Annotated in this window: 207 protein-coding genes and 4 tRNA genes (2 of these 211 running past the window's edge); 87 read left to right on the plus strand and 124 right to left on the minus strand. The window is 69.7% G+C overall.

The features are described 5' to 3' along the window. The 10 genes from ABD663_RS08870 to ABD663_RS08915 form a co-directional block, all read right to left on the minus strand. Positions 1-272, minus strand: partial view of a fumarylacetoacetate hydrolase family protein gene (locus tag ABD663_RS08870; protein ID WP_344737624.1) — the beginning only. Its footprint begins 571 nt before the window's first position; 272 of the gene's 843 nt are visible here — the first part of the coding sequence; the start codon lies at positions 270-272; its stop codon lies beyond the left edge, outside the window. Then, positions 269-1,621, minus strand: a complete 1,353-nt coding sequence (locus tag ABD663_RS08875) for an L-fuconate dehydratase (protein WP_344737625.1) — start codon at positions 1,619-1,621, stop codon at positions 269-271. The genes ABD663_RS08870 and ABD663_RS08875 overlap by 4 nt, the downstream gene beginning before the upstream one ends. Next, entirely contained in the window at positions 1,618-2,637 is a 1,020-nt protein-coding gene (locus ABD663_RS08880; RefSeq protein ID WP_344737626.1) for an aldo/keto reductase, read from the minus strand. Before ABD663_RS08880 ends, ABD663_RS08875 begins: the two co-directional genes overlap by 4 nt. Next, a complete protein-coding gene (locus ABD663_RS08885) occupies positions 2,630-4,648 on the minus strand; it encodes an alpha-amylase family protein (RefSeq protein ID WP_344737627.1) in 2,019 nt (672 codons plus the stop codon). The genes ABD663_RS08880 and ABD663_RS08885 overlap by 8 nt, the downstream gene beginning before the upstream one ends. A 75-nt stretch (positions 4,649-4,723) precedes the next feature. Beyond that, positions 4,724-5,563 carry a carbohydrate ABC transporter permease gene (locus tag ABD663_RS08890; protein ID WP_344737629.1) on the minus strand — a complete coding sequence of 280 codons (840 nt, stop codon included), beginning with the start codon at positions 5,561-5,563 and terminating at the stop codon, positions 4,724-4,726. A 1-nt stretch (position 5,564) separates the two neighbouring features. Continuing rightward, positions 5,565-6,425: a carbohydrate ABC transporter permease gene (locus ABD663_RS08895; protein WP_344737630.1), complete on the minus strand. Its 861-nt coding sequence runs from the start codon at positions 6,423-6,425 to the stop codon at positions 5,565-5,567. Positions 6,426-6,529: 104 nt separating this feature from the next. Then, positions 6,530-7,852: an ABC transporter substrate-binding protein gene (locus ABD663_RS08900; RefSeq protein WP_344737631.1), complete on the minus strand. Its 1,323-nt coding sequence runs from the start codon at positions 7,850-7,852 to the stop codon at positions 6,530-6,532. A gap of 75 nt (positions 7,853-7,927) precedes the next feature. Continuing rightward, a complete protein-coding gene (locus ABD663_RS08905; RefSeq protein WP_344737632.1) occupies positions 7,928-8,929 on the minus strand; it encodes a LacI family DNA-binding transcriptional regulator in 1,002 nt (333 codons plus the stop codon). A gap of 123 nt (positions 8,930-9,052) precedes the next feature. After that, positions 9,053-10,378: a sulfatase-like hydrolase/transferase gene (locus tag ABD663_RS08910; RefSeq protein WP_344737633.1), complete on the minus strand. Its 1,326-nt coding sequence runs from the start codon at positions 10,376-10,378 to the stop codon at positions 9,053-9,055. Then, complete coding sequence (locus ABD663_RS08915; protein WP_344737634.1) at positions 10,375-11,889, minus strand: sulfatase family protein; 1,515 nt, start codon at positions 11,887-11,889, stop codon at positions 10,375-10,377. The genes ABD663_RS08910 and ABD663_RS08915 overlap by 4 nt, the downstream gene beginning before the upstream one ends. An 87-nt stretch (positions 11,890-11,976) precedes the next feature. On the opposite strand from ABD663_RS08915, the gene ABD663_RS08920 reads away from it, so the two are divergent. Further along, complete coding sequence (locus tag ABD663_RS08920; protein WP_344737635.1) at positions 11,977-13,575, plus strand: GH39 family glycosyl hydrolase; 1,599 nt, start codon at positions 11,977-11,979, stop codon at positions 13,573-13,575. A 3-nt stretch (positions 13,576-13,578) separates the two neighbouring features. Here the strand turns inward: ABD663_RS08920 and ABD663_RS08925 are convergent, their stop codons facing one another. From ABD663_RS08925 to ABD663_RS08960, 8 genes are all read right to left on the minus strand, one after another. Further along, positions 13,579-14,748 (minus strand): MFS transporter, encoded by a 1,170-nt coding sequence (locus ABD663_RS08925; protein WP_344737636.1) that lies wholly within the window; start codon positions 14,746-14,748, stop codon positions 13,579-13,581. Continuing rightward, positions 14,745-15,392: a DUF624 domain-containing protein gene (locus ABD663_RS08930; protein ID WP_344737637.1), complete on the minus strand. Its 648-nt coding sequence runs from the start codon at positions 15,390-15,392 to the stop codon at positions 14,745-14,747. The genes ABD663_RS08925 and ABD663_RS08930 overlap by 4 nt, the downstream gene beginning before the upstream one ends. Beyond that, entirely contained in the window at positions 15,392-17,356 is a 1,965-nt protein-coding gene (locus ABD663_RS08935) for a DUF4962 domain-containing protein (protein ID WP_344737638.1), read from the minus strand. Before ABD663_RS08935 ends, ABD663_RS08930 begins: the two co-directional genes overlap by 1 nt. Further along, the gene (locus tag ABD663_RS08940; RefSeq protein ID WP_344737639.1) at positions 17,353-19,146 is read right to left on the minus strand and encodes a heparinase II/III domain-containing protein; all 1,794 of its coding nucleotides are present in this window, start codon (positions 19,144-19,146) and stop codon (positions 17,353-17,355) included. The genes ABD663_RS08935 and ABD663_RS08940 overlap by 4 nt, the downstream gene beginning before the upstream one ends. After that, positions 19,143-19,907: an SDR family NAD(P)-dependent oxidoreductase gene (locus ABD663_RS08945; RefSeq protein ID WP_344737640.1), complete on the minus strand. Its 765-nt coding sequence runs from the start codon at positions 19,905-19,907 to the stop codon at positions 19,143-19,145. The genes ABD663_RS08940 and ABD663_RS08945 overlap by 4 nt, the downstream gene beginning before the upstream one ends. A 49-nt stretch (positions 19,908-19,956) precedes the next feature. Continuing rightward, positions 19,957-20,892, minus strand: a complete 936-nt coding sequence (locus ABD663_RS08950) for a carbohydrate ABC transporter permease (protein ID WP_344737641.1) — start codon at positions 20,890-20,892, stop codon at positions 19,957-19,959. A 2-nt stretch (positions 20,893-20,894) separates the two neighbouring features. Continuing rightward, the gene (locus tag ABD663_RS08955; RefSeq protein ID WP_344737642.1) at positions 20,895-21,857 is read right to left on the minus strand and encodes a carbohydrate ABC transporter permease; all 963 of its coding nucleotides are present in this window, start codon (positions 21,855-21,857) and stop codon (positions 20,895-20,897) included. A gap of 64 nt (positions 21,858-21,921) precedes the next feature. Then, positions 21,922-23,235: an extracellular solute-binding protein gene (locus tag ABD663_RS08960; RefSeq protein WP_344737643.1), complete on the minus strand. Its 1,314-nt coding sequence runs from the start codon at positions 23,233-23,235 to the stop codon at positions 21,922-21,924. Between the two features lie 258 nt (positions 23,236-23,493). On the opposite strand from ABD663_RS08960, the gene ABD663_RS08965 reads away from it, so the two are divergent. From ABD663_RS08965 to ABD663_RS08980, 4 genes are all read left to right on the plus strand, one after another. Next, a complete protein-coding gene (locus tag ABD663_RS08965) occupies positions 23,494-24,567 on the plus strand; it encodes a LacI family DNA-binding transcriptional regulator (RefSeq protein ID WP_344737644.1) in 1,074 nt (357 codons plus the stop codon). A gap of 39 nt (positions 24,568-24,606) precedes the next feature. Continuing rightward, positions 24,607-25,275 (plus strand): bifunctional 4-hydroxy-2-oxoglutarate aldolase/2-dehydro-3-deoxy-phosphogluconate aldolase, encoded by a 669-nt coding sequence (locus ABD663_RS08970; RefSeq protein WP_344737645.1) that lies wholly within the window; start codon positions 24,607-24,609, stop codon positions 25,273-25,275. Next, on the plus strand, positions 25,272-26,222 hold the full coding sequence (locus ABD663_RS08975; RefSeq protein WP_344737646.1) for a sugar kinase: 951 nt from the start codon (positions 25,272-25,274) through the stop codon (positions 26,220-26,222). The genes ABD663_RS08970 and ABD663_RS08975 overlap by 4 nt, the downstream gene beginning before the upstream one ends. A 158-nt stretch (positions 26,223-26,380) precedes the next feature. Then, the gene (locus ABD663_RS08980; protein WP_344737648.1) at positions 26,381-28,534 is read left to right on the plus strand and encodes an alpha-galactosidase; all 2,154 of its coding nucleotides are present in this window, start codon (positions 26,381-26,383) and stop codon (positions 28,532-28,534) included. A 5-nt stretch (positions 28,535-28,539) separates the two neighbouring features. Here ABD663_RS08980 and ABD663_RS08985 read toward each other — a convergent pair whose 3' ends face one another. The 3 genes from ABD663_RS08985 to ABD663_RS08995 all read right to left on the minus strand — a co-directional run bounded on the left by ABD663_RS08985 (position 28,540) and on the right by ABD663_RS08995 (position 31,018). Further along, complete coding sequence (locus ABD663_RS08985) at positions 28,540-29,187, minus strand: hypothetical protein (RefSeq protein ID WP_344737649.1); 648 nt, start codon at positions 29,185-29,187, stop codon at positions 28,540-28,542. Between the two features lie 211 nt (positions 29,188-29,398). Continuing rightward, positions 29,399-30,343: an agmatinase gene (gene speB / locus ABD663_RS08990; protein ID WP_344737650.1), complete on the minus strand. Its 945-nt coding sequence runs from the start codon at positions 30,341-30,343 to the stop codon at positions 29,399-29,401. Positions 30,344-30,385: 42 nt separating this feature from the next. Next, complete coding sequence (locus ABD663_RS08995; protein ID WP_344737651.1) at positions 30,386-31,018, minus strand: TetR/AcrR family transcriptional regulator; 633 nt, start codon at positions 31,016-31,018, stop codon at positions 30,386-30,388. Between the two features lie 57 nt (positions 31,019-31,075). Between ABD663_RS08995 and ABD663_RS09000 the strand changes: the two genes are divergently transcribed. The 3 genes from ABD663_RS09000 to ABD663_RS09010 all read left to right on the plus strand — a co-directional run bounded on the left by ABD663_RS09000 (position 31,076) and on the right by ABD663_RS09010 (position 34,629). Continuing rightward, positions 31,076-32,110 carry an agmatine deiminase family protein gene (locus ABD663_RS09000; protein WP_344737652.1) on the plus strand — a complete coding sequence of 345 codons (1,035 nt, stop codon included), beginning with the start codon at positions 31,076-31,078 and terminating at the stop codon, positions 32,108-32,110. After that, on the plus strand, positions 32,107-33,828 hold the full coding sequence (locus ABD663_RS09005) for an amidase (RefSeq protein ID WP_344737654.1): 1,722 nt from the start codon (positions 32,107-32,109) through the stop codon (positions 33,826-33,828). Before ABD663_RS09000 ends, ABD663_RS09005 begins: the two co-directional genes overlap by 4 nt. Before the next feature lie 69 nt (positions 33,829-33,897). After that, positions 33,898-34,629, plus strand: a complete 732-nt coding sequence (locus ABD663_RS09010) for a flavodoxin family protein (protein WP_344737656.1) — start codon at positions 33,898-33,900, stop codon at positions 34,627-34,629. A gap of 14 nt (positions 34,630-34,643) precedes the next feature. On the opposite strand, the gene ABD663_RS09015 is transcribed toward ABD663_RS09010, so the two are convergent. Together ABD663_RS09015 and ABD663_RS09020 are read right to left on the minus strand one after the other, a co-directional pair. Beyond that, entirely contained in the window at positions 34,644-36,215 is a 1,572-nt protein-coding gene (locus ABD663_RS09015) for an ABC transporter permease (protein WP_344737658.1), read from the minus strand. After that, positions 36,212-37,117 carry an ABC transporter ATP-binding protein gene (locus ABD663_RS09020; RefSeq protein ID WP_344737659.1) on the minus strand — a complete coding sequence of 302 codons (906 nt, stop codon included), beginning with the start codon at positions 37,115-37,117 and terminating at the stop codon, positions 36,212-36,214. The genes ABD663_RS09015 and ABD663_RS09020 overlap by 4 nt, the downstream gene beginning before the upstream one ends. A gap of 85 nt (positions 37,118-37,202) precedes the next feature. Here ABD663_RS09020 and ABD663_RS09025 point away from each other — a divergent pair, with 85 nt between their 5' ends. After that, entirely contained in the window at positions 37,203-37,778 is a 576-nt protein-coding gene (locus ABD663_RS09025) for a TetR family transcriptional regulator (RefSeq protein ID WP_344737661.1), read from the plus strand. Positions 37,779-37,800: 22 nt separating this feature from the next. On the opposite strand, the gene ABD663_RS09030 is transcribed toward ABD663_RS09025, so the two are convergent. From ABD663_RS09030 to ABD663_RS09040, 3 genes are read right to left on the minus strand one after another with little or no spacing between them, the layout of a single operon-like run. Next, positions 37,801-39,177, minus strand: coding sequence for a sensor domain-containing protein (locus tag ABD663_RS09030; RefSeq protein ID WP_344737664.1), 1,377 nt, complete (start codon positions 39,175-39,177; stop codon positions 37,801-37,803). Continuing rightward, positions 39,174-39,992: an alpha/beta fold hydrolase gene (locus ABD663_RS09035; protein ID WP_344737666.1), complete on the minus strand. Its 819-nt coding sequence runs from the start codon at positions 39,990-39,992 to the stop codon at positions 39,174-39,176. Before ABD663_RS09035 ends, ABD663_RS09030 begins: the two co-directional genes overlap by 4 nt. Positions 39,993-40,027: 35 nt before the next feature. Continuing rightward, entirely contained in the window at positions 40,028-40,297 is a 270-nt protein-coding gene (locus ABD663_RS09040) for a hypothetical protein (RefSeq protein ID WP_344737668.1), read from the minus strand. A gap of 246 nt (positions 40,298-40,543) precedes the next feature. On the opposite strand from ABD663_RS09040, the gene ABD663_RS09045 reads away from it, so the two are divergent. Further along, a complete protein-coding gene (locus ABD663_RS09045; protein ID WP_344737670.1) occupies positions 40,544-41,389 on the plus strand; it encodes an MBL fold metallo-hydrolase in 846 nt (281 codons plus the stop codon). A 21-nt stretch (positions 41,390-41,410) separates the two neighbouring features. On the opposite strand, the gene ABD663_RS09050 is transcribed toward ABD663_RS09045, so the two are convergent. From ABD663_RS09050 to ABD663_RS09095, 10 genes are all read right to left on the minus strand, one after another. After that, entirely contained in the window at positions 41,411-42,625 is a 1,215-nt protein-coding gene (locus ABD663_RS09050; RefSeq protein ID WP_344737672.1) for an MFS transporter, read from the minus strand. 39 nt (positions 42,626-42,664) lie between these two features. Continuing rightward, the gene (locus ABD663_RS09055; RefSeq protein ID WP_344737674.1) at positions 42,665-43,369 is read right to left on the minus strand and encodes an SDR family oxidoreductase; all 705 of its coding nucleotides are present in this window, start codon (positions 43,367-43,369) and stop codon (positions 42,665-42,667) included. Continuing rightward, complete coding sequence (locus ABD663_RS09060) at positions 43,366-43,884, minus strand: YbhB/YbcL family Raf kinase inhibitor-like protein (protein WP_344737676.1); 519 nt, start codon at positions 43,882-43,884, stop codon at positions 43,366-43,368. The genes ABD663_RS09055 and ABD663_RS09060 overlap by 4 nt, the downstream gene beginning before the upstream one ends. Positions 43,885-43,941: 57 nt before the next feature. Continuing rightward, positions 43,942-44,985, minus strand: a complete 1,044-nt coding sequence (locus ABD663_RS09065) for a zinc-binding alcohol dehydrogenase family protein (protein WP_344737678.1) — start codon at positions 44,983-44,985, stop codon at positions 43,942-43,944. 46 nt (positions 44,986-45,031) lie between these two features. After that, positions 45,032-46,093 carry an SMP-30/gluconolactonase/LRE family protein gene (locus ABD663_RS09070; protein ID WP_344737680.1) on the minus strand — a complete coding sequence of 354 codons (1,062 nt, stop codon included), beginning with the start codon at positions 46,091-46,093 and terminating at the stop codon, positions 45,032-45,034. 88 nt (positions 46,094-46,181) lie between these two features. Further along, the gene (locus tag ABD663_RS09075; protein WP_344737682.1) at positions 46,182-47,852 is read right to left on the minus strand and encodes a hypothetical protein; all 1,671 of its coding nucleotides are present in this window, start codon (positions 47,850-47,852) and stop codon (positions 46,182-46,184) included. A gap of 238 nt (positions 47,853-48,090) precedes the next feature. Beyond that, entirely contained in the window at positions 48,091-49,329 is a 1,239-nt protein-coding gene (locus ABD663_RS09080) for a hypothetical protein (RefSeq protein WP_344737684.1), read from the minus strand. A 422-nt stretch (positions 49,330-49,751) separates the two neighbouring features. Beyond that, positions 49,752-51,212: a LuxR C-terminal-related transcriptional regulator gene (locus ABD663_RS09085; protein WP_344737686.1), complete on the minus strand. Its 1,461-nt coding sequence runs from the start codon at positions 51,210-51,212 to the stop codon at positions 49,752-49,754. A 433-nt stretch (positions 51,213-51,645) separates the two neighbouring features. Next, positions 51,646-53,397: a cation:proton antiporter gene (locus tag ABD663_RS09090; protein WP_344737689.1), complete on the minus strand. Its 1,752-nt coding sequence runs from the start codon at positions 53,395-53,397 to the stop codon at positions 51,646-51,648. A 192-nt stretch (positions 53,398-53,589) separates the two neighbouring features. Beyond that, positions 53,590-53,677: transfer RNA gene (locus tag ABD663_RS09095), tRNA-Ser, on the minus strand. A 104-nt stretch (positions 53,678-53,781) separates the two neighbouring features. Here ABD663_RS09095 and ABD663_RS09100 point away from each other — a divergent pair. Beyond that, positions 53,782-55,164 carry an MFS transporter gene (locus tag ABD663_RS09100; RefSeq protein WP_344737691.1) on the plus strand — a complete coding sequence of 461 codons (1,383 nt, stop codon included), beginning with the start codon at positions 53,782-53,784 and terminating at the stop codon, positions 55,162-55,164. A 48-nt stretch (positions 55,165-55,212) separates the two neighbouring features. Continuing rightward, positions 55,213-56,163, plus strand: coding sequence for an L-lactate dehydrogenase (locus tag ABD663_RS09105; protein ID WP_344737693.1), 951 nt, complete (start codon positions 55,213-55,215; stop codon positions 56,161-56,163). Positions 56,164-56,188: 25 nt separating this feature from the next. Here the strand turns inward: ABD663_RS09105 and ABD663_RS09110 are convergent, their stop codons facing one another. After that, entirely contained in the window at positions 56,189-57,616 is a 1,428-nt protein-coding gene (locus ABD663_RS09110) for a DEAD/DEAH box helicase (RefSeq protein ID WP_344737695.1), read from the minus strand. 246 nt (positions 57,617-57,862) lie between these two features. Between ABD663_RS09110 and radA the strand changes: the two genes are divergently transcribed. Beyond that, entirely contained in the window at positions 57,863-59,230 is a 1,368-nt protein-coding gene (radA, locus tag ABD663_RS09115; RefSeq protein ID WP_344737697.1) for a DNA repair protein RadA, read from the plus strand. A 16-nt stretch (positions 59,231-59,246) separates the two neighbouring features. Here radA and ABD663_RS09120 read toward each other — a convergent pair whose 3' ends face one another. The 5 genes from ABD663_RS09120 to mftR form a co-directional block, all read right to left on the minus strand. Next, positions 59,247-59,660: a dehydrogenase gene (locus tag ABD663_RS09120; protein ID WP_344737699.1), complete on the minus strand. Its 414-nt coding sequence runs from the start codon at positions 59,658-59,660 to the stop codon at positions 59,247-59,249. A 281-nt stretch (positions 59,661-59,941) separates the two neighbouring features. After that, entirely contained in the window at positions 59,942-60,640 is a 699-nt protein-coding gene (locus ABD663_RS09125) for a hypothetical protein (protein WP_344737701.1), read from the minus strand. Between the two features lie 70 nt (positions 60,641-60,710). After that, entirely contained in the window at positions 60,711-61,214 is a 504-nt protein-coding gene (locus ABD663_RS09130) for an amino-acid N-acetyltransferase (RefSeq protein ID WP_344737703.1), read from the minus strand. A 25-nt stretch (positions 61,215-61,239) separates the two neighbouring features. Further along, positions 61,240-62,733 (minus strand): mycofactocin dehydrogenase MftG, encoded by a 1,494-nt coding sequence (gene mftG, locus ABD663_RS09135; RefSeq protein WP_344737705.1) that lies wholly within the window; start codon positions 62,731-62,733, stop codon positions 61,240-61,242. Continuing rightward, entirely contained in the window at positions 62,730-63,356 is a 627-nt protein-coding gene (gene mftR, locus ABD663_RS09140) for a mycofactocin system transcriptional regulator (protein WP_344737707.1), read from the minus strand. Before mftR ends, mftG begins: the two co-directional genes overlap by 4 nt. A gap of 149 nt (positions 63,357-63,505) precedes the next feature. Here mftR and mftA point away from each other — a divergent pair, with 149 nt between their 5' ends. From mftA to mftF, 12 genes are all read left to right on the plus strand, one after another. Then, a complete protein-coding gene (gene mftA, locus ABD663_RS09145) occupies positions 63,506-63,616 on the plus strand; it encodes a mycofactocin precursor MftA (RefSeq protein ID WP_344737709.1) in 111 nt (36 codons plus the stop codon). A 9-nt stretch (positions 63,617-63,625) separates the two neighbouring features. Then, entirely contained in the window at positions 63,626-63,886 is a 261-nt protein-coding gene (gene mftB, locus ABD663_RS09150) for a mycofactocin biosynthesis chaperone MftB (protein WP_344740197.1), read from the plus strand. After that, entirely contained in the window at positions 63,883-65,175 is a 1,293-nt protein-coding gene (gene mftC, locus ABD663_RS09155) for a mycofactocin radical SAM maturase (protein WP_344737711.1), read from the plus strand. Before mftB ends, mftC begins: the two co-directional genes overlap by 4 nt. Positions 65,176-65,256: 81 nt before the next feature. Beyond that, positions 65,257-66,066 carry a mycofactocin-coupled SDR family oxidoreductase gene (locus ABD663_RS09160; RefSeq protein WP_344737713.1) on the plus strand — a complete coding sequence of 270 codons (810 nt, stop codon included), beginning with the start codon at positions 65,257-65,259 and terminating at the stop codon, positions 66,064-66,066. A gap of 18 nt (positions 66,067-66,084) precedes the next feature. Further along, positions 66,085-66,945, plus strand: a complete 861-nt coding sequence (locus tag ABD663_RS09165) for a mycofactocin-coupled SDR family oxidoreductase (protein ID WP_344737715.1) — start codon at positions 66,085-66,087, stop codon at positions 66,943-66,945. A 20-nt stretch (positions 66,946-66,965) separates the two neighbouring features. Then, on the plus strand, positions 66,966-67,799 hold the full coding sequence (locus ABD663_RS09170; protein WP_344737717.1) for a mycofactocin-coupled SDR family oxidoreductase: 834 nt from the start codon (positions 66,966-66,968) through the stop codon (positions 67,797-67,799). A gap of 12 nt (positions 67,800-67,811) precedes the next feature. After that, positions 67,812-68,645, plus strand: coding sequence for a mycofactocin-coupled SDR family oxidoreductase (locus ABD663_RS09175; protein WP_344737719.1), 834 nt, complete (start codon positions 67,812-67,814; stop codon positions 68,643-68,645). A gap of 19 nt (positions 68,646-68,664) precedes the next feature. Further along, positions 68,665-69,594, plus strand: a complete 930-nt coding sequence (locus tag ABD663_RS09180) for an AAA family ATPase (RefSeq protein WP_344737721.1) — start codon at positions 68,665-68,667, stop codon at positions 69,592-69,594. 333 nt (positions 69,595-69,927) lie between these two features. Further along, positions 69,928-70,584 (plus strand): vWA domain-containing protein, encoded by a 657-nt coding sequence (locus tag ABD663_RS09185; RefSeq protein WP_425561773.1) that lies wholly within the window; start codon positions 69,928-69,930, stop codon positions 70,582-70,584. A gap of 54 nt (positions 70,585-70,638) precedes the next feature. Then, positions 70,639-71,955 carry a pre-mycofactocin synthase MftD gene (gene mftD, locus ABD663_RS09190; RefSeq protein WP_344737725.1) on the plus strand — a complete coding sequence of 439 codons (1,317 nt, stop codon included), beginning with the start codon at positions 70,639-70,641 and terminating at the stop codon, positions 71,953-71,955. Between the two features lie 16 nt (positions 71,956-71,971). Further along, a complete protein-coding gene (gene mftE / locus ABD663_RS09195; protein WP_344737727.1) occupies positions 71,972-72,700 on the plus strand; it encodes a mycofactocin biosynthesis peptidyl-dipeptidase MftE in 729 nt (242 codons plus the stop codon). After that, positions 72,697-74,124: a mycofactocin biosynthesis glycosyltransferase MftF gene (gene mftF, locus ABD663_RS09200; RefSeq protein WP_344737729.1), complete on the plus strand. Its 1,428-nt coding sequence runs from the start codon at positions 72,697-72,699 to the stop codon at positions 74,122-74,124. The genes mftE and mftF overlap by 4 nt, the downstream gene beginning before the upstream one ends. Here the strand turns inward: mftF and ABD663_RS09205 are convergent. The 7 genes from ABD663_RS09205 to ABD663_RS09235 form a co-directional block, all read right to left on the minus strand. Continuing rightward, on the minus strand, positions 74,096-75,646 hold the full coding sequence (locus ABD663_RS09205) for a hypothetical protein (protein ID WP_344737731.1): 1,551 nt from the start codon (positions 75,644-75,646) through the stop codon (positions 74,096-74,098). The two genes, mftF and ABD663_RS09205, sit on opposite strands and share 29 nt — an antisense overlap. Before the next feature lie 85 nt (positions 75,647-75,731). Continuing rightward, positions 75,732-78,254 carry an ATP-dependent Clp protease ATP-binding subunit gene (locus tag ABD663_RS09210; RefSeq protein ID WP_344740199.1) on the minus strand — a complete coding sequence of 841 codons (2,523 nt, stop codon included), beginning with the start codon at positions 78,252-78,254 and terminating at the stop codon, positions 75,732-75,734. Positions 78,255-78,511: 257 nt separating this feature from the next. Beyond that, positions 78,512-79,027: a hypothetical protein gene (locus ABD663_RS09215; protein WP_344737733.1), complete on the minus strand. Its 516-nt coding sequence runs from the start codon at positions 79,025-79,027 to the stop codon at positions 78,512-78,514. A gap of 323 nt (positions 79,028-79,350) precedes the next feature. Then, a complete protein-coding gene (locus tag ABD663_RS09220) occupies positions 79,351-80,061 on the minus strand; it encodes a hypothetical protein (protein WP_344737735.1) in 711 nt (236 codons plus the stop codon). A gap of 75 nt (positions 80,062-80,136) precedes the next feature. Further along, on the minus strand, positions 80,137-81,135 hold the full coding sequence (locus ABD663_RS09225; RefSeq protein ID WP_344737737.1) for a MauE/DoxX family redox-associated membrane protein: 999 nt from the start codon (positions 81,133-81,135) through the stop codon (positions 80,137-80,139). A gap of 9 nt (positions 81,136-81,144) precedes the next feature. Next, complete coding sequence (locus ABD663_RS09230; RefSeq protein WP_344737739.1) at positions 81,145-82,299, minus strand: glycosyltransferase family 4 protein; 1,155 nt, start codon at positions 82,297-82,299, stop codon at positions 81,145-81,147. 25 nt (positions 82,300-82,324) lie between these two features. Beyond that, positions 82,325-82,993, minus strand: a complete 669-nt coding sequence (locus ABD663_RS09235; RefSeq protein WP_344737741.1) for an arsenate reductase/protein-tyrosine-phosphatase family protein — start codon at positions 82,991-82,993, stop codon at positions 82,325-82,327. A gap of 81 nt (positions 82,994-83,074) precedes the next feature. Here ABD663_RS09235 and ABD663_RS09240 point away from each other — a divergent pair, with 81 nt between their 5' ends. From ABD663_RS09240 to ABD663_RS09255, 4 genes are read left to right on the plus strand one after another with little or no spacing between them, the layout of a single operon-like run. Beyond that, a complete protein-coding gene (locus ABD663_RS09240) occupies positions 83,075-85,018 on the plus strand; it encodes a glycosyltransferase (protein WP_344737743.1) in 1,944 nt (647 codons plus the stop codon). Then, a complete protein-coding gene (locus ABD663_RS09245; RefSeq protein WP_344737745.1) occupies positions 85,018-86,148 on the plus strand; it encodes a glycosyltransferase family 4 protein in 1,131 nt (376 codons plus the stop codon). The genes ABD663_RS09240 and ABD663_RS09245 overlap by 1 nt, the downstream gene beginning before the upstream one ends. Before the next feature lie 23 nt (positions 86,149-86,171). Continuing rightward, a complete protein-coding gene (locus ABD663_RS09250) occupies positions 86,172-87,215 on the plus strand; it encodes a glycosyltransferase (RefSeq protein WP_344737747.1) in 1,044 nt (347 codons plus the stop codon). Next, positions 87,212-88,336 carry a glycosyltransferase gene (locus tag ABD663_RS09255; RefSeq protein ID WP_344737749.1) on the plus strand — a complete coding sequence of 375 codons (1,125 nt, stop codon included), beginning with the start codon at positions 87,212-87,214 and terminating at the stop codon, positions 88,334-88,336. The genes ABD663_RS09250 and ABD663_RS09255 overlap by 4 nt, the downstream gene beginning before the upstream one ends. 10 nt (positions 88,337-88,346) lie before the next feature. Here ABD663_RS09255 and ABD663_RS09260 read toward each other — a convergent pair whose 3' ends face one another. Beyond that, positions 88,347-88,958 carry a hypothetical protein gene (locus ABD663_RS09260; protein ID WP_344737751.1) on the minus strand — a complete coding sequence of 204 codons (612 nt, stop codon included), beginning with the start codon at positions 88,956-88,958 and terminating at the stop codon, positions 88,347-88,349. A gap of 212 nt (positions 88,959-89,170) precedes the next feature. Here ABD663_RS09260 and ABD663_RS09265 point away from each other — a divergent pair, with 212 nt between their 5' ends. Continuing rightward, positions 89,171-90,979: an ABC transporter ATP-binding protein gene (locus tag ABD663_RS09265; RefSeq protein WP_344737753.1), complete on the plus strand. Its 1,809-nt coding sequence runs from the start codon at positions 89,171-89,173 to the stop codon at positions 90,977-90,979. Here the strand turns inward: ABD663_RS09265 and ABD663_RS09270 are convergent, their stop codons facing one another. Beyond that, entirely contained in the window at positions 90,980-91,819 is an 840-nt protein-coding gene (locus tag ABD663_RS09270) for an alpha-1,2-fucosyltransferase (protein WP_344737755.1), read from the minus strand. It abuts the gene before it with no gap. Beyond that, on the minus strand, positions 91,816-92,763 hold the full coding sequence (locus ABD663_RS09275; RefSeq protein ID WP_344737757.1) for a glycosyltransferase family 2 protein: 948 nt from the start codon (positions 92,761-92,763) through the stop codon (positions 91,816-91,818). Before ABD663_RS09275 ends, ABD663_RS09270 begins: the two co-directional genes overlap by 4 nt. Before the next feature lie 108 nt (positions 92,764-92,871). Here ABD663_RS09275 and ABD663_RS09280 point away from each other — a divergent pair, with 108 nt between their 5' ends. Next, positions 92,872-93,753 carry a glycosyltransferase family 2 protein gene (locus ABD663_RS09280; RefSeq protein ID WP_344737759.1) on the plus strand — a complete coding sequence of 294 codons (882 nt, stop codon included), beginning with the start codon at positions 92,872-92,874 and terminating at the stop codon, positions 93,751-93,753. Here the strand turns inward: ABD663_RS09280 and ABD663_RS09285 are convergent. The 5 genes from ABD663_RS09285 to ABD663_RS09305 are packed head-to-tail and all read right to left on the minus strand — an operon-like array spanning position 93,731 to position 99,005. After that, complete coding sequence (locus ABD663_RS09285; RefSeq protein WP_344737761.1) at positions 93,731-94,630, minus strand: hypothetical protein; 900 nt, start codon at positions 94,628-94,630, stop codon at positions 93,731-93,733. The two genes, ABD663_RS09280 and ABD663_RS09285, sit on opposite strands and share 23 nt — an antisense overlap. 24 nt (positions 94,631-94,654) lie before the next feature. Further along, positions 94,655-95,767 (minus strand): glycosyltransferase family 4 protein, encoded by a 1,113-nt coding sequence (locus tag ABD663_RS09290; RefSeq protein WP_344737763.1) that lies wholly within the window; start codon positions 95,765-95,767, stop codon positions 94,655-94,657. Further along, positions 95,764-96,861 (minus strand): glycosyltransferase WbsX family protein, encoded by a 1,098-nt coding sequence (locus ABD663_RS09295; protein ID WP_344737765.1) that lies wholly within the window; start codon positions 96,859-96,861, stop codon positions 95,764-95,766. Before ABD663_RS09295 ends, ABD663_RS09290 begins: the two co-directional genes overlap by 4 nt. Continuing rightward, positions 96,858-97,862, minus strand: coding sequence for a glycosyltransferase family A protein (locus tag ABD663_RS09300; protein WP_344737767.1), 1,005 nt, complete (start codon positions 97,860-97,862; stop codon positions 96,858-96,860). The genes ABD663_RS09295 and ABD663_RS09300 overlap by 4 nt, the downstream gene beginning before the upstream one ends. A gap of 36 nt (positions 97,863-97,898) precedes the next feature. Further along, on the minus strand, positions 97,899-99,005 hold the full coding sequence (locus tag ABD663_RS09305) for a tyrosine-protein kinase domain-containing protein (RefSeq protein ID WP_344737769.1): 1,107 nt from the start codon (positions 99,003-99,005) through the stop codon (positions 97,899-97,901). Here ABD663_RS09305 and ABD663_RS09310 point away from each other — a divergent pair. After that, complete coding sequence (locus ABD663_RS09310) at positions 98,964-100,601, plus strand: hypothetical protein (protein WP_344737771.1); 1,638 nt, start codon at positions 98,964-98,966, stop codon at positions 100,599-100,601. The genes ABD663_RS09305 and ABD663_RS09310 overlap by 42 nt on opposite strands. Here the strand turns inward: ABD663_RS09310 and ABD663_RS09315 are convergent. From ABD663_RS09315 to ABD663_RS09335, 5 genes are all read right to left on the minus strand, one after another. Beyond that, positions 100,562-101,893 (minus strand): O-antigen ligase family protein, encoded by a 1,332-nt coding sequence (locus tag ABD663_RS09315; protein WP_344737773.1) that lies wholly within the window; start codon positions 101,891-101,893, stop codon positions 100,562-100,564. The genes ABD663_RS09310 and ABD663_RS09315 overlap by 40 nt on opposite strands. A gap of 66 nt (positions 101,894-101,959) precedes the next feature. After that, entirely contained in the window at positions 101,960-102,220 is a 261-nt protein-coding gene (locus ABD663_RS09320) for a PqqD family protein (RefSeq protein WP_344737776.1), read from the minus strand. Further along, positions 102,217-103,095 carry a nucleotidyltransferase family protein gene (locus tag ABD663_RS09325; RefSeq protein ID WP_344737778.1) on the minus strand — a complete coding sequence of 293 codons (879 nt, stop codon included), beginning with the start codon at positions 103,093-103,095 and terminating at the stop codon, positions 102,217-102,219. The genes ABD663_RS09320 and ABD663_RS09325 overlap by 4 nt, the downstream gene beginning before the upstream one ends. Before the next feature lie 20 nt (positions 103,096-103,115). Beyond that, on the minus strand, positions 103,116-104,588 hold the full coding sequence (gene cls, locus ABD663_RS09330; protein WP_344737780.1) for a cardiolipin synthase: 1,473 nt from the start codon (positions 104,586-104,588) through the stop codon (positions 103,116-103,118). Positions 104,589-104,639: 51 nt separating this feature from the next. Continuing rightward, on the minus strand, positions 104,640-104,843 hold the full coding sequence (locus tag ABD663_RS09335; RefSeq protein ID WP_344737782.1) for a hypothetical protein: 204 nt from the start codon (positions 104,841-104,843) through the stop codon (positions 104,640-104,642). Positions 104,844-104,986: 143 nt separating this feature from the next. On the opposite strand from ABD663_RS09335, the gene ABD663_RS09340 reads away from it, so the two are divergent. After that, positions 104,987-106,111, plus strand: a complete 1,125-nt coding sequence (locus tag ABD663_RS09340) for a DUF4192 family protein (protein ID WP_344737784.1) — start codon at positions 104,987-104,989, stop codon at positions 106,109-106,111. 48 nt (positions 106,112-106,159) lie between these two features. Next, entirely contained in the window at positions 106,160-107,104 is a 945-nt protein-coding gene (locus ABD663_RS09345; protein WP_344737786.1) for a rhamnan synthesis F family protein, read from the plus strand. A gap of 4 nt (positions 107,105-107,108) precedes the next feature. Here the strand turns inward: ABD663_RS09345 and lysS are convergent, their stop codons facing one another. Both lysS and ABD663_RS09355 read right to left on the minus strand, forming a co-directional pair. Further along, the gene (lysS, locus tag ABD663_RS09350) at positions 107,109-108,632 is read right to left on the minus strand and encodes a lysine--tRNA ligase (RefSeq protein ID WP_344737789.1); all 1,524 of its coding nucleotides are present in this window, start codon (positions 108,630-108,632) and stop codon (positions 107,109-107,111) included. A gap of 28 nt (positions 108,633-108,660) precedes the next feature. Beyond that, the gene (locus ABD663_RS09355; RefSeq protein ID WP_486341542.1) at positions 108,661-109,677 is read right to left on the minus strand and encodes a glycosyltransferase; all 1,017 of its coding nucleotides are present in this window, start codon (positions 109,675-109,677) and stop codon (positions 108,661-108,663) included. A 149-nt stretch (positions 109,678-109,826) separates the two neighbouring features. On the opposite strand from ABD663_RS09355, the gene ABD663_RS09360 reads away from it, so the two are divergent. Continuing rightward, the gene (locus tag ABD663_RS09360) at positions 109,827-110,714 is read left to right on the plus strand and encodes a beta-1,6-N-acetylglucosaminyltransferase (RefSeq protein WP_344737793.1); all 888 of its coding nucleotides are present in this window, start codon (positions 109,827-109,829) and stop codon (positions 110,712-110,714) included. 21 nt (positions 110,715-110,735) lie between these two features. On the opposite strand, the gene ABD663_RS09365 is transcribed toward ABD663_RS09360, so the two are convergent. After that, positions 110,736-111,425 carry a DUF2520 domain-containing protein gene (locus ABD663_RS09365; RefSeq protein ID WP_344737795.1) on the minus strand — a complete coding sequence of 230 codons (690 nt, stop codon included), beginning with the start codon at positions 111,423-111,425 and terminating at the stop codon, positions 110,736-110,738. Between the two features lie 150 nt (positions 111,426-111,575). On the opposite strand from ABD663_RS09365, the gene ABD663_RS09370 reads away from it, so the two are divergent. Beyond that, positions 111,576-113,606 carry an acyltransferase family protein gene (locus ABD663_RS09370; RefSeq protein ID WP_344737798.1) on the plus strand — a complete coding sequence of 677 codons (2,031 nt, stop codon included), beginning with the start codon at positions 111,576-111,578 and terminating at the stop codon, positions 113,604-113,606. Positions 113,607-113,694: 88 nt separating this feature from the next. Here the strand turns inward: ABD663_RS09370 and ABD663_RS09375 are convergent, their stop codons facing one another. The 10 genes from ABD663_RS09375 to tilS form a co-directional block, all read right to left on the minus strand. Next, entirely contained in the window at positions 113,695-115,398 is a 1,704-nt protein-coding gene (locus tag ABD663_RS09375) for a PH domain-containing protein (RefSeq protein WP_344737800.1), read from the minus strand. After that, positions 115,395-115,979 (minus strand): PH domain-containing protein, encoded by a 585-nt coding sequence (locus tag ABD663_RS09380; protein WP_344737802.1) that lies wholly within the window; start codon positions 115,977-115,979, stop codon positions 115,395-115,397. The genes ABD663_RS09375 and ABD663_RS09380 overlap by 4 nt, the downstream gene beginning before the upstream one ends. Then, positions 115,927-116,418: a DUF3180 family protein gene (locus ABD663_RS09385; protein ID WP_344737804.1), complete on the minus strand. Its 492-nt coding sequence runs from the start codon at positions 116,416-116,418 to the stop codon at positions 115,927-115,929. The genes ABD663_RS09380 and ABD663_RS09385 overlap by 53 nt, the downstream gene beginning before the upstream one ends. Next, positions 116,415-116,942 carry a 2-amino-4-hydroxy-6-hydroxymethyldihydropteridine diphosphokinase gene (folK, locus tag ABD663_RS09390; protein WP_344737806.1) on the minus strand — a complete coding sequence of 176 codons (528 nt, stop codon included), beginning with the start codon at positions 116,940-116,942 and terminating at the stop codon, positions 116,415-116,417. The genes ABD663_RS09385 and folK overlap by 4 nt, the downstream gene beginning before the upstream one ends. Then, positions 116,942-117,304, minus strand: coding sequence for a dihydroneopterin aldolase (gene folB, locus ABD663_RS09395; RefSeq protein ID WP_344737808.1), 363 nt, complete (start codon positions 117,302-117,304; stop codon positions 116,942-116,944). Before folB ends, folK begins: the two co-directional genes overlap by 1 nt. Further along, positions 117,283-118,104 carry a dihydropteroate synthase gene (gene folP / locus ABD663_RS09400; RefSeq protein ID WP_344737810.1) on the minus strand — a complete coding sequence of 274 codons (822 nt, stop codon included), beginning with the start codon at positions 118,102-118,104 and terminating at the stop codon, positions 117,283-117,285. The genes folB and folP overlap by 22 nt, the downstream gene beginning before the upstream one ends. Then, positions 118,101-118,691, minus strand: a complete 591-nt coding sequence (gene folE / locus ABD663_RS09405; RefSeq protein ID WP_344737812.1) for a GTP cyclohydrolase I — start codon at positions 118,689-118,691, stop codon at positions 118,101-118,103. Before folE ends, folP begins: the two co-directional genes overlap by 4 nt. 9 nt (positions 118,692-118,700) lie before the next feature. After that, positions 118,701-120,707, minus strand: a complete 2,007-nt coding sequence (ftsH, locus tag ABD663_RS09410) for an ATP-dependent zinc metalloprotease FtsH (RefSeq protein WP_344737814.1) — start codon at positions 120,705-120,707, stop codon at positions 118,701-118,703. Between the two features lie 125 nt (positions 120,708-120,832). Next, positions 120,833-121,384, minus strand: coding sequence for a hypoxanthine phosphoribosyltransferase (hpt, locus tag ABD663_RS09415; RefSeq protein ID WP_344737816.1), 552 nt, complete (start codon positions 121,382-121,384; stop codon positions 120,833-120,835). A gap of 57 nt (positions 121,385-121,441) precedes the next feature. Further along, on the minus strand, positions 121,442-122,434 hold the full coding sequence (tilS, locus tag ABD663_RS09420; RefSeq protein ID WP_344737818.1) for a tRNA lysidine(34) synthetase TilS: 993 nt from the start codon (positions 122,432-122,434) through the stop codon (positions 121,442-121,444). 166 nt (positions 122,435-122,600) lie between these two features. Here tilS and ppa point away from each other — a divergent pair, with 166 nt between their 5' ends. Both ppa and ABD663_RS09430 read left to right on the plus strand, forming a co-directional pair. Continuing rightward, a complete protein-coding gene (gene ppa / locus ABD663_RS09425; RefSeq protein WP_344737820.1) occupies positions 122,601-123,134 on the plus strand; it encodes an inorganic diphosphatase in 534 nt (177 codons plus the stop codon). 12 nt (positions 123,135-123,146) lie between these two features. Next, a complete protein-coding gene (locus ABD663_RS09430; RefSeq protein ID WP_344737822.1) occupies positions 123,147-124,499 on the plus strand; it encodes a DUF2254 domain-containing protein in 1,353 nt (450 codons plus the stop codon). A gap of 1 nt (position 124,500) precedes the next feature. On the opposite strand, the gene ABD663_RS09435 is transcribed toward ABD663_RS09430, so the two are convergent. Next, positions 124,501-125,832: a peptidoglycan DD-metalloendopeptidase family protein gene (locus tag ABD663_RS09435; protein WP_425561792.1), complete on the minus strand. Its 1,332-nt coding sequence runs from the start codon at positions 125,830-125,832 to the stop codon at positions 124,501-124,503. Between the two features lie 255 nt (positions 125,833-126,087). On the opposite strand from ABD663_RS09435, the gene ABD663_RS09440 reads away from it, so the two are divergent. From ABD663_RS09440 to ABD663_RS09455, 4 genes are all read left to right on the plus strand, one after another. Next, positions 126,088-126,160, plus strand: a tRNA-Glu gene (locus tag ABD663_RS09440). Positions 126,161-126,185: 25 nt separating this feature from the next. Then, positions 126,186-126,259: transfer RNA gene (locus tag ABD663_RS09445), tRNA-Asp, on the plus strand. A gap of 63 nt (positions 126,260-126,322) precedes the next feature. Beyond that, positions 126,323-126,395 (plus strand) — tRNA-Phe (locus ABD663_RS09450). Between the two features lie 120 nt (positions 126,396-126,515). Further along, on the plus strand, positions 126,516-128,354 hold the full coding sequence (locus tag ABD663_RS09455) for a phosphoenolpyruvate carboxykinase (GTP) (RefSeq protein WP_344737826.1): 1,839 nt from the start codon (positions 126,516-126,518) through the stop codon (positions 128,352-128,354). Here the strand turns inward: ABD663_RS09455 and ABD663_RS09460 are convergent. Both ABD663_RS09460 and ABD663_RS09465 read right to left on the minus strand, forming a co-directional pair. After that, positions 128,293-130,233 carry an FAD-dependent monooxygenase gene (locus ABD663_RS09460; RefSeq protein WP_344737828.1) on the minus strand — a complete coding sequence of 647 codons (1,941 nt, stop codon included), beginning with the start codon at positions 130,231-130,233 and terminating at the stop codon, positions 128,293-128,295. The two genes, ABD663_RS09455 and ABD663_RS09460, sit on opposite strands and share 62 nt — an antisense overlap. 40 nt (positions 130,234-130,273) lie before the next feature. Then, positions 130,274-131,656 (minus strand): MFS transporter, encoded by a 1,383-nt coding sequence (locus ABD663_RS09465; RefSeq protein ID WP_344737830.1) that lies wholly within the window; start codon positions 131,654-131,656, stop codon positions 130,274-130,276. Positions 131,657-131,776: 120 nt separating this feature from the next. Here ABD663_RS09465 and ABD663_RS09470 point away from each other — a divergent pair, with 120 nt between their 5' ends. The 7 genes from ABD663_RS09470 to ABD663_RS09500 all read left to right on the plus strand — a co-directional run bounded on the left by ABD663_RS09470 (position 131,777) and on the right by ABD663_RS09500 (position 139,844). Further along, positions 131,777-133,270 (plus strand): fumarylacetoacetate hydrolase family protein, encoded by a 1,494-nt coding sequence (locus ABD663_RS09470; protein ID WP_344737832.1) that lies wholly within the window; start codon positions 131,777-131,779, stop codon positions 133,268-133,270. After that, complete coding sequence (locus ABD663_RS09475; RefSeq protein WP_344737834.1) at positions 133,267-133,971, plus strand: GntR family transcriptional regulator; 705 nt, start codon at positions 133,267-133,269, stop codon at positions 133,969-133,971. The genes ABD663_RS09470 and ABD663_RS09475 overlap by 4 nt, the downstream gene beginning before the upstream one ends. Further along, entirely contained in the window at positions 133,968-135,488 is a 1,521-nt protein-coding gene (hpaE, locus tag ABD663_RS09480) for a 5-carboxymethyl-2-hydroxymuconate semialdehyde dehydrogenase (protein WP_344737836.1), read from the plus strand. The genes ABD663_RS09475 and hpaE overlap by 4 nt, the downstream gene beginning before the upstream one ends. Before the next feature lies 1 nt (position 135,489). After that, on the plus strand, positions 135,490-136,653 hold the full coding sequence (gene hpaD / locus ABD663_RS09485) for a 3,4-dihydroxyphenylacetate 2,3-dioxygenase (RefSeq protein ID WP_344737838.1): 1,164 nt from the start codon (positions 135,490-135,492) through the stop codon (positions 136,651-136,653). Continuing rightward, the gene (locus tag ABD663_RS09490; RefSeq protein WP_344737840.1) at positions 136,653-137,438 is read left to right on the plus strand and encodes a 2-keto-4-pentenoate hydratase; all 786 of its coding nucleotides are present in this window, start codon (positions 136,653-136,655) and stop codon (positions 137,436-137,438) included. The genes hpaD and ABD663_RS09490 overlap by 1 nt, the downstream gene beginning before the upstream one ends. After that, positions 137,423-138,226, plus strand: coding sequence for an aldolase/citrate lyase family protein (locus tag ABD663_RS09495; protein ID WP_344737843.1), 804 nt, complete (start codon positions 137,423-137,425; stop codon positions 138,224-138,226). Before ABD663_RS09490 ends, ABD663_RS09495 begins: the two co-directional genes overlap by 16 nt. Positions 138,227-138,302: 76 nt before the next feature. Continuing rightward, the gene (locus ABD663_RS09500; RefSeq protein ID WP_344737846.1) at positions 138,303-139,844 is read left to right on the plus strand and encodes a molybdopterin-dependent oxidoreductase; all 1,542 of its coding nucleotides are present in this window, start codon (positions 138,303-138,305) and stop codon (positions 139,842-139,844) included. Positions 139,845-139,856: 12 nt separating this feature from the next. Here the strand turns inward: ABD663_RS09500 and ABD663_RS09505 are convergent, their stop codons facing one another. The 3 genes from ABD663_RS09505 to ABD663_RS09515 are packed head-to-tail and all read right to left on the minus strand — an operon-like array spanning position 139,857 to position 141,537. Then, on the minus strand, positions 139,857-140,369 hold the full coding sequence (locus ABD663_RS09505) for a glycine cleavage system transcriptional repressor (protein ID WP_344737848.1): 513 nt from the start codon (positions 140,367-140,369) through the stop codon (positions 139,857-139,859). Then, on the minus strand, positions 140,366-141,082 hold the full coding sequence (locus ABD663_RS09510) for a DUF305 domain-containing protein (RefSeq protein WP_344737850.1): 717 nt from the start codon (positions 141,080-141,082) through the stop codon (positions 140,366-140,368). Before ABD663_RS09510 ends, ABD663_RS09505 begins: the two co-directional genes overlap by 4 nt. Positions 141,083-141,129: 47 nt before the next feature. Continuing rightward, positions 141,130-141,537: a (deoxy)nucleoside triphosphate pyrophosphohydrolase gene (locus ABD663_RS09515; protein ID WP_344737852.1), complete on the minus strand. Its 408-nt coding sequence runs from the start codon at positions 141,535-141,537 to the stop codon at positions 141,130-141,132. A 241-nt stretch (positions 141,538-141,778) separates the two neighbouring features. On the opposite strand from ABD663_RS09515, the gene ABD663_RS09520 reads away from it, so the two are divergent. Then, positions 141,779-143,566: an LVIVD repeat-containing protein gene (locus tag ABD663_RS09520; protein ID WP_344737854.1), complete on the plus strand. Its 1,788-nt coding sequence runs from the start codon at positions 141,779-141,781 to the stop codon at positions 143,564-143,566. 182 nt (positions 143,567-143,748) lie between these two features. Here ABD663_RS09520 and ABD663_RS09525 read toward each other — a convergent pair whose 3' ends face one another. Next, the gene (locus ABD663_RS09525; protein WP_425561774.1) at positions 143,749-144,891 is read right to left on the minus strand and encodes a glycosyltransferase; all 1,143 of its coding nucleotides are present in this window, start codon (positions 144,889-144,891) and stop codon (positions 143,749-143,751) included. Between the two features lie 75 nt (positions 144,892-144,966). Here ABD663_RS09525 and ABD663_RS09530 point away from each other — a divergent pair, with 75 nt between their 5' ends. Continuing rightward, a complete protein-coding gene (locus ABD663_RS09530; RefSeq protein WP_344737856.1) occupies positions 144,967-145,224 on the plus strand; it encodes a glutaredoxin domain-containing protein in 258 nt (85 codons plus the stop codon). Between the two features lie 31 nt (positions 145,225-145,255). Continuing rightward, positions 145,256-146,113: a tryptophan 2,3-dioxygenase gene (gene kynA / locus ABD663_RS09535; protein WP_344737858.1), complete on the plus strand. Its 858-nt coding sequence runs from the start codon at positions 145,256-145,258 to the stop codon at positions 146,111-146,113. Between the two features lie 61 nt (positions 146,114-146,174). Here kynA and ABD663_RS09540 read toward each other — a convergent pair whose 3' ends face one another. Beyond that, positions 146,175-149,249 (minus strand): S8 family serine peptidase, encoded by a 3,075-nt coding sequence (locus tag ABD663_RS09540; protein ID WP_344737860.1) that lies wholly within the window; start codon positions 149,247-149,249, stop codon positions 146,175-146,177. A gap of 222 nt (positions 149,250-149,471) precedes the next feature. Here ABD663_RS09540 and ABD663_RS09545 point away from each other — a divergent pair, with 222 nt between their 5' ends. The 5 genes from ABD663_RS09545 (at position 149,472) to ABD663_RS09565 (ending at position 156,651) form a co-directional block, all read left to right on the plus strand. Continuing rightward, entirely contained in the window at positions 149,472-150,437 is a 966-nt protein-coding gene (locus ABD663_RS09545; protein WP_344737862.1) for a hypothetical protein, read from the plus strand. Then, positions 150,427-151,674: a kynureninase gene (locus ABD663_RS09550; RefSeq protein ID WP_344737864.1), complete on the plus strand. Its 1,248-nt coding sequence runs from the start codon at positions 150,427-150,429 to the stop codon at positions 151,672-151,674. The genes ABD663_RS09545 and ABD663_RS09550 overlap by 11 nt, the downstream gene beginning before the upstream one ends. A 35-nt stretch (positions 151,675-151,709) precedes the next feature. Beyond that, positions 151,710-153,116, plus strand: a complete 1,407-nt coding sequence (locus tag ABD663_RS09555) for an MFS transporter (protein WP_344737866.1) — start codon at positions 151,710-151,712, stop codon at positions 153,114-153,116. A gap of 83 nt (positions 153,117-153,199) precedes the next feature. After that, positions 153,200-154,984 carry an aldehyde dehydrogenase family protein gene (locus ABD663_RS09560; protein WP_344737868.1) on the plus strand — a complete coding sequence of 595 codons (1,785 nt, stop codon included), beginning with the start codon at positions 153,200-153,202 and terminating at the stop codon, positions 154,982-154,984. Continuing rightward, positions 154,981-156,651: a GMC family oxidoreductase gene (locus tag ABD663_RS09565; RefSeq protein WP_344737870.1), complete on the plus strand. Its 1,671-nt coding sequence runs from the start codon at positions 154,981-154,983 to the stop codon at positions 156,649-156,651. The genes ABD663_RS09560 and ABD663_RS09565 overlap by 4 nt, the downstream gene beginning before the upstream one ends. Positions 156,652-156,664: 13 nt before the next feature. Here ABD663_RS09565 and pip read toward each other — a convergent pair whose 3' ends face one another. Together pip and ypfJ are read right to left on the minus strand one after the other, a co-directional pair. Continuing rightward, positions 156,665-157,642 carry a prolyl aminopeptidase gene (gene pip / locus ABD663_RS09570; RefSeq protein ID WP_344737872.1) on the minus strand — a complete coding sequence of 326 codons (978 nt, stop codon included), beginning with the start codon at positions 157,640-157,642 and terminating at the stop codon, positions 156,665-156,667. Continuing rightward, positions 157,639-158,514 (minus strand): KPN_02809 family neutral zinc metallopeptidase, encoded by an 876-nt coding sequence (gene ypfJ / locus ABD663_RS09575; RefSeq protein WP_344737874.1) that lies wholly within the window; start codon positions 158,512-158,514, stop codon positions 157,639-157,641. The genes pip and ypfJ overlap by 4 nt, the downstream gene beginning before the upstream one ends. A gap of 160 nt (positions 158,515-158,674) precedes the next feature. Between ypfJ and ABD663_RS09580 the strand changes: the two genes are divergently transcribed. The 3 genes from ABD663_RS09580 (at position 158,675) to ABD663_RS09590 (ending at position 161,983) form a co-directional block, all read left to right on the plus strand. Beyond that, on the plus strand, positions 158,675-159,679 hold the full coding sequence (locus ABD663_RS09580; protein ID WP_344737877.1) for a malate dehydrogenase: 1,005 nt from the start codon (positions 158,675-158,677) through the stop codon (positions 159,677-159,679). Next, positions 159,679-161,436: a cation:proton antiporter gene (locus ABD663_RS09585; protein WP_344737879.1), complete on the plus strand. Its 1,758-nt coding sequence runs from the start codon at positions 159,679-159,681 to the stop codon at positions 161,434-161,436. Before ABD663_RS09580 ends, ABD663_RS09585 begins: the two co-directional genes overlap by 1 nt. A 64-nt stretch (positions 161,437-161,500) precedes the next feature. After that, positions 161,501-161,983, plus strand: coding sequence for a recombinase family protein (locus ABD663_RS09590; protein ID WP_344737881.1), 483 nt, complete (start codon positions 161,501-161,503; stop codon positions 161,981-161,983). Positions 161,984-162,007: 24 nt separating this feature from the next. Here the strand turns inward: ABD663_RS09590 and ABD663_RS09595 are convergent, their stop codons facing one another. Further along, positions 162,008-164,365, minus strand: a complete 2,358-nt coding sequence (locus tag ABD663_RS09595; protein ID WP_344737883.1) for an ATP-binding cassette domain-containing protein — start codon at positions 164,363-164,365, stop codon at positions 162,008-162,010. 114 nt (positions 164,366-164,479) lie between these two features. On the opposite strand from ABD663_RS09595, the gene ABD663_RS09600 reads away from it, so the two are divergent. After that, complete coding sequence (locus tag ABD663_RS09600) at positions 164,480-164,665, plus strand: PspC domain-containing protein (RefSeq protein WP_344737885.1); 186 nt, start codon at positions 164,480-164,482, stop codon at positions 164,663-164,665. Between the two features lie 4 nt (positions 164,666-164,669). Here the strand turns inward: ABD663_RS09600 and ABD663_RS09605 are convergent, their stop codons facing one another. Next, positions 164,670-165,530, minus strand: coding sequence for an LLM class flavin-dependent oxidoreductase (locus tag ABD663_RS09605; RefSeq protein ID WP_344737887.1), 861 nt, complete (start codon positions 165,528-165,530; stop codon positions 164,670-164,672). A 165-nt stretch (positions 165,531-165,695) separates the two neighbouring features. Here ABD663_RS09605 and ABD663_RS09610 point away from each other — a divergent pair, with 165 nt between their 5' ends. Continuing rightward, positions 165,696-166,448: a formylglycine-generating enzyme family protein gene (locus tag ABD663_RS09610; RefSeq protein ID WP_344737889.1), complete on the plus strand. Its 753-nt coding sequence runs from the start codon at positions 165,696-165,698 to the stop codon at positions 166,446-166,448. Positions 166,449-166,469: 21 nt separating this feature from the next. Here the strand turns inward: ABD663_RS09610 and ABD663_RS09615 are convergent, their stop codons facing one another. After that, positions 166,470-167,039, minus strand: coding sequence for a DNA-3-methyladenine glycosylase I (locus ABD663_RS09615; protein WP_344740201.1), 570 nt, complete (start codon positions 167,037-167,039; stop codon positions 166,470-166,472). A 34-nt stretch (positions 167,040-167,073) separates the two neighbouring features. Further along, positions 167,074-169,185, minus strand: coding sequence for an acyl-CoA dehydrogenase family protein (locus ABD663_RS09620; protein ID WP_344737891.1), 2,112 nt, complete (start codon positions 169,183-169,185; stop codon positions 167,074-167,076). 200 nt (positions 169,186-169,385) lie between these two features. Here ABD663_RS09620 and ABD663_RS09625 point away from each other — a divergent pair, with 200 nt between their 5' ends. Then, the gene (locus ABD663_RS09625; protein WP_344737893.1) at positions 169,386-170,660 is read left to right on the plus strand and encodes a GNAT family N-acetyltransferase; all 1,275 of its coding nucleotides are present in this window, start codon (positions 169,386-169,388) and stop codon (positions 170,658-170,660) included. Positions 170,661-170,675: 15 nt separating this feature from the next. Here ABD663_RS09625 and ABD663_RS09630 read toward each other — a convergent pair whose 3' ends face one another. The 7 genes from ABD663_RS09630 to ABD663_RS09660 form a co-directional block, all read right to left on the minus strand. Next, the gene (locus ABD663_RS09630; protein WP_344737895.1) at positions 170,676-172,469 is read right to left on the minus strand and encodes a glycoside hydrolase family 3 protein; all 1,794 of its coding nucleotides are present in this window, start codon (positions 172,467-172,469) and stop codon (positions 170,676-170,678) included. Between the two features lie 74 nt (positions 172,470-172,543). Continuing rightward, positions 172,544-174,214 carry a formate--tetrahydrofolate ligase gene (locus ABD663_RS09635; protein WP_344737897.1) on the minus strand — a complete coding sequence of 557 codons (1,671 nt, stop codon included), beginning with the start codon at positions 174,212-174,214 and terminating at the stop codon, positions 172,544-172,546. Between the two features lie 42 nt (positions 174,215-174,256). Beyond that, positions 174,257-174,820 carry a gluconokinase gene (locus ABD663_RS09640; protein WP_344737899.1) on the minus strand — a complete coding sequence of 188 codons (564 nt, stop codon included), beginning with the start codon at positions 174,818-174,820 and terminating at the stop codon, positions 174,257-174,259. Further along, positions 174,817-176,001 (minus strand): hypothetical protein, encoded by a 1,185-nt coding sequence (locus ABD663_RS09645; RefSeq protein WP_344737902.1) that lies wholly within the window; start codon positions 175,999-176,001, stop codon positions 174,817-174,819. Before ABD663_RS09645 ends, ABD663_RS09640 begins: the two co-directional genes overlap by 4 nt. After that, a complete protein-coding gene (gene recQ / locus ABD663_RS09650) occupies positions 175,998-177,962 on the minus strand; it encodes a DNA helicase RecQ (protein WP_344737904.1) in 1,965 nt (654 codons plus the stop codon). The genes ABD663_RS09645 and recQ overlap by 4 nt, the downstream gene beginning before the upstream one ends. A gap of 109 nt (positions 177,963-178,071) precedes the next feature. After that, positions 178,072-178,608 carry a DUF1697 domain-containing protein gene (locus ABD663_RS09655; protein ID WP_344737906.1) on the minus strand — a complete coding sequence of 179 codons (537 nt, stop codon included), beginning with the start codon at positions 178,606-178,608 and terminating at the stop codon, positions 178,072-178,074. A gap of 4 nt (positions 178,609-178,612) precedes the next feature. Further along, a complete protein-coding gene (locus ABD663_RS09660) occupies positions 178,613-181,213 on the minus strand; it encodes a DEAD/DEAH box helicase (protein WP_344737908.1) in 2,601 nt (866 codons plus the stop codon). A 90-nt stretch (positions 181,214-181,303) separates the two neighbouring features. Between ABD663_RS09660 and ABD663_RS09665 the strand changes: the two genes are divergently transcribed. Next, positions 181,304-181,612: a GNAT family N-acetyltransferase gene (locus ABD663_RS09665; protein WP_344737910.1), complete on the plus strand. Its 309-nt coding sequence runs from the start codon at positions 181,304-181,306 to the stop codon at positions 181,610-181,612. A gap of 1 nt (position 181,613) precedes the next feature. Beyond that, positions 181,614-182,627 (plus strand): pirin family protein, encoded by a 1,014-nt coding sequence (locus ABD663_RS09670; protein WP_344737912.1) that lies wholly within the window; start codon positions 181,614-181,616, stop codon positions 182,625-182,627. Positions 182,628-182,721: 94 nt separating this feature from the next. On the opposite strand, the gene ABD663_RS09675 is transcribed toward ABD663_RS09670, so the two are convergent. After that, positions 182,722-185,754, minus strand: coding sequence for a S8 family peptidase (locus ABD663_RS09675; RefSeq protein ID WP_344737915.1), 3,033 nt, complete (start codon positions 185,752-185,754; stop codon positions 182,722-182,724). 114 nt (positions 185,755-185,868) lie between these two features. Between ABD663_RS09675 and ABD663_RS09680 the strand changes: the two genes are divergently transcribed. The 3 genes from ABD663_RS09680 to ABD663_RS09690 all read left to right on the plus strand — a co-directional run bounded on the left by ABD663_RS09680 (position 185,869) and on the right by ABD663_RS09690 (position 189,098). Beyond that, positions 185,869-186,447, plus strand: a complete 579-nt coding sequence (locus ABD663_RS09680) for an ECF transporter S component (protein WP_344737917.1) — start codon at positions 185,869-185,871, stop codon at positions 186,445-186,447. 81 nt (positions 186,448-186,528) lie between these two features. Next, positions 186,529-188,277 carry an ABC transporter ATP-binding protein gene (locus ABD663_RS09685; protein WP_344737918.1) on the plus strand — a complete coding sequence of 583 codons (1,749 nt, stop codon included), beginning with the start codon at positions 186,529-186,531 and terminating at the stop codon, positions 188,275-188,277. After that, positions 188,274-189,098 (plus strand): energy-coupling factor transporter transmembrane component T, encoded by an 825-nt coding sequence (locus ABD663_RS09690; protein WP_344737920.1) that lies wholly within the window; start codon positions 188,274-188,276, stop codon positions 189,096-189,098. Before ABD663_RS09685 ends, ABD663_RS09690 begins: the two co-directional genes overlap by 4 nt. Before the next feature lie 97 nt (positions 189,099-189,195). Here the strand turns inward: ABD663_RS09690 and ABD663_RS09695 are convergent, their stop codons facing one another. From ABD663_RS09695 to ABD663_RS09705, 3 genes are all read right to left on the minus strand, one after another. Then, positions 189,196-190,359: an acyl-CoA dehydrogenase family protein gene (locus ABD663_RS09695; RefSeq protein WP_344737922.1), complete on the minus strand. Its 1,164-nt coding sequence runs from the start codon at positions 190,357-190,359 to the stop codon at positions 189,196-189,198. 133 nt (positions 190,360-190,492) lie between these two features. Continuing rightward, positions 190,493-191,647, minus strand: coding sequence for a polysaccharide deacetylase family protein (locus ABD663_RS09700; protein ID WP_344737924.1), 1,155 nt, complete (start codon positions 191,645-191,647; stop codon positions 190,493-190,495). 73 nt (positions 191,648-191,720) lie between these two features. Then, a complete protein-coding gene (locus ABD663_RS09705; RefSeq protein WP_344737926.1) occupies positions 191,721-192,752 on the minus strand; it encodes a M15 family metallopeptidase in 1,032 nt (343 codons plus the stop codon). Between the two features lie 109 nt (positions 192,753-192,861). Between ABD663_RS09705 and ABD663_RS09710 the strand changes: the two genes are divergently transcribed. Then, positions 192,862-193,995, plus strand: coding sequence for an Rv2578c family radical SAM protein (locus ABD663_RS09710; RefSeq protein WP_344737928.1), 1,134 nt, complete (start codon positions 192,862-192,864; stop codon positions 193,993-193,995). On the opposite strand, the gene ABD663_RS09715 is transcribed toward ABD663_RS09710, so the two are convergent. Beyond that, a complete protein-coding gene (locus ABD663_RS09715) occupies positions 193,996-194,886 on the minus strand; it encodes an alpha/beta hydrolase (protein WP_344737930.1) in 891 nt (296 codons plus the stop codon). It lies immediately after the preceding gene. 70 nt (positions 194,887-194,956) lie between these two features. On the opposite strand from ABD663_RS09715, the gene ABD663_RS09720 reads away from it, so the two are divergent. After that, positions 194,957-195,613, plus strand: a complete 657-nt coding sequence (locus ABD663_RS09720) for a TetR/AcrR family transcriptional regulator (protein ID WP_344737932.1) — start codon at positions 194,957-194,959, stop codon at positions 195,611-195,613. A 140-nt stretch (positions 195,614-195,753) separates the two neighbouring features. Here ABD663_RS09720 and ABD663_RS09725 read toward each other — a convergent pair whose 3' ends face one another. Continuing rightward, on the minus strand, positions 195,754-197,823 hold the full coding sequence (locus tag ABD663_RS09725; protein ID WP_344737934.1) for a DEAD/DEAH box helicase: 2,070 nt from the start codon (positions 197,821-197,823) through the stop codon (positions 195,754-195,756). Between the two features lie 252 nt (positions 197,824-198,075). On the opposite strand from ABD663_RS09725, the gene ABD663_RS09730 reads away from it, so the two are divergent. Then, positions 198,076-198,987: a hypothetical protein gene (locus ABD663_RS09730; RefSeq protein ID WP_344737936.1), complete on the plus strand. Its 912-nt coding sequence runs from the start codon at positions 198,076-198,078 to the stop codon at positions 198,985-198,987. Positions 198,988-199,029: 42 nt separating this feature from the next. Further along, complete coding sequence (locus ABD663_RS09735; protein WP_344737938.1) at positions 199,030-199,635, plus strand: putative antibiotic biosynthesis monooxygenase; 606 nt, start codon at positions 199,030-199,032, stop codon at positions 199,633-199,635. Between the two features lies 1 nt (position 199,636). On the opposite strand, the gene ABD663_RS09740 is transcribed toward ABD663_RS09735, so the two are convergent. From ABD663_RS09740 to ABD663_RS09760, 5 genes are all read right to left on the minus strand, one after another. Further along, on the minus strand, positions 199,637-203,161 hold the full coding sequence (locus ABD663_RS09740) for an efflux RND transporter permease subunit (protein WP_344737940.1): 3,525 nt from the start codon (positions 203,159-203,161) through the stop codon (positions 199,637-199,639). A gap of 115 nt (positions 203,162-203,276) precedes the next feature. After that, complete coding sequence (crcB, locus tag ABD663_RS09745) at positions 203,277-203,651, minus strand: fluoride efflux transporter CrcB (RefSeq protein WP_344737942.1); 375 nt, start codon at positions 203,649-203,651, stop codon at positions 203,277-203,279. Next, entirely contained in the window at positions 203,648-204,070 is a 423-nt protein-coding gene (locus ABD663_RS09750) for a CrcB family protein (protein WP_344737944.1), read from the minus strand. The genes crcB and ABD663_RS09750 overlap by 4 nt, the downstream gene beginning before the upstream one ends. A 23-nt stretch (positions 204,071-204,093) precedes the next feature. Then, a complete protein-coding gene (locus tag ABD663_RS09755) occupies positions 204,094-205,053 on the minus strand; it encodes a DNA topoisomerase IB (RefSeq protein ID WP_344737946.1) in 960 nt (319 codons plus the stop codon). A gap of 11 nt (positions 205,054-205,064) precedes the next feature. Beyond that, positions 205,065-205,334, minus strand: a complete 270-nt coding sequence (locus ABD663_RS09760) for a DUF7218 family protein (protein ID WP_344737948.1) — start codon at positions 205,332-205,334, stop codon at positions 205,065-205,067. A gap of 202 nt (positions 205,335-205,536) precedes the next feature. Here ABD663_RS09760 and ABD663_RS09765 point away from each other — a divergent pair, with 202 nt between their 5' ends. After that, the gene (locus ABD663_RS09765; RefSeq protein ID WP_344737950.1) at positions 205,537-205,698 is read left to right on the plus strand and encodes a hypothetical protein; all 162 of its coding nucleotides are present in this window, start codon (positions 205,537-205,539) and stop codon (positions 205,696-205,698) included. Between the two features lie 71 nt (positions 205,699-205,769). Here ABD663_RS09765 and ABD663_RS09770 read toward each other — a convergent pair whose 3' ends face one another. Next, on the minus strand, positions 205,770-206,537 hold the full coding sequence (locus ABD663_RS09770; protein ID WP_344737952.1) for a MerR family transcriptional regulator: 768 nt from the start codon (positions 206,535-206,537) through the stop codon (positions 205,770-205,772). Between the two features lie 127 nt (positions 206,538-206,664). Between ABD663_RS09770 and ABD663_RS09775 the strand changes: the two genes are divergently transcribed. Next, the gene (locus ABD663_RS09775; protein ID WP_344740203.1) at positions 206,665-207,528 is read left to right on the plus strand and encodes a DUF4097 family beta strand repeat-containing protein; all 864 of its coding nucleotides are present in this window, start codon (positions 206,665-206,667) and stop codon (positions 207,526-207,528) included. Continuing rightward, positions 207,528-208,142, plus strand: a complete 615-nt coding sequence (locus ABD663_RS09780) for a PadR family transcriptional regulator (protein ID WP_344737954.1) — start codon at positions 207,528-207,530, stop codon at positions 208,140-208,142. Before ABD663_RS09775 ends, ABD663_RS09780 begins: the two co-directional genes overlap by 1 nt. 1 nt (position 208,143) lies before the next feature. Here the strand turns inward: ABD663_RS09780 and ABD663_RS09785 are convergent, their stop codons facing one another. Next, positions 208,144-208,689 carry a universal stress protein gene (locus tag ABD663_RS09785; protein ID WP_344737956.1) on the minus strand — a complete coding sequence of 182 codons (546 nt, stop codon included), beginning with the start codon at positions 208,687-208,689 and terminating at the stop codon, positions 208,144-208,146. Positions 208,690-208,870: 181 nt separating this feature from the next. On the opposite strand from ABD663_RS09785, the gene ABD663_RS09790 reads away from it, so the two are divergent. Both ABD663_RS09790 and ABD663_RS09795 read left to right on the plus strand, forming a co-directional pair. Further along, positions 208,871-209,056: a DUF3073 domain-containing protein gene (locus ABD663_RS09790; RefSeq protein WP_344737958.1), complete on the plus strand. Its 186-nt coding sequence runs from the start codon at positions 208,871-208,873 to the stop codon at positions 209,054-209,056. 25 nt (positions 209,057-209,081) lie between these two features. Beyond that, positions 209,082-210,209 (plus strand): carboxylate-amine ligase, encoded by a 1,128-nt coding sequence (locus ABD663_RS09795; RefSeq protein ID WP_344740205.1) that lies wholly within the window; start codon positions 209,082-209,084, stop codon positions 210,207-210,209. Between the two features lie 13 nt (positions 210,210-210,222). Here the strand turns inward: ABD663_RS09795 and ABD663_RS09800 are convergent, their stop codons facing one another. Beyond that, positions 210,223-210,990 (minus strand): IclR family transcriptional regulator, encoded by a 768-nt coding sequence (locus tag ABD663_RS09800; RefSeq protein WP_344737960.1) that lies wholly within the window; start codon positions 210,988-210,990, stop codon positions 210,223-210,225. A gap of 165 nt (positions 210,991-211,155) precedes the next feature. On the opposite strand from ABD663_RS09800, the gene ABD663_RS09805 reads away from it, so the two are divergent. Then, positions 211,156-211,722: a DJ-1/PfpI family protein gene (locus ABD663_RS09805; protein ID WP_344737962.1), complete on the plus strand. Its 567-nt coding sequence runs from the start codon at positions 211,156-211,158 to the stop codon at positions 211,720-211,722. 85 nt (positions 211,723-211,807) lie between these two features. On the opposite strand, the gene purF is transcribed toward ABD663_RS09805, so the two are convergent. Both purF and purM read right to left on the minus strand, forming a co-directional pair. After that, a complete protein-coding gene (gene purF, locus ABD663_RS09810; RefSeq protein WP_344737965.1) occupies positions 211,808-213,268 on the minus strand; it encodes an amidophosphoribosyltransferase in 1,461 nt (486 codons plus the stop codon). Positions 213,269-213,273: 5 nt separating this feature from the next. Then, positions 213,274-214,413: a phosphoribosylformylglycinamidine cyclo-ligase gene (gene purM / locus ABD663_RS09815; protein WP_344737967.1), complete on the minus strand. Its 1,140-nt coding sequence runs from the start codon at positions 214,411-214,413 to the stop codon at positions 213,274-213,276. A gap of 78 nt (positions 214,414-214,491) precedes the next feature. On the opposite strand from purM, the gene ABD663_RS09820 reads away from it, so the two are divergent. Continuing rightward, the gene (locus tag ABD663_RS09820; RefSeq protein WP_344737969.1) at positions 214,492-215,103 is read left to right on the plus strand and encodes a zinc-binding alcohol dehydrogenase; all 612 of its coding nucleotides are present in this window, start codon (positions 214,492-214,494) and stop codon (positions 215,101-215,103) included. 15 nt (positions 215,104-215,118) lie between these two features. Here ABD663_RS09820 and ABD663_RS09825 read toward each other — a convergent pair whose 3' ends face one another. After that, the gene (locus ABD663_RS09825; RefSeq protein WP_344737971.1) at positions 215,119-215,439 is read right to left on the minus strand and encodes a potassium transporter Trk; all 321 of its coding nucleotides are present in this window, start codon (positions 215,437-215,439) and stop codon (positions 215,119-215,121) included. Positions 215,440-215,515: 76 nt separating this feature from the next. Beyond that, complete coding sequence (locus ABD663_RS09830) at positions 215,516-215,869, minus strand: sterol carrier family protein (protein WP_344737973.1); 354 nt, start codon at positions 215,867-215,869, stop codon at positions 215,516-215,518. 52 nt (positions 215,870-215,921) lie between these two features. Here ABD663_RS09830 and purD point away from each other — a divergent pair, with 52 nt between their 5' ends. Beyond that, positions 215,922-217,193: a phosphoribosylamine--glycine ligase gene (gene purD, locus ABD663_RS09835; protein WP_344737976.1), complete on the plus strand. Its 1,272-nt coding sequence runs from the start codon at positions 215,922-215,924 to the stop codon at positions 217,191-217,193. A 3-nt stretch (positions 217,194-217,196) separates the two neighbouring features. On the opposite strand, the gene ABD663_RS09840 is transcribed toward purD, so the two are convergent. Next, a complete protein-coding gene (locus ABD663_RS09840) occupies positions 217,197-217,490 on the minus strand; it encodes a putative quinol monooxygenase (protein ID WP_344737979.1) in 294 nt (97 codons plus the stop codon). Positions 217,491-217,694: 204 nt separating this feature from the next. Here ABD663_RS09840 and ABD663_RS09845 point away from each other — a divergent pair, with 204 nt between their 5' ends. Next, positions 217,695-218,072, plus strand: coding sequence for a hypothetical protein (locus tag ABD663_RS09845; protein WP_344737982.1), 378 nt, complete (start codon positions 217,695-217,697; stop codon positions 218,070-218,072). 10 nt (positions 218,073-218,082) lie between these two features. On the opposite strand, the gene ABD663_RS09850 is transcribed toward ABD663_RS09845, so the two are convergent. Then, positions 218,083-218,241 carry a hypothetical protein gene (locus ABD663_RS09850; protein ID WP_344737985.1) on the minus strand — a complete coding sequence of 53 codons (159 nt, stop codon included), beginning with the start codon at positions 218,239-218,241 and terminating at the stop codon, positions 218,083-218,085. A gap of 78 nt (positions 218,242-218,319) precedes the next feature. Here ABD663_RS09850 and ABD663_RS09855 point away from each other — a divergent pair, with 78 nt between their 5' ends. Then, entirely contained in the window at positions 218,320-219,255 is a 936-nt protein-coding gene (locus tag ABD663_RS09855; protein WP_344737987.1) for a phosphoribosylaminoimidazolesuccinocarboxamide synthase, read from the plus strand. Between the two features lie 7 nt (positions 219,256-219,262). Here the strand turns inward: ABD663_RS09855 and ABD663_RS09860 are convergent, their stop codons facing one another. Both ABD663_RS09860 and ABD663_RS09865 read right to left on the minus strand, forming a co-directional pair. Then, positions 219,263-220,012 carry a cytochrome c biogenesis CcdA family protein gene (locus ABD663_RS09860; protein ID WP_344737989.1) on the minus strand — a complete coding sequence of 250 codons (750 nt, stop codon included), beginning with the start codon at positions 220,010-220,012 and terminating at the stop codon, positions 219,263-219,265. Beyond that, positions 220,012-220,536, minus strand: a complete 525-nt coding sequence (locus tag ABD663_RS09865; protein WP_344737991.1) for a thioredoxin family protein — start codon at positions 220,534-220,536, stop codon at positions 220,012-220,014. The genes ABD663_RS09860 and ABD663_RS09865 overlap by 1 nt, the downstream gene beginning before the upstream one ends. Positions 220,537-220,654: 118 nt before the next feature. On the opposite strand from ABD663_RS09865, the gene ABD663_RS09870 reads away from it, so the two are divergent. Then, complete coding sequence (locus ABD663_RS09870; protein ID WP_344737993.1) at positions 220,655-221,527, plus strand: VOC family protein; 873 nt, start codon at positions 220,655-220,657, stop codon at positions 221,525-221,527. 27 nt (positions 221,528-221,554) lie between these two features. Here the strand turns inward: ABD663_RS09870 and ABD663_RS09875 are convergent, their stop codons facing one another. The 5 genes from ABD663_RS09875 to ABD663_RS09895 all read right to left on the minus strand — a co-directional run bounded on the left by ABD663_RS09875 (position 221,555) and on the right by ABD663_RS09895 (position 227,371). Next, complete coding sequence (locus ABD663_RS09875; protein ID WP_344737995.1) at positions 221,555-222,568, minus strand: LacI family DNA-binding transcriptional regulator; 1,014 nt, start codon at positions 222,566-222,568, stop codon at positions 221,555-221,557. A gap of 17 nt (positions 222,569-222,585) precedes the next feature. Then, positions 222,586-224,079: a GH1 family beta-glucosidase gene (locus ABD663_RS09880; RefSeq protein WP_344737997.1), complete on the minus strand. Its 1,494-nt coding sequence runs from the start codon at positions 224,077-224,079 to the stop codon at positions 222,586-222,588. A 2-nt stretch (positions 224,080-224,081) separates the two neighbouring features. Then, entirely contained in the window at positions 224,082-224,996 is a 915-nt protein-coding gene (locus ABD663_RS09885; protein ID WP_344737999.1) for a carbohydrate ABC transporter permease, read from the minus strand. Next, a complete protein-coding gene (locus tag ABD663_RS09890; protein WP_425561775.1) occupies positions 224,993-226,027 on the minus strand; it encodes a carbohydrate ABC transporter permease in 1,035 nt (344 codons plus the stop codon). Before ABD663_RS09890 ends, ABD663_RS09885 begins: the two co-directional genes overlap by 4 nt. A 75-nt stretch (positions 226,028-226,102) precedes the next feature. After that, on the minus strand, positions 226,103-227,371 hold the full coding sequence (locus ABD663_RS09895) for an ABC transporter substrate-binding protein (protein WP_344738002.1): 1,269 nt from the start codon (positions 227,369-227,371) through the stop codon (positions 226,103-226,105). Between the two features lie 198 nt (positions 227,372-227,569). On the opposite strand from ABD663_RS09895, the gene ABD663_RS09900 reads away from it, so the two are divergent. Together ABD663_RS09900 and purQ are read left to right on the plus strand one after the other, a co-directional pair. Beyond that, entirely contained in the window at positions 227,570-227,818 is a 249-nt protein-coding gene (locus ABD663_RS09900; RefSeq protein WP_344738004.1) for a phosphoribosylformylglycinamidine synthase subunit PurS, read from the plus strand. Further along, positions 227,815-228,522, plus strand: coding sequence for a phosphoribosylformylglycinamidine synthase subunit PurQ (purQ, locus tag ABD663_RS09905; protein WP_344738006.1), 708 nt, complete (start codon positions 227,815-227,817; stop codon positions 228,520-228,522). Before ABD663_RS09900 ends, purQ begins: the two co-directional genes overlap by 4 nt. 8 nt (positions 228,523-228,530) lie before the next feature. Here the strand turns inward: purQ and ABD663_RS09910 are convergent, their stop codons facing one another. Next, positions 228,531-228,971, minus strand: a complete 441-nt coding sequence (locus tag ABD663_RS09910) for a DUF1761 domain-containing protein (protein ID WP_344738008.1) — start codon at positions 228,969-228,971, stop codon at positions 228,531-228,533. Positions 228,972-229,058: 87 nt separating this feature from the next. On the opposite strand from ABD663_RS09910, the gene ABD663_RS09915 reads away from it, so the two are divergent. Both ABD663_RS09915 and ABD663_RS09920 read left to right on the plus strand, forming a co-directional pair. Further along, complete coding sequence (locus ABD663_RS09915; protein ID WP_344738011.1) at positions 229,059-229,991, plus strand: 2-hydroxyacid dehydrogenase; 933 nt, start codon at positions 229,059-229,061, stop codon at positions 229,989-229,991. Positions 229,992-230,158: 167 nt separating this feature from the next. Beyond that, positions 230,159-230,686 carry the 5' portion of a tyrosine-protein phosphatase gene (locus ABD663_RS09920; protein WP_344738013.1) on the plus strand. It continues 297 nt past the right edge of the window, so only the first 528 of its 825 coding nucleotides appear in the window; it begins with the start codon at positions 230,159-230,161; its stop codon lies beyond the right edge, outside the window.

Here is a 230,686-nt window from a genome sequence, read left to right on the forward strand (position 1 = left end):
GCCGGGTACTGCGCACCGGTCTCGTCCGCATGGTCGCGGTAGTTCAGTCCGATGCAGACGATCTTGCCCGGCCGGGCCAGCGGAGCACCGATCCTTCTGCCGGCGATGTCGACCTCGTCGAGGGCGCCGCGTGCAGCTGCGGTCCGCGTGGCTTCGATGCCGCCGCCGGCGAGGAAGGCCCCGTCGACCTCCGAACCGACCGCCCAGGTGCGCCCGTCGAGCTCGACCACCGCCTCCTCCGTGCCGACGTCGCCGACCCGCATGAACTTCATCGCTGTTCTCCTCCCGCCGCCAGGGCGTATTCGTGGGCAGGCGACGACGCGCCTTCCGTCTGCCAGTACGTTCCGTCCGGGAATCGGTACGTCTCGATCGTCTCGGGGTACATCTGCGCGCTGTAGCCGGGCAACGCGGGCAGACGGTATCCGCCGTTCTCCACGATGCACGGGTCGACGAAGTGCTCGTGCAGGTGGTCGACGAACTCGGTGACGCGGCCCTCGAGCGTGGCCGACACGGCGACGTAGTCGAAGACCGACAGATGCTGAACGAGCTCGCACAGGCCGACGCCGCCGGCGTGCGGGCAGACCGGCACCTCGAACTTCTTCGCCATCAGGTAGACCGCGAGGATCTCGTTCACGCTGCCCAGCCGCGCCGAGTCCAGCTGGCAGAAGTCGATGGCCTCCGCCTGGAAGAACTGCTTGAACAGCACGCGGTTCATGCCGTGCTCGCCTGTCGCGACGCCGATCGGGTGAACGGCGCGCCGCACAGCGGCGTGACCCAGCACGTCGTCGGGGCTCGTGGGCTCTTCGATCCACAGCGGCTTGAACTCGGCGAGACGCTGAACCCACTCGATGGCCTCGGGGACGTCCCACACCTGGTTGGCGTCGATCATGAGATCGGCATCCCACCCGATGACCTCACGGGCGATACTGCACCGGCGGATGTCGTCCTCGAGGTTCGCGCCCACCTTGAGCTTGATGTGCTTGTAGCCGGAGTCGACCGCCTCCTGGCACAGGCGCCTCAGCTTGTCGTCCGAATAGCCGAGCCAGCCTGCAGACGTCGTGTAGCAGGGGTAGCCCGTGCGCTCGAGCTGGGCGATCCGCTCGTGGCGCGTCGGCGCGGCCGCTTCGAGGATGGCGATCGCCTCGTCCCGGGTCAGCGCGTCCGAGAGATACGTGAGATCGGCGGCGTCGACGATCTGCTCGGGAGTCATCTCGGCGAGCAGCCGCCACAGCGGCTTGCCTGCACGACGGGCCGCGAGATCCCACATCGCGTTCATCACCGCGGCGAGGGCCAGATGGATGACACCCTTCTCCGGCCCCAGCCAGCGGAACTGCGAATCCGCGCCGAGCTCCCGGTACACCGCTCCGAGATCGCCGACCAGCTCGTCGACGTCGCGGCCGATGAGCGGCAGAGCGCGCTGACGGGCAGCCTCGACGCACAGGTCGTTGCCCCGTCCGATGGTGAACGTGAACCCATGACCGCTGAGGGCGGGGTCGTCGGTGGACAGCACGATATAGGCGGCCGAGTAGTCGGCGTCCTTGTTCATCGCGTCCGAGCCGTCGGCGGATGCGGACGTGGGGAACCGAACGTCACTGACCGTGATCCCGGTGATCGTCGTCATGATGAGGCATCTCCTGTCTGGAAGGGGAAGTCGGGTCCGAGAAGCCCCCGGCGCTGGAGGTCGCGCCACAGCGCGGCCGGGATCTCGGCCCGATAGCGGTCGACGCTGCTGCGCACGTGGGCGTCGGTGCGCGCGCCGACCACGACCGAGACCACGCTCGGATGACGCAGCGGGTACGCCACGGCCGCCTCGGGCAGCGTGACGCCGTGCTCGACGCACACCTCGGCGATGGCCCTCGCGCGGGCGATCAGCTCAGCGGGAGCCTGTTGATAGTCGAACTTCGCGTCGTCGGGAACGGTCTGCGTGCTGAGCAGACCGGAGTTGTAGACGCCGGCCACCACGACCCCGACGCTGTGCTCCTGCGCGGCGGGCAGCAGTTCGACGAGCGCTTCGTCGTCGAGCAGCGTGAAGCGGCCTGCGCACATGACGACATCGATGTCGCACTCGCGGATGAACCGCGCCAGCATGGGCGCCTGGTTCATCCCGGCCCCGATTGCTCCGATGACACCCGCTTCGCGCAGCCTCACCAACTCGGGGAACGCCTCGTTCACGCATTGGTCACCGAAGTCGTCGGGATCGTGCAGATAGACGATGTCGAGACGGTCGAGGCCGAGGCGCTCGAGGCTCTCCTCGATCGAACGCCGCACCCCCGGGCCGCTGAAGTCCCATTGCCGACGGACCGCGGCGGGCACCGCGAAGCCCTCGTCGTCCCTTCGGCCGGCGGTCTCGGGGCTCGGCGTCAGGAGCCTCCCCGCCTTGGACGACAGCGTGAACTGGTCGCGCGGGCGCTCACGCAGCGCAGCGCCGAGGCGACGCTCGGACAGGCCCAGACCGTAGTGCGGTGCGGTGTCGAAGTAGCGGATGCCCGCTTCCCACGCTGCGTCGACGGCATCGCGCGACTCGTCGTCGGTCGTCGCTCGGTAGAGGTTCCCGAGCTGGGCGGCACCGAACCCCAACTGCGAGATCCGGAGTCCGGTTCGCAGCGTCGATGTCGGGATCGCTTCGGTTTCAGGCATCGGCGTCGACGCTCCGTTCCACGGCGATCAGGCGGTGTCCGCCTGCGAACGAGACAGCGAAGCGGGCGTAGCCGTTCGCATAGGTGAAGGGCATCTGCTCGTCAGTGAGGGCGTCGCGAACCGAGGCGGGCGCCTGCGGCGATCGGACTTCGACGGTCGCATCGATCACCGGGACGGGGTCACGCACGGTCTCGACGGCCGACATCGCCCGTCGGGACGGCAGATAGCTCAGCAGGTGGACGAACGTGTCGTGCTCACCGGCCTGGAGGGCCACTTCGAGATGGGCCGGGCCGTCCACGCGCACGGACGGATCGGGGATGAGGTCGGTCAATGCGGCACGGACGAGCATGCCGATCTCAGGGACCCCGCTCTCGCCGTACTCCTCGAGGATCGGGAACGCCGCGACACCGACCCGGTCCCTCACCGACAGCGCGGGGAAGTCCGTCGCCCTGCCCGCGGGTGTGTACTCGTGACCGCTGAACCGGTCGGGGGTGCGATCGAAGTACGGCTCGGTGACGGTCGCGTACACGCGAGCGCGGCCATCCGCCCGCACCCGCCGGATGGACCCGGCCGTCACGAAATCGAAGTCGGGCAGGCCGGTCGTCTCGGGTCGCGGACGCACGAACTCCCGGGCGAAGGATCGCTCGTCCGTCACGACGACCCCGCCCAGACGCTCCACCGCCCCGCCGTCGGGCGATCCCGAGAAGAAGACCGCGCCGCCGCCCGCCACGTGGGCGGCGATCCTGGCCTCGAGCGCCGGGTCGACCTCGACGCCGTCGAGGACGACGAGCATGCGATATCCGTCGAAGGCTCCATCGGGCGTGACGAAGTCGAACCCGATGCCCATCTCGGTCAGCAGCCGCAGCGCGCCCAGCTCGCCCGGGCCCGGCGCATCGGCGTGGATGACGTCGGCGTCGGATGAGATCGGCGCTCGGACCACGGCCGCGTCGGTCACGCGCACGGCGCCGGTGGTCACCTGCTGCACGGCGGAGACGTCCGAGAACGTCGATTCGAGCAACGCGGTCACGGCGTCGTGCGATCGCCCGGATGCGGGCAGCGAGTCGCCGATGCAGATCCCCAGTCCCATCCCCACCATCTGCAGCGCCTCGTACGTGAGCGCATGCGGCGGGTGCAGGCTCGCACTGTCGCCCCAGCTGCCGAAGAACCGGCCGGTCATCCCGAGCGCGCGCGGCTGCACCGGCAGGACGTTGCGGGCCACATACGGTGCGTAGGCGTACCCCCACCCGCCGGTGGGCAGCGCCTCGATCTCGTCATGGGTGCCGTACCCGAGTTCCTCGGCGAGCCGCAGACGCGGCCGCGAGTTGAAGAAGATGCTCCGCGCGTGGCCCTCGCGGTCGACACCGGCCACCAGATCGCGCAGCCGCGCCATGTAGCTGTGCGACACGATGCGTGCCGCCTCTCGCCTGCCCCCGGGGCTCTCGGGGTCGAGACCGGCGCTGCGTGCCACCGCCGCGAACGAGGGGCTGAAGCTCGGCTGGTCGAAGCAGATGTCGAAGAAGTATCCGTCGGCATCGGGGAACCGCTGCATGACATCCGATGTCTGCTCGACGAGGTAGTCCTGATAGGCGCTGGTCATATCGAGCACGTGCCATCCCGGGACGCCGTGGGAGTCGACGCGGACCGGCCGACCGTGCTCGTCCTGGGCGACCCATTCGGGATGGTCGGCGGCGGCCTGCTCGTCGAAGAGGACGCTGATGTAGAGGGGGCTGCGGATGCCCACCGCGCGCAGCGCCTCGACCTGTTCGCGCAGCAGGTCGCCATCACCCAGGCCGGGATGCGTCTCGGGCCGATCGGTTCGGTAGTAGAGCTGCCCGTGATGGCACTTCGCGAACAGCGTGACCGAGTCGACACCCAGTCGCACGAATCGCTCAGCGAACTCGGCCGGGTCGAATCGGTCGGCGATGGGCCTGATCAGCGGAGACGTGTGGAAGTCCAGGTGAACCGACCTCAGGGGAAGGCGGGGCTCGGCCGGGTGCGCGGCATCACGCATGGGTGTGGTCTTCCTCACTGCTCGTGGTACCCCACGACCCTACCGTAAACATGGGATGTCTGTCGCGAAGAGTGCTCATTCCTTCACTCCGCCGGCAGCGAGGCCCTTCGTGACGTAGCGGAACGCGAACAGGATGATGATCAGCGCCGGCACTCCCAGCAGCACGAGCGCGGCGAAGTACTGCGAGGACTCCAGCGGGGTCGGCGAGAAGGCGCTGCGGATGTTCTGCACCGCCTGCGCAGCCGTCGTCAGCTCGGGAGAGCGCAGGAGCACCGACGGGAAGACGAAGTCCTGCAGCGACCACATGATGCTCAGGGCGGCGAGGTTCGCCAGCGGCCCGCGGCTGAGCGGCAGGGCCACATGCCAGAAGATCTGCGCATGGTTGGCGCGGTCGATCACCGCGGCTTCGACGAGCTGACGCGGGATGTCGTCCATCCGGTTGCGCAGCAGCAGCACCGCGAACGGCAGCGTCAGCACCGCCTCGGGCAGCGCGACTCCGATGTGCGTGTTGAACAGGCTCAGCGTGCCGCTGATGAAGTACACCGGCACGAGGATCGCCGTCGCCGGCACCGCGAGGAACAGCAGGACGCCGTAGTAGAGCGTCTCGCGACCGCGGAAATCGATCACCGAGAAGGCGTAGGCGGCGAGTGCGCCGATGCTGCACACCAGAACCGCGTGCATGATCGCGATGATGCCGCTGTTGACGAAGGTGAGCGGGATCGAGACCCCGTTGAGATCGCGGGTCAGCACGGCCCAGTAGTTCGCGATGCCGCCGACGGCGACCGACATCTGGACGGCATTGATGAGCGGCCAGGCGAACCCCAGGGCGAAGACGGTGAGCAGCGCGTAGATGAGGACCCGGTCGAATCGGCGCAGGTGGAGCGGCAGGCGCTCCTCTTCCAGCTGGGTCGCCATGTCAGCTCATCCTCCGTCGCACGAAAATCTGGATGATCGAGATCGTCAGTGCGATCACGAGCACGATGATGGATGCCGCAGCCGCGAACCCGACGCGGTCGATGCCGAGGGTGGCGCTGTAGATGTAGGTGCCGGTGATGTCGGTGCGGCCGCCGGGCTGTCCGGCCGTGGAGAAGAAGATGATGTCGAAAGATCTGAAGCTGCCCAGGATGACCGACAGCAGCACCGTGATGTGCGTCGACTTCAGCAGGGGGTAGAGGATGATCCGATAGATCTGCCACACCGTCGCGCCGTCCAGTGTGGCCGACTCGACGATGGAGGCGTTCACCTGCGCCACGTCGGTCGTGTAGTACATGATCGGCAATCCGATCGTGTACGTGAACAGCACGAGCACGCCGATGTAGGCGGCCGTGGGGTCGCCGAGCCAGTCCTGCGCGAGGAAGCCGAGTCCGATGCTGCGCAGCGCCTCGTTGATCGCGCCATCGCGGGTCTCGAGCATGCGTCCGTACACCGTCGCGAACAGCGACATCGGGATGAGCGACGGAAGCAGGAAGACCGTGTAGTACCAGCGGCGCATGCGCACACCCGACGCGAGCAGCATCGCCAGGAAGAATCCCAGGGTCAGCGAGACGCCGACCAGGAACAGCGCGAAGAACACCGTGTTGAACAACGACCGCTGGAACGCGGGATCGGTGAGAACGAGCTGGAAGTTCTGCAGACCGACGTCCACGGCGTTGCGGAAGGTGAGTCCGACCTGCTGCGTGCTCACCATGCCGAGGATGCCGAAGCTGTAGAGGAAGTACACGCTGTAGAACAGCAGGAGAGGCGCGAGGAAGATCAGCGCGAACCAGGGCCCGCGCATCGGCGATCGCCTGCCGGCTCCCGGGCGCGGGGCCCGGCGCTGGCTGCGCCGGGCCCCACTGCCGGACGTGACGTACGTCCGGGTGTCGAGCGGGGAGGTGTGGGTCACCCCTGGTCTCCGTATCGTCCTGACGTCCACTCCGCCTGCATGTTCGCGGCGGTCTCCTCGGCGGTCGCCTCGCCGCGAAGCATGTCGAGGATCATGTTGCCCATCACATTGTTGAAGTCGGGCTGCGCGGTGCGGATCGAACTCGGGTTGCCGATGAGCTGGGCGACCTGCGCGTAGCCCTGCTGCGAGGCTTCGGTCGCGAGCACGGTGTCGGGCAGCTCGTAGCCGTCGAGGCTGGGGAGCAGCACCAGATCGGGAGCCCAGACGTCGGCGCCGGCGGTATCGACCATGAACTCGATGAAGGTCGCTGCCGCCTCGACGTTGTCGGACGCGGCCGGAATGGCCAGCCCTCCCTCGGCGAACGCACGGACGGTCTGAGAGCCGCCATCCGCGAGCGGAAGAGCGGTCGCCCCGACATCGGCCACCTCGATGCCGTTCGCCTCGCGGAACGGCTGGGACAGCAGCGAGTCCTGCCACGACCCGTCGATGTAGAAGGCGGCCTCACCTGCGGCGAAGAGCTCGCTGGGACGCGTTCCGAGCAGGCTCAAGACGTCGGTGTCGACGACTCCGGCGTCGAAGATCGACTTGTACATGTTGAGGCCGTCCACCACGGCGGGCTGATCCCATGAACCGCCGTCGACGTTGATGTCGTCGGAGATGCCGGGCGAGGTCTGCTCGGCGAATCCGAAGAGCATCTCGGACTGCCAGTACGGCTCGCCCTGGAAGACGACCGGGGTGACATCCGGGAACGTCGCGGCGACGGCATCGACGGCGGTCTTCCACTCGTCGACCGTGGTGGGAACCTCGGCGCCGGCCTCTTCGAGCATCTCTGCGTTGTAGTACACGATGGGCGTTGCGATCGACCCCATCGGAACGGAGTAGAGCACGTCGTCGTCAGCGATGTCCTGGGTCTGCTGCACCATCGGCTCGTTGAGGTTGCCCAGCCAGTCCCCCGCCCACTCGTCGACGGGGAGCAGGAACTCGCGCACGCTGTTCGTCATGGCCGACACCTGCACCCCGACGACGTCGAGATCCTCGCCACCGCTGAGCGCGAGCGGCAGCTGCTGCTGATAGTCGGTGTTGACGAAGACCCGGAGGTTGACGGAGATGTTCGGATTCTCCGCCTCGAAGGCCTCGATGGCGGCGGTCAGCGTCGTCTCCGGCGGGAACCAGGTCCAATAGGTCAGTTCGACCTCTTCGCTGGTGTCCTGCTCGACCTCCTCGGGGCCACCGACCCCTCCGGACGAGCCGCACCCGGCGATGAGCACGGCGGCACCGAGGGCGCCGCCTGCCGCAAGCAGTGTTCTGCGAATTCTCATTGCTGTGTTCCTTTCCCTTCCTTGTGATGCCCGCACCGCGGTTCGGGTGCGGTGGGTGCGATGCGCGGCTGCGCATCATGTTCCCGGCGGGGGCGCGGTGGAGCGGTGCGCCTCGAAGCTGGTCGGGAAGATCTCGTCGCGACCGGGTCCGTCGTAGCGGCCGAGGATCCGGTCGAGAAGCATGACGGTCGCGGCACTCGACATCTCGGTCACGGGCTGCACGACACCCGTGAAGAAGGGATCGTGCACCATGTCGGTGCGTGCGTTGTCGAACGTCACGATGGACAGGTCGTCAGGCACGGCGAGCCCGAGCTCCTGGGCCGCCTCCGCCGCACCCATCGCGATGAAGTTGCTCGCCGTCACCAGCGCGGTCGGGCGGCGGGGCGAGTCCAGCATCCCCATCGCCATCTCGAACCCGGACTCGGAGGTGTAGTGGCCGAAGGACACCGGTGCGGGGAGTCCGGCCTCGGCCATCGCCTCCTGGAAGCCGGTCGCGCGATCGCGCGCCGTGATGATCGCCTCATCACCGCTGAGCATCGCGATGCGCTCGTGCCCGCGCTCCAGCACGTAGCGGGTGAGCTCGCGCGAGGCGGCTCGGGTGTCGCAGCGAACGACGTCGACGTCCATGTCGGGCATGGCGTAGTCGAGCACCACGATCGGAAGGCTCTGCTCGCGCACGAAGTCGATGGCCTCCGGCGTGCCGTACACAGGCGAGAGCAGCACGCCGTCGACGCGGCGCTCGATCAGAGAGCGCAATTGGCGCATCTCCTCGGCGGGGCTCGATTCGGTGTGCCCGAAGATGACGGTGTAGTCGCTCTCGCGCGCCGCGCGCGTCACGCCCTGGATCTGCTGGATCGCGAACGGGTTGGTGATGTCGCTCACCAGGAGGCCGAGGGCCATCGTGCGGCGCTTTCGCAGGCCTTGGCCCACCATGTTGGGCACGTACTTGAGCTCCTGGATCGCTGCTTCGACGCGCATCCGGGTCTCGACCGAGACCGCGTCGGGCTGGTTCAGCACCCGCGACACCGTCATCGGCGCCACGGACGCGTGGCGCGCGACGTCTCGGATGTTCGCCACAGCTCCTCCTCGAGCATGTCACCGGATGGTACGCGTACCACTGTAGACATGGGATCTATGTCTGTCAATGGCCCCGTGACCGTCCCGGTTTTCCGGGTTCTCTCCCGTGGATCCTCCGATGTCTCAGCGGGGCGCAGCGGGGTCCAGGCGCTGCCGACGGTGCCGCGCGAGTGCGATGCGCAGCTCGTCGACCAGATCCGCCGCATCCGGGTCGTGGATGAGATCGGCCGTCTCCCACGGGTCTTCCCGCACGTCGAAGAGCTGGTCGTGGGCCGGATCGCCGTAGGCGATCAGCTTCCATCGCCCCCGTCGGATCGATCGCTGTGCGGTGCCGTACGCCGTGAAGATCTCGGCCTCACCCGGATCGTCGTCGACGATGACGGGGCGCAGGCTCGCGAACTGCACATGGTCCGGGATCGGGATGCCGGCGAGATCGCAGATCGTCGCGTAGATGCCGCCGGCGTACACGCACTGGTCGCGTACGGCGCTGCGCGGGACCCCCGGGCCTGCAATGACCAGGGGCACCCGCGTGCTGTGGTCGTACAGGCTCTGCTTGCCCATGAGCCCATGCTCCCCGAGGGCCAGACCGTGGTCGCCCGAGAAGACGATGATCGTCTCCCGTTCCGACTCGCGTTCGAATCGTTCGACGGCGTCCAGCAGCCGCCCGATCTGCGCATCCGCATGCGTGATCATCGCGAAGTACTCGCGCCGATGCATCCGCACGGCGTCGTCGGTCCGCGGATGCGGGGCGAGCAGCTCGTCGCGGATGTCCAGGGCGTCGTTGTCGAAGGGGTGCACGGGCAGCGCATTGGGTGGGACGACGACCTCCGAGATCGGATAGAGATCGAGGTACTCCTGCGGCGCCTGCTTGGGATCGTGCGGCGCGTGGTAGGCGAGATGCAGGAAGTACGGCGCGTCGGAGCGGCGGGTCGACAGGAACTCCAGCGCGGCATCCGTCCAGCGCTCAGACGAATGCTGCACCGAGCCGTCGGCGGATCTCAGCCAGTGACCCCCACGCGACCGATCGGCCGGATCCCACCGATCGTCCGGGCGCGGGCGCCGGTACGCCTCGCTCTCGCCGTCGACGGATCCGAACATGCCACCGGCCCAGGGACCGACGCGGTCGTAGTCGTCCTCGAGGGCCTCGAGCTGGTTGTGCCACTTTCCGGTGAAGAACGTGTCGTATCCCGCATCGCCGAGCGCCCGGGCCAGCCGGGTGACCGTGAGGAACCGGGACTCGGATTCGAACAGCGTGAGGCCCGACAGCAGCATCCGCCGCGCGGGGACGCAGACGGCAGGTTCGGTCGAACCCTGGTTGAAGGCGTGGGTCAACGTCGTTCCGCGCGTGCGGAGCCGGTCGAGGTTGGGGGTCCGAACGTCGTCGCGGCGGAGCGACCAGTGCGTCATGTCGTCCATGAAGATCAGGACGACGTCGGGTGCGGAGGTCACTGCCCGACAGCACCCACGGGCTCGATGTCGCATGCGAAGCCCGATCGCGAGCCGGCGACGATGTCGCACAGCGCCGCGTGGGCCTGCGCCGCCAGATCAGGAAGTTCCTCCCACAGATCAACCGCCTCGATCGCATCCTCCTCGAGGTCGTAGATGCGCCCGACCGGCGCGTCCGACCCGAACACGGCGCCGTCGTCGCCGGTCACGCGCGCGGTGAAGCCACCGCCCGACTCGGTGCAGAAGTTCACCTTGTACCGCTCGAAGCGCAGGCCGAAGGCGCCACCCATGCTGTGGTGCACGACGGGTCGACCCCGCGGGGTCGGCGACGGCTGCCGCAGCCGCTCGATGATGTCCACCGCGTCCTCGGCGGCGCCCTCGCGGGGGACGAGTCCGGCGGCGGACAGGATGGTGGGGTACAGATCGGTCAGGCAGATCAGATCGTCGCGCACGACGCCCGCGGGCAGACCCGCCGGCCACCGCATGATGAGCGGTTCGCGATGGCCGCCGTCCCAGATGTCGCCTTTCTGGCCGCGGAACGGGCCGTTGGGGCGGTGGTGCTCGGTGTCACCGTCCTCCGGGTAGAGCGTGGGAGCGCCGTTGTCGCTGGTGACGATGACGATCGTGTCGTCGGCGAGGCCGAGTTCAGCGAGGGTGTCGTCGATCCGCCCGACCATCCAATCGACCAGGCACACCGCGTCGCCGCGCGGACCCGCCTGCGACATGCCCTGGAACTGCGCGGGCGGCACGCAGGGGCGGTGCGGCGCAGCCGTGGAGAGGAAGAGGAAGAAGGGCTCGCCGTTCTCGGCCCGATCGCGCATCCACGTCACCGCCTCCTCCGTGAAACGCACGTCCGCTTCGTCATCACGCCACCCCTCCGTCATCAGACCGGGGTTGATTCCCGGCTGATAGACGGGTCGCTGCAACGTGGGCTCGCCGACGACCCGGTCCTGCGAGAGGAAGGCGGAAGGCGGCATGTTGAGCGAGCCCGCGATCCCGAAGAATCTGTCGAAGCCCAGGTCGCACGGTCCCCCCGTGAACGGCGTCCCGTAGTCGATCTCGTCGGCCGGGTACTGCTCGGGGTGATCGAGGATGTCGGGCTCGGCGTCGGGTCCGAAAGCCGTGATGCGCGTGCCGTCCTTCCGCTGCCAGTCGAGACCGAGATGCCACTTGCCGAACACACCGGTCGCGTACCCGGCATCGTGCAGCTCCGACGCGATGGTCGGGCGCTCGGGCTCGATGATCGCCGGGGCGTGACTGTGCAGCACATGCTGCTTGAGGGGGCTGCGCCATGCATAGCGCCCGGTCATGATCGAGTAGCGGCTCGGAGTGCACACCGACGACGACGAATGCGCGTCGTCGAAGCGGACGCCCCCGCGCGCCAGGCCGTCCATGCGGGGTGTCGGAATCGCGGATGCTCCGTAGCAGCCGAGGTCACCCCAGCCCATGTCGTCCGCGAGGATCAGCACGATGTTGGGCCGTCTCTGTTGCCCGCCGTCGGGTGCACTTGCCATGGAGCCATGGTAGACATGGGATGTATTCACCTGCAACGCCCCGGCGAGGGCACAGCCCTGCGGCCGACCGCCGAGAGATGGGATGACATGACCATGTCGTCGACGAACGCGGCGACGCTCAACGGCGCTGCCGACGCGCCGGGAACCGCCCTGCTGCACCACTGGAACCTCGTGGTCGGGGCAGGGCGCGCCAACGAGGGCCTTCGTGCCGACTGGCAACGGCAGCTGCGCGAGGTCGTCGACACGCAGGGATTCCGCTACGTGAGGTTCCACGGCCTCTACCACGACGACATGTTCGTCTATCGCGAGGAGGCGGGCAGAGTCGAGCCGTCGTTCGCCTACGTCGACTCGCTCTTCGATGCGCTGCTGGAGGCCGGCATCCGCCCCTTCGTCGAGTTCGGCTTCATGCCGCGCGAACTCGCGACGGCGACCGAGACGGCGTTCTGGTGGGGAGCCCACGGGTGTCCGCCCACCGACTTCGACAAGTGGGAACAGCTCGTCGCCGGCACGGTCGCCCATTGGCGCGACCGGTACGGGTTGGATGAGATCCGCGAGTGGTACTTCGAAGTGTGGAACGAACCCAATCTGCGACCGTTCTTCCGCGGCACGAAGTCGCAGTACCTCGAGCTGTACCGCCGCACCGCCCGCGCGGTGAAAGGCGTCGACCCGTCATTGCGCGTCGGCGGCCCGGCCACGAGCAACTTCGTTCCGGATTCGCGGTTCGATGGTGAGACCGAGGACACCGCCGCGCACGCCGACACCGTCGGGGCACCGGACCTCGACGCCCTCGCCTGGGAGCCCGTCTGGGTCGCCGAGTTCCTCGAGACGGCGGGGCGCGAGGGATTGCCCGTCGACTTCGTCTCGACGCACCCCTATCCGACCGACTGGGCGCTCGACGAACACGGTCAAGGCGCGCGGCTGACACGCGGTGTCGACGCCACCGCCACCGACCTGCGCGTGCTGCGCGACCTCGTCGACGCCAGCGCCTTCCCCGAGGCCGAGATCCACCTCACGGAGTGGTCGTCGTCCTCGAGCTCGCGTGACCACACTCATGACTATCCGCAGGCGGCGACGTTCGTGGTCAAGGCGAATCTCGACTCGATCGGCCTCGTCGATTCGCTTTCCTACTGGACCTTCACCGACATCTTCGAGGAGGCCGGCGGCGGGCAGCTGCCCTTCCACGGGGGCTTCGGGATGCTGAACCAGCAGGGGATCCCGAAGCCGACGTACCACGCCTATCGGTTCCTCAGCACCCTCGGCGACGAGCTCCTCGTGCACACCGATGCGGGAGTGCTGACCCGCGACAGCGCGACGGGTGCGCTGGTCGCCGTGGTCTACAACTACCCCGCCGAAGTCGCTCGCTCGGTGCCGGCTTCGTTCGACACCAGAGATCTCGCCGACGCGATCCAGGCCACAGGCGACTCCCGCGACGTTCAGCTCGACGTCGCGGGAGTCGCGGCCGGCACGCGCTTCCGCGTCGAGACCCTCTCGCCGTCGTCGGGTAACGCGATCGCAGCGTGGGACGCACTCGGGGCGCCGCTGAACCCGACTCGAGAGCAGACGGCGGCCATCGCCGCGACGGCGCGCGCGCTCGACGTGACCGAGTTGGTGGCGGGCGAACACGGCCTGGCGGCCACGATCACCCTGCCCGCGTGGGGCGTGGCGCTGGTCACACAGGCGGACTGATCCTCACGACTGCTCGCGCGGCCCCCACGTCCACAAGAGCGTCGCGACGATGGCCGCCCACACCGGGAACACCGCCCAGGCGATGGCCGCCCACGCGGTGTCGGCGAGCGGGTAGATCACACCGCTCAGCGTGCTCCCCAGGATCGAGCCGACCGCGGTCGCCAGGCCCTGCACACCGAAGTAGCTCGCGACCGAGCCGTCGGGCGCGAAGTCGGACACGATCGCGTTGAGCACGGGCTGGCTGAGCATCTGCCCGACGACGAACACCCCCACCCCCAGCAACATCACGGGGAGGGCTCCGGCGAGGCCGATCGTCGCCACTCCGACTCCGAGGCAGACGACCGCGATCGCGACGATGCCACGGCGTGGCAGCAGGCGATTGGCGAGTCCGGTGAGCGGCAGCATGGTGATGACCATGACGATCGCCGCGCCGGTGTAGACCAGACCCAGCCCCTCGGGACCGGGAAGGAGGGTGCCTGCTCGGTACGGGATCACCAGATAGAACTGCGTGATCAGCACCGCCACCCCGACCACCAGCAGGCAGTATCGCAGGAACGGCCGATCCGAGAAAGCCAGACGCAGGCTCGGGCGACGCTCGCGCACAGCGAGCTCGGGCGAGGGCAGCCCGAGCAGGCTGATGAAGAAGGCGATCACGAACATGGCGGCCGCACCCAGGCTGACCATCGCGAAATCGACTCCCGCCAGCAGTCCCCCCACGAGGGGGCCGACGATGAAGCCGACGTTGCTGATCACCTCTCGGGTCGAGTAGACGCGCACGCGATCGCTCGAGACGGCCAGGGCGGCGTACGCCGCGTAACTCGCAGGGTGGAAGAGGGCCCCGCCCAGCCCGGTGAGGATCGACGCGACGATCAGCACCGGCACGTGCTCAGCCGTGCCGAGCAGCGCGAAGCCGGACGCGCGGATGAGCACGCCGGCGAGGATCGCGCGTCGGAAGTCGATCCGATCCGCCACCCAGCCCATGATCGGCATGAGTCCGTTCTGCGCCGCGGTGCGCACCGCCGTCAGCGCGGCGACGACTCCGATCGTCAGGAGCAGATCCTCCAGGAAGTGGTAGGCGAGCAGCGGCACCAGCATGTAGAACCCGACGGCCATCGTGAAGGTGTCTCCGTAGAGCACCTTCAGACCGACGCTGCGTCGTCTGTCGTCCGTCACCGCCGCGGTCCCGCCGCCTCCGGCGGGCGTGGAAGCCACAGTCTCACGGCCGCGTAGACCGGCAGGGCGAAGACGATGAACGGGAGCAGTGTGGGCAGGATCACCCCGATCGCGGCGGTCGCCGCGGCGACCGCGAACACGCCGAACGACCTGCCCGGAGACGAGAACATCAGCCGTCCCGCGCCGCCGAGCCAGCCACGAGCCGTCGCGTCGGGCAACGCCGCGGCGGCGGCGGCGACGGCGAGCGCATAGAGCGGGCACACCGCTGCCACCGGCAGCGCCATCGCCCCGACGATCACGCCGACTCCGCTTCCGCCGTCCGAGAGCTGGTAGGCGAGGAAGACGAGATCGGCTGCGATGACACCGAGCACCAGCGTCGCAACCACGCTCAGCGGAAGCGATCGACGCCAGGTCGCGGCGAACTCGCGGAAGGTGTTGGTGAAGACGCGATCGTCGTCGTCGTGCGACCACGAGCGGAAGGCCCGTGCGAGCGCGATCGCCGACGCGAGCGCCGTGATCACCGGCAGCGCCAGTGCCAGCGCTGCGACCGCGCCGAAGATGAGGTTCGCGGGGTAGGAGAGCGCGGCCAGCAGCCGGCCCTCCCACCCCGCTCCCCTCTTCCGCGGCTGACGGCGACGATCCATCACGACTCGCTCGACCACCCGCGGAAACCCACCCCGGCGACGTCGGCCGGTCCGGCGGCAGGCGCCGCCGCGTCGAACTGGATCACGACGTGCTCGACGCCGCCGTCGACCTCGATGTCGAGCTCGACAGCGCTGTCGCTGCTCTGACAGCGCGCGACGACAGGCTCCGGGTCGTCCCACCGATGCGACTGCAGGACTGTCACGAATCGCGCAGCAGTGGTCGGGGCCGTCGTGCGGACCAGCGTGTACTGGATGTTCTCGATGGCCAGCGACGGCGTCGAGGAGGTCGGATTCGCGTGGACCGGCGTGCTCACGACGTCGCCGTCGGGGTGCTCGTCGAACGAGAGCGTCCGCAGCAGGGCGTGACCGGCATCGGCACGCCACGCAGCCGGGCCGGTGTGCTCGGCGGGGTTGTCGGTCTGCAGCAGCCAGGACCACGCGCGCGGCTCGTGCGCGGCCAGGTCGTCGACGACGACGAGCGTTCCGCGCGGTGTCATGACGAGGTGTCGCCGGACGCGCGTGACGCCGAGATCACGGTCGTACATCGCGGACGTCTCGCTGACCGCATGGGTCCAGCCGCCGCCGAGGGTCGTCTCGACGATGCGCGCGGTGAACTGCTCGTCGAGGTTCTCGTACACGTGGTACCGATCCTCGTTCACGAAGCCGTGGCCGTCCACCAGGATCGTGCTGTGGTGCGCCGTGCGCTTGCGCGAGGAGTAGCCCTCGTCGATCGCGAGGTACGCACCGTCGCCGAGGAACACGAAGGAACCTGCATCCGGATGGTGGTGCCCGGCGTTGAGCGTCACCCAGCCGTCCGCCTCCCGCTGGCGATGCGACTGGTTCCAGGCCTTGTGCCCGCCGCCCGGCGAGGCTTTGAAGGAGACGAGCTTGGCCTGGTCGTCCCAGCCGGTGCGCCCGACGACGAGGCCGAGATCGGTGAAGTGCCGACTCGTCGGCAGCGCGTCGGGGCCGGCGGGTTCGACGGTGGGGTCGAACCACAGCAGTTCCTGGTAGGCCTCGGGCCGCACACCGGGACGCACGCCGCTCTCGTAGGCTTCGCGCCAGAAGAAGCGCTCCGCCACCGTGTCGGCCAGCCACTGAGCCTGCGGGATCCGGTACTCCGCGGCGAGCTTGTAGTACAGGGCCACCGGGTGTCCGCTTCGACGATCGTGGCAGTCGCCGTGGTCGACGATCCGCTCGAGATCGGGCGCCGCCTGGTAGAGCCGGTACCAGAACGTCTCGCGAAGGTAGCTGCCGCGGTCGAACCAGTCGATGCCCTCCTGGTCGCGCAGGATGTCGAGGTAGCTCGCGATCCACGGCACGCCGTACCGCCAGTAGACGACGCCTTCGTTGTTGGAGCCGTCATCGGGGAGCGCATCGAGCACCTTGGCGAAGTTCTCCTTCGCGCGCTCGGTCCACTGTCGCGCTTCGGGATAGGTGGACTGAAGGGCGTAGCCGACCGTGGCCAATCCCGCGTAGCAGATCCAGTTGTGGTTCTGCCAGTACGACGACGACCACCATCCGCCCTCGGTCTCGACCGCGAACTCGTACAACCGCCGACCCTGCAGCAGAAGCTTCGCCTCGAGCGCTTCGCGCTCCGCGTCCGGAAGGGCATCGCCGGCCCACGAGTACGCGAGCGAGAAGCCGTGCAGGATCCAGCCCGCGTCGAGGTCGTGATCGGGGAGGTTCGCCTTGCCCCAATGGGGGAACGAGATCGGCGGCGCGAGCCAGCGGCGCAGCTCGGTCAGGTAGTGCTTCTGCCCGGTCAGCCGGTAGGCGAGCGCGAGGTTGGCCGCGCCGGGGCCGAAGTACGTGATCGACGCGAGGGGGTGCTCCTGAGGGAGCTCCATTCCGCGGGCGCGTTCGCACTCTTCGAGCAGGCGCCGCCATTGCGCCCGTCGGGGTCCGTCGAGTTCGCCGCGGAGCTCGTCTTCGCGAGTGTGGAGAAGGATCGGTTCGGTCACAGGTTCACCTCGAGCGTGATGGGGGTCTCGGAGTCGCCGTCCAGGACGAGGACGATTCCGCCCTCGAAGCCCTCGGCGGAGCGGATGGATCGCGCGGGGCCGCCGTCGAGGCTCCACACGGTGATGAAGTCAGCAGCTGCTGCCTCTGCGGTCCAGTCGCCGACGGCGCGCGGTCGTGACGGATCGTCGGACGGCCCACGACCGGGCGCGACGGTGAAGGACGCGGGCGCACTCGACCAGTGTGCGGCGTGCAGTCGGGCCTTCCCGTCGCGCCACACGCTGCTCCACGATTCGCCCGCGGCACGCACCTCGAAGTCGGTCGCGGGACGGAAGCCGAGGGTCAGCCGACGCCGCGAGCCGTCGTTCACGATGACCCGCACGACATCGACCAGGGTCCCTGCGTGCAGGCGCAGAGCGCGCCGCAGGTCGACGCCCTCGATCGCGGTCGCCGATGCTGCGGTGAGCGCGGCGGCGGCGGGATCCCAGACGCGGATCTCAGCCGCGGCCTCTGCCTGGTCGGCATCGTCGACGCGCACCGTCGGGTGCGCGAGGGTGCGCGTGTAATAGCCACGCCTGAGGGGGCTCGCGTACGGCGGCACACCCGGCGCCGGTTGCCACCGGGTGCCGTCGCCGTAGAGATAGAGCGCCAGCTTGTCGTAGTGTCCATGCGCGCCGCCATGGGGCCCGGCGTCGAGGACGGCGGTGATCCGCGCATCGGCGTCGCGCAGGACGGCGTATCCGGCGTCGGCGAAGAGATGAGACCGACGCGGAGCCGGTTCGAGATCGATCGGGCGGCCACCGAACCAGCCGTCGAGGGTGGACTCGAGTCCGTCGTCGTCGGCCGCGCACCGGCTGCGCGCCCACTCCTCGACCACGCTGAGACCGGTTCGCTCGAACAGCTGGGCCGACAGCGCACCGATCTCGAGCACCTCGCGGTGCATCGCGACGCGGTCGTACGGGCCGTCGTGCAGGATCGGCAGGCATCCGTCCGGCGCCGCGATCACCGCGAGCACATCGACCATGGCGCGCAGCGTCCGCACGATGTCGGAGGGGATCGCGGCGGGATCCACACCCCGCAGCGACAGGAGATAGGCCCGCAGCACGAACACGTGGTAGTACGTGGATGCCTCCCATTCCCAGCCATCGGGAAGGACGGCGATGCGCATGTGCGCGTACACGGCGGCCACGAGACCGGCATCGGCTTCGGGACCGCCGAGAGATGCCCGTGCGAGCGCGACGATGCGGCGGGCAGCATCCAACCACGCGGTGTAGTTGTTGCGCTGGTCGTCGCGCTCGTCGACGAGGACACGGCGAGCATCGCGCAGCGTGTCCTCGATCTGCACGAGCATCCGCTCGAGCGCGGCCGCCTCATCGGTGCCCCGTGGCGGGTCCAGCGCGATGACGGCGTCGGCGATCCCCACCGCCCACTGCGCCTCGGACAACGCCTGGGCGAACATCTTTCCCCGCAGCATCCATGGTTCGCTGCGCGCGCTCCACCCTTCGGAGGCGAACCGGTCGTACAGGTGGGCGTAGTCGATGAGGATCGTCATCGCGCGCCGCCGGTCGGACTCGTCGCCCTCGCGACGGTATCGGTGCGCATGAACGCGGGCCTCGCGAGCCCGTGCCTGATGTTCGAGCGCGAGCCACGCACCCTCGAACGCGTCGCCGGCGACCCGGCACCCGCACGACCCCGTGAACCCGCCCTCGACCCGCTCCCCCAGTTCGACCCCGTGGGTGGGGCACACGAAGTCGTGCCACCACCCGCCGGGGAGCGCGGGAACGGAACTCATCGGAAGTTCAGCCCACCGTTGATGTCGATGACCTGGCCGGTCACATACGAGGCGAGGTCGGATGCGAGGAAGAGGGTCACGTCGGCGACGTCCTGCGGAGTGCCGGCGCGGCCCAGCGGGATCCCTGCGATGATTCCCTTCTGCGCATCACCGGGGGTGAACGTGTTGTGGAAGGCCGTGTCACCGATGAAGCCCGGAGCGACGGCGTTGACGGTCGTCGATGTCGGAGCGATCTCCTTGGCGAGCCCACGTGTGAACCCGACGACAGCGGCCTTGGCTGCGGCATACCCCACCGAACCCGCGCCGCCGCCGTTCTCCGACGCGAGGGAGGACATCGTCACCACCCGACCGGTGCTCGATGCGGTCAAGTGCGGCAGCGCTCGGCGCGTGGTGTGGAACGCGCTCGAGACGTTGACGTCCATGATGGCCTTCCACCGCTCATCGGTGGTCTCGGCCAGCGGCGCGCGTCCGACCAGGTGGCCGGCGTTGTTGACGAGGATGTCGAGGCCGCCGAAGTGTTCGACCACCCGGTCGACCAGCGCGTCCGCCTGCTCGGGATCGGTCAGGTCGGCCTGGAAGATCAGCGCCCTTCGACCCATGTCCTCGATGCGGGCGCACACCTCGCGGGCGCCGTCGGCGCTGTTCGCGTAGTGGACGGCGACGTCGGCCCCCGCTTCGGCGAGTGTCAGCGCGATCGCGGCGCCGATCCCGGCACCTCCTCCGGTGACGATCGCGGTGCGTCCGGTCAAGTCGATACTCATGGGTTCTCTCTTCGTCTCTCTGTGGGTCGGTCTGGAAGTCGTGCAGGCGCTACTTGATGCCTGCGTTGGTGAATCCCTGGATGAAGTACTTCTGGGCGAAGATGAACAGCAGCACCATCGGCACCGTGGCCATCGTGGTGCCCGCCATCAGCAGTTGCCATTGCGTGCTGTCGAGTTGCTGGAACACCGCCAGACCGACCTGGATCACACGCAGGTCGTTGCTGCGGGTGACCAGCAGCGGCCAGAGGAAGTTGTTCCAGCTCTCCTGGAAGGTCAGCAATCCGACGGTGGCGATCGCGGGCTTGATGAGCGGGGTGTAGATCTGCGCGTAGATGCGGAACTCGCCCAGCCCGTCCAGGCGCGCGGCCTCCTCGAGCTCGTAGGGCAGCGAGAGGTAGAACTGACGGAACAGGAAGATCGCCGCCGCGCTGAGACCGCCCGGGATGATGAGCGCCCACCAGCTGTTGAGCCATCCGATGCCACCCTGACCGAGGATGTCGTTCCCGCCGAAGAGCGGCATGAACTTCACGATCAGGAACTGCGGAACGATCTTCGTGTAGGTGGGGATCATGAGCATCGCCACGAAGGTGAGGAAGACGATCTCGCGCCCGCGGAAGTAGATGCGTCCGAGTGCGTACCCGGCCATCGAGCCGAGCACGATGGTGATGAGGGTGTGCGACGTCGCGATGATGAGGCTGTTGCGGAAGTAGATGTCGAACGGCGCCGCCTGCAGCGTCTCGGCGTAGTTGCTCCACAGCCACTGCTCGGGCAGGATGCTCGGCGGGAACTGCGACAGTTCGCCCGGCGACTTGAGGCTCGTGAGGATCATCCACACGAAGGGCACCAGCATCGTGATGGCACCGATCCCGAGAAGGATGTTGAGCAGGATGCTGTTGCGGGTCGTCCGCTTGCGGTACCAGCGGACCTGGTAGTTGTTCGCCGCCTTCGAGCCGATCACGAGGGCGCGGGTGGTGTTGATCGTCATGATCAGTCGTCCTCCTTGGTGACGCGACGGCTGATGAGGGTCATGACCAGCAGGAACGCGAACAGCACGACCGACTGCGCCGAGGCCATTCCCATCCGGAACTCCTGGAAGGCGGAGCGGTACACCTCGTAGGTCATCATCGTGGTGGCGTTCGCAGGCCCACCGTCGGTCAGCACGTAGATCTGGTCGAAGACCTGGAATGCGCCGATGATCGAGATGATGAAGACGAAGAACGTCGCGGGCTTGAGCATCGGGACGGTGATGCTCCAGAACTTGCGTGCGGCCGAGGCCCCGTCGAGTGCGGCGGCCTCATAGAGCGACTCGTCGATGTTCTGCAGCGCGGCGATGTAGATGAGCATCTTGATTCCGATGCCCTGCCAGGCGCCGACCAGGATGACCGACCACAGCGCCCACGCGGGGTCGACCAGCCATGCCTGGCCGGGGAGGCCGACGGCCTCGAGCGCGGCGTTGAGCAGCCCGTACTGCGGGTTGAAGATCCACAGCCAGACCATCGCGATGGCCACGGTCGCCGTGACCTGCGGCAGGAAGAACGCCGTGCGGTAGAACTTCTGGAGTTTCAGACCCTGGTTCAGCGCCACGGCGACCACGAGCGCGATCGCCATCGAGACCGGAACGGTCCAGAAGGTGTACCAGACGGTGTTCCAGATCGACTTGACGAACACCGGATCCTGGAACATCTCGATGTAGTTGTCGAACCAGATCCAGTTCGGCGCCGCGAAGATGTTGTAGTCGGTGAACGACAGGTAGAAGGTCGCGATCACCGGAACGAGCGTCCAGAGTCCGATGTGCAGCGCGGACGGCGCGACCATGAGCCAGCCCGAGCGGCGCTTCTTGCGCTCGGCGTCGCTGAGTCCCCAGCGGCGTCGACGCGGCGGCACGGCGACGTCGCCTGTTGCCTTCGACCCCGCGGCCAGTGCCTGCGGAGCCTGATCTATCGCGGTCACGATTCCCTCATTCCCTGGAAGTGGCATCGCTCGGGCGGGATCGGCTCCCGCCCGAGCGACGGTGCTACGAGCGGCCGATCGCAGCCTGGACGGTGGCGGCCAGGTCGTCGAGCGACTCCTGCGGTGTCTTCTGCTCGAGCAGCGCGGCCTCCACGGCGGGTGCGAAATCGCCACGGACCTCGAGCCACTGCGCAGGGCCTCCCTCGCGCTGGGCGTACTCGAGGTTCTCGAGGGCCCACTGCACGAAGCGGTTCGACTGCACGTACTCGGAGTCCAGCAGCTCCGTGAGCGCGGGGACATTGCCGCGCTGCTCGTTGGCGGCCAGGGCCGGCCCCGGGCTCGCGAGGAACTCCAGCAGCGCACGGGCCGCCTCCGGCGACTGCGACGTGCTCGACACGGTCGCCAGCGTGCCTCCGAAGAACATGCCCGGCGCAGCACCCGTGATCATGAACGGTTCCATGTGCTCGAGCGCCTCGGGGTCGGCTTCGAGCGCCTGGGTCCACAGATTGTTGTGGGCGATGCCCATCGCGGCACGGCCGTTGATGAGCGGATTCACGATGTCGTCCGTCGACGTGAAGCCGATGTCCTCGACCTCGTAGACATTGATCAGGTCGCTCATGAGCGAGAGCGCGTCGACGCCCGGCTGCTCGTTGAACAGCGGTTCGGTCGCGTCGTCGTTGAACAGCGCGCCGTCGGCCGAGAAGAGCATGACCTCGAAGGCCTGCCGCGCGTCGAGCGACAGCATGTCGAATCCGGCGCGCTCGAGCGAGCCGTTCGACGCGCGGACGGTGGTCGCCTGGGCGATCTCGATGAGTTCCTCCCACGACGAAGGCGGCGCGTCGTAGCCCGCCTCCTCGAGGATGTCCATACGTGCGACGCCGAAGCGCGTGTCGAGCATGATCGGGACGGCGTACACGTCGCCATCCCACATTCCTGCCTCGACGATCCGCTCGGAGTACGTCTCCTTCAGGATGTCCTCTGTCAGACCGAGCCCACCGAGGTCGGCGAGCACGCCCTTGTCGGCGAAGCCCTCGATCCAGCCGACGCCCATCATCATGACGTCCGGCACCAGGCCCGACGCGACCGAGGTGGTCAGTTTCTCGTTGAGGTTGCCGTAGGTCGTGTAGTCGACCTCGACCGTGACGTTCGGGTACTGCTCGTAGAACTGCGGGAGCAGTTCGTCTTCGAGCAGCTGTTGGCCTGCCGTGCCCTCGAAGATCGGCGTGAGCAGCGTGATGTCGCCGGAGACGTCTTCCGGGTCGACGGATGCCTCACCTCCGGAGCCTGCGCCCGAGCCTGAGCATGCGGCCATTCCGAGCGCGAGGGCGCCGACAGCGGCGACTGCTCCGAACCGGCGGGCGGCTGACTTCACTTCCATGTGATTCGTCCTCTCATTGTGACGGCGGATGGCTACGGTGCCCGGGGGCGACATCTGTGTCAGCGTCCCGCCGTCGGATCGATCTGTCGGTGATGGATCTGGTGCAACGATGCACTAGACGATCGAGATTCGCAACCCTCACCGTCGAGAATTCTCGAACAGCGCGCCGTAGAGCGCGGAATCAGCGGCGACTGACGTTGCGCTCCGACACTAAATCGATACACTGAGCACCGTGCATCGATGCCGAGAGGAGGGACCATGGCTGGACGCGTGACGATCCAGGACGTGGCGGCGGCGGCAGGCGTCTCCCCGAGTTCGGTGTCGAACCTGCTCAACAACCGCGTCGACAAGATGGTGCCGGCGACACGTCAGCGCATCGAGCGCGCGATCGCCGAGCTCGGGTACCGACCCAATCGCGCGGCGCGACAGCTTCGCAGCGGCCGCACGCAGACCCTCGGCCTGGTGGTCCCCTCCGTGGGCAATCCGTTCTGGGGCGCGTTCGCCCGCGAGGTCGAGGTCGCGGCGTTGAAGCTCGGCGGGAACGTGCTGCTGTGCAACTCCGAAAGAGACCCCGGACGCGAGCGGCGCTACGTCGAGGAACTGTGGGAGGACGGCATCCGCGGGATCATCCTGTGCACCTCCCTCCCCTCCCTCGATCACGTTGCCGATGTGATCGAGGACGGTCTTCGGCTGGTCACCTTCGACCGGCCCGCACAGGCGAACGATCCGCGATCCGTGGTCAGCATCAGCATCGACAACCAGGTGGGCGGCCACCTCGCGACGACGCACCTCATCGACCTCGGGCATGAGCGGATCGCCTTCGTCTCGGGCTCGCTGCGCTCGGTCAACCGGTCGGCCCGTTACCGCGGGTACTGCGATGCGATCGAGGCGGCGGGGCTCTCGGTGAGCGAGATGCCCGTGTGGACGGGGTCCGAGACGGGTGAGTTCGGCGACGTCGAAGCGGCCGGGTTCGGTCGGGCCGCCGCCGCGAGTCTGTTCTCGGGCGAGCAGGAGCCGCCCACCGGTGTGGTCGCCGTCAACGACATGACGGCGCTCGGATTCTGCCGGGGACTGCGTGACGCGGGGCTGACGGTGGGCACCGATGTGTCCGTGATCGGCTTCGACGACATCATCCTCGCGGATCTCTACGACCCGCCGCTGTCCACCGTCCGTCAGCCGATCGCCGAGATGGCTCAGCTCGCCGTGGTAGAGGCATCCGCGTCGCCCGGCAACGCCGCCGAACCGGGCCGCTCGGTGCTGTTGCGCCCTCAGCTCATCGCGCGCCGATCGACTGCCGCACCCGTGGGCGCAGTAACCTCGTCCCCCGCCTGACCCGCGGCCCGCCAACGCGCCCGACCAGGGAGAAGAACCATGGATGCTCCGACGTCACCCTCGTCACGGCTCGAGCCGTCCGCGCTGCTGCGCGAGCGCCCCGTGATCGCGGTGCTCCGCGCCGACGCGGCACGCGACTATGACGCCGTCGTCGACACGCTCGTCGAGTGCGGCATCCGCAGCGTCGAGCTGACGCTCACCACGCCGGAGACGATCGAGCACCTCCCCACGCTTCACCGCAGGGTCGGCGCTGCGGCCGAGATCGGCGTGGGGACCATCACGTCCGAGGACCAGGCGCGCCGAGCGATCGACGCGGGTGCCGACTACCTCGTCACGCCGATCACACGACCGAGTGTGATCGCCGAGGGCCTTCGCGCGGGAGTCCCGGTCTACCCGGGCGCGCTGACCCCGACCGAGGTGCACGCCGCATGGACGGCCGGAGCGACGGCGGTGAAGATCTTCCCGGCGAGCACCGTCGGCGCCGAGTACGGCGGACACCTGCGTGGCCCGTTCCCGGACCTGCGCTTCGTCCCGTCCGGTGGCGTCGGGCTGTCGGACATCGAGGCGTGGCTGCGCGCCGGCGCCCTCGCGGTCAGTGTCGGCGGCCCGCTCGTCGGGGATGCCCTGCGAGGAGGGTCGCTCGAGGACCTGCGCGCACGGGCCACCCAGACCGTTCAGCTGGTCGACGACCTGCGAGTGCGGTCATGACCGGCCCGGCCGTCGTGACGCTGGGCGAGAGCATGGTGCGTCTGACGGCGTCCCGGCCCGGCCCCCTGGCGCACTCTGCGACGATGGCCCTCGGGATGGGCGGTGCCGAGAGCAACGTGGCGATCGGCCTGGCCCGCCTGGGCGTCGACGTCGCGTGGATGAGCCGCCTCGGCGCCGATTCCGGGGGCGACCTCATCGTGCGCGAACTCCTGGCCGAAGGGGTGCGGGTCGCCGCCGTCCGGGATCCCGAAGCGCCCACCGGCCTCATGCTCAAAGAGCGCCGGACGCCCGACACCGTGAGTGTGACGTACTACCGGTCCGGAAGTGCCGCGTCGCGGATGTCGTCCGAGGATCTGGATGCCTCGCTCATCGCATCCGCGAGGATGCTTCACCTCAGTGGAATCACGCCGGCGTTGTCGTCGAGCTGCCTCGAGGCGGTTCGCACCGCGGTCGCGATCGCCAAGGACGCCGGGGTGCCGATCTCGCTCGATCTGAATTACCGGCGTCGCCTGTGGGACGAGAACGACGCGGCCGCGTTCTACGGCTCGGTCATGCACGACGTCGACATCGTCTTCGCGGGCGACGACGAAGCCGCGATCGCCGCCGGGATCTCGGCGGAACCGCGCGTCCTGGCGCAGCGTCTTCACGGGATGGGTGCCGAGACCGTCGTCATCAAGCGCGGGTCGCTCGGTGCCTTCGTGCTGACCGACGCAGGAGTGCACTCCGTCGACGCGCTGCCGATCACCCCGATCGACACCGTCGGCGCCGGGGACGCGTTCGTCGCCGGCTACCTCGCCGAGCACCTGAGCGGTGCCTCTCCCGCCGAAGCGCTCGTGCTCGCCGTGCGGACGGGTGCGTTCGCCTGCCTGGCCGAGGGCGACTGGGAGGGTGCACCGCGGCGCGCCGAGCTGGGCCTGCTGTCGAGCGTCGACCCGGTGATCCGGTGATCCGGTGCTCACGGGGTCGACGCCCCGAACTCGTTGACGAAGCGCGTAGCGAGCGCTTTCCGCCTTTCCATCCCAGCCGTTCGCGAAGGCGCAACGGTCATTGATCTCTGGGGCGGCGACCGATGGAATACGCTATCCATTGGGTAGCATCGACATCCGTGAAGCCCCATAAGCTGCCTGCGGACGTCGATGAGGTGCTCCACCTGCGCGGGGGAGGCACGAGTGTGGTCGTCGACCTGCGCACCCGACCGGCCCCGGCCATCGTCCACTGGGGGGAAGACCTCGGCGATCTCCCGCCGGACGTGGTTCGCGGTCTTGCCGACGGCGCCCGCCCCCAGCGTGTCTCGGGAGGACTCGACGAGACGGCTCGACTCACGGTGTCGGCGACACCCGCCGGCGGCTGGCTGGGTACACCGGCCGTCGAAGGGCACCGCGCCGGCAGCGGCGTGAGTGCGCAGCTCGCACTCGATGAAGTCACTGTGGAAGCGGATCACGCGATCATCACCCTGGTCGATCCGGAGGCCCACCTCTGGGCGCGTCTCGAGATGCAGCTCGGCGCGTCCGGACTCCTTCGGCAGCGCATGACGATGCGCAACACCGGACTCACCGATTACACGCTCCAGTCCCTCCACGTCAGCTTCCCGGTGCCGTGGGATGCGACCGAGCTCCTGGACACGACGGGACGCCATCTGCGCGAACGCACCCCTCAGCGGCACGCGTTCACCTACGGCAGCCATGTGCGCGAGAGCCGTCGTGGCCGCCCCGGTGCCGACGCGACGTTGCTGCTCGCCGCGGGCCGCCTCGGGTTCGGGTTCGAGCAGGGCCGCGTACACGGCATCCACGTCGCCTGGAGCGGGAATCACCGCGCCTTCGCCGAGCGGGTGATCACGGGCGAGGCGCACCTCGCCGGGGGCGAACTGTACGCGCCGGGCGAGGTGATCCTCGAGCCAGGCGGTGCGATCTCTTCGCCGTGGGTCATCGGCTCGTGGGGCGATGGTCTGAGCGAATTGGCGCATCGCTTCCACGACGACATGCGCGGTCGTCCACACCACCCGACCCGCCCGCGGCCGATCACGCTGAACACTTGGGAGGCCGTCTACTTCGACCACGACCTCGACCGGCTCACCGCCCTCGCCGATGCGGCCGCCGACGTGGGCGTCGAACGGTTCGTCCTCGACGACGGCTGGTTCCGGCACCGGCGCGACGACACCGCGGGGCTGGGCGACTGGTTCGTCGACGAGGGCGTGTGGCCGAACGGACTGCATCCGCTCATCGATCATGTCCGGAATCGCGGCATGGAGTTCGGGCTGTGGGTGGAACCGGAGATGGTCAACCCCGACAGCGACCTGGCCCGGGCGCACCCCGACTGGATTCTGCGCAGCCGCGCTGATCTGCCGCCGTCCGCGCGCCAGCAGCAGGTGCTGGATCTGTCCCGCCCGGAGGCGTACGCCTACGTCGCGGGCCGCCTGCATGCGCTGCTCGAGGAGTACCCGATCGCCTACCTGAAGTGGGACCACAACCGCGACCTCGTCGAAGCGGGATCGGGCCCCGGCGGTGGCGGGCGCGTCCACGCGCACACCCTCGCCGTCTATGCGCTGATCGACGAAGTCAAAGCTGCTCACCCGGGCCTCGAGATCGAGAGCTGTTCCGCGGGCGGGGCCCGCGTCGACCTCGGCATCCTCGACCGGACTGATCGCATCTGGACCAGCGACAGCCTCGACCCGCTCGAGCGACTGTCGAACCAGCGCTACACCGCGTTGGTGGTGCCTCCGGAGATGATGGGGATGCATCTGACCAGCCCCGTCGTGCACAGCTCCGGGCGACATGTCGATCTCGAGCTGAGCGGCGCTGTCGCCCTGTTCGGCCACTTCGGCATCGAATGGGATCTCACCAGCACCGATGCGCACACGCGTGGGCGGATCGCGCGATGGGTCGCGTTCGCCAAGCGCATCCGCCCCCTGGTCGCGACCGGCCGCACGATCGCCGTCGACCATGTCGAACCGGGTATCGACGTGCGCGGCGTCGTCGCCGCCGATGACGCATCGGCCGTGTTCACGATCACCCAGGTGGGCACGTCCACGTCGTATCCCCCCGGGCGCGTCCGACTGCCGGGCCTGGCCCCCGACCGTCGCTATCGACTCGCACTGAGCGCCCTCACCCCGAACTCGGCGGGGGCGACCGAGCTCGCCTGGGCGGGACCGGACGGCATCACCGTCACGGGGCGCCAGCTCGCCGCCACCGGCATCCGCCCACCCGTGCAGCTTCCGCAGAGGGCGGTCGTCGTCGAGCTCGTCGCGATCGACGACCGCTGAAGGGCCTACGCCTCGACGGCTTCGCGCTCGCGCTGCTGTTCACGCGTCAGCGCCCACTCGTAGCGGTCGAGGCGGAATCGGACGTAGAAGATCAGGAAGAAGATCAGCACGCCCATCGCGACCCACGGGCCGACCGCGCGCATGATGACGAACTCCGACGCGGCGGTCGACACGGTCAGGTGCCAGCCCTCCCAGGCCGCGATCGACAGCTCGGCGAGCGCCCAGATCAGAGTGATGTGTGCGGCGACCCGCCGATAGACGGGGTGCTCGGCGGTCAGCCGTCGGTAGGGCGTCACGAGCGGCATGAGGTGCACGGCGAGTGGTCTGCGCGTGAATGCGGTCGCCCCGACGGCGATCGCGATGACCGCACTGAGCGCGACCCCGACCCCGAAATAGACGACGTGGGACTGCGTCAGCACGCCCGCGATCACCTTGACCACCGCGTACCCGAGCGACAGCGGCAGGAGGATGCCGATGCCGAACCCGCGCCGGCGACGGACGACGATGAGCACGACGGTGAGCGCGCTGGCAGCGATCATCGCGGGGACGAGCCCGAACCACTGATCCGCAAGCAGGAACACCACCATCGGCAGCAGCGAGGCGAGCGCCGCGACGAAGCCGGGACGGCGGACGGTGATGGCGGGAGGAGTCATGATCGCACCTGCATTCGGTCGAGGTACGTCCCAGTCTCGAGATGCGACGAAGACGGGGCCTCCACCGATCGGTGGAGCGGGCGTCGTACATCCGGGCGAACCGCGCGGCGGTCCACCCGTCGCGGTGTCCCATCACCGTCGACGCCGTTGCGCATGAGTAGAGCCGACAGCCTCAGCCGTCGAACGAGCGCAGACCCGCGCCGAGCAGGGCTCAGCGGGACGCGCTCATCAGGGTGATGAGCTCCCACGCCGTGTGCGCGGCGGCGAGCCCCGTGATTCCGGCGTGGTCGTAGGCGGGTGCGACCTCGACGACGTCGCATCCGACGATCTCGAGCCCGCGCAGCCGGCGCAGCACGGCGAACAGCTCGGCGGTGGTGATGCCCGCCACCTCGGGGGTTCCGGTGCCCGGGGCGTGAGCGGGATCGAGCACATCGATGTCGACCGAGATGTATACGGGCACGTCGCCGACCCGCTCGCGGATCTGCCCGGCGATGGCGGCGGCCGATCGCTCGAGGAACTCCTCGCTGCGGATGATGCGGAATCCCGCGCGCGCATCGTCGACGAGCTCGTCGGGGTCGTAGATGCCGCCGCGGATGCCCACGTGCTGGCAGTGGTCGAGATCGAGCAGGCCCTCGTCGGCGGCTCGGCGGAAGGGCGAACCGTGCCAGATGCTCGCGCCGTGCAGGGTGTCCCACGTGTCGAGGTGCGCGTCGAAGTGCACGACCGCGAGCGGGCCGTGCGCGGCCGCGGCCGCGCGCAGCAGCGGCAGCGCGATCGTGTGGTCGCCGCCGAGCGCTGCGACCCGCGCGCCGCCGTCGATCAGTCGCCGGGCGTGGACTTCGACCGCGTCGACGGCACGCTCGATCCCGTATGGGCCGACGGCGACATCGCCGGCATCCGCCACCTGCACGTCTCGGAACGGGTGCAGGTCGTGGACCGCGTGGTACGGATGCAGCTGCCTCGAGTTCTCACGGATGTGCGCCGGGCCGAACCGGGCGCCGGGCCGGAAGCTCGTGCCCGAGTCGAACGGCACCCCGAGCACCGCGATGTCGGCCCGCTGCACGTCGTCGATCGTCGGCAACAGCGCGAAGGTTGCGATGCCCGCATACCGCGGCAGGTCGGGATCGTGCCGCTGGCCGATGACATCGTCGCTCATGCCGCCACTCTCGCACAGGGCGGCGGTCGCGCGGACGGGGCCTCAGCCCAGCACGCCCCGATCGAGACCCAGCATCGCTTCGACCGCCGTGCCCATGAGCGCGCGGCGCTCAGCCGACGCTCCCCACCGGACGAGCGCGTGGGCGTTCAGGCCGTCGATCATGCCGAGCATCTGGCGCGCGACCGCCCCGGGATCGTCGAGCGAGAACGCACCGCACGCGACCCCGCGCCTGACCTCGGCTTCGAGGAAGGCGATCCACGCATCCATCTGCGCGCGCACCTGGTCTGCGAGCGCTTCGTTGCGCGCGAGACCCCACGCCTGCACCCACACGAGCGTGACGTCGTCACGCGAGCCGTCGAGCAGCGTCGCCAGCAGCAGGTGCATCCGCGCCACGGGGTCGTCGAATCCGGCGACGATGCCCTCGATGTCTCGCATTTCGTCGGCCACGATCGCCGTGAACGCCTCGGCGACGACGGCATCCATCGACGGCGTGTAGTGCGCAACCAGCGCCGGCGCGACGCCAGCTTCGGCCGCGACCGCCCGCAGGGTGACAGCGGCCGGGCCCTCGCTGATCGCCACCCGACGGGCCGCCTCGGCGATCTCGGCGCGGCGCTCGTTCGGCGAACGGCGTGTGCGTCCGGGACGAACGGTGGCCTCCGAGGGCTTTGACGGCATAGGAATGATTCTGTACGCTCGAACCGCAATTGATCAAGTGATCAACAAGGAGCACCCATGGCCTGGCGCATGCCCGCGGAGACTGCTCCGCACGAACGCACCTGGATGGCGTTCCCCCGCGAAGGCCGGACTCTGGGCGAGTCGGCGGCTGAACGCGAAGAGGCGTACGCGGCCTGGAGCGACGTCGCCCACGCGGTCGCCGAGTTCGAGCCGGTCTCGATGGTGGTCGACCCCTCCGAGTCCGACCGCGCCGCCCGCATGCTCGGCTCGGCCATCGAGGTGCGCGAAGCCCCGCTGGACGAGTACTGGATGCGCGACATGGGGCCGACCTTCGTCGTCGACGACGACCGGCCGGGCGTGCTCGGCGCCGTCGACTGGACCTTCAACGGCTGGGGGGCGCCGGGCTGGGCCGACTGGCGGCTGTCTGCCGAGATCGGCCGCTTCGTCGCCGATGAGGTCGGCGCCGAACTGGTCAGCTCGCTGCTCGTCAACGAGGGCGGAGGCATCCACGTCGACGGCGAGGGCACGGTGCTGCTCACCGAGACGGTGCAGCTCGACCCGCGTCGCAACCCGTTCGCCGATCGCGCGCGCGTCGAGGCCGAGATGGTCCGCACGATCGGGGCCGCGCACGCGGTGTGGCTGCCGCGCGGACTCACGCGCGACTACGACGCGTTCGGCACGAACGGCCACGTCGACATCGTGGCGACCATCCCCTCACCCGGACGCCTGCTGCTGCACGCGCAGCGTGACGCGGGCCACCCGGACGCGGCCGTGACCGCCGAGTTGCGCGCGCTGCTCGCCGAGCAGACGGATGCCGCCGGCCGCCGCTTCGACATCGTCGAACTGCCCGCGCCCGAGACCTTGCGCGATGACGAGGGCTTCGTCGACTGGAGCTATGTGAACCACCTCGTCGTCAACGGCGGCGTCATCGCGTGCGGGTTCGGCGAGGAGCGGGCAGACGCCGTCGCCCGCGGCATCCTCGAAGACGCCTACCCGGGCCGCAAGGTGGTGACCGTCGACGCGCGCGCCATCTTCGCCCGCGGCGGAGGCATCCACTGCATCACCCAGCAGCAGCCGAAGGCTGCGTCATGAGTTTCGAGGTGACCGAGGCGTCGATCGCCGACCTGCGCACCGCACTCGAACGCGGCGCCACAACCGCGGTCGACCTGGTGCGGGCCTATCTCGCGCGCATCGACGCCTACGACGGCCCCGACACCGAGACCGCACTCAACGCCGTGGTGGTGCGCAACCCCGACGCGCTCGCCGAAGCCGAGGCATCCGATGCCCGCCGCGCCCGCGACGAGACGCGCGGGTCCCTCGACGGCATCCCGTACACCGCGAAGGACAGCTATCTCGTGCGCGGGCTCACCGCGGCAGCCGGCAGTCCGGCGTTCGCCGAACTCGTCGCGCAGCGCGATGCGTTCACGATCGAGCGACTGCGCGACGGCGGCGCGATCTGCCTCGGGCTCACCAACATGCCGCCGATGGCCAACGGCGGCATGCAGCGCGGCGTGTACGGCCGCGCCGAGAGTCCGTACAACGCCGACTATCTGACCGCGCCGTTCGGCTCGGGCTCGTCCAACGGGTCGGGCACGGCCACGGCCGCCTCGTTCGCGGCGTTCGGGCTGGGCGAGGAGACATGGTCGAGCGGACGCGGACCCGCCTCGAACAACGCGCTGTGCGCGTATACGCCCTCGCGCGGCATCATCTCGGTGCGGGGGAACTGGCCGCTCGTACCCACGATGGACGTCGTCGTGCCGCAGACGCGCACGATGGCCGACCTGCTCGAGGTGCTCGAGGTCATCGTCGCCGACGACGCCGAGACCCGCGGCGATTTCTGGCGCCGGCAGCACTGGATCCCGATCCCGACCGCGTCGTCGGTGCGGCCCGCGTCGTACCCCGCGCTCGCCCCGACCGATGCCGCATCGGCCGCCGCGACCGTCGACGGTCTGCGCATCGGCGTGCCGCGCATGTACATCAACCAGGATGACGCGCCCGACGGTCCCGGGATCGGCGGCCCGACCGGCCGACGTGTCCGCACGCGGGACTCGGTGATCGAGCTGTGGCAGCAGGCCCGCCGCGACCTCGAGTCCGTCGGCGCGACGGTCGTCGAGGTCGACTTCCCCGCGGTGACGAACTACGAGGGCGACCGGCCCGGTGCCCCCACGATCGCCACACGCGGCCTCGTGTCGCCCGGCTACCTGCATCGCGAAATCGTCGACCTCTCGGCGTGGGGGTGGCAGGACTTCCTCGCGGCCAACGGAGACCCCGCCCTCTCGGATCTCGCCGACGTCGACGGGGCGCGGATCTTCCCGCATCCGGCCGGCGCACTCCCCGACCGGTACACCGGGTTCGACGACGACATCGCCGAGTATCCCGACTGGGTGCGCGCCAACCCGGGCGTCGACCCGTGGACCGGTATGCCTGAGCTCGCCGAGGGCCTTCTCGGCCTCGAAGAGACCCGCCGCGTCGACCTCGAGCAGTGGATGACCGAGCGCGACCTCGACCTCGTGGTGTTCCCCGCCGTGGCCGACGTCGGTCCGGCGGACGCCGACGTGAATGAGGCATCCGCCGACCGCGCCTGGGCGAACGGCGTGTGGGTGGCCAATGGCAACCTCGCGATCCGGCACCTCGGCATTCCGACGGTCACGGTGCCGATGGGCACGATGGCCGACATCGGCATGCCGGTCGGGCTGACCTTCGCCGGCCGGGCCTACGACGACACACGACTCCTGCGTGTCGGCGCCGCCTACGAGGCCCTCACCCGTCGGCGGACGCCGCCGGGGCGGACGCCCACCCTCGGCGCCTGATCCCGCGCATGCCCGCGCGGACGCGTCCACCGCACTGACAGCGCCGGCCCGCCGACCTAGAGTGACCACATGACCGACCAGAGACACCCACCGGCCACCTACGACGACCTGCGGGCCGTCTTCATCAACTGCACGCTCAAGCGCAGTCCCGACCTCAGCCACACCCAGGGGCTGATGGACCGGAGCATCGCCCTCATGCGCGCGCAGGGCGTGAGCGTCGAGAATGTGCGCCTGGTCGACCACGCTGTCGCGACCGGCGTCTACCCCGACATGCGCGAGCACGGCTGGGAGGTCGACGAATGGCCCGACGTGATCTGGCCGAAGATCGACGCCGCCGACATCCTCGTGATCGGCGGACCGCTGTGGCTCGGCGACAATGCGTCTGTCACCCGACAGCTGATCGAGCGACTGTATGCGATGAGCGGCATGTTCAACGCCAAGGGCCAGTACATCTACTACGGGAAGGTCGGCGGTGCTCTGATCACGGGCAACGAAGACGGAGTCAAACACGCCGCGATGTCGATCCTCTACAGTCTGCAGCACATCGGCTTCACGATCCCGCCCGCCGCGGATGCGGGATGGATCGGCGAGGTCGGCCCCGGACCGAGCTACCTCGATCCCGGCTCAGGCGGACCCGAGAACGACTTCACGAACCGCAACACCACCTTCATGACCTGGAACCTGCTGCACACCGCACGCATGCTGAAGGATGCCGGCGGCGTTCCCGCCTATGGCAACCTGCGTGAGGCGTGGAACGACGGGGAGCGGTTCGGGTTCGACGAGAACCCCGAGTATCGGTGATCGATCGCCTCTCCTCAGTGAGGGACGTCGCGCCGGCGGAAGCCGATGAATCCGACAGCGATCAGCACCACTGCGATCGCGAGCAGAATCCACTCCGCGCCGGCCGACACGTCGTCGGAGGGCAGGTTGCCCACCGCGTAGAGCGGCGACAGGTTCAGGGCCCAGTCGGGCAGCGATAGGGTGTTGCCGAGGAACGACACCGCGACCATATAGCCGACCGCGAGCCAGATGACCGCCGACGACCGGGGCAGCAGCGCGAACAGAGCGAAGGCGAGTCCGCTGACGACCAGCACCGCCGGGAGGAACGCGAGAGTCGATTCCGGGATCTTGTCGACTTCGGTGCTCGCCGTGAGCTGGAGTCCGGCGCCGCCGACCATGACGATGATCAGCGCGATGACCGTCGAGACGCCGAAGTGCGCGGCACTCCATCCGTATCGTGACACCGATCCGGCAAGCAGTACTTCCAGTCGACCCTCGGCCTCTTCGGCGCGGATCTTTCCCAGGCTCTGCCCCATGTATCCCATCGCCATGAGCACGACGATCACCAGCACGAATCCGACGTAGCCCTCGTTGACTTCGCTGCTGTCGGGGAAGAACGCCGCCATCTCGGGGTTGGTCTCGATCGCATCGGCGACGATGTCGGTGAACGCGCCGAAGATGACCGCGACCGCGAAGGTGCCCACGGCCCACGCGACCCCGGACACGACATGCGTGCGCGTCGCAATGCCGAGCGTCGTGCGCAGCGTCGCGCCTGCGCGCCCGGGCCCGGGGCGCGACGCGACCATCGCCGAACCCAGGTCGCGGCGGCCGACGAGCACCAGGCCGGCCGTCACCAGAACGGCGGCGACACCCAGTGCCAGCAGCAGCGGCCACAGGCGGAGGTCGTCGGTGAACGGCTTCGTCTCCTGCTGCCATGCGAGCGGCGAGAGCCACTTCCAGCCGTTGGCACGCACATCGCCGATCGCGCGCGTGATGTACGCGATGCCCAGGATGAGCACCCCCACCCCGGTCACCCCCGACGAGCGGCGCAGCAGCTGGCCGGCGAAGATCGCGATGCCCGAGAAGACGAGTCCGAGTCCCACTATGGATGCCCCGTAGAGGATCGCGCCGTCGGCGTCCTCGCCGTACGCGATCAGGGTGAGTGCCATGACCAGGCCTACCAGGGTCAGCGAGACCGCCGAGACCAGCAGAGCAGCCGTCCACGGGGCGCGCGCGCCGACGCTCCGCGACCGCAGGAGCTCCAGCATCCCCCGCTCTTCCTGAGCGCGGGTCTGCCGCACGACCAGCAGCAGTCCCATGAGCGGGATCGCCACCGCCGAGATGAAGCCGAACTCGTTCGAGACGACCCCGCCGAGGGTGTCGGCACCGTACGGGGTGCCGTTGATCGCCGCCATCGCCGGGTTGCCGGCGACCAGTTCGTTGTAGCTCGCGAGCGCCTCGGGGGTTCCGTACAGGTTGTCGATGGCGGCGACCGTCGCGATGTACCCGCCCGCGAGCGCCAGCACCCAGATCACGGGCGCGAGCCAGCCGGTGCGCAGCTGGGCGCGCAGCACTGTGCCGAATCCCGACCCGGCCCGGTGGCTCACCGCGCACCCTCATAGGCGTCGAGGAAGAGCTCATCCAGGCTCGGCGGACGCACGGTCAGCGCGGTGACGCCCGCAGCGAGGATCGCGGGAAGCACCTGGTCGAGCGCCTTCGGCTCCACGCTGAACTCGAGCTCCGTGCCGCCGTCGTCGGTGGGTGACGACGTGACGTCGGTCACGGCGTCCCCGGCCGGAGCGGCAACGGGTGCACGGGTGACGGCGTGCACGGTCGTGCGCGACAGTCGGCGCAGTTCAGCCACACTCCCGGCCTGCACGACCGTGCCGTGCCGGATGATCGTGACGTTCTCGCACAGCGCGTCGACCTCGCTGAGGATATGACTGGACAGCAGCACCGACGTGCCCTCCGCGGCGCGTTCCTTCACGCACTGTCGGAAGACCTCCTCCATGAGGGGATCGAGCCCCGAGGTGGGCTCGTCGAGGATCAGCAGGTCCGCCTTCGTCGCGAATGCGGCGACGAGGGCGACCTTCTGCCGGTTGCCCTTGGACAGATCGCGGATGCGCTTGGTGGGGTCCATGTCGAATCGTTCGATGAGCTCACCCCGCCGGGTCTCGTCTATCGGAGCTCCGGAGGCGCCGAGCAGATCGATGCACTGACCGCCGGTGAGCTGCGGCCACAGTGCGACGTCGCCCGGGACGTAAGCGAGCCGTCGATGCAGCGCGACGGCGCGACGCCACGGGTCGTCCCCGAACAGGCGCGCGGTGCCGGCGGTGCGCCGCACGAGCCCGAGGAGGATGCGGATCGTCGTGGACTTGCCCGCCCCGTTCGGGCCGAGGAAGCCGAGCACTTCGCCTTCGCGAAGAGTCAGATCCAGTTCGTCGAGGGCGCGGAAGCGGCCGAACTGCTTGACGAGCCCAACGATTTCGATGACGGGTCGGTCGGTCACGATTCCTCCGAATTGGCAGAGCACTGTCACTTGGCAGTGACTGTACTCTAGGGGTTGGAGCTCGGCCAAGGGGAACGGGGTCGACATGGGTCTTCGGGAGCGTACGCGGCGCGCGACGATGACCCGCGTGCAGGCGGTGGCCCTCGACCTGTTCGAGCGGCGCGGCTACGACGACGTCTCGATCGCTGAGATCGCGGCCGCTGCCGAGGTCGCGGAGCGCACGATCTACCGGCACTTCGGTACGAAGGTCGGCATCGTCGCGGTGGATGAGATCGATGACCTCATGTTCGGCGCGATCGCCGACTTCGCAGCCGAGAACGACCTGCGCACGGCCGCACGTCACGCCATCGCCGCGATGATCGACGAGTCGGCCGTCTCCGCAGAGCAGTGGGACCTCGCCTTCCGCAAGCTCCGGCTCATCGCCGATGAGCCCGCGCTGGGCGGGGCGATGCACGCTGCGGTTGCCCAGATGGTGGGCGGGCTCGCCCGGTCCGTCGCGCGCGCCCGAGGGCTGCCGGACGACGATGCCGCCACTCTGGCCGCGGTAGCCGCCCTGATCGCAGCGCTGCAGATCGGCCTGCAGCGCGCGCTCGGCGAAGGAACCCCCGACGCGGTCATGCGCGAGCTGGCAGTCGCACTCGACGCGCTCGACCGGTTCTGACGACGCAGACCGCGGAGGCGCCTCAGGCCGGCTCGCTCAGGGTGAAGCGGTCCTTCCCGCCGCGCTTCGAGTCGTACATCGCCGCATCGGCATGCATCAGCATCTGGGGCGCATTGCGCACCCCGTCGAGCCCCGGCCGGTACACGTCGATCCCGACGCTGACGGATGCTGAGATCACCCCACTGGGAACGACGATGGGCTCGCGGCACAGCTCGAGCACGCGTTCGGCGACCTGCTCGGCAGCCGCGACGTCGGTGTCGGCGCACAGCGCGACGAACTCATCGCCGCCCATCCGCCCGACCACGTCGGTGGCCCGCAGGCTCGCGCTCAGCCGTTCGGCCAATGCGACCAGCACCTGATCGCCGGCAGCATGCCCGAAGGCGTCGTTGATGCTCTTGAAGTCATCGATATCGAGGAACATCACCGCCAGGGGACGGCCGGTGGCCGTGCTCTCGGCGATCGCGTCGTCGATCGCCGACTGCAGCAGCTGCCGATTCCCGACCCCGGTGAGCTGGTCATGAAGGGCGAGGAAGGCGAGCCGGCGCTGCAGCCGCACACGGGTGAGCGTTTGGGATGCCTGTCTTCCCAGCGCCTGCTGCAGCTCGAGGTCGTGGTCGTCCAGTTCTGTGCGCGCCGCGAAGAAGCACACCAGAACGCCGAGGTGCGCGCCGTCACCGATGAGGGGTGTGACGGTCAGCGACACCAATCGCGCGGCGCGCATCGCCGAGGCGAGCTCGGGAAACGGTGACTGCTGATCACGTGCCTGCACGACGGTCACCTCCGTCGCAGACCACAGCGCGGGAACGGGGATGTCATTCGCGTGCAGCGGATCGGATCCCCCCATCAGGGCGAGACTCCCGTCCGGCTGCCACAGCAGGACTGCGGCCTCACGGGCGGCGAACGCTTCTGCGGCCACCTCGGCGAACGACTGCGCCACGTCTTCATCGGTGGCCGTGACATCGAACGCGGTGGAGACGTCCTGCAGGATGCGCACACGTCGTTCCGAGGCCTCGGCGAGGCGCTTGGCCTCCAGCAGATCCCGTTCATGGCGCACGCGCTCGGTCGCGTTGAAGACGGCGATGCGGTCGAATCCCGCGGAAGCGTCGCGCACCGCGTTGATCAGCACCGGCATCCGCTCCCCGTCGGCCTTCCGCAGGGTGAGTGCGACCTCCTCCACCTGCCCCCGCAGGTGGAGGAGCTGGGTGTGGCGCGTGTCGAAGAAGAGCAGACTGCCCGGGTCGAGCAGCGAAGCGAACGACCGCCCACACAGGTCCTCCGCCCGATACCCCGTCCACGAGACGAAAGCCGGGTTCGCCGCGACGATGACACCGTCGAGCGATGTCGACACCAGTCCACACGGAGCCTGGTCGAACCAGTCGACCCCCTCGTGGTCGCTCATTCGAGGAACTGTCGGATCTCGGTGACGACCTCGGCGGCGGCGGACAGTATGGGCACATGCCCCGTCGCGTTCAGCACTCGCAGACGACTGCCCCGGATCGCCGCGTGGACGAAGTCGCCGACATCGGTGGGAGCGATCATGTCTGCGCGGCACTGCAGGACGAGTGTGGAACAGGACACTTCGCTCAGATCATCACGATTGTCGGAGAGGAATGTGACCCGCGCGAAGTCGCGCGCGATGCTCGGGTCGTAGCGGCAGAAGCTCTCGGTGAGGCGGTCGCCCAGCTCGGGTCGGTCGGGCGTGCCCATGATGAGGGGCGCCGTTGCGTGCGACCATTCGACGAAGTTCGCGTCGAGCGAGTCCAGCAGCGCATCGATGTCGGCGGGCTCGAATCCGCCGCGGTAGTCTCCATCGTTCGTGTATCGCGGTGACGGGCCGATGAGCACCAGTGCCCCGAAGCGCTCCGGTGCGCGATTGGCTGCCAGCACCCCCACCATGGCGCTCACGGAGTGCCCGACGAACACCACGTCCGAGGCATCCAGTGCCTCGAGGATCTCGAGCACGTCGGTCGCATAGCCGTCGAGCGAGGCGTACCTGCCACGGCGGTACGCGGCGCGGTCCGATCCGCCCGCGCCGATGTAGTCGAACAGCACGACCCGGTGGTCGGATTCGAACTGGGGCGCCACGAGCCCCCACGTCTCCTGACTGCACCCGAATCCGTGGGCGAACATCATGACCCGCGCGTCGGGATCGCCTGAGACGCGCACGTTATTGCGCTGCAGCACGTCGGGGGCCGCGGGGCCGTTCGTCGTCATCTCATCGGAGCGAGCGTCGAGTCGTGGTGGCGGCGCTACCAGACGATGCCGCCGCCGAGCGAGATGCCGCCCCAGGTGAGCGCGATGAAGATCGCGGCGAAGACGACGGGGGCGATGCCCTTGCCGCTGCGTGCAAGCCCCTTCAGGAGCGCGATCACGGCGAGGACCGCCGCGACGATCGACAGACCTCCGCCGAGGATCAGTCCGATGAACAGCGGGATGGGCATGAGCAGCAGGCCGGCCAGGCCGACCCAGAAAGCAGCCCAGGCGGTCGGGTTCGAGCGAGCGGCGGCAGAGTCTGACATGCCGACCATCCTCTCAGAATCTGGGAGCGGGGACCGCACGTGCGCGTGAATCTTCGACGGCCGCGGCTGGGGCGCGGCCCCCCGCCGATGTGGCGGTCCCGATCCGCCCGACGACAGCCGAGACCGCGCTGGGCGAGCGGCCCAGCCTGCCCTCGACAGGGCCACCCAGATCGCGCCGAAGGACCCCCCGCCGCGCCTAGTGTCTGTTCTCGCGATGACGTTCCAGCGAGACAGGAGAACACAGCCATGAGCGCGACCTTCACCGTCGGGCAGTACGAAGTGACCGAGCTCGTCGACGGGACCGGGCACCTTCCACTGTCGGCGTATCCGGGCGCCGACTTCGCGGCATACCCGGAGCTGGTGGACCCCTCGGGATTCGTCGAGATCAGGATCGGCGCGTACCTCGTGCGTGGCGAAGGCGTGACGATGCTGATCGATGCCGGAGGCGGTCCGCGCCGTCTGCCTTTTCCCGCTGAACTCGCGGGAAACGCGTCACATCCGCCTCGCTTCATTCTGGACTCGGGTCACCTGCTGGACGCCATGGCAGACGTGGGTGTCAGCCCCGCAGATATCGACGCGATCCTGTTGACCCATCTGCACCTCGACCACGTCGGCTGGCTGATGAGCGGGGGATCGCCCACCTTCCCCCGCGCGGATGTCTATTTCGGGGACGCGGACTGGGAGACGCTGGTCAGCGGTGCCGACCCCTCGGACCCCGCGCGTGACATCCTCGTCACCGCGGAGAACGCCGGCATACTCCACCCCTACGGCGGACCCGACGTCGAGATCGCCCCGGGTGTCCGAGCCATCCCCAGTCCTGGCCACACCCCCGGCAGCCACGTGATCGAGATCCGATCCGGCGGCGAGGAACTGCTTTTCACGGGTGACCTCATCGAGCACCCCGGCCAGTTGGAGAACGAAAGCATCGACTTCATGACGGATATGGACAGAGTGACCGCGCGCAGCGCACGCGCAGCCCTCTGGGGACGGGCGAAGGGGCGGCCGGTGACCATCGTCACCGCGCACGTTCCCGGGCCGGTGTTCCGCAGAGTCGACGCGGACGGCTCCTGGGCGGATGCGACACAGGACTGAGACGATCGCACCGTCCGGGGGTCACGGGGTGCGCGCAGGCTGAGTGCGCACCCGACCCTGGCCTCGAGACAGGCCGGCGAGCGCCCAGACGGCGAGGCCCGCCGTCACCGCGCCGTATGAGAGCACGACCAGACGAAGATCGATGGCGGCGGCAGCCCAGCCCGCCAGGAGTACAGGCAGACCGTAGCCCGTGTAGGCGATCAGGTAGGCGCTCGAGAACAGGGCCCCGCGGTCGGTGTTGTCGGCCTGGGCGCCGAGAAGCCGCAGCGAAGCGCCGAACCCCGCACCCTGGCCGGCTCCGCCGATGACGGCGCCGAAAGCGACAACCAGGATGTCCGTGGTGAAGATGCCTGCGACTGCGACAGCCACACCCAACGCCGTGAGCAGTGCGCCCACCCACGCCGACCGCTTGGCCGGCACGCGCGCGAAGGGGATGCCGCAGATCGCGGCGGCCGCCGGTTGCAGCGCGACGATCACTCCGTTCGCCGCTCCACCGTCGACTCCGAGGATCGCGCGGTCGAATGTCGGTCCCAATCCGAGGAACAGTCCCGAGAACATCCAACCGGCGCCGATCAGGGGTGCGACGGACAGGAAAGCCGAACGCGCGGGCCGCGGTACGACCAGGCGTGGTCGCAGCGACCTGAGCGCGCCCGGCACACGCGCCGAGGTCTCCCGGGCCGCGCTGACCGCAATGATCCCGATCACGAAAGAGGCGATCAGCACGGCGAAGACAACGCGCGTCGAGTCTCCGAGCAGATCGACGGAGATCCCGGTGAGCAGGGCACCGAGCGCGAGCCCTCCGACCGGCGCCGCGCTGGTCACGACGGTCATGAGCGCGCGCCTGCGGGTGCTGCTGAGTTCCACGATCGTCGCCGTGAACGTGCTCGTCGCCGCGCCGGTTGCGATCCCCTGGAGCGCACGTGCCCCCAGGACCCAGCCGATGCCGCCGTCGACGAGGAAGAGCGCGCTGGCGACGATCATCAGTGCCAGTGCGCCGACGAGCACCGGACGGCGCCCGACATGGTCGGAGAGAGATCCCGCGGTGAGAAGGGTGAGAAGCAGCGTCGCCGCATAGACGGCGAATGCTGCCGTCAACTCCCACAGCGGAAGGTCCCACCGGCTGCGGTACAGAGCGAGCAGAGGCGTTCCCGCCCCGGCGGCAGCAGCGACGGCGATCGATGCGAAGACGATCCCCGCGAGGGGCCACACGCCCCGGCCGGTGGACGCGCTCGTCATGGCTTCTCCCTCTCTCGATTGCGCCGCGGCTTCGGACGCTCAGGTCAGCCGCGCGCCCCCATCGACGTGCAGGGTGGTCGCCGTCAGAAAGGGATTGGTCAGCGTGAGAATGACGACGGCGGCGATGTCGGCCGGCGTGCCGACCCGTCGAGCCGGATTGGCCGCTGCGGTGTCCGCGAACAAGCGAGCCTTGCCGTCGTCCCCCAACACGTCCCACGCTCCCGAATCGACGATTCCCGGAGAGACGGACACGACCCGGATCGGCGCGAGTTCCACGGCGAGCGCGTCCGCTAGGCCTTCCACGGCGCGATTGCCCGTGGCCATCACCACCAAGTCGGGACTCGGACGTGACGATGCCACGCCCGAGAAGAGCACGATCGCACCGTCGTCCGGCATCCGCGGCGCGAAGTGCTTCGCCAGCAGCAGCGGGCCGATCACCTTGGCGTCGAGCGCACGCCGGATCCTGCCGGCATCCAGCGAGGTCACCGCGCCGTTCGCATGATCCGCGGCGAGGACCACCAGGTCGTCGACATGGCCGAGGTCCGCCGCCGCCTGGGCGATCGTGGATTCATCCCCGAGGTCGATTCGCACAGACCGCCCGCCGGGGGGCGGCGAGATGACATCCGGATTGCGCCCGGCCATGATGACCTCGGCGCCCTCACCTGCTGCGCTTCTGGCCACCTCCGCACCGATCCCCGAGGCGCCGCCTACCAGCAGTACGCGGCGCCCCGTGAGTTCGGTCATCGGCGTCCGATCGCGGTGATGACACCACGGGCGACGACGTGCGGCAGGACGTTGAACGACACGAACGCGGGTGTCGCCTCCTCGTCCAGTCCGAGCTCCTTCACGCTGGCGATGTCAAGAGCCTGCACGGCGATCGCGTAGTGATCCACGGCGCCCTCGGGGGGAGCCGACCCGATGTACTGCGCGGCACGGGCGTCGTTCTTGACCGTCCAGGCGGCGCCGGGCAGATCGGTCACTCCCGAGGGGAGCTCGGTGGTCCCAGCGGGCAGGTCGACGACCATCCAGTGCCAGAAACCGGACGGTGTGGGCGCTTCAGGGTCGTACACCGAGACGACGAAGCTCTTCGCCGTCTCGGGCGCGCCCGTCCACGAGAGCTGCGGCGAGCGATCCTCCCCGCCGGGGACGCCGAAGGCTGCCGAGTACTGCGGCAGAGCGAAGTCTTCGCCGTCGGCGACGTCGGTGCTGGTGACGGTGAGCGCAGGCACAGAAGGCAGGCGGTCGAACGGGGTGCTCATGGTATCTCTTCTCTCTTGTTGGGGGTGGGTGGATGGGTCTTGGCGGCTGGCGGACGGTCAGTCGTCGAAGACGACGACCTTTCCGATCGCGCGACCGGACTCGACGACGCGATGCGCCCGGCGCAGCTGCACGGGGTCGATCGGCGAGAAGCGCTGCGTCGCGGTGCTGCGCACACGCCCTTCGTCGACCAGCTCGGCGACTTCACTGAGGATTCGGTGCTGCTCGATCATGTCGGCGCTGCGATGCATCGACCTCGCGAACATGAACTCCCAGTGCCACGAGAGCGCCTTGCCCTTCAGGCTCACCACATCGAGGTGATGCGGATCGTCGATCGCGACGATCTGGCCGAACGGCTTGCTGATCTTCACGTACGCGGCGACAGAGCCCGGCCGCTCGGACGCGGCGGTGAAGATCCAGTCGACACCGTCCGGGGCGACGGCGTGCACGTTCGCCGCGAGGTCGCCGTGGTGGTCGACCACCGCGTCTGCGCCCAGCTCGGTGACCCACGCGATCGTCTCGGGGCGCGAAGCGGTCGCGATCACGCGGATGCCGGGCGCCTTGACCTTCGCGAGCTGGATCATGATCGAGCCGACACCGCCGGCCGCGCCGACGATCAGGAGCACGCCCTCGCTGGTTTCGTCGAGATGGAGCTTGTGGAACAGCGCCTCGTAGGCGGTGAGGGTCGTGAGCGGCAGGGCTGCGGCATCCGCGAAGCTCAGGGAGGCGGGCTTACGTCCCACGATCCGCTCGTCGACGGCCTGGAACTGCGCGTTCGACCCCGGCCGGTTCAGCGCACCGGCGTAGTACACGTGGTCGCCCTTCTCGAACAGGGTGACGGCGTTGCCGGTGCCGACCACGACGCCGGCAGCGTCGTAGCCGAGCACGCGGAAGCCGTGGGCGGAAGCGCCGGCGCGCTGCTTGACGTCGACAGGGTTCACGCTCACCGCGTGCACTTCGACGAGCAGGTCGTGCGCCTCGAGGGTGGGGGCCGGGACGTCGCGCACGACGAGTGAGTTCTCGTCGTCGACGGGAAGGTTGGCCGAGTAGCCGACGGCACGCATCGTGCGGGCGGACGTTTCAGCGGTCTGCTTGTCGGTCATGGCGGATGCTTCTCCTTCGGAAGGTCGTCGTGAGAGGGGGCGGGGGTCAGACGAGGCGAACCGGCGAGGCATCCACCTGCACGCGGATGACGAGGTAGGGCGGGACGCGTTCGTCCGACCCGTTGAAGAGCGGGGTTCGCGGCAGCTGGTTGACCGTGACGTACAGGTATCCGTCGGCGGCGAGCGCCAGGGTGTCGGGCCAGAGGAGCGCACCGCCGTGCAGCACGGTCGACCACTGCCCCGCGGGCGTCCGCCTCAGAACCGCGGAGTGCTCCCACGCGGTCGCGTAGAGGTTGCCGGCGGTGTCGGTTTCGAGTCCGTCGGAGGCACCCTTGTCGCCGAGGTCCCGCACCGTCCCGGCCACGGCATCGTCGTCCTGGTCGCGGTCGAGCAGCGCCGCCGTGTCGACCGAGTACAGTCGTCGGCTCGAAAGCGGGCAGTAGAACAGGCGTGTTCCGTCGGATCCGAGTGCGATGCCGTCGGCACCGACCTTGTAGTTCGGACGCACCACGCCCTGCACGATCGCGCGGAACTGGTCGGTCGCCGCCGTCGACGAGTGACCGCGCAACCGTGCCCAGGACTCGCCCGAGGCGAGGTCGACGACGATGATGGCTCCGGTCGGCTGCGAGTCGGTGATGTACGCGACCCCGGCCTCGCCGCGCGAGAAGTCGAAACGCACGTCGTTGAGGTAGGTCGTCGGCGTCATCGCCTCGTCGGACGGGTGGATCACACGGACGATCCGGTCGGTGGCGGGATCGATCTCGATCAGCTTCGCGCCACCGGGCCGGACCGCACCGAATGAGGGCGCTCCGGTGTCGAGCAGCCAGAGGTGGCCGACGGGATCCATCACGACGCTCTGCACCGACACGAACTGCGAGGTCGGGTCGCCCTCGCCCCAGCGGTTGACCGCGGCATCCGGATACGGGCGCACGACACCGTCGACGATCTCGCCGACGGTGAAGGGGACGTCATCGCCCCAGCGCGGGAACGACACGAAGATGCGCCCGTCGTCGGCGACCGTGATGCCTGTGGGCATGTTGTCGTGGAGCTCGGCGACCAGCTCGTAGCGGTCGGCCACCCAAGCGCCCAGCGGGGTCGGCTGGTCCATCATCGTGCGTCCTCTCGTCACCGCGGATTTCGCGGCTTCGAGGGAAGGCTATGAGTGGCGGTCGGGAGTGCGCGTGGCCCCGGCAGGGCTACGGATCAGGGGAATACGAGCTTGCGCCGCCACCGACCGGGAGGTCGGCGGGCGGGCCCGTCTCGTCTTCGCTGACGTCAGCTCTCGGTCTGGACAGGATGAACCAGAGCGCGATCGCCACGAGAGCGTAGGCGACGAACAGGCCGACCCACACCCAGAACGCGGCCGAAGTCTGCTCCCAGCTCCCCGGGAAGGGGAGCAGCACGACCATGAACAGCGACCCGGCAGCGATGTAGGAGATGCCCCAGGCGATCTTGCCTGCGGAGAAGATCGATCCCCCGGGAAGGCCGCGGAAGGGCAGGAGCAGCACCGGCAGAGCCGATAGTCCGATCACGGTGATCGCAGAGAGCGCCTCGATCACGAACCGATCGATGATCCCCCCCGATGTCGTCAGCGGCTCGGCAAGCGCCCCGTAGGCGAACCAGGAAACCACGCCGATGCCCAGGAGGTAGCCCGTCTCCGACGCGGCGATGCGCAGCTGGTCGCGTCCGCCGACGACGGCGGGAAGGGTCACGGCGATGATGACACCGAAGATCACACCCGGCACGAAGCCCGTCAGCCGCGACAGGAGCACCGACACCGCGAGGATGACGAAGGATCCGGCCGCCAGGCGCACGCCGATACCCCCGCCCAAGCCCCACCGTCTGGCCAGGGCGGCGACGAGGAGCGCGACGAGCAACCCGTCGACCACGAGTGCCACAAGGCTCGACGCCAGCATCCGCACCGAGCCTGCGTTGAAGCCGAACTCGGGGTCGACGAAGCCGCTGATCACCGCGGCCACCACGAGTCCGATCGACAGCAAGATCCACCGCGGCCAGCGGCGAAGCGCGCGAGCCACCCAGGACCCCACTCGGGCCGCGAGCGCGGTCACGGGTCGCCAGAAGGTCGACACGCGCTCCGAGTTGTTCTGGATCGCCGACTCCATCAGCTTTCCCGGAAACGCCAGGATCGCTGCGAACACGAGTGTCAACGCGATCGTGCATGCCACGATGCCGGCCCGCAGATCGACCTCGGCCGGCGTGCGCAGGCCGCTCAGCGTCGATGGCGCGGCCGGTCCATCAGCGAGCCCTCCGGTCGGCGTCTCGGCCGGTGCCACCTCGCGTTCCGTCACGGGCGCGGGGTCGGCCTCGACGATGGGCTCCGCGGTCGGCTCGGGTGCAACGGCCCCGGCGGCGAGCAGTGCGTTCCGCGTGCGCACCAGCGAATCGACGGTGGACGGTTCGGCCGAGCCGATCTCGCACACGAGGAGCCCCTGGCTGAGAAGGCACACCTGGTCGAACTCGGGTGTGGGTTCCGTCGGCCCGGGCTGGACCAGCACCGCGCCCTCCGCCGTGGCAGGACCGTCCGCGAATCCAGCGTCTGCGAGGAAGGTCCGCAGTTCCTCCTCATCGGGTGCCGGCGCGTACCCCGTCCACCAGCCGAAGTCGCTCTGCGGAAGCCCGAAGACACAGTCGAGCCCACCGCGCTCCGCCAGCCACCCGAAGGGACCGGAGATCTCGATCTGCTCCCAGTCGGCCTGCTCCATGGCGGCCGCGAGCTCCGCGTCGAGGAAGTCGGCGCACACGATCGACTCACCGGCGACGGCATCGTGCGACCCCGCCAGTGTGAGCCCTGCCAGCGGCGAGATCGCGGCGGCACCGATCACGGCGACCAGCAGTGCGCGCAGCATTCACCTCACCTCGCCGGCGCGTCGGGGCGGTTCGGGTGATGAGATCGGGCGTGGCGAATCGGCCTTCACCGACGGTCGCGTTGCGTGCTCTGTGTCCATGACTGCCCCCACGTAGTCGGTCCCCGCCCAAGAGCTCAGCGCGTTCGGAACCTTCTTAGCGGACACCGGGAGCGTGCGGCAACCGGCACCGGCACGATCGCGTCGACCTTGCGCTGGGAGCGCCGCCCAAGGCGGGCGATCAGAGTTGCGTGGCCAGCTGGACCAGGTGCTCTGCCTGCTGCGTGGTGAGCGGCTTGCCGACGCTCGCAGCAACCTGCTTCGTGAACGCCTTCAGCACCCCCGCTCGCGCCTGGGGACTCGAAACGCTCGCGATCACCCATGCCTTTGCGATGAGCGCGCTCGCACCGCCCTTGACACCACCGAAGTACTCGACGATCACCCCCGAGAGCGATCGCACCGTCACCACGCACACGGCCGCCCCGGTGACCAGAGTCGTCGTGCCCGCGGCACACTCGGTCTGCGACGTCGCACCCGCCGTCGGCACATGGAAGCCCCGACCAGCGAGCGTGCACGATACCTGACCCGCCTGATCCTGATACGTGCCCGCCGCGCACGCCGTCTGCGACGTCGCCCCCACCGTGGCGACGTAGTGTCCTGGGTCGGCCGGGGCGCACGGTTCCGCGCCCGTGGCACTGTGGGTGCCCACGGCGCACGGCTCGCTCTTCTCTTCGACGATCACGAGCGAATGAAAACCACCTGCCGCGACCGCCACGACACCGGAAAGAGCGTTCGGCACCGACGATTGCCCCCTCGCGTCCGACCCCCAGGCGGTCACCGACCCGTCACCCGTCAACGCCAGCGAATGCGAGTCTCCGGCCGCGACCGCCACCACACCGGAAAGATCACGCGGCACCGTTGAGGGTCCGCCACCATCCGACCCCCAGGCGGTCACCGACCCGTCACCGGTCAACGCCAGCGAATGGGCCGCGCCGGCCGCGACGGCCACCACACCAGAGAGCCCGACCGGCACCGTCGACTGACCGACGCTGTCGTCTCCCCACGCGACGACAGTCCCGTCACCCGTCAATGCCAGCGAATGCGAGTCTCCGGCCGCGACGGCCACCACACCAGAGAGCCCACTCGGCACCGTCGACTGCCCGAAGTCGTCATCTCCCCATGCGACGACAGTCCCGTCACCCTGCAAGGCCAGCGAGTGGTAGGTGCCGGCCGCGACGGCCACCACACCGGAGAGCCCACCGGGCATCGTCAACTGCCCGAAGTCGTCATTTCCCCATGCGACGACCGTCCCGTCACCCTTCAATGCCAGCGAATGGGCCGCGCCGGCCGCGACGGCCACCACACCAGAGAGCCCGACCGGCACCGCGGACTGACCGACGCTGTCGTCCCCCCAAGCGACGACCGTCCCGTCACCCTTCAACGCCAGCGAATGCCAGAACCCGCCCGCGACGGCCACCACACCCGAAAGCCCGACCGGCACCGTGGACTGCCCGGCACGATCGTAGCCCCACGCGACGACGGTGCCCTCGGGTCCGGAAGCGAGCTCATCCGGGATCGTCCCGACCGGCCCCGCTGACGCCGGTGAGATCGGTGCCGCCACCAGCGTCCCGACAATGATCGCGACGCTCGCCGCGACTGCGCCCGCACGGCCGCGTACACCCGGCCTCTCCACTGAGAGTCTCACCGTCTCGTCTCCCGTCCCGCACCCTCGGATAGGGCCTTCTCGGAATCAACCACGCGCGACGCCGGTGCACATCGGGCACATGCCCTATCTCGTCGCCCAGTCCGATGCCGCGGGGTGTCCTCACCCAGGCGCAGTCGATCAGCCAGACCACCCTCCTCCGCCGCCACCCGATCACCCCGGCGAAAGCGCGCGGCGACTCAGACGAGTCCGTGGCGGTATGCGTAGGCGCTTGCCTCCCCTCGCCCGCGCACACCGAGCTTGCGATAGATCGCCCCGGAGTGGTGCATGACCGTCTTCGCTGACACCGCGAGGCGAACCGCGATCTCCTTGTTGGTCAGTCCTTGTGCCAGCAGCGACAGCACCTCGCACTCGCGAGCTGTCAGTGCGACGTCGGTGTTCCCGGACGGATGCGCGGGCGCGGCGTGCGCAGCGTGCCAGATCACGGCCTCCGATGCGGCATCCGTGATGGACAGCACCGCTCCCGCACCGACCAGCGCAGCGGCACCGGCCGGACCGAAACGGGCCGAGAGCTCGGAGCGCTCGCGCTCGAGCCGCGGAGTGGTCGCGGGCGCCATCGCGCGGAGGACGCGCTCCAGGTCGGCGCGCACGGCCCCGAGCATTCGCGCCGCGAACTCGTGGTCTCCCGCCGCCGCCGCGATCAGGACGGTCTGGACGAGGGCGATCTCGGCCTCGACCAGCCATCCTGCGTACCCGCCCGGTGCGAGCAGTTGCCCACACCAGCGCGCCGCGGTCGCCGGATCTCCTGCGTTCAGGCTCTCACTGGTCAGCGCGGCCAGCGCGAAACGCTCGAGCAGTGCCTCGCCGCGCGCGCGGGCGAGCTCGAGGGCGGCCGTGAGAGGCGGGATCGGGGCCGTGGGGTCGACAGTGCCGGGCGGCAGTGTCCGCAGCACCACCGTCGCCACGACGATCGTGTACGGATCGTGCACCCGCTGCCCGCGTTCGAGGGCGGCCAGCGCGAGACGCACGGCGTCGGCCGTATCACCCGCTGAATGTGCGGCCGAGGCCAGCCAGACGTCGAACCGCGCGGTCCACGTCGGACTCGCGATCGCCCGCGCGAGCTCGGCACCCGCGCGCGCCGCCTCGATCGCCGTCACGAAGTCCCCCGTCGCCACGAAGTTCAGGAGAGAGATGAGGTGCAACTGGAGCACGACGTAGGGGCTTCGCCGATCGTCGAGCAGTGCGGCAGCGCGCGCCCGCCGATCCTGCACGACGTCGCTCATCCCGACCGCGTCAGGCGAGAGCGACAGCAGGTGGGAACTCCACATCCACACCTTCGCCCGCAGGAGCGTGTCGAAGTCATCGACGACACCGCGCGCGATCAGTTGCTCGAGCAGTCCCGCCACCGCAGCGCGCTCGGGAAGCCCGACGAGCACGTCCGCACACGCCACGAGCCATCGAGCCGCAGCCTCCGCGTCGTCGACCATGAGGCGATCGGCCTCGTCCAGCAGGTCGCGACGCACGACTCGGGCGTAGCCGAGCGACGGGCAACTCGTCGCGTGCTCCTGGGCGTGAGCGGCCTCCGTCAGCCAGTGCGCGATGAGGGCCGTTCGACGGGCGTCGTCTTCGAGCACGAGGGCGGGCTCTTCACGCGCTCCAGCTCGCGCGGCGGGGGCGAGCGAGAAGACCGCCTCTCCCATGACCGGCGCGCAGGGTTCGATGAGATCGTGATCGGCCAGCCATGTCGTCTGCCCCCGGGAATCCTGGGAGGGGCGGTCATCGAGGCAGTCGACGGCCGCGGCAGGAAAGGGGCCGGCGAAACCCGCGAGTCGACCGAGGAGTCGCCGATCTTCCGTGCCGAGCGCGACCGGATGTCGGTCGGCGCCGACGACACGCGAGCGCGCCGACGCGGATACACCGACGTCTCGGTCGTCGAGGTCCACCCGCCCACCCCGGTGCGGCGACGGTCACCCGGGTGCCGGGTGCACTCAGCGCGCCGTCGATCCGCCTCGGGCCACCGCCCGATGGGCTCAGCATAACCGGACCGGTGCCGGTCCGAGCGATCGTTGCACGGGCTACCCGCTGGTCTGGACTGGTCTCGGCGAGGGGCGTCGCCCTCGGCCGGATTGCGGCTCAGCCGCGGTCGACGTGGCTGGGATCAGCGAGGACGATGGTCGCGCTCGGGCCGCCCCGCGTGGGGGTCCCGCGCAGGATGACTCGGTCGCCCGAGATCGTCGCGAGCACGAGCCCGTCGGGCGGCGCGGGGCCATCCACGATTCGGATGACGGCTCCCGCATCGACGCGGTCGTCGATGTCTTGCCGGGTGATCCCACGGGCGAAGGGGTGCGCGGTCGTGCCGTGCGGAATCCGTGCTCGGAGGGCGCTGGGGTCCCGGTCGGGCAGGAGCAACACACGTCGGCGGCCGAGCCGGTTGACCAGGGCCGCGGTGAGGACGGTCAGTCGAACGTCGGGGTCGCTCGCGATGAGCACCTGAGAGAGACCGGCCTGCTGGAGGGAGTCCACGATGTCTTCGACCGCGTCCGACATCGAGATCTGGGGTGCGTCCCCGGCCGCAATGACAGCGTCGGCGTCGGCGCGTGACGTCACCAGCAGAACAGGGATGCCGCGGACGTGGAGGGTGCGGGCCAGCTCACCGAGCCATCGGTCGTCGCCGATGATCCCGACGCCGTTGGGTGCAGGCTGGGCGACCTTCAGGGCTCGGGCGAGCGGGGTCGCGCCGAGCGCGTAGATGAGTCCGGTGCCGAGGATGACACCGAAGACGACCGGGAGGAGGAAGTCGCTGTCGATGTTCGCGGCGTCGAGCGAGACCGCGAACTGGGCTGCGGTCGCGGCGGCGACGATGCCGCGGGGATCGAGCCCGGCGATCATCACACGGTCTCGCCACGGGAGCTTCGTCTTGATCAAGGCGAGCGCGACCGATGCGGGGCGGACCACGAGGACGAGGATGACGACCACGATGAGGGTGGGCAGTGCGTACGCGAGGAGCGCGTCGATCTCGACGAGCGCGCCGAGGAGGATGAACAGGGTGCCGATGATGAGCACTTCGAGGGTGTCGCCGAACCCGCGGATGCGGGATGTCGGCACCAGCCGCTGATTCGCGGCGATGAAGCCGAGGGTGACGGTCGCGAACAGGCCCGCTTCGGAGAGCATCACGTCGGCTACGCCGAAGGCGGCGGAGGCGAACATGAGCGCGACGGCGGCTTCCATGCTGTCCGGGACGAGGAACCGGGACATCACGAACACGAGCAGCGCCGCGGCGACGACGCCGACGGCGATTCCGACGCCCAGCCGCGCGAACATCTCGAGAACGGGATGCCCCCCGTCTCGGCCCGAGGCGAGCACCAGGTTGAGGATGACGACACCGAGGGTGGCGCCGATCGGGTCGAGGAACGTGCCCTCCCAGTTCAGGATCGACCCGGTCGGTTTGCGGGGGCGGACGACCTTCAGCAGGGGGCCGACGACGGTGGGCCCGGATACGACGATGATCGCGCCGAGCAGGAACGCGAGATCGGAGTCGAGGCCGAGGATCCACAGGCAGGTGACAGAGGCTCCCACGAAGGTGACGGCGCCGCCGATGCCGACCAGCCGCAGCACGGGGCTGCGGCTGTCGCGGGGCAGATCCGACAGCCTCAGTTGCAGGCCGCTCTGGAACAGCAGAAGCGCGACGAGGAACGTGACCAGCGGGAACAGGGTGTCGCCGAACATCTCCTGCGGCTGGACCAGCCCGAGTCCGCCGCCGGCGAGCAGCCCGGCGGGCAACAGGAGCAGCAATCCGGGGAAACCGGCTCGGCGGGCGACCCACTGCGCCCCGACTCCGAGCACGACGATCGTGGTCAGCCCCACGAAGATGGCGTTCTCATCCATGCGCTTCCCTCCCCGCGCCCAGCATAGAGACTCGCCGCGTCAGGGCCCCGGGGTGCGGCGTGCGCCGAATCGGGCGGCTCGCATGCGCTGACGACCCGTGTTCACGTGCTGTGCGCGGGCCGCCCTGATCCGTGAATGGAGGAAGCCCCGCGATCCCAGTGCTTTCAAGGGTTCGCGGGGCTTCGACAAGAGCGGTGACGGTGGGATTTGAACCCACGGTAGGGGGTTACCCTACACAACTTTTCGAGAGTTGCACCTTCGGCCGCTCGGACACGTCACCGCGGGTCAGTTTACGTGACGTTCGCGCGGGCCGCCAATCCGGGACGGGCAGAGCATCCGTCCGCCGCGGCCCGCTCGCCGTGCACCGCGAGTAGATTCCTCAGCATGGCCCAGACCATGACGGCGCAGCAGCGCCTGGTCGTCGCGATCGCGTCGGTCGCGTCGTTCGTGGCCTTCCTCGACGGCACCGTGGTCAACGTCGCACTGCCGGCCATCCGCGACGAGCTCGGCGGCGGTCTCGCCACACAGCAGTGGACGGTCGACGCCTACCTGCTGACCCTCGGCGCCCTCATCCTGCTGGCGGGATCGGTCAGCGACGCGTTCGGCCGCATCCTCGTGATGCGCATCGGACTCATCGGGTTCGCGATCGCCTCGGTCGCGATCGCGCTCGCCCCGTCCCCGCTGTTCCTCGTCATCGCGCGCGCCGCACAGGGCGCAGCGGGCGCCTTCCTCGTTCCGAGCTCGCTCGCACTGATCACCGCGACGATGCGCGGAGCGCTGCAGGCCCGCGCGATCGGACAGTGGACGGCTTGGACCACGGGTGCCATGGTCGTGGGCCCGCTGATCGGCGGCCTCTTCGTCGACCTGCTCTCGTGGCGCTACGTGTTCCTCATCAACGTCGTCCCGATCGCCGTCACCCTGTGGCTGCTCACGCGCCTCGAGCACCGCGACACCCGCTCGCCGGACGCACGCATCGACTGGACGAGCGCCGTCCTGTGCACATTCGGCCTCGGCGGAGCCGTGTTCGCCCTCATCGAGCAGCCGAACTTCGGCTGGTCGTCGCCGCTGATCTGGGTTCCACTGATCCTCGGATGCCTCCTGTTCGCCGCCTTCCTCTGGCGCCAGTCCCGCGTACGCGCACCGATGCTGCCGCTCAGCCTGTTCACGGTGCGCAACTTCTGGACCGGCAACGTCGCGACCTTCTTCGTCTACGCCGCCCTCGCCCTCAACGGCTTCGTCGTGAGCGTCTACCTGCAACAGGAGGCGGGCTTCAGTGCGACCCTCGCCGGACTCGCGAGCCTGCCGCTGACGATCCTCATGATCCTGCTGAGCTCACGCGCCGGGGCGCTGGCCGGCCGGTTCGGTCCGCGCATCTTCATGACCGTCGGCCCCCTGTTGATGGCGGCGGGGTCGCTCCTGCTGCTCGCCGTCTCTGAGCAGTTCGACTACTGGTGGCAGATGCTGCCGGGCATGATCGTGCTGGGCCTGGGGCTCGCGATCACGGTGTCTCCGCTCACCTCGGCGATCCTCGGAGCGATCGAACCCGAGCGGTCCGGAATCGCGTCGGCGACGAACAACGCCATCGCCCGCGTGGCGGGGCTCCTCGCGGTCGCCGCCCTCGCGACGATCGTCGGCGGGATGCTCGACCTCGAAGGATTCCACCGCGCCGCGTGGGCGACCGCGGTGCTCATGGCCCTCGGCGGGATCGTCTCGTGGCTCGGCATCCGCACCCCCGACGCTCCCGCCGACGAGGATGCACCGAACTGACACCTCGATGTCGTGTCCTGGCGGCATCCGCTTTGCCAGACTTGACGCATGAGCGTGATCGAGAACTCCAAGGTGACCATCGTCGGCGCGGGCAGCGTCGGCGCGAGCGCGGCGTACGCTGCGCTCATCCGAGGCTCGGCGCGCCACGTCGCGCTGTACGACATCGCCACCGCGAAGGTCGAGGCCGAGGTGCTCGACCTGTCGCACGGCACGCAGTTCATCGGTGCGAGCGAGATCACCGGCGGCAGCGACATCTCGGTCGTCGAGGGATCGCACGTCGTCGTGATCACCGCGGGCGCCAAGCAGAAGCCCGGGCAGACCCGCATCGAGCTCGCGGGCGTGAACGCCGGCATCCTGCGCACGATGATGCCGCAGCTGCTCGAGGTCGCCCCGAACGCGATCTACGTGATCGTCACCAACCCGTGCGACGTGCTGACGGTTCTCGCGCAGGAGGCGACCGGTCTTCCGCCCGAGCGCCTGTTCGCCTCGGGCACCGTGCTCGACACGTCCCGGCTGCGGTGGCAGCTCGCCCGACGCGCCGGCGTGTCGACATCGAGCGTGCACGCCTACATCGTCGGCGAGCACGGTGACACCGAGTTCCCGCTGTGGTCGCGCGCGACGATCGGCACGGTGCCCATCCTCGACTGGGTGACTCCGCGCGGCGACCGCATGACCGTCGAAGAGCTCGATGCGATCGCCGTCGACGTGCGGGATGCCGCCTACAAGGTGATCGAGGGCAAGGGAGCCACGAACTACGCGATCGGACTGTCGAGCGCGCGCATCATCGAGGCGATCCTCGGCGATCAGCACGCCGTGCTGCCGGTGAGCCCGGTGCTCCACGACTTCCACGGCGTCGACGGCGTGGCCCTGTCGGTGCCGTGCATCGTCGACGCCTCAGGGGCGGTGCCGATCCGCGAGACCCGGTTCGACGATCGCGAACTCGATCTGTTCCAGAACTCGGCGGCCGCGTTGGCCGAGATCGCCGCGTCGCTGCGCTGAGCAGCCGGCTTGGACCGCGCCGAACTCAGCGACCGCCGCGGCGGCGGCCCCCACCGTTCTGACGCACGACCGACCCCACGGTGAGCTTGCCCCCGCCGGTGTTTCCGCCCGAACGCGAAGCCGAGCCGCCTCCGCCCGAGGCCGAGCCGCCGGTACGGCCCCCACGGGACGCGGCGCCACCGTTGCCGCCGCCGCGCGCCGCGCGCTTGCGCTGGGCGTTCGCGCCCTGACTGCGGCCGCCGCCCTGCGGGGGCGCCTGGCGAGGCGCGGGCTTCACGTACTCGGCGACCTCGCCGACGAGCGCGGCGACCTCGGCCGAGTCGGCGGTCACGTCGATGGGCGCCGCGGTGATCGAGGCCTTGCGCAGCAGCTGGTTCACGTCGCGCCGCTGCTCGGGCAGGACGAGCGTCACGACCGAGCCCTCGGCACCGGCACGCGCGGTGCGGCCCGAGCGGTGCAGGTACGCCTTGTGCTCGGCCGGCGGGTCGACGTGCACCACGAGGGCGACGTCGTCGACGTGCACGCCGCGGGCGGCGACATCGGTCGCCACGAGCACGCGCGCGGCGCCCGACGAGAATGCGGCGAGGTTGCGGTCGCGCTGCGGCTGCGACAGGTTGCCGTGCAGGTCGACCGACGGAATGCCGCTGTCGGTGAGCTGGCGGGCGAGCTTCTTCGCCTGGTGCTTGGTGCGCATGAAGAGGATCCGGCGACCCGTGCCCGACGCGAGGGCCGTGACCACGCGCTTCTTGGCGTCGGTGTCGACGAGCGTGAACACGTGGTGGGTCATCGCGGCGACCGGCGAGGTGGCCTCGTCGACCGAGTGCACGACCTCGTTCTGCAGGAACCGGCGCACGAGCTTGTCCACACCGTTGTCGAGGGTCGCGCTGAACAGCATCCGCTGTCCGCCCGAGGGCGTTGCGGCGAGGATGCGCGTGACGCCGGGCAGGAAGCCGAGGTCGGCCATGTGGTCGGCCTCGTCGATGACCGTCGCCTCGATGGTGTCGAGGTGCACGTACCCCTGCTTCATGAGGTCTTCCAGACGGCCGGGGCACGCGACGATGATGTCGACGCCGGCGTGCAGCGCCTGCACCTGCCGGTTCTGGTTCACGCCGCCGAAGATCGTGGTGGTGCGCAGCCCGTAGGCCGCGGCGAGCGGCTCGAGCACGGCGTTGATCTGGGTCGCGAGCTCGCGGGTGGGCGCGAGCACCAAGCCGCGCGGACGGCCGCGACGGGCGGATGCTCCGCCGTCGGCGCCGAGCCGGGCGGCGAGCGGGATCGAGAAGGCGAGGGTCTTGCCCGAACCGGTCTTGCCGCGACCGAGCACGTCGCGACCGGCGAGCGTGTCGGGCAGGGTGTCGACCTGGATGGGGAAGGCGGTGGTCTTGCCGTCGGCGGCGAGCGCGTCGACGAGCGGACGGGGCACGCCGAGCGCGCCGAAGGTGATGTCAGTCATGGGGTTTCTCCGGGCGCGCGAGCGCCCTGGGTCGGTGGCCCGCATCGAGACCCGAGCGGGTTCGCCGTGCGAAAGATGTCAGCCGGGCCCGTCTGAGAGACGGCGGCGAGGGAAGCGTTCTACGACGCGAGAAGCGCTGTGAGCGCTGCAAGTACGTCCAGGCTACCAGCGGCGGCTGGGCACGGGCTCCACGGTGGTGGGTGAGGCGACAGCCCGAGTGTCGGCCGTGCGGCCTAGCCTGGACGCATGCCGCCCCGCCGACCGACGCAGACCGCGCCGTACCGCTGCACCGAGTGCGGGTGGACGACGATCAAGTGGGTCGGCCGCTGCGGCGAGTGCCAGCAATGGGGCACCGTCGTCGAGGCCGCCGAGCAGACGGGCATCGTGCGCTCGGTCTCGCCCGTCGCGCCGGGCGCGTCGCGCCGCGCACGGCCGATCACCGACATCGACACCGCCGACAGCCCGCGCAGCACGACGGGGGTCGGAGAGTTCGATCGTGTCCTCGGCGGCGGGCTGGTGCCGGGGGCCGCGATCCTCTTGTCGGGCGAGCCGGGCGTCGGCAAATCCACGCTCCTGCTCGAGGTGGCCGCCCGGGCCGCACGCGAAGGACGCCGCGTGCTGTACGCCAGCGCCGAGGAGTCCACCGCGCAGGTGCGTCTGCGAGCCGAGCGCACCGGCGCCCTCCATGACGAGCTCTACCTGGCGAGCGAGACCGACCTCGCCACGATCCTCGGCCATGTCGACGAGGTCGCACCCGACCTGCTCATCGTCGACTCGGTGCAGACGGTGTCTTCGGCGATGTCCGAGGGGATGGCGGGGCATCCCTCGCAGGTGCGCGAGGTGGCATCCACCCTCATCCGCATCGCGAAGGAACGCGCACTGCCGACGATCGTCGTCGGCCATGTGACCAAAGACGGGTCGATCGCGGGTCCGCGCATCCTCGAGCACCTCGTCGATGTCGTGTGCCACTTCGAGGGCGACCGGCAGACGTCGCTTCGGTTCGTCCGGGCCCTCAAGAACCGGTTCGGCCCGACCGACGAGGTCGGCTGCTTCGACATGACCGGCGCTGGAATCGCCGAGGTGCCCGATCCGTCGGCACTGTTCCTCGGCCACGGATCCCCGCAGCCCGGCACGTGCGTGGCGATCGCCCTCGAGGGGCGGCGTGCACTGCCGGTCGAGGTGCAGGCGCTCACGATCAAGACCTCCGCGCCCAACCCGCGCCGGGTCGTGAACGGTGTCGACTCCGCCCGCGTCGCGATGGTGCTGGCCGTGCTCGAGCGGCGCGGGGGCATCACCGTGTCCGATCAGGACGTCTATGTCTCGACCGTGGGCGGCGTACGACTCACCGAGCCGGCCGCCGATCTCGCGATCGCGGTCGCGGTCGCGAACGCTCTGAGAGACGTCGCCCTGCCGCGCGGGGTCGCGGCGATCGGCGAGCTCACGCTCACCGGCGAGATCCGGCCCGTGACGCAGTCGGCGCAGCGGAGCACCGAGGCGTCCCGTCTCGGCTATTCCACGGTGGTGGGCACCTCCTCGCGCACGCTGCGTCGCGCACTCGCCGAGCTGGCCGGTCATGCCGCCGCGCGCCCCGGCGACGACGCCCCCGAGTTCTGAGGCGCCGACTCCGCCCTCAGGCGTCGAGCGCGGCGATGATGTCGGGTGGGCTGGCCTTCATCGGGTGCGGCCCGGCGACGTCGAAGAACACCGCTGAGATCTCGTCGCCCTGCACAGCGAGGAACGTGCGAAGCGCGCCCGGCGACAGCAGCGCGAGATCGACCGGCAGAGTCTCGGGCCGATGAGCGGCGTCGCTGAAGAGCAGTAGCACGTTCTGCCCGGATCCCGGGTCTCGGTACGTCCAGATCGCGCCGTCGGGGTCACCCGTCTCACCGTCGGCAGGCCGCACGATCGGCACGACGGTCGGTCCGTGGCGCAGCGCGAACGCGACGGCGGCGACGTCCTGGGTCTGCAGGGCGTCGACCAGCAGCACGTTGCGCAGCTCCGGCGGCTCGGCCGCAGGCTCGGACGAAGCGGGAACGGGTGCCATCGCTCCAGGGTAGACGCCGCCGACGGCGACCCCCACGAAGAAGAAGGGCCCTCTCGGCGTCTCCAGGGAATCGGAGACGCTCGAGAGGGCCAAAAGCTCACCGGAGACCCGCATTCACTCGCTGGGGTCGAGTCGCTGCTGGGGTCAGCGCGCAAGTCTCGGACTGGGAGCTGATACCAGGCTACGTCACGCACAAGGGGGTCGGCTGTCCCCTCTTCGGGGGACACTTCCTATGAATCGCATACGAGGAAAGCACCCCTCGACAGGGCGGTCGGGTCGCGTCAGTAGAGGAAGATCTGCTTCGTCTGGGTCGACGCGACTCCGCCGATCTCGACGCCGACGTGGTACGACGCCCCGCCGCCCGGAGCGCGCGGCCGGTCCTCGTCGGCGCACGTCGAGACCGACGAGCGCGTGCGGTCCCACTCGAGGGGAGACGCACTCTCGACGGTCTGCCCCGCCGCGAGCAGCACGATCATGTCGCTCGGCTCGCTCTGGCAGTCGGTCGAACGCCACCACACATCGGATCCGCTCGTGATCGTGAACGCCTGCCCGCTGGTTCCCACGTTCAGCGTGCAGTCCTCACCGTTGTTCGTCAGCCGGATCGACAGCTGGGGATTCTGCCCCGTCGCATACGAGTCCTGATCCGTCACGGCCTCGACGATGAGGTCGCGCGCGACGCACGGCGCCGCGGTCGGGGTCGCGGATGCCTCCGGCGAAGGCGCCGACGAGGCGGTGGCGGACGACGCAGCCGGCGTCGCCGACGCACCCGCGTCCTCCGACGGCACCGGAAGGTCGGTCGCGGTCGCCGACGTGGGCGACGCCGCGCTCTGCGGGGTGCCCTCGGTGGCCGCCCCCCGCCACGGCTGGGCGATGAGCAGCCAGATCACGGCGATGATCGCGACGAGCGCCAGCAGCACCACGAGCCGGCGCCGACGATAGACGGCGGGCGAGTGGCGCCTGTTCCGCGTCGGTTCGCTCATGCCACCAGCGTAGGCGGGGCCGTCCGGGATGCAGCGAGGCGCGCCACCGGGAGCGATGACCCCGCGGCGGCTACAGCTGCTTGAGCATGCGGGTGTTTCCGAGCGTGTTCGGCTTCACATGCGCCAAGTCGAGGAACTCCGCGATCCCCTCGTCGGGACTGCGGACCAGTTGCGAGTACACGTCGGGGTCGACGACCTGTTCGCCGATCTCTGCGAAGCCCCGGCGGGTGAAGAACTCCACCTCGAACGTGAGGCAGAACAGGCGGGTGAGTCCCAATGCGCGCGCGTTGCGCTCGAGGGCTTCGACGATCGCGCGGCCGACGCCTCGGTGCAGCCATTCGTCGACGACGATGAGCGTGCGCACCTCTCCGAGGTCCTCCCATATGACATGCAGGGCGCCGCAGCCGATCAGCCGCCCGTCGTCGTCTTCGGCGACGACGAACTGCTGTACCGCCTCGTAGAGAACCACGAGGTCCTTGCCGAGCAGGATGCGGCGCTGAACGAGCGGCTCCAGGATCTGCTGGATGCCGCGCACGTCGCGCGCGGTCGCCGGCCGGATGCGGAAGTCTGCCACCGTCCCAGCCTATTCTCGGTCGCGCTCAGTCCCCGGCCCGCATCGCGCGCGCGACCACCTCACCGACGAGCACGGCGGATGCCGCGGGCCCGCGTGAGGGCACGCTGGGCAGGATCGAGGTGTCGGCGACGCGCAGCCCCTCGACGCCGAGTACGCGCCCGGCACCGTCGACGACGTCGCCGATCGGGGCCGTCGCGCACATGTGGATCGCGGTGCCCAGGTGCGCGTGCATCCAGTCGTCGAGGGCGCCGTCGCTCTGCAGCTGTGCATCGCCGAGATCGCTGAGCCCCGCGCACACCTCGCCGAGCGCTCCCGTCTGCAACAGCGCGGCGGTCTCACGGATGCCGCTGCGCAGCCGATCACGATCGGATGCCTCCTCGAGATAGCGGTAGGCGACGCGCGGCGAGGTGGTCGGATCCGCCGACCGCAGGCTCAGCTCGCCGCGCCCACGCGGCGCCTGCAGTCCGACGATCACCTGGCGATCGGCGTCGGGGGCGGCGGAACCGGTCAGCAGCTGATCGAGAGGCCGCGCAGCGAGCAGCAGTTCGAGGTCGCCATCGGCGCCTCCCCTGCCGGCGGCATCCAGGTGAAGGGCGACGGGGAAGGGGAACGGATCCGCCGAGTCGGGGATCACACCGCGCGGTCGCCAGGCGACCGCGATGTCGGGGTGGTCGGCGAACGCGGTGCCGACCGGCAGATCGGCCCGCACCGCGATACCCAGCGTGGACAACGGTCGCTGCGGGCCGACGCCCGACGAGAGCAGGATGCGCGCCGAGCCGATCGCGCCCGCGCACAGCACCACCTCGTCGGCGTCGACGCCACCGACGTCGGTCTCGACCCCCACCGCGCGTGCGCCACGCCAGCGAATCCGTGCGACCGTCGTCGACCCGAGGATGCGCAGGTTGGTCCGGCCGCGCACCGGCTCGATGTACGCGAGACCGGTGTTGACGCGCACCCCGCCGCGCACGTTCGACGGGACCGGGCCCACCCCGGCCGGCTGCTCGCCGTTCTTGTCGGGTTCGAGCGGGTGGCCGCGCGCGGTCGCGGCCTCGGTGAACGCCGCCGCGAGCAGACCGCCGTCGTGGCGTCGCACCGGCACCGGCCCCGCCGCTCCGTGCAGCGCGGTCGCGCCGAAGTCAGCGTCGGCCTCGATCGCGCGCCAGATCGGCAGGCACGCGTCGTACGACCAGCGCGGCCCTCCGGCATCCGCCCAGATGTCATGATCGCCGCGCCGCGCGCGGACGAAATAGCCGCCGTTGATCGTCGTCGACCCGCCGAGGATGCGACCGCGCGCGACGGCGTACGGCCGACCGCGGGCCAGCAGGGCTTCGTAGGTCCACGTCGCGGGATGCCCGGGCATCGCGCCGCGGATGCCGGACGCGTCGAGCAGTTCGGGCGGGTACACGCCGTCGGCGCGCCCGGCCTCGATGAGCGTCACCTCGCGATCGGGGTCGTCGCTGAGCCGCGCGGTCAGCGCCGACCCGGCCGCCCCGCCCCCGACGACGATCGTGCGCGTCATCCGCGCGTCGAACCCCACGTCGTGCTGAGCCGGTGGAACGCGTCATCGATGAGGTGCAGCAGGTCTGCATCGTCGTTCGCGAGCCATTGCTCGTACGCGGCGAGCGAGAGACCGAGGCACGCCCACGCGATCGCGCGAGGTTCCAGATCGTCGGCGTGGTCACCGAGCCGGTCGGCGGCGAACTCGGCGATCACCTGCCGCCACTCGGTGTAGCGCAGGGTGGAATGCGCCATGAGGCTCGGCACGCTCAGCAGCAGCCGCATCCGCTCGCGGTGTACCGGGATCTCATCGGTCGGAAAGCGGTTGAACTCGACGACCGCCAGCCGAAGGGCATCCCGCAGCGGAAGGTCGTCGGGCAGCGAGGCGAGGTGCCGCCGCATCTGGTCGAGCAGATGGTCGAAGTCGCCCCACGGCAGATCGTTCTTCGAGCGGTAGTAGCGGAAGAACGTTCGACGGCCGATGCCGGCGGCGCGCACGATGTCGTCGACGGTGGTCTCTTCGAAGCCGCGCTCGTGGAAGAGCTGAAGGGCGATGTGACTCAGCTCGCCGTGCGTGGTGGCGGGCGCGCGGCCGATCCGGGGGCGGTCGGCCCCCGGCGTCTGCGTCGTCGCATCCACCGTCATCGCCTGTCCTCCTCACACAGCGTGGCACCGATTCCGTGGTTCGTGGTGCGGATTCGCCGACACCCTTCCATTCGGCACTGAGTGTCATTAGTATCGGCCGCAACGAGGGATTCGCCAAGGTGGTCGGGTCCCGGACGGAGGATCAGCTGATGGACCCCGAGGTCATCGAGAGCACCGAGAGCACCGTTGCCGAGGCGGTGGTGGTGGAGGACGAGTTGGTCGAGGAGGTCTCGATCGACGGCATGTGCGGCGTGTACTGAACCGTGGATGTGGACGTCGCGTGGCGGTTGAGTCCCCGGGTGTCGGTGCGTCCTGAGCCCTTCGGAGCGCTGCTGTACCACTTCGGCACACGGAAGCTCTCGTTCTTGAAGGACCGGATGCTGGTTTCCGTGGTCGAGCACCTCGATGAGGCGCCGTCGGCGGTGGCCGCGTGCGACCTCGCCGGTGTGCCGATCGATCAGCGAGCCAAGTACTTGCGGGCGCTGGACACGCTGGCCTCGTCGATGATGATCGAGGAGCGTGCCGCATGACCCTGATCGCCGACGCACCCCCCACCCCCGGACCCGGGCGACTCGTCGACCACTTCGAACGCGGACTCGACGCCCCGATCTGCCTGACATGGGAGCTCACCTACGCCTGCAACCTGTCGTGCGTGCACTGCCTGTCTTCGTCGGGACGACGCGACCCGCGGGAGCTGTCGACCGAGGAGTGCAAGGGCATCATCGACGAGCTCGAGCGGATGCAGGTGTTCTACGTGAACATCGGGGGTGGCGAACCGACGGTCCGCTCGGATTTCTGGGAGCTGCTCGACTACGCCACCGCCCACCACGTCGGGGTGAAGTTCTCGACGAACGGGGTCAAGATCACCCCCGAGATCGCCACCAAACTGGCCGCGAACGACTACGTGGATGTGCAGATCTCGCTCGACGGGGCGACCGCCGACGTCAACGACGCGATCCGCGGCGGCCGTTCGTACGACATGGCCATCCGCGCGATGCAGAACCTGCACGACGCCGGGATGAAGAACTTCAAGCTGTCGGTGGTGTGCACACGCACCAACATCGGCCAGCTCGACGAGTTCAAAGCCCTCGCCGACACGTACGGCGCCCAATTGCGGCTGACCCGGCTGCGACCGTCCGGGCGCGGCGCGGACGTGTGGGACGACCTGCACCCGACCGCCGACCAGCAGCGCGAACTCTACGACTGGCTCGTCGCGCACGGCGACCAGGTGCTCACCGGAGACTCGTTCTTCCACCTCTCGGCCTACGGGCAGGCCCTTCCCGGCCTGAATCTCTGCGGCGCCGGTCGCGTCGTGTGCCTCATCGACCCTGTGGGCGACATCTACGCGTGCCCCTTCGCGATCCACGACGAGTTCCTCGCCGGCAACATCCGCGACAACGGCTTCGCGCATGTCTGGCGGCAGTCCGGGCTGTTCCAGCGGCTCCGCTCACCGCAGTCCGGGGGCGCATGCTCGTCCTGCCAGTTCTTCGACACCTGCAAGGGCGGGTGCATGGCCGCGAAGTTCTTCACCGGCCTGCCCCTCGACGGCCCCGACCCCGAGTGCGTTCGCGGATTCGGCGAGGAGGCGCTCAAGGACAAGGACAAGCTCACCCCGCAGACCCCCTCCGGCGACCACTCCCACCGCACCTCACCGCCGCGCCCCCGACCCGTGCGGGTCACCATCGGTCGCCGCGACGACATCACCCGACCCCCGGTCAGTGCCTGTGCCGAGAGCCCTCTCGCCGGGTTCAGTCCCCCAGACGTGAACAAGACCGCCCCCGAGGGCGGAACTGCACGGGGAGGCATCCGCTCCCACTAACGCCCGAGACCACTGACAATCCGACGACCGCGCCGCGGTCGCGGTGGTTTCGCGCGCTTTCGAACCCGAAAGGAGATCGCCATGGCAGGCAGAGTCGAAGGAAAGGTCGCGCTCATCACCGGAGCCGCGCGAGGGCAGGGTCGCAGCCACGCGCTGCGACTGGCCGAGGAGGGCGCCGACATCATCGCGGTCGACCTGTGCGCGCCCGTCCCGGGCCTGCAGTACTCGTCGGCCACCGAGGAGGACCTCGCCGAGACCGTCCGTCAAGTCGAGGCGCTCGACCGCCGCATCGTCGCCCGCAAGGCGGACGTGCGCGACCGCGACGCGTTCAAAGCCGTGATCGATGAAGGCGTGGGCGAGCTGGGCAAGCTCGACATCGTCGTCGGCAACGCCGGCATCTGCATCATCGCCGGCTGGGATGAGGTCACACCCGAGATCTGGAACGAGACCATCTCGACCAACCTCACCGGCGTGTTCAACACGGTGCAGCTGACGGCGCCGCATCTCATCGCCGCCGGCGGCGGTTCGATCATCCTCACCAGTTCGGCCGCGGGCCTGAAGGGCCTGCCCTTCCTGACGCCGTACGTCGCCTCGAAGTGGGGCGTCAACGGCCTCGGCAAGGCCTTCGCCGCCGAGCTCGCCCAGCACAACATCCGCGTCAACACGCTGCATCCGACGGGGGTCGAGACGGCGATGGGCGAGATGGGCGAAGCGTTCCCTCCGCTGCTCGAGAAGAACCCCACCCTCGGCGGGATGATGGCGAACATGCTGCCGATCCAGGCCACGCAGCCGCGAGACCAGTCGAACGCGGTGCTGTTCCTCGCCAGCGACGAAGCCCGCTACGTCACCGCGCTGTCGATGACCGTCGACGCCGGCAACACGCAGTACTGAAACGGAAGGAAGACAGACATGGGGATGCTCGAGGGCAAGGTTGCCCTCATCACCGGAGGTTCGCGCGGTCAGGGCCGCGCACACGCGATCACGTGCGCCCGAGAGGGAGCCGACGTGATCATCATCGACACACTCGATCAGATCTCGACAGTGTCGTACCCGATGGCCGAGCAGGCCGACATCGACGAGACCGTCCGACAGGTTGAAGAGCTCGACCGACGTATCGTCGCGGTCGTCGGCGACGTGCGCAGCCAGACAGATCTCGACAGAGCAGTCGCCGAGGGCATCGCCTCGTTCGGCCGCATCGACATCCTGATCGCGAACGCGGGCATCTTCTCGCTGGCGCCCGCGCACGAGCTGACTGATGAGATGTGGGACGACATGATCGGAGTGAACCTCACCGGCGTCTGGAAGTCGGCGAAGGCGGTGCTGCCCCAGATGATGGAGCAGGGCGGCGGGTCCATCGTGATGACGTCATCGATCAACGGGCTCGAGCCCGGAGCGAACTACGTGCACTACTGCGCCGCGAAGTTCGGCGTCGTCGGGATCATGAAGACGCTCGCGCTCGAATACGCCCCGCATGGCATCCGCGTCAATTCCGTGCACCCGGGTGCGATCCTCACGCCGATGACGAGCTGGCAGGGGGCGTGGGACATGATGTCGGGCAAGCCCGCCGGCGAGGGCACCGAGGACGACATGCTCGCCGCCGGATATCACTTCCACGCCCTGAAGGGGAACGGGTTCCTGTCGCCGCAGCGCATCGCCGACGCGGCGCTGTGGCTCAACTCGGATCTCGCCTCATCGGTCACCGGCATCTCGGTGCCGGTTGATGCCGGTCACCTGCTGCTGCCCGGCGTGAACGCCACCCCCGTCAAATAACCACTCGAAAGGAGCACAACATGGGAAGGGTCGAAGGCAAGGTCGCCTTCATCACCGGAGCCGCGCGCGGGCAGGGACGCTCGCACGCCATCCGCCTCGCACAGGAGGGCGCCGACATCATCGCGATCGACGCGCTCGAACCCCAGCCGAACACGCCGGTCGTCGGCGCGACGGAGGAGGACCTGGCCGAGACGGTCGCGCAGGTCGAGGCACTCGACCGGCGCATCATCGCCAAGAAGGCCGACGTACGCAGCCAGGAGCAGTTGGACGCCGTGGTCGCAGAGGGCATCGCCCAGTTCGGTCGTCTCGACATCGTCTCCGCCAACGCCGGCATCGCCATGCTGCCCGCGGCGTCACAGGACACCAGCGACGAGGACTTCGTCGACATGCAGAACGTCAACCTGGTCGGCGTCTGGCGCACGGCGAAAGCGGCCATCCCCCACATGATCGAAGCCGGCAACGGCGGGTCGATCGTGCTGACCAGTTCGGCGGCCGGGCTTCAGGCATACTCACACGCGTCGTCGTACGTCGCCGCCAAGCACGGCGTCGTCGGACTCATGCGCACCCTCGCGCTCGAGCTGGCACCTCACATGATCCGGGTCAACAGCATCCACCCCACGCAGGTGGACACGCCGATGATCATGAACGACACGATCATGCGGCTGTTCCGGCCCGACAAGGAGAACCCCACGCTCGAGGACTTCGCAGAGGCATCGATGGCGATGAACGCCCTGCCGATCCCGTGGGTCGAACCGGTCGACATCTCGAATGCGCTGCTGTTCCTGGCATCCGACGAGGCCCGCTACATCACCGGCGTCCCGCTCCCCGTCGACGCCGGCGCCGTCATCAAGTAGGGAGAGACGACGATGGGAAAGCTCGACGGCAAAGTCGCCTTCATCACCGGTGCTGCCCGTGGCCAAGGGCGCGCCCACGCGCTGCGGTTGGCTCAGGAAGGCGCCGACATCATCGCAGTCGACCTCGCACGGCAGATCGACACGGTGCCGTACGCGATGGCCACCCCCGACGATCTGGCGGAGACGGTGCGGCAGGTCGAGGCGCTCGATCGTCGCATCGTCGCCCGACAGGCGGATGTGCGCGACTATGACGGCCTCAAGGAAGCGGTGGATGCCGGCGTGGCCGAATTGGGTCGCATCGACATCGTCTCGGCCAATGCGGGAATCTTCTCGAGCGCGGTCGCAGAAGAACTCACCGATGAAGCGTGGAACGACATGATCGCCGTCAACCTGACCGGGGTCTGGCACACCGCGAAGGCGGCGATCCCGCACCTGCGGGCGGCCGGGGGCGGGTCGATCGTCATCACGAGCTCGACGGCGGGCCTCAAGGGTCACGCCAACTTCGTGCACTACGTCGCTTCCAAGCACGGCGTCGTCGGCATCATGCGGTCCCTGGCGAACGAGCTGGCGGCCGACAACATCCGCGTCAACACGGTGCATCCGACCGGCGTCGACACCGACATGATCCAGAACGAGACGCTGTACAACCTCTTCATGCCTGATCTACCCGAGCAGGAGCGGACCCGCGAGAACTTCGGGGCCCGGATGGGGGCGATGAATGCGCTCCCGGTTCCGTGGATCGAGGCGGTCGACATTTCGAACGCCGTGCTGTGGCTCGCGTCCGACGAGGCGCGGTACGTCACGGGAGTCTGCCTCCCGGTCGACGCCGGTCAGACGCAGAAGTAGGAGGGTCGAAAGGATGACGATGACACGCACCGCCGTTGACGGATCGAGCGACCTCGCCGCGAGCCGTGATCGGATCGCGTCTCTGGTCGTGGGTCGCGAGCGCGAGCTGGAACTCACACTCGCCGCCGTCGCGGCGGGGCGTGACATCGTGCTGGAAGGCCCGCCGGGAACGTCCAAGACGACGCTCCTGCGGGCGATCACCGAGGAGTGGGGCATCCCGCTCATGTTCGTCGAAGGCAACGCCGACCTGACCCCGGCGAAGCTCGTCGGGCACCACAACCCCGCGCGTGTGCTGCGCGAGGACTACTCCCCCGAGAACTTCGTGCCCGGACCGCTGCTCGAAGCCATGCAGCGCGGCGGCTTCCTCTACATCGAGGAGTTCAACCGCGCCCCCGAAGACACCCTCAACACGCTGCTCACCGCGATGGCCGACCGGTCGATCACCGTGCCCCGGGTGGGCCGGATCGAGGCGCTGCCGACGTTCCGCGTCATCGCATCGATGAACCCGTACGACAACGTCGGCACGACGCGGCTGTCGACGAGTGTGCACGACCGCCTCAATCGCCTGTCGGTCGACTACCAGTCGGCCGTCGAGGAGGAGCGCATCGTCGCTCTGCGCACCGACGCCTCGGGTCCCCTCGCCGAACGGGCAGTGACCGATGCCGTCGCCGTCACGCGCGCCACACGCGAACACCCCGACATCCGTCAGGGCTCGAGCGTGCGCGGTGCGATCGACGCCACCCTCGTCGCACTGCGCCTCGCCACGTTGCGCGACGTCGGCGCTCCCGACGACGAGGCGTATCCCGAGCTGTTCCACGATGCGATGATCGTCGCCCTCTCGGGCCGGATCCACCTCGACGAAGCCGCCGAGACGACCCCTGAGGCCGTCCTCCGTGAGATCTGGGAAGACCGCTTCATCCTCGAGCCGCACAAGGCGGCACCCGGATGAAGAGAGGTCGCGGCGGACTCGCCGCTGAGCTCGGGGAAGCGGCGGTCGTCGTCGCGCACGCGAGGCACCCCGCTGGCACGCACCCCGAAGAAGCTCGACGAGAAGCCGACGGTCTTCGACGCGACGGGTGCCGGCGGCGGCCCGGTGCTGACGTCCCGAGGCGGACGGTCCGGTCGAGGGCCGTCGAAGCCGGGTTCGACGGCACCGGGAGAGACGGACGAGCAGGGATCGCTGGTCGCGGCACCGGACGAGGCTTCGACCGTCGATCCGACGGTGCATGCGGTGGCTCGGCAGATCGCATCACGCCTGTCGGTCCGCCGTGCGCGACGGGACGTGACGACTCGCCGCGGGATCGGCGAGCTGGTGAGCACGCCCTATCGCGGAACGTCCGACGAGATCGATCTCGACCGCACGATCGAGGTGCTGGCCGAGCATCCGGTGCCCGACGACGAGGACATCGTCGTTCGCGAACGCATGCGCACGACCCGCTCGGTGGTGCTGCTGGTCGACGTGTCGGGATCGATGCGCGGCGAGCGGATCAAGACCGCGGCGGCGACGGTCGGTGCCGTCTCGTCCGAACTGAGCCACGACGCCCTCGGGGTGGTGGCCTTCTGGTCGGATGCCGCGCTTCTGCTCAAGCTCGGCGATGCGGTGCGGCCCATGGAGCTGCTCGACAGCATCCTGCGCATCCCGGCACGAGGGCTGACCAACGTGGCCTTCCCCCTCGAGGTCGCCCAGCGTCAGTTGGAGCGGGTGCCCGCACGCGACGCCCGGGTGGTGCTGCTGTCGGACTGCGTGCACAACGCCGGCCCCGATCCGCGCCCCCTCGCGGCACGGCTGCCCCGCCTCGATGTGATGCTCGACGCGACCGGCGAGAAGGATGTGGCGCTCGGACGCGAGCTCGCCGCTCGCGGACGCGGCGTGTGTCGCGTCATCCATGGCTACCGCGATGTCGCGCCGGCCGTGAGTGAGATCTTCACGGGCCGCTGAGCCCGCTGATACGAGGAACGCATCGACGCCGGTGCAGGAAGGAAACAAGACGCGATGAGTTGGTGGCCGTGGCGGCAGAACCCGTGGTTCGAATCGGTGCTGGAGGCGCAGCGACGCGCGAAGAAGAGACTCCCGCCGTCGGTGTACGCCGCGCTGGTCGCCGGCTCGGAGCGCGGGGCGACCCCGCGTGACAACACCGACGCGTTCGCCGAACTCGAGTTCGCACCGCACGTCGCCGGCCACCAGTCGCCGCGCGACCTGTCGACGACCGTCCTCGGCATCCCGATCTCGCTGCCGGTGCTGATCTCGCCTACCGGTGTGCAGGCGATCGATCCCGACGGTGAAGTCGCGGTCGCCCGCGCCGCGAACGCACGGGGCACGATCATGGGGCTGAGTTCGTTCGCGAGCAAGCCGGTCGAGCAGGTCGTCGAAGCGAATCCGAACACCTTCTACCAGTTGTATTGGACCGGCTCGAAGGACGACATGATCCGCCGGATGGATCGCGCGCGCCAGGCCGGCGCGAAGGCGCTCATCGCCACCCTCGACTGGTCGTTCTCGGTCGGCCGCGACTGGGGCAGCCCGTCGATCCCCGAGAAGCTCGACCTGCCCGCCATGATCCAGTTCGCCCCCGAGGCGATCCAGCGGCCCGGGTGGACGCTGCGGTGGCTGCGCAGCGGCCTGCCCGACCTGACCGCGCCGAATCTGCAGCCGCCCGACGGCCCCGCGCCCACCTTCTTCGGCGCCTACTACGAGTGGATGCAGACGCCTCCGCCGTCGTGGGAGGACGTCGAGTGGCTGCGCCAAGAGTGGGGCGGGCCGTTCCTGCTCAAGGGCATCACCCGCGTCGACGACGCCAAGCGCGCCGTCGACATCGGCGCCGACGCCATCAGCGTGTCGAACCACGGCGGCAACAACCTCGACACCACACCCGCGTCCATCCGGTGCCTCGGGCCGATCGCCGACGCGGTCGGCGATCAGGTGGAGGTGCTGCTCGACGGCGGCGTCCGACGCGGCGGCGACGTCGCCAAGGCGCTTGCGTTCGGCGCTCGCGCCGTCATGATCGGCCGTGCCTACCTGTGGGGCCTCGGCGCCAACGGTCAGGCCGGGGTCGAGAACGTGCTCGACCTCATGCGCATGGGGCTGGACTCGGCCGTACTCGGCCTCGGCCACGCATCCATCTCGGAGCTCAGCCGCGCCGACCTGTGGGTGCCCGCCGACTTCGAGCGTGTGCTCGGCGGCGGGGATGCCCCGGCGGGCCCGGCCTCCGCCAAGCCGCGTGCGCGACGCACGAAGCCGTCGACGGCGAAGGCCGCGGCGGCGAAGCCGGCCGATGCCACCAAGGACGGCGAGGTGCCCGCGGGCGCGGAGTGATGGCAGGATGCCGACCATGCATCCGCCCCGGCCCACCCTCGGTGACCTCCGCTGGCCCGAGGTCGAGCACGACACCGTGCTCGTGCCGATCGGGTCGCTCGAGCAGCACGGCCCGCACCTGCCGCTGGCCACCGACGCGGTGATCGCCGCTGCCGTGGCCGAGGCGCTGGTCGACCGTGCGCGCACGGCCGACCGGTCGATCGTTGCCGCGCCGCCGCTGCCCTACGGCGCGAGCGGCGAGCACGAGGGCTTTGCCGGCACGGTCTCGATCGGCACCGACGCGCTGTCTTCGGTGCTGATCGAGATCGGCCGCTCGGCGACGCGATGGGCCCACGCACTCGTCTTCGTCAACGCCCACGGGGGCAACCTCGATGCGCTGCGCCGCGCGGTGCCCATGCTGCGCAGTGAAGGACGGGATGCCTCGTGGCTGATGTGCGCCCCCGGCGTCGACGCGCCAGCACCCGATGCGCACGCCGGCCGCTACGAGACATCCCTGATGTTGCACCTGCGCCCCGCAGAGGTGCGCATGGAGCGGGCAGAGCCCGGCGATACCAGGCCGATCGCCGAGATCCTCCCCCTGCTGAGGGATGGCGGCGTCGCGGCGATGTCGCCCAACGGGGTGCTCGGCGACCCCGCGGGCGCCTCGGCGGATGAGGGTCGGATGCTGTTCGCCTCCGTCGTCGAGCGCACGGGGGCCGATCTCGCATCCGACATCGTCGAGCTCGACGGGCGACGACACGCATGAGTGCGCAGCTCCCCGACGGCTTCACCGTACGCCTCAGCCGGCGCACCGAGGTCCGTGAGGGCGGCGCGGTGCTGGTCGGGGGCTGGCCGACGCGCGTGCTGCGCCTCAACCCCGGTGTCGTTGCGCACGTGCGGGACCGCGAGGTCACGGTGGCGGATGCGGCATCCCGTGCCCTCGTCGAACGACTGATGGCGGCCGGCGTCGCCGAGCCCGTCGCGGCGAGCCTGCCTGAGGGGTCTCTGGCCGAGGTGACCGTCGTCGTGCCGGTGCACGAGCGGGCAGCGATGCTCGACCGGCTGCTCGGCAGCCTTCCGGCGGGGCTCGGCGGCGTCGTGGTCGTCGACGACGCCTCGGCCGACCCGTCAGCTCTGCGCGAGGTCGCGGCCCGCCACGGTGCCGACCTGGTGCGCCTCGACGTCAATGTCGGTTCCGGCGCCGCACGCAATGCCGGCCTCGCCCGCGTCATCACCCGGTACGTCGCCTTCGTCGACTCCGACGTCGTGATCGAGGCCGGCTGTCTCGAGACCCTGCTGCGCCACTTCGCAGACCCGGAAGTGGCGATGGTCGCCCCGCGCGTGATCGGCCTCGAGCGCGCGCGACCGAACTGGATCACCCGCTATGAGAACGCCCGGTCGTCGTTGGATCTCGGTGGTGAACCCGCCACCGTGCGCCCCCGCAGTCCCGTCGCATGGGTGTCGAGCACCTGTCTGGTCGCGCGCGTCGACGCGCTCGGCGACGGCTTCGACGCCCGGATGCGGGTGGGAGAGGACGTCGACCTCGTGTGGCGGCTCGCCGACGCGGGCCGTCGGGTGCGGTACGAGCCGGCAGCGACCGTTCTCCACGAACACCGCACGCGGGTGCGCCCGTGGCTCGGCCGCAAGTTCTTCTACGGCACGGGGGCCGCGCCGCTCGGCGAGCGGCATCCGTCCGACATCGCACCGGCAGTGCTCGCGCCGTGGGGTGCTCTCGCGCTCGCCGCGCTGTTCGCTCAGCGACGGTGGAGCGTGCCCGTCATCGCCGCGACCGGTGCTGTGGTGGCTGTGCGGATCGCGCGGCGGCTCACGCATGTGCGCGAACCGTGGCCCCTCGCGACGCGCCTGACCGGACAGGGCCTGGTGGCCGCCCTCGCGCAGGGCGTCGCGCTGCTCGTACGGCACTGGTGGCCCGCCGCCGTCGCGGGTGCGCTGGTGTCGCGCCGCGCCCGGCGCGCACTGGCGGTCGCCGCCGTCGTCGACGTGGCCTGGGAGTATGTGCGACTGCGCCCCGCTCTGGACCCGCTGCGTTTCGGGCTCGCCCGGCGCCTCGACGACCTCGCCTACGGCGCCGGTGTGTGGTGGAGCGCGCTGCGCGCCCGCTCACCACGGGCGCTGCTGCCCGCCATCGTGCGGGGTGGGCTCAACGGTCGGGCGAGCAGGTCATCGTGACCAGCTGAAGACCACCGATGATGACCATCTCGGCGTCCTCGTCGCTGACGCAGCCCAGTTCCGCCGCAACCTGCTCGGCATCCTCGGGCAGCGTCACGGCGACGCCTACGATGAAGACGGTCCGATCGTCAGCCGACGCGGAGGCACCTGCCCGAGATCGGACCGCTTCCACCTCCTCGACGGTACGCACGGTGGCGGTGCTCAGGCCGGACACGAGTGCACCGCGCACGTCGTCTGCCATGGCGTCGTCCCCCAACGCCGCCGCCACGGCGTAGGCGATCCCGTAGTGCGGGTTGTGTTCGAAGACGTAGACCACATCGCCCGGTAGCGCCGACTGCTCGATCGCGGTCGTGATGGCCGGAATGTCGTCGTAGTCCTGTGGCGGATCCGCGAAGTGCATGATGGCACCCACGCCGCTCACCGCCACCAGGAGAAGAACGCACGCTGCGGAGATCCTGGCGAGAGCTGTATCGAGTTCACGCGCGACCCATACAGTCGCCCCGAGGAGAAGAGCCGAGCCGATGGACGCCCAGACCAGGTAGCGCTCGTGGAACAGCGGCGAGAAGACCAGCGACCAGACCAGCACGACACCCGGAGCGATGAACGCCAGCGCCATTCCGAGCGCAACCGGGCGCCACGTGTCTGCGGACGCCGGCGGACGCCGGCGCCGCAACGCGACGATCAGCAGGGCCGCCATGGTGAGGAGCACGACGAGGCCCAGGGCGTCGAATGTCACAGCCCGGTGCAGGGACACGCCCTCGGCCTTGGCCAGAGAGGCCGTCGCGGAACGCAGATCCGGGCGTCCGAGCCATGAGATCTGATCCCGCTGCGTCCATCCGATCGCTCCGACCGCGAGCGCCAGAAGAATCGGCGCCGCGGTCCATGCACCCCACCGCACGACATAGGAACGCGGACGGCCGAGCGCGAGCAGCCCCGTCGCGGCGATCGGCAGAACGGCGAGGAGATGCATCGCCACCGCGAGCATCGAGGCGAGCGTGAAGACCGGCCACCAGACCGCACGACGCGACGCGAGGTCCGCCGTCAGGACTGCGACGGTGAGGGCTGCGAGCATCAGCGCATACGGACGCGCCGTCACCCCTGCGGTGATGACCCCGACATTCGTGGCGAAGAACAGTCCGGCGAGGGTTCCAGGCAGAGCTCCCCACCACCGGAATGCCAGGAGGGCGACGAGCGCGGTGGCCACGACCACGGCGACCATCGACACGATCCGCATGCCGTACTCGAAGCCGAGGATCGGGGAGAGGATGTGGATCAGCAGGTAATACGGCACCTGGACGGCGTCGCCCGTGACGACGGCGCGCAGCAGCTCTCCGGGGCTCAGTGACGCGTGCATCGCCGTCGCGTACTCGTCACGCCACAGCGGGACGGCGGCGCTACGGGCGAGCAGCAGAAGAGACGCGACCACGCTCGGAAGGGCGACGACGCCGAGCCGTGTCTGCCAGGACCCACGATCGAGCGTGGACGGCCGGGACTCGGCATCCTGTCGAACCCTGGGCTCCATCGTCGATCAGTGTAGTGACCGCAACGAAGCGAAGCGCCCCGAACCGCGTACGGTCGGGGCGCTTCGCCTCGTAGTCTCGTCCGGGTCAGCCGCCGGCGACGATCTCCGGGCTCGCCGAGATCTCGCCGCGCGTCGCGACGCCCACGGCGACCTTCTCGCCGCGCGGACCGTGCTCGAAGATGAGCTCGCCGTCCTTCGCGTCGACCTTCACGTGGTCGCCGGACTCCAGCTCGCCGTGCAGGATCTTCTCCGACAGGCGGTCCTCGACCTCGCGCTGCATCGCACGGCGCAGCGGGCGGGCACCCAGCGCCGGGTCGAAGCCGATCTCGATCAGCTGGTCCTTCGCAGCATCCGTCAGCTCCACCGTCATGTCGCGGTCGAGCAGACGCTCGCCGAGGCGCTTGGTGAACAGGCCCACGATCTGGCGCAGCTCGTCCTTGTTCAGCTGCGGGAACACGATGATGTCATCGACGCGGTTGAGGAACTCGGGCTTGAAGTTGCGCTTGAGCTCCTCGTTGACCTTGCCCTTCATGCGGTCATAGGTCGTTCCCTGGTCGCCTTCCACCTGGAAGCCGACGGGGCCGCCCGCGATCGCCGACGAACCGAGGTTGGTCGTCATGATGATCACGGTGTTCTTGAAGTCGATGACACGACCCTGGCCGTCGGTGAGGCGACCCTCTTCGAGGATCTGCAGCAGCGAGTTGAAGATGTCGGGGTGCGCCTTCTCGATCTCGTCGAACAGCACGACCGAGAATGGCTTGCGGCGCACCTTCTCGGTGAGCTGGCCGCCCTCTTCGAAGCCGACGAAGCCCGGAGGGGCACCGAACAGCCGCGAGACGGTGTGCTTCTCGCCGAACTCGCTCATGTCGAGCGAGATCAGCGCCGACTCGTCGTCGAACAGGAACTCGGCGAGGGCCTTGGCGAGCTCGGTCTTGCCGACGCCTGTGGGCCCGGCGAAGATGAACGACCCCGACGGACGCTTGGGGTCCTTGAGGCCGGCGCGCTGACGGCGGATCGTCTTCGAGAGGGCGGCGATCGCCTCCTCCTGGCCGATGACACGCTGGTGCAGCGCCTTCTCCATGAAGACGAGACGGCTCGACTCCTCTTCGGTCAGCTTGAAGACCGGGATGCCGGTGGCCTGTGCGAGCACTTCGGCGATCAGGCCCTCGTCGACCACAGCGTGGCTGGCGACGTCACCCGAACGCCACTGCTTCTCGAGACGCAGGCGCTCGGCCAGCAGCGACTTCTCCTCGTCGCGCAGCGACGCGGCCTTCTCGAAGTCCTGGTCTTCGGAGGCGTGCTCCTTGTCTTCGCGCACCTTGGCGATCTTCTCGTCGAACTCACGCAGCTCGGGCGGGCTCGACAGGATGCTCAGGCGCAGCCGCGCACCCGCCTCGTCGATCAGGTCGATCGCCTTGTCGGGCAGGAACCGGTCACTGATGTAGCGGTCGGCGAGGTTCGCCGCCGCCACGATCGCGCCGTCGGTGATCTGCACCTTGTGGTGCGCCTCGTAGCGGTCGCGCAGCCCCTTCAGGATGTTGATCGCGTGGGGCAGGCTGGGCTCGGCGACCTGGATCGGCTGGAAGCGGCGCTCGAGCGCAGCATCCTTCTCGAAGTGCTTGCGGTACTCGTCGAGCGTCGTCGCGCCGATCGTCTGCAGCTCGCCGCGTGCGAGCAGCGGCTTGAGGATGGAGGCCGCGTCGATCGCGCCCTCGGCGGCTCCCGCTCCGACGAGCGTGTGGATCTCGTCGATGAAGACGATGATGTCGCCGCGCGTGCGGATCTCCTTCGTGACCTTCTTGAGGCGCTCTTCGAAGTCGCCGCGGTAGCGGGAGCCGGCGATGAGCGAGCCGAGGTCGAGCGAGTACAGCTGCTTGTCCTTGAGCGTCTCGGGCACGTCGCCCTTGACGATGGCCTGAGCCAGGCCCTCGACAACGGCGGTCTTGCCGACGCCGGGCTCGCCGATCAGCACCGGGTTGTTCTTGGAGCGGCGCGACAGGATCTGCATGACGCGCTCGATCTCTTTCTCGCGCCCGATCACCGGGTCGAGCTTGTTGTCGCGCGCCGCCTGCGTGAGGTTGCGACCGAACTGGTCGAGCACCTGCGACCCACCCTGCGCCGACTGGGTCGACTCGTTGGCGGCGCCGCTGACGGCGGCCGGCTCTTTGCCCTGGTACCCCGACAGCAGCTGGATGACCTGCTGGCGCACCTTGTTCAGGTCGGCGCCGAGCTTCACGAGCACCTGCGCGGCGACGCCCTCACCCTCGCGGATGAGTCCGAGCAGGATGTGCTCGGTGCCGATGTAGTTGTGGCCGAGCTGCAGCGCTTCGCGCAGGCTCAGCTCGAGCACCTTCTTCGCGCGCGGCGTGAAGGGGATGTGCCCGGTCGGCTGCTGCTGCCCCTGACCGATGATGTCCTGCACCTGCTCGCGCACGGCGTCGAGCGAGATGCCCAGGCTCTCGAGCGCCTTCGCGGCGACGCCCTCACCCTCGTGGATCAGCCCGAGCAGGATGTGCTCGGTGCCGATGTAGTTGTGGTTGAGCATCTTCGCCTCTTCCTGGGCGAGCACCACAACACGACGGGCACGGTCCGTGAATCTCTCGAACATGCGCTTTCCTCCGGCCTCCAGACGCACCTCGGGCGCCATACAAAGAGGGTAGCCACGGGGGCGCGACCCGACGGCCGTGTTCGCTGGTGGCATACGGCATCCGTCGCCGGGCTCGCTTCCAGATCGACCGCGTCGAATCGAGGGTCTCGGCGCACGGCATCCGCTGTTCGGCGCGGCCCAACCCTGAGTCCGGTGCCGACGCGACGTCGTCGGTCAGCGGTCCTGCGCCACGAGGATCGCGCCGCGAACGAGGTTGGTCAGCCGCAGGGGATGCTCGAACACGTCATCTTTGGTGACCCGGATGACCCGCCAGCCTGCGGCCACGAGGCGCTCGGTACGGGCGATGTCGGAGCCGAGCGCGTCCGGATGCGCGGCAACGCCTCGCGAAGTCGCGCGATGCCCCGTCGCCGGCCCGCCGATGCGGCCGCGGCGAGCTGCTCGAGCGTGGCGAGCGCTGAAGCGTCGGCCTCATGCAGGGGCTCACGCATGATTGCGTCACCGAGTGCGACCACGTCGTAGACATCCCACAGTGTTCCTGCGAGCATCGCCCAGGTCGATGCCGGGGACGTCAACCGCACTCCGAGCGTCGGATGGTCGACGACATGCGCCAAGCCCGGCTTGACGGAGTGCCCTGCGACACCCCGTCCGGCCCGGTTCCGGCGCGGGGCGAACACCCCGACGTCGAGATCCCGCGACTCATCGGCCCGGAAAGGCAGCGGCAGGCCCCATGCGACCGCTGCCGGAACGTGCGTGAAGAACTCGTGCTCGATCATCCGAAGGGCGTACCACTGCATACGCTCGAGCAGCTTCGAACGGTCGTCGACGCCTCTCCCATCGCCCGTGCCGGTGACGTTGACAGCGTGGAACGGGTGCGCGACGTCGAGCGCTCGCAGCCGGGACGGCGGGACTCGACCGCGCCGAACAGCGAATCGAGCGAGCGAGCACCCACGATTCAGCGCGGTGGAGCCGAAGACCCACCGGCTCACCTGCGCCGAACATGGACTCGTGGCCGCCGGCACCCTCGACTCGGCGCGGGCGAACTGAAGACCCACCAGCACTCTGACCGGGCGCAGAGCCCGATGAGCGGCCCGCCCGGTCAGTCCGGCAGGATCGGAACTCGCACGCTGTCGTAGCCGTCACCGACGAGGACAAGTTCGACGTCCGAGTCCTCCGAGAGCGCATCGACGTAGGCGACGGTGCCCCGCGGTGCCATGTCTGCGGTGCAGACCTGGTCGGCGGGGGGATCGGCGAAGGTCGCGGTGATCTCGGCCTCGGCCGTCTCGGTGACGTCCTCGAGCACGGGCGGGCAGCCCGACGAGCCCCACGTGAGGATCACGAACATGCCGTCGATGTCGGTCCACCCGGCGCTGGGCTCGTAGTCGGTCATGCCCTCGACCACGTACTCCGGGTCGAGGCCGTCGAGTTCGACCCTGCCCGAGTAGGCGTCGCCGGTGACGATGATCTCGAGGTTCTCGGTCGCATCCACGTCCTCGGGCACCCCGAGCACCGTCGCCCGCGGCACGTAGTCGCGCGTGCAGGCGGCCTGCGCGTCGTCGACCAACTCCACCCTCAGCGTCTGCCCCTCCGGCTCGACGATGGCCGTCGGCTGACACGTCGAGCTTCCCCACGTCACCAGCCCGACCGCACGACCCGAGTCCAGCCAGGCGGCGGCCAGCTCCGCTGCGGCCGGATCATCCGACGGAGACGGCCCTGTGGTGGCGTCGCCACCACCCGGGGACGTGGCACATCCGGCGAGCAAGAGCAGAGCCGAGGCCGCGGCCGCCGCGGCGAGGGTACGCAGACGCATGTTCACATCATGGCGGTGAAAGCTCGAAGACGCCTCCGGAATCGGTCACGGCGACATAACGACGCGTCACAGCGATCACGCCGGCGGCGGCTCGCCGTGCAGGCTCTCGTAGATGTCGGCGACGAACTGGGAGATGTCGTTCGCACCCGTCACGGGCCCGCCCGCGAGCAGCCCGTCAGCACCGAGCAGCACCGCGCTCGGGGTGCCCCAGTCTTCAATCGACCCGCGCACGTAGCCCTGAGGGTCGTGGAGCGACTGCGGCTCGTCGGTGTCGGCCCACGTGGTCGTCGCGGGATCCGTCGTCAGCAGTCGACGCACATCGACCTCGGGCAGCAGGGCGCGCCAGTCGTCGACGCGCGCGTTGACCGACGCGCAGGCACCGCAGGTCTCGGACAGAGCAAGCAGCAGGATCGGCTTCGACATCGCAAGCGTGCGCAGATTCACCACCGTGCCGTCGGCGAGCGAGACGGGTACGGCCGGTGTCCGCAGCCGCACGTACTCGTCGTCGAGCGGGTCGGCGGCTGCCGGAGCAGGTGCCGCGGGCTCTTCGGATTCCTCGGCGGTCGGCTCAGGCCAGAGCACGAGCGCCACGGTCACGGCAGCAACGGCCAGCGCCACGATCCACCAGGGCTCGGATGCCGCGACGACGACGGCGCCACCCAGCAGCGGGGTGGCCCAGATCACGGCCGCGACACCGACCGCGAGCGCGACCAACCATGCATTGCGCGTCACGGTGGCCCTGGTCACCGGCTTGCGGTCGCCGAAGCATGCGCAGGACGAGTCGGATGCCGCAGACACCGCGCGTGCCACAAGCACGAGGTAGGCCACCATGAGGACCAGAGCGACGAGAGCCGCGGCAAGACCCAGCCAGCCACCGAGCAGGACGAGCGCGACCGCGAGCGCCAGCTCGCCCCAGGGGTGGAGTCGCAGTAGCCACGTCCGACGGAAGACCTTCGGCACGCCCAGCTCGGCCCATCCCGAGAGGTCATCGGGGTGCCGCAGTTTCGCGATCCCGCTCCACACCAGGACGCCCGCGAGGATCAGCGGCAGAGCGGCGGCGAGCGCATCGGGCATGCAGCGATGCTACCGGCGCCCCGTGGCGAGAAGGCCCGTGTAGAAGTCGGCGTGCTGGGCGGCCACGGCGGCGTCGTCGAGCAGCTCGGGCGTCTGCGCCGCGGCGGCGCCGAGCCGACGGCGGAGCTGCCCGTCCTCGGCGAGCGCGCCGAGCGCCGACGCGAGTCCGACGGCGTCGCGCGGCGACACACGACGGCCGTTCACATCGTCGTCCACCCACTCCGCGGGCCCGCCCTCGTCGGCGACGACGACCGCGCAGCCGGCGGCGAGGTACTGCAGCACGTTCTGCCCGAGCGGCTCAGGCCGGGTGGAGTACTGCACGGCGATGTCCCACCCGTCCAGGACTGCATCGACGTCGTCGACCTGCCCGAGGAAACGCACCCGGTTCGCCACGCCGAGCTCGACGGCTCGCGACCGCAGCTGCGCCAGGAAGTCCTCATGCCCGAACAGCGGCGCACCCGCGAACTCGAGCACGGCGTCGCTGTCGCCGAGCGCCGATGCGAACGCCTCGAGCAGCAGCAGCTGACCCTTCCACGGGTCGATGCGAGCCAGCATCCCGATCCGCACCGGACCGGGCACACGTGCCGATCGGGCTCGACCGACGGTGAGGCCGGATGCGCTCGGGATGACCGCCGTGCGCACCCCGTCGCGCACGAATGGCAGCGCCGAGTCGAGCGTCGTAGGCGAGTTGGCGATCACACCGTCGGCACGGGGCAGCACGAGCCGCGTCATGGTACGGAACCCGAACCCGCCGAGCGCAGTCGCGTCGACGAGGTCGCGCAGGTGCACGACGAACGGCATCCGGGTGCCCCGCACCGCCAGCGCGCCGAAAGCGGCCGCCCGCGCCGTGTTGGCGTCGACGAGTCCCGCCGCGCGAAACCACGGATGCCGGCGCACCGCCGCCGCCTGAACGAGCAGCCGGCCGGCGGCGCCCGCCGCGGCGCGCGCACCACCACCGCTGACCCCTGCCGGCTGCGGGCTGCCCACCTCGGCCACCTCGACATCGGAGGCCCGAGCACGGAAGAACCCCGCCGCCCCCGGCGGGACCAGCATCCGCGGGTCCCAGGCGGGGTCGGCCCGCAGCATCCGGACGAGCGCGAACTCGGCGCCGCCGGGCGACCCGGTGTGCTCGAGGTGCAGCACCACCGGCGCGGCGCCGGTCATGCGCGGATCCGCGATCGGCGGGGGCTCACCGATTCGCCCCGGCGGCGCGCACCCGCTCGGTCAGCTCGCCGGTGGAGGCGACGGCCTCGAGGTAGGCGCGCACGTCGGGACGCGGCATCCCGAACAGCGCGTGGGCGAGATGAACCAAGGGCGCGACCTGTTGTTGCACCATCTGCACGTAGACCTCGGGTTCACGTCCGTCCGGGTCGACGACGTCGTCGAGATCCGGCCGCGGCTCGGCGACCTCGCGGGCATCGGACAGCGTCGCCACGCGCCGGCGCAGGTCCTCGATGCCAGTGATCGACGGCGCATCGACGTGCTCGGCGACGCGACCGATCTCACGGATCGTGAATGTGGTGCGCAGCGTCGATGGTGCGGCGGCGATGACCGCTTCGCGGTGTCGGCGGGTCGCGGTGAGCACGAGATCGGTGCCCAGCACGGCGTGATCGTCGAGCTTCCGTGCGAGGTGGTCCGAGACGTCGGCCCCCAGTGATGCCGCGATCGCCGTGATCTCGACCCCGGCGGGCTCGCCGACCGGTGCGGAGGTGCCGACGCTGCCGACCTCGACGTGGCGTGCGACGGCGTCGGGCAGGTACCAGTCGGCCCAGCGGCGCAGGAGTGCGGCGGCCAGCGCGGAACGATGGATGTTGCCCGTGCACACGGTGACGATGCGGAACCGATCGTTCACGTTCACCTCGCTCCCCTGCCCCGATGCGGTCACCCCGTTAGGGTTACTGCGAAAGCCTACTCGGGAGGGTCTGTGCGGGTTCTGCGGGTGTCGCACAGCGCCGCCGTCGACGCCTGGCGCGGTCGCGAGCGCGCGCTGGCCGGTCTCGGCGTCGATGTCGAGGTGGTCACGGCGCGGCGCTGGCATGCGGGCGGCACCGAGGTCGAGCCCCACCCCGCGCCGGGCGAGCGTGTCGCGACGGCGCGCACCTGGGGGCGGCATCCCGCCCTGTTCGTGTTCGATCCGAGGCCACTGTGGCGGGCGCTCGGCGGGTCGTGGGACGTCATCGACATCCACGAGGAACCCTTCTCGCTGGCGACGGCCGAAGTGCTGCTGCTGCGCGCGCTGCGCGGCCGGCGCACCCCGTACGTGCTCTACACCGCACAGAACCTGCCCAAGCGCTACCCGATCCCGTTCCGATGGCTCGAACGTCGAGCACTGCAGCATGCATCGGGGGTGTCGGCATGCAACCGGACCGCCGCGCGCATCGTCGAGGCGAAAGGCTTCCCCGGGCGCGCCAGCACCATCCCCCTCGGCATCGACGCCGCGGAGTTCCCGCCGCGCGCCGACAGAGCGCCCGCAGCAGACGCGGTCGTCGTCGGACTGCTCGGCCGTCTCGTCACAGAGAAGGGCGTCGGTGTGCTGCTGCGTGCGCTGGCGACACAACCGCGGCTGCGCGCACGCATCGCCGGTTCGGGTCCGCTCGCCGGCGTGCTGCCGAAGCGCCTGGAAGAGCTCGGCCTCGCCGACCGCGTCGAGCTGGTCGGTGCGCTGCCGCCCGAGGACGTACCCGGCTTCCTCGCCTCGCTCGACGTGCTGGCGGTGCCGTCGATCGCGACACCTCGCTGGACCGAGCAGTTCGGGCGGGTCGCCGTCGAGGCGATGTCGGTCGGTGTACCGGTGGTCGCCAGCGACGCGGGCGCACTGCCCGACGTCGTGGGCGGTGCAGGCATCGTCGTACCGGCCGGCGACGCCGCGCTCCTCGCCGACGCCGTGCTCGAGGCGGCCGGTCCCTCGCGGGAGCGGCTCCGCTCCTCGGGCTTCGCCCGCGCGCGGGAGTGCGGTTGGGATGCCGTGGCCCGCGACTATCTCGGTCTGTATCGCGCGGCCCGACGCCGCCCGGTCGGAGCGCAGCCGGCGGCGGTCGAGCATCCGATCGAGATCGGGGTCGTCGCGTTCGGTTCGGTCGACCTGCTGCGCGCCGCGCTCGAACCGGTCGCGCACCTGCCGGTGACGGTCGTCGACAACTCGTCGCTGGTCGAGATCGCCAACCTGTGCACCGAGCTGGGGGTGCGGTACATCGACCCCGGTCGCAACGGCGGGTTCGCGGCAGGGGTGAACCGGCTGCTGCGCGACCGTCTCGCCCCCGAGGCCGATCTTCTGCTGCTCAACCCGGATGCCCGCATCTCGGCCGACGATGTCGCGGCGCTGGGGCGCGCGCTGCATTCGCTGGGCGACCTCGCCTCGGTCGGCCCGTCGCAGGTCGACGACGACGGGCACCGCGCACAGGTGTCATGGATCTTCCCGTCACCCGGCCGCGCCTGGCTCGAGGCCGTCGGCGCCGCGCGTCTGCGGCGCGGTCCGCGCTTCGCCATCGGATCGGTGCTGCTGCTGCGTGCAGAGGCGCTCGCCCAGGTGGGCCCGTTCGACGAGAGGTTCTTCCTCTACGCCGAAGAGACCGATTGGGCGTACCGGGCATCGATGCTGGGCTGGCGCCACGCCGAGGTGACCGCGGTGACCGCTGTGCACCACGGCGCGGCCACGAGCACCGACGCGTCGCTGCGGGATGTGCGCTTCCACGCCTCGCAGGAGCGGTACTACCGAAAGCACTTCGGTCGCCTCGGGTGGCAGTCGACGCGCGCCGCGGTCGTCGTCGGCTCGCTCGTGCGCGCCGCGCTGCTGTCGGGCTCGCGCGGCGATGCGGCCCGGCGCCGTGCACTCCTCTACCTGCGCGGTCCGCTGCGGGTCGAGGCATCCGTCGGGGCACGCTGATGCGCATCGTGCAGATCGCACCCACAATCGCACCGGGTCGGGGGGTGCCGGGGGTCGCCTGGGAGCTCGCCCACGCCTTTCGCGCGGCAGGCCACGACGTGGAGTCGTTCACCTACGCCTCCGTGCCGAGGATGCACTTCGACGCGCGCACGCCCGTCGGGCGGCGTGTTGCCCAGGTGTGGCGCAGCGTGCGTTTCAGCACACGTGGCACGACCCTGGCACGGGAGTTCCTCGCGGCCCGACCCGACGCGGTGTCGCTGTGCCACAACACCGCCGTCGTCGGCGATGTCTTCATCGATCACGGTCTGGTCTCAGAAGCCATGCGGGCGCACGGCGATTCGCGATGGCGGCGCTGGGGCAACCCGCACCGCTGGTTCATCCACATTCGCGAACGACGGCGTCTGCGCGGGCCGACACATCGCGCCGTCGTGACGCCGACCGTTGCCGAGGCGGAGACTCTCAAGCGGGCGTACGGACCGATCGGCGCCCCTGTCGAGGTGATCCCGCACGGCGTGGACCTGGAGCGTTTCCACCCGCCGACCGACACCGAACGCGCTGATGCGCGCGCCGCGCTGCACCTCGACACCGACGACCGGGTCGCGCTCTTCATCGGGCATGACCTCGAACGCAAGGGCATCCACGTGCTCATCGACGCGCTGGTCGATGCCCCGACGGTCCTGTTGCTTGTGATCGGCGGGTCCCGACGCCAGATCGTGCGCGCACGCAGCCGTGCGATGAACCTCAAGGTCGACGCCCGCGTGCTGTTCCTCGGCCCGCAGCCCGATGTGGTGCCGTACCTATGGGCTGCCGACATGTTCGTCTTCCCCAGCGCCTACGAGTCGAGCGGACTGGTGGTGGCGGAGGCGCTCGCCTGCGGCATCCCGGTCATCGCCACGCCCGTCGGCATCGCACCGGATATCGTGACAGACGGGGTATCGGGCTATCTGGCACCCCGCGATCCACGGGTCTTCGCCGATCGGATGGAGCAGATCGCCGAAGCAGAGCCGGGCTCGTGGGCTTCGGCTGCCCGCGCCAGCGTCGCGAACCTGTCATGGGAGCGCACCGCCGCCGCCTACATCGGACTGATGGAACGGATCGCGTACGAGCGCACCACCGAGGAGGGGCTGTGATCGACCGGCTGAGGATCCTGCACGTGGTCCACACTCAGCAGTTCGCCGGGGTGGAGCAGTTCGTGCGGCGCCTCGCGATCGCGCAGGCCGTCGCGGGTCACAGCGTGCGCGTGATCGGCGGCGATCCGGAGCAGATGACCGCTGCGCTCGACGGGGCCGGCGTGCGTCATCGGCCGGCACGAGGGGCGGCCGAGGTCATCCGCTCGATCGGGCTCGTCGCCGATGGGCTCGATGTCGTCAACACGCACATGACCGCTGCCGACACAGTGGCGATCGCGGCGATCGCGCTGTCACGGCACGCGCCTGCGCTTGTCGCCACCCGTCACTTCGCAGCACCTCGAGGCGCTCGGCTGCCCGCCTTCGCCTCGCGCGCGATCGAGCGCCGGCTCGACGGCGAGATCGCGGTCAGCCGCACAGTCGCACAAGCCGCCGAGGTGTCGTCGACGGTCGTCTACGCGGGGATGGCCGAGCAGCCGCCTGTCGATCCCGCGACGCGCGAGCGGATCGTGCTCATGGCGCAGCGCCTGCAACCCGAGAAGCACACCGAGATGGGCCTGCGCGCCTTCGCGCAGTCGGGCCTCGCCGCCGACGGCTGGCGTCTCGAGATTGCGGGCGACGGACCCCAGCGCGCGTCGCTCGAGGCCGAAGCCCGGCAGCTCGGTGTCGCAGGCGCGGTTCGCTTCCTCGGCTTCCGCACCGACGTCGCAGAGCGGATGCGTGGGGCCGGCATCCTGCTCGCCTCTTCGCCGTTCGAGCACTTCGGCCTATCGGTGCTCGAGGCGATGGCGGCAGGATTGCCGATCGTGGCCACCGACGCCGGTGGACACCGCGAAATGCTCGAGGGACTTGACGAAAGAGCCCTCACACCGGCGGACGACCCGGCAGCGGCGGCGCGGCGTCTGCGTGCCCTCGCCGACGACGGCCTCGGCCGCGCCACCCTCGGCGACAGCGAACGCGCGCGACAGCTCGACCGCTTCACGCTTGACCGCCAGGTGACCGCGACGGACGCCGCATACCGCGACGCGATCGCTCATCGTCGCGAACGCGACGCAGGGGGCGCGAGATGACGGATCTTGTCGTCGTGTCGCTCGAGCGGTGGGACGACGTCTGGCGACGAAACCAATACCTCGTCGACGGACTCTTGCGAAACGACCCCGACCTGCGGGTGCTGTTCGTCGAGCCGCCTTCCGATCCACTGCACGACGCGCGGTCGCGGCGACGCCCGGAGAGGGGGCATCGATCGCGACCGGTGGGCGAGACGGGTCGGTTGTGGAGCTGGCGGCCGACGAAGTGGCTCCCGCGACGGATCGACGCCGGGTTCGACGATCGGTTCATCCTGGGCATTCAGGACGCCGCCGGCGAGCTCGGCTTCCGTGACCCCGCGCTGTGGGTGAACGACCCGCGCTTGGCCGGTGTAATGGTGGCGACCGGGTGGCCGACCTTGTACGACATCACCGACGACTGGGCCACCGCCGACCGCCCAGCAGCCGAGCGCGGGCGAATCGTGGAGGGCGAAGCGCTGCTGCTGGCCCACGCAGATGAGGTCGTCGCCTGCTCATCTGAGCTCGAACGTCGCAAGGCACCTCAGCGGCCGTCGCAGCGGCACCCGATCGTCGTCATCCGCAACGCGGTCGACGTCGAAGACTATCAGCGACCGCGTCCGCGGCCCGCGCTGCTGCCCGCCGGTCGCACGGCGGTGTACGCCGGCACACTGCACCAGGATCGACTCGACGTCGATCTGGTCCTGTCGACGGCCGAGGCGCTCGCCGGTGAGGTGTCGATCGTGCTCGTCGGTCCGAACGCGCTGGGTCGTGACGCCACCGAACGCCTGCGTACGACGGGAGTCTCGATGCCCGGTGCCCAGCCCCGCGACGTGCTTATCGGAAGCCTGCAGCACGCCGACGTTCTGATCGTGCCACATCTGGTGAACGCCTTCACCGACAGCCTCGATCCGATCAAGCTCTACGAGTACCTGGCGGTCGGGCGCCCGATCGTGTCCACGCCCGTCGCGGGGTTCCGCGACGCAGTTCGCTGTATCGGACCCACGGGGTACCCCGCGGCGGTGTCGGCTACCGCGCGAACAGAAAGACTCTCGTTGCGTCCCGGACCGACTCCCGACGACTGGAGCAGTCGAGTCACCGACGTGCATGACGTGCTTCGTCGACTGCCCCGCGAGCGGGGCGCTTGAACCGCCGAAGCTAGGGCAGCGTCACCGCCGAACCGTTGCAGTTATTGCTGGGGTTGACGAGCGTGAACGAAGTCGACTGTGGCCCGAGCACGACCACCGGGCTCGCGGGCGGAGTGCACGGCTCGATCCAGCGGTAGCTGATGTTCATCTCGAAGCTACTGGAGTTCCCGAACTCATGTCCGACGACCCAGAACTTGACTGTTTGATTGGGCAGAACGGTGAAACTCGCGAAGCCGCCACAGCCCGTCGCCAGGACCTGCGGCGGACAGTTGTTCTCGGTCCCGTTGAAGCTCCATACGGTGAAGTCACTGTAGAAGGTGCCGCTGTTCAGCACTCGGGACTGCGCACCGGTGATCTGGAGCACTAGCGTATCGGTCGCCGACGTGTTCGTTGCGTACGCCGGCACCTGAGGCGTCTTGTCCGTCCCTGCGCAACCACCATTGCCGTTGCCGACAGTCGCGCAGCCCTTGTTGAAGTCGAACACAGGGGGCGGCGGCGGCACCGAAGCGGCGAAGGCCGGCACGGGGGCCGCGATCGCGATCGCAGGAACCGACCAGGCCATGGCCCTCGTCACCGTACGACGGCTGAGGCCCTTTTCTTCGGGTTGTTCGAGATCGCTCATGAGATGGCCCCTCCCGGGTCGGAGTTGCCGCACATCCCTCGCGGAGGACATGCGCGCATGTGAATGAGTCGGGACGTCGCGTACTCCCAGAACCGCGACACGCGCCAATATATCCCATCCCATCGTCCGGCACGAGCGATCTCACCCATTCGTAACATTGTGCGGTGTTAGCGTTCTCGTGGCCTTCACATCACCGCGAGCGAGAGGATCGCATGTCGGACGCACGCGAGCGCTCGCTCGGCGACCAGTTGCCACGTCTGCTGCGCATGGCCGGCGCGCGCCCGGCGCGCTGGATCGCGAGCGTGATCGTCGTGTCGCTGGTTCTGACCACGCTCGATACTCTCGGCGTAGCCGCGATGATCCCGCTCACGCAACTCATCAGCGGCACCGCCACCGATACGGGCGCACTCGGTGCGATCGCGGAGATCACGGGCATCAGCGAGCCCTCTGAACTGGTCCCGATCGTCGCTGCTGCCATCGCTGGCCTGTTCATCTTCAAAAGTGTCGCCTCGATCGTCTTCCGCTGGTGGCTGCTCGGCCGCACGAGTCGCATATCGGCACTCGTAGCGACTGACCTGATGCGCCGGTACATGCTCTCGCCCTATGTCGCTCATCGCGGTCGGCACCTGGCCGAGGTGTACCGCAATATCAACGAGTCGACGGCGCAGGCGGCCTCCGTGCTCCAGGCGACGATCACCGTGCTCACCGACGCGATGCTGCTCATCGCCATCATCGCGGTGCTTGCGATCACCGCTCCGTGGATCACACTTCTCGTTGTCTTCGTCTTCGGCCTCCTACTCCTAGGCATCCAACTGGGCCTGCGCAGACGGCAGGCGCGACTCGGTGAGGAGATCGCCGATGCCGGCCTCGCTGCGTGGAGCTTCCTCATGCCGGGCCTCGACGGATTCCGCGAGACCCGGCTGTCCTCGAGCGCTGGATCGTTCATTGACGGGTACCGAGCAGCGAAGTTGCGTGGTGCGATGGCGGGTCGCCAGCTCGCGCTGGTGTCAGAGGCCCCGCGGTATGCACTTGAGATCGGCTTCGTTCTCGCTATCGCAGGCATCTCCGTCGTGCTCTTCGCGACCGGCACGCCCGCAGAGGCCCTGACGGTACTCGGAGTCTTCGGGGCGGCCTCGCTGAGGGCGCTGCCCACTCTCAACCGGGTGGCGTCCAGTCTCGCGACGATCCGCTCCGGCCAGGTCGGCCTTCGTATCGTCCTCCGGGCGGGTGCCGAGCTCGACGGGCAGGGCCGCCACGAAGAAGCTCCTCGCAGCGATGAGCCGTTCGAGGGTGACATCTCGTTCATCGACGTGGGATTCCGGTATCCCGACGCCGACGAGGATGTCCTACGCGGCATCACCCTCACGATCCCGCGCAATCGTACGGTGGCGTTCGTCGGCTCGAGCGGCGCCGGCAAGAGTACACTGCTCGATCTTCTCCTCGGCCTGCTGGAGCCTACGCACGGACGGATCGAGTGCGGCGGGCGAAGCATCCTCGATGACCGTGCCCGTTGGTACGCCGATCTGGGTGTGGTGCCACAGGACGTGTTCCTCGTCAACGACACTCTTCGCGCGAATGTCGCCTTCGGTGTCCCCTCCGAGGCAGTCGATGCGGATCGCGTGTCCGAGGTGGTCGCTATGGCGCGCCTCGAGGGACTCGTGGCGGAACTGCCGCGCGGCCTGGACACTATGGTAGGGGAGCGCGGAGTGCGACTATCGGGTGGGCAACGGCAGCGACTCGGTCTCGCGAGGGCGCTCTACCGTCGGCCGAGCGTGCTCGTCCTCGACGAAGCGACTTCGTCGCTCGACAACGTGACCGAGTTCGAGATCACCGACACGCTCAAGCGTCTCGAAGGCACCATGACGATCGTGATCGTCGCACATCGGCTGTCGACGGTGCGCGGCGCCGACCACCTCGTGTTCCTCGACAAGGGCCTGATCGAAGCGCAGGGCACATTCCCCGAACTGCGCAGCCGCAGCGCGGCATTCAACAGACTCGTCGAACTGGGAGACCTGTCGTGATCAGTGGTGGCCGTCGATGACCGTCCACTTCGGGTCGAGCTGGTAGGCGTCCGTCCCGACCTCGAACCGGCCGTGGAAGCGGGGCATGATCACCTCGGGCGAGTCGAAGCGAGCGCCTGCGACGTATCCGCCCCAGTAGCTGAACGTCGAGTTCGTGCCGATGAGCCGTCGCGCGGCGGCGATCGCACGGAAGTTTGCGACGGGATCGGGCTCGTCGTAGTCGACCTGCGATGAGTGGGCGCTCAGCAACGTGTCGAGGTGCTCACGGCACCAGTGCGCATCGTCCGACACCACTCGAACCCGCTCCGCTCGCGCTGTGCGCCCGAGAGCCTCTGCAAGGTACCCGGGAACATCCCAACCGTAGCGCTTGCGATGGACAGGATCACTGTAGTAGTCGCCACGCCGCACATTCACGACGAGCGTGTCTCCAAGATCCTCGGACAGCTCTGGGATGAGCGTCTCGCGGACGAAAGCATCGACCGAGACGCGGTCGAAGTCGATGCCGAATCGCTGCGTCCACGAGTCATCGTTCCACTCGCGGCGGTCGTGGAACCGCATTTCGCTCGCACTGACCGTCAGCTTGCGAAGGCGAGGGAACTCGTCGAGCCACATCGCCATTCCGGGGGCCTCGAGCACCCGCGTCGGTTCGCCCGCGGCCGCACGTTGGTGGGCATCGAGCCACAGATAGAGCCAATTGCCGAAACGCAGACCGGCGAGCGGCGTCATCACCACCACGCGGTCGCCACGGCGAAGCATGTCGACCGCCCGCTTCCCGGTCCGTCGTGCGCGCCAGGCGAGGTGCTGGCCCGCGCGACGGGCGAAGCTGTCGGGGCTCCTCATGACAGCGCTGCCCGGATCTCGTTGCCTGCCGCGTCGGTGCGCTCGGGAGGCAGCGGCGACCAACGCGCCTGGCGAAGCATCGCCGTCGATCCCCACGCGATGCCAGCAGTCGTGACACCCCAGCGGCGCACCTTGCGGAACAGACCCGGGGCGTCGCCGACGGCCGCGTACTCGCGGGCGATCCAGCGTCGGAGCGACTCCGAGCGGATGCCACCATCGCGTGCGAGGAGAACCATGTGGTTGCGCCGCGCGTACAGCTTGTACCGCGTGTCAAACCGACGACCTTTGACATGCGGCGCCGGCAGGTGGTCGACGACCGCGTCGGGAGAGAAGACGGCCTTTCCCCCGAGGCGGCGGACGCGTAGGTAGATGTCGGTGTCCTCCCGCATCGCCGTGCCCGGGTAGTCGTCACGGAACCCCCCAAGCCGGGCGAGCAACGCACGCCGGAACGACATATTCGCCCCGATGCCGTGGTCAATGTCGACGATGCTCGCGGTCACCGATGCAAAGCCCTCAGTGAGCGAGCCGTCGGGTAGCAGCCGGCCGACCGGCAGGTCGTACGTCTCCTCGCCCGGTTGGCCGTTGCGCGTGCGCCCGGCGACCGCGACCACCGCGGGATCGGCGAATGCGTCGAGCACGGCGTGCTGCCAGCCCGGAGAGACGACCACGTCATCGTCGAGGAAACTGATGATCTCGCCGCGAGCGTGGCGGAGTGCGGCGTTCCTCGCTCGTGTCATCCACCCCGCTACCAAGCGGTCGTGCACGTACACCGCCGACGGACGGACCTGTCGCACGAGGTCTGCGGCGTCGGCCGCCGACGCATCCACCACCACGATCTCGACGTCATCGGTGACTGCCGCATCCAGAGCCTGGAGACAACGGCGCAGGAAGTCTCGCCGCTCGTAGGTCACGATGCAGACACTCAAAGGTACCGTTTCGGCCACACTGCAAGCCTAGGTCGAGCGGGAACAGCCCGCGTCCCGACAGATATCGTGGGATCCCACCCCGAAAGTGTGCCGAGAGGAGGCGACGTGGCGGCACCTACGGTCACCGTGGTCATCCCGACGAACCGCGGCGGCCCCTACCTCTCGGCGGCGGTGGACTCACTTCGCGCTCAATCATCAGCGCCCACGGAAGTGATATTGGTCGACGACGGCTCGCCGCCTCCCGGGCTCTCCGAGGTCGCGGACCGGCTCGGGCTCACGTACCTCCGGAAGGATGCGGGAGGCATCTCTTCCGCACGCAACCTCGGCGCGGAGCACGCGGTCAGCGAGTGGATCGCGTTCCTCGACGACGACGACATGTGGCACCCGGACCGGCTCAAGCTCCAACTGGCCGCGTTGGACGACAATCCGCACGCGATCGGCGCCTTTACGGGCGGGCAGCACATCGACGAGGCTGGGCTGGCGTTCGGCGATCCGTGGGGGGCTCCTTCCGCATCCGCCGAGGACATGCTCACGGGGCGCACACCCACCCCGAGGGTCACAACGCTGCTGGTCAGCCGAGATGCGTACCTGGCGGTGGGCGGATGTCGGACGCGGTTCGAACCCTCGGAGGACAACGACCTGATCGCGCGCCTTCTTCTCCAAGGCAACTTGGTCGCAGTGGATCAGACGCTCGTGTTCTACCGCCGGCATGCCTCGAACGTGACCCGTCGCGGCTTGCGCGGGCTCCAGGCCGGCAGATCGTCGATACGGGAGATGACGCGCGAAGCGCGTCGCAACGGCGACGAAGACCGCCATGCCTTGATGCGGGCTCGATACCGATCCTTCGCCGTAAACGCGTCCGATCAGAGTCTGGGTGAGGTCATCTCGGCCGTCCGCAGCGGAGAGCTCGGCTATGCGGCGCGGGTCCTCTATTGGAGTGCGATGACATTCCCTGTGGCGACGGCGCGGGCCGCTGCGCGACGCCTCAGGGCGAGGGGCGGGAAGTAGCGGCGGTGTCCGCCGGCGGGCTTCGGAAGGCAACAGGAAGCGTGGCGGACTTCGACCATCGCGGGCCCAAACGCGCCGGCAGCCGCTGTAGCACGTAGTGCTCCAACCGGTAGAGCGCACGCATTCTCTCGTACTCGAACTTCGTCGATCCGACGCGGCCCAGAACGCCGCCGGGGACGAAGTTGGTTTCGTAACTGAGTGTCGTGAGTGTGGCCCGAGGCCGACGCGTCGCGCGCTGGTGAGCTTCGACCCGATACTCGAAGGTGGTCGGATGCGGCGCGTGACGCGCAGCGGCCATCGGAGCGAAGTCCCGGTAGATGGCGCCGATCAGGTCCTGCCGCCGCAGCAGGAACAGCTGATCGCTGAAGCCCCAGTTGATGCTGTAGTCGTCCACCATGCCGATTTGCTCGGCTGAGTAGTCGGCCCCGGGTTCAGGACTTGGCCAGGCGAGCGAAGCATGGAACAGCCATGGCTGGCGCTCCAGAAGACGAACGCTCGGCTCGACCCAGTTCATCGGTGTGCGCAGGGCGGTTTCCGCGTCCCAGCCGAGCAACCACGTGGACTCGCACACATGGGGCATGACGAGGCCGTAGTCGAGCAGGTAGGGATGACGACGCAACGACCGATGGCTGAGGCCTGCATGCTCCAACGCCCGGTCGATGTGGTCGGAGACGAACTCGAAGCGCGTGATCTCACCTGCCGCGAGGAGTGCTTCGGCGCGAGATCGGGCGTCAGCCGGGTCATCGACGTTGTTGATCAGCGCAACGGTTTCTTCGAAGTGCGTGAGGTTCGCGTCCACGAGCCGCGGGAAGAACCCGCGCGAGAGAACGGATCTGTAGGTGCGTTCATAGGCGTTGACGACGAGCGCGACTCCCACAGCACCTCCTGACGAAGCCATGGATCAGACCGGCTCGCCACGATACCAGCGCCGGCGCCTGCCCAGCCTGGCGGTGCGATAGATCGCCTCGTAGCGGTCGACCACGCGGGCCAGGTCGAACTCCTCCGCTCGGCGGAGACCTCGTTCCGCCATCCGCCGGCGTGCAGGCTCCGACGTAAGCATCGACACGAGCACTTCAGGGATCGCGTCGAGCTCGACGGTGACCCCGTCGTGCCCTTGACGGGTAACGTATCGTGCCCCCACGTTGGGAGTGGCGACCACCGGAAGACCCGTCATCATCGCTTCCGCGTACGGGATGCCGAATCCCTCGTACGTGGAGGGCAGGCAGAACACCCATGCCTTGCGGTACTCGTCTACGAGTTCCTCGTCCGACAGTCTCCCGAGTGCCTCAACGCCGACGGGCAGCGTGGACGGCGCATCCTGCGTGACCATTCGCAGCGTGGCGCCAGGCACGCGGGTCGCGACCTCGGCGCCGAAGCGCTCGGCTAGTTCAGCGCCCCGCTTTCGACCGGTCCAGGTGCCGACGAAGAGCACGGTCGGGTCGGGTCGACGCTTGCCGACGCCGGGACCGAAGACCCGACGATCGACTCCGTTCGGGATCACCGTGCTCACCCACGGTGTCCATCGACGCGTCTCGGGAGAGATGAGCACTGTGGTGTCTGCGACGACGCTCGCGAGCAACTCGGTGAAGCCGAGCAGCACCATCCGGGCTCGCTCCTTGATCCCGCGGATCCGTAGCGCCTCTTCGAAGCACGACCCATGCAGCGTGCGCACGTGCATGGGAACGCGACGGCGCCACATCCAATAGTCCTCGCCGTGGGCATGGAGTACGTCGTACGACGAAAAGTCGCGACGACGCATCTCGAACGCGAAGCGGAAGGTGCGCAACGAACCCGTGAGCGCAACGTGCACATGCCCGTATCGCGCACCCTCGACCGGTGCGCAAGGACTGAATACGTCTACGTGGTGTCCGCGATCCGCCAATTCGTTTGCGAGCGCATGCACCTGATAGCCCACGCCGATCTTGCTCTCGCTCGGCAGGTAGTACGAGATCATCGCGATCCGCAGCGGCTGCTGCTGACTCGCCGGGGTCGCGTTCGCCGCCGTCCCGCTCATGTCAAACCCGCGCGCAGCGCTTCCAGCCACGCGTGGCCCTCGCGCAGGTCGGGCTCAAGGTGATTGCCCTCCGCCCACTCATTCCATGACTTCACCCACAGCAGTCGCTCCTGCGGCCGCCGGTTGCCGAGCAGGTCGACAGCGGATGCCACAGACCGTCCGAACTTCTCGGGCGTCGCTCCGTGCGCGACCAGTCCCCGTCGACCGGCCCGCGGCGTGTTGTCCCAGTTGGGGTAGACGCATGGCTGCAGCAGTGGGATGCGGGGGTAGGTGTCGACGATCCGATCCGAGTACGGCCAGATCTCGGGTCCGCCAAGGGACTTGCGCATTGCGCGCATTCGCAGTCGCGTGCCGCGTGTGACCTCGACTGGCAGGCGCATGTAGACGCCGGCGTCGAAGCCGTCCGCTTCGAATGCCGTGTAGCGCGGTCCGCCTCCGAGCAGGTCGCTGACCTCGGCCACCAGATACAGTCCATCGAGCCCGGCCTTTCTGGCCATCATCTGCCACCTCTCGACGAACGCCGCCGGATCGGGCAGTTCCTCGGGGCGGAACACATAGAAGATCGGCTTGCCGTCGACGCGGAGGTAGCGATCGTCTCGGAACGCCGGTAGGAGCGATGTGAAGTGGGCGGCGTCGTCTTCGGGTCCGGGATAGGTCTGTTGCTTCAGGATCTTGTCGGGGGCACCGTGCCACGTCCCCGTCCAAGTCTGGTTCGCCCACGCCAGCGCGAAGCCGATGTCCGGCTCTCCGCTGTCGAGCACTTCGCGGAACGGACGGTCCAGTATGCGCTCTCCGCCGCCGAACCAGTAGTGCCAATAGACGAACCCCTCAATGCCGTAGCGGCGTGCGAGCTCGCTCTGGGCGTGCCGTGTCTCGGCCACGCGCAGGTCGTAGAATCCGAGGTCGGCCGGGAGTGTCGGCTGTCGATGACAGGGGAAGAGCCGTCGCGCGCGCGCGACGTTGGTCCATTCGGTGAAGCCGGGACCCCACCAGCGGTCGTTCTCGGGGATGGGGAAGAACTGGGGGAGGTAGAACGCGAGCGCACGGGCACGCAGCCCATCGACGTCACGGACCGCGCTCAGGTCGTCTGTCACGAGCCACCCCCACGACCCCGGCGCCGGATACGCCGCAACCACGGCAGCCGCGCCCGCAACCTCGCGCGGAGCCGTTGGACGCGACGACCGTCGGGAGGCCAGAGAGTGCGCGCCAGCGCGTCGACCGCGCCGCGGAAGCGGCGGTCGCCATAGCGCTGACTCGCCAACAGCTCGGTGAGAAGGTGACGGTGGAGATCTCCATCGAGCCTGCCGGCTGTCCCTTCCTCGAGCGGGATGAGCCCCCCGCCGAGGCGAAGCGCCACGGCGGACGACAGGAACGGAAGTCCGAGCTCGGTCGTACGGGAGGTCGCACCCGTATGGACGCGGTAGAACACGGTCGGCTGATCAAGCTGCGGAATCGGCGCGAGCCGCGCGACGTTCACCAGCATCCAGTAGTCATCCATCGCGAGAGCGTGAGGCGCGAATCCCCCGGCGAGGCGAAGAAGATCCGCGTCGGCGATGAAACTCGTCGTGGTCGAGATGGGTCCCCGGAGCATCGCCCGCACGTCGTATCGACGCACTCGATCCGAGCCTGCCACCGCACCACGCGCGACCAGTTCGGTCAACGTCGCCGTGCTCGAGACGCGCAAGTGCGCCCACCCTCCGGCGAGCGCGTCCATGTCGTTGAGAGCGTGCTCGTCGTCGACGACGGTGAATGGGATCTCGCGGAGAAACACAATGCGCTCGTCGGGGTGCGCGTTGAGCCAGACCAGCGCCCTCGCAATGTGACTCGGATGCCACATATCATCCTGATCTACGAAAGCGACCCATCTCGTCCGCGTCGCGGCGAGACCGCGATTGCGCGCAACGGCGACGCCGAGGTTGGCCTGCGTAAGTACTGTCGCGCCGATCGGGTGCTGACGGGCGAGGGCTGCACCGTCGTCCGTGGATCCATCGTCGACGACAATCACCTCGATCGAACCGACGGTCTGGTCTCCGATCGACGTGAGCGTCTCCTCGATGTGCGCGGCGCCGTTGAACAACGGGATCACGACTGTCACCGATGGAGATCGGTGGTCTCCGGCCTGCGGCATCGGTCAGTTCCGGCGCGCCCGCTGTCGGCGCACTTCGACGTCCCGGGTCGCCGTGGCACCGAAGATCGCCTCCAAATCGAAGGAGTCCGTGCCGCCAGTTGCAGGGCTCGCCGACTCTTCGTCGAGCTTGGGAGTCCCGTACTCACGCCGATACTCGTAGGAGTAGGGAGACGCGTCGACTCCGCGAGTCGGCACACGGTTGAGCACAATGCCGAGCGCACGCCCACTCGCTTTCTGGAGGGTGTCGAGCGCCTTCTCCACGAGATCGTAGGTCGTCTTGCCGATGCCAACGACGAGGAGCGCACCGTCGGCCTGATGGGTGAGCACCGCTCCATCCGTCACAGGCAGAAGAGGCGGTGCATCGATGATGACCACGGCATGCGATGCCAGATCGACCAGCAGCGAGCGCATGCGCTCCGACCCGAGCACCTCGCTCGGGTTGGGCGGAACGCTGCCGGCGGCGAGCACGTACAGGTTCTTCGCGCGTGGGGTGCGCTGCAGCACATCGCTCAGGTCGGCGCGGCCGGACAGCACGTCTGTCAGCCCTGCGCCGCCCGGCAGACCCATCGTCTTCGCGACCGCCGAGCGACGCAGATCGCCGTCGACGAGGACGACGGGTTGACCGCTAACCGCGAGGGTTATCGCCAGGTTGCACGCGATCGTCGACTTGCCGTCACCGGGCAGCGGGCTCGTGACCACGATGGTCCGCGGTGGGTTGTCGACGTCCATGAACTGCAGGTTCGTCCGCAGGGAGCGCATCGCCTCTGACACGGCGAAGTTCGACCCCTTGCCCTTACCCTTGCTCGTCGACTCGCCAATGAGCCGGTTGTCACCTTCCATCCCCTCGGTGGCGGGAATAGCACCCACGAGCGGCACTCCGGTCTTCTGTTCAACATCGTCCGCAGCCCGAATGCGGCGATCGGATGCCGTGCGCGTCAGGGCGAACGCGACGCCGAAGCCGAAGCCGATCAAGCCGCCGACGATGAGCGCCGTGCTGGTGTCGGGGAAGATGGGCGAGCTGGGCAGCGACGCAGAGCCGATCGTAACGATGGTCACCGGGGACGAGCCTTGGGTGGTGTCACCTTCAACCTGGTCGATGGCATACGCCATCGAGGTGATCCACTGCTCGGCGAGCGCCCTCGCGTCTTCGGGCGACGATGCCCGTGCGTCGACTTTCAGGATCACGGTCTCGGGTGTATTGACCACGGTGACCTCGTTCACGATCGCTTCAGGGGTCGTATCAAGACCCAGCTGCTCGATCGCGTGCTCCGCGGTGATTCGCCATCCGGCGACATCGAGGTACGAAGGCACCTTGCTGCGCGCCGCAGCGTCGCCCACGATCGATTCACCTACGCCAGTTGCGTCACGAGACTGCACGAAACCCGTCGCGGATGCCTGATAGACGGGAGTCTGGAGTTGCAGCCACCCCCAGCCGACGCCGATGCCCAGAAGGGTCATCAGAACGATGGCGATCCAGTGCCGCCGCAACCCGCGGGTGTAGTCGCGCAACTCCATCGACGACCGGCCTCTCTCGGTTTGACCCGCCCGGAACCCCAGTCAGACGCGGCAGGTACGCTCCATGGTATGTCACCTGCTGTCGTCGTGCGTGCGCTCACTACGGCGATGGCGGTGCAGTTCGACGACTCCGTCACCCCTTCCGACCGCGTTGCGCTTCTCGCACCCTGGGACCACCTGCGCACCGACGAGGCGGCCACGCGCGTCATCCGTGTGCGCTCAGTCTCGGGGGGAACCGGGCGCCGCCCGTCCGAGTCAGATCACTTGGCTTCCCGTGACGTCTCCGCGCCGTCGCTGGTGGGACTGGGCTCCCAACTGACCACGGGCATCACGCTCGACGCGATCGATGCTCTCCGGGGCCAGGCGCTTCTACTCCACGCGTGCGCCGTGGCACTCGACGACGGCCGAGTGATCGGGTTCGTCGGGCCTTCCGGTCGAGGCAAGACGACCGCATCGCGTGTGTTGGGCGAACGCTTCGCCTACGTCACGGACGAGACCCTCGCGGTCCGCTCCGACCTCTCGGTCATCCCCTACCCGAAGCCCTTGTCGATCGTCAGCGGCCCGGACGGCAAGCATCAGCGCTCCCCGAGGTCGCTCGGGCTGCGTACTGATCTGCCGGACGATCTGCGACTCGCCGCTCTCGTGCTGCTCGACCGACAGCAAGGCAAGGCGGAGCCGACCGTCCACCGGGTCGCGCTCAACCCCGGGATCGCCGAGCTCGCCGAACAGTCGAGCTACCTCGCGGAACTGCCCACGCCCCTGGTGAGCCTTGCGGACGTCCTCGCGCATACGGGTGGGCTGCGTCGCGTCTGCTACGGCGAAGCGACCTCACTGCTGAGCGTCGTCGACGAGATTCTGAAGCTGGACGACCCCGCGCCCCCACGACTTCTCCCGGCGCGCGCCGCTGTAGCCCCATCCTCCAAGGCGACTGCACGTCGGTACCACCGCACGGAATATGTGGATGCTGCTCGCCTCGACCATGAGCTCTTCGTGCTGCGTACCGGTCAGATCACGGTGCTCGACGGGGTCGGGCCAGCGATATGGGCAGCCGCTGGGGGTGCGACGCGCGATGAGCTCGTGCATGCTGCAGTCCGGGAGCTCGATGAACCGCCCCCCGGGGTCGACGCCCCCACGGTTGTGGACGCAGCGACTCAGGCGCTGATCGAGCGCGGACTGCTCAAGGTCTCCTGACTCCACGACGTGTGAGGTCGGCGCCCGAGATAGGCCTGTGCGCCCAGGCAGATTCCCGCGATCACGAACGGGATCGACACCTGCGCCGCGACCCAGAACAGGTCGAACTGCGCCTGGACGATTCTGGACGCGGTGACAGCGAGTGCCAAGGCACCGAACCGTCGATCGACCCGCCACAGCACCACGAGGACGCCCACCCACATCACGATGAACCCGGCCAGCCCGACGACGCCAGCGGACGCGAGGACTTCGAGCTCGGCCTGCGGCGGCTGGAAAGGCGCCGTGGTGTCGGTGTACCAGTACCGGAGCCCGTGGCCGAAGATCGGTGAGTGCTTCCAGAGCGCGTACACCTCGCGGAACCAGTCCAGACGCTGATACAAGGAGTTGAACCGATTCTGCGAGTCGATCTGCTCGATGACCGTGGTGATGACCAGGACGACGGCAGGGATGATGAGCAAGAGGACCAGCTTGGAACGACCGCTCACACGACCGCGCAAGGCGACGATGATGAGCCCCACGATGAAGCCGATGGCGGCTTGCCGCGACTGGGTCATCACGATGCCGATCACGAGGAACCAGAAGGTCAAAGCGCGCGTGTCTCGACGCCAGCCGACCCAGTCCGGGTTCGCGTACACGACGAGCGCCATGAAGGCCATGACGCAGCCGGCGAAGTTCTTGTGCATCCCCCACGGGAACGCCGGGTAGACACCGGTGAAGTTCCCACCGGCGTACTGGAGGATGCCCGTGACCACCGTGCTGAGCGCGATGCCGCAGGCGGCGATCAGCATTAGCGTCAGTCCGAGTCGTGCGTACCCTGCGGCGCCGACGGCCCAGCCGACGATGAGCGCGCCCGAGACGAGCAGCCAAGCGTGGAACCACTCCACCGTATTCGCGGCGTATGGATTCACGATGACCGTGAACAGCGTCGTGAACTGGTAGATCAGATTCAGCACCAGCAGTTGCCGCAGGGGACGACTGTACGGTCGTTCTCCGAGCAATACGGCGGTTCCGAATGCCGCAGCGAGTGCGACGTCCGACACTGCGAGGTCGGTGCCGCCGATACCTGCGCGAGCGATTACGAACAGACCGGGAATCGCCATGAGAGGGATCGCCATCGACAGCCGCCCGGTCAGCGCCGCTCCGATGACGAGCAGACCGATCGCGGCGGCTGTCACGACACCATTGGCGACGCCGCGGTCGAGAAGAAGATATGCCGCGATTACGGCGCCCGCGGCCATAAGCACCCAGCGCCAGATGTTCGCCCACAGATCGAGCAGGCGAAGCTTGAGCATCTGTGTGCGTATCGAAGACATGCTCACCGCCCTCCCCGCAGTCGATCAAGTATCGCAGGACGCCTGTTAGTACTCCACGAGCAGCCCCCTGCCGACGAGCGTACGCACGAAGTGCGCGACATCGTCGCGGACTGCTGGGGCATCGACCCCCGTCATCTCCCCGACGCGACGCGCGATCGCGTCGATGCCGTCCCCGTCTACGGCCTCCCAGATGGCGATGGCGGAGTCCTGAAGCACCAGGATCGGCCCGTCGGGAAGTGGCGCGACGTAAACGGCATCCCCCGCACGCTCTTGACCGATGAGATCGGCGATCCGGATGCGACTCATCGCCGGTGCCTCGTGCCGATCCGGCGCGCGCCGCGCAGCGGCCGCCGGAAGAACTCGCCGATCACATCGCTACGGGTCGGAGTACGCCCCAGTCGGTGGCTGAGTACTTCCGTGTTGACCTGCGGCGCGAGCACGAGCACGTCGAACGCCTCGCGTATTCCGCGGGAGGCACGCAGGCGTCCCCACCACTCCTCGGCTCGCCCTCCCCCGTCGCTGACCGCCTTCCACAGACGGTAGGTGCGCGCGCCACGGTGTCTCTCGAGTTCGCCGAACGCCGCATCGAACGCCAGCCGCGCATCGAGCGCACGCACTTCGCGGTCGATCGCGGCGCGCAGTCGGGGCGTCGCATCCCGCCACATCTGGTCCACCTCGGTGCGCGCATACGCACCGGCCCGTGCCGCGTTCACCGCGAGGATCGTCGCCTGCGCGGCGACGCCGGGCACGGCGCACGCCACACCTCCGAATGTCACGGATGCGCGATCGCGCCAGAGCCGGGCGAACGCGGATGCCGCATCGAGTTCGATCCCGGGAAAGAACCGATGCAGGTCGAGGTATCCCCACACGTCATGCCGGTACGTCTGGGCATGTCCGAACGGCGAGCCGCCGCGGAACGTGCTGTAGACCGACCAGCCGTGACGCCGCAGCGCACTGTCGAGCACGACGACGTGGGCGGGGCGCACGAGCACGTCGACGTCGCTTCCCGCGGGTCGACCCGGCCGCAGCGTCGGGTCGACCGTGTCGCCCTTGATGTGCAGCAGGTCCGCTCCGACCCGATGAGCGATCGTCTGCACCGCGGCGCGACCGAGGTGCAGACGCACCGCGAGCGGAACCTGTGCGCTGCGCGGGGCCGCCGACGTCGCGATCTCGGGCTCCACCCGGCCAGCCTAACGGCGCGCTATTGCAGCGAGGACGTGAGCCGGGCGAGGTTGTCGAGCACCGTCGAGCGCAGCGGCTGCTTCTCCCATTCCGCGAGGGTGAGCTCGCGGCTGAGGTCGCGGTACTGCTGCTCGACATCGCGCATCTGGCGCGTGAACTCTTCGCCGCGCACCAGCATCGAGATCTCCATGTTGAGACCGAACGAACGCATGTCCATGTTGCTCGACCCGATGATCGAGACCTCGTCGTCGATCGTCATCGACTTCGAGTGCAGGATGAAGGGCTTCCGATACATCCAGATCTTGACTCCCGCCCGCAGCAGCGTCTCGTAATAGCTGCGCTGGGCGTGATAGACCATCGCCTGATCGCCCTCTTCTGAGACGAACAGCTGCACTTCGAGCCCGCGGTGGCAGGCCGTCGTGATCGCGAGCAGCAGCGCCTCGTCGGGCACGAAGTAGGGGCTCACGATGATGATCCGGCGCTGCGCGTAGTAGAGCAGACCCGCGAACAGCCGCAGGTTGTTCTCGAATTCGAACCCGGGTCCTGATGGCACGATCTGGCAGTCGAGATCGCCCGGGCCCGATGTCACGCTGAAGAGGTCGATCTCATCGGTGAGAACCTCGTCGGTCTCGCTGAACCAGTCCGACAGGAAGACGGCATTGATGGATGCCACGACGGGCCCCTCGACGCGCACCATGAGATCGACCCAGTGCAAGCCCCGCTTGATGTTCTTCTTCAAGTTGTACGTCGAGTCGGTGACGTTCTGCGATCCCATGAACGCCACACCGCCGTCGACGACCAGCAGCTTTCGATGGTTGCGCAGATCGGGGCGCTGCCATTTGCCCTTGAACGGCTGCACGGGCAGCATCAGGTGCCACTGCGCCCCCATCCGGTCCAGACGCTTGAGCGTGCGCTTGTAGTAGGGCTTGCCCCGATTCGCCCAGTGATCGAGCAGCACCCGCACCGTCACACCGCGCTCGCGGACCTCCTCCATCGCGCGGAACAGGTTGTCGGTCGAGGCATCCGACTGGAGGATGTAGAACTCGATGTGCACGTAGCGTTCGGCCGTGCGCACCGCGTCGGCCATCGCGTCGAGGCTCTGCTGGTAGTCGGGGATGAGCTGCGCGGCGTTGTCGCCGGCGAGCGGCATGGCGCCGAGATTGCGGTTGAGGGTGACCAGCGACGTGAACCAGTCGGGCGCGTTCGGCCGCAATGTGCCGAAGTCGAGGGTCTCGCTGGTGTCGTGGATGTACTCGTTGATCTGCTGCTGCTTGCGTCGGCGCTTGCGCGGCAGCCGCGGATTGCCGATGAGCAGGAACAGGAACACCCCGATGAGGGGGATGAAGTAGATCGCGAGCAGCCACGCCATCGCAGCGGTCGGGCGCCGGTTGCGTGGGACCACGATGATCGCGGTGATGCGCACGACGAGATCGAAGACGAACACGAACAGCAGCCACCAAGAGGTGACGATCGTGATGTTGACGTCCTCCACGGGACTCCTCTGCCGGGCTCGCGCGTAGCCTCAGCGTAGTTGTGGCGGCGCTCAGCGCTCCGCAGGCTGTGCCGGTGCCGAGTCGGATGCCGGAGGAAGACCTCGCTTCGCGCGCTCCTCGGCGTCGATGCGTGCGTACTCACGACGCTCGGTCCGGTCGGCGCGGATGACGCTGCGAAGGACGAAGAAGAACAGGGCGCTGATCACGAGCGTGGGCAGAATCGACCACACGACTGCGACCCAGTAATCCTGCATGTCCTCCAGGATACGCGGGCTGGGTCCTCCGCAGATGCCGGGGGACGCATCCGGCTCTCCACAAGCACGGATACCGTCCTCCTCCGTCCCCAATCGCGGGCGACGAGCCCGTCGGCGCTCGCCCGGCCGCGATGGTCGGGTGCATGACCAGCATCGTCAAGGCCGCAAGTCCGGCCCACTTCCTGTCGCTCATCCCCACCATGCTCGGGTACCACCCGTCTCGCAGCCTCATCATCGTGCCCTTCGGAAGCAGTCGAAGCCTCGGGGTCATGCGCTTCGACCTGCCGTCCGCGCCCGAGCCGGACGCGTTCGCCGCGACCGTGACGGGTCTCGTGTGCCGACTCCCCGACGCAGACGGCCTCGCGATGGCCGTCTGGACCGATGGCGCATTCGGCGACGACGGCATCCCCCACCGCGAGCTCGCCGACGCATTGCGGCGCACCGTGACCGCGAGCGGGCTCCGCCTCGTCGACGCGCTGTGCGTCGGTGCGGACGCCTGGGGTTCCTATCTCGACGACGGCTGCCCCCGGGCCGGCTGGTCGCTCGACGAGCTCGTGTTCGACGTGCCCGAGGCATCAGGAGACCATCGCAGCGGCGCCGAGCTCCCCCTCGTCGGCGACGACGACCGCGCGGACGCGGACGACGCGCTGCGCGCGCTCATCCACGCCGTGCAGGTCGTCTGCGCGGTCGACGACGACGGCGCCCCCTTCGTCGACCGGCTCGACCCACGCGCTCTCGCGGCCGCGTGCGCCCTCGACGATCTGCCCACCCTGTTCGAAGACGCACTGCACTGGGACGTCGACGACCTCGCAGCGTTCGACGTCGCCGTGCTGGCGTGGTGTCTGTCACGACCATCGGTGCGCGACATCGGGCTCGTGCAGTGGTGCCGAGGGTTGGACGCCGGTGACGAGGCCCTCGACGCGCAACTGCGCTGGGAGGCGGGCGAGGAGTACCCCGCGCATCTGGTGCGCGAGATGTGGGGGGCGGGCGAGCAGCCCGACCCGGATCGTCTTCACACGGCGCTCGAGCTGTGCCGTCACGTGGCCGCGGCCGCGCCCGAGTCCGCCCAGCCGGGCGTGCTCGCCACGTGCGCGTGGCTGTCGTGGGCGCTGGGCGGCTCGACGCATGCCGACCTCTACGCCTCGCGCGCCCGTGCTCTCGAGCCGACCCACGGTCTGGCCGAGATCGTGGCGACGTTCGTCGCCGCCGGTCACCTGCCGGACTGGGCGTTCCAGCGCGGCGCGCGGGGTGAACGGACTGCAAGCTGAGAATGAGTGGCGCTCAGTCGGGTGACCATCGCGTTTAGCATGGCGGTCGTGACCACCCGTTCACCGCTGACGACCGCCGTTCTTGCCCATTGGGATCCCGACGGCAAGATCGCGCCCCATGTCGAGCGGACGGTGGACGCGCTCACAAGTGTGGCCGATTCCGTGATCGTCGTGTCGAGTGCGCCGCTCAAGCAGTCCTCCCGACTCTGGCTCTCCACGCGAACCGAGTTGATCGAGCGAGAGAACACGGGCCATGACTTCGCCAGCTACCGTGAGGGCATCGATCGCATCGACCAGGCGACTGAGAGACTCCTCGTTCTCAATGACAGCGCTGTAATGCCACTCGTTCCGATGCGAGTGATCCTTGACGCGATGAAGGGGCATCGTGGCGTGTGGGGGCTCACCCCCGGCTACGGCTTCACGCCGCACATCCAGTCCTATTTCGTCGCGTTCGAGGTCGATGCGCTGCGGTCCGCCACCTTCACCTCCTTTTGGAACTCGGATAAGCGGGCGACCTCCCGTGACGACGTGATCGTGGGTCGGGAGGTGGGCTTGGCGAGGACCTTCGGCGCTGCCGGCTTCCGCCTCGACACGTACTATCGGCCAACCATTCCAGCGCGCCTAGGGGGTGCTGCGCGCGCTCATCAAGCCGCACTCGCGAGCGCCCTCGCTGAGCGTCGATTGCGCAGCGTGGCGGGGTGGGTAGGGCGTCTCCCTCGCCGCGCATCCCGGCCCGAATGGAATCCCAGTGCAGCACTCGCCGACGTGGCCCTCTGCCAGCCGCGCGCGCTACCTGCCGTCAAACTGTCGGTTCTGCGCGATGATCCGTACCGGCTGGGAAGCGCTGGCCTGCTGACAGCGCTCGAGCAGCAGCACCCGCACGAATTCGAGGGCGTGAGGGAGTACCTCGAGCGCACCGATCGCGCCTACGGCGATCGCTGGAGCACGACCCGCAACGCCCGCCCTTCGCTGCTGCGATACCGCGGCACCTGAAGCGCTACTTGACCAGCGGGAAGAGGATCGTCTCGCGGATGCCGAGGCCCGTGATCGCCATCAGCAGGCGGTCGATGCCCATGCCCATTCCGCCCGTCGGCGGCATCCCGTGCTCGAGGGCACGCAGGAACTCCTCGTCGATGCGCATGGCCTCGTGGTCGCCGCGAGCGGCGAGCTTGGCCTGCTCGACGAAGCGCTCGCGCTGGATGACGGGATCGACGAGCTCGGAGTAGCCCGTCGCCAGTTCGAAGCCGCGCACGTACAAGTCCCACTTCTCGACGACGCCGGCGATCGAGCGGTGCTCGCGCACGAGCGGGCTCGTGTCGAGCGGGAAGTCCATGACGAACGTCGGGCGGGTCAGCTGCGACTTGACGAAGTGCTCCCACAGCTCTTCGACGAGCTTGCCGTGGATGACGTGCGGAGGCTCCTCGACCCCCTCGGCGGCGGCGAGCGCGCGCAGTTCGCCGAGCGGGGTCTCGGGGGTGATCTCACGACCGGCCGCCTCGCTGAGCGACGCATACATCGAGAGGCGATCCCACTCACCGCCGAGGTCGTACTCGGTGCCGTCGGCCCACGTCACGGTCGTGGAACCGGCCACGGCGACGGCCGCGTTCTGGATGAGCTCCTGCGTCAGGTCGGCGATGCCGTTGTAGTCGCTGTACGCCTGGTAGGCCTCGAGCATCGCGAACTCGGGGCTATGGGTCGAGTCCGCCCCCTCGTTGCGGAAGTTCCGGTTGATCTCGAAGACCCGGTCGATTCCGCCGACGACCGCGCGCTTGAGGAACAGCTCGGGCGCGATGCGCAGATACAGGTCGGCGTCGAATGCGTTCGCGTGCGTGACGAACGGGCGAGCGGATGCCCCGCCGTGCTGGACCTGCAGCATCGGGGTCTCGACCTCGGTGAAGCCGTGCGCACGGAAGGTCTCGCGCAGGCTCGCGTTCACGGTGGAGCGCGCCACAACGGTCTCGCGCGCCCGGTCGCGCACGATGAGATCAAGGAACCGGCTGCGCACGCGGCTCTCTTCGCTCAGTTCGCCGTACATGTTGGGCAGCGGCAGGATCGCCTTCGACGCGATCTGCCAGTCCGCCACCATGATCGACAGCTCGCCGCGACGGCTGGAGATGACCTCGCCCGACACGAACACATGGTCGCCGAGGTCGACCAGCTCCTTCCAGCGGGCGAGCGATTCCTCGCCGACGCCGGCCAACGAGACCATCGCCTGGATGCGGCTGCCGTCGCCCGACTGCAGACTCGCGAAGCACAGTTTGCCCGTGTTGCGGCTGAACACCACGCGACCGGCGACGGCAGTGGTCACGCCGGTCTCGGCGCCGGCCTCCAGATCGCCGTAGCGCGCCCTCAGGTCGGGGATCGTGTCGGTGATCGGAAGCGACACCGGGTAGGCGCCGCCCGCGGCATCCGTGCGCTCGGCGATGAGCCGCTCGCGCTTGCCCAGGCGCACGGCCTTCTGCTCGAAGACCTCTTCCTCGGTGGGCTCGGCGGCGGGATCGGGCGCGGTGGACTCGGTCATGGGGCTCCTCGCAGGCGGACGGCCCAGTCTATCGGTGGGCGGACTCAGCCGATCCGGGACCCTGATCCGCTCCGACATCGCACGCACGACCTGACATCGCGAGGTCGTAGAGCGCGGTGCGCACGCCGCGAGCGTAGCGTCTGTAAGCGCCTCGACGCAGCTCGGCGAGGATGCCGCGACGACGGCCGGGCAGACCGCTCGCGACGGACCGTGCCGCGAGGAATCGGTCCAGATCGAGAATGAGATCGCGGTCGTCCGCCAGCCATCCGGCGGCGCCGTCACGTCGGATCCGCGCGGCGGTTAGCGCGGCGGCCCATCGGTCGCGGCGAAGCGCGGCACTCCGCGACCGGGGCGCTTCGGTCGTGACTCGATTCTCATCGTGCGAGAGTTGGCCAGCGTGTCGGCGATAGCCCAGCAGCGGTCGCGGGTCGACGACCACGGCGCCGAGAAGACGGGCGATGAGGACCATCCACGCGTCCTGCCAGAAGACGGGCGACCCGTCGATCATCAGCTCGGGAGTGGGGAGGACATGCGGCACGACGTTCGCGCGGATTGCCGCGGTTCCTCCGGTGATCGTCGCGGCGTGGAGGAGGCGTCTCACGCCATCTGCGGTGCCGATCTGCGACAGAGCCCAGTCGTCGAGGCCGACGATGTCCCAAAGCCGGGCGCCCAATGACCGGTCCTCGGCATCGATCAGGATTCCGTCCGAGAACCACAGCGCAACGTCGTCATCGATGAACGCCTCGGTCACCGCTGCGAGCTTGTCGCACGCCCACACGTCGTCGTGGTCGACCGGCACGATGACGTCGCCGACCTGTGCGGCGCAGGCGAGGACACGGTCGCTGTTGGCGTGCAGTCCGATGCGATTCCGGGCGCGAAGCAGCGTCACCGGGAACGGCATCCGTCGTGCGAATCCGGCGACTATTTCGGGCGAACGATCCGATGACGCATCGTCGCCGACGATCATCGCCGTCGGCAACACGCTCTGCGCCGCGATCGACTCCAGCTGACGCGTGAGGAAACGTTCACCGTCGCACGTGGTCATCGCGACCGCGATCGACGGGCCCTGAGACGGTGGCCGAAGCTTCATGACCAGTTGAACCGGCGTGTGGAATCGTTCATGCGGCGCCTCGTTTTCGTCGGCGCCGAGTGTAGCGGAGCTCGAACACTTCGGCGCGCCGTACGATGGCCCGCGTGTTCACCTATGTCGTGACGAGCTACGTCAACCCGACGCAGGTCATCCGTCTGCTGGGCCGGCTGAGGGCCGACAGTCCCGACAGCCGCCTCATCGTCAGTCACGACCGGAAGATGCCCTCCCCCGCCCTCTCCGCGCTCGAAGACGTCGGGGCCGAGCTCGTCATGACAGCCACGCCCGTCACGTGGGGCGATGACAGCTACCTGCGATCCCAGCTCGCGGTCATCGACTATGCCGACCTGGCGGCGACGGACTGGCTCACGATGCTCACGGGTCAGGACTACCCGCTGCGTCCGCTCGCCGACTACGAACGGAGCCTCGTCGTGTCTGGGGCGGACATGGCGCTTGAAGAACCGGAGCACATCGATCCGGACATCGACCTGCTGTTGCATCGGTACCGCACGCGTGCACACCGCATGCCGCACTGGGTGGATCGGCACCGTATTCATCAGGTGGTGAAGCATCTGCCGGGGCTGACGCTGAGCCGCGAACCCCGGGGGCTTCCGCCGTATCTGCTGCGCAAGAGATTGCGCACACCGTTCTCACCGGGTTTCCGCCTGCGTAAGGGCGCGGATCAGTTCGCGCTCTCCGGTCGCGCATCCGCGCGTCTCCTGGCTGCTCCGCCCCACCTGCTGCGCTACTACTCGCACACCCGCATCCCCAGCGAGTCGTACATCCACACCGTTCTGCGCAACGATCCGACACTCGTGAACCTGCCCGGGATGATTCATTTCACGCGATGGGGCAGCTCCCCTCATCCTGAGTGGCTCACCGTCGATGATCTCGACGAGATGACCTCATCGGACAAGTGGTTCGCCCGCAAGTTCCACGAGGACGATCCGGTGCTCGACGCCCTCGACGAGCGCCTGGCCGCCGCGGAGTCGTGACCCGTCGCGAGCACGCGCCGATCACGTCTCGCTCGGACCGCCCGCCGCCTGCAGGGCGTCGTCCACCGTCGAGTGGATGAGAGACGACAGGAACCGTCCCGGCTCGGCGACACCCGCCTGAGCGAGCAGTCCCGCCGACTGCTGCACGATCGAGCGCGAGAACTCGGTGGCCGTCGCGATGGCCTCCGCGTAGGCAGCGCGCTGGGAGTCGTCGATCACGACGGGCTCGAACCCCATCTCGACCGCGAGCGCCTGCGCGATCGGCAGCACGGGCCCGGGTGCGGTGACACCGGCGTACGCGTGCGGCAGCGCGCGCAGGTCGATCGACGTGCCGGTGAACGTGATCGCCGGATGCACGGCGAGCGGAATCGCGCCCCCTGCCGCCGCCGGGCGCAGCACGTCGAGTCCATGTGCGGGGTCGGTGTGCAGCACGAGCTGCCCGCTCTGCCAGGCGCCGACCTCGGCGAGGCCCGAGACGAGCCCCGCCAGCTGATCGTGCGGCACGGCGATCACGACGAGCTCGCTGCGGCGTGCGACCTCGAGGGTGTCCAGCACCGGAGCGCCCGGCAGCACCGCCTCCACGCGCTCCTGCTCGGACCCGGCGGTGATGCCGACGAGCGCATGGCCGGCGCCCGCGAGCGCGGCGCCGAGCACCGGTCCGACGCGACCGGCGCCGATGACGCCGACGCCGAGGCGGGCGGTGCGGTGCATCCGTTGATGCTACCGGCACCGACGACGGCGCCAACCGTCGAGCCGCAGGCGGGCCGCCCGCCTGTACTCGCGCCCGCCTACTAGGATTGCGCGACGACGTCGCAGGATTCGTCGACTGCCCCTTCACCGAGTCTCCGCCAGGTTCTGCACATGACATCTGCTCCGAGCGTCACGACGGATGCGACCTCGACGCAGTCCCGACTCGCAGACATCCAAGGCCTGCGAGCGGTCGCTGTACTCATGGTGATCGCGTTCCACGCCGGTCTGCCACTCCCCGGCGGCTTCGCCGGGGTCGATGTGTTCTTTGTCATCTCGGGGTTCGTGATCACGGCGATGCTCCAGCGCGAGTGGTCGCGTGCGGGTCGCATCAGCCTTCGCCGTTTCTACACGAGACGGTTCGTCCGTCTGACCCCCGCGCTCGCCGTCACCGTGACAGTGACGATGCTGTTGACCGCAGCGGTGATCAGCCCGCTCGGTCCTCAACAGAACGCCGCGGCGACGGCCGTCGGATCGATGTTCATCGTGGCGAACGTCGTCATCGCCAACACCACCGGAGGTTACTTCTCGGCCGCAGCAGAGACCAACCCGCTGCTCAACGTCTGGTCTCTGTCTGTCGAAGAGCAGTTCTACCTGCTGTTCCCCTTGATGCTCATCCTGGGATGGGCGCTCGCGCGACGACGACGCACCAGGCTCGCGCCGGTCGTCGTGGTCGCGTGTGTCGCCGCACTGTCATTCGCCCTCGCGTTGGTCGATGAGAACGCACTGAGCTTCCCCGGCGCGAAGGACGCACTCGGGTTCTACAGCCCGCTCCCGCGGGCGTGGGAGTTCGCAGTCGGCGCATTGGTTGCCCTCTGCATGATGAGGCGTCGTCGCGCCTCGACGCGGCTAGCGACCGCTGCGGGCATCCTCGGCCTCGCGGGCCTCGCCCTCACGCTCTTCGTCATCGACTCGTCGACGCCCTTTCCCGGGCTGTGGACGCTGCTGCCGGTAGCGGCGACTCTCCTCCTACTCATCGCGGGCCAGGCCGATGCGAACAACCCTGTCAGCCGCATGCTGTCGTGCAGACCGCTCGTCGCGATCGGAGACCGGTCGTACTCGCTCTATCTCTGGCACTGGCCGATAATCGTCATCGCGAGCGCGCTGTTCCCGGACGCGCCTGGGATGAAGCTGATCGCTGCCGTCATCGCCGCCGTTCCGGCGATCGCGTCCTACCGCTTCGTGGAGCAGCCGTTGCGACGGCGCCGCTACTCCAAGCGGAGCCTCGGCGCGCTGGTCAGCGTGACCCTCGGGGTACCCCTCGTGGTCGCGACCCTCGTGTGGGTCGGGAGTACGTCGGGATACGGGAATGCGACGATCCAGGCATTTCAACGGGCCACGAAGGCTCACTACTGCCCGAATGAGCGCAGATTGCCAGGTGCCACCGTCGAGTGCTCCTTCGACGACTCGGCATCGGGACCGCCGGTCTACCTGATCGGCGACTCGCACGCAGCCCATATCCGCGATGCCGTCGCCTCAGCGGCGGGGCAGACGGATAGCCCATTCGCGAGCCGGGTCTCTCCCGCCTGCCAGGCATTCGACACGGTGATCGGCACCGTCGGCGCGCCCGCGGTCCCTCACTGCGCGCAATACTTCGCCGACACGATGGCGTGGCTCGACGCGGCCGAGCCGGGCGTCGTGGTCATCTCGACCGCGTGGAGACCCTTCTGGGACGACACCGTGCGGCTGGGACCGTCGGAGCAGGAGATGTCCGTCTCATCGACCGACAAGCTGCGCTTCCTGCGCGAGGGTCTGGCGCACACCGTTCGCGCGCTCTCGGCTGCGGGTCATCGAGTCGTACTCACACACGATGTACCGGTCTTCACCGACGATCTCGACTATGAACCTGCGGAGTGCGGGCTACTTCGTCTGGCTTCCGGCGACTGCGACCGGGTCATGCCGCGCCGAACCGCACTCGCCCAGCTCGATCTCGTCAAGCCACACATCGATGCTGTTGCTCGCGAGACGGGTTCGAAGACGATCGACTTCTTCGACCTCCTCTGCGATGACGAGGGATGTCCGACTCGGATCCCGGAATTTGTGATCTACGGAGACTCGAACCATATCTCCGCGGACGCATCGCTGATGCTCGCCGTAGCCTTCGTTCCATTGATCCAGGATCTCGAAGAGACTGACGCTCCCTGATCAGCATGCCGACTCTGTATCCTCGCCGCGCCCGATAGCTGAAGAGCACGCGCGCAGCACGGCCACGCTCGCGACGCATCCCGGCGGCTCAGTCGGATGGCCGCGATTCGCTCTGCCCACGAGGATCGGCCTGCGCGGTGACCGCAGTCTCCGGCTCCCCGGGTTCGGCGACCTCGGGCGAGCCTGTCGTTTCGGTGGCCGCCGGCGACACGTGCCCGGCCCAACGGTGACTGCGGTCGGATGCCGCGGCGGCGATCGCGCGGGACGCGACGCCCTCGAAGGCGCCCAGAGCGGCATCCCGGTCGAGCACGCCGAGTGTGCCGCTCACGCGACCCGGGATGGTGTGTGCCCGCACCGAGGCGACCCGCAGCGCGCGGTCGACCGGACCCTGTGAGATGTCGACGCTCTGCAGGCGCGCGAGGGGGAAGATGGCCAGCCGCCGCCACACGACGCCGCGGCGCAGGAACAGCGCACGGTCGGTGAGGTGCAGCCCGTTGCGGCGCCAGGTGAAGGGGCGCAGCAGCCGGGCGCGACGCGGCGTGTTGGTGAACGGATCGTCGTCGGCGGGCCCCAGGATGCCGTGGCCGAACACGAGCGGCCACTCGTCCTCGGGCAGCGCCGGCAACAGCAGACGCAGCACGCGCTCGACGTCGGCCCGGGTGCCCACCGGCAGCACGGTCGCGAACTGGTCGGCGCCCGAGGCGGCGACACCGCGGCCGGACAGGCGGTTGACGGTGACGGTCCACCAACCCGCCGGGCGCCACATCAGGTTCTGCGACACCTCGACAGCGTGGATGCGACCGGGCGGCAGGATCTCGGTGACGGTCGTGAACAGGCCGAATGTGATCCGCACACCGCTGGACGTCGGCGCGATCGAGTAGCGCAGCGACCGGGTGATGCCGCGCACCCACACCGCGGCGAACCCGATGACGGCGGGGATCATGCCGACGAGCAGCCAGGGGGTGCCGACGATCGACCCGACCACGATCGCGGCGATCGCGAGGATCAGTCCGATCGTGCCTCCGCTGAGCAGCTGCGATCCGATCAGTCGACCGACGGGGATGTCGACGACGGAGTCCGGCTCGTCCGCGGGGTCCTCCGCGCCGTCGATCAGTCCGGCGATCCCGGCGCTGACAGCGGACGCCGCTGCACCGAGACGGGTTCCGGCGGGTGAGGCATCCGCCGCGTGGGCGAGCTGCATGCCCGACGCGAGGCGCAGGATGTCGGCACGCACGGCCTCGGCGTTCGCAGTGGACAGGTACTCGAGCTTGACGTTGGAATCGAGCCCTGCCCCGACGACCTCGAGCTTCGCTGTGCCGAACAGGCGCGCGATCATCGGCCGGGTGAGGTTCACCCCCTGCACGCGGTCGATCGGGGCACGACGGTGCGAGCGGAACAGCACGCCCGCGCGCACCTCGACGTCGTCGCCGGTGATGCGGAACGTGTGGAATCGCCACGACAGATAGAAGGCGCCGACCAGCAGCACGACGACCCCGAGCACGACGAGCAGGGCGATCAGCAGCAGATTGTGCTCGAACACGAAATCGACCGGATCGTCGGGGAACGCGTCGCCCGATACGCCGGGTGCGATCATCGGCAGGAACCACTCGATCAGGCGTTCGCGCAGGTTGGCGATCACGATGCCGCCGACCACAAGCAGGAAGATGCCGCCGCGGAACAGCGGTGTGAGCGGGTGCATGCGGTGCCACTCGCCGTCGCTCAGCGGAGAGCGGGTGGCGGGTCGCGCCTCGGGCCGAGGCGGCGGGGATGCCGGCGGCGGAGCGTCGGTCACAGCCCGGTCCGGCGGGTCTCGGCCACGTCGACCAGCGTGTCGCGCAGCACTTCGGCGGCCTCCTGCGTGAGGCCGGGGATCACGACACCGGTCGACACCGCAGCGGTCACCAGCTTCAGCTGGGCGATGCCGAAACCGCGGTCGAGGGGGCCGTGCGTGATGTCGATGAGCTGCATCCGCCCGTAGGGCACGGCGACGACACGCTGCCACAGGATGCCGCGGCGGAAGACGAGGTCGTCGCGGCGCAGCTGGTACCCGTAGGACCGCGCCTGACGCGGCGTGATGATCATCGTCCACGCCGTGATCACCACGAAGATCCCGCCGGCGATCCACGCCCACCACTGGCCGAGGACGAGCGCGAGCACGAGCGTCGCGGCGAGCGCGATCAGGAGCACGATCCCCGAGCTGATCAGCTGCACCCACACGTACTGCCGCGCGAGCTGGTGCCACGTGCCGTCGCCGAGCGGAAGCCGCGCGGCGCCTCGCGGCTCGCGGATGTGCGGGAACGTGTCGCGGTCGAGGGGCCCGTCAGCCCCCGACGGCTCCTGCTCCGGCGTCTCCGCCTCCGTGCTCGGTGTCATCGTCGTCCTTCCGGATGGTGCACAGCTGCTCGGCGACGAGCCCCGCCGCAATGAGTGCCGCGCCGGCGGCCGCCGTGGCCAGGATCGTCCCCATCGAGCCTAGCGACGGCGGAACCGGCCGGGTCAGCAGGAACAGCACGAGGCCGAGTGCGAGGCCGCCCACGGCGGCGCCGACGATGCTCGACGCCTTGGCGAGCATCGCCACGCGCACCGCGCGGAACGGATTGACGGCCATGGAGTTGCCGCCGCGCGTCGCGCGCCGGATCGGCACCGCGAACACGAGCACGAGGCCGCCCAGCAGCACGAGCACGATCGGCAGGCTCACCGTGGGGGTGAAGGTCGGTCGGCCCGCCGAGGTCAGCAGCTGATCGACGACGAAGCCGGCCCCCACGCCGAGCACGGCGGCCACCAGCAGGATGCCGGGTCCGGTGCGTTTCATCGGCTCTCCCGCAGCCGCTGCAGCGCGGCATCCGCTCGCCCGACGCCCGGAAGAACGGCATCGGGATCGAGCTCGAGCCAGGGCACGAGCACGAAGTCGCGGTCGGCGGCGCGCGGATGCGGCAGCAGCAGCGCAGGATCGTCGCTCCTGAGGTCGCCGTAGGCGATGAGGTCGAGGTCGAGCGTGCGGTCTCCCCACAGCTCGCGTCGCTCACGACCATGGCGCTGCTCGATCGCGTGGAGGAATCCCAGCAGCACCGTCGGTGCGAGACGGGTCGTCACGATCGCCACGGCGTTCAGGTACCGGGGAGCCGTCTCGTCGAGGCCGTCCGGCTTCATCGCCACCGTCTCGACCGGCGTCGATATCCGCACGTCGTCGACCAGCGGCAGCCGCCGCATCTCCTCGACGGCATCGTCGAACGTGGCCTTGCGATCTCCCAGGTTCGATCCCAATGCGACGACCGCGTCGGTGGGTGCGCGGTGTGCGCGAGGCTCGACGGGATCCAGGGGTGGCCGCCGGACCATCACGTGCGCCCCCTGGTCACCGTCACCGCGACGTCGTCGAAGGGCACCTCGATGGGCGCCTCCGGCTTGTGCACGGTCACCGTCACCGCCCTGACCGGCCAGCCCGCGAGCACGGCCTCGGCGATGCGCACTGCGAGCGTCTCGATGAGGTTCACGGGCTCACCGCCGACCAACTGCGCGACCCGCTCGGCGACTTCGCCGTAGTGGACCGTGTCGCCGACGTCGTCCGAGCGACCGGCGGCCGACGCATCCACCGTCATCGACAGGTCGACGATGAAATGCTGCCCGTCGCGGCGCTCGTGACCCAGCACCCCGTGGCGGCCGAACACGCGCAGACCGGTCAGCGTGATCTGATCGTCCATCGATCGCCCCCTTCCCACGCCTCGAGAACGCGCAGCGCGTCGCGCGTCGCGGCGACGTCGTGCACGCGCACGCCCCACACCCCCGCCTGCGCGGCCAGCACACTGGTCACCGCCGTCGCCAGATCACGCCGGGCGCCCTCGACCGCGGTGCCTCCCAGCGCCTCGACGAGGAACCGCTTGCGGCTCGTGCCGACGAGAAGACGCGGCCCGAGACCGGCAAGACGCGCCAGACCGCGCAGCACGGTCCAGTTGTGCTCGGCCTGCTTGCCGAATCCGATGCCCGGGTCGACGATCACACGGGCGGGCGGGATGCCGGCGGCCGCAGCCGCATCGACCCGCGCGGCGAGCTCGCCCATCACCTCGCCGACGACGTCGTCGTACTCGGCGCCGGCATACATGTCGGCCGACGGACCACGCCAATGACCCAGCACGATGTCGGCGGGGGTCTGCGCGACGGATGACAGCATGTCGGGGTCGGCGAGGCCGCCCGAGACGTCGTTCACGATGCGTGCGCCGGCGCCGACGGCCGCGAGCGCGGTGCGCGCGTTCATGGTGTCGACGCTGACGACGGCGCCCGCCTCGGCAAGCCGTGCGATGACCGGCACGACGCGACTGCGTTCGTCGTCCGGTTCGACCCGTGCGGCGCCGGGCCGCGTGGACTCACCGCCGACGTCGAGGATGACCGCTCCCTCGGCGTACAGCCGCAAGCCGTGCGAGACCGCGGCATCCGGATCGAGGAAGCGGCCGCCGTCGCTGAACGAATCGGGCGTGACGTTGACGACGCCCATGATGACCGTCATGCGCGCGACACCCCCATCAGCGCGATGAGCTCCGCGCGCGCAGCGGGTTCCACGAAGGCCCCGCGGGCGGCGATCGTCACCGTCGATGCATCCGGCTGGGTGCCACCGCGCATGATGACGCACTCGTGAACGGCCTCGAGCACGACGAGCACCCCGCGAGCGTCGAGCGCTCCGGCGATCGTGTCGGCGATCTGCTCGCCGAGGCGCTCCTGCACCTGGGGGCGGGCGGCGAGCACGTCGACCACCTTGGGCAGGGCGCCGAGCCCGACGACCTGCTCGCCCGGCAGATACGCGATGTGTGCGGCACCGCGGAACGGCAGCAGGTGGTGCTCGCACACCGAGCGGAAGCGGATGTCGCGCAGCATGACCGCGCCGGACGGAAGCGTCTCGGGCGCGGGTCCGCGGGCGACCGAGATCGTGTGGGCGAGCGCTTCGGAGGCATCACGATCGACACCGGCGAAGAACTCGGCGTAGGCGTCGGCGACACGCGTCGGCGTCTGACGAAGCCCCGGGCGTTCGGGGTCCTCTCCGATCGCCTCGAGCAGTTCTGTCACGAGCGCGGCGATGCGCTCCCGGTCGACGGCCATGCGCCGAGCCTAGGCGGTCGCCGGACGCGCCTGCCCCGTCGGCCGACGACGCGTCGCCGCCTCCGCCGCCGGCTGCTCGGCCTCGACGGATGCCGCGACGTCGACGGGCTGCGCCGCGCGCGGCACCTCGACGGGGGGCAGCTGCGACACGGGACGGCCGTCGCTGGAGAGCCACTGCGGGCGCGGGGGCAGCTTCGTGACGTCCTTGAAGATCTCGGCGAGCTCGAGGTGGTCGAGCGTCTCCTTCTCGAGCAGCGTGAGCGCAAGCCGATCGAGCACCTCGCGGTTGGCGTTGAGCACCTCGTAGGCCTCGTCGTGCGCCTGCTCGATGAGCGCGCGCACCTGCACGTCGACGCGTTCGGCGATGCGCTCCGAGAAGTCGCGGCCATGCCCCATGTCGCGGCCCATGAAGACCTCGCCCGACGACTGGCCGAGCTTGACCGGGCCGACCTCGGTGGTCATGCCGTACTCGGTGACCATCTTGCGGGCGATGCTGGTGGCCTTCTCGATGTCGTTGGAGGCACCGGTGGTGGGGTCGTGGAAGACGATCTCCTCGGCGACGCGGCCGCCCATGGCATACGTCAGCTGATCCTGCAGCTCGTTGCGAGTCACCGAGTACTTGTCGTCCAGCGGCAGCACCATCGTGTAGCCGAGCGCCTTGCCGCGGGGCAGGATGGTGACCTTGGTGACCGGGTCGGTGTGGTTCATCGCCGCCGCCGCAAGGGCGTGACCACCCTCGTGGTACGCCGTGATGAGCTTCTCCTTGTCCTTCATGACGCGGGTGCGACGCTGTGGTCCGGCCAGCACGCGGTCGATCGCCTCGTCGAGCGCGCGGTTGTCGATCAGCTGGGCGTTGGAACGCGCCGTCAGCAGCGCGGCCTCGTTGAGGACGTTCGCGAGGTCGGCGCCGGTGAACCCGGGCGTCTTGCGGGCGACGACCTCGAGGTCGACGCCATCGGCGAGCGGCTTGCCGCGCCCGTGCACCTCGAGGATCTGCTTGCGGCCCTGCAGGTCGGGGGCGTCGACGCCGATCTGACGGTCGAAGCGGCCCGGACGCAGCAGCGCGGGGTCGAGGATGTCGGGACGGTTGGTCGCGGCGATCACGATCACGTTCGCCTTCGGGTCGAACCCGTCCATCTCGACGAGCATCTGGTTGAGCGTCTGCTCACGCTCGTCGTGACCGCCGCCCATGCCGGCGCCGCGGTGGCGGCCGACGGCGTCGATCTCGTCGATGAAGATGATCGCGGGGGCGGTCTCCTTGGCCTGGTTGAACAGGTCCCGCACGCGGCTGGCGCCCACGCCGACGAACATCTCGACGAAGTCCGACCCCGAGATCGAGTAGAACGGGGTGCCCGCCTCACCGGCGACGGCGCGGGCGAGCAGGGTCTTTCCGGTTCCGGGAGGTCCGTACAACAGCACGCCCTTGGGGATGCGGGCCCCGACGGCCTGGAACTTCGCGGGATCCTTCAGGAAGTCCTTGATCTCCTGCAGCTCTTCGATGGCCTCTTCGGCGCCGGCGACGTCACGGAAGGTGACCTGAGGCATCTCCTTGGTCACGAGCTTGGCGCGCGACTTGCCGAACTGCATGACCTTGCTGCCGCCGCCCTGCATGCTCGACAGCAGGAACCAGAACAGCAGACCGAGCAGCAGCAGCGGCAGCATGAGCGACAGGAAGCCGTCGAACCACGTGGCACGCGGCACGGCATCGTTGAAGCCGTCCGCCGGGTCGGCCGCGTCGATCGCCTGCACGACCTCGTCGGCGCGCGCCGAGACGTAGTAGAACTGCACCTCGGTGGCTCCGTCGTACGGCTCCGAGAGGGTCATGTCCACGCGCTGATCGCCGTCGGTGTTGAGCACCTCGGTCACGGTGCTGCCCTTCAGCAGCTCGAGACCCTCCTGGGTCGAGATCTGCTTCGCGCCGCCCAGGCTCGAGATCAGTGAGAACCCCACGATCAGGAACAGCCCGATGATCAGCACATAGAACAGCGGGTTGCGGGTGATCTTCTTGAAATCCATGGTGCGGGTCCGGGCCCGATCCCTTCGTCGAGGAATCCACGGCGTGGCGCGATGCGGCTCAGCCGAGGTGGAATCAGGGTAGCGCGGGCTTCTTGAGGTTCACCTGGGATTCACCCAGGGCGAAATCACGCGTACACGTGCGGCGCGAGGATGGCGACATCGCGCAGATTGCGGTACTTCTCCGCATAGTCGAGGCCGTAGCCGATGACGAACTCGTTGGGGATGTCGAACCCGATGTAGCGGCAGGGCACCTCGACCTTCGCGGCATCCGGCTTGCGCAGGAGGGCGAAGACCTCGACGGATGCCGCGCCGCGCGATGCGAAGTTCTCGAGCAGCCAGCTGAGGGTCAGGCCCGAGTCGATGATGTCCTCGACGATGAGCACGTGCCGCCCCGTGAGGTCGGCGTCGAGGTCCTTGCGGATCTGCACCACGCCGCTCGACCGCGTGCCCGCGCCGTACGACGAGACGGCCATCCAGTCCATCGGCACGACCGCCGGCAGTGCGCGGGAGAAATCGGCCATCACCATGACCGCGCCCTTGAGGACGCCCACCAGCAGCAGGTCCTTGTCGCGATAGTCCTCGGCGACATGCGCCGCGATCTCGTCGAGCTTGGCATGGATCTGCTCTTCGGTGACCAGGACCTCGGTGATGTCGCTGGCGATGTCGGCGGCGCGCATGCCCCGAGTCTACGGATGCGGCGTGGCCGCGCCACCGACCGCTCTGCCGCGCCCGCGCTATCGCGCGGTGAACTCGAGCCGGGTGCCGATGCGGCGTGCCCGGCATCCGGGAAGGTCGATCGGCCCCTGACCCGTCCACTCGGTGACCAGCCGTGCCACTTCGAGGGTCTGAGTGCGGGTGAGGCTCTGTCCGAATTCGGACGCGACGACGTGGCGGATGATGCGGTGCCGCACAGCGGCGGGGTTCGCGGCGAGCGCGGGGATCGAGACCGAGATCCCCGCTTCGGCGTGCTCGACGATGTCTTCGATCGTCTCGTCGATCATCTCGGCGAAGGCGTCGGCGTCTTCGCGCAATTGAGTCGCCGTGCGCGCGAGCGCTTCGGCGATGCCGGGCCCGAGTTCGGCCTCGAGCACCGGCAGCACCCGGTCGCGCACACGCACGCGCGCGTAGGCGGGGTCGGTGTTGTGGGGATCGGCCCAGGGCCGCAGACCCAGCGCCGTGCACGCGGCGCGGGTGGTCTCGCGGCGCACGTCGAGCAGGGGCCGCAGCAGGGCGACGCCGTTGAGGTCGCTCGTCGCCGGCATCCCCTGCAGACTCGTCGCCCCCGATCCGCGCGCGAGTCCGAGCAGCACCGTCTCGGCCTGGTCGTCGAGCGTGTGCCCGGTGAGCACGGCCACCGCGGATGCCTCGCGCGCCGCCACACGCAGCGCGCGGTACCGCGCGTCGCGGGCCGCTGCTTCGGGACCTCCCGCCGTGCCGACCTCGACCTGTACCGCGCGGGCGTCGAGACCCAGCCCCTCGGCCGCCGCGACCGCGGCCGCCGCGGCATCCGCCGAACCGTCCTGCAGACCGTGATCGACGACGACCGCGACGGGTCGCAGCCCGAGCTTGGGCGCCTCGAAAGCGGTCGCGGCAGCGAGGGCGAGCGAGTCGGCGCCGCCGGACAGTGCGACCACGACGGTGCCGCGCCCGGCACGGGGCGCGAGACCGACGCGCACCGCGCGCCGCACGTCGGCGACGGCGGGATCGAGGCCCGGACGATGCTCCACGGCACCACGGTACCGAGCGGCGGGCGTGCCCAACTCCTGCAATCCGGGCGCAGAACCGCTCGATCGGCAACGGATCGGCCTGATCGGCCTCGAATTGCAGGAGTTAGGGCGGCCGCACGGCCGCGACTAGGCTGGTCGGCGGCAGATTCCCTTCCGAAGGAGCACCATGGGCGCGTACGACGCCGTCATCGAGATCCCGCGCAACAGCAAGATCAAGTACGAGGTCGACCACGGCACCGGCCGGGTCTATCTCGACCGCATCCTGTTCACCCCCATGGGCTACCCCGCCAATTACGGGTTCTTCGAGAACACCCTCGGCGAGGACGGCGACCCCCTCGACGTTCTCGTGCTGCTCGATCACGACCTCGCACCCGGCATCCTCGCGAAGGTGCGCCCCGTGGGCGTGCTGAAGATGACCGACGAGGCGGGCGGCGATGACAAGGTCGTCGCGGTGCTCGCGAAGGACCCGCGCTGGGAGCACATCCAGGACGTCGACGACGTGTCGGAGTACCTGAAGAACGAGATCAACCACTTCTTCGAGCACTACAAGGACCTCGAGCCCGGCAAGTGGGTCAAGGTCGACGAGTGGGCCGACGCCGCCGAGGCCGAGCGGCTCGTCGCCGAGGCCTACGAGCGGTTCGAGCAGCACGAGGGCGAGACCCGCACCCAGGGCGAGGGCGAGGCGCCGAACACGCTGTGACCGGATGATGCCATGGCCGACCGCCCGGGAGTGATCCGCCGCCAGCTCGCACTGCTGAGCGACGCGGTCGCGTCGAAGCTGTGGCCGGTCCCGCTGATCGCCGTCGTCTGCGCGGTGCTGCTGGGCATCGCGCTGCCGCTGCTCGACCGAGTGGTCGACGACGACCTGCCCACGTGGGTCTCCGGCCTCGTCTTCTCGGGTGGGGTGGATGCCGCGCGCGCCGTGCTCTCGGCGATCGCCGGATCACTCATCACCGCGACCTCGCTCACGTTCTCGCTGACGGTCGTCGCCCTGCAGTTGGCGAGCAGTCAGGCCTCGCCACGTCTGCTGCGCATGTTCGCATCCGACCGCATGGTGCACGCGACGCTCGCGATGTTCCTCGGCACGTTCGCGTACGCCCTGACGGTGCTGCGGACGGTCGAGGACGCGACAGAGGATGCCGACGAGTTCGTGCCGCGCATCGCACTGACCGTGGCGTCGGTGCTGACCCTCGCGAGCGTGGTCATGCTCGTCGTCTTCCTCGCCCACCTTGCGCGGCAGCTGCGCGTCGAGACGATGATGCGCGACGTGCATCGCGAGGCCAGTCTGACGATCAACGTGCTCGCCGACGCGGACCCCGGCGAACCGGTCGCCGCCCCGCGCCGACCCGAGCACGTGCACACCGTCTTGGCCGAGGCATCCGGCTTCATCACCGGCGTCGACCGCGGCGGGCTCATCCGACGGGCCGCCCAGGGCGACATCGTCGTGCGCGAACTGCGCACCGTCGGCGCGAGCGTCATCGAGGGCACGCCTCTGCTCGAGTGGTGGCGACGCGGGGTGCCCGACGACGACGACCTTCGCCGCGACGAGCAGCTCGGCGCCGACCTCGCCGGGTTCGTGCAGTCCGGCTACGAGCGGACGGCACGGCAGGATGTCGGGTTCGGCCTGCGGCAGCTGGCCGATGTCGCCGTCAAGGCGCTCTCGCCGGGTGTCAACGATCCCACCACCGCGGTCCATGCGCTCGGGCACATCGCGGCGGTCCTCGGCGACCTCGCCGAACGGCCGACGCGACCCGAGGCGTACGCCGACGCCGACGGCGTGGCGCGCCTGCTGCCCACGGGCGACGGGTTCGACGCGTTCCTCGAGGTGGGTCTCGCGCAGATCCGACACTATGGCTCAGGCGATCCCGAGGTCGTGGCGCGCCTGCTCAGCCTGATCGACGACGTCGCGTGGCGTGCACGTCGCGCCGACCAGCGCGAGGCGCTTCGCGCGCAGCTCGGACGGATCGAGGCATCCGTCGACGCCGCGGAATTCGACGACGTCGAGCGCGAGAGGTTCCGCGGGCTGGCAGAGCGTGCCCGCGCCGCGCTGTCGCGGATCGGCTAGATCAGACCGAGACGCCGCGCGCGGCCATGAACGAGATCGGGTTGACCGGGTAGCCGTTCACATAGGTCTCGAAGTGCAGATGGCAGCCGGCCGAATTGCCGGTGTTGCCCTCGCTCGCGATCAGCTGTCCGGCGCTCACGCGCTGGCCGTACCCGACGAAGATCCCGCCGGGCCGGATGTGGGCGTAGCCGGTGCCGATGCCGCCGCCGTGGTCGATGCGGACGTAGTTGCCGTAGCCGCCGTTGTAGCCGGCATAGACGACGGTGCCGCTGGAGGCGGCGTAGATCGCCGAGCTGCAACCCGCGGCCAGGTCGACGCCGTAGTGGAACGGGTTCGAGCAGTAGCCGTTGCTGCACACGGGAGTGCGCGGCCCGTAGCCCGACGTGCGCCAGCCCCAGTTCGGGCGGACCCAGCCGCTGCTGCTCCCCCCGCCACTGCTTCCGCCGCTGCTGCTTCCTCCGCCGTTCCCACCGGCCGCCGCGGCCTCGCGGGCGAGCCGCTCGGCCTCCTCACGCTCGCGGCGCTTGCGTTCTTCCTCCGCGCGTCGGCGCGCCTCGACTCCGGCCTCGTAGTCGGCGACGGTCTTGGCCGTGGCATCCTGCAGTGCCGCCAGCTGGGCGTCGAGCTCGATGCGGCGCGCGGTCTGCTCATCGAGAGCGGCCTGCGCGGCATCCGCCGCCTTCTGCGCGGCGATCATCTTCTCTTCGGCGATCTGCTGCAGGCGGTCGCGCTCGTCGCGAGCGACGACGGCCTGATCGCTGAGGCTCTGCGCCGAGTCGCGCGCGGTGATCGCCTCGGCGTACACGGCCTGATTGCGCTCGAGCAGCTTGTCCATGGTGCCCAGGCGCTCGAGCAGATCATCGGCGCCCTGGGCGGAACCGGCGAAGAACAGCTCGAGCGAGGTGTCGTCGCCGCCGTTGCGGTACAGCTGTGCGGCGACCTGACCTGCCCGGTCGGCGGCCTGCGTGGCAGTGGCGGCCTGCTCGTCGGCTTGTTCCTGGAGCGTTTCGGCACGCTGAGCGGCGTCGAAGAACTCCTGCTGCGCGACGTAGAACTCGTCCGAAGCCTTCTCGGCCTCGGCCTGGGTGCGCGCCACCTCGTCGGTGAGGCTCTGGATCAGGTTCTTGATCTTCTCGATCTCGGCGGCCTTGGCCGACTCGCTCGCGCGGGCGCGTTCCACGTCTTCCCACGTCGGGTAGTCGACGGCGAAGGCGGCCGGCAGCAAGGGGCCTGCAAGGCCTCCGATGGCGGCGACGCCGAGCACTCCGGCTCCGATCGCGGCGCGGCGGCTGACCGGCCTCAACAGACGTCGCGGCGCGCTGGAGAGCGGCATCAAGCCGTGTTCGTCGGGGGCCTTGTCGAGGCTCACCGGTCCTCCCGTCGCTCGAACGACAGCTTTCACACTAGCAACAGCAGTCACAAGCGCAAGGGGCGGGCACGCATCCACCGTGGATCCGCCCTCAGCGGCGCTCCTGTCAGTGTGAGTCGCAGCATCCGTTCGCACAAGACGCCGCCCCGCCCGATTGGCGCATCCGCGCAGGATTGCGTATGCTTGAGCGTCGGTAAGCGTGAGCCCCCGGGTTCATCCGGCCCCATCGTTTAGCGGCCTAGGACGCCGCCCTTTCACGGCGGTAGCACGGGTTCGAATCCCGTTGGGGTCACTCCCGATCACAACTGAATATGCATGGCCCTGTAGCGCAGTTGGTTAGCGTGCCGCCCTGTCACGGCGGAGGTCGCGGGTTCAAGTCCCGTCAGGGTCGCTCCAAGCGACGGGCCTTCTCTTGAGGAGGCCTTTCGTCTAGGACGCGGCAGATGTGCCGTGCGGCTCTGTAGCTCAGTTGGTAGAGCGTTCGACTGAAAATCGAAAGGTCACCGGATCGATGCCGGTCGGAGCCACAAGGGTGATCGTTACAGTCACCCCAGGAACCCTCGCGTAGCTTCTACATCGCGGGGGTTTCGTCTTTCTCCGCCACGCGTCAGGTGGTGCGCCGAGACCCTGCGGGGCATGCTGGGGTCATGACCACACCGGAGTGGGTGCGACACGAGGGCTTGAAGGCCTGGGTCGCCGAGATGGCCGAATTGTGCACGCCGACCGACATCCATTGGTGCGACGGCTCAGACGACGAGTACGACGCGCTGTGCGAGCAGCTGGTCGAGGCGGGCACGTTCATCCGACTCAACCCCGAGCTGCGGCCGCGCAGCTTCCTCGCCCGCAGCGACCCGAGCGATGTCGCCCGCGTCGAGGAGCGCACCTTCATCTGCTCGCGGTCGGAAGAGGATGCCGGGCCCACCAACAACTGGATGGACCCCCGCGCGATGACAGCCATCCTGCGACCGCTGTTCACCGGCAGCATGGCCGGGCGGACCATGTACGTGGTGCCGTTCAGCATGGGTCCGCTCGGATCGCCCATCGCGCAGCTCGGCGTGCAGATCACCGACTCGCCGTACGCCGTGGTGAGCATGAAGATCATGACGCGCATGGGCCGGGCCGCTCTCGACGTGCTCGGCGACGACGGCGACTTCGTGCCGTGCATGCACACGGTCGGCGCACCGCTCGCTCCCGGCGAGGAGGATGCCGCGTGGCCGTGCGACGCCGAGAAGTACATCGTGCACTTCCCGGAGACACGCGAGATCTGGTCGTACGGTTCGGGCTACGGCGGCAATGCCCTGCTGGGCAAGAAGTGCCTCGCCCTGCGGATCGCGTCGGCGATGGCCCGCGACGAGGGCTGGCTAGCCGAGCACATGCTCATCCTGGGCGTCACCGACCCGAAGGGCGAGAAGACCTACGTGGCGGCGGCCTTCCCCAGCGCGTGCGGCAAGACGAACTTCGCGATGCTCGTGCCGCCACCGGTGTTCGCCGACGAGGGGTGGAAGGTCACGACGGTCGGCGACGACATCGCGTGGATCAAGCCGGGCGATGACGGCCGCCTCATGGCGATCAACCCCGAGGCCGGCTACTTCGGTGTCGCGCCGGGCACCTCCGAGACGACCAATCCGAGCGCGATGGAGTCCGTGCGCTCCGACACGATCTTCACGAACGTCGCCCTCACCGATGACGGCGACGTGTGGTGGGAGGGGATGGGCGATCCGCCCGCGCATCTCATCGACTGGCAGGGGAACGACTGGACCCCGGATGCCGGCACCAAGGCCGCGCACCCCAACTCGCGGTTCACCTCGCCCGCCACGCTCAACCCCGCGCTCGATGAGGCGTGGGACGACCCGGCCGGCGTTCCGCTCAGCGCCTTCGTCTTCGGCGGTCGGCGCGCGGGCACGATCCCGCTCGTGACCCAGAGCTTCAACTGGGCGTTCGGCGTCTACATGGCGGCGACGATGGGGTCGGAGACCACGGCCGCCGCCTTCGGAAAGCAGGGCGTGGTGCGCCGCGATCCGTTCGCGATGCTGCCGTTCGCGGGCTACCACATGGGCGACTACATCAATCACTGGCTGGGCTTCGGGCGCAGCATCCGCAACCCTCCGCGCATCTTCCAGGTCAACTGGTTCCGGCGGGCCGAGGACGGCCGGTTCCTGTGGCCCGGGTTCGGCGAGAACATGCGCGTGCTGCAGTGGATCGTCGCGCGCGCTCGCGGGCGGGCGCTGGCGATCGAGAGTCCCCTGGGCTGGGTGCCCCGCTACGAGGACCTGACATGGGACGGCCTGGACTTCTCAGAGGAGGACTTCTTCGCCTGCATGGCCGTCAACCGCCGTGACTGGACCTCGGAGCTGCTCGACGTCGAGGAGCTGTTCATGAAGCTCTACACGCGGCTGCCGAAGGAGATGGAGATGATCCGCTCCCTCACGACGAGCGCGCTGTGGCGCTCGCCGAAGAAGTGGGAGATGAACCCCGACCCGACGTGAGCAGGTTCCCGGCGAAGAAGGCCGCCAGCTCGTCGGTCGCCGTCAGCGGCAGCACGGCGGCGACGTACTGGTCGGGGCGCACCACGACGACGACGCCGTCGCGCGAGAGCTCGCGCTCGGCGAAGATGTCTGCGCTGCGCCAGGCGTCCGGGCCGGCCGCGTAGACCTTCTCCCAGTCGGTGAGGCCCAGCGGTCCGGTCTTCGGCAGGAACACCTCCGGCACCTGCGCGATGTCGACGTCATCGAACGCCTGCTGGTACACGACCTTGACGTCGAACACGGCGTCAAGGTCGGCGCCTGCGGGTGTGTGGCGCGCCAGAGGCGAGGCATCCGTCGCGAGCCACGAGGCCCACTCGGCCAGCGCTGACGGCCGCCCGGCCGCGGCGGAGTCGGCGAAGGCGTAGACGCGCCACCGCCCGTCGGCCTTCGCGTGGTGGCCCAGGTGGATGACGTTGCCGTCGCACACGCGGGTGACCTCGACGGATTTGAATCGCTTGCCCAGCGGGAAGCCGGCCGCCAGCGCCTGGTGCTCGTCGGCGCCCACGAGCGCCGACGGTCCGTACTGCGTCATGAAGCCCGACGGGAATTCGGCGGTGCCCAGGTAGAAGGTCGCGAGCTCCTGCGGATCCGAGATCTCTTCGGGCTTGCGGGCCATGAGCGACGACCATTCGCGGTCGAAGTCGATGAGCTGCTGCGCGACCGGCTGCCGCTCGGCCGAGTAGGTCTCGAGGATCGCTTCGGGGCTGAGTCCGGTCAGCACGTGCCCCAGCTTCCAGCCGAGATTGAAGCCGTCCTGCATCGACACGTTCATGCCCTGCCCCGCCTTCGCGCTGTGGGTGTGGCACGCGTCACCCGTGAGGAACACGCGCGGCTCACGACCACCGTCGTCGGGCATGTCGTCGAATCGGTCGGTCACACGGTGGCCGACCTCGTACACGCTGTGCCATGCGACCTCGCGCACGTCGATCGTGTACGGATGCAGGATCTCGTTCGCCCTGCGGATGATCTCTTCGATCGGGGTCTGCCGCACGCGGTGATCGTCGTCGGCGGCGACCTCGCCGAGATCGATGTACATCCGGCTGAGGTAGCCGCCCTCGCGCGGGATGTGCAGGATGTTGCCCGCCGCGGCGTTGATCGCGCACTTGATGCGCCAATCGGGGAAGTCGGTGTTGACGAGCACGTCCATGACGCCCCACGCGTGCGCCGAGAACTCGCCGACATGCCGCCGGCCGATGGCCTCGCGCACGGCACTGCGCGCTCCGTCGCATCCGGCGACGTACTTCGCCCGCACCGTGCGCTCCTCGCCGGCGCGAGGGCCCGTGGAGTGGCGCACGCGCACCTCGACCGGGTACTCGCCGTCACCATGCACCGTGAGGCCCACGAACTCCACGCCGTAGTCGGGAACGATCCGCCCCGGTCCCTGCGCGGCCGCCTCGGCGAAGTAGTCGAGCACGCGTGCCTGATTGACGATCAGGTGCGGGAACTCGCTGATCTTGAACGCGTAGTCCTCGGTGCGGGCCGTGCGGACGATGTTCCCCGGGTTCTCGGGGTCGGGACCCCAGAAGTTCATCCACGCGATGTTGTACGCCTCGGCGACGATGCGCTCGGCGAACCCGAACGCCTGGAACGTCTCGACGCTGCGGGGCTGGATGCCGTCCGCCTGGCCGAGCACGAGACGGCCCTCGCGTCGCTCGATGATCCTCGTCGACACATCGGGGAACTGCGCCAGCTGCGCGGCCAGCAGCATTCCCGCCGGTCCCGACCCGACGATGAGCACGTCGGTCGTGTCGGGAAGATCGACCGGACGGTCGACGCCCGTGCCCGCGGCCTCCTGCCGGCGCGGGTCGCCCGAGACGTACCCGTGGTGGTGGAACTGCATCAGCGTGTCTCCTGATCCGACATCGTCGTCACCCGCGATGCTAGGCCTTCGACAGGCCGTACACCGGGCTCTCGGCCTGCTGATCCTCGTGATCGGGACCGAGCGGGATGCCGCTGCGGTCACGCAGCAGCAGGGTCGCGGCGAGGCCGACCAGCGTCATGCCGGCGAGGTACCACGTGACCCCGTCCGTCGACCCGGTGGCCTGAACGATGGCCTGCGCGATGGTCGGCGCGAACGCGCCGCCGACGATGGCACCCAGCGCATACGAGATCGAGACGCCCGAGAAGCGGATCGACGCGGGGAACAGCTCGCTGTACAGCGCCGCCTGCGGACCGTAGGTGAAGCCGAGGCCGATCGCGAGGAAGCCGAGCGAGACGAAGATCAACGCCGGGTTCGCGGTGTTCACGAGCGGGAACAGCAGCACCACCCCGGCCAGCTGCAGCACCCAGCCGATGATGTATGTCGTGCGCCGACCGATGCGGTCGCTGAGGTACCCGGCCGTCCACGTGGAGATGAGCCAGACCACGGCCGATCCGGTCACCGCCCACAGGATGTCGGCGGTGGGCAGGCCGACGGGTCCTGCAGGATCGGTTGCGTACCGCTGGATGTATCCCCCGGTCGTCATGTATCCGACGGCGTTGTTGCCGGCGAACACGAGCGCCGCGATCACGACGAGCAGGGCGTGCTTGCGGAACAGCTGCACGATCGGCATCCGGGTCTGCTCCTTGCGCTCGGCGATCTCGACGAACACCGGGCTCTCCTCGACGCGCCGACGCACCCAGTAGCCGACCACGATCAGCACGACGCTCAGCAGGAAGGGCACGCGCCAGCCCCACTCGAGGAACGCGTCGCCGGGGGCGATGACCGCCATGAGCGCCATGGTTCCGGATGCCAGCAGCAGGCCGATCGGCACGCCGATCTGCGGCGACGCGCCGAAGAGCCCGCGCTTGGCCTTCGGGGCGTGCTCGACGGCCATGAGGACCGCGCCGCCCCACTCGCCGCCGGCCGAGATGCCCTGCAGCACGCGCAGGAACACCAGCAGGACCGGCGCTGCGATGCCGATGGCGGCATATGTCGGCAGCAGACCGACCAGTGTGGTCGCGACGCCCATCAGGATCAGGGTGAGCATGAGCACGACGCGACGGCCGTACCTGTCGCCGTAGTGGCCGGCGAGGAACGCGCCGAGCGGACGGAAGAGGAAGCTGATGCCGACGGTGATGAACGACAGGATCTGCGCGAAGCCCTCACCGGCGGGCGCGAAGAAGAGCTGCGCGAAGACGAGGCCGGCCGCGAACGCATAGATGAAGAAGTCGTACCACTCGACCGTCGTACCGACGACGGTCGCGATGACGACCCTGCGACGGTCGGCGCCCGTGGAGATGGTTCCGGTGGGCGTGAACCCCTGGTCTGGCTGTGCGCTCATGCGCTGACTCCTTCGTCGATCGGACCTGACTGCACTGTCCCCGGCTCGGGTCCTGCGACCCTTGCCACCCGTTCGAGGATCATATACGATTTCGGATACGACGCAAGAGCGAGGGAGCTCATGACCATCGACCCCACTCCGGCCGACGCCGTGGACCCGCGATTCGCCGCTCTCCCGACCCGGCCCGGCAAGATCATCGCCGTCCACCTCAGCTACGAGTCGCGCGCCGCTCAGCGCGGCCGACGGCCCGAGCATCCGTCGTACTTCTTCAAGCCGTCGAGTTCGGTCGCCGCCTCGGGTGCGACGATCGACCGCCCCGCAGGCACCGAATTGCTCGCGTTCGAGGGCGAGATCGCACTCGTCATCGGCGGGCCGACGCGCGACGTGTCGCTCGAGGATGCCTGGGACCACGTCGGCTGGGTCACCGCGTCGAACGACTTCGGGCTCTACGACCTGCGTGCCGCTGACCGCGGCTCGAACGTGCGCTCCAAGGGGCGCGACGGCTTCACACCCATCGGCCCCGGCCTCATCGACGCCCGCGCGGTCGACCCCGCCGCACTCCGGGTGCGCACCTGGGTCGACGGTGAGCTCGTCCAGGACGACACCACGGCCGACCTCATCTTCCCGTTCGCGCAGATCGTCGCCGACCTCGCGCAGCACTTCACGCTCGAAACCGGCGACATCATCCTCACCGGAACCCCCGCGGGCTCATCGGTCGTCGTGCCCGGCGATGTGGTCGAAGTCGAGGTGGATGCCCCGACCGCTGAGGGCGCGCCGACGACGGGGCGCCTGGTGTCCAGGGTCGCCGAGGCACCCGCATCCTTCGACCCCTCCCTAGGGTCGCTGCCCCGCGTCGACGACACACAGCGGGCCGAGGCGTGGGGCTCGCGCGAGGCGGCGGGGTTGCCGGTGGCGGCGGCCGGCCTGTCACCCGCACTGCGGACCAAGCTCGAGAAGACCCCGGTCGCCGGCCTCTCGCAGCAGCTGCGCAAGCGCGGGCTGAACAACGTGACGCTCGACGGCGTGCGCCCGATGCATCCGGGCGCCAAGCTCGTCGGCACCGCCCGCACGCTGCGCTTCGTCCCCCACCGCGAAGACCTCTTCGCCAGCCACGGCGGCGGCTACAACGCCCAGAAGCGCGCATTCGACGCGGTCGGCGAGGGCGAGGTCATCGTCATCGAGGCCCGCGGCGAGCGCGGATCGGGAACGCTCGGCGACATCCTCGCCCTCCGCGCCCACGCCCGGGGTGCAGCCGGCATCGTCACCGACGGCGGGGTGCGCGACCACGACGCGGTCGCCGCGGTCGGCATCCCGGTGTACTCCTCGGGCGCCCACCCCGCCGTCCTCGGTCGCAGGCACGTGCCGTGGGACACCGACCTCACCATCGCGTGCGGCGGGGCGACGGTGCAGCCCGGTGACGTCATCGTCGGCGATGCCGACGGGGTGATCGTCATCCCACCCGCCCTCGCCGAGGAGGTCGCGGACGCCGCGATCGCGCAGGAGGACGAGGATGCCTGGATCGCCGCCCGCGTTGCCGAGGGGCACCCCGTCGACGGGCTGTTTCCGATGAACGACGACTGGCGCCGTCGCTACCGCGAGGACACCGGCCGATGAGCACGCCCACCGCGACCACCGACGTCACGAGCAAGTCGGAGCGCGCGTACGCGTGGATCCGCGAGCGCATCGCCCGCAGCGAGTACGGCCCCGGCTACCGTCTCGTGCTCGGCACCATCGCTGAGGCCCTCGACATGAGCGTCGTGCCCGTGCGCGAGGCCGTCCGCCGGCTCGAGGCCGAGGGCCTGGTGACCTTCGAGCGCAACGTCGGCGCCCGGGTCGCCGTCGTCGACGAGAGCGAGTACGTCTTCACGATGCAGACGCTCGGGGTCGTCGAGGGTGCGGCCACGGCGCTGTCGGCAGCCCGCTTGAGCGACGACGACCTCGACCGCGCGCTCGAGGTGAACCGGCGCATGGAGCGGCTGCTCGACCACTTCGACGCGCACGAATTCACCCAGCTCAACCAGCGGTTCCACTCGGTGCTGTTCGAACCGTGCCCCAATCCGCACCTGCTCGACCTCGTCCACCGCGGGTGGAACCGGCTGTCCGGCATCCGCGACTCGACGTTCGCGTTCGTACCGGGACGCGCCCGCCACTCCGTCGAGGAGCACGCCGAGATCATCGAGCTCATCCGCGCACGGGCCGATCCGACCGAGATCGAGCTGGCTGCGCGCCGGCACCGCTGGCGCACGATGGACGCCTTCATCGCGTCGCGCCACCCCGAAGACCACACGACCTCCACCGAAGGAGCTCCCTCATGACCGACACCGCACAGGCGACGTCGTCGCGGCACGTTCCCGACGATCTGCCCACCCGCATCCAGCACTACATCGACGGCGCCTTCGTCGACTCGGTCGACGGCGCGACGTTCGACGTGCTCGACCCGGTCTCGAACGAGACCTACCTGCAGGCCGCAGCCGGCACGAAGGCCGACATCGACCTCGCGGTGACCGCCGCGCGCCGGGCGTTCACGGAGGGCCCCTGGCCCCGGATGCTGCCGCGCGAGCGCTCGCGCATCCTGCACCGCATCGCCGACATCGTCGAGTCGCGCGACGCGCGGCTCGCCGAGCTCGAGTCGTTCGACTCGGGTCTGCCCATCACGCAGGCCCTCGGGCAGGCGCGTCGAGCCGCCGAGAACTTCCGCTTCTTCGCCGACCTGATCGTGGCGCAGTCCGACGACACCTACAAGGTGCCGGGGCGCCAGATCAACTACGTCAACCGCAAGCCCATCGGCGTGGCGGGCCTGATCACACCGTGGAACACCCCGTTCATGCTCGAGTCGTGGAAGCTCGGTCCGGCACTGGCCACCGGCAACACCGTGGTGCTCAAGCCCGCCGAGTTCACACCGCTGTCGGCATCGCTGTGGGCGGGAATCTTCGAAGAGGCGGGTCTGCCGCGGGGAGTCTTCAACCTCGTCAACGGCCTCGGTGAGGACGCCGGCGACGCGCTCGTGAAGCATCCGGACGTGCCGCTCATCTCGTTCACCGGCGAGAGCTCGACCGGCCAGCTCATCTTCGGCAATGCCGCCCCCTTCCTGAAGGGCCTGTCGATGGAACTCGGCGGCAAGTCGCCGGCCGTCGTGTTCGCCGACGCCGACCTGGACGCCGCGATCGACGCGACGATCTTCGGGGTCTTCTCGCTCAACGGCGAGCGGTGCACCGCGGGCAGCCGCATCCTGGTGCAGCGCGAGGTGTACGACGAGTTCGTCGAGCGCTACGCCGCCCAGGCCGAGCGCGTCGTCGTGGGATACCCGCATGACCCCGCGACCGAGGTCGGGGCGCTCGTGCACCCCGAGCACTTCGACAAGGTGATGGGCTACATCGAGATCGGCAAGACTGAAGGACGCCTCGTCGCCGGCGGCGGCCGCCCCGACGGGTTCGACGAGGGCAACTTCGTCGCCCCGACCGTGTTCGCCGACGTGTCACCCGACGCGCGCATCTTCCAGGAGGAGATCTTCGGTCCCGTCGTCGCGATCACCCCCTTCGACACCGACGAAGAGGCACTGGCTCTCGCGAACGGCACCAAGTACGGTCTCGCCGCGTACATCTGGACCAACGACCTCACGCGCGCCCACAACTTCTCGCAGGCGGTCGAGGCGGGCATGGTGTGGCTCAACTCCAACAACGTGCGGGACCTGCGCACCCCGTTCGGCGGGGTCAAGGCGTCGGGGCTGGGCCACGAGGGCGGCTACCGCTCGATCGACTTCTACACCGACCAGCAGGCCGTGCACATCACGCTCGGCAAAGTCCACAACCCCACGTTCGGCAAGGGAGCCTGACATGAGCCACCGCGACGGAATGACCCTGACCTCGTCGGGCTTCTTCGTGAGCCAGGAGGCTCCGATCCACACCGACAACCCCGTCCCGACCCCGCAGGCACCGGCGCCAGACATCCTGCGCTGCGCCTACATGGAGCTCGTCGTCACCGACCTCGCGGCATCCCGGAAGTTCTACGTCGACGTGCTGGGCCTGTACGTCACCGAAGAGGACGCCGAGGCCGTCTACCTCCGCTCGACCGAGGAGTTCATCCACCACAATCTCGTGCTGCGCCAAGGCGAGATCGCCGCCGTCGCCGCGTTCTCGTATCGGGTGCGCGCGGCCGAAGACCTCGACAAGGCGGTTGCGTTCTACGAGGAACTCGGATGCCGCGTCGAGCGCCGGGCCGAGGGCTGGACGAAGGGCATCGGCGAGTCGGTGCGCGTCACCGATCCGCTGGGCTTCCCCTACGAGTTCTTCTTCCAGACCGAGCACGTCGAGCGCCTGTCGTGGCGGTACGACCTGCACACGCCGGGCGAGCTGGTGCGACTCGACCACTTCAACCAGGTGACCCCCGATGTGCCGCGCGCCGTGAAGTTCATGCAGGATCTCGGCTTCCGCGTCACCGAAGACATCCAGGACGACGAGGGCACGGTCTATGCGGCGTGGATGCGCCGCAAGCCGACCGTGCACGACACCGCGATGACCGGCGGCGACGGCCCGCGCATGCACCACGTCGCGTTCGCCACGCACGAGAAGCACAACATCCTCGCGATCTGCGACAAGCTCGGCGCCCTGCGCATGTCGGACCGCATCGAGCGCGGTCCCGGGCGCCATGGCGTCTCGAACGCGTTCTACCTGTACCTGCGCGATCCCGACGGCCACCGCGTGGAGATCTACACGCAGGACTACTACACCGGCGACCCCGACAACCCGGTCGTCACGTGGGACGTGCACGACAACCAGCGGCGCGACTGGTGGGGCAACCCCGTGGTGCCGTCGTGGTACACCGAGGCATCCCTCGTGCTCGACCTCGACGGGAACCCGCAGCCGGTGGTCGCGCGCACCGACTCGTCTGAGATGGCGGTCACGATCGGCGCCGACGGCTTCAGCTACACCCGCCCCGACGACGCCGACGAGATGCCGACGTGGAAACAGGGCGAGTACAAGCTCGGCCACCAACTCTGATGCTCTCCTCCGACACCATCGCGCAGCTGGCCGAGGAGCTGGCCGAGGCCGACCGCACGCATTCGGTCATCCCGCGCATCACCGCGCGGCATCCGGATGCCACGGTCGAAGACGCGTACGCGATCCAGGGCGTCTGGCGCGACCGCAACCTGGCGGCGGGCCGGCGCCTGGTGGGCCGCAAGATCGGCCTCACGTCGAAAGCGATGCAGCAGGCCACGGGCATCAGCGAGCCCGATTACGGCGTCATGTTCGACGACACGGTCTACGACTCCGGAGCGGACATCCCCGTCGACCACTTCTCGAACGTGCGCATCGAGGTCGAGCTCGCGTTCGTGCTGAAGACGCCGCTGGCCGGCCCGGACTGCACACTCGACGACGCACTGGCCGCGATCGACTACGCCGTTCCCGCACTCGAGGTGCTGAACTCGCACATCGAGCTGGAGGGCCGCACGATCGTCGACACCATCAGCGACAACGCCGCCTACGGCGCGATGGTGCTCGGCGACGTGCACCGTCGACCCGACGAGGTCGATCTGCGCTGGGTGCCGGGCGTGCTCTCGCGCAACGGCGAGATCGAAGAGACCGGCGTCGCCGCCGGCGTGCTCGGCCACCCCGCCACCGGCGTCGCGTGGCTGGCGAACAAGTTCCACCAGCACGGCGCGCATCTGGAGGCGGGGGAGATCATCCTGGCAGGCTCGTTCACGAGGCCGATGTGGGTCTCGCGCGGCGATGCCGTGCACTGCGACTTCGGACCGATGGGAACCATCTCATGCCGCTTCGTCTGACACCGACCTTTCGCGACGCGCTCGGCGAGGCCTCCCGACCGCTTGCCGGCATGTGGGTGTGCAGCGGCTCGCCGCTGGTCGCCGAGATCGCTGCGGGGTCAGGCCTGGACTGGCTGCTCATCGACATGGAGCACGCCCCGAACGGCCCCCAGTCGGTGCTCGGGCAGCTGCAGGCCGTCGCCGCGTACCCGGTGACGCCGGTCGTGCGCGTTCCGATCGGCGACGCGGTCGTCATCAAGCAGGTGCTCGACCTCGGCGCGCAGAACCTGCTCGTGCCGATGGTGAACAGCGCAGCGGATGCCGCAGCCGCCGTCGAGGCGGTGCGCTACCCGCCCCGCGGCCGCCGGGGCGTCGGCTCGGCGCTGAGTCGCTCGGCACGGTGGAACCGCGTGGACGGATACCTCGCCGACGGCGATGCGCATGTGTCGCTGTTCGTGCAGGTCGAGACTGCGGACGCGGTCGCTGCGGCCGGCGAGATCGCCGCCGTCGACGGCGTCGACGGCGTCTTCGTCGGCCCGAGCGACCTGGCCGCATCGATGGGCCTCCTCGGAGCCCAGACCCACCCCGACGTGGTCGCGGCCGTTCGCTCGGCCTTCGCCGCAGTGATCGCAGCCGGCAAGCCCGTCGGCGTGAACGCGTTCGACCCGGAGACGGCCGACGCGTACCTCGAGGCGGGCGCGGCGTTCATCCTCGTCGGGGCCGACGTCTCGCTGCTGGCACGCGGCTCCGAAGCCCTCGCGACGCGCTTCATCGACGCCGCCGACGGCGGCGAGCGCGCGAGCTACTGACCCCGGGCGCGACTGGTCCTCCAATCCGATCCGGTGTATCACTGCGAACAACCAGTGCACCTAGAGGGAGAGGACCATGTCGCGACGCATTCACGCTCGAAGCTGGGCCGCGCTGGTCGGCATCGTCAGCGCGGGGGCCTTCCTCGCGGCATCCGCGCTAGTGGCGCTGATCGTCGACCCGACGGTGAACCCGTTGCTCGCGGTCGGCGGATTCGTGATCGACATCGTGCCGCAGCCGGTCAAGGAGTTCGCGATCACAGCCTTCGGCACGTGGGACAAGGCGGTGCTGCTGGGCTCACTGGGGCTGGCCGGGGTGCTCGGTGCCGCGATCGCCGGCATCCTCCAGTTGCGGCGCCCGCCGACGGGCGTGGCACTGCTGGCCATCGCGTGCGCGGGGGCGACGGCGGCCGTTCTGACGAGGGCCGGCGCGTCGGCGCTGTCGCTCATCCCGCCGGTGGTGGGTGCGATCGTGGCGTGCGGTCTGCTCGTCGAGTTGTCGATGCGACTGCGGCGGTGGGCAGGCAGCACCGACGGCGCCGAGCGCGGTCCCGGCGATCGTCGTCGGTTCCTCGTTGCGACCGGTGTCTCTGCGGCCGCTGCCGTGCTCGTCGGCGTCGGCGCGACGATGGCGAACGGAGTGCGCACCTCGATCGCGAGCGCGCGCCGAGCATTGCGGCTGCCCGAGCCCGCCGGTCGCGTACCGGTACCCGCAGGTGCTGAGCTCGAGGTCGACGGCATCTCGCCGCTGTTCACGCCCAACGCCGAGTTCTACCGCGTCGACACGGCGCTCGATCCGCCCCGCATCGACCCCGGAACGTGGCGGCTCACGATCGACGGGATGGTCGACGAGGAGATCGAGCTGACCTTCGACGACCTGGTGGAGCGTGGGCTCGACGAGTACGCGATCACCCTCACCTGCGTCTCGAACGAGGTCGGCGGCGACCTCGTCGGCACAGCGAAGTGGTGGGGCGTACCCGTGCGCGACCTGCTGCGACTGGCGGTGCCGCACAGCGACGCCGACATGGTGCTCTCACGCAGCGTCGACGGCTTCACCGCGAGCACGCCCCTGGAGGCGCTCACCGACGACGGGCGCGACGCGATCCTCGCGGTCGCGATGAACGGCGAGCCGTTGCCGGTCGAGCACGGGTTCCCGGTGCGCATGGTGGTGCCCGGACTGTACGGCTACGTGTCGGCGACGAAGTGGCTCGAGCGGTTGACGGTGACGACCTTCGCCGACGACGAGGCGTACTGGACGCCGAGAGGGTACTCCGCCCGCGCGCCGATCAAGTTCGCCTCGCGCATCGACACCCCGCGGGCGGGCTCGCGCGTCGACGCCGGCACGGTCGCCCTCGCGGGCGTGGCCTGGGCGCAGACGGTCGGCATCGAGCGCGTCGAGGTGAGCATCGACGACGGCGACTGGCAGAAAGCGACCCTGTCCACGCCGGTCAACACCGACACGTGGGTGCAGTGGATGCTGGAGTGGGAGGCCACCCCGGGCACCCACTTCGCGACGGTGCGCGCGGTGAACCGCGACGGCGAGCTGCAGGTGCAGGACCGCACGCCGATCGCCCCGGACGGCGCGACCGGATGGCAGCGCATCCTCGTCACCGTCGTCTGAGCGCAGACGCGGTCACTCGGCGACGATGACGTCGACCTGGATCTCGGCGGCCAGCCGCTCGAGGTCGGCGGCCACGGCCGACAGGTCGACGGATGCCGGAACGCGCGCGACGACGGTCGCCTCGAACAGGCGACCGCCGAACATCGCCGTCTCGCTGGTGTGCGTGGTCATGCGGTCGATGCTGAGGTCGTGTCCGCGCAGCACCGCCGTCACCTCGCGCACGATGCCGGGGTGGTCGTTGCCGAGCACCGTCAGCTCGATGTCGCGGTCCACCGCGGCTGCGGCATCCGCCTCGCGCCCCGCGTGCACCGCCACCGTCAGCCCGTCGATGCCGGACAGCGCGTCTCGGAGTTCGTCGACGCGGTCGGGGGTCACCGAGACCTCGATCACCCCGGCGAACGCACCGGCGAGCTCGGCCAGTTCGCTGTTCTCCCAGTTGCCGCCGTGTGCGTCGACGATGTCTGCGACCGCGGCGACGAGGCCGGCGCGATCGTCGCCGACGACGGTGAGGACGAGTGAGGTCACCCGTTCAGGCTAGCGAGCATCTGCTCCATGCGCTTGATCTCGATGTCCTGGTCGGCCTCGACGTGCAGAGCGAAGCGGTCGATCTCGGTTTCGAGACCACCGCCCGCGTCGTACAGGTCGTGCACCATCTCGATCGCGCCCTGGTGATGGAAGATCATGAACTCGAGGAACAGGCGATCGAACTCGTCCCCGCTCGCGGCTTCGAGCTGCGCGAGCTGCGCGTCGGTGAGAATGCCCGGCATGTCGGCCGCGTGGTCGGCGTGGTCGGCGTCGGGATCGCGCACCGGCTCGCCGCGCTCGCGCAGCCAGGTCTCGAGGAGCACGATCTCGTCGGTCTGGCTGAGCTCCATCCGCTCGGCGAGCAGCTTCACGTCCTCATCGCCGGCCCGGTCGGGCACGTAGCCGGTCATCTGGATGGCCTGCGTGTGGTGGTGCAGCATGTCCCGCACGAAGTCGACGTCGACCGCCGTGTGCGGCGGGCTCGCGAGTTCGGCGGCCTCCTCGGGCGACAGGGTGCGGTTGTCCTCGCCCGGAGCACCCAACTGGACGATCGGCGCCGAGGCCTCGGGCACGTCGTCCTCCGAGCCGGTGCAGGCGGCGAGCCCGACCGCGAGCGCGATCACCGTCGCCGCGCCGCCGGTTCGTGCGAGCCACTTCATTCCGTCATCTCCGGTCTCCTCCTCGAACCGCACCGTCGAGTGCGCTCTCAGCATTGTGCGTCATTTCTGCGGCGTTGCCGATCACGAGACGGCCACGGTCGTCACCAGGTCGTCTCGCGCAGCTTCGCCACCGCCGGCAGATCGGGCGTCGCCCAGTCGACGCTGTCGAGATCGTCGGGACCCAGCCACGCGAGTGCATCGTGATCGGTGCTGACCGTCGGCGGCGCTGCGGCGAGACGCACGTGGAAGCACACCAGGCGGATGACGCGACCGTCGACCGGAGTGTCATCGCACGTGAACGGGCGCGCATCGAGCACCTCGATGCCGAGCTCCTCGCGGACCTCACGGCGCAGCGCCTGCTCTGCCGTCTCATGAGGCTCGATCTTGCCCCCGGGAAACTCCCACCGGCCGGCGGCCGCCCGACCCGGAGCACGCCGACAGGCGAGGACGCGGCCGTGGTCGACGACGACGGCCGCGACCACCTCGAGCGGGGGGTCTTGGCGGGGCATGACACCGATCCTGCCAGGAAGGGCTGATGAGCGCCCACTTTGCATCTCCAAAGTCGATCGTGACGCGCACCTTACACAAATCTCCTCATAAAAGGCTGGCGATTTGCATGGACTTAGTAATAGATTCCTCATACAGACAACTGCGTCTACCGCTGGATGATCCGTCCCCAGCGGCAGTCCTCCGGTCGGCGAAGTGTCTAGACATACGAGAGTGTGCAATTCGCCCAGGGAGGCCCCCGCCATGACAATCCGTTCCACCCACTCACCGCGATGGCGCAAGCGCACCGTCGCCGCCGTCGGAGCCATCGTGCTCGGCGCATCGATGCTCGGCGCCACTGCGGCGACCGCTGCCGATGACCCCCGCGAGGGTCTCGGCGCCGGTTTCTACGACGCCGAGCAGGCTGCGTCGAACATCGATCTGCTCGGATCGCTGCCCAAGGAGGGCCCGTTCGCCGCGAACTCCGGTGCGTACAACTCCGACCTGACCTTCACCGGCGACCACGCGATCGTGGGCAGCTACTGGGGCTTCCAGGTCTACGACATCAGTGACCCGGCCGCGCCCGCGTTGGACGGCTCGTTCGTGTGTCCCGGCGGTCAGGGTGACGTCTCCGTCTACGGCGACCTCCTCTTCATGTCGGTCGAGCAGACCAGCGGTCGCCTCGACTGCGGCGACCAGGGAGCATCGGGCAGCGTGAACCCCGAGCGCTTCCGCGGCGTGCGCATCTTCGACATCAGCGACCTCGCCAACCCGCAGCAGATCGCCACGGTCCAGACCTGCCGCGGTTCGCACACGCACACCGTCGTGACCGATCCCGCTGATGCAGAGAACATCTACATCTACGTGTCCGGCACGTCGAGCATCCGTTCGGGCTCCGAGCTCGAGGGATGCACCGACAGCCCGGCGTCGAGCAACCCTGCCGCGTACGTGGACGCCAACGGCGAGATGATCTACACGTCGAGGTTCCTCGTCGAGGTCATCAAGGTGCCGCTCGCGGCTCCCGAGACCGCCGCCGTCGTCAACAAGGCCCGCCTGTTCCAGAACCAGGAGACCGGCAACCAGCACGGACTGTGGGCTGGCGGCAACCACGGCACGGGAACGCAGTCGACGTCGCTCACCGACGCCTGCCACGACATCACGGCCTACCCCGAGATCGGGCTCGCCGCCGGTGCGTGCGAGGGCAACGGCATCCTGATCGACATCAGCGACCCGGCGAACCCGGTGCGCATCGACGCGGTCACCGACCCCGGCTTCGCCTACTGGCACTCGGCCACGTTCAACAACGACGGCACGAAGGTCGTCTTCACGGACGAGTGGGGCGGCGGAAGCGGCGCACGCTGCCGCGAGAGCGACCCCGAGACGTGGGGCGCTGACGCGATCTTCGACATCGTGGACGGCAAGCTCGAGTTCGCCAGCTACTACAAGCTGCCGGTGATCCAGACGTCGCAGGAGAACTGCGTCGCCCACAACGGCTCGCTGATCCCGATCCCCGGCCGCGACGTCATGGTCCAGGCCTGGTACCAGGGCGGACTCTCGGTGTGGGACTTCACCGACAGCGCCAACCCGGTTGAGCTCGCGTACTTCGACCGCGGCCCGATCAGCCCCACGAGCCTGGTGCTCGGCGGCTACTGGTCGACCTACTGGTACAACGGCAACGTGCTCGGCAGCGAGATCCAGCGTGGATTCGACTCGTTCGCGCTCACGCCGAGCGACATGCTGTCGGCCAACGAGATCGCGGCGGCCGCGATGGTTCAGTTCCCTGAGATCAATGTGCAGGGTCAGGTCATGTACACCCACGAGCCGAGCGTCACGCTCGCCCGTGCGTACGTCGACCAGGCCGAGCGCGCCGGCACCCTCAGCGGCAACGACCTGAAGCAGGTTCGCAAGAGCCTCGACCAGGCCGAGCACCTGATGAGCACGTCCGCTTCGGACCGTGCGATCGTCGCTCAGCTGACGAACGCAGCGCGCAAGGGAGCTGCGGACGCTGCGGTGGTCCAGGCGGTGAATGACCTGGCAGCCACCCTCGGCTGACGCAGTGACGTCCGGTACCGCGACCGGACTTCACAGCACAGAAGCACCCCGGGCCCTGGGCCCGGGGTGCTTCTGCGTGCAGTCGCTGTTCACGAAGTGCGGAGAATCACGCGGACGTCGGATGCCTTCGCCCCGGATGGTCCGAAGTTCGCGGAGATCTCCGAGGGTCGTGAGTGCGGCGTCTACAGCTCGCCAGGAGACATCGCCTGATCGTCGATCTCCTCGACGATGCGGCGGGCGCGGCTCGGCGCACCGGGTCGACGGGGTGCGTAGACGACCAGCGAGTGGAAGACGAAGCGCACGATGAACGCGACGGCGAGCGTGATGGCGGCAGCGATGACCGGCAGGAAGTGCCAGGACTCGACCATGACCGCAAGCACGGGGATGCGGATGAGCGCCTCGGCGTTATTGAACGTGAACGACTTCGCGAAGCGCACCCACACGGTGGACGCCTCGCCTCGCATGTCGTGGAAGACGAACCGCTCCTGCATCAGGAAGTTGCCGATGATCGTCGTCTCGGCGCCGATGATCGCCGCGATGATGTAGTCGACGCCGAGGCTTGTGAGCCCCCACATGATCGCCAGGTTGACGACGGCCCCGAGTCCGCCGATCACGGCGAACAGCGACATCTTGCCGAAGCGCAGCGCGGTCAGCTGCATGATGAAGTGCCCGCCCTGACGCAGCGTCGCCTTGGAATCGCCGGCAGAGCGATGAGCGAAGTCGAACGGCACCTCGGCGACCCTCAGGTTCTTGCGGGCGAGGATCTCGAGCAGGATCTTGAAGCCGCGCGGCTTGAGCGGCGCGCCGTCGAGACAGCCGCGGTCGATGAGGAAGAAGCCCGTCATCGGGTCGCTCACGTTCGACAGCCGGATCGGGAACATCGCGCGCGTGAGCATGGTGGAAAGCTTCGACACGAGGATGCGGCGCTTATCGGCCAGCCCCCCGGTGGCCCAGCCGCCGGCGTAGCGCGACGCGATCACGAGATCGACGTCGCCCTGCTCGAAACGATCGAACAGATCGGGGATGGTCTCGGGCGGATGCTGCAGGTCGCCGTCCATCACGAGACAGGCATCCGCCTGCGCCGCCGCGATTCCCGCCATCACCGCACCACCAAGGCCGCCCGTCGGGCGATCCCGGTGGATGATCCGCACGGGAACGTCGGTCGACGCGGCCGCGTCGCGGATGGCGTCGGGGGTGGCATCGGTGCTGTCGTCGACGAACACGATCTCGGCGTCGATGCCCTCCAGCGCCTCGGAGGCGCGGCGGATCAGCTCCGCGACGTTCGGAGCCTCGTTGAAGGTGGGGACGATGATCGAGAGCTGCACTGCGTCCCATCGTCGCATGTGCGGGCCGCGCCGGCATCCGGCGCCCGCCCAGCATCCATGCCCGAGAATGGAAGGATGACCTCGAACTCGACCATCACCATGTTCGGCGCCGACTGGTGCCGCGACTGCATCCGCACCAAGACCCAGCTCGACACCCTGGGCATCCACTACACGTACGTCGATCTGGCGGCAGACCCCGCCGCGGCGGACGTGGCGCGCGAGATTTCGGGCCGCACGAACATCCCTGTCGTCGTGTACCCCGACTCGTCGCACCAGGTCGAGCCGTCGAACGCCGACGTCGAGGCCAAGCTGCGCGAGCTCGCCCTTCTCTGACACGGCGCGGCGCGCTCAGTAGCCTGAGGGCATGAGCGAAGGCGTCGAACGCAACACCCGCACCATCGAGGGGTCGGTCGTCACCGACTTCGCCGACCGGATGAGCTACGGCGGCTATCTCGACCTCGACACACTGCTGTCGGCTCAGCGGCCGCTGAGCGACCCCGAGCACCACGACGAGCTGCTGTTCATCATCCAGCACCAGACGACCGAGCTGTGGTTGAAGCTCGTGCTGCATGAGCTCGGCGCCGCCTGCCGGCTGCTGCGCGAGGATCAGCTCTCGCCGGCGCTGAAGTGCATCGCACGTGTCAAGCACATCCAGAAGACCCTCACCGAGCAATGGTCGGTGCTGGCGACCCTGACTCCGGCCGAGTACGTGCAGTTCCGCGGCGTACTCGGCAACTCCAGCGGCTTCCAGTCGGCGCAGTACCGGGCGGTCGAGTTCACCCTCGGCAACAAGAACGCCGGCATGCTGCGCGTCTTCGACGCGGATCCCCCTGCCCTCGCGCTCGTGCGCGAGGCGCTGGAGTCGCCCAGCCTCTACGACGAGTTCCTGCGCCTGCTCGCGCGCGCCGGCTACCCGATCCCCGCCGAGATCCTCGACCGCGATGTCACCGAGGCCTGGACGTTCCACGCCGACCTCGTGCCGATCCTGACCGAGATCTACGCGGATCCGTCGACCCATTGGGCGGCCTACGAGACGTGCGAAGAGCTCGTCGACCTCGAGGACAATTTCCAGCTCTGGCGCTTCCGCCACCTGAAGACCGTCGAGCGCATCATCGGTCACAAGACCGGCACCGGCGGGTCGAGCGGCGTGCCGTTCCTGCGCCGGGCGCTCGAACTGACCTTCTTCCCCGAGCTGCTCGCGGTACGCACCGAGATCTCCTGATCGCCACCCTCGCGCACGAGGGCCGGGTGGGGCATGCCCCACCCGGCCCTCGTCGTCGTGACTACTCGATGACGACGGTGCCCCAGTCGTCCTCGGCCGCGCTGCCGTACAGCAGCAGCAGACCCGTCTCACTGGTGCCGTCGACGTCCGCGACGCTCACCGGCAGGGTGAGGTTCTCGCGGGGCTCGAGCACGGTCGACCCGACCGGCGTGTACTTCGGGGAGCCCACCGTGTACGACTGTCCTTCGATGGCGTCGGTGAGAGCGCCGGTGAAGTAGTTGTCGAACGCATAGACACTGAACCCGAACGTCTGACCCGCGGTGAGTCCCAGCGCCGCTGTCGGCACCGTGAACACCTGGGTCGACGAATCGAAACCGCCGATGTTGTAGTAGTACGCCGCCTGCGTGCCCGCACTGAGGTCGACGACGTAGATGATCGACTGACCGGTCGCGGCGAACCCGCCGGCCTCGGCGTTGTACAGCACGTAGTCATCGGTCCCGTCGTTGTCCGTGTCGATGTAGACGTCGAACTCCGCCGGGTACGTCAGCACCGTGCGGCGCTCGTACGTCGCCATCGCGAACTGCAGGACGGAGCCCGATTCGCGCACGCCGGTCGCGGCGAGGTCGATGACGGCGGCGTTGCTGCCGGGGCTGCCCGCGTCGGTCGCCGGCAGCTGCGGGCTGGTGCCCGTCAGTCCGAAGATGTCCACGGGGCCCGCAGCCACCCTCGACTTGTTGGCGATCCGCAGCGACGCCTCACCGTTCTTGACCTTCGCCGAGTCGGGCGCGGTGACCTCGGCCGCCTTGCGCGGCAGCACCGTCCAGCCGAGCTGCAGACTCTCGCCTGCGCCGGTGGCCGTGATCCATCCGTCGAACTCCGGCGCGTTCAGCGTCGTTCCGTCGCCGTTGGATCCGACATTGTCGAAAGGCCAGTCCGCGAGCTTCGAGCCGTCGATCTTGAGATGCACCTTCAGCTTCTGCGTCTTGCCCTTGGGCACGACACCGCCCGACGGGGTCACGCGCACCGAGACCGCACCCGACGCCTCGTCGGCGGGGTCGCGGAAGGAGACGTCGAACGAGTACTTCTCGTTCTTGTTCGACGTGTTGGTGATCGACGCCTCGATGGTCGTCTCATAGACGCCCGTGACCGAGGGGATGCCGAACCCGACGTTGCCGGCGCCGTCAGGGCCGGCCAACCAGCCCACGGCTGCGGCGGCCGGCGCGACGCGCACCTCACCCGCGCCGATACGCGAGATCGGGGTGACATCGAAGCCGGTCGCGGTCGGCGTGGTGTTGGAGGAGTCCGCGGCGTTGAGCAGTCGCGCCTTGATCTCGGCCGGCGTCGCCGACGAGAACTTGTCGATCAGCAGCGCCGCCGCACCCGAGACCACCGGGGCCGCACCCGAGGTGCCGCCGAAGTTGGTCTCTTCGTCACCCGTGGCCGTTTCGGCCGACAGCCAGGCACCGGGTGCTCCGATGTCGGGCTTGGCGCGGTTGTCGGTCACGGTCACGCCGCGGCTCGACGTGCCGACCATCGTGTTGGCCAGCGAGATCGCCGTCGCCGGATCGATCGTGGCGACGACCGGGCCGGACGAGAGCGCGGTGACCAGTTCGATGCCGGACGCCTGGGTGATCGTCAGTGTCGGGATCGTCACCGGTTCGGCGCTGCCGAAGCTGAAGCTCGGAGCGTCACCGGCGACGTTGTTGTAGATGATCGCGGCGATCGCGCCCGCCTTCTGCGCGAACAGGGCCTTGTCCGACACGTTGCACGTACCGCGGGAGATCAGGGCGATCTTGCCCGCCGTGTCTGCCGAGAACGCGCCCTCGGAGCAGCCGACGCCGCCGGCGTCGGTGGGACGCACCAGCGGCGCCGAGATCACGCCGTCGGGCTGCGGCGACCACGACTGGTGCACCGACCGGTTGATCGTGATGCCGCGGTCAGTCGTGATGACCCACTGCAGGTCGTCCGGCAGCGCCGTCTGCGCCACGCTGATCACGCCGGGCGCCGACGAGGGCGAACCGACGATGAACGGGCGGTCGGCCGAGTTTCCGGCCGACGCGACCACGACGATGCCCGCGTGCACGAGGTTGGCCGCGGCGAACGACGAGTCGTCCTGGTCCTGGCCGTACGACGAACCGAGCGACATGTTGACGATGTCGACCGCGTCCGAGATGTCGCCGTCGCCGTTGGGGTCGAGCGACCAGTCGAGGCCCTGCAGCATCGCGACACCGTTGCACGAGGTCGCCACCGACGAGCAGACCTTGACGGCGTAGAGGTCGGCGCCGGGCGCGATGCCCAGGTGCGTCCCATCCGCGCTGCGGCCGCCGATGATGTCGGCGACGTGCGTGCCGTGGCCGCCGTTCCACGGTGCGACGCCGGGTGCGTCGATCGGATTCGCGTCTTCGACCACCGCGCCGTTGGGCCAGGCGTCGCCGACGAAGTCCCAGCCGCCCTTGACCTTGGGCGCGCCCGGTCCGAAGTAGTCCGCGCACGCGCCGGTCACGGGTGCGGATGCCCCGGCGAAGCACGTGTTGTAGAAGTCGACGTCGCCGGGACCGCCGAGGTTGGCGTGCGTGTAGTCGATGCCCGAGTCGAGCACGGCGACCCTCACGCCGCTGCCGTCGTAGCCGTCGTCGTGCAGCGCCGCCGCCTCGACGTACTCGATCGCCTGGGCGAGGCTGCCCGATTCGGCCGGATCCGCGCTGGTGGAGGAGTGAGTCTCGTATCGCGCGATGGGCGTGACCGAGATGACGTTGGGCAGTGCCGCGAGGTCATCGAGCTTCGAGGCATCCACCGAGACGGCCACGAGGTTCGCGGCGAGCTGAGTGCTGCCGAGCTCGGTGACGCCGAGCTTCTTCGCCTGTGCGGCGAAGGCCTTCTGCTGGCCGGCCACCTTGTCCTTCTTGGCCTTCTGCACGCCCTTCGAGGGTGCCTTGCCCTCGGCGAGGGCGCCGTCGGTGACCGATTCGGCGATCGACGGCTCTGCGAGACGGACGGTCACCTCGACCGTTCCGGTCGCACCCTCGAGGCTGGTCGACAGCCCGAGCGGCTCGGGCGCCTCGACGGTGGGGTCGAGCGCCCCGTCGGGGATCGGCACCGGTGCCGGGTCGCTCAGTCCCGGCGCCGCGGAGGCCATGGGCGCTGCGCCCAGAACGAGAACAGGCACCGCCGCGACCGCGACGATGCCCGAGACGATACTGCGTAGTCGATGATTCAACGAACACTCCCTCGTAGGAAAGGACGAAGACGCTCCTCGTCGAGCGCCTACACAGGGAACTCTAAGCCGACGCTCAAGATCAGGCAATGCCCGCGCGCCGGCCTTCCCCGCGCCCGAGGCCGGCCGTCCTAGACTGGCGGGATGGCCGCCCTGTCGCTGCGGGAGATCCTCGGTCCGCACGCGCGACGGTGCCACCGTGCTCTCACCGGCGAGACCGGAACGGCACTGCCGCCGCTGATCGACCACCACGTCCACGTGGCCCTGATCGACGAGCGCGACCTGCCCGCCGGGGGGATCGCGGGCATCCTCGACCTCGGCGGCGATCCCGCGGCGCTCGCCCGGCATGCGCGTCGGCCGATGCCCGCCCTCGCCTACGCGGGGGCCTTCCTCACCGCCGTCGGCGGCTACCCGGTGGGCCGGACGTGGGCGCCGGCCGATATCGTGCGCGAGGTGAGCACGGCCTCGGATCACCCGGGGGTCCCGGGCGGGGCCGCGACCGAGGTCGACGCGCAGGCCGAGTTCGGGGCATCCGTGGTCAAGGTCGTGCTGCACGACGGCGCGCCCACCCTCGACGACGCGATCCTCGCGGCGATCGTGCGCCGCGCCCGCGAGCGCGGACTGCCGGTGGTGGCGCACGTCGAAGGCGACGGGATGACCGCGCGCGCCCTGGCCGCCGGCGTCGACGCGCTCGCGCACGTGCCGTTCATCGAACGCCTCGACCGCGACCTCGTCGAACGGGCCGCACGCGCCGGGCAGCGCTGGATCTCGACGTTCGCCATCCACGGCGACGACGACCGGGCGACCGCGGTCGCCAACGCCGCCGCCTTCCTCGACGCCGGCGGCACCCTGCTGTACGGAACGGACCTCGGCAATGGCGACCTGCCGAGCGGCGTCAACGAGGCCGAGCTCGCCGCTCTCGCCGACGCGGGACTGCACCCTGCCGGGATCGTCGCCGCCATGACCGACCCCTGGCCGGCCGGTCGGGTGCCCCCGGGCGTCACGACCTTCGTCCCCGGTCCTCCGCCGACTGCCGACGACGCCGTGCCGGCATGGCTGTCCGCCGCCACCGTCGTCCCCACCGAGGAGCTGCTCCACGATGACCTCTGAACTCGACGCCACGGCGTCCGCCCACGACGGCGCCGATCCGTTGCGTCACTACCGGTCGCTGTTCACCGGAGCCGAGACTCCGCTCGTCTACTTCGACGGCAATTCGCTGGGGCGGCCTCCGTTGGCGGTCGCGGAGATGCTCGCCGGCTTCGTCGACGACGAGTGGGGCGGGCGACTGATCCGCGGGTGGGACGAACGGTGGATGCGGCTGCCCTTCGACATCGGCGACCGGATCGGGAAGGTCGCGATCGGGGCTGCGCCCGGTCAGACCGTGATCGGCGATTCGACGACGGTGCTGCTGTACAAGCTCGTGCGAGCGGCTCTCGCCGAACGACGCGCCGCCGACCCCGCGCGGGTCGAGATCGTCGTCGACCGCGACAATTTCCCCACCGACCGCTTCATCGTCGAGGGCATCGCCGCGGAGTGCGGGGCGCGGGTGCGATGGATCGACGTCGACCTCGACGGCGGGGTGACGTCGGAGGCGCTGCGCTCCGCGGTGGGTGCGCACACCGCCGTGGTGCTGCTCAGCCACGTCGCCTACCGTTCGGGCTACCTCGCCGACGCCGCCGAACTCACGGCGATCGCCCACGGCGCCGGCGCCTTGATCGTGTGGGACCTCTGCCACTCGGCGGGGTCGGTGCCGGTGCGCAGCGACGAGTGGGGCTTCGACCTCGCCGTCGGCTGCACGTACAAGTACCTGAACGGCGGACCGGGATCACCGGCGTTCGCCTACGTCGCCGAGCGGCTGCAGCCGGTTCTCGCTCAGCCCATCCAGGGCTGGATGGGGGCAGCCGACGTGTTCGCCATGGGCCCCGAGTACGCGCCCGGCGACGGCATGCGCCGCTGGCTGTCGGGCACGCCGCCGATCCTCGGGATGCTGCCGATGACCGTCACGCTCGACATGCTGGAGTCGGCGGGCATCGTCGCGGTGCGGGCCAAGTCGATCGAGCTGACCGAGTTCGCCCTCGCCGTCAGCGACCGGATCCTGGCCCCGCTCGGGGTGAAGGTCGCCTCGCCTCGCGACCCCGACCTGCGCGGAGGACACCTCACCCTGTCGCATCCGACCATGCGGGCGGTGACGCAGCGACTGTGGCAGGGCGATGTGATCCCCGACTATCGCGAGCCCGACGGGCTGCGCATCGGACTGTCGCCGCTCTCGACCAGCTTCGGTGAGGTCGTGCGCGGCCTGCGCAGGGTCGCCGACGCCGTGCGCGACCTCTCGGACGACACCCACTGACACGGCGCGGCCCGCCGCTGATCTACACTGCCCGGATGAGCGCCGACGCCGAAGCCCCCACGACGGGGGCGACACCCGCCTCCCGTCTGTCCGTCGGCGTGATCGCCCGCTACGCGACCGGCTCGCTCGGCACCGGAGGGTTCGCGACGCTCCCGGGTCTCGTGCTGGCCTACTACCTGACCGACTCGCTCGGCGTCGCCGCGCTCGCCGCCGGCGTCGTCATCGCGGCAGCGAAGATCTGGGACGTCGTCATCGATCCGGTCATCGGCGCGCTCACCGACCGCGACCTCGCCCGCCACGGCTCGCGCAGGCGCCTCATGCTCGTCGGCGCGCTCACCCTTCCCGTCTTCTTCGCCCTCACGTTCGCGGTGCCGCCCGCGCTCGGCCCCGCCGTGGGTGCGATCTGGGTGCTGATCGCGTTCACGATCACCGCCATGGCCTTCTCGCTGTTCCAGGTGCCGTACATCGCGTTGCCCGCCGAGCTCACCCCGAGCTACGACGAGCGCACGCGCCTGCTGGCGTGGCGGGTCGTCGTGCTCACCGGCGCGATCCTGCTGTTCGGCGCGGGGGGTCCGGCGTTGCGCCGCATCACCGGCGACCCCGTGACCGGCTACCTGGTGATGGGCATCGTCGCAGGTGTCGTCATCGCACTGGGGATGCTGGTGGCCGTCACCGTCGCGCGCCGATCCGCGAAGCCGAGGCCGACGGCACCGGCGACCTCGACGCGGGTGGGCATCCGCGAGCACTACGCCGCCGGCATCCGCGCTCTGCGCCGCAGCGCACCGTTCCGCGCGCTGCTGACGACGTTCGTGCTGCAAGCCCTCGCGACAGGCCTCATGCTCGCGGGCGCGCAGTACGTGGCGACGTGGGTGCTGCACTCCGAGGCCGCGATCGAGCTGCTGTTCGTCGCCCTGATCGCGCCGGCGCTGTTCGCCGCGCCGCTGTGGGGCCTGTTCGCGCGGCGCGCGGGCAAGGAACGCACTTTCGCGATCGCGAGCATCGTCTTCGCCGGCGCGGCGCTGTCGATCGTGGTCGTGCTCTGGGTGCCCGGAGCCTGGATCTACGGCCCCGTCGCGATCGCCGGAGTCGCGTACGCGGGCATGCAATCGCTGCCGATGGCGATGCTGCCCGATGTCATCACCCACGACGAACGGGTCAGCGGGCCCGGCCAGGCCGGCGCCTTCAGCGGCGTGTGGACGGCGGGCGAGACCGTGGGCTTCGCGCTCGGGGCGACCGTGCTGTCGATCATCCTGACCGTCACCGGCTACGTGTCGTCGACGGCCGGAGAGCTGGTGAGTCAGCCGGATGCCGCGATCGCCGGCATCGTGGTGAGCTTCAGCGTCGCCCCGGCGGCCCTCATCGCCACGAGTCTCATCTCGCTCGCGCGCTACCGCCTGCGCCGCGCCGACATCGAGGACGCCGTGGGCTCACGAGCCGACTGACGTCGACGCCTGACGCAGTCGCAGCCTCGGTGACACGCCGTCCCACCGCGGCGACGTAGGCTGGTGAAGCCCGAAGGAGTGCCGTGTCCCCCACCACACCAGCGAAGAAGCCGCACCCTGCGGCATCCCGTGAACGCGCCGCGAACGCGCCCGACATCGCCGACGACGAACGCGAGCGCCTCGACGACGCGCTGCACGCGCTCGGCGAGGGCCGACACCTCTGGCCGCACCTCACTTTGACCCAGCGGATGCGGCTGCTCGAGCGCCTGCACGAGACTCTGGCCGCGCACGCCGAAGAGTGGGCCGAAACCGCCGCGGCGATCGCGGGCCTCGCGCCCGACAGCCCGCTGCGCGGCGAGGTCTGGCTGGAAGGTCCGCACAACGCCGTCACCACGGTGGATGCGCTGCGCGCGACCCTCGCGAAGCTGGCCGCGGGCCGCAGCCCGCTCGACGGCGTCGACCTGGAACCAGCCCCGGGCGACCGCCTGCGCGCGCACGCCTTCCCGCTGAGCGCCGCCGACAGTCTGCTGCTGTCGGGCTTCACCGGCGAAGTCTGGTTCGAACCCGGGGCGACCGCCGACGAGCTGCGCGCCGCGGCGGGTCTCGGACAGCTGACGCCGACCGAGCCCGCCGAGCTCGGTCTGGTGCTGGGGGCGGGGAACGTGGCATCCATTCCCTTCGCCGACGTGCTGTCGGAGCTGTTCGCCCACAACCGCGTCATCCTGCTCAAGGTCAACCCCACCCATGACCGCCTGCTGCCCGTCTTCGAGCGCGTGCTGGCGCCACTGATCGAGCCTGGCCTGGTGCGTGTCGTCCGCGGCGGCGCGGAGGCGGGCGCCTATCTGACCCGGCATCCGGCCGTCGAACACGTGCACATCACGGGTGCCGCTGCGACGCTGGAGCGAATCGTGTGGGGCACCGGCCCGCAGGCGAAGCGGCGACGGCGCGAGAACCGCCCCCTCGTGCGCACGCCGATCTCGGCCGAGCTCGGCGGTGTCTCGCCGATCATCGTCGTGCCGGGCCGGTGGACCGACGCCGACCTTGCGTATCAAGCCGAGAACATCGCGACCATGCGGCTCGAGAACAGCGGGCACAACTGCATCGCCGGGCAGGTCGTGATGATCAGCGCGGACTGGGATCAGCGTGACGCCTTCCTCGCCGCCCTCCGCCATGCGTACGGATCCGCACCGCACCGCACACCCTGGTACCCCGGCGCGCAGTCGCGACTGGACGCGGCGGCGTCAGACTATCCGGATGCCGCGTGGTTCGCCGACCGCACGCGCGCCCTCGTCGAGATCGACGACGCCGACCCTCGGGCGCTCGAGCAGACCGAGTACTTCGCTCCCGTGCTGGGCGTGGTGAGCATCCCCGGCAACGGTCAGGAGTTCCTCGACGCCGCGGTCGCCCGGGCGAACTCCGCTCTCGCCGGCACCCTCGGGGCGAACGTGCTCATCGACCCCGACACCGAGGCCGCGCTCGGCGAGGGGTTCGAGCGGGCGATCGCCGAGCTGCGCTACGGCGCGATCGCGATCAACACGTGGACGGCGTTCGTCTTCATGATGCCGACGCTCACGTGGGGTGCCTACCCGGGCAACACGCTGCAGGATCCGGGCAGCGGGATCGGCATCGTGCACAACGCGCTGCTGCTCGACCGCGTCGAGCGGTCGATCGGGCGCGGACCGTTCCGGCCGTTCCCGCGCTCGGCGGGCGCGATCGCCGGACCGGGCCGGTTCTCGGTGCTGCCCAAGCCGCCCTGGTTCGTGACATCGCGCACCGGAGCCTCCGTCTGCGAGGACTTCACCCGCTACCGACTGGCCCCGAACGCTCGCACCCTGTCGCGCATCGTCACCGGGGCGCTGCGGTCATGAGCCGCCGCCCCGCCTCGGTCGACCTCGGCGCCGACATCATCGTCGTGGGCGCGGGCTCGGCGGGCGCCGCTCTCGCGGCACGCCTGAGTGAGGACCCGCGCCGCAGCGTCCTGCTGCTCGAAGCCGGCGGACCCGACCGCGCGCTCGAGCTGCACGTGCCCGCCGCCTTCTCGAAGCTGTTCCGCGGCGAGTACGACTGGGGGTACGACACGGTGCCGCAGCCCGAGCTCGAGGGCCGAAGCGTCTTCTGGCCGCGGGGCAAGACCCTCGGCGGCTCATCTTCGCTGAACGCCATGATGTGGGTGCGCGGGTTCGCCGCCGACTACGACGAATGGGCGGACGCCGCGGGACCCGACTGGTCGTGGGATGCGCTGGTGCCGGTGTTCCGGCGGGTGGAGCGCACCGCCGCGCCGGCCGATCCGACTCAGGGCACCGACGGTGCCCAGCCGGTCGAGCAGCAGCGCGACCCGCGCCCGCACACCGCCGCGTTCCTGGCCGCGGCACGCGAACGCGGGCACGAGGTCACCCCGCCCAACCGGCCCGACGTGCAGGGCTTCTCGCAGACCGCCGTGACCCAGCTCCGCGGCGCACGGTCGTCGACCGCCGACGCGTACCTGCGGCCGGCCCGCCACCGCGCGAACCTGAAGGTCGTGACATCGGCCCTCGTGCGACGCGTGACGTTCGACACGTCCGGCCCCGTGCCCCGCGCGACCGGGGTGTACGTCGAGATCGACGGCGTGACCCGGCTCGCCCTCGCACGCACCGAGGTCGTGCTCGCGGGCGGATCGGTGAACACGCCGCACCTGCTGATGCTCAGCGGTGTCGGTCCGGCCGACCACCTCGCCGAGCACGGCGTCCGGGTGCTCGTCGACTCCCCCGGCGTCGGGGCGAACCTGCAGGACCACCTCGTGGCCGGGCTCGCACCGGCGGCACGCCACGGCACGCTGTTCACCGCCGAGCATCCGTCACAGCTCGCCCGCTACCTCGCCGCGCGTCGCGGCATGCTCACCAGCAACGTCGCCGAGGCCTACGGCTTCGTGCGCACGTCGGTCGCCGATCGCACCGGAGCGCCCGCGGGACTGCCCGACATCGAGATCATCTTCGCGCCCGCACCGTACGTCGGCGAGGGGCTCGTGCCGCTGCCCGCCGAGGGCATCACGGTGGGCGCCATTCTGCTGCGTCCCCGCAGTCGCGGCACGGTGCGCCTCGCATCGGCCGATCCGAGCGACAAGCCCCTCATCGACCCGGCCTACCTGTCCGACGACGCCGGAATCGACGCCGAGACGCTGCGCGCGGGCCTCGCCGAATGCGAGCGACTCGTCGACACCGATGCGCTGCGCACCGTGACGACCGGCGGCTGGGTGCAGCCCGACGGCGGCGAGCGCATGACCGCCGCCGAGCGGATCGAACTGGCGCTGCGGCGCTACTCGCACACGCTGTACCACCCGGTCGGCACGGCGCGCATGGGCACCGACGAGGCATCCGTGGTCGATCCCGACCTGCGCGTGCGCGGAGTGACCGGTCTGCGGGTCGCCGACGCATCCGTCATGCCCACGATCATCCGAGGGCACACCAACGCACCCGCCATCGTCATCGGCGAGGTTGCCGCGGATCGGATCAATGCGAGCGGAGCACGCGTTGATGCGATCCGGGGCAAGGTCGAGTAGCCGCCGCGGCGAGTCAGCCCGCGAAACGGTCGGTCGCGGCGCGCAGTGCGGCGGCGATGCCCGGCTCGGACGCCGAATGCGAGGCATCCGGCACCACCACCAGTTCGGCCTCGGGCCACGCCCTGTGCAGGTCCCACGCGGTCATGATCGGCGTGCACACGTCGTAGCGGCCCTGCACGATCACGGCGGGGATGTGCCGGATCGCGTCGACGCCGCCGATGAGCTGTCCTTCGCGGAACCAGCCCCCGTGCAGGAAGTAGTGGTTCTCGATGCGCGCGAAAGCGGTCGCGGCCTTCGGCTCGCTCATGGACGCCACCAGCTCGTCGTCGCGCTCGAGGGTGAGGGTCGCGGCCTCCCAGCGCGACCACGCGATCGCGGCGGGCACGTGCACCGCGGGGTCGGGATCGGTGAGCCGCCGGTGGTACGCCTCGATGAGATGGGCGCGCTCGAGCACCGGGATGGGTGCGATGAAGTCCTCCCACAGGTCGGGGAAGATCGCCGAGGCCCCTCCCTCGTAGAACCACTCCAGTTCGTGCCGGCGCAGGGTGAAGATGCCGCGCAGCACGATCTCGGAGACAACCTCGGGGTGCGTCTGCGCGTACGCGAGGGCGAGAGCGCTGCCCCACGACCCGCCGAACACCATCCAGGTCTCGATGCCGAGGTTGCGTCGCAGCAGTTCGAGGTCGGCCACGAGGTGCCAGGTCGTGTTGTGGCGCAGGTCGGCGTCAGGGTCCGAGGCGTGCGGGATGCTGCGTCCGCAGCCGCGCTGATCGAGCAGCACGATGCGGTACCGCTCGGGGTCGAAGAAGCGGCGGTGCCACTTCGAGACGCCGGCGCCGGGTCCGCCGTGGAGGAAGACCACGGGCTTGCCCTCGGGGTTGCCGCACTGCTCGTAGTAGACCCGATTGCCCTCTCCGACCAGAAGCTCGCCCCTGTCGTACGGCTTGATCCTCGGGTAGAGGATCTCGTCGAGATGTTCCGGTTGCGTCATTGATTCCCCCCGGACACCGCAAAGGTGTCGCACGCGGCCACACCGCCGCGGTATCCCTCGTCGAACCAGCGTTGCCGCTGCTCACTCGACCCGTGCGTCCAGCTCTCGGGGTTCACCAGTGCCCCGGACTCGCGCTGGATGTGATCGTCGCCGACGGTCGCGGCGGCATCCAGCGCATCGGCGATCTGCTGCGCGGTCGGCTCCTGCATGAACGGCACACCGTTCTCATCGACCTGCTCGGTGATGTCGGCCACCCACGCGCCCGCGAAGCAGTCCGCCTGCAGTTCGGTGCGCACCCCGTTGCTGTCCGGCCCCGAGCCGTTGTTCGGATACCGGTCCATCACGCCCACGATGTATTGCACGTGATGGCCGTACTCGTGTGCCAGCACGTACAGCTGCGCGAGCGGACCGGCGGTCGCGTCGAAGCGCTCGCGCAGCAGCGCGAAGAAGGTCGGATCGACGTAGACGGTCTCTTCGGGCGGGCAGTAGAACGGGCCGGTCGCGTTCGACGCCGTGCCGCAGCGGGTCGGAGTCGATCCGTCGACGATGATCAACTGCGGCGCCCGATAGCCGTCGACGTGGCCCTGCCAGAACTGGTCGAGGTTCAGCGACGCCGCCGCGAGCCGGCAGTCGTCGCGGGCGTTGGCATCGGCACCGGTCTCGCACTGCGCGATCTCGGTCTCTCCGCCGCCGGTGCCACCGCTGACGGGGGCGCCCCCGAGCAGGCTGGTGAGATCCTGCCCGGTGAACAGGCTGAACAGGAGCACGGCGAGCGCGCCGACACCGGCGATCCCGCCGCCGGCGATCGCCGCGCCGGCACCCCTGCGGCGCGCGGTGTTGCCCCCCACCCGCGCGCCATCGTTGAACGTCATGCGCACACGCTACCCCGCGGTCTCGGTGCGGCCCGGGAGGCACAGCGCCGCTTGCGCGGGGCCGAGCGGACAGGTATGCGCGCGACACGCCGGTCAGGGGCGGGCATTCCTGTCCGCTCGACCGGTGGGGGCGGTGCGGCGAGGGGAATAGGCTCGGGGCATGGCGACCACCGTGACCGTCACGGGAGCCGGCGGCCAGATCGGCTACGCGCTCCTGTTCCGCATCGCGTCGGGGGCGATGCTCGGCCCCGACGAGCCGCTGCGACTGCGGCTGCTCGAGATCCCGCAGGGCATGCGGGCCGCCGAGGGCGCCGCACTCGAACTGCAGGACTGCGCCTTCCCGCTGCTGGCCGACATCGAGGTGACCGACGATCCCCGCGTCGGCTTCGACGGCTGTCAGGTCGGGATGCTGGTCGGAGCCCGCCCCCGCGGCCCGGGCATGGAGCGCGCCGATCTGCTCGCGGCCAACGCGGGGATCTTCGGTCCGCAGGGCGCGGCGATCGCCGCGAGCGCGGCATCCGATGTCCGCGTCGTCGTCGTGGGAAACCCCGCGAACACCAACGCACTGATCGCCGCGGCGTCGGCGGCTCCCGACGTACCCGCCGATCGCTTCACCGCCCTCACGCGGCTCGACCACGACCGCGCGATCGGCCAGCTCGCCGCCACGCTCGAAGTCGGCGCCGGCGAGATCGACGGCGTGGCGATCTGGGGCAACCACTCGGCCACGCAGTTCCCCGACGTCAGCCACGCGACCGCGGCCGGTCGTCCCGTGCTCGCCCTTCTCGCCGAGCGCCACAGCGGTGCCGAGGCTGCGGAGCGCTGGCTCGACGACGAGTTCGTGCCGCGGGTGGCGCGGCGGGGTGCCGAGATCATCGAGGTGCGCGGCTCGTCGTCGGTCGCGTCGGCGGCCAACGCCGCGATCGCCCACGTGCGCGATGAGCGCGCAGGCACGACCGGACGCTGGGTGTCGGCCGCGGTGGTCTCGCACGGAGAATACGGCGTGCCCGACGGCATCGTCTGCTCCTACCCGGTGACCTCCGACGGCTCGGGGTACCGCGTCGTGGAGGGACTGGACCTCGACGCCCGCGCGCGTGCGCGCTTCGATGCGTCGGTCGCCGAGCTGGTCGCGGAGCGCGAGGCGGTGCAGCGACTGGGCGTGGTCTGATGGATCCGATCATCGCGATCCTGCTCGGGGTCATCGCGATCGTCGCAGCATCGGTGCTCGCCCCGAAGGTGCGCGTCGCCGGACCGCTCATCCTGGTCGTGCTGGGCATCGGCGTGAGCCTGCTGCCCTTCGTGCCCGAGATCGAGGTCGATCCCGAATTCATCCTCGTCGGCGTGCTTCCGCCGCTGCTGTACGCCGCCGCGGTGCGACTGCCCGCGATCGAGTTCCGCCGCGACTTCCGCCCGATCGCAGGCCTGTCGGTCGTGCTCGTGCTCCTTAGCTCGGTCGTGCTGGGCCTCTTCTTCTACGCCCTCATACCCGGCATCGACTTCCTGCTCGCGATCGCCCTGGGCGCGATCCTGAGCCCCACCGACGCGGTCGCGACATCGATCGTCAAGCGGCTCGGCATCTCGCGGCGCATCGTCACGATCCTCGAAGGCGAGAGCCTGCTCAACGATGCGACCTCACTCGTGGTGCTGCGGGTCATGATCGCGTCGTCCGCCGTCGTCGCGGCCGACTCCGACGGGCGTCAGCCCAACCTGTTCGTCGCGTTCGCGTGGGGCGTGCTGGTCGCCGTCGTGCTCGGCTGGCTCGTCGGCTACCTCAACCTGCGGCTGCGCGCGCACGTGCACCAGCCCGCCGCGAACTCGGCGTTGGGATTCATCGTGCCGTTCGTCGCCTACCTGCCCACCGAGCAGCTGGGCGGATCGGGCCTGGTCGCCGCGGTCGTCGCGGGCATCGTCACGGGCCAGGGCGCCGCCCGCCGTTTCACGCCCGAGCAGCGTCTGTCGGACGAAGCCAACTGGCGCACGATCGAGCTGCTGCTCGAGGGCGGCGTGTTCCTGGTCATGGGACTCGAACTCAAGGAGATCGTCGACGAGAACTACGCCGCCCACGGAGGGTTGGGCCGCGCCGCCGTGCTGGCCGCGACCGCCCTCGGAATCATCCTGGTCGTGCGGATCGGCTGGGTGAGCTTCCTCGTGTGGCTGCAGAGCAGACGCGCCCGGGAGCAGCGCCGACGACGCCTCGACGAGATCGGTGCGCGGCTCGATGAGATCGAGACCGGTCCGTCGACGCGTCGCCGCACCGGACCCGATGCCGTGGGCCGCGCGGTCGTGGCGCGGGTGGGCCGCATCGCGCGGATGCGCGAGGTCGTCGCCCGACGACTCGCCGACCTCGACTACTACCAGGCCTCACCGCTCGGCTGGCGTCAGGGCGCCGTGCTGGTGTGGGCGGGGTTGCGGGGCGTGGTGACGCTCGCCGCGGCGCAGACGCTGCCCCGCGAGACACCCGAACGCGCGCTGCTCGTGCTCGTGGCCTTCCTCGTCGCCGTCGGCAGTCTGGTCATCCAGGGGCTCACCCTGCCGTGGCTCGTGCGGCGGCTCGGCCTGCGCAGCGCCGGCGGCGACACGATCAGCGCCGACGAGCAGACCCAGATCGACGACGAGCTGCGATCGGCGGCCGTCACCGCGCTCGCCGACCCGGCCCTGCGCCGCCGCGACGGTCGGCCGTTCCCCGACGAGCTCGTGCACGCGACCAGCGGTCGGCTGACCGATCCCCCCGACGACGACACCTCGGTCGCCGCGCGTGATCGGCTCGAGTTGCGGCTGCGCGTCATCGAGGCGATGCGGGACCGCCTGCTCGAACTGTCGTCGGGCGGCTCGTACAGCACACCCGCCCTTCGGCACATGCTGGCCGAACTCGATGCCGATCAGCTGAGCGTCGAGCTGCGGCTCGAGGACGAAGACCGGGACTGAGCCCGCGGCGGTCACCACGGATGCCGCGCGTCGGCGACAATGGACTCCGACGAAGGAGCACGTGATGGTCGACAGCACCGAGACGGATGCGGCGCTCGGGCATGCCCATGACCACGCGGTGGATGACGACACCAGTCCGCTCGCGTTGCCGCATCCGGCCGCCGAGTGCCCGAAGTGCTTCACCGAACTGCAGCGCGACCGCGACTGGTGGCTGGCTCGCCCGACGGGCTCGCGTCTGGTCGGACTGGTGATCAGTCGCGACGACATGCCGTCGGTCGTCCAGCAGCGCGACGACCTCACGCGGTTCGGCGTGCCGATCGAGGGGTTCCGCCATCCGGCGCCCGAGACGCTGGAGACGTGGGAGCAGCGCCTCGTCCGCCTGTTCGGCACCCTCGTGCGCGGCGACGTGCTGGTGGTCGCCAACGTGCACGCACTCGGACGCAGCATCGACGAAGAGACCCGCACCGTCGCCGAGCTGCACCGCCGCGGCATCGTCGTCAAGGTCGTCGGGCACGGCGGTCGGCACCTCTACGAGCCCGGCCGCTGACGCGGATCGCTCCGCCGCCGCGGCTCACACGGAGCCGACGTACTCGCGCAGGTGCTGGGCGGTGAGGGTCTCACCGGTCGCCACGAGAGCGGCGGGCGTCCCCTCGAACACGACCTCGCCGCCGTCACGCCCCGCGCCCGGGCCCAGGTCGATGATCCAGTCCGCGTGGGCCATGACGGCCTGGTGGTGCTCGATCACGATCACGCTGTTGCCCGCGTCGACGAGGCGGTCGAGCATTCCGAGCATGTTGTCGACGTCGGCCAGGTGCAGACCCGTGGTGGGCTCGTCGAGCACGTAGACCGCTCCCTTCTTCGCCATCGAGATGGCGAGCTTGAGTCGTTGTCGCTCGCCGCCCGAGAGGGTGTTGAGGGCCTGACCGAGGGTGATGTAGCCGATGCCGACGTCGACCATGCGCAGGAGCGTCGCGTTGGCCTGCTTGTGCGTGATGAACGCGGATGCCTCTGCGGCCGACATCGCGAGCACCTCGGCGATGTTCCTGCCGTCGAGCCGGTACTCCAGCACCTCGTCGCTGAAGCCCGATCCTTCGCACAGCTCGCAGCGCGTCTCGACCGACTGCGTGAAGCCGAGGTTCGTGATGATGACGCCGAGTCCCTTGCACGCGGGGCAGGCGCCCTCGGAGTTCGCACTGAACAGGCCGGGCTTCACGCCGTTGGCTTTCGCGAAGGCGGCGCGCACGGCGTCGAGCACGCCGGTGTATGTCGCCGGGCTCGACCGTCGCGACCCCTTGATCGGCGACTGGTCGACGACCACGACGTCGTCGAAGGCGGGCACGTTGCCGTGGATGAGCGAGGACTTGCCCGACCCCGCGACCCCGGTGACGACGGTGAGCACGCCGAGCGGGATGTCGACGTCGACGTCTTTGAGATTGTGCTGAGCGGCGCCGCGCACCTCGAGCGCGCCCTTCGGCGTGCGGGTCGCGTCCTTGAGGCGGGCCCGGTGATCGAGGTGCCGGCCCGTGAGGGTGCCGGATGCCCGCAGCCCGGCGACGTCGCCCTCGTACACGACCTCGCCGCCGTCACGTCCGGCTCCGGGTCCGAGGTCGACCACGTGGTCGGCGATCTCGATGACCTCGGGCTTGTGCTCGACCACCAGCACCGTGTTGCCCTTGTCGCGCAGCCGGCACAGCAGGCGGTTCATCCGCTCGATGTCGTGCGGGTGGAGTCCTGCGGTCGGCTCGTCGAAGACATAGGTGACGTCGGTGAGTGCTGATCCCAGATGGCGGATCATCTTGGTGCGCTGCGCCTCGCCGCCCGACAGGGTGCCCGAGGCGCGATCGAGCGACAGGTAGCCGAGCCCGATGTCGATGAACGAATCGACGGCCTGCCGCAGCCCGGCCAGCAGCGGGGCGACGTCGCCGTCGTCGATCGTCGCGAGCCACGTCGCGAGGTCGGTGATCTGCATCGCCGCCGCGTCCGCGATGCTCACGCCGTCGATGGTCGACGATCGAGCGCCTTCGTTGAGGCGCGTGCCGCCGCACTCGGGGCAGGGCAGGAACTTGACGGCGCGGTCGACGAAGGCGCGCACGTGGGGCTGCAGCGCGTCGCGGTCCTTCTGGAGCATCGACTTGGTGATCTTGGGGACCAGGCCCTCGTAGGTCATGTTGATGCCGCCGAGCTTGACCTTCACCGGCTCCTTGTAGAGGAAGTCGGCGAGCTCCTGCTCGGTGTAGTCCTGGATGGGCGTGGCGGGGTCGACGAAGCCGGACTCGGCGAAGATGCGCACCATCCAGCCGTCGGGGTTGTACCCGGGGATCGTGAGGGCCCCGTCGGCGAGCGACTTCGTCTGGTCGTACAGCTCGGCGAGGTCGACGTCGCTCACCTCACCGAGCCCCTCGCAGTGCGGGCACATGCCGCCGGTGATCTCGAAGCTGCGCCGCTCCTTGACCTTCTTGCCGCCCTTCTCGAGGGTGACCGCTCCCGCACCGCTGACCGAGGGGACGTTGAACGAGAACGCCTGCGGCGAGCCGACGTGCGGCTGCCCCTTGCGGCTGAACAGCAGCCGCAGCATCGCGTGCACGTCGGTGGCGGTGCCGACGGTCGACCGCGCGTTCGACCCCATCCGCTCCTGATCGACGATGATCGCCGGGCTCACATTCTCGAGTGCGTCGACCTCGGGGCGGGTCAACTGCCCCATGAACTGCTGCACGAACGTCGGATAGGTCTCGTTGATGAGGCGCTGAGACTCGTTCGCGATGGTCGCGAACACCAGAGACGACTTGCCCGAGCCGCTGACGCCGGTGAAGACGCTGAGGCGGCGCTTGGGGATCTCGACGTCGACGCCCTTGAGGTTGTTCTCGCGCGCGCCCACGACGCGGATCAGCTCGTGCGAGTCGGCGATGTGGGTGTCGGATGCGGCGGCCATGCGTGCTCCTCGGCGTCGTGTCGGCATCCCAGTGTCGCGCACCATGCGGACACCGCGCTTCCTCGATCCTGCTCGGGGATGGGAATCGCGTCGGCCGCTGTGTACGCTGACGCCATGGCCACAGGGTTGGTGCGACCGGCGTCGGAGCGGATGATCGCGGGCGTGTGCGCGGGCATCGCCGAGAGGTTCGGGGTCTCGGTCACCCCCGTGCGGGTGCTGACCGTTCTCTTCACCGTGTTCTTCGGCGTCACCATCCCGATCTACATGGTGCTGTGGATCCTCATTCCGTGCGAGGAATAGACCGTCAGCGTCGCTCGGCGGCGACCCGCTCCCGCGCCAGCGGTGCGACCTCCTCGCCGAAGCGGCGCAGCTCGGTCTCGTCGTCCGACGCGAGGATGAACGACGAGACGCCGTCTTCGCGCGCGAGCGCGACGAGCTGATCGGCGAAAGCGTCGACGCTCCGGTCGAGTGGTGCGATGTTGAGCAGCCGCCTCACGTCTGACGACGGGCGTCCGGCCTTCTCGGCGGCCGCGTCGATGCGGGCGTTGCCCCGAGCGAGGTCGCCCGGTTGCAGGTGCGAGAGGGACGGCAGCCACCCATCGGCGACGCGGCCGGTCAGTGCGAGCATCCGCGGCTTGTATGCCCCGAGGACGATCGGTATCGGATGCGCCGGAGCGGGTCCGCGCTTGGCACCGCGCACGCGGTGGTGCTCGCCATCGGTGAACACGCCGCCGCGAGTGTCGACGTCCCACAGCTCGCGGATGAGGACGATCGCTTCGCCGAGGGCGGTGACCGCCTCGCCGGGTTCGAGGCGAGTGCCGCCCATGGCGGCGATCGCGTCCCAGAAGGCCCCCGCGCCGAGTGCGAGGTCGAACCGCCCCGCCGAGAGCAGGTCGAGGCTCGCTGCGGCGCGGGCGACCACGGCCGGCGGCCGCAGCGGCAGGTTCAGCACGTTGGGCGCGATGCGCACGCGTTCGGTGCGGGCCGCCACGAACGACATCAGCGTCCACGTATCGAGGAACCGCGGCTGGTACGGATGGTCCTGGAAGGTCACGAGGTCGAGCCCCGCCCGCTCGGACGCGACGGCGAGAGCCACCGTTGCCGCGGGGTCGGCCGCGGTCGGCGTGATGAACGATCCGAACTCGATGTCGTGCCCGTAGTCCATATCCGCGATGCTACGTGCCCCGCGCCGGGTGGGGTGGGGCGGGGCCCGGCGCGGTCCTGCATCCCCGAACCCGTGAGACTTCACGGGCGGCGAGACCGCCGGCGTCCGACGCTGTCTCGGCGGGCGGATGCCGTCGCAGCGACCGGGCGGTGGCAGACTGCCGTCGTGACCGACATCGAGCTCGCTTCGATCCCGGCCGGTGCCGTCGAGCTGCACGATGCGCGGCGCAGGCTGCGGCGCACCGTCGACCTCGAGCCATTCGAGATCGGGGTGTTCCCGGTGACGCAGGAGCAGGTGTCGGAGCTGCTGGGCGAGGCGTCGGCCGACACCGTGCATCCGCGCCGGCCGGCCGTCGAGGTGAGCTGGCTGCGTGCTGTGCGGTTCTGCAACGCCGCGTCGGAGTGGGAGGGCCTCGACGCCGCCTACTCCTTCGAAGGCATGGATGTGACGTGGCACACCGACGCCGACGGGTATCGGCTTCCCACCGAGGCCGAATGGGAGTACGCGTGCCGGGCCGGCTCGCTCACCGCCCACTACGGTCCGCTGCCCGACGTCGCGTGGACGAGCGCGGACGGCGTCGACGCGCCGCAGGACGTCGGCGGCAGGCATCCGAACCTCTTCGGCCTCTTCGACACCCTCGGCAACGTGTGGGAGTGGTGCTGGGACCTGCTGGATCCCGCCCGGTACGGCGACTATCGCGTGTTCCGCGGCGGCGGGTTCGCCGACGAGGCGTGGAGCGTCCGCGCCTCCACGCGGCGCGGCGGCGCCCCGGGCATGCACCACGACGACCTCGGCTTCCGCGTCGCGCGCGGCGGATTCGACACGGTCGACGCGGCGCAGGGCTGGTCGGCCGCACTCGACCGCGAGCGCGCCGAGGTCACCGGCCCGACGCCACCGGGGTGGACGCCGCTGCGCTGACGCGCACGCACCGCGACGGGTTCAGCCCACACGCCAGCATCCGTCGACGTGATCGTCGACCATGCCGGCCGACTGCATGAGCGCGTACATGGTGGTCGACCCCACGAACCGGAACCCGCGCTTCTTGAGCGCCTTGCTCATCGCGTCGGACTCGGCGGTCGTCGCGGGCACCTCGGCGAAGGTCGACGGACGCCGATGGGATGCCGGGGCGAACGACCACAGGAACGCGTCGAGCTCGCCGGGTTCCATCTCGAGCACGAGCCGCGCGTTCGAGATCGTCGCGAGGATCTTGGCGCGGTTGCGGATGATGCCGGCGTCGCCCATGAGGCGCTCGACGTCGGCGTCGCCGAACGCCGCGACCGCCTCGGGCTCGAACCCCGCGAACACCTCGCGGAAGCGCGGGCGCTTGCGCAGGATCGTGATCCACGACAGCCCGGCCTGAAAGCCCTCGAGGCTCATCTTCTCGAAGAGGGCGCGGTCGCCGTGCAGCGGCATCCCCCACTCCTCGTCGTGATAGCGGCGGTACTCGGCGTCGTCGCCCACCCACGCGCACCGCGCGACCCCGTCAGGGCCGATGCGCACGTCCGAGATCACCGGGTCAGCCTAGTGGCCGCACCGTGTGCCGCTACTTCTTGTTGTCGCGCAGAGTCTTCTCCGAGACGGGAGCATCGCCGGATGCCGCGAGCGCGGCGTAATGCGCACGAGCCTCGTCCTGGCGCTGCTTCTCGGCACCCGACGCGATGGGCGCGCGCACGTGCTCGGGGGCGAACCCGTAGGCGTCCACGAGGTCCTGTGCGTGGGGGCGCAGCCGCGCGGCGAGGCGATCGATGTAGCGCGAGACCGATGCCGCGCGCTGCGTCGACAGGCGGCCGTTGACCAGGTACCACGCGAGGTGCTTCTCGATGAGATGCATGCCGAACAGGTCGCGCAGCCACGTCAGCACCTGGCGCGTGCCCTCGTCCTCGATCGCGTTGACGCCGTCGGAGAACGCCTCCCACTGCAGCAGCTCGCCGTGGGCCCGGGCGGCCTCGATGAGTTCGTGCTGGTTCTGGTTGAACAGGGCGGCGGCCTCGTCACGCGGCAGCTTCGCGGCGGGGCGCAGTCGGCCGGCGACGTCGGCGACCATCTGCTCGACGCGATTCGACAGCAGCTCGTGCTGCTGTTCGGCGCGCAGGCCGAGCTCGACCGACCGCGCGGTCGAACCGAAGTCGGCCACGGCCTGGCCGAGCTGACGCAGGCCCGCTCCATGGAAGACCTTGCCGGCGGTCTGACCGACGGCGAAACGCGCGAGGGTTGCGGCATCGGCCGCCTTGAACTGCGCCGCGTAGTCGCTGAGCAGGCGCTTGCCGACGAGCTGGAGCAGCACGTTGTTGTCGCCCTCGAAGGTGACGTAGACGTCGAGGTCCTGATGCAGGCCGACCAGCCGGTTCTCGGCGAGGAAGCCCGCGCCGCCGCACGCCTCGCGCGCCTCTTGAATGGTCGACAGCGCGTTCCACGTCGACAGCGGCTTGAGCGCCGCGGCGAGCGTCTCGAGGTCTTCGCGCCCCTCAGGGGTGTCGCCGGCGCCCGAGAAGACGGAGTCGAACTTCCGCAGCAGCTCGTCGTGGGCGAAGAACTGCGCGTAGTTCTCGGCGAGACGCGGCAGGAGTCGACGCTGGTGCTGGCCGTAGTCGAGCAGCATGACCTCGTCGGTGCCGGCGCCCGAGTCGAACTGACGGCGCTGGTTGGCGTACGTGACGGCGATGGTCAGCGCGAGTGCGGTGCCGGTCGTGGCGGCGCCGTCGAGCGAGACGCGACCCTGCACGAGCGCGCCCAGCATCGTGAAGAAGCGGCGGCCCGGCGAGGAGATGTCCGACGTGTAGGTGCCGTCGGCAGCGACCTGGCCGTAGCGGTCGAGCAGGTTGAATCGGGGCACTCGCACGTGGTCGAAGTGCAGTCGGCCGTTGTCGATGCCGTTGAGGCCGCCCTTGACGCCGTCGTCCTCGCCGCCGATGCCGGGCAGGAACTCGCCGTCGTCGTCGCGCAGCGGCACGAAGAAGCAGTGCACGCCGTAGTTCACACCGCCGGTGATGAGCTGTGCGAACACCGTCGCGGCCTTGCCGTGCAGCGCCGCGTTGCCCAGGTAGTCCTTCCAGGCACCGCGGAACGGCGTGTGGATGACGAACTCCTCGGTCTCGGGATCGTACGTCGCCGTGGTGCCGATCGACGCGACGTCCGACCCGTGCCCGGTCTCGGTCATCGCGAAGGCGCCGGGAAGCGAGAGGTCGATGACCGCGGGCAGCCACCGGTCCCAGTGCTTCTGGGTGCCCAGCTGGTGGATCGCCGAGCCGAACAGGCCCCACTGCACGCCCGACTTGATCTGCAGGCTCGGGTCGGCGAGTACGAGCTCCTGGAAGCCGGCGATGTTGGCCCCGTTGTTGTTCAGCCCGCCGTACTCCTCGGGGAAGGCGCGTCGCGAACCGCCGTGCTCGACGAGCAGGTGCAGCTGGCTGAGCACGCGCTCGCGGTGTTCGGGCATCGGCTGGCCGTCGATGCGCCAGAAAGCCGGATCCTTGATCATCTCGCGGGCCTCGCGGCGGGTGTCGGCCCACGTGCCCAGCAGCAGATCGGTCACGCGCTCGATGTCGATGCGGGGCTCGGATGCCTCCTCCGCCGTGTGCGCGGCGGTCGGCGCGCCGCCCGCGGGTGTGCGCGAGTCGGCGGCGGGGTTGTCGATACGGACGGTGGCGTCGGCCATGTCAGCACCTCTTCGTCTGGGGTGGGAGGAAACGTCCCTTTCACGGTAGGACTCCCACAAGGCGATGCCAACCCGGTTGGATGGAATCGACAAGTGAGCGCGACGACGGCCGACAGGCCGGTTGTGCGGATGCGACAGCGCGTGCCGCGCGCCGGCCGGGCGTGGGGCCCCGTGTCGGCGGCCGGGCGCAGAATGTCAGGATGCTCGATCCGCAGCGAGTCACGCTGTCGCCCTGGGCGCCGGAAGACCGCGCCCTGCTCGATCGCGCGAACACGCGGGCGATGACCGCCCAGCTGGGCGGTCCCGAGCCCGCCGACGCGGTCGAGCGGCGCCACGAGGACTACCTGCGCCTGTCGCGCGAGGGCACGGCGCAGATGTTCCGCGTCGACGTCGACGACGCGGCCGCCGGCGGCGTCGGATTCTGGGAGGTCGAGCACGAGGGCGTTCCCGCATACGAGACGGGGTGGTACACCCTTCCCGAGTTCCAGGGCCGCGGCGTCGCGACCGCGGCGCTGCGGCACGTGGTCGCGCTCGTCCGGGAGCGGGGCGACCGCGACCTGCTCGTCGCCTACCCGTGGCGCGAGAACGCGGCATCCACGGCCCTGTGCCGCAGCGCGGGCTTCGAGCACCACGGGTCTTCGCGTGCGCCCTGGCGGGGCCGCGAAGTCACATTCGAGAACTGGGTGCTCGACATGCGACCGCTCGACCTCGCTGGTCGCGAGCCGGATGTCGACGAGCGTTTCGCCGGCGACGACCTGGACGCGTCGCGCTGGTGGCCCTACTACACGCCGCACTGGTCGTCCCGGGCGCAGTCCGCCGCACGGTACGGCCTCACCGACGCCGGGCTCGAGCTACGCATCGATGAGCACACCCCACCGTGGGCGCCGGAGTGGGACGGGCACGTGCGCTGCTCGCACCTGCAGACCGGCCAGCACTCCGGCCCCGTCGGGAGCGGCACCGGTCAGCACCGGTTCCGCGACGGTCTGGTCGTGCGTGAGCAGCAGCCCGAGCACCGCGGCTGGCTGCCCCGGTATGGCGTCATCGAGGTCCGAATGGCCGCCGTGCGGCATCCTGACGCGATGGTCGCGTTCTGGCCGATCGGGTTCGAAGATCGGCCCGACGACTGCGGCGAGATCTGCATCGCCGAGATCTTCGGATCCGAGATCGACGACGCGGGCGGGTGGGTCGGCGTCGGCGTCAAGCCGCAGAACGACCCTCGGCTGCGCGCGGACTTCGAGAAGGTGCGCGTCTCGGGCGACCTCACGTCGATGCACGATTACGCGGTGGAGTGGTCGCCCGACCGTCTGCGGTTCTTCGTCGACGGCCGATGGGTCAAGACCGTCGCGCAGCGCATCGACTACCCGGTCCAGCTCATGCTCGACCTCTACGAGCTGCCCGGCGCGGGGCCGCGCGACGTCGCCGCCCTGCCGCACCGGTTCCGCGCGGAACGCGTGCGCACGTTCCCTCCGCGCTGACCGCGGGCGCCGCCGCTACAGGCTCAGGCCGTGGCCGAAGCGGAAGAGCGGGTCTTCGGTGTCGAAGGGCACGTCGGGGCGGGATGCCTCGACGGCGGCCATCGAGCGCGGGATGTCGAACGGCAGCCGACCGCGCGCGGCGAACTCTCCGGTGAGTACGTCGAGCAGTGCCGCGGCGCTCGCGCCCCAGTTCGCGACCACCGCGTGTGCGGCGTCGACGATCGGCGCGAGGATCGCCGGCCGGTCGAGGAACACGTCGACGACGGTGGGGACGGATGCCGCCACCTCGGCGACGTGCGCGATCACATCGGCCGGGAAGTCGAGCGACCCTGAGTGGAAGAAGTTCTCGAACATCGAGTCGCGCACCTCGAACGGCGCCTGCAGCCGCAGCACCGCGATGTCGGCGTCGGCGGGCGAGTCGACGACCTCGCCGTACCGGGCCGCAACCTCGGCGTCGATCCCCTCGACGTACAGCTTCGCGCCGCGCGCGAAGGGCAGCGCCGGGGCACCGGCATCCGTCGCCCGATTCTGGAGTACCGCGATCGACGCGCGCTGCGCGATCTCGCCGGCCTGCCGGTGGGCGTCGGACCCGACGATCGCGTCGGCGACGGCGACATCGACGTAGGGGTTCTCGAACAAGCCGAGCAGGAACTTCTCGCGCAGCAGACGTCGAGCGGACTCGTCGAGGCGGTCCTCGCCGATCTCGCCCGACTCGACGAGGGCGATGAGCATCGACGGGTCGTCCTCGCCGCCGAACTGGTCGGCGCCGGCCTCGAGCACCTTGATCATGCGCTCGGCAGGAGTCAGGTGCTCGACGCCCCACGCGCGCGCGGCGAACTCGGCGCCCATGATCGCCTGGTCGGTGATGAGGCCCCAGTCGGTGCACACGATGCCGTCGAAGCCGAAGCGCTCGCGCAGCAGGCCGGTGAGCACGCCCTTGTTGAAGCCGAAGCCGACCTCTTCGTACTCGGTGCCGACGGGCATGCCGTAGTAGGGCATGATCTGGCGCCCACCGGCGGCGAAGACCGCTTCGAACGGCTTCAGGTGCAGCTCGAACTGCCCGCCGGGGTAGACCTGCTCACGGCCGTAGTCGAAGTGGGGGTCCTCGCCGTCCTTCTGCGGACCGCCGCCGGGGAAGTGCTTGGTCATCGTCGAGACCGAGCCGGGCCCGAAGGTCGGACCCTGGAACCCGCGCACGTAGGCGGCACCCAGCTCGCCCGCCAGGTCGGCGTCCTCGCCGAACGTCTGCAGCTGGCGCGCCCAGCGCGGCTCGGTGGCGAGGTCGATCTGCGGGTGCAGGGCGACGCGGATGCCGACGGCCGTGTACTCGCGCCGGGCGATGTCGGCGAACTCCTCGACGAGGGCGGGGTCGTGGGTCGCGGCGAGGCCGAGCGGCTCGGGCCACTGCGAGAACGGTCCGGCGAGGATCGCGGCACCCGGGTTCTCGCTGAAGCCGTGGCGGGGATCGGTCGAGATCGTGACGGGGATGCCGAGCCGCGTCGAGGCGGCGAGCTCCTGCAGCTTGTTGTGCCAGCGCGCGATGTGGGCGGCCGACGGCGCGACGCCGAGCAGATTGAAGTGGGTCATACCGCGTTCGACGACGTACTCGCGGTTCGAGGCGACGCCGAACGCCGGATCACCCTCCGAGAGCTCGCCGCCATCGCCCATCGCGATCATCGTCTGGAAGAACAGGCCGGCCTTCTCGGCGAGCGTCATCTGCGACAGGAGGATGTCAACGCGCTGGTCGACGGAAAGCGAGGAGTCGCGGTAACGGGTGTCGACCGTGGTCGTGGTGGCGTCATTGCTCATGCCCACATCGTAAACCGAATGTCATTTGGTTTTCAACTGTGTGCGAGGCGCCGATGTCTACGCGACGGCATCGGTCAGAACAGGCCGACGATGCGCCCGTCATCCTCGACGTCGATGGTCGCCGCCGCCGGTACGGCCGGAAGCCCCGGCATGGTCATGATGTCGCCGCAGATCATGACCACGAAACCGGCGCCGGCGGCCAGGCGCACCTCGCGGATGTCGACGACGTGATCGCTGGGCGCACCGCGCAGCTTCCCGTCGGTCGAGAACGAGTACTGCGTCTTGGCGACGCACACCGGCAGGTGCCCGTAGCCGTCCTCCTGGAGCCGCCGGATCTGAGCGCGCACCGCCGTGCTCGCGGTGATGTCGGATGCCCCGTACACCCGCGTCGCGATCGCCCTCATCTTCTGCCACAGCGGCGCGTCGTCGGGATAGGTGAAGGCGAGTTCCGACGGCTGGTCGCACAGTTCGACGACCGCGCGCGCGAGCTCCTCGGCACCGGCCCCTCCCTCTGCGTAGTGGCGCGCGACGATGGCACGGCCCCCGGCCGCCTGCACTTCTTCGACGAGCGCCTGAACCTCGGCATCCGTGTCTTCGGCACGATGATTGATCGCGACGACCGCCGGGATGCCCCATGTCTCGCGCACCGTCGAGAGGTGCCGCGCGATGTTCGCACACCCCCGTCGCAGGGCGGCCACATCTTCGACCGGCAGGTCGGCGACCTCGACGCCGCCGTGGTACTTCATGGCGCGCACGGTTGCGACGATCACCGCCGCCGAGGGCCTGAGGCCCGTCGACCGGCAGAGGATGTCGACGAACTTCTCGGCGCCCAGATCGGCGCCGAAGCCGGCCTCGGTCACCACGTAGTCGGCGAGCTTGAGCGCCGAGCGCGTCGCGATCGCCGAGTTGCACCCGTGCGCGATGTTGGCGAAGGGCCCGCCGTGCACGAACGCCGGGGTGTGCTCGAGCGTCTGCACGAGGTTGGGTGAGAGCGCGTCGCGCAGGATCGCGGCCATCGCGCCCTGCGCGTCGAGGTCGCGCGCGCGTACCGGGGTGCGCTCGCGCGTCTGGGCGACGACGATGTCGCCGAGACGACGCTTGAGGTCGGCGAGGTCCGACGCAAGACAGAACACCGCCATCACCTCGGACGCGACGACGATGTCGAAGCCCGACTCGCGGGGATAGCCGTTGCCCGGTCCGCCGAGGCCGACGACGACGTCGCGCAGCGCCCGGTCGTTCACGTCGAGCACGCGGCGCCACGTCACGCGGCGCACGTCGATGCCGAGCGCATTGCCGTGGTGCACGTGGTTGTCGATGAGGGCGGCGAGCAGATTGGTGGCGACGCCGATCGCGGCGAAGTCGCCGGTGAAGTGCAGATTGATGTCCTCCATCGGGACGACCTGGGCGTGGCCGCCGCCGGCGGCGCCGCCCTTCATGCCGAACACCGGCCCGAGCGCGGGCTCGCGCAGGCAGATCATGGCGTCTTCGCCGATCCGCGTCAGCGCGTCGCCGAGCCCGACCGTCGTCGTCGTCTTGCCCTCGCCGGCAGGTGTCGGTGACACCGCCGTGACCAGCACGAGCCGGCTTCCCGGTCGTCGGGGCAGACCGTTGAGAAAGGGCAGTGAGACCTTCGCCTTGTGGCGGCCGTATGGCTCCAACGCCTCGTCGGGGATGCCCAGCCCTTCGGCGATCTCGGTGATCGGCCGCATCGTGGCGGCCTGGGCGATCTCGATGTTGCTCGGCATCGTCACCGGCTCCTTCTGCGGCCTCGTCGCCGCCTCGCCAGCCTACGTGGGCGGCGCCGACCGGACGGGCCCCGGGGGTGCGTCCGGTGCGCGGGAGGCGAGGACCCACCGCACAGCCGACTCGGCGAGATCGTCGACCGAAGCCGTGACGTCGAGCACGACCCCGCCCTCGTCCGGAGCGAGCGGTTCGAGCGTCTCGAGCTGCGATACCAGAAGCGCGGGTGGCATGAAGTGCCCGGTTCGGGCACGAGCGCGCGCCGCCAGCAGCGCCGGCGGCCCGGTCAGGTGAACGAACACCGCGTCCGGCGCGACGGCGCGCAGACGGTCGCGATACGACCGGCGCAGCGCAGAGCAGGCCATCACCAGACCCGGCGCCGCGGCGAGCGCCCGGCCGACCCGGTCGAGCCACGGCCCGCGGTCGGCGTCGGTGAGCGGGATCCCCGCGCTCATCTTGTCGCGGTTCGCCGAAGGATGCAGGTCGTCGGCATCCTGGAAGTCCACCTCCAGTCGAGCGGCGATCGCGACGCCGACCGAGGTCTTGCCCGCCGCCGAGACCCCCATCACGACGATGCGGGGCGGCGCGGTGCGTCCGTCAACGGCGGTCATCGACAGGTCGCCGCGATGTCGATGAGCTCCTGTGGCGGGTAGCCGTACGCCTGCGTGCCGTTGCCGGGGGTGTCGAAGCCCATGCTGATCGCCCACGCGGTCGCCCACAGCTCGTTCTGGTCGGGGTCGTCGGAGTCGAACAGGTCGCTGCACTTCGACGTGATCGCATGCCCGACCTCGTGCGTGACGAGCGCCTGCGCGTCGAGCGACGGCCAGTTGGTCGCGACCGAGTCCGAGAGCGTGATGGTGGAGAAGCCGCCGCGTCCGGTGTTCCACGTCGCGGTTCCCGCCATGCCGAGGAATCCGCCGACACCGTTGACCACGGGCGCCCAGTCGAAGTCGAGCGTGACACCGCCCGCGATCGAGCGCGCGTACTCCTCGATGGTCAGCCGGGTCTCCAACAGCGGTCCGGCCTTCTCGGCGAGTTCCGCCGCCGACGAGGTCTGCAGGGCTTCGGCCGCGTTCGCATACGCGGTGAAGGCGAGTTCGGCACCCGAACCCGCCCGCTCCTGACCGGCCGCGCGCTGGGCCGCCTCGACGAAGTCGAGCATGACGGTGGCGCGCGCCGAGATGTGCTCTGCTTCGAGCGCGTCGGCGGCCGCCGGAACACTCGCGTAGAGCTGCACCGCGGCCGCGGTCAGGGCGTCCGACTCGGCGTCGACCGCGCCGGCGACGGCACCGAGTCCGTCGGCCTGGGCGCGCAGCGCCGGAGCCGCCTCGTCGAGATCGGATGCCGCAGCGAACAGCTCCCACGGCCATGCGGGCTTCGCCACGTCGACGGCGGGTGCGGTGACGTCCAGCAGCTGCTCGGCCTCGTCGACGGCGTCATCCAGCTGACCGGCCGCCTCGGCGAGCTCGGCCCGCGCGCTCGCGTCGACGAGGTCGTCGACGGCCGACGCGATGATCGACGACGCCGCCGACACCTCGGTGGCGCCGCCGTCCGCCGCCACGCGGGCCGACTCGGCCGTCCCCTCGTACACCACGGCCGCCTGCGCGGCCGAGGCGTGGGCCTGGTCGAAGGACAGGTTCGCCCAGACGTGGACCGCCGCGGCGCCGACGGCGAGGAGCGCGACGAGGCCGACAACCAGGATCCACGGCCAGGCCCGCCGCCGCGGCGGAGCGGGCGCGAACACCGCCCCGTACGGCACGGTGCGCTGCGGATCCTCGGTCAGCTGGGTCACGACGCCGCCGCCACGACCTCGAGCACGGCTTCGCCGTACGCCTCGCGCTTCTTCGCTCCGATCCCGGTGATGCCGTCGAGATCGCCCAATCCCTCGGGCCGCGTCTCGGCGAGCGCGCGCAGCGTGGCATCACCGAACACGATGTAGGCGGGCACGCCCAGTTCACGCGCCGTCTCGGCACGCCATGCCCGCAACGCCTCGAAGACCGGCTGATCCGCGGCATCCAGTGTCTCGGACGCCGACGGGCGACGCTGTCGCGACGAGGTCGCCCGCGTGAGCACGTCGCGGCGCAGCGGAACCTGGGCCTCGCCCTTGAGAACGGCGCCGGCGGGTTCGGCCAGTGCGAGCGTGCCGTACTCACCGCGTGCGACGAGGATGCCGCGTGCAAGCAGCTGACGCACGACGCTGCGCCACTCCTGGTCGCTGAGATCCGCTCCGATGCCGTAGGTGGTGAGCGTGTCGTGCCCCTGCTGGCGGATGCGCTCGGTGCCGGCGCCGCGCAGGATGTCGATGAGGTGTCCGGCGCCGAACGACTGGCCGCGCTCGCGCTGCAGTCGCACGATCGTCGAGAGCAGCTTCTGGGCGGGCACGAGGCCGTCCCACGTGTCGGGAGGCTCGAGACACGTGTCGCAGTTGCCGCACGCCGCCGATGGCTCGCCGAAATAGCCGAGCAGGTTCTGCCGGCGGCAACCGACCGTCTCGCACAGCGCGAGCATCGCGTCGAGATGCTGACCGAGACGCATCTTGTAGGAGCGATCGCCGGGTGACGCGTCGATGAGCCGCCGCTGCTGCACCACATCGCCGAGCCCGTACGCCATCCACGCCGTGGCCGGCTCGCCGTCGCGGCCGGCGCGGCCGGTCTCCTGGTAGTAGCCCTCGACCGACTTCGGCAGGTCGATGTGGGCGACGAATCGCACGTCGGGCTTGTCGATTCCCATTCCGAAGGCGATCGTCGCGACCATCACCACGCCGTCGTCGCGCAGGAACCGCGACTGATTCGCGGCCCGCGTCTCGGCGGGCAGGCCCGCGTGGTACGGGAGCGCATCGATGCCCTGCCCCTGCAGGAACGCGGCGGTCTGCTCGACGCTCTTGCGGGTGAGGGCGTAGACGATGCCGGCCGCCCCCTCGCCCTGCGCTCGCACGAATGCCAGCAGCTGGCGGCGCGGGTCGACTTTCGGCTCGATGCGGTACTGGATGTTGGGCCGGTCGAAGCTCGCCACGAAGTGCCGGGCATCGGACAGTCGCAGTCGCTCGGTCAGTTCGCGGTGGGTTTCGCGAGTCGCCGTCGCGGTCAGCGCCATGCGGGGGACGCCGGGGAACCGCTCGGCGAGATCGCCCAGCGCGAGGTAGTCGGGGCGGAAGTCGTGGCCCCATTGCGACACGCAGTGCGCCTCGTCGATCGCGATGACGCTCAAGCGGCCCCGTTGCAGCAGCGCCGACGTCGAAGCGACCGACAGCCGCTCGGGTGCGACGTAGAGCAGGTCGAGATCGCCCGACAGATAGGCGCGCTCCACGCCGGCGCGCTCGGCAGGCGTCTGCGTCGAGTTGAGGTAGGCCGCATGCACACCGTTGGCCACGAGCGCGTCGACCTGGTCGTGCATGAGCGCGATGAGCGGGCTGATGACGAGCCCGGTGCCGGGACGCACGAGCGCGGGCACCTGGTACGTCACGCTCTTGCCTGCGCCCGTGGGCATGAGCACGACCGCGTCGCCGCCCCCGACGACGTGCTCGATGATCGCCGCCTGGTCGCCGCGGAACCCGTCGTAGCCGTAGACCTCGCGCAGCACGTCACGGGGATCGCCCCCGGTGTGGTCGTCACGAGCGGATGCCTCGAACGGGGGAGGCTGGTCGAGCGCCGGCGCGTCGAAGGGCGGCGGCGCCTCGGCGTCATCCGGCGGCGGCGCGAAGTCGTCGGGGTCCCACACCAGCCCGGCGTACGGGTCACCCTGCGGATCGGTCATCCCCACCAGGCTAGCCGCGCGCACCGACCCCCGCCCACGCACGTCCACACCTCACCCGCACCCCCGGCCCAGCGCACAGAAAGGGCGGAGGGAAGGGGCGGGGCGGACGTCAGCACCACTTCGCCGCGACGGTGGTCACGACCGCGAGGTTGCGGTTGGTCGCGGGCTCGAGCAGCGTGGCGGCGCCGAGAGGGTCGACCTTCCCGTCCTGGTAGCCGGGTCTGAGCAGCGCGTGGGCCGCGCGACCCCGCACGACCATGTCACCCTTGGCCGAACTCGTGCCTTCGACCTCGCGCGCGAGCGCAGGCGACGGGGCATCCTTCAGCAGGTAGACGTAGTGACGTGCGAGACCCGGATGCTGCGCATTGAGCGCGGCGGCGACGGCGGCCAGGTCGGCGAACTCGGCCGCCGAGTACGAGATCGTCGGCACCGCGAAGCCACGGTCGGCCGCGAAGGCCTCTTCGAGCGTCCGCTCGATCTTCGCGCGTGAGCGCATGCGGGTGTCGAAGCGCACGTTGCCGCTCGCGATGTGCGTCTCGACGCCAGTGAAGCCGACGCTCTCGACGGCGCGACGGATGTCGTCCTTCGGGAACTTCCGCGTCGGTCCGAGGTTGATCGCCCGCAGGAACGCCAGGTACGTCGCCATCGACCTACAGTCGCACGACCTCGGTGATCCGCACCACCGCTGTGCCGGCCTCCTCCGAGGCCGCGAGGTCGACCACCCCGCGGATGCGCCAGTCGTGGTCGCCGGCGGGATCGTCGATGGTCTGCTCGATGGTCCAGTGCCCGGATGCCGCGGCATCCGCTTCGTCGATCGACACGAGGGCCGCCGACCGGGCGGGTCCGCCGGTGAGGATCTCGTCATGGTCGTCGTAGTACCTGTCGAGCGCCTCGGGCCAGTCGACGTCGGGGTCGAGGTCGACCAGCGCGTCGTCGTCCTGCAGCGCCGCGAGCTGCACCCGGCGGAACAGCTCGTTGCGCACCAGCACGCCGAAGGCGCGCCGGTTGTCGAGCACCGACGGCGGCGCGGGCGGAACCACGGGGGCTTCCGGGTCGTCCGTCGGGTTGATCAGCGCCTCCCACTCGTCGACCAGGCTCGAATCCACCTGCCGCACGAGCTCGCCGAGCCACGCGACGAGGTCGCGCAGCGACTCGGTCTGCGCCTCGGTCGGCACGGTCTGGCGAATGGCCCGGTAGGCGTCGCTGAGGTAGCGCAGCACGAGCCCCTCGCTGCGGGCGAGCTGGTAGAACGACACGAACTCCGAGAACGACAGCGCCCGCTCGAACATGTCGCGCACCACCGACTTCGGCGACAGCTCGAAGTCGCGCACCCAGGGCTGGCTCTGCGCGAAGACCTCGTACGACTGCGCGAGCAGCTCTTCGAGCGGCTTGGGGTAGGTGATCTCCTCGAGCAGCTCCATCCGCTCGTCGTACTCGATGCCGTCGCGCTTCATCGCTCCGACGGCCTCGCCGCGCGCACGGTACTCCTGCTGCGACAGGATGGCCCGCGGATCGTCGAGGGTCGCCTCGATGACGCTCACGACATCGAGCGCGTAGTGTCCGGTGCCCGCGGTCACCGCTCGCGAAGTTCGGAGATCTTCGCGAACTTCGGAGGATTCCGGCGCATCGCTGCGAAGTTCGCGCGATTCTCCGAGGTTCGTGTGCTCCTCGGGGTCGAGCAGCGCGATAGCCGCAAGCGCGAACGGCGACAGCGGCTGGTTGAGCGCGAAGTCGGGCTGCAGGTCCACCGTGAGGCGGATGCCGGCCGGCGAGCGCGTCCGGTCGACCTCGACGATGCCGGCGACCACGAGCGTGCGGAAGATCGCCAGCGCCCGGCGAGCCAATTCGTAGCGTCGCGCGCGGGGCTCGTGGTTGTCGAAGACGAGCGATCGCACGTCGGCGAAGACGTCGCCGCCGCGCGCGATGACGTTGATGAGCATCGCCGCCGTGAGCTGCAACTGCGGCTCGAGAGGTTCAGGGGATGCCTCCACGAGCCGTTCGAACGATCCCTCACCCCAGTTGACGACGCCGGTCGGCGCCTTCTTCCGCACGATCTTCTTGCGCTTTGCGGGATCATCACCGGCCTTGGCGAGTGCGACGGCGTTCTCGATCTCCCACTCCGGCGCCATCACCACGACGTTCCCATGCGTGTCGAACCCGGCACGGCCCGCCCGGCCGGCGACCTGGTGGAACTCGCGCGCGGAGAGCTGCCGCATCCGTGTGCCGTCGAACTTCGACAGCGCGGTGATCATGACCGTGCGGATCGGCACGTTGATCCCCACGCCGAGGGTGTCGGTGCCGCAGATGACCTTCAGCAGGCCACGCTGGGCCAGGGTCTCGACGAGACGACGGTACCGCGGCAGCATGCCCGCGTGGTGCACGCCGATACCCGCGCGCACGAGCCGCGACAACGTCTTGCCGAATCCGGTCGTGAAGCGGAAGCCGCCGATCGCGTCTGCGATCGCGTCGCGCTGCTCTCGCGAGGCGACGCGCATCGACGACAGCGCCTGCGCCCGCTCGAGCGCGGCCGCCTGCGAGAAGTGCACGATGTAGACCGGCGCCTCGCCGTCGTCCAGCAACCGCGAGACCACGTCGTGCACGGGACGCCGCTCATAGGAGAAGTGCAGCGGCACCGGTCGCTCGACGCCCGTCACCCGCGCCACGGCGCGGCCGGTGCGGCGCTCGAGGTCGTCGGCGATCGCCGTGACGTCGCCGAGCGTCGCCGACATGAGCACGAACTGGGCGGCCGTGAGCGTCAGCAGCGGCACCTGCCACGCCCAGCCGCGGTCGGGGTCGCCGTAATAGTGGAACTCGTCCATCACGACCTGGCCGACGTCGGCGTCGGCGCCCCGGCGCAGCGCGCGGTTCGCCAGGATCTCGGCCGTGCAGCACACGATGGGCGCATCCGGGTTCACCGACGAGTCGCCCGTGACCATCCCGACGTTCTCGGCGCCGAAGATCTCGACCAGCGCGAAGAACTTCTCGCTCACGAGGGCTTTGATCGGCGCGGTGTAGTACGAGCGGACGCCGGCGGCGAGGGATGCCGCGTGCGCCGCGATCGCGACGAGCGACTTGCCCGTGCCCGTGGGGGTCGACAGGATCACGTGCGCGCCCGAGACGATCTCGATCACGGCTTCGTCCTGCGCGGGGTAGAGCACCAGACCCCGGTCGGCGGCCCAGTCGACGAATCCGGCGTACGCGGCATCCGCGTCGGCACCGCGCGGGACGGCATCGATCAACGAGACGGGCATCCCCCGAGTCTGCCAGGCCCGGCGCTGGACACCGGTGGCGGAATCGACCGGGCTCGCCGTACGTTGAGTTCATCGACGGAAGGCGACCGAGTGACCGACGACACCATCACCGTGACCCGCGCCGAGGGGCGCTACGACATCCATGTGGGCGACGTGCGCGCCGGCTACACCGTGTTCCGGCCCGACTCGCAGGGCCGGCTGTCGTTCCCGCACACCGAGATCGACCCGGCCTTCCGTGGGCGCGGGCTCGCGACGACCCTCGTCGCCGATGCGATGGCCGACGTCGCCGCGCGGGGCGAGACGGTCGTGCCGCACTGCCCGCTCGTGTCGAAGTACCTGCGCGAGAACGAGGTCGAAGGCCTCGAGATCGCCTGGCCCCGCGAGCAGCATCCCGAGTGACATGACCCGGCTCGACACCGATACCGCGATCGCCGACGAGACGCCCGCTGCCTGCGACGGACCCCGTCTGCTGCTGATGGAAGCCCGGTCGGTGCCGCTGGGCGGGGTCCGCGCGATGGAGGTGCACCGTGCGCTGCCGCAGCGCGACCTGCCGCTGGTGGGTGCGTGGTGCTTCCTCGACCGCTTCGGACCGCAGCGCACGCGAATGCGCGTGGAGCCGCATCCGCACATCGGTCTGCAGACGGTGACGTGGCCGTTCCTCGGCGAGGTGCGCCACCGCGATTCGGTGGGCAGCGACGTCGTCGTCCGGCGCGGCGCGCTGAACATCATGACCAGCGGAGCGGGTATCGCGCACTCCGAGTACTCGGTCGGAGACGAGCCGGTCCCGCTCGACGTGCTGCAGCTGTGGATCGCGCTGCCCGAGTCGCGGCGGCATGGACCCCCGGCGTTCGAGCGGCATGAGGACCTGCCGCATGTCGAGCTGGACGTCGTCGGCGGCGCGGCTCACGCGGCCGTGATCGTCGGCGAGTTCGCCGGCGCAGTGTCGCCGGCGAACGTCTACACCCCGATCGTCGGCGTCGAGCTGCATCTCGCGGCCGGCACGCGCGTCGAGGTGCCACTGCGACCCGAGTGGGAGCACGCGCTGGTGGGGATCGACGGCGAGGTGTCGGTGGCACCCTCCGTCGCCGCGGCTGCGCCGAGTCCCGGCGATGCATCGGACGCCGTCACCGTCGCCGACATGCACCTGCTCTACCTGGGAACCCGTCGCACGTCGATCACGCTCACGTCCGAGATCGATGCCACGGTGTTCCTGATGGGCGGGGAGCCGTTCGAGGACGACATCGTCATGTGGTGGAACTTCGTCGGACGCACCCACGAGGAGATCGCCGACGCGCGCGCAGCGTGGGAGGACGGCGCCGAGCGGTTCGGGCACGTCGTCGACCACGGCGACGAACGCGTGCCCGCGCCGCCGCTGCCGGGCGTGCGCCTGGCCCGCCGACGTCGCCGCATCTGACGCGCAGCGCTCGGCGCCGGGCACCACGAGGTCCGGCCCGCACATGCCGCGCGCCCCGGGTCGTCACCCGGGGCGCGCGTGCTCCTATCGGTCGCTAGTCGACGGTGACGATCGTGCGCACCGCCGAGTCGCCGTACTGCACGACACCGAGGTAGCGGCCGTCGGCGTCGAGTCCCGACCATTGCAGCTCGTACGACGCCGGCTCGCCGAGCGTGACGGCCAGCGGGTTCGGGGCGGCTGCGAAGCCGCCGTCCGACGCGCCGGTGGCGACGTTCGCCATCCACAGATCCCACGTGGTCGGTCCCGTCGTGGAGTACATGTTCGCGATGACCAGGTACGTGCCCGCCTCGGGGAGGGTCAGCGTGACCTCCTCGTCGGCCGACCCCGACGCCGAGTACCAGACGTCGTAGTAGCGCAGGTCGGCGGGGCTCACGACGTGGTACACGAACAGGTCGAGGTCGCTGCCGACGTCGTCCGACGAGTCCAGTGTGAACCGCGACAGTTCGATCCCCGTCGGGATGTCGACGATCCAGGCGATGTCACCCGCGGCGTCGCCCGAGTTCTCGTCACCGGAGTGGCCGTCGACCGGGTTCGCCGAGTCGACCAACAGCTCCATCGGCGTGAGACCGCTCAGATTCAGCGGCAGGTCTCCGCTCAGGCCCGGGATGATGTCGACCACCGCCGAGCCGTCCTCGACCGCGCCGGCGACCTCTTCGGGAGCGTCAGCCGTCACCGGGAACACCGCGATCGGCGAGCGGACCGTCGCGTCGTCCGACGTCAGGGTCAGCGAGCCCGTCGCCCACGCCTCGGTCTCGGTCGACTCGGTCAGCGCGAACGAGATCTCGATCTCCTGGGTCTCGCCCTCGGAGATCGTGAAGCTCGACGGGCTGACCTCGACGGCGATGCCGTCGACGCCGCTCACCGAGGCGGTGTAGCTGCCGTCGGCCGTCGCGGTCACGGTGCGGGTGACCATCTGCGGGCCGGCGAGCTTGCCGATGCCGATCGAGGCGAGGTTGAGGTTGCTCGGGTCGTCCATCGGGTCGACGCCCGCGAACACATCCTCGCCGAGCGCCGCCTCGATGTAGGCCGCCCAGTCGAGCGCACCCTGCAGGTACAGCAGACCCGGCTCGAAGAACCGCGTCGGGTCGACGTGGCCGGCGCCCTGGGCGAACGGATCGGTGGCCGCGGCGCCCTCGGCATCGACGGTGTCGTACGCGGTGGTCATCATCGCCGATTTGATCTCGGCAGGCGTGGCCAGCGGCCGCTCACCGAGGTACAGCGCCGCCAGGCCCGCGATGTGCGGTGCCGACATCGACGTGCCCGACAGGATGCCGTAGGTCGGCGCCGTGTTCTTCGCGTTGTGCGTGGCGGCGAGGATCGCGACACCGGGCGCGCTGATGTCGGGCTTGATCACATCGCTGCCGTCGGCGAGCATCGGGCCCCGGCTCGAGAATCCGGCCACCTGGGGCACCGGGGTCTCGATGCCGGTCGTGTTCTCGCCGACGAGGGTGAGTTCCGGCGATGCGGCGCCCTGCACGTAGTCGACGATCGCGTCGCGCGCGGTGTCGGCCACGTGCACCGTGGGCACCGAGTGGAAGTCGTTGTCGAGGCTGCCAGGGGTGACGTTCACCAGCACCATGCCGATGCCGCCGGCCTCGTCGACCGCCTGGGACTTCTCGACGCGGGCGATGACGCCTCGGTCGCACACCACGATCTTCCCCGCCGCTGCGGCCGGGTCGATCGACCCGAGGGTGCACAGCGCGGCCTCTTCCGCTGCGACGCCGGATGCCGGGATGTCACCGGCGTAGACCGCAGCGCCGGTGAGGGAATCACCGAAGGGAACGGTCACCGAGGCACCCGCGAAGGCGTCGCCGTTCGGCAGCTCGACGGTGCCCTCCCACGTCGGGATGGTCGATGCGGCCACGGTCGTGTACCAGGGGGACGCGTGGTCGGCAGTCGAGGCGCCCGGGCCGGAATTGCCCGCGCTCGCCGAGACGAAGACACCCGCGATCGCGGCGTAGAAGAACGACACATCGTCGACGGCGAGGATCGATGTCGCCGAACCGCCGCCGATCGAGTAGTTGATGACGTCGACGCCGTCGGCGACCGCCTGGTCGATCGCGGCGAGCAGATCGCTCGTCGCGCAGATGTCGTCGTCGGTCGACAGCGGGTCGGGACCGACCCAGCACGCCTTGTACGACGCGATCTTGGCCGCGGGGGCGACACCCGAGATCGCACCGAAGTCGATGCCCTCGATGCTGGCCTCGACGCCGTGGTTGCCCGCTGCAGTACTCGCGGTGTGCGAGCCGTGGCCGTCGCCGTCGCGCGGCGACAGGAAGTCGGAGGTGAACTTGAAGCCGGCCGCCTTCGCGCCCGACGAGAAGTACTGCGCGCCGATCAGCTTGGTGGAGTAGTCCTGGCTGCTCCAGTTCTGGCCGCGCATCCTCTCGCTGCGGAACTGCGTGCCGTCGGACTTCTCGAAGACGATCGTGTTGCCCTGCAGGAACGGCTCCTCGCTTCTCTTCGAGCCGAGCTTGTCGCCGGCGAACGAGGGGTTGTCCGGCGAGATGCCGGTGTCGATCACGCCGACCACCACGCCCTCGCCCGCTTCGGCGGTGCCTCCGACGGCATCCCACACGCCACTGCCGCCCTCGAGGCCGAGGAACTCGGTGCCCTGCTGCGCCGCGGTGGGGTGGCGGATCTCATCGGGGTACACCCCGATGACGCCCTTGGTCGCACGCAGTTCGGCGACCTGGTCACCGGTGAGAGCGGCGCTGAAGCCGTTGAAGGTCACCTGGTACGCGGCATCCGGGGTCACTCCGGCGTCGTCGGCGATCTCGCCCTGCTTCTTCGCGAGGTGCGCGATGTACTTCCGCGCGTTGCTGGTGTGCGCGTCGAGCTTGTCGCCCTTCGACGGCTTGGTCGGCGCGATGCCGGGCACTCCGCCCTCGTAGCCGGCCAGGGGCTCTTCGTCGAGGACGACGATGTACTGTCCGCCGGTCGCGTCGACAGGCGTCGGGATGGTCACCTCCTCGACCGACTCGGCGCCGAATGCGGCGCTCGCGGTCCCGGTGAGCAGCGCGGCGACGGTGAGCACCGCGGCTGCTCTCACGGAGGTTCGACCCATGATGTGGTCCTCCAGCGATGTGGTCGTGTTCTGGTGCGCGGACGTCCTCGACGACCGACCCTCACCAAACTAACTCACAGCCGTCTCCCAGGTGACCGGCCCGATGAGAATCGTGTGAGAGTCGCCACTACGCTTGTGCAGGTGGCCCAGGCATCCCGACTGTCGACGCGCGTTCTGCTCACGTGCGCGGCCATCGGCGTCGCGACCGGTCTGCTCGGCGGCGTCGAAGGGTGGCTCGCCGTTCCCGTCATCGCGACGGTTCCGATCGTCTACGGCTTCCTCCTCGGCGTGCACGTGCTACCCGGCATCATCGCGCAGGAGGCGCTGCGCCTGCCCTGGGTCGCACTGATCACGCACCTGCTCGCCGCGCTCGCGTCATCGGCGGTCGCGCCCCCGTACGCGCTGCAGTTCCTCGGCACCGCGGTGCTGTTCGGCGGCATCCAGGAGCTGGTGGCCGCCGGGGTGCGCTACCGGTCATGGGCCGCGTGGCGATTCTTCATCTCCGGCGCGATCATCGGCGTGGTCGTCGCCGCGGCGGTCTACTTCGCCGCCCACCTGTCGGCGCTTCCGGTGTGGGCTCAGCTCGTCTACCTCGGGCTGTCGCTGCTGGGCCCCATCGTGTGGACCGCCGTGGGCCTCGGCATCGGCGCGGCGCTGCGGCGTGCCGGCGTCGCGCGGCCTGTGCGTCGCTGACGCCGCGAACGCCGTCGGGCATCACTCCGGCTGCAGGTTAGGGTCGACTAAGTTGGGGGGTGCCGATCCCCCGGGAGCCCCGTGACCGCCACCGCACCGCACGCGTCGTCCGACGTGCCCGTCGACGCACCGCTGCTGCGGGTCGAGCACCTGGCCGTCACGCACGACGGCGAGCACGCCCCGACGCCGGCGGATGCCTCGTTCTCGGTGGCGCGCGGAGAGGTCGTGCTCGTGCTGGGGCCCAGCGGTGCGGGCAAGTCCACGCTCGCCCTCGCGCTGAACGGCCTCATCCCCCACGACGTGCCGGCGGAGGTCGCAGGTGTCGTATCGATCGCCGGGCTGCCGGCGGCGTCCACGCCGGTGGCCAGGCTCAGCACGGTCGTCGGCATGGTGTTCCAGGATCCCGACGCGCAGCTGGTGACCGGCACGATCCTCGACGAGGTCGCCTTCGGTCCGGAGAATCTGCGGATGCCGGTGGCCGAGGTGCTCGCGCGCAGCGAAGCAGCCCTGCGCACAGTGGGGCTGTGGGAGCGACGCCGGGAGAACCCCGACGTGCTGTCGGGCGGCGGGCGCCAGCGCCTCGCCATCGCGTGCGTGCTCGCGCTCGGTTCGGCCCTGATGGTGCTCGACGAACCGACCGCCAACCTCGATCCCATCGGCATCGAGGACGTGTACGAGGCACTGGCGCAGATCGCGGCGCACGGCGACCGGGCGATCGTGCTCATCGAGCACAATCTCGACGCCGCGATCGACGTCGTCACACGCGTGGTCGCCCTGGACGCGACCGGGCGCACGGTCGCCGATGGTCCGGTCGACGCCGTGCTGCGCGAGCGGGCCGACGAGCTTCACGCGCTCGGCGTGTGGCTGCCCACCTCGACGATCGCGGCGCTGCGGTTGCGCCGCGCCGGCTACCGGCTCGACCCGCTGCCGCTCACTCCCGGCGAGTTGCGCGACGCGCTCGAGAGCTCAGCACCGCCGGCGTCGCACGCCCCGTCTCCCGCGAGCAGCCCCGATGCCGGGCGGGACGCGACCGCCGTGCGCGTGCGGGGGCTCACCGTGCGCCGCGGCGGAACGGTCGTGCTGGAGAGTGTCGATCTCGACGTGCCGACGGGATCCTTCACGGCGATCGTCGGCGCCAACGGGTCGGGCAAGACGAGCCTGATCCAGGCGATCGCAGGGGTCGTGCGCCCCCCGCGCGGCGCCGTGTCCCTCGGGGGGGTCGACCCGGCCCGCACCGACCCGCGCACACTGGCGCGCCAAGTGGGATTCGTCTTCCAGAACCCCGAGCATCAATTCATCTCGCATACGGTCCATGACGAGCTCGCGCACGGACTGCGGCTGCAGAGACTCCCCGAAGACGAGGTGCGCATCCGCACCGACGCGGTCCTCGAGCGCCTCGGGCTCACCGCGAAGGCCCATGTGCACCCGTTCCTGCTGTCGGGGGGCCAGAAGAGGCGCCTCTCGGTGGGCACCGCGCTCATCGCGGGTGCGCCGCTTCTGCTGCTCGACGAACCCACGTTCGGTCAGGATCGTGCCCGGGCCGACCAGCTGCTCGGTCTGCTCGAGGAGTTGAACCAGCAGGGCACCACCGTGGTCATCGTCACCCATGACATGCAGCTGGTCACCGAGTACGCCGATCGCACGATCGTGCTGGGCGACGGTCGGCTCCTGGCCGCGGATGCCACGGCGGCCGTGTTCGACGATGCCGAGCTCGTCGCGCGTGCGGGGCTGCGGTTGCCGCCGCTGCGGCAGGCCCTGCACGGCCTGACCGCCCACACCGACCTGGCGAAGGTCACGCGCTGGAGAGACCTGCCGGGCGGTGCCCGATGACCGCGCCGATCATGGTGGGCGACCCCTACGCCGACCTCGAGCCGACCGGATCACGCCGCTTCCTGTACGCGCTCAACCCCCTGGCGAAGATCGCAGCGGTCGTGCCGGCGATCATCGTGCTCGTGTTCGTGCGCGACCTCATCACGCCGCTCGCGATGCTCGCGCTCGCGTACGCGGTGCTGCTGGTCGGGTCTCGGTTCGCGGCGCGCAGCGCGATGCTCCTGCTGGTCGGCCTTCCGGCTGCGATCGTGCTGCTCGGTGCGGGTCTGGCCGCGTGGACGGATGCCGCGTTGGTCGACGACACCGCACTCGTGCTGCAGCTGGGCCCCTGGAGCCTGTACGCGGGCGCCCTCGCGATCGGCTACGCCACGGCCGTGCGCCTGGCCGCGATGGTCGCCCTCGCGTTGATCGCCGGGCTCACGACGTCAGGACCGGACCTGGTGCGGGCGACGGTGCAGCAGCTGCGCGTGCCCTACCGCGTCGGCTACACCGCTCTGGCGGCCTTTCGCTTCGTGCCGCGGTTCGGCCACGAGCTCGAGGTGATCCGTCAGGCTCACCGCGTGCGCGGTGCACACGGCGGACGCGGGCCGTTCGCAGCCCTCGCCCGCTGGTTCGGCTATGTCGTGCCGCTGCTGGCTGGCGCGATCCGCCATGCCGAACGAGTGGGTCTGGCGATGGACGCCCGCGCCTTCGGCGCCTTCCCCGATCGCACCGAGCGCCACCTCGTGCCGTGGCGCACCCGCGACACCGTGTTCGTGCTCGCGTTCTTCGCGGCATCCGCCACGATCTTCGCGGTGTTCTTCCCGTGGGGCCTGGGCTGAGGGCACGCGCTGCAGGATCGGCATCCCGGTCGAGGATCGCCGTCGCACGCCGAATCCCGACGGCGCGGCGATGTCGGCCGAAGCCTGCGGAAACCGACTACTTCTTGCCGACGATCTGGCGCGAGACCAGGTCGCGCATGATCTCGTTCGTGCCGCCGTAGATGCGGTGCACGCGGGCGTCGAGGTAGGCGCGGGCGATCGGGTACTCGGTGATGTAGCCGTAGCCGCCGTGCATCTGCACGCCGGCGTCGAGCAGCTCGGCCTCGCGATCGGTGGTCCAGAACTTGACCTTGGCCGCCTCTTCGGCCGACAGCTTCGCGTCCTTGTAGAGCATCATCGCGCGGTCGACGTACGCCCACATGACATCCACGGTCGTCGCCATGTCGGCCAGGGTGAAGCGCGTGTTCTGGAAGTCGGCGATGGGCTGGCCGAAGGCCTCACGGCTCAGGACGTACTCGCGCGTCCAGGCGAAGGCGGCTTCGCCCGCGGCCGCAGCGGCCACCCCGATCGACAGGCGCTCCAGGGGCAGGTTCATCATGAGCTGGATGAAGCCGAGACCCTCCTTGCCGCCGATGAGGTTCTCTTCGGGTACGAAGACGTCGCTGAACGACATCTCCGCGGTGTCCCAGCCGTGGAAGCCCATCTTCTCGAGCTTCTTGCTGTGGTCGAACCCCTCCATGCCGTCCTCGAGGATCAGCAGGCTGAACGCATCGGGGCGGGTGCCCTCACCGGTCTTGACGAACGTGACGACGATGTCGGCGGTCTTGCCCGACGAGATGAAGGTCTTGGCGCCGTTGACGATGTAGCCGCCGTCGACCTTCTTGGCGGTGGTCTTGATGCCGCGCAGGTCGGAGCCGGCGCCCGGCTCGGTCATCGCGAGGGCACCGAGGATCTCGCCGGTGGCCATGCCCGGCAGCCACTTCTCCTTCTGCTCCTGCGTGCCCATGTGCACGATGTAGGGCACCGCCAGGTCGTCCTGGATGCCGAGCGCGCCGGCGAGCGAGCCGTGGCCGGCGCCGATGACCTCCTCCATCACGATCGCGCGGAACCGGTAGTCCTGCAGCATTCCTGCCCCGCCGAACTCCTCGGGAACGGCCAGGCCGATGATGCCGGCCTCACCTGCGGCGAGCATGGTCTCGCGGTCGACCTCGCCGTCGCGGTCCCACTGGCGCCGCTTCTCCTCGGTCGCGTATCGCTTGATGAACTCCTTGACGACATCGCGGAATGCGTCGTGATCCTCGTCGTAGATGTCCCGTTCCATGACCGTCCTCTCGGGTGGGCAGCAGCATCGCCGTTGTGATTCTATGCAGACGTCCGCCCGCCGAGCCGGTCCCGTTGTGGGATTCCGTGCCACATCCGGCGGTACCGGATGCCGCGATTGTGGGATGCCGTCATCAGTTGATGATCGCCATGAAGTCGGGCAGACCCATGCCGTAGTTGATGCGCACGGTCGGGAGTGCGAGCTTGTCGGCGCCGACCCGCACGTATCCCCACTCCACGGTCCGCGCCATCTCGAAACCCGCTCGACGCAGGCCCTCCTTGGAGGTCTCGTTGTGGTGGCCGAACGGATAGGCCATGACCTCGCGGACACCGCCGAGCACGTCGACCGACCTCTCCATGTCTGCGGCGATCTCGTCAGCGGTCCAGTTCACCATCCGGCCCTGCCCGTTCGCACCGGCGGTGTGCATGTCGTGGGTGTGCGAGCGCTGGATCACGTACGGGTTCGGCGCAGGCCCGGGATAGGCCGACGTGATGACGAACGACGTCGACAGGATCTTGTGCTTCTCGACAACGGGCGCCGCGAGGTTCGTCCACGTCGCGTCGCCGTCGTCGTCGGTGACGATCACGCAGATCTTCGGGATGAACAGCCGCCCGTCGATGAAGGCGCTCAGCTCGTCCCACGTCGGCAGGTAGACGTCGTTGTCGGCGAGGTAGGCCATGTGGGCGTCGAAGTCGCCGATGTAGGCGAAGTTGCCGCGCAGCCACCCGCTCTCGCCCTCGGGCTTGGTGGTGAACTGGTGGTACATGAGGATCGGCACGCCGACGTCGAGCGCCGCGACCTCCTCGGGCGTCTTCCACGCGGCGTGCAGCGTCTGCTGCCGGTCGGTGCACGCGACCATGTCCGCGCCGTTGATGCGCTGGGGCACCGCGTAGGCGGCGGCATCCTCGGCGGTCGCGTACCAGCCCGCGAACACGAGCCCGTCGCGCGGCGGGATCGGCAGCGCGTGATAGAGCGCGCCCGACGTCTGGATCATCGGGTCCAGGTCGATGCCCTCGCCGGTGAAGCTCACGGCACAGGCATCCGGATCGTCGCTGTCTGCGAGCAGCTGCTCGGCCGGCGACAGCGGAGTGGGGGTCGGCGTCGGGGTCGGAGTCTCGGCCGCCGCAGCGGTGCGCGTCGGCAGCGGCGCGGCACCTCCCCCCGCGAGCGCGATGCCGACGGTCGTCGCGGTGCCGATCAGCACGACGGATGCCGCTCCGACCGCGATCGCCGCGGCACGGCGCCTGCGCCGTCGCCGCACCGAGTCCGCGGCTCTGTTCATCCCCATGACCCACCCCAGCCGGCCTGGACGCCCCCAGCGACGTCGCGGGAATTCTAGCGGAAGACCACGTCCGATTGAGTCATCGAGACGGGGATCGATCCAGGTAGTCGGGAGCCGCCTCCAGGCCGAAGAACTCCTCGAGGGAGCGCCACCCGCCCTCGTGGTACGCACGGGCGAGTTCCGGGCCGATGTAGCGCAGGTGCCACGCCTCCGGCAGGTACCCGGTGATGTCTGTCCGGCCCTCCTCGTAGCGCACGATCCAGCCGAACTCCCACGCGTGCTCGACGATCCACGCCCCCTGGGGGGATCCCGCGACATCGTCGAGGGTCCCGCACCCGCTGCCGCAGGGCACGACATCGACGCCGAGGCCCGACTGGTGCTCGCTGTAGCCCGGGCGGGCGCTGACGGCGTCGGCTCCGGCGACTCCGCGCTCGGCGGCGTGCCGCCCGTACGTGGCCTGCTGCGATCCGTACGAGCGGAACGCGCTCGCGATCCCGATCTCGCCGGCGCCGGAGAGACGCACGGCGTCCGCCATCGCCGTCAGCGATGCCGCCGCCGCCGGACGCAGGCCTGCGGCCACCAGGTTGCTCACCCCTTCGGGCACCACGAGGTCGGCGGGCCAGAGATCGATCGGGTCGAGGGGGCGGTGCTTGTTCACGACGACCCAGACGTGGTCGGCGTCGCTCAGACTCACGCACGACAGCGATCCGGCGGCCACCGCCGCGCGGAACGCCTCACCCCCGCCGACGGCGGCGATCACCGCGGGGTCGTCGCCGGCGTCGAGCGCAGCGACGACATCGGGGAGCGCGCAGGGATCTTCCGCGGCGGGCGTCTGGGTGACGTCGGGGACGGGCAGACTCGTCACGGTCTCGGCAGGCACATAGCGCGGCGCCGACGACGGCTGGGCGTCGTCGCGCGGAGCCGATGTCGTCGCCCACGTGATGGCCGCCGCCGACACGAGCACGACAACGGCGGCGATCCCGACGATCGGGATGAGCGCTGCCGTCGCGCGCGCCCGCCCGGCATGCCGCGGCTCGGCCCCGCGTCCGTCGAGCAGCTCGCCCTCCGGCGCGTCTCGACGGCCGGGCGGATTCTCGGGCGGCACCGTCACACAGCCATTGTGTGCCAGAGGTCGGCGCGCGGGAATTCGAGGTGTCGATACATCCGATCCGATGCGCGTTGCTGTTGACTCCGACTCGTACATGTGTTCGACTGTCGGCATGCGGTGGCAGGGTCGACAGCTGGGCGTGGCGGATGCCGCGGCACTTCCCGGCCTCGAGAGTCTCGACGGCCTGGTCCGTTCGGTGACGACGCCCGACTTCGCGGGAGTGACCTTCCACGAGGTGCTGTGCAAGTCAGCGCTCAACCACGTCCCCGGAGCATCGCGCATGCCGTTCGACTGGACGGTCAACCCGTACCGGGGATGCTCGCATGCGTGCTCATACTGCTTCGCCCGAGCGACGCACGAGTACCTCGACCTCGACGCCGGGCGCGACTTCGACACTCAGGTCGTCGTCAAGGTGAACGTCGCCGACGTGCTGCGTCGAGAGCTCGCACGGGGCTCGTGGCGGCGCGAGCCCGTGATGCTGGGCACCAACACCGACCCCTACCAGCGCGCCGAGGGGCGCTACCGGCTGATGCCGCAGATCGCGACCGCGCTCGCCGATGCGGGAACGCCGTTCTCGATCCTCACGAAGGGCACACTGCTGCGGCGAGACCTGCCGCTGCTGACCGATGCGGCATCCACCGTCGACGTCTCGCTCGCGATGTCGATCGCCGTCTTCGACGACGCGCTGCAGAAGTCGGTCGAACCCGGCACCCCCACGACCGAGGCACGGTTGCAGACCGTGCGCGCGGCGGCCGAGGCCGGCTTCCGCGTGACGGTGTTCCTCATGCCCGTGCTCCCGCACCTCACCGATTCGGTGTCCGCGCTCGACGACGCCCTCGCACGCATCCGCGACGCGGGTGCCGAGCGCGTCGTCTACGGCGCGCTCCACCTGCGGCCGGGCGCGAAGCAGTGGTTCCTGCAGTGGCTCGAGCGCGAGCATCCCGAGCTCGTGTCGTCGTACCGCGGTCTGTATCCGGGAGCGTCTGCGACCGCACCGAAGGGTTACCGCACGTGGCTCGCACGGCGCGTGCGCCCGCTGCTGCGCGCCCACCGTCTCGACGGACGAGCCGAAGACGACTCTCCCCGAGGCGATGCCGTCGCCGGCCTCGCGGGCCGCTCCGCGCGCATCGGCGCCCTGACCGGGTCGGCACCCGACGGTCCGGCGGCGCCCGGGCCCATCGTCATCACGTCGCGCGGATGTGCTGCCTCGCACCCACGACCGGCGGCCGACGATCGGCTGTTCTGATCACGCCGCGGCAGCGTAGGTCGCGCGCTGCTCGCCGCCCGGTGCGGTGAACAGCGCCAACGCCGCATCCAGCACGGCGTCGCTGCGCAGGATGCGGGAGTGTCCGGTGCCGTCGAGCGCGAGCAGCGCCGCATGGGGATGCGCCGTTCCGAGCCGCTCCGCTTCGCTGAAGGGCACCTGCCGGTCGCCGCGATCGTGCGCGAAGACGAGGTCGGTCGGCGGCAGCGGACGCCGCAGCGCAGAGGCCCACGCGAACGGATCCGCACCGTCGAAGTAGCGGTCGGCGAAGCGCGCGCGTGTGATCTCGGCGGTGCGTGCGTCGATGCCGAGCCGATCGCGGAACGCGCCGAAGACGGATGCCGCCTCGGCGGGCGCCGCGACGGTCATGACCCGATCGACGTCGATGCCGTCGGCGAGCGCCGTGAGCACCGCCATGCCGCCGAACGAGTGCCCGACGAGTCCGTGCAGCGGCCCGTACCGCCGCTGCGCCACGGCGATGGCTTCGGTGAAGTCGGGGAGGTAGGTCCGCTCGCCCGGCGCCTCACCGTGCGCCGGCATCTCGAGGGCGACGACGCGAAGACCTTCGGCACGCAGCTCGCGCACCATCGGCGCGAACTGGCTCGCTCGTCCCTGCCAGCCGTGCACGAGTACGACCGTCTCGGGGCCGCGCCCCCACTCGTAGGCGATCGCGACGGCGCCACGGCCATCGACGCCCGGCAGCGGGATCGCCCAGCGCGTCGCCGTGGACATCGTCGGCTCGTCCTCGTCGCGCAGCGGCATCCGTGTGCCCACACGCATGAAGAGGCGCAGCGCGAGCGACGCCGCGGCACTCGCGGACACCGACTGAACCCCTCTGACCGCTCCGGTCACGACCTGCTCGATGATCCGCATCCTCGTCTCCTTCGATATACGTACGATCGTTCGTATTGTCTGTACGAACGATCGTACGTATACTTGGTGCATGACGCAAGGGGTGATCGACGGGCGACGTGCGCGCGGCGACGAGTCGCGCCGCATCGTGCTCGCCGAAGCGATCGACATCGCGTCGATCGAAGGCCTCGACGGGCTGAGCATCGGGCGCCTGGCCGAAGCCGCCGGGCAGAGCAAGAGCGGCGTCGCCACCCTCTTCGGCTCGAAGGAGTCGCTGCAACTCGCGACGGTCGCCGCAGCACGCGCTCGGTTCACGTCGACCGTCATCGAATCGGCCCGGGCCGCGACGCCGCGCGGGCTCTCGCGCGTGGTCGCTCTCGTCGCGGCGTGGCTCGACTACTCACGCGGTCGCGTCTTCACGGGCGGATGCTTCTTCGCCGCCGCATCCGTCGAGTTCGACTCCAAGCCCGGCCCCGTGCGCGACGCTGTGACCGACGCGCTCGACACGTGGGAGACCTATCTCGCGATCTCGCTCGGATACGCGAGGCCAGAGGTGCCGGGTCTGGGCGATCCCGCCCAGCTCGCGTTCGAGATCACGGCGCTGCTCGATGCGGCCAACACCCGCTCGCTGCTGCGCGACACCGACGAGCCGTACGCTCGCGCGGCCGCCGCGGTGCGCGATCGGCTGCGGGCCCTCGGCGCCGACGACGCGGTGCTCACGCCGCTGGACGAACGCGCGACCCCGTGACCCCGTGACCCCGTGACCCCGTGACCCGACGTTCGCATCCGCGGACCGCCGTGCCCAACTCCTGAGTTCTGGGCCGAAACCGGCTCGGCAGACGCCGACAGCGCCGAAGCCGACCAAGAACTCAGGAGTTGGGAACGCGATCAGCCGGCGACCGGATCCAGCTGCCGGCCCGAGATCTCTTCGAGCAGGTCGTCGTCGGGCGAGACCTCGTCGAACGGAGCCTCGATCTCGGCGCGGTCGAGCAGCTCGGACATGCGGCGGCGGCGCTGGCGGGTGACCAGCGTCACGACGCGGCCCTCGCGGCCGGCGCGGCCGGTGCGGCCCGACCGGTGCAGGTACGTCTTGTACTCGTCGGGCGCGTCGGCCTGCACGACCAGGTCGATGTCGTCGACGTGGATGCCGCGGGCCGCGACGTCGGTTGCGACCAGCACCCGCACCTTGCCGTCGGTGAGCTTCGCGAGGTTGCGCGAGCGCTTGGCCTGGTTGAGGTCGCCGTGCAGGGCGAGGGCCGGGATGCCGGCGTCGTCGAACTGCTCGGCGAGCATCTCGGCGTAGGCGCGCGTGCGCGCGAACACGAGGGTCTTGCCCTCGCGGTCGACCAGCGACTCGAGGATCTCGGCCTTGCGGCGGTGGTCGATCACGAGCACGCGGTGCTCGATCGTGCTCGCGTCCTGGTCTTCGCCGGCCACTTCGTACACAGCCGGGTCGACGAGGAACTCGTCGACCAGCGCCGCGACCTCGCGGTCGAGCGTGGCCGAGAACAGCAGCTTCTGCGAGCCGTCCTCGGTCTTGCGCAGGATGCGCTGCACCGGCTCGAGGAAGCCCAGCTCGCACATGTGGTCGGCCTCGTCGAGCACGGCGATGCGCACCTCCGAGAGGTCGAGCTTGCCCTGTTCGATGAGGTCTTCGATGCGCCCCGGGGTGCCGATGACGATGTCGACACCCTTCTTGAGCGCGCCGACCTGGCGGGCCTGCGGAACGCCGCCGTAGATCTGTGTGGTGAACAGTCCGACACTGCGCGCGATGGGCTGGATCGTCCGATCGATCTGCAGCGCGAGCTCACGCGTCGGCGCGAGCACGATCACCTTCGGCTTGCGGCCGAACTCGCGGCGCTGGCCGGCCTGCGAGCGCAGCACCGACTCGACGACGGGCGCGCCGAAGGCGATGGTCTTGCCCGAGCCGGTGCGCCCGCGGGCGAGCACGTCACGACCCTCGAGGATGGGGCTGACCGTCGCCGCCTGGATGGGGAACGGATGCTCGGCGCCCAGATCGGCGAGGACCTTCACGATGTTCTGCCCCAGACCGAGGTCGGCGAACCCGAGCGACGCCACCTGCTCGGCGTCGACGGCCTCGGCCTGCAGGCGCTCGTGCACGACGTCGACGCGGGCCTCTTCGGCCGCGGTGCGCGTGCGCTCGGGGGCGCGGTCGTCGCGGCGCGGACGATCGGTGCGGTCGTCGAAGCGACGAGGACGGTCATCGCGGCGCGGGCGGTCGTCGCGGTCGTCATACCGACGCGGACGGTCGTTCCGGTCGTCCCGACGCGGACGATCGTTCCGGTCGTCGCGGCGCGGACGGTCGTTCCGATCCTCGTAGCGCGGACGCTCGCTGCGGTCGTCCCGACGCGGACGGTCGTTCCGGTCGTCGCGACGGGGGCGATCGTTGCGATCATCGAAACGACGGGGACGATCGTTCCGATCCTCGTAGCGCGGACGATCGCTGCGGTCGTCGCGACGGGGGCGATCGTTGCGATCGTCGAAACGACGGGGACGGTCATCACGCTGGTTCGATCGGTCGCCGCGGTCGTCACGACGCGGTCGGTCGTCGTAGCGGCGCGGCCGGTCGTCGCGGTCGCCGCTCTGCGGGCGACGGTCGTCGGAACGGTAGCGGGGGCGGTCGTCGCGATCGTCGTAGCGACGCGGCCGGTCGTCGCGGTCGCCGCGCGAAGGACGACGGTCGTCGTCACGGTGGGCGCGGGTGCGGATGCCGCGCGCCTCGTCGCGGCCGGCCCGCTCCTGCGCCGTCCAGCGACGCTTCGGTGCACCCTCTTCGGGAGTGCGGTACCCGCGGTGGCCGGGGCTCTTGCTGCCGGGCTTGCCCGACGACGACTCACCCGGACGACGCTTGCGGTCCTGGTGGCTGGTCTTCGATCCGTAACGGGGCTCGAAGTTCTTCGCGGCGCGGCCGCCGGCCGGCTTCTTGCTCTTGGGCATGGGTGTGTCCTTCTGGGTTCTCTGCGCACGAGAACAGCGCCCGCTCAGCGGGCATCCCGGACAATCGTCGGCCGGGGCCATTCATGTGATGGTCATGTGCGCCGATCGGCGCTCACCATCGGCCCCTTGGACTCACAAACCCTCCGCGAACGCGGTGTCCAGAGCCGACTGCGCAAGCCTAGCGGTCGTCGGCTGTGAAGAGCCTCCGCGCCGCGTTGCGAGACGATCGCGGGTGCGGCGACACTTGCAGGCATGGGCACCGATCGGCTCGGGATGCGGCGCGCCGCCGTCGCGGCCCTCACCGCGGCGTTGGTCGCCGTCGGGATGACAGGATGCGCGTCGCTGCGCACGCCGGGCGAGACGCCCGGCGGGCTGCCCGAACCGACGCAGACGCTCGTCCATGGGCAGTCATCGGGCGGGCCGCCTCCGTTCGTCGTCCGGTACGACGACAGCGAGCTGCGTCTGGCACCGACCTCGTGGTGCTGGCAGTCCGGCTGCGCCGACGGACACGACCCCGATCCTCCGTCGGTCGGCAGCCCCGACGAGGTGCTGGTGTTCGTCCCCGTCGAGGAATTCGCGCAGCTGTACGTGTCGCAGCGCAGCTCGGACGACTACTGCACGGCGCGCACGACTGTGAACGAGCCGGTAGACCTGGGCGACGGCTGGTGGTCGCTGAGCGCCGCGGGACCCGCCGAGGAATGGATCGTCGACCTGTTCGCGAGCGGTGACGGCGTCGGCGACATGATCTCGAGCTTCGTGTGGGCGACGACCGATGACGCTCCCCTGCCGCCTCCGACGGCATCCCTCACTCTCATCGTCGATCACGACGGCGCACCCGACAGCTACGGGCTCGAGCTGCTCGTGAACGGCCTGACCCAGACCCCCGAGACGGCGACGGCGACGATCACCGTCACGGCGGACAACGGCGAGGCGCTCACGATCGAGGCGGTGCCGGCGGAGGGATGCGTCGGCGAGGGCGCGCTCTTCTTCGACGGACCGGACGGCCCCGCCCGGCAGGCCGCCGGGCTCGGCGACTTCCCGTTCACGTACGACGTGACCCTCACCCTCGACGGCGGGCCGTACACGGCCACCGCGGCCTACCCCGATGACGCGCCCGAGCGAGAGATCGCCGTCCCGCTCGAATTCTCGCCTGCCCTGCCCTGACCTCGTCACACGACCGTCACATCGCCCGCCGACAATGGAGGCATGGCAGAACCCGGACGCCCCATCACCGTCGCGATCGAGCGGCGCATCGACCCCTCCCGCACCGCCGAGGCCACGAGCTGGATGCAGGCGGGCACCGATCTCGCCGCCCGCTTCGACGGGTTCCTCGGGTCGGGGTGGGTGCGCGCGGGCGAGGGCAGCGACCTCTGGTACATGCTCTACCGCTTCCGCGACATCCCCACGCTCGAGGGGTGGGAGCAGTCCGGTCAGCGCGCGTGGTGGCTCGAGTCCGGCGCCGCGTTCGCGAGCGAGGTGCGCGTCGAGCGGCGCACCGGCATCGAGGGCTGGTTCGACGCGCCGATGGCGACCGTCCTCACCGATCCGTCATCGGAATCCACGGCGACCGGTCCGGTGCAGCAGCCCATCCCGTCGGCGCCGCCGCGGTGGAAGCAGGCCGTCGCGATCTGGCTCGGCTTCTTCCCGACCAACCTGCTCGCAACGTGGCTGCTCGGCTTCATCCCCGGCTTCGCCGACCTGCCGCTCGTGCTGCGCGTGCTCACCGCCACGATCGCGCTGACCCCGGTGATGACCTACTTCGTCCTGCCGTGGGTCACCCGGATGCTGCGCCCCTGGTTGCAGCGCGGCTAGCTCAGCGCTCGTCGGGCTGGTCGCCGGGCCCCTCGTCCGCCTCCGGCTCGTCGGCGCCCGCTGCGTCGGATTCGCCTTCGGACCCGTCCGGCTCCGCATCGACATCCGACTCGGCATCGACGTCCGGCTCGGGTTCAGCGACCGCATCCGCTTCCGGGGTCGACTCGGCATCGGGCTCCGGCTGCTCCTCGGCATCCGGGGCGGGCGCGGCCGCAGACTCGTCGGCCACGGGCTCCGCCGCCGGCGGCGCGGGCTCGGTCGAGGGCACCTCGACGTCGGGGCCCTCTTCGATCACGGGCACGTCGACATCGTCGGCCGTCGCGACGGCACCCGTCGCCGTGGCCGCCGCGGCGAGCCGCATCCGCCGCTCCCGCCGCGTCTCGACCGGCTGCGCCGCGCCGGCGCCGACCAGCGCGGACTCGCGCTCACCGGCTTCCGACTCGAGCGCGGGCTCGCCGCGCTTCTCACGGCGGCGCTCCTTGGCACCCTCGACGAGGTTGTACAGCGTCGGCAGCACGAGAAGCGTGAGCACCGTCGACGACACCAGTCCGCCGATCACGACGATCGCCAGCGGCTGCGAGATGAAGCCGCCGCTTCCGGTGATGCCCAGGGCCATGGGTGTCAGCGCGAAGATCGTCGCGAGCGCCGTCATGAGGATCGGCCGCAGACGTCGGGACCCGCCGGCCACCGTGGCGTCGTGCGCGGTCAGACCCTTCACCCGGTACTGGTTCACGAGGTCGACGAGCACGATCGCGTTCGTCACCACGATGCCGATGAGCATCAGCACGCCGATGAGCGACGAGACGCCCAGCGGCACCCCGGTGGCGATCTGCAGCAGGATCGCTCCGGTGGCCGCGAAGGGCACCGAGACCAGCAGCAGCAGCGGCTGACGCAGCGACTTGAAGGTCGCGACCATCACGATGTAGACGATGAGGATCGCCGCGAGCAGGGCGAGGCCGAGCTGCGAGAAGGCGTCCTGCTGCTGGGTCACGACGCCGCCGAGGGTCGCGTCGGCGCCGGTCGGCAGTGCCGCGTCTTCGAGCGCGAGCGTGACACTCGCCGTCGCCGCCGCGAGGTCGTCGGTCGCGGGGGTGACCGTCACCGTCGCGGTGCGCTGGCCCCGCTCGGTCGTGATCGAGGTGGGACCCTCGCTCTGCTCGACGGTGGCGACGTCGTCCAGCGGCACGGGGCCCGCCGCGGTCGGTACCGGCAGGTCGCGAAGCTCGGCGATGGTGACCGGCGGGTCGGATGCTGCGAGGTAGACCGTCAGCGCGGTGTCGTCGACCTCGATCGCACCGATCGACTGAGGCTGCATCGTGCTCGAGACGAGCGCACCGACGGCGACCTCCGACAGACCGAGCCGGGCGGCGGCGTCGCGGTCGACGGTCACCGCGATGAACGGCAGCGATGCCGAAAGGTTGTTGGTGACCTGGCTCACCCCGTCGGCGTCGGAGACCGCGGCGACGACGTCGTCGGTCGCCTCCTGCAGCGTGGTCGAGTCGGGTGCGGTGACATCGATCTCGATGTCGGTCGAGCCGAAGCCTCCTCCGGAGGCGGCGACGCTGATCTCGCCCGCATCGTCGAGACCGTCGACGACGTCGATGACCTCTTCGCGCAAGGCGACCTGGTCCGCATCCGGGTCGGTGGTGATCGAGTAGGTGATGCCCGCGCCGCCGCCCGAGAAGGCGTCGCGCAGCGCCGAGCCGCTCGACCCGATCGACACCTGGACGGTCTCGATGCCGTCGATGCCCAGGAGCGCCTCCTCGACCTGCTCGGCCGCGGCGGATTCGGCTTCGATGCTGGGGGCGGCACCGATGTCCTGCGTCATCGTGAAGGTGTTCTGCCCCGAGTCGCCGAGGAAGTTCGTCTTCATGAACGGCGCGGCCGCGACCGTACCGCCGAGCACGAGCACGGCGAGCAGAAGCGTCACCCACGAGTGGCGCAGCGTCCAGCGCAGGACGGGCAGGTACCCCTTCTGCAGCAGGCTCGGCGGAGCATCCGGGTCTTCGGGGTCGACCTGCACGCCGTTCTCGTCGAGCAGCGGCTTGCCGGGACGCAGGAACCAGTACGCCAGCACCGGCACGATCGTCAGCGCGACGAACAGCGACGCGAGCATCGCGATCGTGACGGTCAGCGCGAACGGCCGGAACAGTTCGCCGGTGATGTCGCTGACGAAGGCGATGGGCAGGAACACCGCGACGGTCGTGATCGTCGACGATGTGATCGCGGAAGCGACCTCTTTGACGCCGCGCAGGATCGAGGGCAGCTTCGCGGCATCGCCGACGTAGTGGCGCTTGATGTTCTCGATGACGACGATCGAGTCGTCGACGACGCGTCCGATTGAGATGGTGAGCGCGCCCAGCGTGAGGATGTTGAGCGAGTAGCCGAACGCCTGGATGCCGATGAAGGTGATCAGCACGCTCGTCGGGATCGAGATCGCCGTCACCAGCGTCGCCCGCACCGACAGCAGGAAGACGAGGATCACGATCACGGCGAAGACGAGCCCGAGCATGCCCTCGACGGCGAGGGTCTCGATCGACTCCTCGATGTAGGGGGCCTGGTCGAAGACGACGGTGAACTCGGCGCCGCCGAGGTCGTCTTCGAGGCCGGGCAGGATCGCGAGCACGCCGTGCGACACGTCGACCGTGTTCGCCGACGGCAGCTTGGTGACCGCGATGGTCAGCGCGGGCTCACCGTCGACGCGCGAGATCGTCGTGGTCGGGTCCTCGGTCTGCGCGACCTCGGCGACGTCGCCGATCGTGACGGTGCCGGCCGCGAGCTGCTCGGCCGACGTCGGCACGAGCGGCAGGTCGGCGAGCTCTTCGACCGAGGTGATCTTCGCACCCGTCTGCACCGTCAGCGTCTCGCCGTTCTCGGTGATCTCGCCGCCGGGGAAGAGGATGCCGTTCTGATCGACGGCATCCCGGATCGCCTGCTGCGTGTAGCCGGCCGCTGCGAGTTCTGCCTGATCGGGGGTGATCGTGATCCGCTGGCCGGTGCCGCCGACGATCTGGGCGGCGTTGACCCCGTCGACATCCTCGATGTCGGGGATGACGGAGGTCTCCAGCTGCGCCTGGATCGTGTCGGGGTCGTCGTAGCCGGTGATGGCGAGCTGGATCACGGGGAAATCGTCGATGCTCGCCGAGATGACGGTGGGATCGACGCTCTCGGGCAGCTCGATGCGGTTGAGGGCCTGGTTGATCTTCTGCTCGGCGGTCGCAAGATCGGTGCCGTAGGTGAACGAGGCCTGCACGATCGAGGCGTTGGTGGTGCTCGTGGCCGTGGAGCTCTCGAGGCCCGGCACACCCTGGATCGCCTGCTCGATCGGCGTCGACACATCGGCGTTGACGACCTCGGGCGAAGCCCCGGGGTACGTCGAGACGACGATGAGGGCGGGGAACTCGATCGAGGGGATGAGCTCCTGCTTGAGGTTCGTCAGCGCGAGCCCACCGAAGATCGCCGCGACGATCGTGATGAGCGCGATCAGCGCGCGGTTCTTCAAGCTCAGGACGGCGAGATTCGACACGGGTGCCTTCGGAGTCGGGATGCTGCGGATACCGCGAAGCGAGCGATACGCGGATGTATCCGTCCCAGTATTCCATGGCCGACACGGGGGTCCGCGTGAACCGCGTCAGGTCGTGCTAGCCGACGAGCAGGGCGCCGAGCACCCACCCCAGCCCCGCGGCCGCGACCGCCGCGACCAGCGTGCCGACCAGGTTCGCCACGGCGAGCAGCCACATGCGGCGTTGCGCGAGCATCGCGGACTCGACCGACACGGTGCTGAAGGTCGTGAACCCGCCCACGAGACCGGTGCCCAGCACGAGCGCCCACGTCGGGTCGAACACGGCCGCACCCAGACCCGCCACCAGGCCCAGCAGGAGCGAACCGACGACGTTGACGATGAGGATGCCGAGGGGGAAGCCGCGCGGCTTGGGCGTCGCGGCATCCACCACGTATCGGACTCCTGCGCCGACACCGCCTCCGATGACGAGCGCGACCCAGACCGCGACGCTCATTCGGAGTCCTCCATCGGCTCGGTCGCACCCGCTTCGTCGGCGATCCGCCGCCCGATGCACACTCCTCCGAACCCTGCTGAGACGCCGAGCGCGAGCGCCGTCGCCGCGAGGATCAGCGCGCCTGCGGGGTCGGTCGCCAGCAGCTCGGCGGTCTGCACCGCGAAGGCGCTGTAGGTCGTGAATCCGCCCATCAACCCTGTGCCCAGGAAGGCACGCCACGACGGATGCCGGTCGTCGAGCAGGCCGACGACCACGCCCAGCAGCAGCGATCCGACGATGTTCACCGAGAGGGTCGCGAGCACGACGGCCTGGGCGCCCGCCGACTCGAACGGCATGGTGAGCGCTGCGCGCAGCCCCACCCCGGCCGCGCCGCCCGCGACGACCAGAGCGAGCGTGCGCGCGCTCACCCGGGTCGACATGCGGCCAGCCTACGAGTCGTGCCTCACCCCAGCAGCGACCGGATCGCGGACTCGGGCGACACGGTGAGGTCGAGCAGGTCGCCGCGGCGGTAGCGCGCGAACACGCGAGGGTCGATGTAGGAGCTCCGGGCGACCGCCGGCGTGTTGCCGAGCGCTTCGGCCGTGGCCTTGACGGCGAGCACCTCGGCCCGACGCACGTCGGACTTCGTGTCGACCGCGCCGATACGCGCGAGCGCGTCGGCGGCGAGGATCGTGCCGCGCAGCGTCCGGAAGTCCTTTGCGGTGAAGGCCCCGCCGGTCAGCGACCGCACGTGGGCGTTGACATCCGACGGCGTGAGCGCGACGCGGCGGCGTCCGCGCGCGTACGCGAGCAACGCCGAGCGCGGCCTGCCGGCGACGAGCAATTCGATCACCGCGGCCAGTTCGACGTCGTCGACCTCGATCCTGGCCCGCCTGCCGCTCTTCCCGGGAAACGACAGGGTGATGACGGATGCCGCGACCGAGGCATCCCGCCGTTGCAGCGTCGTGAGCCCGCGACTGCCGTGCCGGGCCAGATACCGCGACGATCCGACGCGCGGCGCCGCCTCGTCGAGCAGTCGGAACGCGACCGCGAGCACCCGCTCGCGGTCGAGCTCGTCACGGCGCAACGCCGTCGTCGCCCGCGCTCGCGCACGAGGGAGTGCTTCGGCGAGCGCGAGCGCGCGCGCGAACTTCCCTTTGTCGCGGCGTTGCCGCCAGCGCGGGTGGTAGAGGTACTGCCGCCGACCGGCGTCGTCGGTGCCGACGGCCTGGATGTGCCCGAGCGGGTCGACGCTGATCCACACGTCCTGCCAGGCGGGCGGGATGACCAGTTCGGCGATCCGCTGGCGATCGGCCTCGGGGGCGGCATCGCCCGTCGCAGTGAGGTAGCGGAATCCCGATCCGGCCCGCACCCGCCGGTAGCCGGGGTCGTCGAAGGGGCGCACACGCGCCAGTCGTGGCATCCGGGGACCGGTCAGTGGTCGCGGAGCATCGAGATGAGCTCCGCCTTCTTCTTCGTCGAGTAGCCGGTGAGCCCGAGCTCCTTGGCGCGGTCGCGCAGCTCGGCGACGGTCCAGTCCTCGTAGGAACCCGACTCCCCGCCTTTCCGACCGACCGATGAGCGACCGCGGGCCGCGGCGGCGTTCGAGATGCGTGCGGCCTTCTGCTTCGACGCGCCGTCGTCGCGCAGCTCCTCGTAGAGTTCAGGGTCCTTGAGGCTGTTCGATCCACGTCCTGCGGGCATGACGCCCTCCTCTCTCTCGCTGTCAGCACGCTAGGCGGAGGCGCCCGCCACGCGGAGGGGATTGACAAACGACGCGGATAGCACCGCGACGCCGAGCCCGTCAAGCCCTACCGCGCTCGTCTACGGCAGTGGAAGGGTCGTCCTGGGCCCACAAAGCTCGCGGTGCGTACCCCGCGCACCATCTAGGAGAAGGAGTGACTCCATGAACCTCGCCCTCATCATCATCATCGTCGTCGCCATCGTGCTCGCGATCGTCGGCGGATTGAACTCGGCCCTCAGCTGGCTGCTGTGGGTCGCGATCATCGTCGCCGTCATCGCGCTCATCGCGTTCCTGTTCAGAGTCATCAGCGGGAGCCGTCGCTGACGCCCCGCTGACAGATGAGGGATGCCGCGACGTGATCGTCGCGGCATCCCTCTTTCGTGTGGCGTCGGGGCTCAGAGATTCCTCTCCGCGTAGACGCGCAGGGCGTCCCGCACGAACGTCGCTCCCGGTTCACCGCCGTAGTTGGCGGCGAAGCGCGGGTCGGCGCCGTACATGTCGCCGAGACCGAGCACGTACCCCTTGATGTCGCCCCCGGGCGCCGCGGCGGGCGTACCGGGAACGTCGGTCAGCCACTCCACGTGCCGGCGGGCGAGCTCTTGGGCCGTGTCGCCATCGGCCGGCTCTGCGGCATCCGCCGCCGCCGCCCAGTCGCGGTTCAGCTCGGTCACCCGGCGCTGCCACGCGGCTCGGTCGTCGGCGCTCATCGAGCGCCACCAGCGGTCGCTGTCGGCGTAGGCCTTCTCGCCCCAGCGCTGCTCGACCTCGTCCTTGTATTGCGTGTGGTCGAAGCCGTCGAACATGTTCTCTGCCATCAGTCGTTCACCTCCTCTCAATGCCGTGATCGTCGATTGCACCGACGCGATCTGCCGTGTCAGGCGGTCCTGCTCCTGGCGCAGCCACGCCAGATGCGTCTCGAGGGCATGCGCCTCGGATGCCTCGCGGTCGAGCACGTCGCCGATCTGCGGCAGACCGAGCCCGAGCTCGCGCAGCAGCAGGATGCGCTGCAGCCGAACGAGCGCGGACTGGTCGTAGTACCGGTAGCCGTTGTGGCCGATGCTCGTCGGCGCCAGCAGCCCGATGTCGTCGTAGTGACGCAGCGTGCGGCTCGTGGTGCCGGCGAGTTTGGCGATCTGCTGGATCGACCACTCCTTCTCTTCCATGTCCATCACCGTAAAGGTTGACGTTGCGTCAAAGTCAAGCCGGTATCTTGATCAACTCGCGATATATCGTGTTATTCTCTCTCTAACGCGATATATCGCGAACAGGAATCAGATTCGGAGAGTGACCATGACCCTGGAGAAGTGGATCGTCCACCCGGGCGAGACGCGCGTGATCGACATCGAGACCGTGCGCTCGCTCAAGATCGGCCTCGTGGGGGGCCAGATCGACGTCGTCGCCCACGACGAGCCCGGTGCCCGCATCGAGGTGCACGACGTCACGATCAAGGACCTGCGCATCGAGGTCACCGGCGACGCCCTCGAGATCGACCACCCGCAGCTGCGCTGGGACAACTTCCTCGAGGTGTTCCGCAACTTCGGCTCGGGCGGCCCCAAGGCCGAGATCAGCGTGGCGGTGCCCCGCGAGGTCGCGCTCACCCTCGGGGTGGTGACGGCCTCGGCGCTCGTCTCGGGCCTGCACAGCGACGCCCGCCTCAACACGGTGTCGGGCGACGTCATCGCCGATGGTCTGACCGGAGACCTCACCGTCAACGCCGTGTCGGGCGACGTGCAGATCCGTGAGCTCGACGGTGCCCTGTCGGCGAACAGCGTGTCGGGAGACGTCGCGGTCACCGGATCGGTGCGCAAGGCGACGATCGACACGGTCTCGGGCGCCATGCTCGTCGATTCGACCGGACCGGTGCACGCGGTGAACCTCAACACCGTCAGCGGCAACGCGACCGTGCGCCTCGACGACGGCTTCCCCGCCAACTACGTGTTCCGCAGCGTGAGCGGGCGTGTGCAGGTCGACGGCGTGGTGCGCTCCGGCAACGGCGCGGGCCCGACCACGAACTACTCCGGCTCGGTGGGCGAGCTCAGCGGCAGCTTCGCCGACGTGCGCGCGAACTCGGTGTCGGGCGACGTCACCGTGCTGCGACGCAGCGCCCCGGCACCCGAGGCGACCGTGACCGCCGACCACGAGGAGGAGTGGTGATGGCCCCGGTGTTCTCACACGGCGACCTGCGCCTCTACCTGCTGAACCTGCTCGACGAGGGGCCGCGGCACGGCTACGACATCATGCAGGCCCTCTCGGACCGCACCGGCGGCACGTACACGCCGAGCGCCGGAACCGTGTACCCGCGCCTCGCGAAGCTCGAGGAAGAGGGCCTGGTCACCAAGTCCATCGACGGCCGCAAGACGATCTACGAGATCACGGCGGCCGGCCGCGCCGAAGTGGCGGCCCGCGCCGGCGACCTCGAGGGCATCGAGGCGAACCTGGCGGATTCGGTGCGACTCATCGCGGACGAGGTGCGTGGCAGCGTGCGCGAGGCCATGCGCAGCCTGCGTGCGGATCTCGCCGCGGCATCCGACGAGCAGCGCACCGGCGCCACGCCCACTGCGACACCCGCGGACGACGACCCGCGCGTGCACAGCCGCGAGCAGCTGCATCGGGCCGACGCCGTCGTGAACGAGTTCCGGGCCCGCGTGCGCAGCGACCTGCGCACCCATGTCGCCCGCGGCGGAGACCTCGTCGCCTCGCTCGTCGACGACCTGGCGGTCGAACTCGATCGCCTCGGCCGCGACATCACCCGCTCGCTGCGCGGCTGAGCTACTGCTGTTCGGGCCAGAGGTCCTCGTCGTCCGACACCGGCTCACCCAGGGGAACCACCAGGATGGGCCGGTGCTGGCGGTGCGCGAGGCGCGCGGCGACGGAACCGGTGAAGAACTCACGGATCGATTCACCGAGACCGCGCTTGCGCGTGCCGATCACCAGCAGCCGGGCATCGATCTTGTCGGCGAAGTGCTTGATCGCCAGCGCCGGATCGCCGACCAGCTGCCGGATGCTCCACTCTGCGGGATCGCCGTCGAGCGCGGCGCTGACCTGCGCCGTGATGGCACGCAGGTCGTCGTCGCCCGAGGCGATGTTGAGGTCGATGGGTGCCGAGTGGACGTAGCCGTCGGGGTCCTCGTAGGTCACGAAGCGCGTGACATCGACGTGCACGACCAGCAGCGGAGCATCCATGAGCGCCGCGTATCGAGCGGCCTCCTTGACGACCCGGGGCGACTGCTCCGGAATGACCCCGACGACGACCGCGCCGTGCAGCGCCTCCAGTCCTTCGTCGGTGCCGCCGATCTCGGATGCCTCATCGGTCATGCGTCCTCGCCCTTCGTCGACCGGGGTCCTCCCGGCATGCCGGAGCCGCCGGGGTCCGGAGGCTCCGTGTTATTCTGAATGCTACTCTTGCCGGTTCCAGAAACCGGATCGTGAAATGCCCGGGTTGCTGGTGCGGACAGGCCGCGCAGCAGCCCGCAACTCAGAAATGAGGGGGTCTCGCATGGGGCGTGGCCGTCAGAAGGCGAAGCACACCAAGATCGCCCGTGAGCTGAAGTCGTACAGCCCGAACTTGAACGTCTCCGCACTGGAGCGCGAGCTCGGTCACAAGTCCGATGAGGACGCCTACGTCGACAAGTGGGCCGACGAGTATGCCGACGAAGACGAGGACGAGCTAGAGAAGGCCTAGCTCGAGATCCTCGCGGCGGTTGACCGTGGACCGACCTGCGTTCTCCCTCGGGATCGAGGAGGAGTACCTCCTCGTCGATGTCGACTCGCGCGCACTCGCCGAGGCGCCCGAGGGATTCATCGACTCGTGTCGCACCGACCTCGCCGATCAGGTCAGCCCCGAGTTCCTGCAGTGTCAGGTCGAGATCGGCACGAAGGTGTGCGCGAACATCGGCGAGGCCCGTGAGGAGCTGCGGCGCCTGCGCAGCACGATCGCCAGCCATGCCGCCCGCCACGGGCTGGCTCCGATCGCGGTGTCGTGTCATCCGCTGGCCGACTGGAAGGACCAGTCGCACACCGACAAGGATCGCTACCACGCGCTCAACCGCGATCTGGGCGGAGTCGCCCGCCGGCTTCTGATCTGCGGATGCCACGTGCACGTCGGAATCGACGACGATGCCCTGCGGATCGACCTCATGCGGCAGATGTCCTACTTCCTGCCCCACCTGCTCGCGATGTCCTGCTCGTCGCCGTTCTGGCAGGGCGAAGACACCGGCCTGCAGTCGTACCGCATCTCGGTCTTCGACAACCTGCCCCGCACCGGGCTGCCCCCTGACTTCGTCAGCTGGGCCGAGTACCAGCGCACCGTCGGGGTCATCGAAGACCTCGGACTCATCGAAGACACCTCGAAGATCTGGTGGGACATCCGCCCGTCGCATCAGTACCCGACGCTCGAGACGCGCATCATGGATGTCTCGCCGCGGCTCGAGGACGCCCTCACCCTCGCCGCGCTCACCCAGTCGCTGCTGCGGATGCTGTGGGGCCTGCGCACCCGCAACCAACGCTGGCGCAGCTACGGACGCTTCCTGATCGCCGAGAACCGCTGGCGCGCCCAGCGCTACGGCGTCGAGCAGGGCCTCATCGACTTCGGCGTGGAGGAGATCGTGGACTTCCCCCGCCTCGCCGATGAGCTCGTACGGCTCGTCGAAGAGGACGCGGTCGCCCTCGAGTGCCTCGACGAGGTGCAGCGCGTGCGCGAGATCGCGGCGAACGGCACGTCATCGACCCGCCAGCGGGCGGTCGCCGATGCCGCGCGCGAGGCGGGCCACGACCGCGATCAGCAGATGCGCGCCGTCGTCGACCACCTCATCGAGGAGTTCCACCGCGACCTGTAGCGGTCTCGCGGGTTCACGCGTGCAGACTGCTGGCCACGTGCCACGCGCCGCGACGCACGACCCGCTCGAGGTCGTGCGCGCGAGACGCGAAGTCGTCGGTCCCCGTCGACACCGACACCGCACCGACCGTGCGGCCGGTTCGCGATCGCACGGGCGCCGCGATGCAGGCGAGCTTGGGCATGTACTCGTCGACCTCGACCGCCACCTGCATGGCGCGCACCTCGTCGAGCTGGTCGCGCAGTTCCTGCTCGCTGGTCACCGAGTGGCCCGTGAGCATCGGCGCACCGTGCCGGTCGAGGTATCTGCGCAGCTCGGCGTCGTCCTTCTCGGCGAGCATGATCTTGCCGAACGCGGTGACATGCGCCGCCTCGGCGAATCCGACGTGAAGCTGGCCGATGCGCGGGTGCGCGACGGAGTCGGCCACGTGGGCGACCGCGATGTCGTCACCGCGGAACACCGTGAGGTACGCCGGCGCGCGCGCTGTGTCGCGCATGCGGGCGAGGATGTCGCGCACGGCGGGCGTCGCGATCAGCTGGGCCCGCACGGCGCGGCCGAGGTCGTCGACCGCCCGGCCGAGGATGTAGTGCGCGTCCTTCGTGCGCACGAGGTAGTCGTGCGCCTGCAGGGTCGCAAGCAGCCGGTACACCGTTGCCTGCGAGAGGCCGACCTGGTCGGCGAGGTCGGCGGCTGTCAGCCCATCGGGCGATGCCCCGACCGCGTCGAGGATCTGCAGCGTGCGATCCGCCGAGCGGATGCCCGCTGCGTCGCGGGACGAGGTCATGGCGTCAGTGTAGGCCGCGACCTTCCCCGGCGACACCGCCATCGCCCCGCCCGCCACCCGATCGCCCCACGGTTTCGCGCCTGGTGAGAATCAGTCTTCGGCCGAGCGGCGGCGGCGTCCGATGCTTGTCGCATCCGACACCGCAGTCACGAAAGGACCCCTCCCATGGCCGACAAGATCCTCATCCTCACCGGCGACGCCGCCGAGACCCTCGAGGTGTTCTACCCGTACCACCGCCTGCAGGAGGCCGGCTACGAGGTGCACATCGGAGCGCCGTCGAAGAAGAAGCTCCAGTTCGTCGTGCATGACTTCGTCGACGGCTTCGACACCTACACCGAGAAGCCCGGACACTGCTGGGATGCCGACGTCGCATTCGCCGACGTCGACCCCGCCGACTACGTCGCCATCGTGGTGCCCGGGGGCCGCGCGCCCGAGTACATCCGCAACGACCCCGACGCGCAGCGCATCGTCCAGGCCTTCATGGAGCGCAACGACCCCGTCGCAGCAACGTGCCACGGCCCGCTGCTGCTCGCGGCGGCCGGCGTGCTCGACGGTCGCACCTCGTCGGCCTACCCCGCACTCGCGGTCGATGTGACCACCGTGGGCGGCGTCTTCGAGGACGGCGGCGGCGTCGTCGACGGCAACCTCGTCACCGCACGGGCCTGGCCCGACAACGGCACCTGGATGAAGGCGTTCCTCGAGGTGCTCGAGAACGCGCGCGTGCCGGCGTAGGGCCGAGGAGCGCGAAGCGCGTATCGAAGGGCGACCTTGACCCGAGCCGGAGCAACGCCGCTGCGCGGCATTGCTCCGGCTCGCGTCAACTCTCTTGGGTGCCTTCGACCCAGGACAGGTACTCCTCGGTGACGCTGCCGGTCACGTAGCGGCCGTCGAAGCAGCTCATGTCGAGGTCCTCGACGTCGGATCCCTCCAGGATCGCCGCCTTCAGGTCGGCGACCTCCTGGTAGACCATGTAGTCGGCGCCGAGCTCTTCGGCGATCTGCGGGATGGTCCGGCCGTGGGCGACCAGTTCGCTGCGCGAGGGCATGTTGATGCCGTACACGTGCGGGTAGCGCACCGGCGGAGCCGCCGAGGCGAAGGTGACCGACTTCGCGCCGGCATCCCGCGCCATCTGGATGATCTCCTTCGACGTCGTGCCGCGCACGATCGAGTCGTCGATGAGCAGCACGTTCTTGCCCTTGAACTCGCTCGACATCGCGTTGAGCTTCTGGCGCACGCTCTTCTTGCGCACCGCCTGTCCGGGCATGATGAACGTCCGGCCGACGTAGCGGTTCTTGTAGAAGCCCTCGCGGTACTCGAGCCCGAGCTTGCGCGCCACCTGCATCGCGGCCGGCCGAGACGAGTCGGGAATCGGCATGACAACGTCGATCGAGCCTGTCGGCGTGTACTTGGCGATCGTGTCGGCCAGGCGCTCGCCCATCCGCAGTCGAGCCTCGTAGACCGAGATCCCGTTCATCACCGAATCCGGGCGGGCCAGGTACACGTACTCGAACGAGCAGGGCACGAGCCGGGGGTCGGTCGCGCACTGACGCGTGTGCAGGTGCCCCTCGAGGTCGACGAACACCGCCTCGCCGGGCATGACGTCGCGCACCACCTCGAACTCGCCGTTCTCGAGAACGAGCGACTCGCTGGTGACGACCCACTCATACGATCCGTCGGCGTTCTGGCGGGTTCCCAGGATCAGGGGACGGATGCCGAACGGGTCGCGGAACGCGAGCAGACCATAGCCTGCGATCAGCGCGATGGCGGCGTACGATCCCTCGGCGCGCTCGTGCACGCGGGTGACCGCGTCGAAGATCTCGTCGGGTCCGAGCTCGAGTCCCGAGATCGTGGACTGCAGTTCGTTGGCGAGCACATTCACCAGCAGCTCGGTGTCGGAGCTGGTGTTCAGGTGGCGGCGGTCCTTGTGGAACAGCTCATCGGTCAGCTCGCGGGTGTTGGTGAGATTGCCGTTGTGGACCAGGACGATCCCGTAGGGCGCGTTCACGTAGAACGGCTGGGCCTCCTCCTCGCTCGACGCCGTCCCCTTCGTCGCGTAGCGCACATGACCGAGCCCCAGGTTGCCCAGCAGCGCGCGCATATCGCGCGTGCGGAACGCCTCGCGCACCTGCCCCTTCGCCTTGGCCACATGGAAGACCCCGCTCGGCTCGGCGGTCGCGATGCCGGTCGAGTCCTGTCCGCGATGCTGCAGCAGCAGCAGAGAGTCGTAGATCTCCTGGTTGACGGGTCCGCGCCCGACCATTCCGACGATGCCGCACATGGCCGCTACCGCGCTCCGTCCGTCGAGGTGTCGGCATACGCGCCGACCAGTCGCACCGCGCCGCCGTCGACACCCTTCGCACCCTGCTCGAAGTCGCCTTCGGGGCGAGCGCCGGTGCTCACGGTGCCGACCTGCCACGCGGCGATGCCGTCCTCGGCGAGCGCCGTGGCCGCGGCATCCGCCGACGCCGCGTCGACGACCGCGAAGAAGCCGATGCCGAGGTTCCACGTCGACTCGGTGCTCGCGAGGTCGTGGTCGCCCAGATCGGCGAGCACACGGAAGACGGGCGGCGGCGACCACGTCGAGCGGTCGACGTCGACCCACGCCTCACGCGGCAGCACCCGTGCGAGGTTGGCGGCGATGCCGCCGCCGGTGACGTGGCTCAGCGCGTGGACCGCCCCGCCCGTGCCGGCGATGAGCCGCAGCAGGGGTTGCGTGTAGAGGCGGGTCGGCTCGAGGAGGGCCTCACCCCACGTCGTGCCGAAGTCGGCGGCGTTGTCGCCGTATTGGATGCCCGAGCGCGCGACGATGTGGCGCACCAGGGAGTAGCCGTTGGAGTGCAGCCCGCTCGAGGCGAGGGCGAGCACGACGTCGCCGTCGCGCACACGGTCGGCGCCGAGCACCTTGTCGGCCTCGACGACGCCGGTCGCCGCGCCTGCGACGTCGTAGTCGTCGATGCCGAGCAGGCCCGGATGCTCGGCGGTCTCTCCGCCGACGAGTGCGGTGCCCGTCTCGGCGCAGCCGGCCGCGATCCCGCGGACGATGTCGGCGATGCGCTCGGGAACGAGCTTGCCGCACGCGATGTAGTCGGTCATGAACAGCGGCCGCGCACCGACCACGGCGATGTCGTCGATGACCATGCCGACGAGGTCGAGGCCGATGGTGTCGTGCTTGTCGATCGCCTGTGCGATCGCGACCTTGGTGCCCACTCCGTCGGTGCTCGTCGCCAGCAGCGGCTTCGTGTACGCACGCAGAGCGGATGCGTCGAAGAGACCGGCGAATCCACCGACGCCGCCGAGCACCTCGGGGCCGTGCGTGCCACGCACGGCGGACTTCATCAGTTCGACGGCGAGGTCGCCGGCGACGGTATCGACGCCCGCCTGGGTATACGGGTTCGCCGGCGCGTCGGAGGAGGGTGAGCCCACGCATCCAGCCTACCCGGGCGGCGAGAGGCCCACGGTCGCGACCTCTCGGGCGGTCCGGGCCCGTCCTACAATGTCGGCATGGCGGGCGCTGGAACTCCCGAGTGGCTGATCCGCGAGGACGCGGGTGAGCCGGTTCTGGTCGCCCTCTACCTGCGTCAGGTGCTCGGTATCAGCTCGCCCGACGAGCTTCCCCACCTGCGCGGCATCCCGCCTCGCGAGACCCACCGCGACGAACACGCGCAGTCGCTGCTCGAACGGCAGTGGCGCGAGTACTGGGCGATGACGGTCGAGCCGCAGGCCCACCCGTCGACGGTGCCGCTCGACCTCGTGGACGGCTTCGAGACCCTGCTCGCACTGCCCGTCGAAGGCGCCGAGGTGCTGCGCGCCGCGATCACTCCGCACGCCGCCGAGGCGCTCGCGTTCTCGCAATCGGCCCACGCGCGGTACCGGCGCGATGCGCGAGCCGGCGGCGGCACGGCCTACCGCGCGTACGCGAGCGCGATCGCCGAGCACGAGCGGCAGGTCGGCCGGCGAGCGCACTCCTTCGAACTCAACGTCCAGGTGCTGCCCCTCACCCAGCGCGGCGTGTGGTGGATCGGGTCGCTCACGGTCGCGGTCACCGACGGTCTGCGCGGCGATGTCGCCGCCTTCGATGCGGCCATCCACCCGATCATCGCCGAGCTCGCGTAGGCGCGGTCAGGGATCTCAGTCGTCGTCGCGTTCGTCGCGCACCGATTCGTGGTCGATGGTGACCTCGTGCGTGTGACGGCGCGAGCGTCGGTCGAAGACCAGTGCGATGACGGCGGCTATCGCCAAGAGGACGGGGATGCAGACGAGCAGCAGGAATCCGAAGACCTGACCGGTCGAGTACTCGACGCCGGTGTTGGGGCTGACCACCGACGACCCGTCGAACGAGAAGGTGAGGATCAGCGCCAGCAGGATGCCGACCGCCGCTCCCGCGGCGAGGAACACGCCGAACTTCGGCGCCCGTCGCACGCTCACGCGCTCGCTGCTGTGCTCATCCATGCCTTCCATCATCCCACTGCGGGGGCGGATGCGCTCCGCGTCGATCCCGGGGCGAGCGGAGCGAGACCGCTCGCGTTCACGGCCGCAGCGGCAGCAGGTCGGAGATGTCGGCGCGGGTGCCGGATGCCGCGATGCGGCCGGCGGCTGCGGCATCCGCCCACTGCTCCGAGCCCGTCGCGAGCGCTATCCACGTCGCAGGGTCGGTCTCGACCACGTTCGGCGGTGTGCCGCGCGTGTGCCGGGGGCCCTCGACGACCTGCACCGCGCCGAAAGGCGGCACGCGCACCTCGACCGAGTTGCCCGGCGCCTTCTCGACGAGCAGCTGCAGCAGGTACCGCACCGCTGTCGCGGTCACCGGGCGCGGCGCATCCCCGGCGCGCACGGCCGCGAGCGCCGCGCGGCCGTCGTCGGTGGTGATCCTCTTCGGCACAGGCCCAGCGTAGGCGGGGCGGGCGGGAAGGTCGCCTCGGTAGGCTGGCCGGGTGAGAATCCTGGTCCTCGGCTCGGGCGCGCGAGAGCACGCCATCATCCTCGCGCTGCGATCGGAGCGGGCGCCGCACGAGATCCTCGCCGCGCCCGGCAACGCCGGAATCGCCCGTGACGCGACCCTCGTCGACCTCGACCCGAACGACCCCGCGGCGGTCACCGCCTTCGCCAACGGCGAGCACGTCGACCTGGTCGTCATCGGCCCCGAAGCGCCACTGGTCGCCGGCGTCGCCGACGCGCTGCGCGAGCGCGGCATCCCGGTGTTCGGCCCGGGCAGGGCGGCCGCCCAACTCGAAGGATCGAAGACCTTCGCGAAGCGCGTGATGGATGCCGCAGGCGTGCCGACAGGCCGGGCGGTCCGCGCACAGACCCGGGCAGAGGTCGAGTCCGCCCTCGACGAACTCGGCGCCCCCCACGTCGTGAAGGCCGACGGGCTGGCCGCGGGCAAGGGCGTCATCGTCACCGACGACCGTGCGGCGGCCCTCGCGCACGCCGATCAGTACCTGTCGGGCGGCGCCGTGCTGGTCGAAGAGTTCCTCTCGGGACCCGAGGTCTCGCTGTTCTTCGTGAGCGACGGCGACCACGTCGTCGCCCTGACCCCCGCGCAGGATTACAAGCGCGCGCAGGACGGCGACGCGGGTCCGAACACGGGCGGCATGGGAGCCTATTCGCCGCTGCCGTGGCTCGCCGACACGTTCGGCGGCGAGGCCGCGTTCGTCGATCTGGTCACGACGCAGGTCGCCGAGCCCGTCATCCGGCAGCTCGACGCCGAGGGCACGCCGTTCATCGGTCTGCTCTACGCCGGGCTCATCGTGACCGAGCAGGGCGTGAAGGTCATCGAGTTCAACGCCCGCTTCGGCGATCCCGAGACCCAGGTGGTCCTCGCGCGACTGGCGACGCCGCTGTCCTCGCTGCTGATGTCCGCGGCATCCGGACACCTGGAAGACGAGCCGGCACCCGCGTTCGCCGAAGACGCGGCGGTCACCGTCGTCCTCGCCAGCGAGGGCTATCCCGACTCGCCGGTGACCGGCCGTGAGATCGAGGGAACCGATGCCGCGGCATCCGTCGAGGGCGTGCACCTCGCGCATGCGGCCACCGCCGAGCGCGACGGCGCGCTGGTGGCGACCGGCGGGCGCGTCCTCAATGTGGTCGCCCTCGGCACCACCTTCGCGCAGGCTCGCGACCGTGCCTACGAGGCGCTGGGGCGCATCCGCCTCGAAGGCTCGCACCATCGCACCGACATCGCGGCGCGCGCCGTCGAGGGCTGACGGTCAGAACGCCTCGGCGATCGTCACGCCGACCGGCGCCGTGACGAGGTCCTCGAGCCGCTCGAGCAGCAGCGTCACCGGCGCCCCCGCGCTGTGCGCGGCGAGCGCCTCGCGAGAGGCCCAGCGCTCGACCATGATGATCGTGCCGTCATCGGCGAGGTGCGGGTCGTACTGCAGGCATCCGTCCTCGGCGCGCACGGCGTCGAGTGCGGCCGACACCGCGGCCTTCGCGTCGTCGAGCCGATCGGGATGCGGGTGGATCACCGCGACCACGGCGACCTCGTCGTTCGGGTTCATGCGTCATTCCTCCACATCGTCGTGCGTTCCCTCCCGACCCTATGGGGCCGGGTCGCTCCAGCGCCGACCACGAACTTCGGAGATCGTCGCGGGTTTCGGAGCGGACCCGCAGTCCGACTCCGAGGTATGCGCGATTCTCCGAACTTCGTGTGCAATGTGGATGCCGCCGCCCCCCGCGTGCGCGGAGTCGGCGAGGATGGAGGGGTGACTGACCCCGGCATCCGCGAGTACGTGGGCGTGTACGACGCCGACGGCGGCGTTCGCGGTGAGGTCGCGTACGTCGTCGGGCACCTGCTGCGGATGCGGGAGTGCGCGCTGTGCGACATCACACACACGTGGCGGCGCAAGCCCGAATGGGACGCCATGGCCGCGCGGCTCGGCGTGCCGTTCACACTCGTCCACCGCAACGAGATCGACGACGACGCCGTGGCCGACGGTGTCGCCGGGTCGGGGCTGCCCGTGGTGCTGGGCCGCACCGATGACGGGTGGGCGGTCGTGCTCGACCGCGCTCAGCTCGAGAGCGCCGCGGGACGCGTGGACGTGTTCGAGGGGATCTTGACGGATGCCGCGCGGCGGGTCTGACCGCCCTGCGTCAGCTCTTGCTGCGGATGGATCGCAGCAGCCAGGCGATGATCGCGATCACGAGGATCACCAGTCCGAGCCACAGCAGGAACTTCACCGCCTCGACGAAGACTCCGAGCAGGAGCAGGACGATGCCGACGACGATCAGGATGATGAAGAGCGTTCCCATGCCGTCATCGTGACCTGCGGGCGAGATCGGGGCAACCACTTGACAAGTGCGCCCGCGGCGCACCGCGATAATGGGCAGGTGAGCGACACACCACAGGAACTGCCCGGCTGGCGACACGTCTACTCGGGCAAGGTGCGCGACCTCTACGACCGCGACGACGACGATCGGATGCTGGTGGTCGCCAGCGACCGGGTGAGCGCGTTCGACCACGTGCTGTCGCCGGGCATCCCCGGGAAGGGCGAGCTGCTCACGACGCTCAGCCTGTGGTGGTTCGATCAGCTGGCGGGGGGCGATGGCGGGCCGCGCATCCCCAACCACCTCGCAGCCTCGCACGACCTCACGCTGGGCCCTGACGGCGTCGCGAACACCGCCGACGATCTCGTCGATCTGGTTCCTGCGGCCGTCGCCGGGCGCGCGATGGTGGTCGAGCGGCTCGACATGCTTCCGGTGGAATGCGTCGTGCGCGGCTACCTCACGGGGTCGGGGTGGATCGAGTATCGGGCATCCGGCACCGTCTGCGGCATCCCGTTGCCCGCGGGCTTGACCGACGGCGACCGCCTGCCCGAGCCGATCTTCACGCCGGCCTACAAGGCGCCGATGGGCGAGCACGACGAGAACATCTCGTTCGACCAGACCGTCGAGTTGGTCGGTGCCGAGCAGGCCGAGGCGCTGCGCGCGCTCTCGCTCGACATCTACGGCCGCGCCTCGCGCACCGCCGAGGCGAAGGGCGTGATCCTCGCCGACACGAAGTTCGAGTTCGGCGTCGACGGCGCGGGGGTGCTGGTCCTCGCCGACGAGGTGCTCACCAGCGATTCGTCGCGGTACTGGGACGCCGCCGCCTGGCGTGAGGGCGAGACGCCGGCTGAGCGCATGGCGAGCTTCGACAAGCAGATCGTGCGCAACTGGCTCTCGGCGAACTGGGACAAGCACGGCACCCCGCCCGAGCTCCCCGTCGAGATCGTCGAGCGCACGGCGGCCCGCTACCGCGAGCTGCTGGAGCTGCTCACGCGCTGACGCGCGGTCAGCCGAGCAGCATCCGCTCGAGGTTCTCGATCGGGCCGTACCAGCCCTGCTCGAGCACCCACGCCTGCAGCAGGCGATCCCACCCGAGGGCCACCGCGATGCCGACGAAGACCAGCAACCCGCCGATCACGCGGCGGAACCAGCCGTGCGGGTCGGCGAGCCATCCGAGCCGACGCACGAGCGCCGTGCCGGCCAGCGCGATACCGAGCAGCGCACCGGCGAGGCCGATCGCATAGGCCGACACGTAGACGACTCCGGCCGCGAAGGTCGCCGGCAGCACCGTGGCGACGATGAGCGCGTACGTCGGCGAGCAGCTGCTGAACGCCGGCCCGAGCGCGGCGCCGAGCGCGATGTCGCCGGTCAGGCCCGACCGGCGATAGCCGCGGTCGAGCATGCGGCCGCCGCCCGCCTGCCAGCCGGCGGCGACGGTCACGCGCTCCCACGCGGCGGGGAAGAGCATGGTGAGCCCGAGCACCGCGACGATGACGCCCGAGATCGTGGTCCAGATCCAGGCGGGCACACCCAGGAGTGCGCTCGTCGCCTTCAGCAGCAGCGTGAACGCCACCACCGACACCGCGAGCGATGCGGCGATCACGAGCGGACGGAACCACCGCTTCTCGGCCACCGACGCGTCCGCCTCGGTGCGCGCCGCGGTTCCGCCGACGATGACGGGCAGCAGCGGAAGCACGCACGGCGCGAGCACCGTCAGCACGCCTGCCGCGAACGAGACCAGGGTGAGGGCGAGCATCAGCCCGAGAGGCCGAGGCCCGTGAGCGCCGTCGCGAGGGTCGGGTCGCTGTAGGGGACGAACGTCGCGACGGCCGCGCCCGAGTCGTCGAGGGCGACGACGGTGGTCTGCTGACGCACCTCGTACTGCTGACGCAGGGCCTGGTTGCTGTCGTAGTCGACCTTGAGGATCGTGACGCCGTCGGGTACGCCCTGCGCCTCGATGTCGTCCTCGAGGGCGTGGCACTGCGGGCACCACGAGGCGTGGAAGAACAGCACGCGCGTGCCCTCGGCATCGGCGAGCGCCTGCTCGGAGTAGTCGACGTAGGCGCCGGCGGTGGCCGTCTCGGTCTCGCCTTCGCCCCCATCGGCGGTGGGCTCGGATGCGGGTTCGCTGTCCTCGACGTCGGGGGTGGGTGCGGTCGTCGCGGTCTCGGCGGCCACCGGCTCGTCGTCACGGCCCGCGACGCTGACGGCGACGGCGGCTCCGACGCCGACCACGAGGACTCCGGCGATGACGAGACCGACCACGGCTGAACGCTTCATGTCTCCATCCTCATCGAGCGGCGCCGCGACCGCGCGCGGAAACGGTGACGGACCGGTGACGATCGCCGCGAAGTGCATGCATCGGAATAGACGACGGCCTCGGGAGGTTGAGTGCATCATGCCCGCTCTGGCTCCCGCCGACCGCCTCGCCGCCGACACCGCCATGGGTGCGGTGACCCTGCTGGTCGGCGATCTCGACGCGATGACCGCCTACTACCGCGACGTCGTCACCCTGCAGGTGCTGTCGGCCGATGTCGACTCGGTCACCCTCGGGCGGTCCGGTCGGCCGATCGTCGCCCTGCGACACGAGCCGGCGCTGCGCCACGCCGCCCCCGGCGCCCCCGGGCTCTACCACACGGCCATCCTGTTCGAATCGCAGACCGCTCTCGCCGCCGCGGTCTACAGCGTCGCCCGCCACGCCCCGCGCACGTTCACGGGGTCGGCCGACCATCTGGTGAGCCAGGCGTTCTACTTCACCGACCCCGAGGGCAACGGCGTCGAGCTGTACTGGGACCGCGTGCGCACCGACTGGTCGTGGATCCACGGTCAGGTCGAGATGGCGACGCTCGCCCTCGATCCGAACGCCTTCCTGAACGAGCACCTCACCGAGGCGGCCGCGACGGGCGCGACGGCCCGGGACGCGGCCTCCGTCGGCCACGTGCACCTGTCGGTCGGGGACGCGCGGACGGCCCGTTCCTTCTACGTCGACGCCCTCGGCTTCGACGAGACCCTGGCCTTCGGCGACTCGGCGCTGTTCGTCAGCGCCGGCGGCTACCACCACCACATGGCGATGAACGTGTGGCAGTCGCGCGGCGCGGGGCCGCGGATGCCCGCGCTCGGCCTCGGCCGCATCGATCTGGTGCTGCCCACCGGCGACGACCTCGGCGCGCTCGGCGAGCGGCTGCACCACCACGGCATCGCTGTGCGCGACGACGGCCGGACGGTCGCGTTCGACGACCCGTGGAGCAACGAGATCCTCGCGAGCGCCTGAGCCGCGAGCGCCGACCCACGATCTCGCTCAGACCGAGTCGCGGATGACGAGCTCGGTCTCGAGGATCGTGACGTGGCGCGGATGCCTGCCGGCCAGCAGGTCGATGAGGATTCCGGCCATCCGCTCCCCCTGCGCGAACGACGGCTGGCGCATCGTCGTGAGCTGCGGGGTCACGCTCGTGGCGACCGGGGAGTCGTCGAAGCCGATGATCGCGATGTCGTCGGGTACGCGGATGCCCGCGGACGCGAGCACCGTGAGCGCACCGCGCGCCATGAGGTCGCTCGCGATGAAGATGGCGTCGGGACGCTCGCCGCGCTCCAGGATGCGGCGCATCGCCGCCGCACCGCCCACCGCGGTGAAGTCGCCGTCCTCGACGGCGCCCTCCTCGATCCCCCACGCCGCAAGCGCCTCGCGGTAGCCGCGCAGCCGGTCGACGCCGGCAGGCATCGTGAGCGGACCGGTGATCGTGGCGATGCGGCGATGGCCGCGCTCGATCAGATAGACGGTGGCATCCCTGCCGCCCGCGGCGTTGTCGACGTCGACGTAGTAGTCGCGATCGCGTTCACGGACGGGTCGGCCACCGTAGACCACCGGCACCGCGGCGGCGATGCGGTCGATGTAGGTGTCGCTGGTGTGATGCGACACCACGATCGCCCCGTCGACGGCGCCGCTTCGCACATAGGTCGTCGTCTTGTCGCCGGGGTCGTCGCTCGCGATGAAGAGGTTCAGCACGTAGTCCGAGCGCTTCAGCCGTGCATTGATGCCCGATACGACCGACGCGAAGAACGGGTCGCCGAAGAACCGCGTGGTCTCTTCGGGAACGATCAACCCGATCGCATGCGTCTGCCGACTCGCCAGCGAGCGCGCCGCACGGTTCGGCACGTAGTTCAGATCGGCGATCGCGCGGTTCACCGCGGCGAGCGCCTCGGGGCTGACAGCGGTCGAGCCGTTGACCACGCGTGAGACGGTCGAGCGCGACACACCCGCGGCCGCGGCCACCTCTTCGATGGTCACCGCCCCCCGCATCGCATCGGTCGTCATGGGTCGATTCTTCCGCGTCAGAGCGAGGTGGGCTCGTCTATTGCGCGCGCGGCGATGATCCGCGCGTACTCGCGCGCGCTGTCCTTGAGCGTGCGCTCCTGCGTGTCGTAGTCGACGCGCACGATGCCGAATCGCTTCTCGTAGCCCCACGCCCACTCGAAGTTGTCGAGCAGCGACCAGTAGAAGTAGCCGCGCACGTCGACACCCTGATCGACGGCGTCGAGCGTCGCCGCGAGGTGGGCCCGGACGAAGTCGGCGCGGTCGGCGTCGTGCACCCTCAGCTCACCGTCGGCGACGACCGGCTCGTCGTCGTAGGCCGCGCCGTTCTCGGTGACGTGCAGGGCGGTTCCGGCAGGCCGTCCGTACTCCTCCCACACGCGGGTGAGCAGACGCGTGAGTCCCTCAGGCTGCACCTCCCAGTTCATAGGGGTGCGCTCGAGGCCGCGGTCGTGCCAGTGGATGCCGTCGTGCGACGGGAACGGAGAGGCCGTCTTCCGGTCGGTCGGGGCGTCGCCGCCGGTGATCGGTTCGGTGGGCGGGCGTCCGCCCACGTACTCGCCGTGGTAGTAGTTCACCCCGAGCGTGTCGATCGGAGACGACGTGACCGCGAGGTCTCCGTCGTGCACCGCCGCTTCGAAGGCGTCGACGGCCGCGGGATCGACCGCGCGGATGTCCTCGACGATGTCGGCGGGGTACGACCCGCGGAAGACGGGGTCGAGGAACCACCGGTTGAACTGTCCGTCGATCCGTCGCGCCGCGTCGAGGTCGGCGGCATCCGAGGGATCCACCGGGTCGGCGACGGTCAGGTTGAGCGTGATGCCGAGGTTCAGCGAGGCATCCCGGGACCGCAGCTCGCGGATGACCTGTCCGTGACCGAGAAGCAGGTGGTGGGATGCGAGCATCCCCTCCTCGACGCTGAAGTGCCCCGGCGCGTGGATGCCCGCCGTATAGCTGAGGAACGACGAGCACCACGGCTCGTTCAGCGTCGTCCACACGTTCACGCGGTCGCCGAGGGCGTCATGCATGTCGAGCGCGTACTCGGCGAACCGGTCGGCCGTCTCGCGCGAGGTCCAGCCGCCCTTGTCCTGCAACGCCTGCGGCAGATCCCAGTGGTACAGCGTGAGCCACGGCAGGATGCCGGCATCGAGCAGTTCGTCGACGAGACGCTTGTAGAAGTCGACGCCCTGGGGGTTGAGGGCACCGCCGTCGGGACGCACGCGCGACCACGACGTCGAGAACCGGTACGTCTGCAGTCCGAGCGCCTTCATCAGCGCGACGTCATCGGGGTAGCGGTGGTAGTGGTCGCACGCCACGTCGCCGTTGTCGGCGTTGATCACCGCGCCGGGGACGCGGCAGAAGGCATCCCAGATCGAGGCCCGGCGGCCGTCCTCGAAGGCCGCTCCTTCGATCTGGAAGGCGGCGGTGGCCGCCCCGAAGAGGAAACCTTCGGGGAACTGCCGGGGCGGGGTGACGGTCATCGAGACGGAGTCCTTCCCATGGGTGTCGACCATACTCAGCCCTTGACGGCCCCGGCCATGATGCCGCTGACCAGCTGCTTTCCGGCGAAGATGAACAGGATGAGCAGCGGGATCGTGGCGAGCACCACTCCGGCGAGCACGATGGAGTAGTCGACGAAGTAGTTCGACTGCAGCAGCGAGAGCGCCACGGGCAGCGTGGGGTTCTGGCGGTCGAGCACGATGAACGGCCAGAAGAAGTTGTTCCAGGCGCCCACGAACGTGAACAGGAAGAGCATGGCCGCGGCCGGCCGCGCGGCGACGACGCCGACGGTCCAGAACGTGCGGATCATCGATGCCCCGTCGACGCGGGCGGCCTCGATGAGCTCGTCGGGCACCGCCTGACGCAGGTACTGCGTCATCCAGAACACTCCGAACGCACTCGTGAGCGCGGGGATGATGATGGCGCCGATCTGGCCCGTCCAGCCGAGCTCCGAGAAGAGGATGTACAGCGGTACGACGCCCAGCTGCTGGGGGACGGCCATGGTCGCGACGACGAAGATCAGCAGAGCCGGTCCGCCGTGGAAGCGCAGCTTCGCGAACGCCCAGCCGGCCAGGGTCGAGGTGATGACCACGGCGGCGGCGATGAGGAACGAGCTGTAGATCGAGTTCCACAGCGCCGGCCAGAAGTTCACCGCCGGGTTGGAGACGACGGCGATGGCGTTGTCGATGAAGTTGCCACCCGGCCACCACGGCTTGGTGCGCAGCGACGACGCGTCGCCCGAGCCGATGATGAACGACCACCACAGCGGGAAGGCGCTCGCCGCGAAGACGACCCCGAGACCGGCGTAGACCCAGAAGCTGGGGCGTCGGCCGCGGATGTGGACGGTCTTCGCGTTGCGACGTCGTGCGCGCGCGTTGGGGATCTCGTCTTCGACGATCGCGAGGGGCGTGGGAGTGCCGAGGGTGCTCATCGCGTGCGCTCCTTCCGGCGGATGCGTCGCGACGGCTTCTCGGCTCGGAAGCCCTCGTCTCGCACCAGCGAACGGGTGATGAACAGGTTGATGAGACCGATCACCAGGATGATGATGAAGAGGATCCACGCCATGGCGGCGGCGCGACCGAAGTTCCACTGCCCCCAGCCGATGTCGTAGAGGTACAGGGTGACGGTGAGCCACTGCTGCGCGGCACCGCCTCGGCCGAACTGGTCGTACACGCGCGGTTCGTCGAAGATCTGCAGTCCGCCGATCGTCGAGGTGATGATGACGAAGATCAGCGTGGGCTTCAGCGACGGCAGCGTGATGCTCCAGAACTGGCGGAACGCACCGGCGCCGTCGACGGTCGCCGCCTCGTAGTACTCGCGGTTCACCGCCTGCATCGCCGCCAGCAGGATGAGGGCGTTGTACCCGGTCCAGCGGTAGTTCACCATCGTCGCGATCGCGACGTGGCTCCAGAACGGCTCCTTGTGCCAGCCGATGGGCTGCAGGCCGATCGCCTCGAGCGCGCCGTTGACGATGCCGAAGTTGTCGGCGAAGATCGCCGTGAAGATGAGGCCGACCGCGACGGGTGCGACGACGAACGGCAGGATGACGCTCATCCGCCAGAAGGTCTTGGCCCGGATGTTGCGATCGAGCATCGCCGCGATGAACAGCGCCAGGATGATCTGCGGGACGCTGGAGAGCACGAAGATGCTGAAGGTGTTGCGCAGCGCCGTCCAGAAGTGGGGCTGCGTCAGGATCCAGATGTACTGGTCGAATCCGACGAAGGTGCCCGAGTTGCGCACCAGATCCCAGTCCATGAACGAGATCACGGCGGTGTAGACGATCGGGAAGAGACCCACGATCGCGAACATGATGAAGAACGGCGAGATGTAGAGGTAGGGCGAGATCTTCAGATCCCACCGGCTGAGCTTCTGCGAGAACGAGAGCACACGGACGCGGCGCGGCGGGGGCGCGTCATCCGATGACCCTCGCTGGGTCGCGGCGCGGTCGTCGATGGCGGTCACGGGGACTCCTCGGTCGGGGGTGGAGACGATCTCGGGCGGCGGCAGCGTGCGCCGCCGCCGCCCGAGATCAGGACACTAGAAGGCCGAAACCTCAGTGACCCAGGTGTCCCAGCTGGTCTCCTGGTCCTCGAGGCCGTCGAAGACGCGGGTCACCGCGTTCTGCAGCGCATCGTGGAACTGGAAGTACTTCGGACCCTTGTAGGGCGCGACCGTGATGGCCTCGGCGCGTGCGGTGAGGATCTCACCGGTGGGCGCGTCGTTGAAGTACTCGTTGGTGGCCGCCGCGAGCTCGGGGCTCTCGAGCGCCTCGATCTGGCTCGGGAAGGTGCCGGCGTTCGCGAACGCCTGCAGCTGCGTCTCGGGCGACGTCAGCCACGCGGCCAGCTCGGCCGCGGCGTCCACGTTCGCGCCGTTGGCGGGCACGACCAGGTACGATCCACCCCAGTTGCCGCCGCCGCCGGGGAAGGCGTCGGCGATGTCCCACCCGGTGGTCTCGGGCGCGTTGCCCGAGATCACGCCGAGCATCCAGCCCGGGCACAGCATGGCGGCGAACTCGCCACCGGCGAGGGAGGCGAACCAGTCCTCGCTCCACTGACCCGAGTAGGCGGCGATCGGGACGGCCCGCTCGACGACCGTGTCGTACGCGTCGCGCACCTGGGGGTTCTCAGTCGCGATGATGGCGCCGTCGGGCTCTTCGTACGTGTACTCGAGCTGGTTCATGATGCCCTGGAGCACCGCGTTGGCCGAGTCGATGAACGGCTCGCCGGTCGCCTCCATGTACTGCTCGCCGACCGCGAAGAAGTCGTCCCACGTGCCGAACAGGGCGCCGACCTCGGCACGATCGGTCGGCAGGCCCGCGGCCTCGAACAGGTCGGCGCGGTAGCAGATGCCCTGGGGGCCGATGTCGGTGCCGTAGGCCACGAGGTTGCCGGCCTGGTCGGTCGCGGAAGCTTCCTTCCAGTCGAGCCAGCGACCCTTGACGTCGTCGCCGGCGGGCGCCAGCAGGTCGGCGTACTGCATCATCTCGGCGAACCAGTCGATCTCGACCGCCTCGACGTCGGCGAGGCCCGACTTTCCGAGCTTCTGGAAGAAGTTGGCGCGGGCGTCGTTCGACGTCGCCGCCTTGTTGTGCACGACCTCGATGCCGGTCTCGGCGGTGAACTCGGCGAGGAGCTCATCGGTGTAGCCGAAGTCGTTGAAGGTGGCGAGGGTCAGCGTGACCGGCTCGTCGGGGTCGGTCGTGGCGTCGCCGCCTCCGCTGCCGGCACAGCCGGCGAGGACGATCGCGGATGCGCCGAAGGCGGCGACCGCCGCAGCGCTCCTGCGGAATGCGCGTGAGTTCACTGTCACTCCTTTGTGTTGTACAGGTCGTGTGTTGCAGGTTCGAACCCCGAGAAGGGATGCCTCGAGGTCATGTCATGGGAGCGTTCCCACCGGACGAGGCAACCGTATGAGATCGCTCCCACGACTGTCAAGGGAGCGCTCCCACGAACGGATCACGGTTCGGTCACGACCGCAGGAGCAGACCTCTAGAATTGGGCCATGCCCACGATCGTCGTCGACGTCATGCCCAAGGCCGAACTCCTCGACCCCCAGGGGAAGGCCGTCGCCGGCGCTCTCTCCCGCCGCGGCGAGGAGTCGTTCACGTCGGTGCGCATCGGCAAGCGGTTCGAGCTCACCGTCGAAGGAGAAGTGGACGAGACGGTGCTCGCGGCCGCGCGTCGTGTCGCCGACGAGGTGCTCTCGAACTCGGTGATCGAAGACGTCGTCGGGCTCGAGGTGGTGGAGTGACCACGCGCGTCGGGGTCATCACGTTCCCCGGGTCGCTCGACGAACGCGACGCACAGCGCGCGATCCGCCTGGCGGGCGCCGAGCCGGTGCCGCTGTGGCACGGCTCGCATGATCTCGAAGGCGTCGATGCGCTCGTCCTGCCCGGCGGCTTCAGCTACGGCGACTACCTGCGCGCCGGCGCGATCGCCGCCCTCGCGCCGATCATGGCCGAGGTCAAGGATGCCGCCGCGAACGGCATGCCCGTGCTGGGCATCTGCAACGGCTTCCAGATGCTCGTCGAGGCCCACCTGCTGCCCGGCGGCTTGATCCGCAACGCCCACCAGCAGTTCATCCGACGCGACCAGCGGCTGCGCGTCGAGAATGCCGACACCGCCTGGACGAGGGGTTTCGAGCAGGGCCAGGAGATCGTCATCCCGCTCAAGAACGCCGACGGCGGCTACATCTGCTCGGCTGAGACGCTCGCGCGCGTCGAAGGCGAGGGTCTCGTGGCGTTCCGCTACCTGGGCGTGAATCCGAACGGATCACTCGACGACATCGCCGGACTCACCAACACCGCGGGCAACGTGGTCGGGCTCATGCCGCATCCCGAGCACGCGGTCGAACCGGGGTTCGGCCCCGATACGGATGCCGCGATGCGCTCGGGCGTCGACGGGCTCACGTTCTTCACGTCGGCCGTGTCGACCGTGGTGGCTGCGGCCGCCTGACGCGTCGCTTACACGGTTCCGGCGGGCGGCCAGACCCCGATGATGATCGCCATCACGAGCACGGTCACCAGCTCGTGCGCGATGTTGAGCACCGTGAGCGACGTCGGCCGCCCCTCGAACTGGTCGTGGGTGATGAAGCGGGCGGCGGTGAAGCCGGCCCACAGCAGCACGCCGGTCACGATGGCGCCCGCGAAGTAGCCGCCCCCGTAGAAATGCCACGCGATGGTCGTCGCGCCGGCGAGCACCCACGCCGTGCCGAAGCTGACGAACACCGTCACGATGATCGGCATCCATGCCTGCACCGCCGTCTTCTCGGCGAACATGTCGACCTTCGCGAGTTTCGCCCACCGGTTTCCGAACACCTTCGGCGTGTACCAGATCGAACCGACCACCATGCTCGACAGCGTCGCCAGCATCACGGCCCAGTAGTTGATCTCGGGAATCTGCATCTCGGCCTCCTCGCGGCCCCTGCCGCTCGACCTGAGGTTATCGGCATCGCCGAACGCGCGCCCGTACCTCGCCGGTAGCGTGGAGGGGTGTCCGACTCCCCGCGCCTCGTCGTCTCCGTGCCCACCGATCAGCTCGCCCACGACCTCGCGCCACTCCCCGACGGCGTCGAACTGCTGGTGTGGTCGATGGATGCCGCGTCCCCCCGCGAACGGATCGACCTGGTCGTTCCGCCGTACATGACGGTCGACCGCATCCTGCCGCGCCTCGAGGGGGTGTCGACTCGACTCGTGCAGAGCCAGTCGATCGGATACGAAGGCGTGGCGGATCAGCTGCCCGCCGGCCTCGCGTTCGCCAACGCCGCGAGCGTGCACGAGGCCTCGACCGCCGAGCTCGCGGTGGCGCTGATACTCGCCGCTCAGCGCCGCATCCCGACCTTCGTGCGCGCACAGGACGAGGGCCGCTGGCTGCCCGAGTTCGCCGCGAGCCTCGCCGACCGCCGCGTGCTGCTGCTGGGCTTCGGCGGAGTCGGAAAGGCGATCGCCGCGCGCCTGCGTCCGTTCGAGGTCGAGCTCACGGCGGCGGCCCGCACCGCTCGCGAGGAGGACGGCCTGACCGTGAGCGCGATCGAGGACCTGCCGTCACTGCTGCCCGAGACCGAGATCCTGGTGGTGTCGTTGCCCGGCGGCGATGAGACGCGCGGCATCATCGACGACGCGGCGCTGTCGGCCCTGCCCGACGGTGCGCTCGTCGTCAACGTCGGTCGCGGGCCGCTCATCGACACCGACGCGCTGGTGGATCACGTCTCGCGGGGGCGGCTGCGCACCGCCCTCGACGTCACAGACCCCGAGCCCCTGCCCGAGGGGCATCCGCTGTGGTCGACGCCGGGCGCCCTGATCGTGCCGCACGTCGGAGGGGCATCGACCGCGATGCGCCCTCGCATCGCCCGTCTCGTCCGCCGCCAGATCGACCGGATGCTGGCCGACGAGCCGCCGCTCAACGTCGTCATCGACACGCGCTGACCATCAAGGCGGCCGTCGCACCCATCCATCCCGGGGCCTACACCGGCGCTCTGCGCGGGGAGCACATCACTCACATCGTATGAGGCTCGCGCGGGTCGCGCACGATAGCCTCGCGCCGTATCGCGTGGAGCCGTGGGACTGACACAAGGAGAGAGATGAGTGATTCGGTGAGTGCTGACACGATCGCGACCACCGGGGTCAGCCCCGGTATGGCGATCGTCGTCGAGGGGATCCCCAACCTGCGCGATGTGGGCGGATGGCCGACGGACGGCGGACGGGTGAGGACGGGCGCTGTCTACCGGTCGGCGGAGTTCTCCGCCCTCGCGGGCAGCGCTGCCGACAAGTTCAGCGAGCTCGGCATCCGCGCTGTGTACGACCTGCGCACCGCCGACGAGCGGGCTGCAAACGCCAACGTCGTGCCTCAGGGCACCGAGTACATCGTGTTCGACATCCTCGCCGATCGGCCCGGCGCCGGCCCGGCGCAGATGCTCCAGGTGCTGAGCGACCCAGCGGCGGCCGAGAAGCTCCTCGGCGACGGGAAGGCGGTGAAGATGTTCGAACAGAGCTATCGACAGTTCCTCAGCCTGCCCAGCGCCATAACCGGCTACCGTCAGTTCTTCACGCTCCTCGCCGAGAAGGAGCACAGGCCCGCGCTCTTCCACTGCACGACCGGGAAGGACCGCACCGGATGGGCG

Origin of the sequence: Microbacterium awajiense, assembly GCF_039536545.1 — a bacterium.
GTDB classification, from domain to species: domain Bacteria; phylum Actinomycetota; class Actinomycetes; order Actinomycetales; family Microbacteriaceae; genus Microbacterium; species Microbacterium awajiense.

Bases quoted from the DNA above. Each gene is read 5' to 3' on its own strand.
- ABD663_RS08875 (WP_344737625.1), bottom strand. From the start codon at position 1,621: ATGACGACGATCACCGGGATCACGGTCAGTGACGTTCGGTTCCCCACG.
- ABD663_RS08880 (WP_344737626.1), bottom strand. From the start codon at position 2,637: ATGCCTGAAACCGAAGCGATCCCGACATCGACGCTGCGAACCGGACTC.
- ABD663_RS08885 (WP_344737627.1), bottom strand. From the start codon at position 4,648: ATGCGTGATGCCGCGCACCCGGCCGAGCCCCGCCTTCCCCTGAGGTCG.
- ABD663_RS08890 (WP_344737629.1), bottom strand. From the start codon at position 5,563: ATGGCGACCCAGCTGGAAGAGGAGCGCCTGCCGCTCCACCTGCGCCGA.
- ABD663_RS08895 (WP_344737630.1), bottom strand. From the start codon at position 6,425: ATGCGCGGGCCCTGGTTCGCGCTGATCTTCCTCGCGCCTCTCCTGCTG.
- ABD663_RS08900 (WP_344737631.1), bottom strand. From the start codon at position 7,852: ATGAGAATTCGCAGAACACTGCTTGCGGCAGGCGGCGCCCTCGGTGCC.
- ABD663_RS08915 (WP_344737634.1), bottom strand. From the start codon at position 11,889: ATGGCAAGTGCACCCGACGGCGGGCAACAGAGACGGCCCAACATCGTG.
- ABD663_RS08920 (WP_344737635.1), top strand. From the start codon at position 11,977: ATGACCATGTCGTCGACGAACGCGGCGACGCTCAACGGCGCTGCCGAC.
- ABD663_RS08930 (WP_344737637.1), bottom strand. From the start codon at position 15,392: ATGGATCGTCGCCGTCAGCCGCGGAAGAGGGGAGCGGGGTGGGAGGGC.
- ABD663_RS08940 (WP_344737639.1), bottom strand. From the start codon at position 19,146: ATGAGTTCCGTTCCCGCGCTCCCCGGCGGGTGGTGGCACGACTTCGTG.
- ABD663_RS08945 (WP_344737640.1), bottom strand. From the start codon at position 19,907: ATGAGTATCGACTTGACCGGACGCACCGCGATCGTCACCGGAGGAGGT.
- ABD663_RS08950 (WP_344737641.1), bottom strand. From the start codon at position 20,892: ATGACGATCAACACCACCCGCGCCCTCGTGATCGGCTCGAAGGCGGCG.
- ABD663_RS08960 (WP_344737643.1), bottom strand. From the start codon at position 23,235: ATGGAAGTGAAGTCAGCCGCCCGCCGGTTCGGAGCAGTCGCCGCTGTC.
- ABD663_RS08965 (WP_344737644.1), top strand. From the start codon at position 23,494: ATGGCTGGACGCGTGACGATCCAGGACGTGGCGGCGGCGGCAGGCGTC.
- ABD663_RS08970 (WP_344737645.1), top strand. From the start codon at position 24,607: ATGGATGCTCCGACGTCACCCTCGTCACGGCTCGAGCCGTCCGCGCTG.
- ABD663_RS08975 (WP_344737646.1), top strand. From the start codon at position 25,272: ATGACCGGCCCGGCCGTCGTGACGCTGGGCGAGAGCATGGTGCGTCTG.
- ABD663_RS08985 (WP_344737649.1), bottom strand. From the start codon at position 29,187: ATGACTCCTCCCGCCATCACCGTCCGCCGTCCCGGCTTCGTCGCGGCG.
- speB (WP_344737650.1), bottom strand. From the start codon at position 30,343: ATGAGCGACGATGTCATCGGCCAGCGGCACGATCCCGACCTGCCGCGG.
- ABD663_RS08995 (WP_344737651.1), bottom strand. From the start codon at position 31,018: ATGCCGTCAAAGCCCTCGGAGGCCACCGTTCGTCCCGGACGCACACGC.
- ABD663_RS09000 (WP_344737652.1), top strand. From the start codon at position 31,076: ATGGCCTGGCGCATGCCCGCGGAGACTGCTCCGCACGAACGCACCTGG.
- ABD663_RS09005 (WP_344737654.1), top strand. From the start codon at position 32,107: ATGAGTTTCGAGGTGACCGAGGCGTCGATCGCCGACCTGCGCACCGCA.
- ABD663_RS09010 (WP_344737656.1), top strand. From the start codon at position 33,898: ATGACCGACCAGAGACACCCACCGGCCACCTACGACGACCTGCGGGCC.
- ABD663_RS09025 (WP_344737661.1), top strand. From the start codon at position 37,203: ATGGGTCTTCGGGAGCGTACGCGGCGCGCGACGATGACCCGCGTGCAG.
- ABD663_RS09030 (WP_344737664.1), bottom strand. From the start codon at position 39,177: ATGAGCGACCACGAGGGGGTCGACTGGTTCGACCAGGCTCCGTGTGGA.
- ABD663_RS09035 (WP_344737666.1), bottom strand. From the start codon at position 39,992: ATGACGACGAACGGCCCCGCGGCCCCCGACGTGCTGCAGCGCAATAAC.
- ABD663_RS09040 (WP_344737668.1), bottom strand. From the start codon at position 40,297: ATGTCAGACTCTGCCGCCGCTCGCTCGAACCCGACCGCCTGGGCTGCT.
- ABD663_RS09045 (WP_344737670.1), top strand. From the start codon at position 40,544: ATGAGCGCGACCTTCACCGTCGGGCAGTACGAAGTGACCGAGCTCGTC.
- ABD663_RS09050 (WP_344737672.1), bottom strand. From the start codon at position 42,625: ATGACGAGCGCGTCCACCGGCCGGGGCGTGTGGCCCCTCGCGGGGATC.
- ABD663_RS09055 (WP_344737674.1), bottom strand. From the start codon at position 43,369: ATGACCGAACTCACGGGGCGCCGCGTACTGCTGGTAGGCGGCGCCTCG.
- ABD663_RS09060 (WP_344737676.1), bottom strand. From the start codon at position 43,884: ATGAGCACCCCGTTCGACCGCCTGCCTTCTGTGCCTGCGCTCACCGTC.
- ABD663_RS09065 (WP_344737678.1), bottom strand. From the start codon at position 44,985: ATGACCGACAAGCAGACCGCTGAAACGTCCGCCCGCACGATGCGTGCC.
- ABD663_RS09070 (WP_344737680.1), bottom strand. From the start codon at position 46,093: ATGGACCAGCCGACCCCGCTGGGCGCTTGGGTGGCCGACCGCTACGAG.
- ABD663_RS09075 (WP_344737682.1), bottom strand. From the start codon at position 47,852: ATGCTGCGCGCACTGCTGGTCGCCGTGATCGGTGCCGCCGCGATCTCG.
- ABD663_RS09085 (WP_344737686.1), bottom strand. From the start codon at position 51,212: ATGGGAGAGGCGGTCTTCTCGCTCGCCCCCGCCGCGCGAGCTGGAGCG.
- ABD663_RS09090 (WP_344737689.1), bottom strand. From the start codon at position 53,397: ATGGATGAGAACGCCATCTTCGTGGGGCTGACCACGATCGTCGTGCTC.
- ABD663_RS09100 (WP_344737691.1), top strand. From the start codon at position 53,782: ATGGCCCAGACCATGACGGCGCAGCAGCGCCTGGTCGTCGCGATCGCG.
- ABD663_RS09105 (WP_344737693.1), top strand. From the start codon at position 55,213: ATGAGCGTGATCGAGAACTCCAAGGTGACCATCGTCGGCGCGGGCAGC.
- ABD663_RS09110 (WP_344737695.1), bottom strand. From the start codon at position 57,616: ATGACTGACATCACCTTCGGCGCGCTCGGCGTGCCCCGTCCGCTCGTC.
- radA (WP_344737697.1), top strand. From the start codon at position 57,863: ATGCCGCCCCGCCGACCGACGCAGACCGCGCCGTACCGCTGCACCGAG.
- ABD663_RS09120 (WP_344737699.1), bottom strand. From the start codon at position 59,660: ATGGCACCCGTTCCCGCTTCGTCCGAGCCTGCGGCCGAGCCGCCGGAG.
- ABD663_RS09125 (WP_344737701.1), bottom strand. From the start codon at position 60,640: ATGAGCGAACCGACGCGGAACAGGCGCCACTCGCCCGCCGTCTATCGT.
- mftG (WP_344737705.1), bottom strand. From the start codon at position 62,733: ATGACGCGCACGATCGTCGTCGGGGGCGGGGCGGCCGGGTCGGCGCTG.
- mftR (WP_344737707.1), bottom strand. From the start codon at position 63,356: ATGACGGTGGATGCGACGACGCAGACGCCGGGGGCCGACCGCCCCCGG.
- mftA (WP_344737709.1), top strand. From the start codon at position 63,506: ATGGACCCCGAGGTCATCGAGAGCACCGAGAGCACCGTTGCCGAGGCG.
- mftC (WP_344737711.1), top strand. From the start codon at position 63,883: ATGACCCTGATCGCCGACGCACCCCCCACCCCCGGACCCGGGCGACTC.
- ABD663_RS09160 (WP_344737713.1), top strand. From the start codon at position 65,257: ATGGCAGGCAGAGTCGAAGGAAAGGTCGCGCTCATCACCGGAGCCGCG.
- ABD663_RS09165 (WP_344737715.1), top strand. From the start codon at position 66,085: ATGGGGATGCTCGAGGGCAAGGTTGCCCTCATCACCGGAGGTTCGCGC.
- ABD663_RS09170 (WP_344737717.1), top strand. From the start codon at position 66,966: ATGGGAAGGGTCGAAGGCAAGGTCGCCTTCATCACCGGAGCCGCGCGC.
- ABD663_RS09175 (WP_344737719.1), top strand. From the start codon at position 67,812: ATGGGAAAGCTCGACGGCAAAGTCGCCTTCATCACCGGTGCTGCCCGT.
- ABD663_RS09180 (WP_344737721.1), top strand. From the start codon at position 68,665: ATGACACGCACCGCCGTTGACGGATCGAGCGACCTCGCCGCGAGCCGT.
- mftD (WP_344737725.1), top strand. From the start codon at position 70,639: ATGAGTTGGTGGCCGTGGCGGCAGAACCCGTGGTTCGAATCGGTGCTG.
- mftE (WP_344737727.1), top strand. From the start codon at position 71,972: ATGCATCCGCCCCGGCCCACCCTCGGTGACCTCCGCTGGCCCGAGGTC.
- mftF (WP_344737729.1), top strand. From the start codon at position 72,697: ATGAGTGCGCAGCTCCCCGACGGCTTCACCGTACGCCTCAGCCGGCGC.
- ABD663_RS09205 (WP_344737731.1), bottom strand. From the start codon at position 75,646: ATGGAGCCCAGGGTTCGACAGGATGCCGAGTCCCGGCCGTCCACGCTC.
- ABD663_RS09210 (WP_344740199.1), bottom strand. From the start codon at position 78,254: ATGTTCGAGAGATTCACGGACCGTGCCCGTCGTGTTGTGGTGCTCGCC.
- ABD663_RS09215 (WP_344737733.1), bottom strand. From the start codon at position 79,027: ATGATCGAGCACGAGTTCTTCACGCACGTTCCGGCAGCGGTCGCATGG.
- ABD663_RS09220 (WP_344737735.1), bottom strand. From the start codon at position 80,061: ATGCGTCTGCGTACCCTCGCCGCGGCGGCCGCGGCCTCGGCTCTGCTC.
- ABD663_RS09225 (WP_344737737.1), bottom strand. From the start codon at position 81,135: ATGCCCGATGCGCTCGCCGCCGCTCTGCCGCTGATCCTCGCGGGCGTC.
- ABD663_RS09230 (WP_344737739.1), bottom strand. From the start codon at position 82,299: ATGACCGGCGCCGCGCCGGTGGTGCTGCACCTCGAGCACACCGGGTCG.
- ABD663_RS09245 (WP_344737745.1), top strand. From the start codon at position 85,018: ATGCGCATCGTGCAGATCGCACCCACAATCGCACCGGGTCGGGGGGTG.
- ABD663_RS09255 (WP_344737749.1), top strand. From the start codon at position 87,212: ATGACGGATCTTGTCGTCGTGTCGCTCGAGCGGTGGGACGACGTCTGG.
- ABD663_RS09260 (WP_344737751.1), bottom strand. From the start codon at position 88,958: ATGAGCGATCTCGAACAACCCGAAGAAAAGGGCCTCAGCCGTCGTACG.
- ABD663_RS09265 (WP_344737753.1), top strand. From the start codon at position 89,171: ATGTCGGACGCACGCGAGCGCTCGCTCGGCGACCAGTTGCCACGTCTG.
- ABD663_RS09270 (WP_344737755.1), bottom strand. From the start codon at position 91,819: ATGAGGAGCCCCGACAGCTTCGCCCGTCGCGCGGGCCAGCACCTCGCC.
- ABD663_RS09290 (WP_344737763.1), bottom strand. From the start codon at position 95,767: ATGAGCGGGACGGCGGCGAACGCGACCCCGGCGAGTCAGCAGCAGCCG.
- ABD663_RS09305 (WP_344737769.1), bottom strand. From the start codon at position 99,005: ATGGCGTATGCCATCGACCAGGTTGAAGGTGACACCACCCAAGGCTCG.
- ABD663_RS09315 (WP_344737773.1), bottom strand. From the start codon at position 101,893: ATGCTCAAGCTTCGCCTGCTCGATCTGTGGGCGAACATCTGGCGCTGG.
- ABD663_RS09320 (WP_344737776.1), bottom strand. From the start codon at position 102,220: ATGAGTCGCATCCGGATCGCCGATCTCATCGGTCAAGAGCGTGCGGGG.
- ABD663_RS09335 (WP_344737782.1), bottom strand. From the start codon at position 104,843: ATGCAGGATTACTGGGTCGCAGTCGTGTGGTCGATTCTGCCCACGCTC.
- ABD663_RS09340 (WP_344737784.1), top strand. From the start codon at position 104,987: ATGACCAGCATCGTCAAGGCCGCAAGTCCGGCCCACTTCCTGTCGCTC.
- lysS (WP_344737789.1), bottom strand. From the start codon at position 108,632: ATGACCGAGTCCACCGCGCCCGATCCCGCCGCCGAGCCCACCGAGGAA.
- ABD663_RS09355 (WP_486341542.1), bottom strand. From the start codon at position 109,677: ATGACCACGTGCGACGGTGAACGTTTCCTCACGCGTCAGCTGGAGTCG.
- ABD663_RS09365 (WP_344737795.1), bottom strand. From the start codon at position 111,425: ATGCACCGCACCGCCCGCCTCGGCGTCGGCGTCATCGGCGCCGGTCGC.
- ABD663_RS09370 (WP_344737798.1), top strand. From the start codon at position 111,576: ATGACATCTGCTCCGAGCGTCACGACGGATGCGACCTCGACGCAGTCC.
- ABD663_RS09380 (WP_344737802.1), bottom strand. From the start codon at position 115,979: ATGACACCGAGCACGGAGGCGGAGACGCCGGAGCAGGAGCCGTCGGGG.
- ABD663_RS09385 (WP_344737804.1), bottom strand. From the start codon at position 116,418: ATGAAACGCACCGGACCCGGCATCCTGCTGGTGGCCGCCGTGCTCGGC.
- folK (WP_344737806.1), bottom strand. From the start codon at position 116,942: ATGGTCCGGCGGCCACCCCTGGATCCCGTCGAGCCTCGCGCACACCGC.
- folB (WP_344737808.1), bottom strand. From the start codon at position 117,304: ATGGACGATCAGATCACGCTGACCGGTCTGCGCGTGTTCGGCCGCCAC.
- folP (WP_344737810.1), bottom strand. From the start codon at position 118,104: ATGACGGTCATCATGGGCGTCGTCAACGTCACGCCCGATTCGTTCAGC.
- folE (WP_344737812.1), bottom strand. From the start codon at position 118,691: ATGGCCGTCGACCGGGAGCGCATCGCCGCGCTCGTGACAGAACTGCTC.
- ftsH (WP_344737814.1), bottom strand. From the start codon at position 120,707: ATGGATTTCAAGAAGATCACCCGCAACCCGCTGTTCTATGTGCTGATC.
- hpt (WP_344737816.1), bottom strand. From the start codon at position 121,384: ATGCGCGCCGCCGACATCGCCAGCGACATCACCGAGGTCCTGGTCACC.
- ppa (WP_344737820.1), top strand. From the start codon at position 122,601: ATGGGCGCGTACGACGCCGTCATCGAGATCCCGCGCAACAGCAAGATC.
- ABD663_RS09430 (WP_344737822.1), top strand. From the start codon at position 123,147: ATGGCCGACCGCCCGGGAGTGATCCGCCGCCAGCTCGCACTGCTGAGC.
- ABD663_RS09435 (WP_425561792.1), bottom strand. From the start codon at position 125,832: ATGCCGCTCTCCAGCGCGCCGCGACGTCTGTTGAGGCCGGTCAGCCGC.
- ABD663_RS09455 (WP_344737826.1), top strand. From the start codon at position 126,516: ATGACCACACCGGAGTGGGTGCGACACGAGGGCTTGAAGGCCTGGGTC.
- ABD663_RS09460 (WP_344737828.1), bottom strand. From the start codon at position 130,233: ATGCAGTTCCACCACCACGGGTACGTCTCGGGCGACCCGCGCCGGCAG.
- ABD663_RS09465 (WP_344737830.1), bottom strand. From the start codon at position 131,656: ATGAGCGCACAGCCAGACCAGGGGTTCACGCCCACCGGAACCATCTCC.
- ABD663_RS09470 (WP_344737832.1), top strand. From the start codon at position 131,777: ATGACCATCGACCCCACTCCGGCCGACGCCGTGGACCCGCGATTCGCC.
- ABD663_RS09475 (WP_344737834.1), top strand. From the start codon at position 133,267: ATGAGCACGCCCACCGCGACCACCGACGTCACGAGCAAGTCGGAGCGC.
- hpaE (WP_344737836.1), top strand. From the start codon at position 133,968: ATGACCGACACCGCACAGGCGACGTCGTCGCGGCACGTTCCCGACGAT.
- hpaD (WP_344737838.1), top strand. From the start codon at position 135,490: ATGAGCCACCGCGACGGAATGACCCTGACCTCGTCGGGCTTCTTCGTG.
- ABD663_RS09490 (WP_344737840.1), top strand. From the start codon at position 136,653: ATGCTCTCCTCCGACACCATCGCGCAGCTGGCCGAGGAGCTGGCCGAG.
- ABD663_RS09495 (WP_344737843.1), top strand. From the start codon at position 137,423: ATGCCGCTTCGTCTGACACCGACCTTTCGCGACGCGCTCGGCGAGGCC.
- ABD663_RS09500 (WP_344737846.1), top strand. From the start codon at position 138,303: ATGTCGCGACGCATTCACGCTCGAAGCTGGGCCGCGCTGGTCGGCATC.
- ABD663_RS09510 (WP_344737850.1), bottom strand. From the start codon at position 141,082: ATGCTGAGAGCGCACTCGACGGTGCGGTTCGAGGAGGAGACCGGAGAT.
- ABD663_RS09515 (WP_344737852.1), bottom strand. From the start codon at position 141,537: ATGCCCCGCCAAGACCCCCCGCTCGAGGTGGTCGCGGCCGTCGTCGTC.
- ABD663_RS09520 (WP_344737854.1), top strand. From the start codon at position 141,779: ATGACAATCCGTTCCACCCACTCACCGCGATGGCGCAAGCGCACCGTC.
- ABD663_RS09530 (WP_344737856.1), top strand. From the start codon at position 144,967: ATGACCTCGAACTCGACCATCACCATGTTCGGCGCCGACTGGTGCCGC.
- kynA (WP_344737858.1), top strand. From the start codon at position 145,256: ATGAGCGAAGGCGTCGAACGCAACACCCGCACCATCGAGGGGTCGGTC.
- ABD663_RS09540 (WP_344737860.1), bottom strand. From the start codon at position 149,249: ATGGCCTCCGCGGCGCCGGGACTGAGCGACCCGGCACCGGTGCCGATC.
- ABD663_RS09545 (WP_344737862.1), top strand. From the start codon at position 149,472: ATGGCCGCCCTGTCGCTGCGGGAGATCCTCGGTCCGCACGCGCGACGG.
- ABD663_RS09550 (WP_344737864.1), top strand. From the start codon at position 150,427: ATGACCTCTGAACTCGACGCCACGGCGTCCGCCCACGACGGCGCCGAT.
- ABD663_RS09555 (WP_344737866.1), top strand. From the start codon at position 151,710: ATGAGCGCCGACGCCGAAGCCCCCACGACGGGGGCGACACCCGCCTCC.
- ABD663_RS09565 (WP_344737870.1), top strand. From the start codon at position 154,981: ATGAGCCGCCGCCCCGCCTCGGTCGACCTCGGCGCCGACATCATCGTC.
- pip (WP_344737872.1), bottom strand. From the start codon at position 157,642: ATGACGCAACCGGAACATCTCGACGAGATCCTCTACCCGAGGATCAAG.
- ypfJ (WP_344737874.1), bottom strand. From the start codon at position 158,514: ATGACGTTCAACGATGGCGCGCGGGTGGGGGGCAACACCGCGCGCCGC.
- ABD663_RS09580 (WP_344737877.1), top strand. From the start codon at position 158,675: ATGGCGACCACCGTGACCGTCACGGGAGCCGGCGGCCAGATCGGCTAC.
- ABD663_RS09585 (WP_344737879.1), top strand. From the start codon at position 159,679: ATGGATCCGATCATCGCGATCCTGCTCGGGGTCATCGCGATCGTCGCA.
- ABD663_RS09590 (WP_344737881.1), top strand. From the start codon at position 161,501: ATGGTCGACAGCACCGAGACGGATGCGGCGCTCGGGCATGCCCATGAC.
- ABD663_RS09595 (WP_344737883.1), bottom strand. From the start codon at position 164,365: ATGGCCGCCGCATCCGACACCCACATCGCCGACTCGCACGAGCTGATC.
- ABD663_RS09600 (WP_344737885.1), top strand. From the start codon at position 164,480: ATGGCCACAGGGTTGGTGCGACCGGCGTCGGAGCGGATGATCGCGGGC.
- ABD663_RS09605 (WP_344737887.1), bottom strand. From the start codon at position 165,530: ATGGACTACGGGCACGACATCGAGTTCGGATCGTTCATCACGCCGACC.
- ABD663_RS09620 (WP_344737891.1), bottom strand. From the start codon at position 169,185: ATGGCCGACGCCACCGTCCGTATCGACAACCCCGCCGCCGACTCGCGC.
- ABD663_RS09625 (WP_344737893.1), top strand. From the start codon at position 169,386: ATGCTCGATCCGCAGCGAGTCACGCTGTCGCCCTGGGCGCCGGAAGAC.
- ABD663_RS09630 (WP_344737895.1), bottom strand. From the start codon at position 172,469: ATGAGCAATGACGCCACCACGACCACGGTCGACACCCGTTACCGCGAC.
- ABD663_RS09635 (WP_344737897.1), bottom strand. From the start codon at position 174,214: ATGCCGAGCAACATCGAGATCGCCCAGGCCGCCACGATGCGGCCGATC.
- ABD663_RS09640 (WP_344737899.1), bottom strand. From the start codon at position 174,820: ATGACCGCCGTTGACGGACGCACCGCGCCGCCCCGCATCGTCGTGATG.
- recQ (WP_344737904.1), bottom strand. From the start codon at position 177,962: ATGACCGATCCGCAGGGTGACCCGTACGCCGGGCTGGTGTGGGACCCC.
- ABD663_RS09655 (WP_344737906.1), bottom strand. From the start codon at position 178,608: ATGGCGACGTACCTGGCGTTCCTGCGGGCGATCAACCTCGGACCGACG.
- ABD663_RS09660 (WP_344737908.1), bottom strand. From the start codon at position 181,213: ATGCCCGTCTCGTTGATCGATGCCGTCCCGCGCGGTGCCGACGCGGAT.
- ABD663_RS09670 (WP_344737912.1), top strand. From the start codon at position 181,614: ATGACCCGGCTCGACACCGATACCGCGATCGCCGACGAGACGCCCGCT.
- ABD663_RS09675 (WP_344737915.1), bottom strand. From the start codon at position 185,754: ATGGGTCGAACCTCCGTGAGAGCAGCCGCGGTGCTCACCGTCGCCGCG.
- ABD663_RS09690 (WP_344737920.1), top strand. From the start codon at position 188,274: ATGACCGCGCCGATCATGGTGGGCGACCCCTACGCCGACCTCGAGCCG.
- ABD663_RS09695 (WP_344737922.1), bottom strand. From the start codon at position 190,359: ATGGAACGGGACATCTACGACGAGGATCACGACGCATTCCGCGATGTC.
- ABD663_RS09700 (WP_344737924.1), bottom strand. From the start codon at position 191,647: ATGGGGATGAACAGAGCCGCGGACTCGGTGCGGCGACGGCGCAGGCGC.
- ABD663_RS09710 (WP_344737928.1), top strand. From the start codon at position 192,862: ATGCGGTGGCAGGGTCGACAGCTGGGCGTGGCGGATGCCGCGGCACTT.
- ABD663_RS09715 (WP_344737930.1), bottom strand. From the start codon at position 194,886: ATGCGGATCATCGAGCAGGTCGTGACCGGAGCGGTCAGAGGGGTTCAG.
- ABD663_RS09720 (WP_344737932.1), top strand. From the start codon at position 194,957: ATGACGCAAGGGGTGATCGACGGGCGACGTGCGCGCGGCGACGAGTCG.
- ABD663_RS09725 (WP_344737934.1), bottom strand. From the start codon at position 197,823: ATGCCCAAGAGCAAGAAGCCGGCCGGCGGCCGCGCCGCGAAGAACTTC.
- ABD663_RS09730 (WP_344737936.1), top strand. From the start codon at position 198,076: ATGGGCACCGATCGGCTCGGGATGCGGCGCGCCGCCGTCGCGGCCCTC.
- ABD663_RS09735 (WP_344737938.1), top strand. From the start codon at position 199,030: ATGGCAGAACCCGGACGCCCCATCACCGTCGCGATCGAGCGGCGCATC.
- crcB (WP_344737942.1), bottom strand. From the start codon at position 203,651: ATGAGCGTCGCGGTCTGGGTCGCGCTCGTCATCGGAGGCGGTGTCGGC.
- ABD663_RS09750 (WP_344737944.1), bottom strand. From the start codon at position 204,070: ATGTCGACCCGGGTGAGCGCGCGCACGCTCGCTCTGGTCGTCGCGGGC.
- ABD663_RS09755 (WP_344737946.1), bottom strand. From the start codon at position 205,053: ATGCCACGACTGGCGCGTGTGCGCCCCTTCGACGACCCCGGCTACCGG.
- ABD663_RS09760 (WP_344737948.1), bottom strand. From the start codon at position 205,334: ATGCCCGCAGGACGTGGATCGAACAGCCTCAAGGACCCTGAACTCTAC.
- ABD663_RS09765 (WP_344737950.1), top strand. From the start codon at position 205,537: ATGAACCTCGCCCTCATCATCATCATCGTCGTCGCCATCGTGCTCGCG.
- ABD663_RS09770 (WP_344737952.1), bottom strand. From the start codon at position 206,537: ATGGAAGAGAAGGAGTGGTCGATCCAGCAGATCGCCAAACTCGCCGGC.
- ABD663_RS09775 (WP_344740203.1), top strand. From the start codon at position 206,665: ATGACCCTGGAGAAGTGGATCGTCCACCCGGGCGAGACGCGCGTGATC.
- ABD663_RS09780 (WP_344737954.1), top strand. From the start codon at position 207,528: ATGGCCCCGGTGTTCTCACACGGCGACCTGCGCCTCTACCTGCTGAAC.
- ABD663_RS09785 (WP_344737956.1), bottom strand. From the start codon at position 208,689: ATGACCGATGAGGCATCCGAGATCGGCGGCACCGACGAAGGACTGGAG.
- ABD663_RS09790 (WP_344737958.1), top strand. From the start codon at position 208,871: ATGGGGCGTGGCCGTCAGAAGGCGAAGCACACCAAGATCGCCCGTGAG.
- ABD663_RS09800 (WP_344737960.1), bottom strand. From the start codon at position 210,990: ATGACCTCGTCCCGCGACGCAGCGGGCATCCGCTCGGCGGATCGCACG.
- ABD663_RS09805 (WP_344737962.1), top strand. From the start codon at position 211,156: ATGGCCGACAAGATCCTCATCCTCACCGGCGACGCCGCCGAGACCCTC.
- purF (WP_344737965.1), bottom strand. From the start codon at position 213,268: ATGTGCGGCATCGTCGGAATGGTCGGGCGCGGACCCGTCAACCAGGAG.
- ABD663_RS09820 (WP_344737969.1), top strand. From the start codon at position 214,492: ATGGCGGGCGCTGGAACTCCCGAGTGGCTGATCCGCGAGGACGCGGGT.
- ABD663_RS09825 (WP_344737971.1), bottom strand. From the start codon at position 215,439: ATGGATGAGCACAGCAGCGAGCGCGTGAGCGTGCGACGGGCGCCGAAG.
- ABD663_RS09840 (WP_344737979.1), bottom strand. From the start codon at position 217,490: ATGAACCCGAACGACGAGGTCGCCGTGGTCGCGGTGATCCACCCGCAT.
- ABD663_RS09850 (WP_344737985.1), bottom strand. From the start codon at position 218,241: ATGGGAACGCTCTTCATCATCCTGATCGTCGTCGGCATCGTCCTGCTC.
- ABD663_RS09860 (WP_344737989.1), bottom strand. From the start codon at position 220,012: ATGCTCGCCCTCACCCTGGTCTCGTTCGCGGCAGGCGTGCTGACGGTG.
- ABD663_RS09865 (WP_344737991.1), bottom strand. From the start codon at position 220,536: ATGAAGCGTTCAGCCGTGGTCGGTCTCGTCATCGCCGGAGTCCTCGTG.
- ABD663_RS09870 (WP_344737993.1), top strand. From the start codon at position 220,655: ATGCCCGCTCTGGCTCCCGCCGACCGCCTCGCCGCCGACACCGCCATG.
- ABD663_RS09875 (WP_344737995.1), bottom strand. From the start codon at position 222,568: ATGACGACCGATGCGATGCGGGGGGCGGTGACCATCGAAGAGGTGGCC.
- ABD663_RS09880 (WP_344737997.1), bottom strand. From the start codon at position 224,079: ATGGTCGACACCCATGGGAAGGACTCCGTCTCGATGACCGTCACCCCG.
- ABD663_RS09885 (WP_344737999.1), bottom strand. From the start codon at position 224,996: ATGAGCACCCTCGGCACTCCCACGCCCCTCGCGATCGTCGAAGACGAG.
- ABD663_RS09900 (WP_344738004.1), top strand. From the start codon at position 227,570: ATGCCCACGATCGTCGTCGACGTCATGCCCAAGGCCGAACTCCTCGAC.
- ABD663_RS09910 (WP_344738008.1), bottom strand. From the start codon at position 228,971: ATGCAGATTCCCGAGATCAACTACTGGGCCGTGATGCTGGCGACGCTG.